The sequence below is a fragment of the Streptomyces sp. NPDC091287 genome (genome assembly GCF_044768525.1).
GTDB lineage: Bacteria > Actinomycetota > Actinomycetes > Streptomycetales > Streptomycetaceae > Streptomyces.
On the sequence record NZ_JBIVUV010000017.1, the window covers coordinates 1 to 227,476 of the forward strand.

General features: G+C 69.3%; 191 protein-coding genes, 4 tRNA genes, 6 pseudogenes and 1 riboswitch. Of the genes and pseudogenes, 92 read left to right on the plus strand and 109 right to left on the minus strand.

From position 1 onward, the window contains the following. Window positions 1-233: 233 nt before the first annotated feature. Window positions 234-1,142 carry a vancomycin high temperature exclusion protein gene (locus ACIQRW_RS26855; RefSeq protein ID WP_403764780.1) on the minus strand — a complete coding sequence of 303 codons (909 nt, stop codon included), beginning with the start codon at window positions 1,140-1,142 and terminating at the stop codon, window positions 234-236. Between the two features lie 239 nt (window positions 1,143-1,381). Here ACIQRW_RS26855 and ACIQRW_RS26860 point away from each other — a divergent pair, with 239 nt between their 5' ends. From ACIQRW_RS26860 to ACIQRW_RS26880, 5 genes are all read left to right on the plus strand, one after another. After that, window positions 1,382-2,320 (plus strand): sirohydrochlorin chelatase, encoded by a 939-nt coding sequence (locus ACIQRW_RS26860; protein ID WP_403764781.1) that lies wholly within the window; start codon window positions 1,382-1,384, stop codon window positions 2,318-2,320. A gap of 53 nt (window positions 2,321-2,373) precedes the next feature. Then, on the plus strand, window positions 2,374-3,723 hold the full coding sequence (locus ACIQRW_RS26865) for a deoxyguanosinetriphosphate triphosphohydrolase (protein WP_403764783.1): 1,350 nt from the start codon (window positions 2,374-2,376) through the stop codon (window positions 3,721-3,723). Window positions 3,724-3,848: 125 nt separating this feature from the next. Then, on the plus strand, window positions 3,849-5,108 hold the full coding sequence (locus tag ACIQRW_RS26870; RefSeq protein ID WP_403764785.1) for an NAD(P)/FAD-dependent oxidoreductase: 1,260 nt from the start codon (window positions 3,849-3,851) through the stop codon (window positions 5,106-5,108). Window positions 5,109-5,201: 93 nt separating this feature from the next. After that, window positions 5,202-7,118, plus strand: a complete 1,917-nt coding sequence (dnaG, locus tag ACIQRW_RS26875; protein ID WP_403764787.1) for a DNA primase — start codon at window positions 5,202-5,204, stop codon at window positions 7,116-7,118. A gap of 205 nt (window positions 7,119-7,323) precedes the next feature. Further along, on the plus strand, window positions 7,324-8,415 hold the full coding sequence (locus tag ACIQRW_RS26880) for an RNA polymerase sigma factor (RefSeq protein ID WP_403764789.1): 1,092 nt from the start codon (window positions 7,324-7,326) through the stop codon (window positions 8,413-8,415). A 15-nt stretch (window positions 8,416-8,430) separates the two neighbouring features. On the opposite strand, the gene ACIQRW_RS26885 is transcribed toward ACIQRW_RS26880, so the two are convergent. From ACIQRW_RS26885 to ACIQRW_RS26900, 4 genes are all read right to left on the minus strand, one after another. Beyond that, on the minus strand, window positions 8,431-10,359 hold the full coding sequence (locus ACIQRW_RS26885) for an ABC transporter ATP-binding protein (protein ID WP_403764791.1): 1,929 nt from the start codon (window positions 10,357-10,359) through the stop codon (window positions 8,431-8,433). After that, window positions 10,359-12,092: an ABC transporter ATP-binding protein gene (locus ACIQRW_RS26890; protein ID WP_403764793.1), complete on the minus strand. Its 1,734-nt coding sequence runs from the start codon at window positions 12,090-12,092 to the stop codon at window positions 10,359-10,361. The genes ACIQRW_RS26885 and ACIQRW_RS26890 overlap by 1 nt, the downstream gene beginning before the upstream one ends. A gap of 206 nt (window positions 12,093-12,298) precedes the next feature. Further along, window positions 12,299-13,750 (minus strand): FGGY family carbohydrate kinase, encoded by a 1,452-nt coding sequence (locus ACIQRW_RS26895; protein WP_403764795.1) that lies wholly within the window; start codon window positions 13,748-13,750, stop codon window positions 12,299-12,301. Window positions 13,751-13,816: 66 nt separating this feature from the next. Beyond that, entirely contained in the window at window positions 13,817-14,122 is a 306-nt protein-coding gene (locus tag ACIQRW_RS26900; RefSeq protein ID WP_032791199.1) for a hypothetical protein, read from the minus strand. A gap of 182 nt (window positions 14,123-14,304) precedes the next feature. Here ACIQRW_RS26900 and ACIQRW_RS26905 point away from each other — a divergent pair. The 4 genes from ACIQRW_RS26905 (at window position 14,305) to ACIQRW_RS26920 (ending at window position 16,102) form a co-directional block, all read left to right on the plus strand. Further along, a tRNA-Asn gene (locus tag ACIQRW_RS26905) sits at window positions 14,305-14,377 on the plus strand. A gap of 5 nt (window positions 14,378-14,382) precedes the next feature. Further along, a tRNA-Asn gene (locus ACIQRW_RS26910) sits at window positions 14,383-14,455 on the plus strand. 233 nt (window positions 14,456-14,688) lie between these two features. Next, a tRNA-Ile gene (locus tag ACIQRW_RS26915) sits at window positions 14,689-14,762 on the plus strand. Window positions 14,763-14,866: 104 nt separating this feature from the next. Beyond that, window positions 14,867-16,102, plus strand: coding sequence for a tyrosine-type recombinase/integrase (locus tag ACIQRW_RS26920; protein WP_403764797.1), 1,236 nt, complete (start codon window positions 14,867-14,869; stop codon window positions 16,100-16,102). A 73-nt stretch (window positions 16,103-16,175) separates the two neighbouring features. On the opposite strand, the gene ACIQRW_RS26925 is transcribed toward ACIQRW_RS26920, so the two are convergent. Genes ACIQRW_RS26925 through ACIQRW_RS26935 form a run of 3 tightly spaced genes read right to left on the minus strand, consistent with a single transcriptional unit; the run spans window position 16,176 to window position 17,972 of the window. After that, window positions 16,176-16,523 carry a DUF6527 family protein gene (locus ACIQRW_RS26925; protein ID WP_403765103.1) on the minus strand — a complete coding sequence of 116 codons (348 nt, stop codon included), beginning with the start codon at window positions 16,521-16,523 and terminating at the stop codon, window positions 16,176-16,178. A gap of 50 nt (window positions 16,524-16,573) precedes the next feature. Next, window positions 16,574-17,737: a ThiF family adenylyltransferase gene (locus tag ACIQRW_RS26930; protein ID WP_403764799.1), complete on the minus strand. Its 1,164-nt coding sequence runs from the start codon at window positions 17,735-17,737 to the stop codon at window positions 16,574-16,576. Then, window positions 17,712-17,972, minus strand: coding sequence for a multiubiquitin domain-containing protein (locus tag ACIQRW_RS26935; protein ID WP_403764801.1), 261 nt, complete (start codon window positions 17,970-17,972; stop codon window positions 17,712-17,714). Before ACIQRW_RS26935 ends, ACIQRW_RS26930 begins: the two co-directional genes overlap by 26 nt. A 148-nt stretch (window positions 17,973-18,120) precedes the next feature. Here ACIQRW_RS26935 and ACIQRW_RS26940 point away from each other — a divergent pair, with 148 nt between their 5' ends. Next, window positions 18,121-18,483 carry a helix-turn-helix domain-containing protein gene (locus ACIQRW_RS26940; protein ID WP_383224947.1) on the plus strand — a complete coding sequence of 121 codons (363 nt, stop codon included), beginning with the start codon at window positions 18,121-18,123 and terminating at the stop codon, window positions 18,481-18,483. Then, window positions 18,464-19,075 carry an ImmA/IrrE family metallo-endopeptidase gene (locus ACIQRW_RS26945; RefSeq protein WP_383224950.1) on the plus strand — a complete coding sequence of 204 codons (612 nt, stop codon included), beginning with the start codon at window positions 18,464-18,466 and terminating at the stop codon, window positions 19,073-19,075. The genes ACIQRW_RS26940 and ACIQRW_RS26945 overlap by 20 nt, the downstream gene beginning before the upstream one ends. 652 nt (window positions 19,076-19,727) lie before the next feature. On the opposite strand, the gene ACIQRW_RS26950 is transcribed toward ACIQRW_RS26945, so the two are convergent. Continuing rightward, entirely contained in the window at window positions 19,728-20,153 is a 426-nt protein-coding gene (locus ACIQRW_RS26950; RefSeq protein WP_403764803.1) for a hypothetical protein, read from the minus strand. A gap of 563 nt (window positions 20,154-20,716) precedes the next feature. Between ACIQRW_RS26950 and ACIQRW_RS26955 the strand changes: the two genes are divergently transcribed. From ACIQRW_RS26955 to ACIQRW_RS26975, 5 genes and pseudogenes are all read left to right on the plus strand, one after another. After that, window positions 20,717-21,457, plus strand: a complete 741-nt coding sequence (locus tag ACIQRW_RS26955) for a DUF2786 domain-containing protein (RefSeq protein ID WP_403764805.1) — start codon at window positions 20,717-20,719, stop codon at window positions 21,455-21,457. A 70-nt stretch (window positions 21,458-21,527) separates the two neighbouring features. Next, window positions 21,528-21,997 (plus strand): annotated as a pseudogene (locus ACIQRW_RS26960) (DUF6197 family protein). A gap of 94 nt (window positions 21,998-22,091) precedes the next feature. After that, window positions 22,092-23,867: a ParB N-terminal domain-containing protein gene (locus tag ACIQRW_RS26965; protein ID WP_403764807.1), complete on the plus strand. Its 1,776-nt coding sequence runs from the start codon at window positions 22,092-22,094 to the stop codon at window positions 23,865-23,867. A 66-nt stretch (window positions 23,868-23,933) separates the two neighbouring features. Beyond that, window positions 23,934-24,353 carry a hypothetical protein gene (locus ACIQRW_RS26970; protein WP_403764809.1) on the plus strand — a complete coding sequence of 140 codons (420 nt, stop codon included), beginning with the start codon at window positions 23,934-23,936 and terminating at the stop codon, window positions 24,351-24,353. 136 nt (window positions 24,354-24,489) lie between these two features. Further along, the gene (locus ACIQRW_RS26975) at window positions 24,490-25,707 is read left to right on the plus strand and encodes a hypothetical protein (protein WP_403764811.1); all 1,218 of its coding nucleotides are present in this window, start codon (window positions 24,490-24,492) and stop codon (window positions 25,705-25,707) included. 452 nt (window positions 25,708-26,159) lie between these two features. Here the strand turns inward: ACIQRW_RS26975 and ACIQRW_RS26980 are convergent, their stop codons facing one another. Continuing rightward, window positions 26,160-26,522, minus strand: a complete 363-nt coding sequence (locus ACIQRW_RS26980; RefSeq protein WP_403764813.1) for a hypothetical protein — start codon at window positions 26,520-26,522, stop codon at window positions 26,160-26,162. 1,222 nt (window positions 26,523-27,744) lie between these two features. Here ACIQRW_RS26980 and ACIQRW_RS26985 point away from each other — a divergent pair. The 13 genes and pseudogenes from ACIQRW_RS26985 (at window position 27,745) to ACIQRW_RS27045 (ending at window position 35,792) form a co-directional block, all read left to right on the plus strand. Next, a complete protein-coding gene (locus tag ACIQRW_RS26985) occupies window positions 27,745-28,371 on the plus strand; it encodes a hypothetical protein (protein WP_248585325.1) in 627 nt (208 codons plus the stop codon). A gap of 67 nt (window positions 28,372-28,438) precedes the next feature. Beyond that, complete coding sequence (locus tag ACIQRW_RS26990) at window positions 28,439-28,798, plus strand: hypothetical protein (protein WP_403764816.1); 360 nt, start codon at window positions 28,439-28,441, stop codon at window positions 28,796-28,798. Window positions 28,799-28,924: 126 nt separating this feature from the next. Then, complete coding sequence (locus ACIQRW_RS26995) at window positions 28,925-29,446, plus strand: hypothetical protein (protein WP_403764818.1); 522 nt, start codon at window positions 28,925-28,927, stop codon at window positions 29,444-29,446. Then, window positions 29,443-29,814, plus strand: a complete 372-nt coding sequence (locus ACIQRW_RS27000; RefSeq protein WP_403764820.1) for a hypothetical protein — start codon at window positions 29,443-29,445, stop codon at window positions 29,812-29,814. Before ACIQRW_RS26995 ends, ACIQRW_RS27000 begins: the two co-directional genes overlap by 4 nt. 119 nt (window positions 29,815-29,933) lie before the next feature. Continuing rightward, window positions 29,934-30,356 carry a DUF6409 family protein gene (locus tag ACIQRW_RS27005; RefSeq protein ID WP_403764821.1) on the plus strand — a complete coding sequence of 141 codons (423 nt, stop codon included), beginning with the start codon at window positions 29,934-29,936 and terminating at the stop codon, window positions 30,354-30,356. Between the two features lie 343 nt (window positions 30,357-30,699). Then, window positions 30,700-32,175: a DUF3560 domain-containing protein gene (locus ACIQRW_RS27010; protein WP_403764823.1), complete on the plus strand. Its 1,476-nt coding sequence runs from the start codon at window positions 30,700-30,702 to the stop codon at window positions 32,173-32,175. Window positions 32,176-32,253: 78 nt separating this feature from the next. After that, entirely contained in the window at window positions 32,254-32,904 is a 651-nt protein-coding gene (locus tag ACIQRW_RS27015) for a hypothetical protein (RefSeq protein WP_403764825.1), read from the plus strand. A gap of 59 nt (window positions 32,905-32,963) precedes the next feature. Next, window positions 32,964-33,392: a DUF6197 family protein gene (locus ACIQRW_RS27020; RefSeq protein ID WP_403764827.1), complete on the plus strand. Its 429-nt coding sequence runs from the start codon at window positions 32,964-32,966 to the stop codon at window positions 33,390-33,392. 43 nt (window positions 33,393-33,435) lie between these two features. Further along, window positions 33,436-33,810 (plus strand): annotated as a pseudogene (locus ACIQRW_RS27025) (DUF6181 family protein); the annotation flags it as partial. Between the two features lie 20 nt (window positions 33,811-33,830). After that, a pseudogene (locus ACIQRW_RS27030) lies at window positions 33,831-34,438 on the plus strand (DUF6349 family protein). A gap of 197 nt (window positions 34,439-34,635) precedes the next feature. Further along, window positions 34,636-34,914, plus strand: coding sequence for a DUF6211 family protein (locus tag ACIQRW_RS27035; protein WP_381179800.1), 279 nt, complete (start codon window positions 34,636-34,638; stop codon window positions 34,912-34,914). Between the two features lie 44 nt (window positions 34,915-34,958). Further along, window positions 34,959-35,612 (plus strand): hypothetical protein, encoded by a 654-nt coding sequence (locus ACIQRW_RS27040; protein WP_403764829.1) that lies wholly within the window; start codon window positions 34,959-34,961, stop codon window positions 35,610-35,612. 3 nt (window positions 35,613-35,615) lie between these two features. Beyond that, window positions 35,616-35,792 carry a hypothetical protein gene (locus tag ACIQRW_RS27045; protein ID WP_403764831.1) on the plus strand — a complete coding sequence of 59 codons (177 nt, stop codon included), beginning with the start codon at window positions 35,616-35,618 and terminating at the stop codon, window positions 35,790-35,792. Window positions 35,793-35,883: 91 nt separating this feature from the next. On the opposite strand, the gene ACIQRW_RS27050 is transcribed toward ACIQRW_RS27045, so the two are convergent. Further along, window positions 35,884-37,026 (minus strand): IS30 family transposase, encoded by a 1,143-nt coding sequence (locus ACIQRW_RS27050; RefSeq protein WP_403765105.1) that lies wholly within the window; start codon window positions 37,024-37,026, stop codon window positions 35,884-35,886. 728 nt (window positions 37,027-37,754) lie between these two features. Here ACIQRW_RS27050 and mobF point away from each other — a divergent pair. The 3 genes from mobF to ACIQRW_RS27065 all read left to right on the plus strand — a co-directional run bounded on the left by mobF (window position 37,755) and on the right by ACIQRW_RS27065 (window position 44,391). After that, window positions 37,755-42,185: a MobF family relaxase gene (mobF, locus tag ACIQRW_RS27055; RefSeq protein WP_403764833.1), complete on the plus strand. Its 4,431-nt coding sequence runs from the start codon at window positions 37,755-37,757 to the stop codon at window positions 42,183-42,185. Between the two features lie 776 nt (window positions 42,186-42,961). Continuing rightward, the gene (locus tag ACIQRW_RS27060; RefSeq protein ID WP_403764835.1) at window positions 42,962-43,624 is read left to right on the plus strand and encodes a DUF6308 family protein; all 663 of its coding nucleotides are present in this window, start codon (window positions 42,962-42,964) and stop codon (window positions 43,622-43,624) included. Window positions 43,625-43,764: 140 nt separating this feature from the next. After that, window positions 43,765-44,391, plus strand: a complete 627-nt coding sequence (locus tag ACIQRW_RS27065) for a hypothetical protein (RefSeq protein ID WP_403764836.1) — start codon at window positions 43,765-43,767, stop codon at window positions 44,389-44,391. Window positions 44,392-44,621: 230 nt separating this feature from the next. On the opposite strand, the pseudogene ACIQRW_RS27070 reads toward ACIQRW_RS27065, so the two are convergent. Continuing rightward, a pseudogene (locus ACIQRW_RS27070) lies at window positions 44,622-45,305 on the minus strand (ATP-binding cassette domain-containing protein); the annotation flags it as partial. A gap of 229 nt (window positions 45,306-45,534) precedes the next feature. Between ACIQRW_RS27070 and ACIQRW_RS27075 the strand changes: the two are divergent. The 7 genes from ACIQRW_RS27075 to ACIQRW_RS27105 all read left to right on the plus strand — a co-directional run bounded on the left by ACIQRW_RS27075 (window position 45,535) and on the right by ACIQRW_RS27105 (window position 56,875). Then, window positions 45,535-46,269, plus strand: a complete 735-nt coding sequence (locus ACIQRW_RS27075) for a TnsA-like heteromeric transposase endonuclease subunit (protein WP_403764838.1) — start codon at window positions 45,535-45,537, stop codon at window positions 46,267-46,269. Further along, window positions 46,266-48,443, plus strand: a complete 2,178-nt coding sequence (locus ACIQRW_RS27080) for an integrase (RefSeq protein WP_403764840.1) — start codon at window positions 46,266-46,268, stop codon at window positions 48,441-48,443. Before ACIQRW_RS27075 ends, ACIQRW_RS27080 begins: the two co-directional genes overlap by 4 nt. Continuing rightward, window positions 48,440-49,552 carry an ATP-binding protein gene (locus tag ACIQRW_RS27085; RefSeq protein ID WP_403764842.1) on the plus strand — a complete coding sequence of 371 codons (1,113 nt, stop codon included), beginning with the start codon at window positions 48,440-48,442 and terminating at the stop codon, window positions 49,550-49,552. Before ACIQRW_RS27080 ends, ACIQRW_RS27085 begins: the two co-directional genes overlap by 4 nt. Further along, window positions 49,549-52,143 (plus strand): TniQ family protein, encoded by a 2,595-nt coding sequence (locus ACIQRW_RS27090; protein ID WP_403764844.1) that lies wholly within the window; start codon window positions 49,549-49,551, stop codon window positions 52,141-52,143. The genes ACIQRW_RS27085 and ACIQRW_RS27090 overlap by 4 nt, the downstream gene beginning before the upstream one ends. A gap of 1,056 nt (window positions 52,144-53,199) precedes the next feature. Beyond that, entirely contained in the window at window positions 53,200-53,565 is a 366-nt protein-coding gene (locus ACIQRW_RS27095; protein ID WP_403764846.1) for a peptidase inhibitor family I36 protein, read from the plus strand. Window positions 53,566-53,651: 86 nt separating this feature from the next. Continuing rightward, window positions 53,652-54,275 (plus strand): ABC transporter ATP-binding protein, encoded by a 624-nt coding sequence (locus ACIQRW_RS27100; protein WP_403764848.1) that lies wholly within the window; start codon window positions 53,652-53,654, stop codon window positions 54,273-54,275. After that, window positions 54,275-56,875: a hypothetical protein gene (locus ACIQRW_RS27105; RefSeq protein ID WP_403764850.1), complete on the plus strand. Its 2,601-nt coding sequence runs from the start codon at window positions 54,275-54,277 to the stop codon at window positions 56,873-56,875. Before ACIQRW_RS27100 ends, ACIQRW_RS27105 begins: the two co-directional genes overlap by 1 nt. Before the next feature lie 718 nt (window positions 56,876-57,593). Here the strand turns inward: ACIQRW_RS27105 and ACIQRW_RS27110 are convergent. The 12 genes and pseudogenes from ACIQRW_RS27110 to ACIQRW_RS27165 all read right to left on the minus strand — a co-directional run. Continuing rightward, window positions 57,594-58,859: pseudogene (locus ACIQRW_RS27110) on the minus strand (ABC transporter ATP-binding protein); the annotation flags it as partial. A gap of 340 nt (window positions 58,860-59,199) precedes the next feature. Beyond that, complete coding sequence (locus ACIQRW_RS27115; protein WP_403764852.1) at window positions 59,200-60,321, minus strand: hypothetical protein; 1,122 nt, start codon at window positions 60,319-60,321, stop codon at window positions 59,200-59,202. Further along, a complete protein-coding gene (locus ACIQRW_RS27120) occupies window positions 60,305-61,135 on the minus strand; it encodes a thiopeptide-type bacteriocin biosynthesis protein (protein ID WP_403764854.1) in 831 nt (276 codons plus the stop codon). The genes ACIQRW_RS27115 and ACIQRW_RS27120 overlap by 17 nt, the downstream gene beginning before the upstream one ends. Window positions 61,136-61,155: 20 nt before the next feature. Next, the gene (locus tag ACIQRW_RS27125) at window positions 61,156-62,400 is read right to left on the minus strand and encodes a lanthionine synthetase C family protein (RefSeq protein ID WP_403764856.1); all 1,245 of its coding nucleotides are present in this window, start codon (window positions 62,398-62,400) and stop codon (window positions 61,156-61,158) included. After that, entirely contained in the window at window positions 62,397-65,297 is a 2,901-nt protein-coding gene (locus ACIQRW_RS27130; RefSeq protein ID WP_403764858.1) for a lantibiotic dehydratase, read from the minus strand. The genes ACIQRW_RS27125 and ACIQRW_RS27130 overlap by 4 nt, the downstream gene beginning before the upstream one ends. A gap of 79 nt (window positions 65,298-65,376) precedes the next feature. Continuing rightward, window positions 65,377-65,568 (minus strand): FxLD family lanthipeptide, encoded by a 192-nt coding sequence (locus ACIQRW_RS27135; RefSeq protein WP_403764860.1) that lies wholly within the window; start codon window positions 65,566-65,568, stop codon window positions 65,377-65,379. Between the two features lie 63 nt (window positions 65,569-65,631). Further along, window positions 65,632-66,837, minus strand: a complete 1,206-nt coding sequence (fxlM, locus tag ACIQRW_RS27140) for a methyltransferase, FxLD system (protein ID WP_403764862.1) — start codon at window positions 66,835-66,837, stop codon at window positions 65,632-65,634. Between the two features lie 418 nt (window positions 66,838-67,255). Beyond that, window positions 67,256-67,717 (minus strand): DUF6415 family natural product biosynthesis protein, encoded by a 462-nt coding sequence (locus tag ACIQRW_RS27145; RefSeq protein ID WP_403764864.1) that lies wholly within the window; start codon window positions 67,715-67,717, stop codon window positions 67,256-67,258. After that, entirely contained in the window at window positions 67,705-68,169 is a 465-nt protein-coding gene (locus ACIQRW_RS27150) for a hypothetical protein (RefSeq protein WP_403764865.1), read from the minus strand. Before ACIQRW_RS27150 ends, ACIQRW_RS27145 begins: the two co-directional genes overlap by 13 nt. A gap of 292 nt (window positions 68,170-68,461) precedes the next feature. Next, window positions 68,462-68,881 (minus strand): hypothetical protein, encoded by a 420-nt coding sequence (locus tag ACIQRW_RS27155; protein ID WP_403764867.1) that lies wholly within the window; start codon window positions 68,879-68,881, stop codon window positions 68,462-68,464. Next, a complete protein-coding gene (locus ACIQRW_RS27160; protein WP_403764869.1) occupies window positions 68,881-69,279 on the minus strand; it encodes an ATP-binding protein in 399 nt (132 codons plus the stop codon). The genes ACIQRW_RS27155 and ACIQRW_RS27160 overlap by 1 nt, the downstream gene beginning before the upstream one ends. Before the next feature lie 41 nt (window positions 69,280-69,320). Further along, window positions 69,321-69,920, minus strand: a complete 600-nt coding sequence (locus ACIQRW_RS27165) for a hypothetical protein (RefSeq protein WP_403764871.1) — start codon at window positions 69,918-69,920, stop codon at window positions 69,321-69,323. Window positions 69,921-70,709: 789 nt separating this feature from the next. Here ACIQRW_RS27165 and ACIQRW_RS27170 point away from each other — a divergent pair. The 5 genes from ACIQRW_RS27170 to ACIQRW_RS27190 all read left to right on the plus strand — a co-directional run bounded on the left by ACIQRW_RS27170 (window position 70,710) and on the right by ACIQRW_RS27190 (window position 75,414). Further along, window positions 70,710-71,702 carry a hypothetical protein gene (locus ACIQRW_RS27170; protein WP_403764873.1) on the plus strand — a complete coding sequence of 331 codons (993 nt, stop codon included), beginning with the start codon at window positions 70,710-70,712 and terminating at the stop codon, window positions 71,700-71,702. Next, window positions 71,699-72,238, plus strand: coding sequence for a GNAT family N-acetyltransferase (locus ACIQRW_RS27175; protein ID WP_403764875.1), 540 nt, complete (start codon window positions 71,699-71,701; stop codon window positions 72,236-72,238). Before ACIQRW_RS27170 ends, ACIQRW_RS27175 begins: the two co-directional genes overlap by 4 nt. A 165-nt stretch (window positions 72,239-72,403) precedes the next feature. Next, a complete protein-coding gene (locus tag ACIQRW_RS27180; protein WP_403764877.1) occupies window positions 72,404-73,795 on the plus strand; it encodes a Tat pathway signal protein in 1,392 nt (463 codons plus the stop codon). 39 nt (window positions 73,796-73,834) lie between these two features. After that, the gene (locus ACIQRW_RS27185) at window positions 73,835-74,308 is read left to right on the plus strand and encodes a TrmO family methyltransferase (RefSeq protein ID WP_403764879.1); all 474 of its coding nucleotides are present in this window, start codon (window positions 73,835-73,837) and stop codon (window positions 74,306-74,308) included. Between the two features lie 272 nt (window positions 74,309-74,580). After that, window positions 74,581-75,414, plus strand: a complete 834-nt coding sequence (locus ACIQRW_RS27190) for an HNH endonuclease (RefSeq protein WP_403764881.1) — start codon at window positions 74,581-74,583, stop codon at window positions 75,412-75,414. Window positions 75,415-75,579: 165 nt separating this feature from the next. Here ACIQRW_RS27190 and ACIQRW_RS27195 read toward each other — a convergent pair whose 3' ends face one another. The 24 genes and pseudogenes from ACIQRW_RS27195 to ACIQRW_RS27310 form a co-directional block, all read right to left on the minus strand. Further along, a complete protein-coding gene (locus ACIQRW_RS27195; protein WP_403764883.1) occupies window positions 75,580-77,313 on the minus strand; it encodes a helicase C-terminal domain-containing protein in 1,734 nt (577 codons plus the stop codon). Window positions 77,314-77,792: 479 nt separating this feature from the next. After that, window positions 77,793-78,179: pseudogene (locus ACIQRW_RS27200) on the minus strand (DEAD/DEAH box helicase family protein); the annotation flags it as partial. A gap of 151 nt (window positions 78,180-78,330) precedes the next feature. After that, window positions 78,331-78,759, minus strand: coding sequence for a hypothetical protein (locus ACIQRW_RS27205; RefSeq protein ID WP_403764885.1), 429 nt, complete (start codon window positions 78,757-78,759; stop codon window positions 78,331-78,333). Window positions 78,760-79,076: 317 nt separating this feature from the next. Next, window positions 79,077-79,586 carry a hypothetical protein gene (locus ACIQRW_RS27210; protein WP_403764887.1) on the minus strand — a complete coding sequence of 170 codons (510 nt, stop codon included), beginning with the start codon at window positions 79,584-79,586 and terminating at the stop codon, window positions 79,077-79,079. Then, window positions 79,583-80,455, minus strand: a complete 873-nt coding sequence (locus ACIQRW_RS27215; RefSeq protein WP_403764889.1) for a type IV secretory system conjugative DNA transfer family protein — start codon at window positions 80,453-80,455, stop codon at window positions 79,583-79,585. The genes ACIQRW_RS27210 and ACIQRW_RS27215 overlap by 4 nt, the downstream gene beginning before the upstream one ends. Continuing rightward, complete coding sequence (locus ACIQRW_RS27220) at window positions 80,359-81,030, minus strand: type IV secretory system conjugative DNA transfer family protein (RefSeq protein WP_403764891.1); 672 nt, start codon at window positions 81,028-81,030, stop codon at window positions 80,359-80,361. The genes ACIQRW_RS27215 and ACIQRW_RS27220 overlap by 97 nt, the downstream gene beginning before the upstream one ends. Window positions 81,031-81,069: 39 nt before the next feature. Then, window positions 81,070-81,333, minus strand: coding sequence for a hypothetical protein (locus ACIQRW_RS27225; RefSeq protein ID WP_381179840.1), 264 nt, complete (start codon window positions 81,331-81,333; stop codon window positions 81,070-81,072). Continuing rightward, window positions 81,333-81,653: a DUF6238 family protein gene (locus ACIQRW_RS27230; RefSeq protein WP_403764893.1), complete on the minus strand. Its 321-nt coding sequence runs from the start codon at window positions 81,651-81,653 to the stop codon at window positions 81,333-81,335. Before ACIQRW_RS27230 ends, ACIQRW_RS27225 begins: the two co-directional genes overlap by 1 nt. A 61-nt stretch (window positions 81,654-81,714) precedes the next feature. Beyond that, complete coding sequence (locus tag ACIQRW_RS27235; protein ID WP_403764895.1) at window positions 81,715-83,151, minus strand: ATP/GTP-binding protein; 1,437 nt, start codon at window positions 83,149-83,151, stop codon at window positions 81,715-81,717. Then, entirely contained in the window at window positions 83,148-84,674 is a 1,527-nt protein-coding gene (locus ACIQRW_RS27240) for an SCO6880 family protein (RefSeq protein ID WP_403764897.1), read from the minus strand. Before ACIQRW_RS27240 ends, ACIQRW_RS27235 begins: the two co-directional genes overlap by 4 nt. A 6-nt stretch (window positions 84,675-84,680) precedes the next feature. Continuing rightward, the gene (locus ACIQRW_RS27245; protein WP_403764899.1) at window positions 84,681-86,312 is read right to left on the minus strand and encodes a hypothetical protein; all 1,632 of its coding nucleotides are present in this window, start codon (window positions 86,310-86,312) and stop codon (window positions 84,681-84,683) included. Next, entirely contained in the window at window positions 86,293-87,603 is a 1,311-nt protein-coding gene (locus ACIQRW_RS27250; protein ID WP_403764901.1) for a hypothetical protein, read from the minus strand. The genes ACIQRW_RS27245 and ACIQRW_RS27250 overlap by 20 nt, the downstream gene beginning before the upstream one ends. A gap of 3 nt (window positions 87,604-87,606) precedes the next feature. Further along, window positions 87,607-87,945 carry a hypothetical protein gene (locus ACIQRW_RS27255; RefSeq protein ID WP_007447287.1) on the minus strand — a complete coding sequence of 113 codons (339 nt, stop codon included), beginning with the start codon at window positions 87,943-87,945 and terminating at the stop codon, window positions 87,607-87,609. 50 nt (window positions 87,946-87,995) lie between these two features. Beyond that, window positions 87,996-88,973 (minus strand): NlpC/P60 family protein, encoded by a 978-nt coding sequence (locus ACIQRW_RS27260; RefSeq protein WP_403764902.1) that lies wholly within the window; start codon window positions 88,971-88,973, stop codon window positions 87,996-87,998. Window positions 88,974-88,983: 10 nt separating this feature from the next. Further along, entirely contained in the window at window positions 88,984-89,547 is a 564-nt protein-coding gene (locus ACIQRW_RS27265) for a hypothetical protein (RefSeq protein ID WP_403764904.1), read from the minus strand. Window positions 89,548-90,031: 484 nt separating this feature from the next. Next, the gene (locus ACIQRW_RS27270) at window positions 90,032-90,583 is read right to left on the minus strand and encodes a hypothetical protein (RefSeq protein WP_403764906.1); all 552 of its coding nucleotides are present in this window, start codon (window positions 90,581-90,583) and stop codon (window positions 90,032-90,034) included. A gap of 83 nt (window positions 90,584-90,666) precedes the next feature. Continuing rightward, entirely contained in the window at window positions 90,667-91,785 is a 1,119-nt protein-coding gene (locus tag ACIQRW_RS27275; RefSeq protein ID WP_403764908.1) for a DUF2637 domain-containing protein, read from the minus strand. Continuing rightward, a complete protein-coding gene (locus tag ACIQRW_RS27280; protein ID WP_310872332.1) occupies window positions 91,785-92,204 on the minus strand; it encodes a DUF6195 family protein in 420 nt (139 codons plus the stop codon). Before ACIQRW_RS27280 ends, ACIQRW_RS27275 begins: the two co-directional genes overlap by 1 nt. After that, window positions 92,204-92,551 (minus strand): DUF4326 domain-containing protein, encoded by a 348-nt coding sequence (locus tag ACIQRW_RS27285; RefSeq protein WP_403764910.1) that lies wholly within the window; start codon window positions 92,549-92,551, stop codon window positions 92,204-92,206. Before ACIQRW_RS27285 ends, ACIQRW_RS27280 begins: the two co-directional genes overlap by 1 nt. Next, on the minus strand, window positions 92,551-93,198 hold the full coding sequence (locus ACIQRW_RS27290) for an ATP-binding protein (protein ID WP_403764912.1): 648 nt from the start codon (window positions 93,196-93,198) through the stop codon (window positions 92,551-92,553). Before ACIQRW_RS27290 ends, ACIQRW_RS27285 begins: the two co-directional genes overlap by 1 nt. Before the next feature lie 83 nt (window positions 93,199-93,281). Beyond that, window positions 93,282-94,142, minus strand: coding sequence for a hypothetical protein (locus ACIQRW_RS27295; RefSeq protein ID WP_403764914.1), 861 nt, complete (start codon window positions 94,140-94,142; stop codon window positions 93,282-93,284). Between the two features lie 421 nt (window positions 94,143-94,563). Continuing rightward, window positions 94,564-95,151: a WhiB family transcriptional regulator gene (locus ACIQRW_RS27300; protein WP_403764916.1), complete on the minus strand. Its 588-nt coding sequence runs from the start codon at window positions 95,149-95,151 to the stop codon at window positions 94,564-94,566. A gap of 57 nt (window positions 95,152-95,208) precedes the next feature. Then, entirely contained in the window at window positions 95,209-95,586 is a 378-nt protein-coding gene (locus ACIQRW_RS27305; RefSeq protein WP_403764917.1) for a hypothetical protein, read from the minus strand. After that, complete coding sequence (locus ACIQRW_RS27310) at window positions 95,583-95,897, minus strand: transcriptional regulator (protein WP_403764919.1); 315 nt, start codon at window positions 95,895-95,897, stop codon at window positions 95,583-95,585. The genes ACIQRW_RS27305 and ACIQRW_RS27310 overlap by 4 nt, the downstream gene beginning before the upstream one ends. Before the next feature lie 375 nt (window positions 95,898-96,272). On the opposite strand from ACIQRW_RS27310, the gene ACIQRW_RS27315 reads away from it, so the two are divergent. Both ACIQRW_RS27315 and ACIQRW_RS27320 read left to right on the plus strand, forming a co-directional pair. Further along, a complete protein-coding gene (locus ACIQRW_RS27315; RefSeq protein WP_403764920.1) occupies window positions 96,273-97,109 on the plus strand; it encodes a helix-turn-helix domain-containing protein in 837 nt (278 codons plus the stop codon). A gap of 1,215 nt (window positions 97,110-98,324) precedes the next feature. After that, window positions 98,325-98,618, plus strand: coding sequence for a hypothetical protein (locus tag ACIQRW_RS27320; protein ID WP_403764922.1), 294 nt, complete (start codon window positions 98,325-98,327; stop codon window positions 98,616-98,618). A 417-nt stretch (window positions 98,619-99,035) separates the two neighbouring features. Here the strand turns inward: ACIQRW_RS27320 and ACIQRW_RS27325 are convergent, their stop codons facing one another. Genes ACIQRW_RS27325 through ACIQRW_RS27335 form a run of 3 tightly spaced genes read right to left on the minus strand, consistent with a single transcriptional unit; the run spans window position 99,036 to window position 101,965 of the window. Further along, complete coding sequence (locus ACIQRW_RS27325; RefSeq protein WP_403764924.1) at window positions 99,036-100,244, minus strand: amidohydrolase family protein; 1,209 nt, start codon at window positions 100,242-100,244, stop codon at window positions 99,036-99,038. A 23-nt stretch (window positions 100,245-100,267) separates the two neighbouring features. Further along, window positions 100,268-101,383, minus strand: a complete 1,116-nt coding sequence (locus ACIQRW_RS27330; RefSeq protein WP_403764926.1) for an MAB_1171c family putative transporter — start codon at window positions 101,381-101,383, stop codon at window positions 100,268-100,270. Window positions 101,384-101,386: 3 nt separating this feature from the next. Beyond that, on the minus strand, window positions 101,387-101,965 hold the full coding sequence (locus tag ACIQRW_RS27335; RefSeq protein ID WP_403764927.1) for a hypothetical protein: 579 nt from the start codon (window positions 101,963-101,965) through the stop codon (window positions 101,387-101,389). A gap of 678 nt (window positions 101,966-102,643) precedes the next feature. Here ACIQRW_RS27335 and ACIQRW_RS27340 point away from each other — a divergent pair. The 5 genes from ACIQRW_RS27340 (at window position 102,644) to ACIQRW_RS27360 (ending at window position 106,604) form a co-directional block, all read left to right on the plus strand. After that, window positions 102,644-103,081: a pyridoxamine 5'-phosphate oxidase family protein gene (locus ACIQRW_RS27340; protein WP_403764929.1), complete on the plus strand. Its 438-nt coding sequence runs from the start codon at window positions 102,644-102,646 to the stop codon at window positions 103,079-103,081. A 214-nt stretch (window positions 103,082-103,295) separates the two neighbouring features. Further along, window positions 103,296-104,063, plus strand: coding sequence for a hypothetical protein (locus tag ACIQRW_RS27345; protein WP_403764931.1), 768 nt, complete (start codon window positions 103,296-103,298; stop codon window positions 104,061-104,063). 108 nt (window positions 104,064-104,171) lie between these two features. Beyond that, window positions 104,172-104,765 carry a hypothetical protein gene (locus tag ACIQRW_RS27350; RefSeq protein WP_403764932.1) on the plus strand — a complete coding sequence of 198 codons (594 nt, stop codon included), beginning with the start codon at window positions 104,172-104,174 and terminating at the stop codon, window positions 104,763-104,765. Between the two features lie 43 nt (window positions 104,766-104,808). Continuing rightward, a protein-coding gene (locus tag ACIQRW_RS27355) for an IS5 family transposase (RefSeq protein WP_403764934.1) occupies window positions 104,809-105,653 on the plus strand; the annotation gives its coding sequence in 2 pieces (ribosomal slippage) (window positions 104,809-105,162 and window positions 105,165-105,653; 843 coding nt in all). Between the two features lie 525 nt (window positions 105,654-106,178). After that, the gene (locus tag ACIQRW_RS27360; RefSeq protein ID WP_403764936.1) at window positions 106,179-106,604 is read left to right on the plus strand and encodes a hypothetical protein; all 426 of its coding nucleotides are present in this window, start codon (window positions 106,179-106,181) and stop codon (window positions 106,602-106,604) included. Here ACIQRW_RS27360 and ACIQRW_RS27365 read toward each other — a convergent pair. Beyond that, window positions 106,599-107,027: an NUDIX domain-containing protein gene (locus ACIQRW_RS27365; RefSeq protein ID WP_403764938.1), complete on the minus strand. Its 429-nt coding sequence runs from the start codon at window positions 107,025-107,027 to the stop codon at window positions 106,599-106,601. The genes ACIQRW_RS27360 and ACIQRW_RS27365 overlap by 6 nt on opposite strands. A 484-nt stretch (window positions 107,028-107,511) precedes the next feature. Between ACIQRW_RS27365 and ACIQRW_RS27370 the strand changes: the two genes are divergently transcribed. The 8 genes from ACIQRW_RS27370 (at window position 107,512) to ACIQRW_RS27405 (ending at window position 129,078) form a co-directional block, all read left to right on the plus strand. Continuing rightward, on the plus strand, window positions 107,512-107,934 hold the full coding sequence (locus ACIQRW_RS27370; RefSeq protein WP_403764940.1) for a hypothetical protein: 423 nt from the start codon (window positions 107,512-107,514) through the stop codon (window positions 107,932-107,934). A 233-nt stretch (window positions 107,935-108,167) separates the two neighbouring features. Beyond that, window positions 108,168-111,824, plus strand: coding sequence for a DEAD/DEAH box helicase family protein (locus tag ACIQRW_RS27375; RefSeq protein ID WP_403764942.1), 3,657 nt, complete (start codon window positions 108,168-108,170; stop codon window positions 111,822-111,824). A 119-nt stretch (window positions 111,825-111,943) separates the two neighbouring features. Next, complete coding sequence (locus ACIQRW_RS27380) at window positions 111,944-113,317, plus strand: restriction endonuclease subunit S (protein WP_403764943.1); 1,374 nt, start codon at window positions 111,944-111,946, stop codon at window positions 113,315-113,317. An 8-nt stretch (window positions 113,318-113,325) separates the two neighbouring features. After that, window positions 113,326-114,888 (plus strand): N-6 DNA methylase, encoded by a 1,563-nt coding sequence (locus ACIQRW_RS27385; protein WP_403764945.1) that lies wholly within the window; start codon window positions 113,326-113,328, stop codon window positions 114,886-114,888. Between the two features lie 84 nt (window positions 114,889-114,972). Further along, a complete protein-coding gene (locus ACIQRW_RS27390; RefSeq protein WP_403764947.1) occupies window positions 114,973-116,481 on the plus strand; it encodes a class I SAM-dependent DNA methyltransferase in 1,509 nt (502 codons plus the stop codon). Window positions 116,482-118,317: 1,836 nt separating this feature from the next. Continuing rightward, window positions 118,318-121,980, plus strand: a complete 3,663-nt coding sequence (locus ACIQRW_RS27395; protein ID WP_403764949.1) for a LamG domain-containing protein — start codon at window positions 118,318-118,320, stop codon at window positions 121,978-121,980. Between the two features lie 206 nt (window positions 121,981-122,186). After that, window positions 122,187-128,627: an RHS repeat-associated core domain-containing protein gene (locus tag ACIQRW_RS27400; protein ID WP_403764951.1), complete on the plus strand. Its 6,441-nt coding sequence runs from the start codon at window positions 122,187-122,189 to the stop codon at window positions 128,625-128,627. Between the two features lie 49 nt (window positions 128,628-128,676). Beyond that, the gene (locus tag ACIQRW_RS27405) at window positions 128,677-129,078 is read left to right on the plus strand and encodes a hypothetical protein (RefSeq protein WP_403764953.1); all 402 of its coding nucleotides are present in this window, start codon (window positions 128,677-128,679) and stop codon (window positions 129,076-129,078) included. Here ACIQRW_RS27405 and ACIQRW_RS27410 read toward each other — a convergent pair. From ACIQRW_RS27410 to ACIQRW_RS27445, 8 genes are all read right to left on the minus strand, one after another. Then, window positions 129,054-129,518, minus strand: coding sequence for a DMT family transporter (locus ACIQRW_RS27410; protein WP_403764955.1), 465 nt, complete (start codon window positions 129,516-129,518; stop codon window positions 129,054-129,056). The two genes, ACIQRW_RS27405 and ACIQRW_RS27410, sit on opposite strands and share 25 nt — an antisense overlap. A 13-nt stretch (window positions 129,519-129,531) precedes the next feature. After that, window positions 129,532-129,596: riboswitch (guanidine-III (ykkC-III) riboswitch) on the minus strand. Window positions 129,597-129,853: 257 nt separating this feature from the next. After that, entirely contained in the window at window positions 129,854-132,724 is a 2,871-nt protein-coding gene (locus tag ACIQRW_RS27415; protein ID WP_403764957.1) for an FAD-binding and (Fe-S)-binding domain-containing protein, read from the minus strand. Window positions 132,725-132,751: 27 nt separating this feature from the next. After that, a complete protein-coding gene (locus tag ACIQRW_RS27420) occupies window positions 132,752-133,162 on the minus strand; it encodes a GntR family transcriptional regulator (RefSeq protein ID WP_403764959.1) in 411 nt (136 codons plus the stop codon). Continuing rightward, on the minus strand, window positions 133,159-134,103 hold the full coding sequence (gene murQ, locus ACIQRW_RS27425) for an N-acetylmuramic acid 6-phosphate etherase (RefSeq protein ID WP_403764961.1): 945 nt from the start codon (window positions 134,101-134,103) through the stop codon (window positions 133,159-133,161). The genes ACIQRW_RS27420 and murQ overlap by 4 nt, the downstream gene beginning before the upstream one ends. Window positions 134,104-134,183: 80 nt before the next feature. Further along, window positions 134,184-135,218 carry a Gfo/Idh/MocA family protein gene (locus tag ACIQRW_RS27430; RefSeq protein ID WP_403764963.1) on the minus strand — a complete coding sequence of 345 codons (1,035 nt, stop codon included), beginning with the start codon at window positions 135,216-135,218 and terminating at the stop codon, window positions 134,184-134,186. Window positions 135,219-135,290: 72 nt separating this feature from the next. Then, window positions 135,291-136,322, minus strand: a complete 1,032-nt coding sequence (locus ACIQRW_RS27435; RefSeq protein ID WP_403764965.1) for an N-acetylglucosamine kinase — start codon at window positions 136,320-136,322, stop codon at window positions 135,291-135,293. After that, the gene (locus ACIQRW_RS27440; protein ID WP_403764967.1) at window positions 136,319-137,230 is read right to left on the minus strand and encodes a MurR/RpiR family transcriptional regulator; all 912 of its coding nucleotides are present in this window, start codon (window positions 137,228-137,230) and stop codon (window positions 136,319-136,321) included. The genes ACIQRW_RS27435 and ACIQRW_RS27440 overlap by 4 nt, the downstream gene beginning before the upstream one ends. Window positions 137,231-137,240: 10 nt before the next feature. Beyond that, a complete protein-coding gene (locus tag ACIQRW_RS27445) occupies window positions 137,241-138,488 on the minus strand; it encodes an MFS transporter (protein ID WP_403764969.1) in 1,248 nt (415 codons plus the stop codon). A 434-nt stretch (window positions 138,489-138,922) separates the two neighbouring features. Here ACIQRW_RS27445 and ACIQRW_RS27450 point away from each other — a divergent pair, with 434 nt between their 5' ends. The 3 genes from ACIQRW_RS27450 (at window position 138,923) to ACIQRW_RS27460 (ending at window position 142,315) form a co-directional block, all read left to right on the plus strand. Continuing rightward, on the plus strand, window positions 138,923-141,562 hold the full coding sequence (locus ACIQRW_RS27450) for a S8 family serine peptidase (RefSeq protein ID WP_403764971.1): 2,640 nt from the start codon (window positions 138,923-138,925) through the stop codon (window positions 141,560-141,562). 158 nt (window positions 141,563-141,720) lie between these two features. Then, window positions 141,721-142,047, plus strand: a complete 327-nt coding sequence (locus tag ACIQRW_RS27455) for a hypothetical protein (protein ID WP_403764972.1) — start codon at window positions 141,721-141,723, stop codon at window positions 142,045-142,047. Window positions 142,048-142,238: 191 nt separating this feature from the next. Continuing rightward, window positions 142,239-142,315 (plus strand) — tRNA-Arg (locus tag ACIQRW_RS27460). Between the two features lie 67 nt (window positions 142,316-142,382). Here the strand turns inward: ACIQRW_RS27460 and ACIQRW_RS27465 are convergent. Further along, a complete protein-coding gene (locus tag ACIQRW_RS27465) occupies window positions 142,383-142,967 on the minus strand; it encodes a TetR/AcrR family transcriptional regulator (protein WP_403764974.1) in 585 nt (194 codons plus the stop codon). Between the two features lie 86 nt (window positions 142,968-143,053). Between ACIQRW_RS27465 and ACIQRW_RS27470 the strand changes: the two genes are divergently transcribed. Both ACIQRW_RS27470 and ACIQRW_RS27475 read left to right on the plus strand, forming a co-directional pair. Further along, window positions 143,054-144,268, plus strand: coding sequence for an FAD-dependent monooxygenase (locus tag ACIQRW_RS27470; protein ID WP_403764976.1), 1,215 nt, complete (start codon window positions 143,054-143,056; stop codon window positions 144,266-144,268). Further along, window positions 144,265-144,750 carry a hypothetical protein gene (locus ACIQRW_RS27475; protein WP_403764978.1) on the plus strand — a complete coding sequence of 162 codons (486 nt, stop codon included), beginning with the start codon at window positions 144,265-144,267 and terminating at the stop codon, window positions 144,748-144,750. Before ACIQRW_RS27470 ends, ACIQRW_RS27475 begins: the two co-directional genes overlap by 4 nt. 210 nt (window positions 144,751-144,960) lie before the next feature. On the opposite strand, the gene ACIQRW_RS27480 is transcribed toward ACIQRW_RS27475, so the two are convergent. Together ACIQRW_RS27480 and ACIQRW_RS27485 are read right to left on the minus strand one after the other, a co-directional pair. After that, entirely contained in the window at window positions 144,961-145,179 is a 219-nt protein-coding gene (locus ACIQRW_RS27480) for a hypothetical protein (RefSeq protein ID WP_403764980.1), read from the minus strand. 341 nt (window positions 145,180-145,520) lie between these two features. Next, window positions 145,521-146,426, minus strand: a complete 906-nt coding sequence (locus ACIQRW_RS27485; RefSeq protein ID WP_403764981.1) for a helix-turn-helix transcriptional regulator — start codon at window positions 146,424-146,426, stop codon at window positions 145,521-145,523. Window positions 146,427-146,563: 137 nt separating this feature from the next. On the opposite strand from ACIQRW_RS27485, the gene ACIQRW_RS27490 reads away from it, so the two are divergent. Both ACIQRW_RS27490 and ACIQRW_RS27495 read left to right on the plus strand, forming a co-directional pair. After that, window positions 146,564-147,091 carry an SRPBCC family protein gene (locus ACIQRW_RS27490; RefSeq protein ID WP_403764983.1) on the plus strand — a complete coding sequence of 176 codons (528 nt, stop codon included), beginning with the start codon at window positions 146,564-146,566 and terminating at the stop codon, window positions 147,089-147,091. Between the two features lie 431 nt (window positions 147,092-147,522). After that, window positions 147,523-147,912 carry a hypothetical protein gene (locus tag ACIQRW_RS27495; protein ID WP_403764985.1) on the plus strand — a complete coding sequence of 130 codons (390 nt, stop codon included), beginning with the start codon at window positions 147,523-147,525 and terminating at the stop codon, window positions 147,910-147,912. 64 nt (window positions 147,913-147,976) lie between these two features. Here the strand turns inward: ACIQRW_RS27495 and ACIQRW_RS27500 are convergent, their stop codons facing one another. The 4 genes from ACIQRW_RS27500 to ACIQRW_RS27515 form a co-directional block, all read right to left on the minus strand. After that, entirely contained in the window at window positions 147,977-148,210 is a 234-nt protein-coding gene (locus tag ACIQRW_RS27500) for a hypothetical protein (RefSeq protein ID WP_403764987.1), read from the minus strand. A gap of 156 nt (window positions 148,211-148,366) precedes the next feature. After that, on the minus strand, window positions 148,367-149,311 hold the full coding sequence (xdhC, locus tag ACIQRW_RS27505; protein ID WP_403764989.1) for a xanthine dehydrogenase accessory protein XdhC: 945 nt from the start codon (window positions 149,309-149,311) through the stop codon (window positions 148,367-148,369). A gap of 1 nt (window position 149,312) precedes the next feature. Beyond that, a complete protein-coding gene (gene xdhB / locus ACIQRW_RS27510; protein WP_403764991.1) occupies window positions 149,313-151,724 on the minus strand; it encodes a xanthine dehydrogenase molybdopterin binding subunit in 2,412 nt (803 codons plus the stop codon). Further along, window positions 151,721-153,184, minus strand: coding sequence for a xanthine dehydrogenase small subunit (locus ACIQRW_RS27515; RefSeq protein WP_403764993.1), 1,464 nt, complete (start codon window positions 153,182-153,184; stop codon window positions 151,721-151,723). The genes xdhB and ACIQRW_RS27515 overlap by 4 nt, the downstream gene beginning before the upstream one ends. A gap of 758 nt (window positions 153,185-153,942) precedes the next feature. On the opposite strand from ACIQRW_RS27515, the gene ACIQRW_RS27520 reads away from it, so the two are divergent. The 3 genes from ACIQRW_RS27520 to ACIQRW_RS27530 are packed head-to-tail and all read left to right on the plus strand — an operon-like array spanning window position 153,943 to window position 157,558. Continuing rightward, window positions 153,943-155,403, plus strand: coding sequence for a uracil-xanthine permease family protein (locus tag ACIQRW_RS27520; protein ID WP_403764995.1), 1,461 nt, complete (start codon window positions 153,943-153,945; stop codon window positions 155,401-155,403). Next, complete coding sequence (locus tag ACIQRW_RS27525; protein ID WP_403764997.1) at window positions 155,400-156,851, plus strand: amidohydrolase family protein; 1,452 nt, start codon at window positions 155,400-155,402, stop codon at window positions 156,849-156,851. The genes ACIQRW_RS27520 and ACIQRW_RS27525 overlap by 4 nt, the downstream gene beginning before the upstream one ends. Next, window positions 156,848-157,558: a sulfite exporter TauE/SafE family protein gene (locus ACIQRW_RS27530; RefSeq protein ID WP_403764999.1), complete on the plus strand. Its 711-nt coding sequence runs from the start codon at window positions 156,848-156,850 to the stop codon at window positions 157,556-157,558. The genes ACIQRW_RS27525 and ACIQRW_RS27530 overlap by 4 nt, the downstream gene beginning before the upstream one ends. Here the strand turns inward: ACIQRW_RS27530 and ACIQRW_RS27535 are convergent. Both ACIQRW_RS27535 and ACIQRW_RS27540 read right to left on the minus strand, forming a co-directional pair. Then, the gene (locus ACIQRW_RS27535) at window positions 157,542-158,585 is read right to left on the minus strand and encodes a substrate-binding domain-containing protein (protein ID WP_403765000.1); all 1,044 of its coding nucleotides are present in this window, start codon (window positions 158,583-158,585) and stop codon (window positions 157,542-157,544) included. The two genes, ACIQRW_RS27530 and ACIQRW_RS27535, sit on opposite strands and share 17 nt — an antisense overlap. A gap of 146 nt (window positions 158,586-158,731) precedes the next feature. Then, a complete protein-coding gene (locus ACIQRW_RS27540) occupies window positions 158,732-159,472 on the minus strand; it encodes an SDR family NAD(P)-dependent oxidoreductase (RefSeq protein WP_403765002.1) in 741 nt (246 codons plus the stop codon). 100 nt (window positions 159,473-159,572) lie between these two features. Here ACIQRW_RS27540 and ACIQRW_RS27545 point away from each other — a divergent pair, with 100 nt between their 5' ends. Further along, a complete protein-coding gene (locus ACIQRW_RS27545) occupies window positions 159,573-160,193 on the plus strand; it encodes a TetR/AcrR family transcriptional regulator (protein ID WP_403765004.1) in 621 nt (206 codons plus the stop codon). 51 nt (window positions 160,194-160,244) lie between these two features. Here the strand turns inward: ACIQRW_RS27545 and ACIQRW_RS27550 are convergent, their stop codons facing one another. The 4 genes from ACIQRW_RS27550 to ACIQRW_RS27565 form a co-directional block, all read right to left on the minus strand. Beyond that, window positions 160,245-160,805, minus strand: a complete 561-nt coding sequence (locus ACIQRW_RS27550) for a hypothetical protein (protein ID WP_403765006.1) — start codon at window positions 160,803-160,805, stop codon at window positions 160,245-160,247. Window positions 160,806-161,146: 341 nt separating this feature from the next. Then, complete coding sequence (locus tag ACIQRW_RS27555) at window positions 161,147-161,707, minus strand: hypothetical protein (RefSeq protein WP_403765008.1); 561 nt, start codon at window positions 161,705-161,707, stop codon at window positions 161,147-161,149. A gap of 63 nt (window positions 161,708-161,770) precedes the next feature. Beyond that, window positions 161,771-164,071: a hypothetical protein gene (locus tag ACIQRW_RS27560; protein WP_403765010.1), complete on the minus strand. Its 2,301-nt coding sequence runs from the start codon at window positions 164,069-164,071 to the stop codon at window positions 161,771-161,773. Window positions 164,072-164,108: 37 nt separating this feature from the next. Beyond that, on the minus strand, window positions 164,109-164,603 hold the full coding sequence (locus ACIQRW_RS27565; protein ID WP_361877091.1) for a hypothetical protein: 495 nt from the start codon (window positions 164,601-164,603) through the stop codon (window positions 164,109-164,111). Between the two features lie 580 nt (window positions 164,604-165,183). Between ACIQRW_RS27565 and ACIQRW_RS27570 the strand changes: the two genes are divergently transcribed. Beyond that, window positions 165,184-166,449 (plus strand): MFS transporter, encoded by a 1,266-nt coding sequence (locus ACIQRW_RS27570; RefSeq protein ID WP_403765012.1) that lies wholly within the window; start codon window positions 165,184-165,186, stop codon window positions 166,447-166,449. A gap of 192 nt (window positions 166,450-166,641) precedes the next feature. Here ACIQRW_RS27570 and ACIQRW_RS27575 read toward each other — a convergent pair whose 3' ends face one another. After that, window positions 166,642-168,057, minus strand: a complete 1,416-nt coding sequence (locus ACIQRW_RS27575) for a carboxyl transferase domain-containing protein (protein ID WP_403765014.1) — start codon at window positions 168,055-168,057, stop codon at window positions 166,642-166,644. Next, on the minus strand, window positions 168,047-169,669 hold the full coding sequence (locus ACIQRW_RS27580) for an acyl-CoA synthetase (protein ID WP_403765016.1): 1,623 nt from the start codon (window positions 169,667-169,669) through the stop codon (window positions 168,047-168,049). The genes ACIQRW_RS27575 and ACIQRW_RS27580 overlap by 11 nt, the downstream gene beginning before the upstream one ends. 365 nt (window positions 169,670-170,034) lie before the next feature. On the opposite strand from ACIQRW_RS27580, the gene ACIQRW_RS27585 reads away from it, so the two are divergent. Next, a complete protein-coding gene (locus ACIQRW_RS27585; protein WP_403765018.1) occupies window positions 170,035-172,524 on the plus strand; it encodes a PQQ-dependent sugar dehydrogenase in 2,490 nt (829 codons plus the stop codon). Then, window positions 172,521-174,686, plus strand: coding sequence for a ThuA domain-containing protein (locus ACIQRW_RS27590; RefSeq protein ID WP_403765020.1), 2,166 nt, complete (start codon window positions 172,521-172,523; stop codon window positions 174,684-174,686). The genes ACIQRW_RS27585 and ACIQRW_RS27590 overlap by 4 nt, the downstream gene beginning before the upstream one ends. A gap of 70 nt (window positions 174,687-174,756) precedes the next feature. Here the strand turns inward: ACIQRW_RS27590 and ACIQRW_RS27595 are convergent, their stop codons facing one another. Then, on the minus strand, window positions 174,757-175,980 hold the full coding sequence (locus ACIQRW_RS27595; protein WP_403765022.1) for a nitrate/nitrite transporter: 1,224 nt from the start codon (window positions 175,978-175,980) through the stop codon (window positions 174,757-174,759). A gap of 127 nt (window positions 175,981-176,107) precedes the next feature. Here ACIQRW_RS27595 and ACIQRW_RS27600 point away from each other — a divergent pair, with 127 nt between their 5' ends. Next, window positions 176,108-176,539, plus strand: coding sequence for an Lrp/AsnC family transcriptional regulator (locus ACIQRW_RS27600; RefSeq protein WP_030078115.1), 432 nt, complete (start codon window positions 176,108-176,110; stop codon window positions 176,537-176,539). Window positions 176,540-176,568: 29 nt separating this feature from the next. On the opposite strand, the gene ACIQRW_RS27605 is transcribed toward ACIQRW_RS27600, so the two are convergent. The 3 genes from ACIQRW_RS27605 to ACIQRW_RS27615 form a co-directional block, all read right to left on the minus strand. Next, on the minus strand, window positions 176,569-178,140 hold the full coding sequence (locus ACIQRW_RS27605; RefSeq protein WP_403765024.1) for a GAF domain-containing protein: 1,572 nt from the start codon (window positions 178,138-178,140) through the stop codon (window positions 176,569-176,571). A gap of 49 nt (window positions 178,141-178,189) precedes the next feature. Further along, a complete protein-coding gene (locus ACIQRW_RS27610; RefSeq protein ID WP_361877061.1) occupies window positions 178,190-179,227 on the minus strand; it encodes a rod shape-determining protein in 1,038 nt (345 codons plus the stop codon). Between the two features lie 131 nt (window positions 179,228-179,358). Beyond that, entirely contained in the window at window positions 179,359-179,928 is a 570-nt protein-coding gene (locus ACIQRW_RS27615) for a hypothetical protein (RefSeq protein ID WP_403765027.1), read from the minus strand. Window positions 179,929-180,052: 124 nt separating this feature from the next. Here ACIQRW_RS27615 and ACIQRW_RS27620 point away from each other — a divergent pair, with 124 nt between their 5' ends. Beyond that, window positions 180,053-180,856, plus strand: coding sequence for a hypothetical protein (locus tag ACIQRW_RS27620; RefSeq protein ID WP_403765029.1), 804 nt, complete (start codon window positions 180,053-180,055; stop codon window positions 180,854-180,856). A 33-nt stretch (window positions 180,857-180,889) separates the two neighbouring features. On the opposite strand, the gene ACIQRW_RS27625 is transcribed toward ACIQRW_RS27620, so the two are convergent. Next, entirely contained in the window at window positions 180,890-181,321 is a 432-nt protein-coding gene (locus ACIQRW_RS27625; protein ID WP_403765031.1) for a MarR family winged helix-turn-helix transcriptional regulator, read from the minus strand. A gap of 132 nt (window positions 181,322-181,453) precedes the next feature. Here ACIQRW_RS27625 and ACIQRW_RS27630 point away from each other — a divergent pair, with 132 nt between their 5' ends. From ACIQRW_RS27630 to ACIQRW_RS27645, 4 genes are all read left to right on the plus strand, one after another. Beyond that, a complete protein-coding gene (locus tag ACIQRW_RS27630) occupies window positions 181,454-182,473 on the plus strand; it encodes an NADP-dependent oxidoreductase (protein WP_403765033.1) in 1,020 nt (339 codons plus the stop codon). Between the two features lie 101 nt (window positions 182,474-182,574). Beyond that, a complete protein-coding gene (locus ACIQRW_RS27635; RefSeq protein ID WP_073867823.1) occupies window positions 182,575-183,003 on the plus strand; it encodes an organic hydroperoxide resistance protein in 429 nt (142 codons plus the stop codon). A gap of 123 nt (window positions 183,004-183,126) precedes the next feature. Beyond that, a complete protein-coding gene (locus ACIQRW_RS27640; RefSeq protein WP_403765035.1) occupies window positions 183,127-183,942 on the plus strand; it encodes an EI24 domain-containing protein in 816 nt (271 codons plus the stop codon). Further along, the gene (locus tag ACIQRW_RS27645) at window positions 183,939-184,547 is read left to right on the plus strand and encodes a LysE family translocator (protein ID WP_402011588.1); all 609 of its coding nucleotides are present in this window, start codon (window positions 183,939-183,941) and stop codon (window positions 184,545-184,547) included. Before ACIQRW_RS27640 ends, ACIQRW_RS27645 begins: the two co-directional genes overlap by 4 nt. A gap of 31 nt (window positions 184,548-184,578) precedes the next feature. On the opposite strand, the gene ACIQRW_RS27650 is transcribed toward ACIQRW_RS27645, so the two are convergent. After that, on the minus strand, window positions 184,579-185,586 hold the full coding sequence (locus ACIQRW_RS27650; protein WP_403765038.1) for an aldose epimerase family protein: 1,008 nt from the start codon (window positions 185,584-185,586) through the stop codon (window positions 184,579-184,581). Window positions 185,587-185,597: 11 nt separating this feature from the next. Further along, the gene (locus tag ACIQRW_RS27655) at window positions 185,598-186,500 is read right to left on the minus strand and encodes an SGNH/GDSL hydrolase family protein (protein ID WP_403765040.1); all 903 of its coding nucleotides are present in this window, start codon (window positions 186,498-186,500) and stop codon (window positions 185,598-185,600) included. 399 nt (window positions 186,501-186,899) lie between these two features. Between ACIQRW_RS27655 and ACIQRW_RS27660 the strand changes: the two genes are divergently transcribed. Further along, entirely contained in the window at window positions 186,900-187,394 is a 495-nt protein-coding gene (locus ACIQRW_RS27660; protein ID WP_030585920.1) for a DUF3145 domain-containing protein, read from the plus strand. Between the two features lie 163 nt (window positions 187,395-187,557). On the opposite strand, the gene fabF is transcribed toward ACIQRW_RS27660, so the two are convergent. The 5 genes from fabF to ACIQRW_RS27685 all read right to left on the minus strand — a co-directional run bounded on the left by fabF (window position 187,558) and on the right by ACIQRW_RS27685 (window position 192,453). Further along, on the minus strand, window positions 187,558-188,820 hold the full coding sequence (gene fabF / locus ACIQRW_RS27665) for a beta-ketoacyl-ACP synthase II (protein ID WP_361877033.1): 1,263 nt from the start codon (window positions 188,818-188,820) through the stop codon (window positions 187,558-187,560). Between the two features lie 76 nt (window positions 188,821-188,896). Beyond that, complete coding sequence (locus tag ACIQRW_RS27670) at window positions 188,897-189,145, minus strand: acyl carrier protein (RefSeq protein ID WP_028439857.1); 249 nt, start codon at window positions 189,143-189,145, stop codon at window positions 188,897-188,899. 63 nt (window positions 189,146-189,208) lie between these two features. Next, window positions 189,209-190,240 carry a ketoacyl-ACP synthase III gene (locus ACIQRW_RS27675; protein ID WP_403765043.1) on the minus strand — a complete coding sequence of 344 codons (1,032 nt, stop codon included), beginning with the start codon at window positions 190,238-190,240 and terminating at the stop codon, window positions 189,209-189,211. 9 nt (window positions 190,241-190,249) lie between these two features. Further along, on the minus strand, window positions 190,250-191,164 hold the full coding sequence (locus tag ACIQRW_RS27680; RefSeq protein ID WP_403765045.1) for an ACP S-malonyltransferase: 915 nt from the start codon (window positions 191,162-191,164) through the stop codon (window positions 190,250-190,252). 89 nt (window positions 191,165-191,253) lie between these two features. Beyond that, window positions 191,254-192,453, minus strand: coding sequence for a PucR family transcriptional regulator (locus ACIQRW_RS27685; RefSeq protein WP_403765047.1), 1,200 nt, complete (start codon window positions 192,451-192,453; stop codon window positions 191,254-191,256). Window positions 192,454-192,661: 208 nt separating this feature from the next. Between ACIQRW_RS27685 and ACIQRW_RS27690 the strand changes: the two genes are divergently transcribed. Next, a complete protein-coding gene (locus ACIQRW_RS27690) occupies window positions 192,662-193,321 on the plus strand; it encodes a pirin family protein (protein ID WP_403765049.1) in 660 nt (219 codons plus the stop codon). A 188-nt stretch (window positions 193,322-193,509) separates the two neighbouring features. Continuing rightward, complete coding sequence (locus ACIQRW_RS27695) at window positions 193,510-194,229, plus strand: SGNH/GDSL hydrolase family protein (protein ID WP_403765051.1); 720 nt, start codon at window positions 193,510-193,512, stop codon at window positions 194,227-194,229. A gap of 28 nt (window positions 194,230-194,257) precedes the next feature. Here ACIQRW_RS27695 and ACIQRW_RS27700 read toward each other — a convergent pair whose 3' ends face one another. From ACIQRW_RS27700 to ACIQRW_RS27725, 6 genes are all read right to left on the minus strand, one after another. Then, window positions 194,258-194,974, minus strand: a complete 717-nt coding sequence (locus tag ACIQRW_RS27700) for a DinB family protein (protein ID WP_403765053.1) — start codon at window positions 194,972-194,974, stop codon at window positions 194,258-194,260. 121 nt (window positions 194,975-195,095) lie between these two features. Continuing rightward, window positions 195,096-195,512: a hypothetical protein gene (locus tag ACIQRW_RS27705; RefSeq protein WP_403765055.1), complete on the minus strand. Its 417-nt coding sequence runs from the start codon at window positions 195,510-195,512 to the stop codon at window positions 195,096-195,098. A 40-nt stretch (window positions 195,513-195,552) separates the two neighbouring features. Beyond that, window positions 195,553-196,056: a GNAT family N-acetyltransferase gene (locus ACIQRW_RS27710; protein ID WP_403765057.1), complete on the minus strand. Its 504-nt coding sequence runs from the start codon at window positions 196,054-196,056 to the stop codon at window positions 195,553-195,555. A 92-nt stretch (window positions 196,057-196,148) separates the two neighbouring features. Then, window positions 196,149-196,787 (minus strand): hypothetical protein, encoded by a 639-nt coding sequence (locus tag ACIQRW_RS27715; protein ID WP_403765059.1) that lies wholly within the window; start codon window positions 196,785-196,787, stop codon window positions 196,149-196,151. Between the two features lie 197 nt (window positions 196,788-196,984). Next, window positions 196,985-197,254, minus strand: coding sequence for a DUF397 domain-containing protein (locus ACIQRW_RS27720; protein WP_403765061.1), 270 nt, complete (start codon window positions 197,252-197,254; stop codon window positions 196,985-196,987). Next, complete coding sequence (locus ACIQRW_RS27725; protein WP_403765063.1) at window positions 197,238-198,062, minus strand: Scr1 family TA system antitoxin-like transcriptional regulator; 825 nt, start codon at window positions 198,060-198,062, stop codon at window positions 197,238-197,240. The genes ACIQRW_RS27720 and ACIQRW_RS27725 overlap by 17 nt, the downstream gene beginning before the upstream one ends. Before the next feature lie 82 nt (window positions 198,063-198,144). Between ACIQRW_RS27725 and ACIQRW_RS27730 the strand changes: the two genes are divergently transcribed. Beyond that, window positions 198,145-198,618: an ATP-binding protein gene (locus ACIQRW_RS27730; RefSeq protein ID WP_403765064.1), complete on the plus strand. Its 474-nt coding sequence runs from the start codon at window positions 198,145-198,147 to the stop codon at window positions 198,616-198,618. On the opposite strand, the gene ACIQRW_RS27735 is transcribed toward ACIQRW_RS27730, so the two are convergent. From ACIQRW_RS27735 to ACIQRW_RS27745, 3 genes are all read right to left on the minus strand, one after another. Beyond that, window positions 198,587-199,399: a serine hydrolase domain-containing protein gene (locus ACIQRW_RS27735; RefSeq protein ID WP_403765066.1), complete on the minus strand. Its 813-nt coding sequence runs from the start codon at window positions 199,397-199,399 to the stop codon at window positions 198,587-198,589. The genes ACIQRW_RS27730 and ACIQRW_RS27735 overlap by 32 nt on opposite strands. Before the next feature lie 129 nt (window positions 199,400-199,528). Then, window positions 199,529-200,266, minus strand: a complete 738-nt coding sequence (locus ACIQRW_RS27740) for a response regulator (protein WP_403765068.1) — start codon at window positions 200,264-200,266, stop codon at window positions 199,529-199,531. After that, window positions 200,263-201,582, minus strand: coding sequence for a sensor histidine kinase (locus tag ACIQRW_RS27745; RefSeq protein ID WP_403765070.1), 1,320 nt, complete (start codon window positions 201,580-201,582; stop codon window positions 200,263-200,265). The genes ACIQRW_RS27740 and ACIQRW_RS27745 overlap by 4 nt, the downstream gene beginning before the upstream one ends. A 213-nt stretch (window positions 201,583-201,795) precedes the next feature. Here ACIQRW_RS27745 and ACIQRW_RS27750 point away from each other — a divergent pair, with 213 nt between their 5' ends. Beyond that, window positions 201,796-202,533 (plus strand): ABC transporter ATP-binding protein, encoded by a 738-nt coding sequence (locus ACIQRW_RS27750; RefSeq protein WP_403765071.1) that lies wholly within the window; start codon window positions 201,796-201,798, stop codon window positions 202,531-202,533. Beyond that, window positions 202,530-204,884: an ABC transporter permease gene (locus ACIQRW_RS27755; protein WP_403765072.1), complete on the plus strand. Its 2,355-nt coding sequence runs from the start codon at window positions 202,530-202,532 to the stop codon at window positions 204,882-204,884. Before ACIQRW_RS27750 ends, ACIQRW_RS27755 begins: the two co-directional genes overlap by 4 nt. Window positions 204,885-204,983: 99 nt before the next feature. Here ACIQRW_RS27755 and ACIQRW_RS27760 read toward each other — a convergent pair whose 3' ends face one another. The 5 genes from ACIQRW_RS27760 to ACIQRW_RS27780 all read right to left on the minus strand — a co-directional run bounded on the left by ACIQRW_RS27760 (window position 204,984) and on the right by ACIQRW_RS27780 (window position 210,227). Continuing rightward, the gene (locus ACIQRW_RS27760) at window positions 204,984-206,198 is read right to left on the minus strand and encodes a glycerate kinase (protein WP_403765074.1); all 1,215 of its coding nucleotides are present in this window, start codon (window positions 206,196-206,198) and stop codon (window positions 204,984-204,986) included. Next, entirely contained in the window at window positions 206,195-207,628 is a 1,434-nt protein-coding gene (locus ACIQRW_RS27765; protein WP_403765076.1) for an SLC13 family permease, read from the minus strand. Before ACIQRW_RS27765 ends, ACIQRW_RS27760 begins: the two co-directional genes overlap by 4 nt. A 235-nt stretch (window positions 207,629-207,863) precedes the next feature. Next, the gene (locus tag ACIQRW_RS27770) at window positions 207,864-208,523 is read right to left on the minus strand and encodes a response regulator transcription factor (RefSeq protein ID WP_003969385.1); all 660 of its coding nucleotides are present in this window, start codon (window positions 208,521-208,523) and stop codon (window positions 207,864-207,866) included. Further along, entirely contained in the window at window positions 208,520-209,944 is a 1,425-nt protein-coding gene (locus ACIQRW_RS27775; RefSeq protein WP_403765078.1) for an ATP-binding protein, read from the minus strand. Before ACIQRW_RS27775 ends, ACIQRW_RS27770 begins: the two co-directional genes overlap by 4 nt. Further along, entirely contained in the window at window positions 209,934-210,227 is a 294-nt protein-coding gene (locus tag ACIQRW_RS27780) for a small hydrophilic protein (protein ID WP_403765080.1), read from the minus strand. Before ACIQRW_RS27780 ends, ACIQRW_RS27775 begins: the two co-directional genes overlap by 11 nt. A 199-nt stretch (window positions 210,228-210,426) precedes the next feature. On the opposite strand from ACIQRW_RS27780, the gene ACIQRW_RS27785 reads away from it, so the two are divergent. After that, window positions 210,427-210,927 carry a MerR family transcriptional regulator gene (locus ACIQRW_RS27785; RefSeq protein WP_403765081.1) on the plus strand — a complete coding sequence of 167 codons (501 nt, stop codon included), beginning with the start codon at window positions 210,427-210,429 and terminating at the stop codon, window positions 210,925-210,927. Beyond that, window positions 210,927-211,952, plus strand: a complete 1,026-nt coding sequence (locus ACIQRW_RS27790; protein ID WP_403765083.1) for an aldo/keto reductase — start codon at window positions 210,927-210,929, stop codon at window positions 211,950-211,952. The genes ACIQRW_RS27785 and ACIQRW_RS27790 overlap by 1 nt, the downstream gene beginning before the upstream one ends. Window positions 211,953-212,033: 81 nt before the next feature. Here the strand turns inward: ACIQRW_RS27790 and ACIQRW_RS27795 are convergent, their stop codons facing one another. The 7 genes from ACIQRW_RS27795 to ACIQRW_RS27825 form a co-directional block, all read right to left on the minus strand. Further along, complete coding sequence (locus ACIQRW_RS27795) at window positions 212,034-213,263, minus strand: acyltransferase (protein WP_403765085.1); 1,230 nt, start codon at window positions 213,261-213,263, stop codon at window positions 212,034-212,036. Then, a complete protein-coding gene (locus tag ACIQRW_RS27800) occupies window positions 213,260-214,390 on the minus strand; it encodes an alpha/beta hydrolase (RefSeq protein ID WP_403765087.1) in 1,131 nt (376 codons plus the stop codon). Before ACIQRW_RS27800 ends, ACIQRW_RS27795 begins: the two co-directional genes overlap by 4 nt. Before the next feature lie 139 nt (window positions 214,391-214,529). Next, complete coding sequence (locus ACIQRW_RS27805) at window positions 214,530-215,219, minus strand: response regulator (RefSeq protein ID WP_403765088.1); 690 nt, start codon at window positions 215,217-215,219, stop codon at window positions 214,530-214,532. Beyond that, window positions 215,216-216,565 (minus strand): sensor histidine kinase, encoded by a 1,350-nt coding sequence (locus ACIQRW_RS27810; protein ID WP_403765090.1) that lies wholly within the window; start codon window positions 216,563-216,565, stop codon window positions 215,216-215,218. The genes ACIQRW_RS27805 and ACIQRW_RS27810 overlap by 4 nt, the downstream gene beginning before the upstream one ends. Window positions 216,566-216,775: 210 nt before the next feature. After that, a complete protein-coding gene (locus tag ACIQRW_RS27815; RefSeq protein WP_403765092.1) occupies window positions 216,776-217,741 on the minus strand; it encodes a DUF4429 domain-containing protein in 966 nt (321 codons plus the stop codon). An 86-nt stretch (window positions 217,742-217,827) separates the two neighbouring features. Next, on the minus strand, window positions 217,828-219,036 hold the full coding sequence (locus ACIQRW_RS27820) for an alpha/beta hydrolase (RefSeq protein ID WP_403765094.1): 1,209 nt from the start codon (window positions 219,034-219,036) through the stop codon (window positions 217,828-217,830). Between the two features lie 174 nt (window positions 219,037-219,210). Next, the gene (locus tag ACIQRW_RS27825) at window positions 219,211-219,864 is read right to left on the minus strand and encodes a TetR family transcriptional regulator (protein ID WP_403765096.1); all 654 of its coding nucleotides are present in this window, start codon (window positions 219,862-219,864) and stop codon (window positions 219,211-219,213) included. A gap of 250 nt (window positions 219,865-220,114) precedes the next feature. On the opposite strand from ACIQRW_RS27825, the gene ACIQRW_RS27830 reads away from it, so the two are divergent. Then, window positions 220,115-221,611 carry an MFS transporter gene (locus ACIQRW_RS27830; RefSeq protein WP_403765107.1) on the plus strand — a complete coding sequence of 499 codons (1,497 nt, stop codon included), beginning with the start codon at window positions 220,115-220,117 and terminating at the stop codon, window positions 221,609-221,611. Between the two features lie 177 nt (window positions 221,612-221,788). Then, a complete protein-coding gene (locus ACIQRW_RS27835) occupies window positions 221,789-222,193 on the plus strand; it encodes a peptidase inhibitor family I36 protein (RefSeq protein ID WP_403765098.1) in 405 nt (134 codons plus the stop codon). A gap of 62 nt (window positions 222,194-222,255) precedes the next feature. Here ACIQRW_RS27835 and aceE read toward each other — a convergent pair whose 3' ends face one another. Next, window positions 222,256-224,988, minus strand: coding sequence for a pyruvate dehydrogenase (acetyl-transferring), homodimeric type (gene aceE, locus ACIQRW_RS27840; RefSeq protein ID WP_403765099.1), 2,733 nt, complete (start codon window positions 224,986-224,988; stop codon window positions 222,256-222,258). Window positions 224,989-225,485: 497 nt separating this feature from the next. On the opposite strand from aceE, the gene ACIQRW_RS27845 reads away from it, so the two are divergent. The 3 genes from ACIQRW_RS27845 (at window position 225,486) to ACIQRW_RS27855 (ending at window position 227,265) form a co-directional block, all read left to right on the plus strand. Beyond that, window positions 225,486-225,923, plus strand: a complete 438-nt coding sequence (locus tag ACIQRW_RS27845) for a DUF3052 domain-containing protein (protein WP_030585952.1) — start codon at window positions 225,486-225,488, stop codon at window positions 225,921-225,923. A gap of 169 nt (window positions 225,924-226,092) precedes the next feature. Next, the gene (locus tag ACIQRW_RS27850; protein WP_003969401.1) at window positions 226,093-226,551 is read left to right on the plus strand and encodes a peroxiredoxin; all 459 of its coding nucleotides are present in this window, start codon (window positions 226,093-226,095) and stop codon (window positions 226,549-226,551) included. A gap of 138 nt (window positions 226,552-226,689) precedes the next feature. Beyond that, window positions 226,690-227,265 carry a TerD family protein gene (locus tag ACIQRW_RS27855; protein WP_403765101.1) on the plus strand — a complete coding sequence of 192 codons (576 nt, stop codon included), beginning with the start codon at window positions 226,690-226,692 and terminating at the stop codon, window positions 227,263-227,265. Window positions 227,266-227,476: the final 211 nt, after the last annotated feature.

Sequence of the window (227,476 nt, forward strand, 5' to 3'; positions counted from 1 at the left end):
CCGATACTGGATGTATCGGGGTGATCCCGACAACGCGGCGAGCGTGCGTGCCAGGCGTCGCCGAGCAGGCGGGACTTTCGAAACACGCCCTAGGACACTCCGGCGCCTTGCGAGAGCACGCACCAGACGCCGCGGGCCCCGCCCAGAGGGCGGACGACGATACTTTGCGGACACTCCCTAGAACCTGTCGCCGAGTTCACCCGCCCCGCTCAAGCCCGTCCGGCGACGCCCGCTCAGCGCGCCCCCGCGGCCAGCGCTTCCGTCACGCCCTGCTCCTCCGGCCCCAGGAAACGCGGGTCGGGCCGGAGCAGGGCGTCCAGCGCGGCCTTGCCCGAGGCCGCCAGCTCCCGGGCGCCGCCGTAGTACCAGGTGGCGTCCCGTGGCTCGTCGACCCCGACGCCGTACGCGTCGATCCCGGCCGACCGGCACAGGGTGACGGCCCGGTGGATGTGGAAGCCCTGGCTCACCAGCACCGCCCGGTCGACCCCGAAGATCTTCTTGGCCCGGACGCAGGAGTCCCAGGAGTCGAACCCGGCGTAGTCGCTCACGATCCGCTCGTCCGGCACCCCGCGCCCGGTGAGATACGTGCGCATCGCGTCCGGCTCGTCGTACTCCACGCGGCTGTTGTCCCCGGTGACCAGGACGACCTTCACCTTCCCGGTGCGGTACAGCTCGGCCGCCGCGTCCAGCCGGTGCGCGAGGTACGGGGTCGGCCGGCCCTTCCACAGGCCGGCGCCGAACACCACGGCGACCTCCCGCGCCGGAGCCTCGGCCGTCGTGCCCACCCGGTCGCCGGCCTCCAGCCGCATCCAGGTCGCGGGCACCAGGGCCAGCACACAAGCGGCCACCAGCCCCTGCACCAGCCGCCGTTGCACCCGCCGGGTGCGGGGCAGCCGCAGGACGAACCCCTTCGGAAGCCGCAGGGCGAGCCGCTTCGGCAGCCGCAGGACGAACCCCTTCGGTAGCCGCAGGGCGAGCCCCTTCGGCAGCCGCAGAGCGAACCCCTTCGGCGGCAGCGGGGCGACGGGCCGCGCCGACTGCCGCCGGGCGGACCGCACCGACAGCCGGAGCCTCTTCGGCCACCGCCCGCGCACCGTCCGTCTCTCCCCCGCCGCCCCGCTCCCGCCGTTCTCTCCGCGCACCAGACCCCCCTGTCGTTCCTCTGTCCGTCGCGTCGTTCGCGCCACCTGCCCCCACCCCACCTGACGACCGGGATGCCGCAAAGGTTCGCCGGCCGCCCCCGTTTGTGGCGTCCGACACCGGTGGGGGAGCGGGCCGCCCCGGCGTACGCACACCGCCCCCACCCCCGCCGTGAGGCGGCGGAAAACGCCTGTGACCCTCGCGCAACGACCCGGCAACCTCCGCCGGGCACCATCGGTCCATGACGGAGCAGCCCCCCGAACAGCCCCACCGGTCGCCCCCGATGACCGATGGCACCGCGCACCTCCCCACCCGCGTCACCGACCGGCTCGGCGCCCAGCTCAGCCTCGTCCCCCGGAACGGAACCCGCAGCCCCATGTACCGCACCCGGCAGCCCGACCGCCCCGCGGAGGAGCGGCCCGGAGCCTCCGCCCCGTCCCTGGTCGCCGTAGCGCATGGCAGCCGCGACCCGGAGGCCCTGCGCACCGTGCTGGCCCTCCTGGACCGGGTGCGCGACCTGCGCCCCGGCCTCGACGTCCGGCTCGGCCACATCGAGCTGAACCGGCCGCTGCTCCCGGACACCCTGGACGGCCTGCGCGGGGCCGACGCCGTCCTCGTACCGCTGCTCCTGGGACGCGGCCACCACGTCAAGCACGACCTGCCCGCCGGGGCGGCCGCCGCCCCGGGCGTACGCACCCGGATCGCCGCGCCGCTCGGCCCCCACCCCCTGCTCGTCGAGGCGCTGTACGGGCGGCTCGTCGAGGCCGGTTGGGACCCCGCCGACCAGGGCGGCCGGCGCGCCGCCGTGGTCCTCGCCGCCGCCGGATCCCGCGACCCCGACTCCGCCCAGGACACCCGGCACACCGCCCGCATGCTCGCGACGCGCCTCGGCGTGCCCGTCGTCCCCGCGTACGCCTCCGCCGCCACGCCCACCGTCCCGGCCGCCCTGCGCGCCCTGGCTGCCCGGGGCCGCCACCGGACCTTCGTCGCCTCGTACTTCACCGCCCCCGGCCGCTTCGCGAGCGCCTGTGCCGACGCCGTACCGCACCGGGCCGCCGCCCCGCTCGGCGCCCACCCGGCGATGGCCCGCCTCGTACTGCACCGCTACGACCAGGCACGGGCCGCCTCGGACGGCGCCCCGGCCCCGGCCGACGCGGTGAGCCTGCTCGCTTCCGCCTGACATCCGGGCCCGCTCCCGCCACGTTGTCCGTCCCGGTCGCTACTGTCGGAACCATGGACGGCACACAGGGCGCACACGGGGCAGACCGGACACACGGCGCACAGGGCGCACCGAGCGGACGGGGGGCGAGCCCCTACGGGTCCGCCGACACCGAGCGCTTCGACACCGAGGAGGACAAGCGCCCCGGCCGCACCGCCTTCCAGCGCGACCGCGCCCGGGTTCTGCACTCCGCCGCCCTGCGCCGGCTCGCCGGGAAGACCCAGGTCGTGACGCCCGGCACCCGCTCCCTCGTCTGGGACGCCAGCCCCCGCACCCGGCTCACCCACTCCCTGGAGTGCGCCCAGGTCGGCCGCGAGCTGGGCGCGGTCCTCGGCTGCGACCCCGACCTGGTGGAGACGGCGTGCCTGGCCCACGACATGGGCCACCCGCCGTTCGGCCACAACGGCGAACAGGCGCTGAACGACTTCGCCTCCGACTGCGGCGGCTTCGAGGGGAACGCCCAGTCGCTGCGCCTGCTGACCCGCCTGGAACCCAAGCGCTTCGTCCGCGACCCGCGCACCGGCGACCTGGTCAGCGTCGGCCTCAACCTCACCCGGGCCGCCCTGGACGCCGCCACCAAGTACCCCTGGCCGCGCGGCGCGCACCCCACCGACCCGCACTCCGCCAAGTTCGGGGTGTACGCCGACGACGTCCCGGTCTTCGCGTGGGCCCGCGAGGGCGCCCCCGAGGACCGCACCTGCTTCGAGGCCCAGGTCATGGACTGGTCCGACGACGTGGCGTACAGCGTCCACGACTTCGAGGACGGGCTGCACGCCGGGCACATCGACCCCAACTGCCTCTACGCCGAGCCGGAGCGCGAGGAGATCTGGGCCGTCGCCATCGGCCGCTACGTCCCCGCCGGCACCGACCCCCAGGAGCTGTCCGAGGCCCTGGACCGGCTGATCGACCAGGACTGGTGGCCGCACGGCTACGACGGCTCCGCCGTGGCCCAGGCCCGCCTGAAGGACGCCACCAGCCAGCTCATTGGCCGCTTCTGCACGGAGGCCGAGACCGCCACCCGCGCGGTGTACGGCCCCGGCCGCCTCGGCCGGTACGGCGCCGAGCTGGTCGTCCCGCGCGCGGTGCGCCACGAGTGCGCGGTGCTCAAGGCGGTCGCCGACCGTTACGTCATGCAGCGCGCCGAACAGGAGGCCATCCGCGCCGACCAGCGCATCGTGATCGCCGAGCTGGCCGCCGCCCTCACCGCCCGCGCCCCCGAAGGCCTGGAACCGCACTTCCGCGCCCTGTTCGACCAGGCGCCCGACGACCACGCCCGCAAGCGGGTCCTCGTCGACCAGATCGCCGCCCTCACCGACGCCTCCGCACGATCCCTGCACGCCGCGCTCACCGCCCGTCGTGGGTGACCGGCAGACTGGAACCTGACCACTGGGGGTGACCTGTCCCGGGCACCCCCTCTTTCGCCATCACGCTGCGTGCGGGACGCTCGCAGCTGGGGGCGCCGCGCAGCACAGCACTGAGGAGGCATCAAGTGGTCGACGCACACCAGACGTTCGTCATCGTCGGAGCAGGACTCGCAGGGGCGAAGGCGGCCGAAACGCTGCGCGCCGAAGGGTTCACCGGCCGGGTGATCCTCATCGGCGACGAGCGCGACCACCCCTACGAACGGCCGCCGCTCTCCAAGGGCTACCTGGACGGCAAGGCCGAACGCGACAGCGTCTTCACCCACGAACGCCCCTGGTACGCGGGCGCCGACATCGAACTGCACCTCGGCCAGCCGGTCACCGTGCTCGACCGGTACGCGAAGACCGTGCAGCTCGGCGACAACACCGTCATCCACTACGACAAGCTGCTGCTGGCCACCGGCTCCGAACCGCGCCGCCTGGACGTCCCCGGCACCGACCTGGCCGGCGTCCACCACCTGCGCCGCCTCGCCCACGCCGACCGGCTGCGCAACGTGCTCGCCGCCCTCGGCCGCGACAACGGCCACCTGGTCATCGCCGGAGCCGGCTGGATCGGCCTGGAGGTCGCCGCCGCCGCCCGCGGCTACGGGGCCGAGGTCACCGTCGTCGAGGCCGAGCCCACCCCGCTGCACCAGGTCATCGGCCCCGAGCTGGGCCAGATCTTCACCGAACTGCACCGCGCGCACGGCGTCCGCTTCCACTTCGGGGCCCGCCTCACCGAGATCACCGGCCAGGACGGCATGGTCTTCGCCGCCCGCACCGACGACGGCGAGGAGCACCCCGCCCACGACGTGCTCGCCGCGATCGGCGCCGCCCCGCGCTCCGCCCTCGCCGAGGCCGCGGGCCTGGAGATGGCCGACCGCGCCCACGGCGGCGGCATCGCCGTGGACGCCTCCCTGCGCACCTCCGACCCGCACATCTACGCCGCCGGGGACGTCGCCGCCGCCGCCCACCCGCTGCTGGGCGCCCGACTGCGCGTCGAGCACTGGGCGAACGCCCTGAACGGCGGACCGGCCGCCGCCCGCGCCATGCTCGGCCAGGACGTGAGTTACGACCGCGTCCCGTACTTCTTCTCCGACCAGTACGACCTGGGCCTCGAATACTCCGGCTGGGCCCCGCCCGGCTCCTACGACGAGGTGATCATCCGGGGCGACGCCGGGAAGCGGGAGTTCATCGCGTTCTGGCTGAAGGACCGCCGCGTCCTGGCCGGGATGAACGTCAACGTGTGGGATGTCACCGAAACGATCCAGGAGCTGATCCGGGAGCGCCGGCAGCACGACCCGGAAGCCCTCGGGGACCCGTCGGTCCCGCTGGACTCCCTGCTCTGACGCCTCCCGACGGGGTGCGGGCGGCGCCGCCCGCACCCCGGCAGGCCACCCGCCCCGCGTCCGGCTGTCCGTGCTCACCCGTAGACTTCACGCGTGGCTGGCAGGATCAATGACGACGACGTGAAGGCGGTACGGGACGCGGTCCCGATCGACTCCGTCGTGTCCGAATACCTCCAGCTGCGCAACGCGGGCGGCGGAAACCTCAAAGGCCTCTGCCCCTTCCACGACGAGAAGTCCCCCTCCTTCCAGGTCAGTCCCGGCAAGGGCCTGTTCCACTGCTTCGGCTGCCAGGAGGGCGGCGACACGATCGCCTTCGTGATGAAGATCGACCACCTCTCCTTCTCGGAGACGGTCGAGCGCCTCGCCGCCAAGGCGGGCATCACCCTGCGCTACGAGGAGGGCGGCTACAACCCCTCCCACCAGCGCGGCGAACGCATCCGGCTGATCGAGGCCCACCAGGCCGCCGCCGAGTTCTACGTCCGCGCACTGGAGAGCCCCGAGGCCGAGATCGGCCGCAAGTTCCTCGCCGAGCGCGGCTTCGACCAGGACGCCGCCGCCCACTTCCGCGTCGGCTACAGCCCGGCCGGCTGGGACCACCTCACCCGCTATCTGCGCGGCAAGGGCTTCAGCGACAAGGAACTGATCACCTCCGGCCTCTCCCAGGACGGCCGCCGCGGCCCCATCGACCGCTTCCGCGGCCGACTGATGTGGCCCATCAGCGACACCGCCGGGGAGATCGTCGGCTTCGGCGCCCGCAAGCTGCGCGACGACGACAACGGCCCGAAGTACCTCAACACCCCCGAGACCCCGATCTACAAGAAGTCCCAGGTGCTGTACGGCATCGACCTGGCGAAGAAGGACATCGCCAAGGCCAGCCGCGCCGTCGTCGTCGAGGGCTACACCGACGTCATGGCCTGCCACCTCGCCGGGGTCACCACCGCCATCGCCACCTGCGGCACCGCCTTCGGCAACGACCACATCAAGATCCTGCGCCGCCTCCTCATGGACAACGGCAGCGCCCGCGTCATCTTCACCTTCGACGGCGACTCGGCAGGACAGAAGGCCGCCCTGCGCGCCTTCGAGGACGACCAGAAGTTCGCCGCCGAGACGTACATCGCCATCGCCCCGGACGGCATGGACCCCTGCGACCTGCGGCTCGCCAAGGGCGACGACTCCGTACGCGACCTGGTCGAGCCGCGCACCCCGCTCTTCGAGTTCGCCCTGCGCCAGATCGTCGGCCGGTACGACCTGGAGACCCCGGCCGGCCGCGCCGCCGCCCTCGACGAGGCCGCCGCCGTCGTCGCCAAGATCAAGACGAGCAGCGTGCAGCGCGAGGTCGCCGTCCAGCTCGCCGGGTTCGTCGGCATCCTCGACCAGGAGTTCGTCGTCCACCGCGTCGCCCAGCTCGCCCGCTGGGCCCGTGACAAGGGCGGCGACCACGGGGAGCGCGGCGGCCGGCGCGGCGGCCCCCAGGGCCCGCGGGGCGGCGCCCCGCAGCAGACCGCCCCCGGCTTCTCCGGACCCGCGCTCAACCTCCGCAGCCCCGCCCACCGCACCGAACGCGAACTGCTCAAGCTCGCCCTCCAGAAGCCCGCCCTGGTCTCCCCGGCCTTCGACGCGTACGGCGTGGACGAGTTCACCGCCCCGCCCTACGCCGCCGTGCGCCAGTGCATCGAGGAGGCGGGCGGCGCCGAACAGGGTCTCGCCGACAACCGCGAGTATCTGGTCGCCGTCATGGACGCCGCCCCCGACAACCCCGTCCGCAGTCTCGTCACGGAGCTCGCCGTCGAGGTCTTCATCGGCAAGACCATCGACGAGACGTACGCCGGCATGCAGCTCGTCCACGTCCGGCTGCGCGCCGTGGACCGCCGCATCAACGACGTCCAGGGCAGCCTGGCCCGCCTCGGCAGCCACGTGGCGCCCCAGGACCTGGCCGCCGCGCAGAACGAGGTCTGGGTCCTCCAGCAGTACGCCCAGTCCCTGCGCGCCCACGGCGCCGCCGCTCTCTGAGCCCGACGGGACCGGACCGGGTAACCGCCCGGTGACGGACCGGAACCAGAAAGTCCCCGCACGCCCCTCGTGACAGTCGTGTGTCGTACCCCACACTGGGGAATGTCTGAGGCATCGGAGCACACCGGCCCGCAGGAGAGCACCTCGGGGCCGGACAGACCTCCACCCCCCGTCATCCGGCAGCGATCACCTGGAGGTCGCCCCCGTGCAGACCCGGACCGTGACGACCACGACCGAGACCATGGCGGCCATCCCGGCGCAGAACAGGTCCCTGCACCACCCGGAGACCGCAGCCGGCCCGCCCGGACACGCACCCGAGGCAGTCATGGTGGAAGCGACGCACCTCCCCGACCCCCCGGAGCCGCGGAACCGGGCGGACTCCGGCGGCCCCACCTCCGACCTGTTCCGGCAGTATCTGCGCGAGATCGGCCGCATCCCGCTGCTCACCGCAGCCGAGGAGGTCGAACTCGCCCGCCGCGTCGAGGCCGGGCTCTTCGCCGAGGAACGCCTCGCGGGCACCCCGGACCTCGACTCCCGCCTCGCCGGGGACCTGGACCGGCTGGTCGTGATGGGCCGCACGGCCAAACGCCGCCTCATCGAGGCCAACCTCCGCCTCGTCGTCTCCGTCGCCAAGCGCTACGTGGGCCGCGGGCTGACCATGCTCGACCTGGTCCAGGAGGGGAACCTCGGACTGATCCGGGCCGTGGAGAAGTTCGACTACGCCCGGGGCTACAAGTTCTCCACGTACGCGACCTGGTGGATCCGCCAGGCCATGTCCCGCGCGCTGGCCGACCAGGCCCGCACCATCCGCGTCCCGGTCCATGTCGTGGAACTGATCAACCGCGTGGTGCGGGTCCAGCGCCGGATGCTCCAGGAACGCGGCGTCGAGCCCAGCGCCGAGGACGTCGCCGGCGAGCTCGACCTGACGCCCGCCCGGGTCACCGAAGTCCTCCGCCTGGCCCAGGAGCCCGTCTCCCTGCACGCCCCCGTCGGCGAGGAGGACGACGTCTCCTTCGGCGACCTCATCGAGGACGGCGACGCCGCCTCACCCGTCGAGTCCGCGGCCTTCCTCCTGCTGCGCGAACACCTGGAGGCGGTGCTCTCCACCCTCGGCGAACGCGAACGCAAGGTCGTCCAGCTGCGGTACGGCCTGGAGGACGGGCGGCCCCGCACCCTGGAGGAGATCGGCCGGATCTTCGGCGTGACGCGCGAACGCATCCGCCAGATCGAGTCCAAGACCCTCAGCAGGCTGCGGGACCACGCCTTCGCCGACCAACTCCGCGGCTACCTCGACTGATCCACGCGAGGGCCGTCAGTCCACCTCGGCCAGCGCCTCCGCGAACTGGGCGGCGTACAGCCGGGCGTAAGCGCCCTTGGCCGCCAACAGCCCCTCGTGCGTGCCCTGTTCGACGATCGACCCGTTCTCCATCACCAGGATCACGTCCGCGTCCCGGATCGTGGAGAGCCGGTGCGCGATCACGAACGACGTACGCCCGTGGGCCAGGCGCGCCATCGCCTTCTGGATCAGCACCTCGGTCCGGGTGTCCACCGAGCTGGTCGCCTCGTCGAGGACCAGGATCACCGGGTCGGACAGGAACGCCCGCGCGATGGTGATCAGCTGCTTCTCGCCCGCGCTGACCCCGGAGCCGTCGTCGTCGATCACCGAGTCGTACCCGTCGGGCAGCGTCCGGATGAACCGGTCCGCGTGCGCCGCCCGGGCCGCCTCCTCGATCTCCTCCCGGGTGACCTCGCGCGAAGCGCCGTACGCGATGTTCTCCGCGATCGTCCCGCCGAACAGCCAGGTGTCCTGGAGCACCATGCCGATGGAGGACCGCAGATCGTCCCGGGACATCTTCGCCACGTCGACCCCGTCGAGCGCGATCCGCCCGCCGGTCACCTCGTAGAACCGCATCAGCAGGTTGACCAGCGTCGTCTTGCCGGCCCCGGTCGGACCGACGATCGCGACGGTCTGCCCCGGCTCCACGCTCAACGACAGATCCTCGATCAGCGGCTTCTCCGGGTCGTAGCGGAAGGCCACCTTCTCCAGCGAGACCCGGCCCTCCAACCGCTCCGGGCGCTCGCCGTGCTCCGGATCCGCGTCCTGCTCCTCGGCGTCCAGCAGCTCGAAGACCCGCTCCGCCGAAGCGATGCCGGACTGCACCAGGTTGGCCATCGAGGCGACCTGCGTCAGCGGCATCGAGAACTGCCGCGAGTACTGGATGAACGCCTGCACGTCACCGATCGACAGCGTGCCCGAGGCGACCCGGAGCCCGCCGACCACCGCGACCAGCACATAGTTGATGTTCGAGATGAAGAACATCAGGGGCTGCATGAGCCCGCTGGCGAACTGGGCCTTGAACCCCGCCTCGTACAGCGCCTCGTTCTGCTCGGCGAAGTCCCGCGCGGACTCCTCCTGCCGGCCGAAGACCTTCACCAGGGTGTGCCCGGTGTACATCTCCTCGATGTGGGCGTTGAGCGTCCCCGTCACCCGCCACTGCTGCACGAACTGCGGCTGCGACCGCTTGCCGACCTGTGTCGCCACGACCACCGACAACGGGACCGTCACCAGCGCGACCAGGGCCAGCAGCGGCGAGATCCAGAACATCACGACCAGCACGCCGACGATCGTCAGCAGGGAGTTGATGAGCTGCCCCATCGTCTGCTGGAGCGTCTGCGAGATGTTGTCGATGTCGTTCGTCGCCCGGCTCAGCACGTCACCGCGCTTGGCCCGGTCGAAGTACGACAGCGGCAGCCGCGCCAGCTTCGTCTGGAGGTCCTCCCGCAGCTGGAACACGATCCGGTTGATCACCCGGATCGACAGCCGTGTGGAGACCAGCATCAGCAGCCCGGCCCCGACATAGATCACCAGGGCCACCAGCAGGACGTTCCCCACCGCCCCGAAGTCGATGCCCTCGCCCGGGGTGAAGTTCACCCCCGAGAGCATGTCGGCCATGGAGCCGCTGCCCTTCTCCCGCAGCCCCTCGATCGCCTGCGCCTTCGTCGTGCCCTCGGGCATTTGGCGCCCGACCACACCGGCGAAGATCAGGTCCGTCGCCTTCCCGAGGATCTTCGGACCGGCCACCGACAACGCGACGCTCACCGTCACGGCGGCCAGCATCAGCCACAGCGAGGACTTCTCCCGGCCGAACCGTCGCAGCAGCCGCTTGCTCGACCCCTTGAAGTCCATCGACCGGTCGGTGGGCGCGCCCCCGGCCATCATCCGTCCGCCCGGACCGGCCATTACGCGGCCTCCGCTTCCGTCAGCTGGGAGAGCACGATCTCCCGGTATGTTTCGTTGCCGGCCATCAGCTCGTGATGGGTGCCGGTCCCCACGACCCGTCCCTCGTCCAGCACCAGGATCCGGTCCGCGTCACGGATGGTGGACACCCGCTGCGCCACGATCACCACGGTCGCCCCGGCCGTCTCCCGCCCCAGCGCCGCCCGCAGCGCGGCGTCGGTCGCGTAGTCCAGCGCGGAGAACGAGTCGTCGAACAGATAGATCTCCGGGCGCTGCACCAGCGTCCGGGCGATGGCGAGCCGCTGCCGCTGACCGCCGGACACATTGGTACCGCCCTGCGCGATCGGCGCGTCGAGACCGTGTTCCAGCGCCTCGACGAACTCCTTGGCCTGCGCCACCTCCAGCGCGTGCCACAGCTCCTCGTCGGTGGCGTCCGGATTCCCGTACCGCAGGTTCGTCGCGACCGTCCCCGAGAAGAGGTACGGCTTCTGCGGCACCAGGGACACCGTCTTCGCCAGCAGCACCGGATCCAGCGTCCGCACGTCCTCGCCGTCGACCAGCACCTCGCCGTCCGTCACATCGAACAGCCGGGGTACGAGCCCGAGCAGCGTGGACTTCCCGCTTCCCGTCGACCCGATGACCGCGGTCGTCTCCCCGGGCCGGGCCACCAGCTCCACGGCTCGCAACACCGGCTCCTCCGCGCCCGGATAGCGGAACTCGGCGCCCCGCACCTCCAGATGCCCGTGCCGCCGCAGCTCGGTCACCGGAGCGACGGGAGGCACCACACTCGACTCGGTCCCGAGGACCTCCTCGACGCGCTCGGCGCACACCTCGGCGCGCGGCACCATCATGAACATGAACGTGGCCATCATCACGGCCATCACGATCTGCATCAGATAGGCGAGGAACGCGGTCAGCGCGCCGATCTGCATCCCGCCGCTGTCGATGCGGTGCGCGCCGAACCACACCACCGCGACCGACGACAGGTTGACCACCGTCATCACGGTCGGGAACATCAGCGCCATCAGCCGCCCGGTCGCCACCGACACATCGGTCAGCTCGGTGTTGGCGCCCCGGAACCGCTTCTCCTCGTACCCGTCCCGGACGAAGGCGCGGATGACCCGGTTGCCGGTGATCTGCTCGCGCAGCACCCGGTTCACCCCGTCCAGCCGCTCCTGCATGGTGCGGAACAGCGGTCCCATCTTCCGGACGATGAGGCCGACCGAGACACCGAGCACCGGCACGACCGCCAGCAGCACGGCGGAGAGCGGCACATCCAGGCCGAGCGCCATGATGATGCCGCCGACGCACATGATCGGGGCCGACACCATCAGGGTGAACGCCAGCAGCACCAGCATCTGGATCTGCTGGACGTCGTTGGTGGTCCGGGTGATCAGCGAGGGCGCCCCGAAGCGCCCGAGCTCACGGGCCGAGAAGGACTGCACCCGGTCGAAGACGGCGGCCCGCACATCGCGCCCGAGGGCGGAGGCGGTGCGCGCCCCGTAGTAGACGGCTCCCACATTGCACAGCACCTGCAGAACACTGACGGCGATCATCAGACCGCCGAACTCCAGGATGTAGCCGGTGTCGCCCGTGACGACACCGTTGTCGATGATGTCGGCGTTCAGACTGGGCAGATACAGCGTGGCGCAGGTCTGGAGCAGCTGGAGGAACACCAGCAGCACGATGGGTTTCTTGTACGGACCCAAATGGGTCCGCAGGAGTTTTATGAGCACGCGGGTCTCTCGGAATCGGCGGAAGGCAGAGGCCGCCCCAGTTTCGCGTACGCCGTACTCGAAGGGCGAACCCTTTTCGCCAAGCCCAGGTCAAACCTGGAGCGCCCGCAGAGACCCCCGCGCTCCGGAACCACGGACTCACGCCGGGTGCGCGCGGGCGCGCACCGAACGGGCCCGCGCCGGGCGCGACGCGCGCGGGTCCGGGCCTACTCCGGGTGCGCTCCGCCGAAGGCCCCGGGGTGGATCTGGTCCCGGGTCGCCGCGTACTGCTGACGCACCGCACCGCCCACCGCCAGCTCGTCACCGGGCTCCAGCACCTGGGCCGCCGCACCCTGCCAGGCCGGGGGAGTACGCGGGTCGAGGGAGCCCTGCGAGACCCCGAGCGCCCACGCTGCCTGCCGGGCCGCGCCGATCGCCGCGTACTGGGCGGGCTGCGGCACCACGACCTGCGTGCCGAACACCGCCGGAGCCAGGGCCTGCACGGCGGGCAGCTCGGCGGCGGCGCCGAGCAGGAAGACGCGCCGCACCTCCACCCCCCGCCCCCGCAGGACGTCGAGGGCGTCGGCCAGCGAGCACAGCATCCCCTCGAACGCGGCCCGCGCCAGATGCTCCGGCTTCATCGACTCGCGCCGCAATCCGCTCAGCGTGCCCGCGGTGTGCGGGAGCTGCGGGGTGCGCTCGCCCTCCAGATACGGCAGCAGCACCAGCCCGGAGGCCCCCGGCGTCGACTTCAGCGCCAGCGCGGACAGCTCCTCCAGCCCCTCCACGTCCAGCATCTCGGCGGTCCCGCGCAGCGCACGCACGGCATTGGAGAGGTGCACCACCGGCAGATGCATCCCGGTGGCGTCGGCGAACGAGGTGATCATCCCGTTCGGGTCGGCGAGCGCCTCGTGGTGCACCGCCATCACGGACCCGGAGGCCCCCAGCGACACCACCGCGTCGCCCACCGCCACCCCGAGCCCGAAGGCCGCGGCCATGGTCTCGCCGGTGCCCGCGGAGATCAGCAGCCCTTCCGGGGTCATCCCGGCGGAGTCGGCGGGGCCGAGCACCTCGGGCAGCCCGGCGGAGTGGCCGAGGGCCAGCTCGACCAGATCGGGCCGGTAGGCGGCGGACCCGGCCGACCAGTAGCCGGTGCCCGAGGCCGCGCCCCGGTCCGTGGTCCGCCGGGCGGGCCGGCCCAGCAGCTGCCACACGAGCCAGTCGTGCGGCTGGAGCACGGCGGCCACCCGCTGGGCGTTCTCCGGCTCGTTCCGCGCCAGCCAGCGCAGCTTCGCCACCGGCTGCGCGGCCCCCGGCACGGCCCCGACGGCTTCCGCCCAGGCCCCTCGCCCGCCCAGCGCGTCGACGAGATCGGCCGCGGCGACCTGCGCCCGCCGGTCGTTGCCGAGCAGGGCGGGACGCACGAGGTTGCCCTGCTGGTCCAGCGGTACGAGCCCGTGCTGCTGCGCGGAGACCCCGATGGCCTGCACGCCTTCGAGCAGCCCGCCGGAGGCCGCCTCGCCGAGCGAGAGCAGCCAGGCCTGCGGATCGACCTCGGTGGCCTTGGCCTCGACCGGATGGGCGGCGTACCCCTCCCGGAGCACGGCACCCGAGTCCGTGTCACAGACGACGATGTGAGTGAAGGCGGAAGAACTGTCCAACCCCGCGACTATGCCCATGGGGAGATTCTGCCGCACCCCGCGACTTACCGGTAACCGCCGCCGTACGCAGCAGGACCCCGGGCCCTAGGTGTTGGTGGTCCCCCAGTCGTCCTCGAAGCCGTTCTGGCTGCTGCGGTCCCGCAGCGACCGGACCCGCTCGGCGACGGAGGCGGGCACCTTGTCCCCGACCTTCTCGCTGACCGAGTGGTACGCCTTGCCCGCGAAGTCCCGTCCGCTGTGCGCGGCGCTCTCGGCGGCGTTGCGCACGGCGGGGTTCTCCGTGAACTGCCGGGCCGACTTCTTCAACTGCTCGTAACGCTCGCGCCCGGCTCGCGTGCCGAGCACGTAACCGAGGGCCACTCCGGCGATGAACGTGAGCCGGTACCGCATGGCTGCCACCCTTCCTACGCTTCGTGCGACGTGTGCAGCCCGCCTACCCGCGACCACCCGAGATCACCCCGGGCGATACCGATTGGCGGAGCACCCCCCTGCTTGCGCTAATGTATGTGTCGCAGCGAACGCGCGCCGCCCGGCAGCCGCCAGGCAGGTAAGTTTTCGCAGCGACGCAGCAATCCCCTGTAGCTCAATTGGCAGAGCAGCCGGCTGTTAACCGGCAGGTTACTGGTTCGAGTCCAGTCGGGGGAGCGCGATCCCCTGTAGCTCAATTGGCAGAGCATTCGGCTGTTAACCGGAGGGTTACTGGTTCGAGTCCAGTCGGGGGAGCGGAACGGAAGAGGGCCCTTCGGGGTCCTCTTTCGCGTGCCCGGCCGATGCCTTGCCGGGGCCACGAGGGGCCCCGGAGTGACTCTTTCGGGTCTCCTTGATCTCGCCTGCAACCGGGCAGCACGCAGCGCCGTCCTCAAGATCAGGTGAAGTCGGCCATCCGAAGCGAGAGATCGTATGACCGGCTATGCTGCGGCAGACGGTGCGCACACTTGTACGCGCCACGCCGAAACGGGGCGGTAGCTCAGCCGGTTAGAGCAGCGGACTCATAATCCGTCGGCCGTGGGTTCGAGTCCCACCCGCCCCACTCCAGCAGAAACGTCGTGACCTGCAGGTTCACCCGATTGATGAGTCGTCGGGCAGGCGCGGTACCGCACGAGTACCGCACGGGGCCCTCGTACGCTTGTCTTCATGGCCTACATCAAGACAAAGAAACTGAGCTCCGGAGGGGCCTCGCACATCGTCTATTGGCGGGCCGGGGGCGGCCGCGCTGGCGCGTGGTGCAACGAGACCTTCGATGATCCCGACCCGGCGGAACGCTTTCGAGACTTGGTGAACGGTCACGGACAGCAATGGCCTCCGGGGTGGATCAAGGGCAAGGGCTTCGTCAAGCCTGACGAACCGGCGGTGCCTGATGCCGAGATGTTCGCCGTGTATGCACACGCCTACGTAGGTCTGCTCACCGATATATCGGACCACACGCGTACGAACTACACCAGATTCATCGATAACCACCTGATTCCGTGGTTCGCGGAGTTGTCGGTCTCCGACCGGGGTCCGCGGTTCACCCGTGCCCACATCAGTCAGTGGATCCTCGACCTGCAAGGTGGCAAGCCTGGTCCGCTGCATCCTGCCGGAACCGAACGCCGACCGTATGCCGCGAAGACGATCGCGAACCTGCATGGCCTGCTGTTCAGCATTCTCCAGTCGGCCGTGACCTCCGATCCGCCGCTGCGCGACTCGAATCCCTGCGCGCACACCCGGCTGCCCAAGGGAAACGACACGGAGGACGACGAGGTCTTCCTTGAACCCGACGAGTACGCCGTCCTTCGGCAGCATGTACGGGCGGACGCTCTGGACATCGTCGATGCTCTGGTGAGCACCGGGCTCCGCTGGGGCGAGATCACGGCGCTCCAGCCCCGCGACTTCACGCTGGTGGGGAAGAGGCCGACGCTCCGCGTGCAGCGGGCCTGGAAGAGGCGCGGCGAGGGCGGAACGTTCCTCGGCGCCCCCAAGACGAAGAAGTCACGTCGCACCCTCGTGCTCACGCCAGAGCAGGTAAAGCTGTTCCAGAGGCGATGTCAGGGGAAGAAGCCGACCGACCTGATATTCACCGCCCCCGAAGGGGGAGCGTGGCACTCCGGCGTGTTCCACGCGCACCGCTGGAAGCCCGCCCTCGACGCGGCCAACACCGCTGGGCTCACCAAGAGGCCGAGGATCCACGACCTCCGTCACACGCATGCTTCGTGGCTCATCGCCGGCAAGGTCCCGCTGCCGGTGATCCAGGCTCGCCTCGGCCACGAGTCAATCACGACGACCGTCGACCGGTATGGACACCTACTGGAGGCGTCGGACGACGAGGTCGTGGCAGCCGTCGAGTGGGCGATGGGAGCCGCGGTCCCGCAGGCCGTGACCGAGGCAGCCTGAAGTCGCTTGAGGAAGGCCACGAAGCCGGACACCCTTCGGGATGTCCGGCTTCCCACTGCTTCCGCTTTCTGGCCTACGCGCGCCAAAATCGCAGAAGGCGGCGGAACCTGGAGGGCTGCGAGGGCCCGGAGGCCCCCGCGTCTTGGGTCAGTAGGCGGCGGTCTCGGTCCCGATTTTCACCGATTTCCGCTGGCGAGTACCGGCGGCTCCAGCGGACGTGGCCGTTACGGATCCAGTAGTGCGATTGGCACGGGAGTGACCAGTTGCCGATCGAGGGGGCAAGGGACACGGTCTCGCCGTCATAGGTAAAAGACCACTGGGCCGGTGACAGGGGTGTGACGACTTCTTGGCCACATCCGCAGCAGCATAGGTGGCCGCATGTGCGGTAAGCGACCGAGACGTAGAGCACGCCTGTGTCCATCGTTGAGGGAAACGTCTCGGTGAAGACCGGCCGCAGGGTGTCCTGCCTCGTCACGACAGATCCTCGTTGGCAATCTCGTTGGTGATCAGTGAGTAGGTGGTGTGGCTCTCGCCGGTGGCGTCGGCGTAGATATCGAGGGAGCGTTTCCAGCGGATGACGGCCAAGGCGGCATTGAGCGCGTTGAGGTCCGCGGTCTGGATGTTGCTTGCATAGGCGTCACGTTCGGGTGCTGGCCGGGGAATGCGAGCGCGGGCGGCTTCTCGGCGCCCGGGGAGGCTTGTGGTGACCCGGAGGAGTCCGCTGAGACGCCCGTCGATTTCTTCGATACCCATGCCGACGTCGATGAAGGGCACGTCGTGGGCATCAAGCCAGTCGATGATGGCCGGTTTGCTGGTGGCGTCGTCGGAGGCGAGGAACGCGAACGTCGCTCCTTCAAGGAGGTCGAGATTGTCCTCGTCGAGGTACTTCGGGCAGGCGGTTACACCCTGGTGCATATGGGCGTAGACCGAAGCGAAGTAGGTTGCCTTGAGCGGGCGTTCGCGCAGAGTGTCGAGGGTAGCGGCACCGGGCGCGCGGAAGGCGTTGTGGTTGTCGAAGGTGTCGCCGTCGATGACGAGGATCGAGTCGACCTCGGTCTTGGCGACTTGGTCGAGAATGTAGCTTCCGCTGCCTCCGAGGCCGATGATCACGACGCGGTGACCTCTGAACCGGCGGTTGACGGCCGAGATGCCGGCGCGGGACGTGGCGGTGTCGCGGTAGGCGAAGGGACTATCGTCGTCGATCTCCTGCCATGCCGCGCCGGGGGTGGGCGTAGCTGAGGTGTCGAGGGCGTGAGCGTGGTCAGCGACGATCCGCACGTATGCGGTGATCTTCGTGTACTGGTCGGGGTAACCAATCGGGGGCTTACTGGAAAGCATGAAGTTCGCCTGCATACCATCGGCGATCACCCTGGGGTCCGGGTTGGCGAGGGGCAGGGGGCGGCTGTGTTCGTCGCAGGGGGTGGAGCCGCCGAACCAGATGCGGTGGTCGGTACCGGAGACGAGACGGTCTCCGGCGACGGTGACGGGGTGGGCGAGGAAGCCGTGCTCGACGGTGCGGCTCTCAGTGACGTACGGGATCCGGACGATGATGTGACCCGCCTGGAGGACGACGTTGTAGCCGTCGTCGAGAAGGCGTGAGAGGTCGGGGTCACGAGCGAGAAGTGCGGTAGACATCGAAGACCATCTCCTTCTTCACTCGCACGTCGTGGCCGGCGGTCAGGCTGCCCGTTCCATGCCCGTGGTGCCCGCGGCTGTAGCGGACGGTGTAGGTGTCCTGGTCGTTCGGCGGCTGGCCCGGGTAGGCGAGCTCGACGACCTGCTCGTAAGTGATCTCCTTGGCCTCCCACGTGTGCGGGCGGGCGTTGATGATGATCGTGACGGGCTTGGGCCCGTGGCTCTCCTGCGGCATTGCAAGTCCTCCTGGCATGCTCCAGATGGTCGGCATTCTGCGAATGTCAACCACTGCTCGAAATGTCGAGCAGTTACACTCTAGCAGAGGTGATCGAAAAGTCGAGCAGTGGATGAAGTCGGGGACATTGATGAGCGAAAGTCCGGGTGTGAACGTGCAGACTCTGCACGCGGCGCTGGATGCGGCCCGCGCGGAGAAGGGTTTGTCCTGGAGGCAACTGGCTAAGGAGCTTGGCGTGAGCGCTTCCACCATCTCGCGCATGGCTAACGGGCTGAAGCCGGATGTGAGCGCGTTCGTGGCCATGACGACGTGGCTCCGGATGCCGGCGGAGACCTTCTATGCCACCCCAGATGACGAGGGTGCGAGGGAGGATCCGGAACTCGTCGCGTCACTGGTGCCCCTGCTCCGAGCGCGCAGTGACCTCAGCGGCGACGATGTGGCCTATCTTGAGGAGGTCATCGGCGCTGCCGCACGGCGGTTCCGCGCGGAACGTGAATCCCGAGGCCACTGAGTTGCGGTGGACGCAGGCGCTGATGCGCGAGGTCGCACAGGAGGAACGGGCTGGGCTCGGCCTGGGGCCAAAAGACCCGCTCGACCCCTATTTCTTGGCGGAGGAACACGGTATCGGCGTGTACACCCTCGAAGACCTGCAGAAGTTCGAGATGACCGCCGAAGCCCTCCAGCACTTCACGGTGAGCAACTCCTCGGCTTGGTCGGCAGCCTTGGTGCCACTTGGAACGGCGCGGGTGATCGTCGAGAACGAGTCTCACATGAACGTCCGTCGCCGCTCCAACATTGCCCATGAACTCGGCCACCACCTGTTGGAGCACTCCTTTGACGGCGTGATCCTAGGTGAGGACCACAAGCGGCAGTTCAATCCGGAGCAGGAGAAGCAGGCCAAGTTCATGGCCGGTGAACTGCTGGTGCCCCTCGTGGCAGCCCAGCGCATGGCGTACGACGGTTGGGACAATGCGCGCGTCGCGGCCGCCTACACGGTGAGTGAGCAGTTCGCGCAAATGCAGATGAAAGGGCCGCGGGTGCAGGCGCAGCGGGCGGCGAAAAAGTATGGATTCAGCTCAACCACGCGGCGCCCACGGCCGTGATGTCCGTGGGCTCGTAGGCGAGGCCGCTCACCATAGACTCAAGGGTCGCCCCGCAGCTACGGCCTCCTGGATCCTGCGGGTGACCTCATCCTCGGACTCTTTGTGGGCCCGGCTCGCGCGGATTGCAGCACCGATCGCACGGGATCGTCCAGCAGGGCCGCGGAGATCAGCGAGAGGGCTGGCCGGGTCACGCCGCCGGGCCACCCACTCGGCCCGATTCTCTGCCGCAGTACCCAGCCGTAGATGCGCCGGCTGCTGGCAGGAATGCTTGTCGCAGGTGTGGCAGACGGTCGGGCTGTCGGTACCCCAGCCGAGCCGAGGGATGACACCGTGCGCGAGCTGGTACCCGTAGAGGTGGCCCGGCACCGTGCCGCGTCGCGTCCTGCCCGGCCGTGACGCCGCCCTGAAGCTGGCGTGCCCAGTGCTGGAGATCCCGCCGAAGAAGAACCAGCAGTCCTCGGTTGACGAGGTTCGGTAGACCTTTGCCCAGTACCGGGCCTGAACGGACTCGTTGGCCAGCCAGGACATCCACTCAACAGCCGGTATGCGAACTGGCGTTGGCTCACCGATGAGGGAAAGTTGCTCGTCAACGTGAACGGGCCCGGACTCGTTCGCCGCCGAGAGCGGGAAAAGTCCGGGCCCAAGGTCGTTCTCAGGAGGCATCAGCCCGGCTACCGTCCGCTGTGACGACCGGGGCCGGGATGCCCGAGGCCGAAGAAGCCGCTTCCGCCGCATCGGCCCGAGGCTTCCGGGCCCGGGTGGGGCGGGGGCGCTCGGCACGGGCCCGCAGCGATTCGATGATCTCCTTCGCACGAGCGGCGGTAACAGGCTTCGCCTCGCGTTCCAGCTCCTCCGCCGGCACGCCCAGCAGTTCCGAGACCAACTCGGCATCGTTGCCGAACAGCCGCAGAACTACAGCAGTAGCTTCCCGAGCCGTGGCGTCGGCCTCCTCCTTCGCCTTGGCTGCGTTCACCGCGGCCTCACGCGCGCTCAGCGCGTTCGTAGCTGCCATCTCCCGCGTCTTCGCCTTCAGCGCTTCAGCAGCGCGAACCCGTCGCCGCAGGTCCGCCGCGCTCACCGGTCCTGCCGAAGTGGTGCTCACCCGTGCCCCCAGTCCTGTTCGAAATCAGTGCTCGTCGCGCGCACCGTAGGCATAGGTCCGCGGACATCTCGAACCACGGGTTGGTTGGGTGCCGGCCAGAGTGAAGGGCTGCCTCCGGCGGGTCCTCCTCGGAGGGGGTGGGGGCTGGTCTGTTGGGTGCGGGAGCGTTGTGGTGCGGGTGGTGAAGGCGGGGTTCCCTCCTCGGCCGGACACCCGGGGGCGTATCAGGAACCCGGGCGCGGCGTCCAGGCCGAGCCGCTGCGCGGTCGCTACGCGAGCCAGGACACCGCGCCCGGAACCCTGATACGGCGGAGCTGTCCGACCGAGGAGGGAACCCCGCCCAGGCCCGTTGTGGCCGGGCCCGGCCGAGCGGGTGCGGGTCGGCGGAACGGGAAAAGGGCAGGTCAGGGCCTATATCTGGGTTGACCCAACCCTTAGAACGTGGTTTAATTAGTGATGTCGGAAGGGGAGGGTAACCCCCGACCGGCACACGGCAGGCCGACCGGCCGCCGACAACCTCTCTCACCAGGAGAACGATCGTGAGCACCACGAAGGCCCCCGCGAAGCTCGAAACCATCCGCGCTCTCCTCGCCAAGGCGGAGGACCCCCGCACGCCGGAGTCGGAGGCGGAGCTTGCCCGGAGGCGGGCGTTCGAGATGATGGCGAAGTACGGCGTCGAACAGGCGATGCTCAACGACGCCAACCCCGCCAGCGACGCCCCGACGGACCGAAAGATCGTTCTGGACAACCCGTGGGCGATGGAGCGGGTTCGCCTCATCAACCGCATCGCGCTTGCCCTCGGGTGCGAGCTGATCCACCTTGGTCGAGACGGCAGCGGCCCGGCCCGCCGGGTGCACATCTTCGGGTATGCGAGCGACCTTCAGCGCGTCGAACTGCTCTACACGTCTCTTCTGCTCCAGATGAACAGCGGACTGGCCGCTCAGTCGGTCCCGCCGGGCCAGGGGGCGCGTGCCTGGCGTCGGTCCTGGCTCCTCGGCTTCATCAACCGGGTGGGCGACCGCATCGAGGAGGCCGAGCGCGGCGCACGCGAAGAAGTCAGGGGCGAGACCAGCGCCACCGGCCGCAGCGCGGCCCTCGTGCTTGCGGACCGCAAGGCCGTCGTCTCGCGCAGCTACCAGCAGGCTTACCCGCGTGCACGGAAGGGCGGCACCACCACCATGACCGGCAACGGGTACGGAGCCGGATGGACGGCGGGAAGCCGCGCCGACATCGGCGGTAAGCGGATCGGCCGCACCACGGCCGGGTCCATAGCCGCGTAACCCCGTCAAGGCCGGGGGGCGGCCATCCGCCGCCCCCCGGCCGCCGAGCCCGCGACCTACCCCAGGAGGCATGACCGTGTCCGCTCGAAAGCCACCGGCCACCCCCGCCCGTATCCTCACTGCCGCCGCCGACCACATTGAACGCGTCGGGCTTTACCAGGGTGACCACCTCTGGCAGCCCGGCCGAATGGGCGACACCGCCCCGTGCACCGTGCTGCACGCGTGGGAGCGCGGCGTACGCTCCGCCCGGCCCCGCTGGTCCGTACGCGGTGAGCCGTGGCACGTCTTCCAACGCGCCCTGTTCGACTCCCTTGTGGTGCTCAGCAACCACATCAACGGCCGCCCCGTCTCCGGCGTCCGGTGGCGAAAGCTGAAGCTCACGGAGGACGCCTACCGGCGCACCCTGCTGTGGTGCTGGGGGACGAGCCCGAGCGAACCACCGCCGAGGCCGCCGTGATGATCCGCGCCGCCGCAGCCCTGCACGCGAGTGACGGCGATCACAGCACCCCTGGTTGCCCCACCCGTAAGAACATGGTTTAATTAATGGTATCGGAAGGGGGAGGGCAACCCTCCGGCCGACACCGTCACCGGGCCGAACGGCCCGAAGAACTCTCACCAGGAAGAAGAAGGACCGATGACGAACACCAAGACCCAGGCCGGCGTCCAGGCTGTCCCTGCCCCGTGGTCGACCCTCACGGTCGCCGAACTTGCCGCGCACCCCGGCAACGTCCGCGACGTCGAGGCCCCGGCTGATCTGCTGGCCGACGTGAAGGACAACGGCGTCGTGGAGCCGCTGTACGTCGTCCGCACCCACGGCGACGTGCCGCAGATCATCGACGGGTTCCAGCGACTGGCCGCCACCGTCGCCGCAGGGCTGGAGACCGTGCCGGTCACCCCCCGTCCCGTCATCCGGATCGACGCGCTCACCCCGCACCCGAAGAACGCCCGCGAAGACCTCGACCTGAACGCGCCGTTCGTGGAATCGCTCCGCGCAGAAGGGTGCCGCATCCCCGTCAAGATCCAGCGGCTCGACGGCGGAGTCCTCCAGGTCAACGACGGAAACCGCCGCTACCACGCAGCGACGGACGCGGGTCTCACCCACCTGCCGTACGAGTGGGAGGACGACGACCGTGACGAGGCCGGGCAGTTCCTCGACATGATCACGACCGCCCAGCACCGTAAGAGCCTCAGCCCGTCCGAGATGAACCAGGCCATGTTCAGCGCCGCCGAGGCGGGCGCGCAGGTCGGCCGCATCGCCAAGGCCGCAGGTGTTCGGCAGAAGGACGTCAAGACGCTGGTCAAGGTCAGGTCTGACGAGAAGTTGAGCGCCGCCGTCAGCGGCGCGGGCAGCTACGAGTGGACTTTCGAGCACCTGGCCGCGCTCTCGGAGTTCGCCGACGACGCCGAAGCACTCGCCGCGATCACCGAGGCCGCTGCCGAGGATGACGCCGACGAGGGAGACGTTGACTGGGCCATCGCCATCGAGCGGACCAAGCGCGACAAGCGGGTCAAGGCGGAGGCGCACCGCGCGGAGCTGGAGACGGCCGGGCAGAAGATCAGGGACGCCGAGGAGCTGTCCGAGCGGGCCACGCCCGTGTGGCGACTGCGCGGCATCAGTACCGAGGAGCACGCCGAGTGCAAGGGGCTTGTGTGGGTGTTCGATGAGCGGCGGGGGGACCGGTACGAGCCTTACTGCTCCGCTCCCGGTCTGTACGGGCACACGGTGCCCGAGGGTGCCAGCGCCAGCGGCGGCACGATGACCACCGCCGACAAGGAGGCCGAGCGCGCCGCCCGCGCCGCCGTCAAGAAGGGGAACATCGACTGGGACGCGGCCGAGGCCCTGCGCCGGAAGTGGATCACGGACCTGATCAAGCGGCGGAACCTCCCGAAGAACACCACCAACACCCTGATCGGTCATGTCAATAACGCTCTTTTGAACGGCAGTTGGGGAATCTCCGACGATCTGAACAAGGAGGGCACCACCGAGATCCTGGCCGGATTCCTGGGCCTGAACACCGAGCAGGCCAAGGATCGGGGCAGTTTCGCCGGGCACGTCGCCAAGGACCCACGCCGGGCCCCTCAGCTCCAGTTCGCCGCCATCGCGGCCGTCCGGGAGAAGTGCGCGAACCGCTCGGCGTGGCGCACGGACAGCCAGCACGCCCCGTGGACGCGGAAGCCCACCGGTCGGTGGTTCCAGGTGCTCGCGTCCCTCGGGTGCCCGCTCACGCCCATTGAGCAGTCGGTCGTGGACGGGGAGCCCTACGACCCGTCGAAGAAGAAGCCCCGCGCCGCGATCACGTCCGGCAGCGAGCCGGAGACCGAGCAGGAGCCCGGCACCGACGAAGAGGCGAGCGAGCCGGAGGCCGAGGAAGCCGACGAACCGGCCAGCGACGACGAAGCCGCCGCCTAAACACCTCAGCAGCCCGACGCCGGGGGCGGGAACCCGCCCGCCCCCGGCCACTCCAGGAGCCCCACAGTGACCCGTACAGCTCTGTTCGAGACCCGCGCCGACGACCACGGTTGCGGATGCGTCCCCGCCCCCGCCGAGCCCGACCCCGGCACCACCGCCGACATCATGCAGGCCCGCGCCATCGCGTCCGGTCTCGCGGAGTTCGGTATCGGGCCCGCCCGCTGGTCTTCCGCCTACGACCACCAGGCCGCCGTCGTCCTGCGCGTGGACACCCCGCGCGGACTGTACGCGCTCGCCATCCCGGCCCCCGGCCAGCCGTTCCCGGTCCACCACCGGGGCGAGCGCATCGGAGCGCTGGACTGCCGCCGTACGTACGGCACCGCCGACAGCTACACCGCCGCCTTGTTCGCTGCGTTCCTGCGTGACCGCGCCGCACTCGACATCCCCGGCCGGGATGCTTGCCCCACACCCCAGAACATGGTTTAATTAATTGTGTTGGAGGGGGAGGGCAACACCCCCTCCAATACCACGGGCCGCCATCCGGCCCAACCCCGGCCGCACGCGGAGGGCAACCCGCCCGGCCGGGCCCGCGATTCCTCTCTCACCAGCAGGAGCACCCCCGATGACCAGCGCAGCCGTGCGGTTTTCCATCCCCGCCACGGCCCAGTCCCGCGTCCGTCAGCTTGTCGAGGCGACCAATGCCCGCGCCGCCGTCCACCACCTCAGCGCGTACGCGCTCGACATCTCCGTGCCGTTCCTTGCCGACTACCACGACATCGACGGCCGTCTGATCGGTAAGCGCTCCACCGTCACCGTGACGATCTCCGGTGCCATCCCCCGTCACCAGGGCTGGACCGTCATCGCCCGCCTGGACCACGACGCGGAGGGCGAGACGATCACCAGCCTGTTCCCCGGTCTGCCCGAGCAGGACGCCGAGGCCGCGCGCCAGTACCGCGCCATCGAGAACTTCTGCCACGGGTGTGCCGTCGCCCGCCACCGCACCGCCACCTATCTCGCCCGGCACGAGAACGGCGAGATGCGGCAGTTGGGCACCACGTGCGTGGAGCCGTACACCGGTCTGCCAATCAAGGGCCTTGAGGCCCTGTGGAGGTTCGGCACGCTGAAGGACTCCGACTGGGACGGCGAGGAGGGCGGCATCCCGGCCGATCTCCGCGTCCTGGTGATCGAGGTCCTGCGGGTGACCGCCGCCATCGTGAAGGCCGAAGGCCGCTTCTACAGCCGGTCCGAGCAGTGGAAGAACACCCAGCCGACCGCCGACGGCGTCGAAGCGTACTTCTTCGACCGCAAGGCCCCGATGGAGTGGCGGGCCGCCATCGACGCCGACCCCGACGCGCCGACCACCGCCGCCGCCGTCCGGGCATGGGCCGCCCAGGGATACGGCAGCCTCTCCGACTACCGCCACAAGGTGGGCCAGTTGGCGAAGGGCGAGACCGTCGACCCGCGCCACCTGCCGACGCTCGTGTCCGCCATCGCGGGTTGGTACCGCGACCAGGAAAAGGAGGCCACCGAGCGGGCCGCCCAGAACAGCAAGCCGCAGGGCACCGTGGGCGAGCGCATCAGCACGAACGCCACCGTCACCACCGTGATCGAGCTGGAGGGCCGGACGTACGGCTACCACACCCAGCGCCGCCGACTGGTGAAGTTCCAGGACCCGAGCGGCAACGTGTTCGTCTGGTTCAGCTCCGCCGCCGACGTCCCCGACCAGGGCGACGAGGTCGAGCTGACCGGCACGGTCAAGGACCACAGCATCTACGGCGAGACCGCACAGACCGTACTCACCCGGTGCCGCGTCGCCGCACGCGAACCGGTCGCCGCGTAGCAGGGACCCGGCCGGGCGGGAGGCACCGCCCGGCCGGACCTCGGCCGCCGGGCCGTGGGGTGGACGGCATCGAGCCGCCCACCCCACGCTCCGCCCACCACCGTCCGGGCCCGCCCGCGTCGGTGGCCGGCCCCGCTCACCGGCCCCGTACGAAGGGCGTCCCTCCGGGACGGCTCAGCCTGGCCCGGCTCGCAGCCGGCCGAGCCGTCCGGGCCGCGGGCGGCCCTCCCGGCCCGTCCGGACGCCGGGCCCAAACGGGCGTGCCCTGCGGGCACGACGGCACTTCCGTCGCGCTCCGCGCGACCACGGGCGGCACCTCCCCGACGGAGGCACTGTCCGCCGCCGACTGCACCACCGAAACCCCCGAGTCGCTGTTACTGAGCGCGACAGTTGGCACTGCTCGCCAAGTGGACGACGCTCTTCGATGCAGCGCCCAGACACCGAGGCGGGTCCTACGCGCGCGGTTTCCTGAGGTCTGACGCGGTGAGTGCTTCTACAGCTTGGTAGACCTCAGCGGCCAGCAGTAGCACGGCGTCATCGTCGGGCAGCGCACCGGTGCGGGTTATGAAATGAGTGCAATTCCCATCGGGTACGCACGCGTAGCCACGAAGCTCGAACTGGGTGGTCCCGTCGTCGGCTTCGGGTGATTCGAAAGCTGAAACTAGCCGCGTGAGGCCATCGGGACCGCCTCTGGATTGCACGGTCCACTCCATGGCTCCGTGCCGGTCGGCGCCGTCGATGACAAGTTCATAGCTCGCAGCTTGTACGTCTTTGGCTCCGTAGAGCAGCACCTCACGAAGCGATCGCGAGTTCACCGGACCCTCACCTCCGTCGGATGTGCAATGGCCGCGACTGGCGCTCCGCCGGGGAGAAGGAACTCTATGCCTCCGCCTGAGGCTACTCGTTTCGGTCCTCGCAGGTCCGGGACCAGCGTGGGGTCGATCAGGACTGCGTACAGCCTTAGGACCCGTGGCTGGAAAAGGGAGAGGAAATCAGATGCTTCCTCTGGGCTGTAGGCCGTGGGCGTTGCCCACAACTTCCCGTGCAGGCCAGTGCGGAGATCGACGTGCTTGTCCGGCCAGAGATAGTGAAGGAGCATGCGCCCGTTGAAGCAGCTCCGGTCGGCCTGCGGAAGATCCTCCAGCGGCTCAGCATCCGAGTAGATGGACCCAAACATGCGGGAGTCCATATCAGTCGCGAGAAAGCCACAGGAACCCATGGTCCTACCCCTTCGTGTCCTCTCAGGATGTGCCCGTGCCCTGCCAAACGCGACTGGGGACGACTGAGCGCTGCGGTTGGCGAGCGGTGCCATGTAGAGCGCTCAGTCAAACTTCCGGACGTGCGTCTCTCGAAGATCGACGTGACTGCAAAATCGAACACATGATGGAATTTAGGTATGCGACGGACGACTCCCCCCGATCAGCGCTGCGCAGAAGGCTGATCCACCTGTCAGCGACCGTGCTGTTCCATCCGCACTGGCAAGGGCAGCGGTCGGCAGGGTGGGCGGAACTGCATGGCGCACGCCACGACCGATCCACCCCCTGAACTGCCCCGACTCTGGACACCTGCGACGGGTTGGTTGGGTGCCGGCCAGGGCGAACAGGCTGCCTCCGGCGGGTCCTCCTCGGAGGGGTGGGGGCTGGTCGGTCGGGTGCGGGAGTGTTGTGGTGCGGGTGAAGGCGGGGTTCCCTCCTCGGCCGGACACCCGGGGGCGTATCAGGAACCCGGGCGCGGCGTCCAGGCCGAGCCGCTGCGCGGTCGCTACGCGAGCCAGGACACCGCGCCCGGAACCCTGATACGGCGGAGCTGTCCGACCGAGGAGGGAACCCCGCCCAGGCCCGTTGTGGCCGGGCCCGGCCGAGCGGGTGCGGGTCGGCGGAACGGTGAAATGGCAGGTCAGGGCCTATATCCGGGTTGACCCAACCCTTAGAACGTGGTTTAATTAGTGATGTCGGAAGGGGAGGGCAACCCCCGACCGGCACACGGCAGGCCGACCGGCCGCCGACAATCTCTCTCACCAGGAGACAAGGGATGAACATGCCGCTGACCGTCGCGGAGCTGGCCCACCCGATCGCGCTCGAACTCGGCGGGAACTGGCGACCGCAGCCCGCACGCCACGGCGTCAAGGAGCTGGACCACGCCGCCACCTTCACCCACCTGGACGGCCGACAGCTCCACCTTTCCGAGCGGTTCGATGACCCTGGCCACCTGCACATCCGAGGCGCGTTCCCCGCCACCGACTACCCGTTCCGCAGGGGCGAGCGCGACACCGTCCGAGTCGCCATGACCGAGGACCCGGCGGACATCGCGGCCCGGATCGCCGCCGACCTCATCCCCGCGCACCGTGACGTTCACGAGCGAGTGAAGGAGCACAACCGCGCACAGGCCGAGATGCGCCGGGACGTCGAGGAAGCCGCACGCGACCTCTCCGAGCGACTTCCCGGAGCGCGAACCCGCATCGACGGTACAACGGCCTTTGTCTACATGAATCTTGAGCCGGGAGAAGTCCGTATCGGGCTCGACGGCGATGCGGTGAGCCTTGTACTCAACGATGTGCCCCGGACTATCGCCGACGCCGTTGTATTCGCGGTGAGTCGCTTTCTCCCCAGCGTCCAGACATCCGAAGACGAGTACGGCGAATACGTCGACGGATACGCCCTCTAATCGCCCCATGAATCCCGGCGGCGCGCTCCCTTAGCGCGCCGCTCCTCCCACAAGAAAAGGCCCCGTGATGAGCGCCGACATATTCACCATCGAGCCGCAATGGATCGTCCAGGCCCCGCACCTGCGGTGCACCCTCAAGCGCGCCCTTGCTCTCCAAACCGCACATAATGTTTGGTCCGGTACCGAACACATCAACAGCGCCGTAGCAATGGCCTACGGCGATCAACTCCCGGACTCCGGCCGGTGGGAACTGACCCGGTCTCAACTCCGCACGCTCAAAATCGCCATCGAGTGGCGCAGGGCGACGCGCGCAGCCAGCGACAAAAAGACCGCCCCCGATATCCTCGAACACTGGACGAAAATAGAAGACGAGGTCATAGCCGCATACCGGGCCGTGAGCAACGAAGCGGGGTTGTACTGGATTTAAGGGGTTGCCGATCACCCAAGAACATGGTTTAATTAGTGGTGCCGGAAGGGGGAGGGCAACCCCCTGCCGACACCCCCGAGGGTCAGCCGGCCCCGGACGCCGATCTCTCACCAGGAGGACCGCGACATGCCCCGTAAGCCGAAAATGACCGACGAAGAGCGCCGGGCCTACTCCGTCAAGATGCGCGGCGAACTCGAAGCCGTCATGGATCGCGCGTACGGCGCGATGGTCGGCAGCGAGGAATTCTGGGCCGCCGTCATGCGCACGGCCGCGAACCTGACCCACCCGGACCGCGATGACCGCAGCCCCACCAACTGCATCGCCATCGCCGCCCAGTGCCCGAACGCGACCCACGTACTCAGCTCCGGAGACTGGCGAAAGGTGGGACGCTTCCCGGTCAAGGGGTCCACCTCCCTCCGTATCTGGACGCCGATCAAGCGCCGGACCGAGGATGCCCAGGAGGCTACGGCCGCAGCCCCTGACGGCGGGCAGCGAGAGGCCGCAGGCGAGGCCGCCGAGAGCCAGGGCGCAAGGTCTCCGGCTTCAAGGCCGGGCCGGTCTTCGACATCAGCCAGACGGACGGCGGCGCCTACGAGCCGCCCGCCGCAGCCCCGTTCGCCGCCGAGGTCATCCGCGATGTCCTGGTGAACCAGTACCGCGACCAGTACCACGAGGACCCGGAGCAGGCCGGAGGGTTCGACTTCACCCAGGATGCCCCCGACAACGCCGTCCGCATCCTGCTGTACGGCCACGCGTGGCGACGCGTCCCCGAGGTGGACGCCCCCCTTCCCGGTCAGCACGCCGCCGAAGTCGCCTCAGCCGCTCACGTCGCCGCGCTCATCCTCGGAATCGCCCCGGGCCCCGCCGTCATGCCGCCGCTTGCGGGCATCATCACTCAGGACAAGAGGCCCCCGGTGCACGAGTCCGCCGTCCGGGCCATCGAGACCGGCCGCGCCATCGCCCGCGCCGTCACGACGGCCGCCGAGCACCGCCGCGAACTTGCCGTGACGGGTTGACCCAAACCCTAGAACATGGTTTAATTAATGGTGCCGGAAGGGGGAGGGCAACCCCCCGACCGGCACCCCCGCCGGGGCCGACCGGCCCCGGCGGAATCTCTCACCAGACAGGACACGACATGCTCACCACCGCACCGAAGCCGACCGTGCAGGACTTCCCCACCGCGACGCTCGTGATCGGCGGGCCCTGGTTCCGGGGTCACCAGCTCGACACCCGCCCCGCCGTCGTCGTCGGTCCATTCGGCGGGCCGGAGTTCGCCGACGAGGCCACGATGGCGGTCGTCTGGTTCTTCACCCGCGGTGCCCCGCAGCCGGGCGACAGCGTCCAGGCGATGTTCCCTCACGAGCTGACCCCGCTTGACGACACGCTGACCACGATGCACCAGGACACTTTCCGCGACATCGTCCGCAACCTGCGCCGGGGACGTTTCGCCTACGACGACGGGGACGCGCTCCGCGCCGCCGTCCGCCAGGCATGGCGCGAGCGGACCGGACTGGCCGACGCCGACCCGGCCGCCCGGCACACGCTCCACCGCAGCTGACCACGGCCCCGCCGGTCCGGGGGAGGGCAACCCTCCGGACCTGCAGGCCCCCAGCACCCCAGCGGACACCCCTTCGGGGCGGCAGGACAGGTCCGGTGCGTTCACCGCCGCCGGCCGACTCCGCCGCCGGCCGACTCCGCCGCAGGCGGCTCCGCCGACCGACGACGGGCACCGGACCGCAGCGGACGCGCCCCGCGGGGGCGCGACAGCCCCTGTCGTCGCGCAGGCGCGACGACCCGCGAGCCGATCGTCCCTCACGGCCCGCGCCGGTGGTGCAGCGCCGCTGCCAACGCACGGTCCGCCCTGCGGACGGACCAAACTCTCACCAGGGAAAGCCAGTTCAGTGACTATCGAGATCACCCACACCCGCCGAGAAGGAACCCTGATCGCGGGCACGAGCCGGGGCGACGGATCGGCCGAGATTCTGCGACTCCGCGAGTACGGCCGGACCCAGCGCCAGCCCTTCCGCTGGAGCCGAAACCTTGACTGCTGGTACCTCCCGCACAGCCGCGACCACGCCACCTACACCCCCTCGCTCGAACTCCTCGCGCAGCGACTCCGAGACGCAGGCTTCGAGGTCACGTTGGCCATCGACAACGCCGACCGCCGCTCGTTCTCCGACGCCGAGAAGGAACGGGAAGAGAAGGCCGAAGGCCGGGCGGAGAGGTTCGGCGGATACGCCGCCAGCGCCGCCCAGAATTCCGAGGCCGCATGGAAGTCGAGCCACGAGATATCCGAGCGGTTCGCCTTCGGTCAGCCCATCCTCATCGGACACCACTCCGAGGGCCGCGCCCGCCGTGATCACGCGCGGATGGACAACGCGATGCGCAAGAGCATCGGCGAAAGCGACCGCGCCGCCCACTGGACCGGCCGGGCACAGGCCGCCGCGAACTACGAGCGGTTCAAGAAGGACCCCGGCCGCACGCTACGCCGTCTCGACAAGCTGCGGGCCGACCTCCGCGCGGTCGAGAAGTGGCAGCGCGGCGAGTCCGCCAAGGGGTTTTCCCGGAGTCCGGCAGACCCCGAGCTAGAGACCGAGCGCCAGGAGCTGACGGAGGAGATCACTCACTGGGAGCAGGTCATCAAGGACGCCGAGGCCGAGGGCTTCAAGATGTGGTCGAAAGCCGACTTCATGCGCGGGGACTTCGTTCTCTATCGAGGCACTTGGTACGAGGTCCTGCGGGTCAACCCGAAGTCGGTGACGATCCCGCACATTCACAACGGCGTCGGTCAGCGCGTCGTTCGCGCGGCGGACAACCGTCACGACGGCTGGACCTGGACCGCTCCCTATGACGACGTGTCCGGGCGCAAGAGCGCCGACGAGATGCAGCAGTCGCCTCGGGCCGAGGCCGCCGAGCACCAGGAGCAGGCCCAACAGGCTCCGCCGATCAAGGAGCCGGTACCGGCGGCTGAGACGTGCCCTACCGGCCACCCCAGCCCATGGCACGCGAAAGCGCGCCGCTGGGCTCTACATCAACATGCGCCTGAAGGGAGGCCGACCCCGGCGACGGCTCCCGCCGAAAGGGCAAACGGGCAGGAGGGCATGGCACTGGTGCTCATCACCTCGAAGAACTCTCGCCGTTCCCGCAAGCGCGCCTTGTGGGCGATGACCCGCCGCGAGGCAAAGGCGGTGTGCGGCGACCCCCGCACCTCCGGCCGCTCCTACATGCTCACCTGGACCGACCGGCCCGGCACCGAAGGCGCCGACTGGGAATGGGTCCCGGACAACGGCAGCCACGCCCCAGTCCTAGACGAGCTGGGCATCACTCCGCGCCGTGAATGGACCGCCGCCCCGCAGGCCCCGGCCGAGGCCGCGTAACCACGCCCCCACCCCGTACCCCTGGCGGCCGAGCACGCCGGGGGACGGGCCCCTCTCTCACCAGAACAGGGCACCACCATGACCACGCAACTCCTCGAACGACCCGCGACCATCACCGTCCCCGGCACCGAAGCGGGCAGGCTCATCGTCCCCGCGACCGAGGGCAGCACCACCGTCCCGACGTACCGCGTCGGCTCCCCCGACATCCAATGCCGATACCCCGTGATCGTCGGCGAAGACCAGGTCATCGGCCGCGCCTACAGGTGGCACCGGGATTGGCTCGTCCTCACCACCGAGGGCGAACGCAACCTCCGCCGTCCGCCCAAGGGGACCCCTGGCACCGACATGGCCGCCGCCCATCTCGCGGAGGAGTACGCCGCCGGTCGGAGCGGCGCCGTTCCCCTGGACCAGGTGCTGGCCGAGGCCCCCACACCGTTGTGCGGGCCGGGTCCTCTCCTACACCCGCGGATGCCGGTCAACGATCGCAACACCGAGGGCGCGCAGATCGCCTTCGCGGGACTTCGGGCCCACCACTGGCGGGCAGTCCTCACCGGGTTTCCCGGCAGCGATAACCACTGGTTCCTCAGCTGCGAACTGTGCCCGTGGGAAGGCCCGAAGTTCTGGTCACACCTGCGCGGGCGCAACGGAGAGCCGCCGAGCGCGCGCCGTCACAAGGGCGGGTGCATCGGAGAGGACAAGGTCCGCCGACTGATCCCCGCCTACCACTAGCAGCCGACCGAGGGGCGGCGGCAGCGCGCCGCCGCCCCCGCTTCCCGAAGGACAGCACCGTGCCGACCCACCACACCCCCGAAAGCATCGTCATCGCCGACACTCCGACCGCGATCCTGGCATGGGCCGCCCGCCACATCGAACACGTCGGCATCCACCAGGGCCCGCGCCTGTTCGACGGTCCCGGCCGTACGGCCACGTTGCCGTGCTGGCCGCGCGGCGCCGTCGAAGTCGCCGCCGGCCACGGGCGCGGAGCCGCCGGCCGGACGTACGACTGGGACCGCATCTATCGCGCCCGCGACCAGGCGTTCGCCATCCTCGCGGAAACCGTCACCGGTCACCCCGTCGACGCCGACGACCCCGCCGCCGCCAAGGCCCTGCACCGCGAGGCCATCGACCGGTGGAGCGCCGAGCCCGGCCGTACCGCCGCCGACGCTGCCTGCGCACTCCGCACCGCCGCCGCCCGTGCCGAACACGCCCTGTTCTGACACCGCCGCCCACCAGCATCCCGAGTCATCGAAGGCCCACACGATGGACGAGACGACAGAAGACCGCAGCACCACCAGGACACCGAGCCGCCGAGGAGCCGCCACCCCCAGCCGGGACGGCGTCCACCGGCTCAGCGTTCCCCTCCACCCCCGGCTCAGCGCGACCGAGCTGATCCGCGTACTCCTCGCGGCCCCGGGGGAATCCGACCTCTCCGCCCTCGACCCCGTACAGGTCAGGTCGCTCATCGCAGACGTGCTCACCCAGCACGGTTATGACGTGCTCGACCGGTCGCCGTACTACCCGGATCTCGACCGCCACCAGGACGCCCGCCGCGCGGTGCGCCGCGCGTACGGGCCGCGGTTCCTCGACGCCCCCGACGAACAGGCCGTGCTCGCTGACCCGCTCCGCGAAGTGCTCGCCGCCGGAAGCAGGAAGTCGTGCCCGTTCCCGCCGCCGAGCCGACTGGAGCACGGGCACGGCAGACGTACTACTGGCGGATGCGCAACGCACGGACGCGTCACCGCCCCGAGAGCGCGGGGCATGCGTGGCACATCCAGCCCGGACACCCCGGCGGCGCGTACTGCGACCTCGGCCACGACCTGGACCCGCCCGCACACCACACCCCAACCCTTCTCTCCCGCAGTCGGCCGACCGGCCGCCGGGGAGACGAGCAGGAATTTCGGGGCGGGTGTCTCGCGTGTGAGTGGGAAGGCCCCATCCATTGCGGAGGCGGGTTCGGGGACGGTGACAACGAGGCCGTGGAGGACGCCCACGACCACGCGTTCCCGGCTGGCGGACACTGCCTCCGATCACCGCGGTCGAGGACAGATGGGCCGTTCCGCGGAGCCGAAGCCGCTGGGCTCAGCTCACTGCCCCGTACCCGGCGGGATGGGTGGGCCAGGGCGCCCCCGTTGTGGCCTGGAGACGGTACCGCCGCGAAGCCCACCTTCCGCCACACGCCGGACGGCCCCGCTACGAACTCCGCATCACCCGGCCACCGCGCGACCGGGTCCGACACCCCGCAGATCAGGACGCCCTCTTCTGATGCCCGCCGTCCTCCGGATCAGGGCCCCACCCGCTCAACCTAAAGGTGGTTTAATTACTTCGCCGTCAGCGGAGCGGGCAACCTCCGACCGGCCGCGCGTTCCACAGGACGCCACGCACCCAGACAACAGACGACGGCCAGCGCACAAGGGCAACAAGGCGCTGGCCGTCAGTGTCTCTCACCAGAAAGACCGCACCATGCTATGTGACCGGCACCCCGACTGTCCCCAGCCCGGCGACATCGCCCAGCTCACGAGGGGTAACAGCATCGGCGCTGATCCCACCGACAGCTTCGTCATCGTCGAGGACTTCCCCCCGACCGGCCGCCACCTCGTGCTCAACCTGCCCGTCGACCACCCCGGCCGCGCCGACTGGGCCGCCGCCGTCCCCCTGGCCGACATAGCCACCCTCACCCGGCTCGAACCGGCAGGCAGCCGTACGTGGACGCCGGCCCCGGACCCGGACGAGATCCAATGACCGCGCCGAGCGGTCACGACCCCGACCAAGAACAGGAGACGACCGTGTCCCCCAAGACCGGCCGCACGCTCTACTCACGCGCAGACCTGCGCAAGGTCCACGGCATCAGCGAACCCACGCTGCAAAACCTCTGGACCGACCGGGAGAACAACGGGCACCCGCCCGTCGCGGAGACCATCGACGGCGTCATGCACTGGGACGGCGACGTATGGGCGACGTGGCACCACGAGCTTCAGCGGCAGCGCGCCGCAGCCAGCACCACCAACCCGCCGAAGCTCGACGGCGACGCCGAAGAGATGGTGGGCCCGGCCGAGGCGGCGAAGATCTGCGGGTTTGCCGACTCCGCCACCGTCTCCCACTACGTCAAGAACCCGCCAGAGGGATGGCCGGCACCGGACGACTGGGACGAGCTTCCGACCCGGCGCCGCCCGAAGTGGAAGCGCTGGAGGCTGTGGCAGTACCTCGCGGACCGCAAGGGCCGCGGGCACGCCGGCGGACGGCCCACCGGCCGCCGCGGACTGGCCTACCCCTACCAGGGAGACGAGCGGCTGACCCTTGCCCGGCAGGCCATCGCGGCGAACCCCGGGGCGAAGAACGCCGACCTGATCCCCGAGCTTCAGGGGCAGACGGAGAAGACCTACTCCCGCCCGACCTGGAACCTGATCCTCAAGTCCGCCCGTGAGCATCCCGAGGAGTGACCCGTGCTCGACACCCGCTGTCCGCGCTGCGGCGGCCCGCTCGGTGAACGACCCGCCCGTTCCCGGCTGACCACCGACAGCGAGGTCTTCATCTGCACCACGTGCGGTACGGAGGAAGCCGTGCGCGAAGCCCAAGGCCAGGCGCCGGTGCCGTTCGGCGAATGGCCCCTGAACACGTAGCCGTCGGCCAAGAGGCCATCCGGCGAACATGACGAAGGTCCCCGCTCCAGATGGCGGTTTCTAGGGGTCGTCGCAACACGTGGTCGGTTGTTCAGGCCGCGAGCAGTTTATGCAGGCGCTCGGCTGGGGTTTCCCAGCCGAGCGTTTTGCGTGGGCGGCCGTTGAGCTGGGCGGCGACGGCGTCGAGGTCTGCGCGGGTGTGGGTGGACAGGTCGGTGCCCTTGGGAAAGTACTGCCGCAGCAGGCCGTTCGTGTTCTCGTTCGAGCCTCGTTGCCAGGGGCTGGCGGGGTCGCAGAAGTAGACCGGGACGTCGGTGGCGACGGTGAAGGAGACATGGGCGGCCATCTCGCTGCCCTGATCCCAGGTCAGCGAACGGACCAGGTGGCCGGGCAGGGTTTTCACGGTGGTGACCAGCGCGTCGCGGACGTCCTCGGCACCGCGTCCGTCGGGCAGGTGCAGGAGCATCACGTAGCGGGTGGCGCGCTCGACGAGGGTGCCGATGGCCGAGGCGCCGTCCCTGCCGATGATCAGGTCGCCTTCCCAGTGGCCGGGCACCGCCCGGTCTTCTGCGTCGGCGGGCCGGTCGCTGATCATGACCATGGGGTCCTTGAAGCGGGGCTGGCGGCAGTTGGCCTGCCGCTGGGGCTTGCGGCGAGTGCGTCCCGAACGCAGGGCGCGGGCGACCTCGCGGCGCAGTTCACCCCGGCCCTGGACGTAGAGCGCCTGGTAGACGGTCTCGTGGACCACGTGCATCTCCGGCCGGTCGGGGAAGCTCATCCGCAAAGCCTGGCAGATCTGTTCCGGGCTCCACCGCTCCTCCAGGCCGGCCTGGACGAAGTCCCGCAGCTCGGGGTTCTGTCTGATCTTCCCCGGCTTGGGGCGTGGCCGTCGGGCGTCGGCGCGGGCCTGGGCGGCGTAGGGCCGGTAGTGCCACAGTCCGCGGGTCCCGTTCGTGCGGTTGCGCCGGATTTCCCGGCTGACGGTGGACGGGCTGCGGCCCAGCTCTGCGGCGATCGCACGCACCGACGCCTTCTCCCGCAACCGGTCGGCGATGTAGATCCGGTCCGCCTCGCCCAGATACCTGGACGGACCAGAAGGCGGCACCACCGGCCGAACCGGGGGTGCCGCCTTCTGCTTGCGCTCGGCGCTGCGACCGTTGCGCCATCGGCGCCCGGTCTTCGTGTTGATGCCGACTATCTGGCATGCGTGCCCGTTGCTGAAGCCCTGCTGCATGAGCCGGAAGTATTCCTCCCGCTCACGCAGCAGCTTCTTCGGCCCCTGGGCAGTCCGGATCTCCCGGATCTTGAAGTCCATCGCATCCCCTGAGCTGGGGTGTTGCGACGACTACTAGAACCCAAGGATCGGAGCGGGGGCCTTCGTCATGTCACCTGGCGCTGGCTGGTCGGGCAGGGCCCAACCAGACCGCTCGCCCCCGCAGCAGGAGCGACGGATCAGTGGCTACGAGCCCTCCGCCGGCCGGGGCGTGCTCCGCCCTGCGGCCGATCGCTTGGTGCAGGGGGTGAAGTCTGATGTCCAGGCCCGAACTGGCCCTCTGTGCCGGGCCCGGACGCCGGGAAGTCCGAGGCCATCCAGTACGGGCCCGACAACTCGGCGAACCGGCGGGATGCCGCTGGATGCGGGGTCTGCTCCATACACGGACCAACGACTCAGCGCCGCGTAGGCACCTCACCGACATCGGATCGTCATGCCGCCTCAGCACGTACGGCACCCCAGCCCGCGCACCTCTCACAGAGGTAACAGTCCAACAGGACATCAGGCTCCAGGAGCCTGGTCCGCAGGAGGAACGAGGCTGATCCGAGTGACCGAGGCCCCCCTCGTTGATCATGATCTTGGATTTAGAGGACCAAGGTATCGTCACTTCGTGACGATACAATCAGCCAAGACGACCGAATCTGACCGGATGAGAGCGGGGGGTGAGCGGGCCGGTGGGATGGGTGACCATGATCGGCCCGTCCGACGAGCAGGTTGAGTACCGCCTTACCGGCGGCCACGGATGCGGGAAGTCCGTAGCGGTCGACGCTGCTCCTCTCGTCGCCGCCATCGAGGCCAAGGCCGAAGCCGCTGGTGCCCCCGTCGCCTCCCTGCTCGCCAACCGCGCGGCCAAGCGCGCCTTCTTCCGCGCCCGCGGACTCCTCCGCAGCAAGGGCACGGCGCGGTTCACCGGGGACGATGCCGTCGAAGTCGCCGCCGCAGCCGGGCTCGACGCCCGCGATCTCTACGGCGAACAGGCCCTTCCTCCACGGCCCGCCGACGGACAGGTGGACTACCACCTGGACGCCAGCGAACGCCCCCTGGTCTGGATCGGAAACGGTCTCACCGAGTTCGACATCACGCCCGGCAGCGTCCTCGCCCCCGAGCAGTTCCCGGCCGCCCGGCGCCTCATGCTCGGGGAAGACCCCCGGACCGGGCAGACCCTCGTGGAACCCAAGCTGGCCATCGCGCCGGCCGCCAAGCTCCCCGCCGCCCCACTGGCCCGCGCCATCCGCCGCGCCGCCGCCGAACGCAGCGTGAACCCGACCTCCCTGCTCGACTCCAAGCGCAAGCAGGACGCCTTCCGCCGGATGGAGAGCCAGCTCAAGCGGTTCGGAGAGACGCACCGCGTCCCCGTTTCGACGGTGCTGAAGCTCGCCGACGCCGTCGGCATCAACGCTGTCGACCTCTACGGCGAGGACACGGTGGAGAAGGCCGTCGCCGCCGAGGCGGGCGGCCACCTGGACGCCCGTGCACTCCTGCGCGCGGTCGAGGCCCACGCCACCGAGACCGGACAGCAGCCCGCCGACCTGTTCGACGCCGCTTCCATGAAGCGCCGGTACGCCCAGACCGCAGGCGAAGGTGCACGTCGTCTCCGGGACCTGCCGATGGACGTCCGCGAAGCCGTCGCGATGGCCAAGGCGGCAGGGCTCACGCCCGAGGACGTGTGGGACGCCGAGGAGATCAAGGCCGCCCTCCTCGAAGGCCGTGTGCAAGTCGGCAACCGCGGTGCTGACGTCACCTTGGACTTGGCGAAGTCGAAGTCTGCGTTCCTCGCGTACGCGCCCGAGGAGATCGCCGCCCAGGTCGAGGGCATCTACACGGCCGCCGGCCGGGAGTCCATCGGCGCCCTGGAGCGGTGGACCGCGTACGCCATGCGCGGCCACCACGGCGACGGCGACGAAGCGGAGACCGTGAAGACGAGCGGATTCTCCGGCTGGATGATGGTCCACCGCGCCGCCCGCCCCGTCGACGGTGCCCCGTACGGAGACCCCCACTTCCACCTGCACTTCACCCTGGCCAACATGGTCAAGGGCACCGACGGCAAGTGGTCCACGATGGCCAGCGGGGGTCGCGACCTCCACCGGCACACCCGCGCGACCCAGTCCCTCATGAATGCCCGCATCCGCCGCGAGCTGACCAACGAGTTCGGCATCAGCTTCCGCCGAGAGGAACGGACCGGAGCCTGGGAAATCGCAGCGATTCCCGAAGCCACGATCCGGCTCTTCAGCAAGCGCGACAGCCAGGTCCGGGACCTGCTGACGAAGCTCGGCATCGACTACGACAGCGCCACGACCCGCGAGCGCACCGCCGCCTCCACCGCGTCCAAGGCCGCGAAGAACGGCGAGGCCGCCGGGGTCGGGGACGATGTTCTCCGCGCCTACTGGCAGGCCGAAGGCCGTGCGGCCGGAGACGACCCCGACGCGATCGCAGCCAGCGCGATGGAACAGGACCGAGCAGACCAGAACCCCACCCTGGACGAGCTGTGCGCCCAGGTCTTCGACCCCAAGACTGGCTTGACCAGCCACTCCAAGGAGTTCACCCACGCCGCCGCCATCGCCGCCGTGCTGGACGCCCTCCCGTACGGCGTCGCGGACGCCGCCGAGGCCGAACAGCTCACCAACTCCGTACTTCAGCACGCCGGATACGCGGTCCAGCTCAACCCGAAGGGCGCCCAGCACTTCGCGCACGCCGACCGGTACACCACGGCGGATGTCGTGGCGGCCGAAGCGCTGATCGTCTCTGAGGCCACGAACCGGCTCGGCACTCAGGCCGCCGCCGTCAGCAGCGACACGGTCGACATGACGCTGTCCACCGTCGAGGCTCAGCACGGCGGCAGCTTCACGTTTTCCGACGAACAGCGTGCCATCCTCGAACGGCTGCTCACGGCCGGGCACGGAATCGACGCCGTCGTGGGCATCGCCGGGTCGGGCAAGACCACGATCATGGATACCGCGCGCCAGGCATGGGAGGCGCACGGTCTCGTCATCGCCGGCGCGAGTACGGCCGCCGTAGCCGCCGCGAACCTGAAGGCCGAGGCGGGCATCGAGTCCCGGACCCTCGCTTCCTGGTTGACCGGCATCCGCAACGGAGGCTCCGGCCTCACCGGCGTGGACGTGTTGGTCGTGGACGAAGCCGCGATGTGCGATGACCGCGACGTCGCCGAACTCCTCACCCACGCCGCGGAAACCGGCACGAAGGTTGTCGGTATCGGTGACCCCAAGCAGCTCCACTCGCCCGGCATCGGCGGCAGCTTCGCCGCCGTGCACCACCTCGTGGGCGGGCTCACCCTCAGCCAGAATTTCCGCCAGAAGGAGATGGTCGAGCGCCGGGCCCTGGAGCTGTGGCGCGACGACAACCGCGTGGAATCGCTCCGGACCTTCGCCGGGACCGGCCGCGTGCACGCTCTCGCGGACAAGGACGCCACCCTCGCCGCGATGCTCACCGTCTGGGCCGACAAGCGGGCCGCACACACCGACGACCACACCGCCGTGCAGCAGCTCCTCATGCTCGCCACCACCAACGAGATCGTGGAAGAGCTGAATATCGGCGCCCGCGCACTGCGGAAGGAGAACGGCGACCTCACCGGTCCCGAGCACGCATACGCGCTACCCGGTGGCGGCGAGCTGACCCTGTCCGTCGGTGACCAGGTTCTCCTACGGGTCAACGACTACCGGGGTAAGAAGAGCCGAGGGCAGAACGACGACGTCCTGAACGGCTACCGCGGAATCGTGCGCGCCGTGGACGAGGAACGCCGGGTGCTGGTCGAGTGGCGGGAAAAGACCGAGGACGGCCACCGTGACGTTGCCGAATGGGTGGACGCCGACTACATCGCACAGGGCGGGCTCAGCCTCGGATACGCGATCACCGGCCACAAGTCGCAGGGCCTCACCGTCCAAGAGGCTCTGGTCTACGGACCCGGCGCTCAGGCGAACGCCCTCTACACGATGATGAGCCGCGACAAGAAGGAGTTCCACCTCTTCCTGCCGCTCTCCGTCTACGAGACCGACGCCGACCGCGCCCGCCACGGCGACGCACTCACCGACCAGGAACAGCTTGACCGCGCCGTCGCGGGCCTCATCCGCGAGATCGAGAGCGGCACCGAGGAACGCATGATCCTCACCGAACTCCCGAAGAACGCGGTCCCCGCGTACGTCCGCCAGGTCGTGGCGGATCTGCCGACCCCGTGTGCTCCCGGAGCCGGAGAACCGCATGACGCGGACACCCGTGACGAGGATGGGGGACCGGAGAACCGTGCCACCTCGGCCACCGCCGATCGAAGTGATGTGTCGGCCGCATCCGTGGAACTCACGCCGACGAGTGACCGCCCCTACGCTCACCTCAGCAACTCGGCACTGCGCGACGCAGCGCGCAAGGCCGCCGCTGCGGCACGCGCCATCAGGACGGCGGCAGAGAAGGCGGAGGTCGCCGCCAACCGCGCCGAACAGCAGGCCGCCGCGGGGACAGGCCCGAACGCGCTCGCGCTCAAGCGCCGACACCAGGACCTTGCCGAACGTGCGGAGGCGATCCGCGAAGTCCGAGCGCTGGACCGCACGATCGCGGAACGTACTGCCGGACTGTGCGGCACACAGGAACGAATCGAAGGATTCGAAGAGCAGCTGACCGCCACCGGCCGGTTTGGGCGTCCGGTGCTGCGGGGGGACGAGCGGGCTGCGGTTGAGGCAGACCGTGGGGATCTGGTCCGTGCGTGCGAGGAGATTAGGCGGGAACGGGAGCAACTGCGTAGGCAGAGCCTGGAACAGGCCGAGGCGGCAGGACCGGCCGGTGAATTCGTATCCGTACTCGCCGAAGCGAATATGACTGAGGAAGAGAGGGCCGCACTCCTGCGGCGTGCCCAGGAGAAGGACGAACGCGGTGCTACTCAGCTACGGGCCACGGCGGTAACCCAACGCAGCACGGCCCAGGGCTCCGCCCATCGGGAGGATCGTCTGCGTGATGAGTTGGCCTCAAGGGCTCAGTCCAGCAACCAGTTCGGCGCCGACGAGCTGACGATTGCACCCGTCCCTGAGCGCCTGACTGTGGTTCCTTATGCCTCCCAGACTCACCATGACGATGTCTCGCAGACGTTCGGTGATGAGCCAGATGGGCCAACACTGTGATCTCCACGAGGCGCGCCTTCCAGACCTGCTGAAGGGATGTGGGGAGCGCCACTCAGTGAGCACTGGGCCTGCGCAGACATCAGAATCCGCGCGTAGTGAGCAGTGGCGTCGTCGGTGGAGATTGAGCGATCCGCGGTTCTCCCTGCTCGCATACATAACAGCGGGTGAGGCACCACTGGCGTGTACACCGGTCTCGGAAACCGGGGCCGGCCTTGACGCTGGTGTCCCCGTCGCTCTCGAACCCTGCCGGTCGGTGAGGCCGCTAGACTCCAAACTCTGCTGCTGGATGGGAGTTTGGCCATGAGTGACCTGGCGATGGTGGCCGTCGTTAGCGCGTATAACCTGCGCTTCATCCGGTACTGGGACGCTGAGAGCCGGGTTGTCGGGGACGCGGGGCCGAAGGTGACTCGATCTCTGCCCGGTGTTCCTGGCCTGCGCATGTTCTATGACCAGTCGGACGCAGGTGCCCCACACCAAGATGTCAACGAGGTGGGTCGTCTGGTCGTTGAAGCTTTCGGTCGTCCCTCCCAGGGTGAGATGAGCGGGCAACTCTGTATCTATCTCGCTGACGCTGAGGGTGTCCCCGTGGACATGCCGCCCTGGTTGCGTGTCCGCATCCAGGAGGAGGTCCGCCGCGCACGGTAACGCGCGAATCCGCGCTCGATGTGCACCCGCTGCGTCGGTTGAGTATGCGCAACTTGGGTCAGCGACGCGTAGTACGCCACAGCCGGTACGGATGGGAAGAGAAGGACTGAATGGTTACTCAGGAGGTCTGGGTGGGCGGTCGCAGCATCAACGTTGAAACGGCCGCACGATGGGTTTCTTCCTACTTTGATGAGGCCGCTAACAGAGCTGCTGCAGTCGCCAAGTATGGGAGGCCGTTTGCGTACCCGGCGTACGATCGAATGGCCACGGGCAGCGGTCGTGACGACCTCAATGATGGGGACCTCATTTCCCCTCTGCTACTGAACGCTGGGCCCACCATCACTGCGTTCTACTCCCTGCAGTCCGTCCTGCCCTCTCTGCTATCTGGCCTTGCGGCAGTGCCGCCACATCTCACGTTGCAATCGGCAGTGTGCGATGGCCGCCACCGGAAACTGATCGAGGGGCTGATCGGAGCCCTGGATGCTCCTGAAAGGATTCCTGGCGTTGGCCTGACTACTCTGACCAAGATCCTTCACCGGAAGCGACCGCTGTTCATCCCGCTGTTCGACCGGCGGGTGAAAGCGTGTTACCTGGGCCTCGGTGATCGATATCCGATGCACCCCGTGTCCGGACGCACCGACACGACGTTCTTCTCGACGCTCGCTGAATGCATGGTTGACGACATCGTTCGCCAGCCCAACCATTGGGCGGCCCTCAAGGCGGAGGCTCCAGAGGGCACATCGCTGCTGCGTGTTGTTGACGTCGTAGCCTGGAATCTCGGCACCGATATCTGACCGCCCTGCTCTATGCCGACCTACTATCGCCGCGTCCAGTTGACTGCGAGCTCAGAACGCCCGGTGGAACACTTGGCCCCGCTGTAACTGAGGCAGAGTCCTGGAACTACGGATGGATCCCGAGGCAGGGAGTAGATGGGATGACCATGGAGAGAGTGCAGGAACGTGTCGCTCGTTGGTTGCCTGTCGCGGTGGATGCCGAGGTGGAGCGCGAATGCTGTCCGGCGTGGCTGATCAGGCCGGGCAGGGCCGAGTGCGGGCGCATATGGGACGCGGTGTCCGAGATCTATGGCGAGTTGACTGGACTGGTCCTACCGGAGCACGCTCCGCCGCGGGAAAGACGCCGGCTGGATTTCGTGCTGACGTATCCGGACGGTGAGCGGCAGATACTGGAAGTGGACGAGCGACAGCACTTCACTGCAGCCCGAGCAATGACCTTGGAGCGCTACCCGCCCGATGCTGTGGTTGGCTTCCCTATTGCGGAATGGCTTGCCCGCTCCCGGCAGCGGACCGGGCGCGAGCCCGGCGGCGGCTTCGCCGCACCGCGGCCACCGCTGTTCCCGGGCGCCGGAGGCCGCCACCGTCAGCGTGCCTTCCGCGACACACTCGCCGATCTGCTGCCATCCGAGCACGGCTGGCTTCCCACGATCCGCATGAGTGACACAGAGGTCGTCACCATTACCGATGTGGGCACCATGGGATCGCTTAAAGCGCTTTTGTCCGAGCGAGAGGTGTCGACCTCACGTCTAATCGCCAGCGGACTATGACGCCGCCCGGCACCACTCATGGACCCCATGGGCCACCCGTGCAGCGTCGCCATACTCTGGACTGAACGGAGCCCTCTGCGTGCCCTGTCCTCAAAGATCACCCAAGATCGGCAGCCGGTAATTACGGTACGGAGTCATTGCGTACCGAAGGCAGGATTTGCGCATTCGCTGTGCACTGTGCCTCGGCGTAGCGCAGCGAGTCGCGGATTGTGCAAGGGAAGCATTCGCAGTCACCGGTCCTTGGCCAGGGCGACGAGTTCGGCGAACAAGCCACCGCCACTGACGAGGTCGTCGTAGGCCCCATGCTCGATTACGCGGCCCTTGTCCATGACAAGCACCCTGTCGGCAAGGCGAGTGTTTTCAAGTTGATGGGTGACGACGATCGTCATGCGGCCGGCAGCGATCCTCTTGATCTCCAGGAACAGGGCGTGCTCCCCGCGCGCGTCCATCTGAGACGTCGGCTCATCCAAGATCAGGAGGGGTGTCTGGCGGTACAGGGCTCGCCCGCACACCAAGCGCTGCCACTGGCCGCCGGACAGCTCGGCTCCACCGAACATCTCCCTGGTGAGGAGCGTGTCCATCTGCTGGGGCAACTTCTCCACCGTGTCGCGCATACCGACGGCGTCGACGACGTCCCACACTGCGTCGTCGTCGTAGGTGCGGGGTTGGCCGAGGGTGATGTTCTCGCGGACGCGCAGGGGCCAGCAGGCGAAGTTCTGTGGGACGAGTGCGGTCCGGTTCCACACAGCGTCGGGGTTGGCTTGGGCCAGGTCGATGTCGTCCCAGAGGACGCGGCCCTTGTCGGGGAGGAGGATGCCGGTGATCAGCTTGGTCAGCGTCGACTTGCCGGAGCCGTTCTCGCCCACGATGGCCAGGATCTCTCCACGGCGTAGAGAGATATAGGTTCCAGATAAGAGTGAACAATCAAGGTGATTCTTGAACATTGATTGAACACTTCCTGGGCGTGAGTCGGTACCCGGCTCACCGTGCTGCCCGCCGTAGATCGCGGCTATGCCGACTGATGCAAATCTCTACCCGACTGAGTGAAGTAGAGCTCTCCGCTGCCGTGTTCGCATGTCGAGTGCTTGATCGTATGCATCAGTCGCTCGCGATCACCGCGAGCCGATCGCCTATGGAGATGCGGTGGCTGGCGAAGACGGTGAAGTCGGGCCTGTGGCCTGGATCCGGTACGGCAAGGACAACACGCGGCAGGTCGAGGTGGGCCGCCTCGGCTTGCGGCATTTTAAGGACTCGGTGCCCTGGCGGGCGGTGCGTTCACGGCACGGGCAGCAACACCTGTCGGGCAGCTACTGGTCATCGACGATGGGCGGTTACGTGATCTACGAGAGCCGTCTGGAACTGGCCCGGTTACTGCTGGCCGACTTCGACCCGGACGTGATGGAGATACGTGCCCAGCCGTGCTGGCTCAAGTCGCGTGTCGACGGGCGGATGCGGCGGCATGTACCGGACTTCCTCCTGTCGACCCGTCGCGGTGCCGTCCGGGTCGTGAATGTGAAACCGGCGGAGCGGCTTGAGGATCCGAAGATCGCGCAGGCGCTGGCCTGGCCGGGCAAGCTGTTCGAGTCGCAGGGGTGGGGTTACGAGATCTGGTCCGGTTGCGAGCGGACGGTGCTGGAGAACATCCGGTTCCTGGCGGGATATCGCCGGCCCGTCGTCGTTGACCAAGAAGTCGTGGCCAGGGCGTCGCAGGTAGTCCAGGACGGTGACGAACTCGTCCTGGCTGAGAGGAGGCTGGCTCACGATGCGCCCCCGGGTGATGTCCGTCCCGCGCTCTTGTCGCTGCTGTGGTCGGGCTACCTAGTCACCGACCTCGAGCGCCCACTCGGCGGGCGCTCCGTCCTGAGGAAGTGCGCATGACTGACAAGCTGGCGGTGCTGCGCACCGGGATGCTGATCAACCACGACGGAGAGTCCTTCAAGGTTCTGGAGATCGCGGGGACGAGGCTGTTGCTGGAGTCCAGGGAGGGCGCCGCGCGGCAGGTGGACCTCGGCTGGCTGCTGGCTCATCCGACGACGAGCGTTCCTGAGGTGGCCGGTGAGCCGGGGCCGGGCCTGGGTGCGGTGTTCGCGGGGCTGGGGGAGGCGGGCAACGCCGACCTACGCGAGAAGGTCGAGCACTTGCAGGAAGTCGTCACCGGATATCGCCATGGTGCGGCTGAGCTGGCACTGGAGGGGGAGCCCCGTCCGCCGTATGCGCCGGGGGTAGCGATGATGGCCCGCTACGAGGCGAAGGCGGCCGAGCTGGGCGTCAGCGTGATGACGGTGCGGCGGTGGCTGATGAAGGCGAAGGGCCCGGACGGGCTGGTGGGTTTGCTCCCTTCGACGGAGGCCGACCGTAATCCGTTGGGGCGTACGGATCCTCGGTGGCTCGACATGTGCCGCAAGGTGGTGGAGGAGCACGTCGAGGAGAGTCGCCCGCCGCGCCACATCATCATCGCGACGGTGGAGGAGCGGTTGGCCAAGGAGCACGGGAGGGGCAGCGTCAGGTTGCCGAAGAAGTCGACCGCGTACGGGCTCCTCAAGGAGCTGACCCGGGGAAGCAACACCTTCGAGGGCAGCGCCAAAGGCAAACGGTCCATCGCCAATCGCCCGCCTGGTGTGTACGGAAGACTGCGCGCCACAAGACCGGGTGAGTACGTACTGGTCGACACCACCCGCCTCGACGTCTTCGCCATGGAACCGGTCACGTGCCGGTGGGTACAGGCCGAGCTGACGGTGGCGATGGACCTGTACACGCGGTGCGTCACGGGGCTACGGCTGACTCCGGTGTCCACCAAGGCCGCAGACGTTGCCGCGGTGCTGTACGAGACGGTGCGGCCCCGCACCGGCGGCGGACCGTCCGGAGCAGACGGGGGCGTTCTGCCTCATCACGGGGTGCCGAATACGGTGGTGATCGACTCCCGACGCTTCGTGAATGCCAAGGGCGACTTCCTTCTTCCGTCAGTTACCGCTGAGACGCTGGTCTTCGACCACGGCACGATCTACGTCTCGAACCACATCGAAGCGGTCTGCGCTCGCCTGGGCATCTCGCTGCAGCCGGCCCGTCCGTACACGCCGACAGACAAGTCTCCGGTCGAGCGCTGGTTCCGAACCTTGCGTGAGGGTCTACTCGCCGCGCTGCCCGGGTACAAGGGCGCGGATGTCCACAGCCGGGGCAAGGATGCGGAAGCGAAGGCGTTCTTCTTCCTCGACGAGCTCGAAGCGATCATCCGTGAGTGGATCGCCCTGTGCTATCACCGGCGGGCGCACAAGGGGCTGTGCGTGCCGGAGATACCCGGGCTTGAGATGAGCCCGCTGGAAATGTACGAGCACGGCGTCCAGCGTGCCGGGCATCTGCGGATCCTCGGCCGTCCGGACCTTGCGTACGACTTTCTTGAGGTCAAGTGGACCACCATCCAGCACTACGGCGTGGAAGTGGAAACCTTGCGCTACAACGGGCCCGCCTTGAAGGGGCGCGCCAACTCCACCAGCCCGTACGGAGGTGTCCGGGCCGGTGCCTGGCCGATCGCTCTGGACCCTGGCGACATCACCCGCGCGTACTTTCAGGACCCGAAGAGCAGAAAGTGGCACGAACTTCGGTGGGAACATGCTGATGCGCTGGATGGTCCGCTGAGCCGTGAGGCACTCCAGTACGCCCGCAGGCTGGCCGTGAAGTCCCAGCGCTTTCCGAACGTCAAGCGGGCCCTGATTGAGTTGCTGAGCCGTTGGGGTGCCGGGCTGACGAGGGATCGAAGAGAGCGGCGCATGGCCGTGCGGCTGTCTGAGGAGCGCCTGCGGATCATGGGGCCCGAGACCGACCACAAGGACGAAAAGGACGTATCAGTCGCCGAGTTGCCATTTGTACGCCGCCTCGCAGTCCTGACCTCCGCCGACGAACAGGCCGCCGCCGTGGAGACGCCCGCCGGTGAAGCCGCAGCGACGTCAACGTATGGGGATGACGACGAGGACGCCGAGTGCGACGCGGCCTTTCCCGCCGAGGCCCCGGGCCTCACGGACGACGAGTACTACGCGAATGCCTGGGAGATCCGGTGAGCGGAACGTTCGAGGGGCATGAGCGTAACTACAGTCCGCTGCAGCTCGGTGGCTGGCTGGCGATGTGTGAAGAGCCGCCGCGGCCTCGGCCGCCGCTCCTGAGCATGGACCGAATCGCGGCGATGGCACGGCGCGAGCTCTTGATCTACAACGATCAGCGCGACGTGTGGCACGCCAATATCGGGCCGATCCCGACGCCGCAGTTTAAGCAGCTGCACGAAGGGCTCGGCGAAGTGGTCGGAGCCAACCGGCAGGACGGCGAGAAGGTCAAACCGTCCGTGGTGGTCGATGCCTTCCCCGGGCTGGGCAAGACCACAGCGGTCCTCGATTATGCCAAGCAATACTACCGAGATCAGATCCTGCTGCACGGCCCGACCACCCCGTCCGGGCACCGACGCGTACCGGTCGTCAACATCACTTTGACCGGCAACATCACCATCCGCGGTCTGAACGAGGCGATCTGCCGCTTCTTCGAGCTGCCCGAGAAGGGGAACGCCGATCAGCTTGCCGCTCGCGCGTCCAAGGCCACGCGGACTATGGGTTCCAGCGTCATTGTGGTCGACGACATCCACTTCCTGGACCTCAAGCGAACCAACCACCGGGTGGTGGCCAATCACTTCAAGTTTCTGTCGACCGTGTTCCCGGTGACGTTCATTTATGTGGGGGTCGGCGTGCAGGCGCGCGGTGTCCTGACGGACGGATTGTCCATTGAGGACATGGATCTGGCGCAGGCCGGCCGGCGCATGACGACCCTTCCGCTGCCGCCTTTCGAAGTGGGCAGCGAGGAAGGCCGTCTGGTCTGGAGGCAGTTGTTGCTGACCATCGAGAAGCAACTCGTCCTCGCGAACAAGTCCCGAGGCATGCTCGCCGATGATCTGTCGGACTACCTGTACGCCCGGTCCACCGGACACTTCGCCTCGCTGATGACGTTGATCGCCAGAGGCTGCCGTCGTGCTGTACGCACCAAGGAAGAGCGTTTGACCAGCGAACTGATGGACAAGGTCAAAAACGATGTGGCCGCGGAGAGCGCCCGCCGCGAACTCATGGCGGCTCTGGAAGATGGCCTGCTGACGACACGGCCTGGCCGGGATACACGGGGGCGCGCGTGAAGAGGCCGAGCCCGTTCCCGCGAGAGCGGCTGTCGCTGGCCGTGGCGCCCTTGCCGGGCGAGGCGCTGGACAGTTGGATCGAGGAGTATTCTCGCCAACTTATCGTTACCTCCCACGATTTTCTGGCGTTCGTCGGTCTACCGCGCACCCACCCTGAGCGCCTGATGACCAAGCTCCTTCCCGAGGAATTGGACGTCCTTGCGCGGCGTACCGGCGTGGAGCCGGACGCGCTGCGCGCGATGACCCTCGAACCGTTCGACAAGATCACAGTGAACCTCCGCCACCAGACACGCGGCCTCGCCTCCCCACCCCACTGGCGCCGGCACAAGGGCAGCCGGTACTGCTCCACGTGCCTTACAGAGAGCGGCGGCCGTTGGCTGTTGTCCTGGCGCAGCCCTTGGAGTTTCGCCTGCATCCGCCACTCGCAGTTGCTGATCGAGACGTGTCCGGGGTGCGGGCATCGCCCCCACCCCTCGGGACGCCATCCCGCCGGCGTGACGAGCCCGTCCCGCTGCACCATGGCGCGTGGTCTCGCACAACCAAGTGGACTGGCCCGCCACCCGTGCAACACCGACCTCGCCAGCCCCGCCACACGGCCGATCCCCTCCGACGGCCGGATCATCAAGGCCCAGCACTTCATCGACGAACTCGTCCGCACGCAGGCGGAGGGCGGCCGTGAAGAGCACAACCGGCAAACGAGCCTTGGTGAACTGTTCTTCCTGGCCTGGCGCTGCCTGGCGACACTTCACGACGACTCGGTTGCCCAACCTCCACCGGTGTCGAAGGTCCTGGCCGAGGTGGGCGGCCACAGCCCCACCCTCCTTACCGGGCTCAGCAACGAGAGCTCCATCGACGTGGCGGTCGGCACCGCGCTCGCCATGACCGCGCTCGACAACGAACACCCCCACAGCGACGCGGTGGTGCACTGGATCGCCGACTCGCACCTGCGCAAGGACGGCGCCATGGAACTGCAGCTCAAACTCAACTCCTGGCGCTCAGCCTGTTCACTCGCCGTCGTCGCACGCGCCCTACCCGTCATCGACACACGACTTCTCCCCATCGACCGACTCCGCTTCGGAACGGCCTCGCCCACCCCACGCATCCCCTCCGCCGGCCCCGAGCAGATCGAGCGCCGCGCAGCCGCGGTCCCCACCACCCTGTGGCCGTCCTGGAGTATGCGGCTGATGCCCCATGCGATCGGCGGCCCCAAAGGAAGGAAGACCGCCGAGTTCAGGACCGGACTCAGCGCCCTCCTGCTCTCCGCCCGCTCCAGAAGCCGCACCTACGGCGACGGACTCACCCTGCTCGGCAACCCCGTCCCGTCATCCTTCGTCAAAAGCATGATCGGCCGCCTCGACACCCAGTACCTGACTCCACTGCTTTACGGCCTCAGCCAACTGGCGGACGCACTCGACGCCCACGGCTCACCCATCGACTACGCCCGGCGCCGCGAACTGGCGGCCCGCCCGGATCTGACCATCGACCGACACGCATTCGGCCAACTCGCAGCCCAGCACGGCTGGCGGCAGTACGCAGCTCTGACCTTCGACACCATCGACGGCTACCTGAAGGCCATCATGACCGCGGACCACGTCACCTGCTGGAGCCTTCGTTTCAGCAGAGAAGTGCAGCAGCGCAGGACCATCCTGCGCTTCCGGGCAGACCCACTCCTGCGCGCCTTCCTGCTCGACCAGGCCGCAGGCCACCTCAACCGACTCGGCATCGACGAACCGGTCCTCTGGGAGCCACCGGCCAACTGGGCAACCGGCGTCGACTGGCCCGGAACCGATCCGGACGCCGTCGACAAGGACAAGTTTCGAAACTGCGCGGTGAACTACCGCAAACTGTCCGATATCGCCGAAGTCATGGGGCTGGGAATCGAGCACATCCGGCTCTACGCCGAAGTCACCGGCACCATCACCACCACGCAGCGAAAGGGCCCCAGAAAACCCCGGCCGGCACGCAGCCCACCCAGCCCCACCATTCTCCGAGACCTCTACAGCGACAGAGGAATGTCCCTCCGGCAGATGAGAACCGCCACCGGCTGCAGTATCGACGTCCTCAAGCGCGGGCTGCGGGAAGCCGGAGTCGAGATACGGAAACGGGGGTATCACCCGGACTACCCGCCTGTCGTCGACCGGGAGTGGCTCCACGAGCAACATGTCGTGAGGTGTCGAGGCGTCGCCGATATAGCGGATGAAGTCGGCGTGACGGGAACCACGATCCGTGCCACCGCCAGGAAAGGCCGGATTCCCCTCCGACATGGAACCGGAGTCCCCAGAAACTTCGCCGAGACCACACACGGGCTGAACCTCTCACCCCTCGTGTACAAGGCATTTATCGGCCAGGGTTCTGTGACACGCATGCGGCAGGTCTGTGCGCTGCTCAACCACCCCTCCCTCGCAGAATCGGCAGGAGAGGCGGGGACCGATGGGAAGTACCTCAGAAAAAAGCTGTCTCTTGTCGAAAGGGCCACGGGAGTCCGCATCGTGCAGACCATCTCCCCTCTGAAACTTACATGTGCCGGGCGAACACTCTTGCAGCAGTCCCTTCCGGTAATCGACCGGTACGACCGCGCAAGCGCTGACTGAAAGGGTTGTCCAGCAATTCCCGGCGGGCGCACGACGACAGCTACGGAACCTCGCCGCGTTGTCGGAAAATCCACATACACCGAAGTGCGCTGGTGGGGCGTAACCGATGTGGTGATTCGGCTGTTCGTGATGCTGTGGATGCTCGACCGTGGATCGGGGACAGAGAGCTGTGGGCGCTGATCGAGCCGTTGTTGCCTCCGTGGCCGGAGGCGGTCGCCAGGGCCGCAGCTGGTGTCGGACCCGCTCTGACTCCAGGGCATCTATTCGCCCTCTACCTCTACAACGACATGGCCTGGCAAATTTACCCTGCAGAGCTGGGGTTTGGCTTGGGACATACACGATGGCGCCGCCCGGGCCGGTGACAGGAGGCAGGGGTCTTCGACCGGATGCACCGGATCCTGCTTGCCGACCTGAACGCGTCCGGCGGTAATGCTCCACTGCGCACCGAATGGCAGCGGGCACGGTGTTCATCCGACGTGCCCGCCTCCTTTTTTGCACGCTTCACGCGCTTTGCACCCTCGTAAGGGGAATGTGGTGATGGAAGAACGGACCAAGTCGAGATCGTGGGATCGCATGGTGCAAGGCGCTTTGCGACAGGGAATTGCCCCGATTTCTCGTGGCGCCTCAAGCCTCCTTGCCTCAGCCTGCGGATGCTTCCTGCGCTTCACGCCGTGGTAAGAAGTTGCTTTTCGGTCAGCAAGCTCATTGTGGCCTGAAATCGCTGGTGTTGCGTAAGCGTAAACCGGGGCATGTCGCACTCCGCGTTCACTGGCAGGTCGTCCGGTGTTCTGCTCCGGGAGCTAGGCGAAGAGCGGCCACGGGGTGAAGCCTTGCAGGGGCGGGTAGTTGCTATGGTTCTTTTGCGTCGCGCTGTCTAAAACTGAGCGTTGTCGAAATGCTCCACAACGTGATTACATCCGATCTTGCAAGCACCTGGGGGGGAAGTTTCTGCCGGTACGGACGAGGCGTTCGTACTGTGCAACGCGGCTTGCCTGACGGCGTGATCCCGAGGTGCCTGTGTACGTGCAATGTCGGGAATTACGCAAAGGAGAGCACGTGAGGATCAAGAAGGCTATCGCTTCCGTCATGCTCGTCGGCTCCGCCCTGATGGTCACGCCCGTGGCCAACGCGGCGATAAGCGACTGCAACAACGACAACATGTGCATGTGGGGCAACAACGACTACCAGTGGATGATCGGCGAGCGGGCCCACGGCAGCGCCACGCTCGTCAATCTGAGCGGCGACAGGGACAACGCGATGGACTCGTGGTCCAACGAGTCGGGCACCCACTCTGGCTGCATGTACGGCGCCTTTAACGGCACTGGCGACAGGCAGGGCATGGCTCCGGAAGCCAATGACAACAACGTCTCGCCGCTGAACAGCGACGAGGTCAGCTCGTGGCGAACCAGGCACGGCTGCTAAACCGCTCAGAGAGCAGAAGGGCTGACGACATGGCCGGAGCACCGCTGATCCAAACGCGCGACCTGTGTAAAGCCTACCGATCGGCAGTGGAAACGGTGTGGGCCGCACGGGAGGTGAACTTCGCCGCCGGCGCGGGCGAGTTCGTCTGCGTATATGGGGCGAGCGGCTCCGGGAAGTCGACCCTGCTGAACCTGCTGGCCGGCCTGGATGTCGCCGATACCGGTGACATCCAGGTCGCCGGTGTCGACGTCAGTGCGGCGGATGAGGCCCAGCGCGCGCGGCTGCGGTTGGACGCCGTCGGAGTCGTCTTCCAGCACCACCAGTTGGTGGAGGAGTTCACCGCCGCCGAGAACGTTGCGTTGCCGCTGGAGGCGCGCGGGGATACGTCCTTTGCTGCCCGTGCAGAGGCTGTCGCCCAGTTGGCCCGCGTGGGCCTGGCCGGGCTGGAGGACCGACTTCCCGGTCAGCTGTCCGGCGGCCAGCGGCAGCGGGTGGGTATTGCCCGTGCGCTGGCCGGTGACCGCGCCGTGCTCCTGGCGGACGAGCCGACAGGAGCGCTGGATTCGGCCGCTACGAGGGAGATGTTCACACTGCTGCGGAAGCTGTGCGACGAGGGGGTGCTGGCGGTGGTCTGCTCCCATGACCCCCGCTGCCGGGAGTTCGCCGACTCGGTCTATGAGGTCGTCGACGGCCGCCTGGAACAGCGCTGATGGCGCGGCAGCCGAAGCAGGCCGACAAGGGCACATCGGTCCTGCCGCAGCCACGGCTCGCGGCACGGCTGGCATGGCGGCTGGGCCGGCGCCAGGGCCAATGGATTGGTGCCTCTTCAACGGTGTTCGTGGCGGGTCTGTTCACGATGGCCATGTTCATCGCGTTGTCGACGTTGTCCCTCTCAGGTGCTCAGGAGGCCGATCGCGACTTGGGCCGTTTCGACGCTCTCGCGAGCGCTGAGATGACGCTTGCCCCCGGCAGTAAGACGCCGGCCCCGGCCATGGCGGAGGCCGCTCAGCAGGCCGGTGCGAACGAGTCCGCCGCCTTCCTCACCGCGCTCGACGTGCAGCTCGCCGTTACTCCAGCACGGAACGTGACCCTGCTGGAGGGTCAGTGGAAGCCCAACCCGTACCCGGATGTGTATGAGTTGACGGCCGGTCGCTGGCCGCAACAGCCGGGCGAGGTCGTTGTGACCGACCCAGGGGACGTCAAGGCCGCGGCCGGTCAGACGCTCACCGTGCTCGGTGATGTTCGGCTGCGCGTGGTGGGCGTCGCGGACAACCACTACGCGAAAACCTCGGCCCTGCTCGCCGCGCCAGGCACGTGGAGCAGTCTGGACCCGAAAGTAGCTGAGGGCTACCCCTCCCTGGCCGCGCAGCCGTACCTGCTGTGGACCGGGGGTCCAGAACAAGCGGTCATGGATGCGGTGACAAAGACGCTCGCGCCGTACAGCGATGACTCCAGCTCGCAGGAGGCCGAGGGCGGACCGGAACCTCTGCCCGGCCCGCCGACCCTTCGGGCACAGATGGAGACCAAAGCAGCCGATTACTGGATCGAGAAGTCTCCCGCCGGATACGCCATCCCCGCCGTTCTGGTCCCCATCGGCGCCGTGCTGCTGATGTTCGGGCTCGTCGACCGACGACTGCGGCGCACCACGGAGACCATGGTCTCCTTGGGGCTGCGACCCGCCACCACGGTAGCGGCAGTGAGCTTCGCCTGCGTGGCATGGTGCCTGGCGGCGGCTACCGCCGGTGCCGCTGCCGGAGTTGCCACCGGCTGGGCACTGCGACCTCTCCTGGCGTACCTGCAAGACCGGCCGGTGGGAGATGTCGAAGGAGTGACAGGCGCTGCTACGCAGCTCCTCGCTCTGGTCGCGGCAACCGGAGTGCTGACCGGCGCGGGGCTGCTCCTGGCCCGCCGGACCCGCAGTGAGCAGCCTCACCCCACCACCACGTCACCGGCAGACCAACCGCGGGCGAAGAGTCTCCGCGAGAAGAGTGCTGCCACGGTTGTCCGTGATGTCCGCCAGCTGACCGCGCTGGGCGTCTGGTGCGTCTGCGTGGTCTACACGGCGACACGCCTCGACACCCCGTCCGAGGGCATGTTCCTCACCGCCCTGATCACGGCCGCGGTGGTGCTGACGTTGCCGGAGCTCTTCGGACTCGCGACCCGTCTGCTCACGGAGCGTGACGCCCGCCGCAGGCTGGCCCGCCGTCAACTGCAGGCCGACCGACGACGGGCACAGGCCGCCCTCGCCGTCCTTACCGTGATCATCGGCGCCAGCCTGGGCATGCTCGCCCTTCTCGACACCCTGATCCGCAGCAGCGAGAACACTGTGCAACCGGACGTCCTGCCCGGCCAGGTACTACTGGCGCACCGGGCCAGCAGCGCCTTCGCACCACCCGAGCGGATGCTCACCGTGCTCAAGGAGAGCCAAGTTCTCGAAGACCTTCCCCAGGTGGAACTCCACCGCCTCTCGAAGGAGACCGTGGACGAAACCGGCCCCGTCCCCAGCACAACTCGCCAAGGCAACAACGGCGGCATCCTAGCCGTCGACTCACCCGACGACGTCCCCGTCCTGACCGGCCGCCCCCTCACCGCCGACCAGCGTGCGCTGCTCAACCGCGGCGGCCTCCTGGTCTGGGCGGACCGCGACAACGCCCCGCCCCCCGAAGGACAGCCGACCCGACTCGTGGTGGCCGAGGACGACCGCATCCTCACCGAAACCCCTCCCCTGCCCGCCAAGCCACTGGAACTGGCACGCACGGGCTGGCGCGCCGGCACGGACGGAATCCTTCTCGTCGACACCGCCCGCCGCCATGACCTCCCCATCGCCGTGCGGGGCCCGATCATGGTCGCCGACGCCGACGACGGCCAGGACGCGCGCGTGCAACAGATTCTCCAGGACCACGCGATCGACGCACGCGCCGCCTACATCTACGTCGAGCCCGAACCACCGGTCCCGGATACCGCGCTCTACGTCTCCGCCGCGGCCTTGGCCCTGCTTGCGCTCACCACCGTCCTCACCGCACTCCGCGGCCAGACCCGAGCACTGAAGACCTACATCGACAGCCTCATCGCGCTCGGCATCCCGCCATCCTGGGGCCGCCACATCATCCTCTGGCAGTACGCCCTGCTTCTGGGAACCGCCACTCTCCTCGGGCTCTTCATCGCCATCGTCCCGACCGTGGCTCTGGCAACCCAGATCCCCGACTTCCAGCTCAGCATTCCCTGGGGACAGATGAGCCTGCTCCTCGCCACTCTCGCCCTGGCCTCCGTACTCGCCGCAACCCGATCGACGCTCGCTCTACGCCGGTAGGGGCAGCGCCGTCCATCATGGACTGTTCTCAGCGAGAGCGAAACGACCACCGGCCCGGCGGACCCATGCGGTCACAGCAGAAGCGGGTGCCGCGCCGACGTGGGCCCGGGGCAGCTCGTCCCCCGTGGAACCGTCGTCCTGGTGCGATAGCGCACCAGGACGATCCGCGCGAGCAGTCACTGCATAGCCACGCGATCGTGGGGGACAGGTCAGCCGTGATATGGGCCATTTGCGATCGGCGCCAGTCGACGCCTCCGTGTCCTCCACGCTCTGTGTACTGTACGGAGGCGCCGACGACACCGCAGAGCCTGCTCGACTTCTCGACGCAGATATTCCCCTTCTCGCTCCTGGGGCAGGATTGGTCACAATCCCCACGGTGAGTGTCCGTTGCTACACCAAAGATGCAAGGGCGGGTGGATGTTCGCCCGGCGGCACAGTGCCTGCTCGAATGCCAAGTTGGCCTGGGCCTGGATAACCATGGCGTTGTCGCAGGAGGCCAGGTACGGGGTAACGAGTTCGATGCTCCCGCTCGCTCCGGCGATGAACATCACCTGGGCCCTGTTGGTGGGCCAGGCCAGGTACTCGCCGCCCTGGAACGTGCCCTCGGTGAGCAGCCAGGGCTACAGAGTTCCTCATGAAGCGGGGCGAGTTGATTAGGGATTGTTCACTGAACTCCGGTGAGGGCGTTGTTCAGGTGCACAGACTGATGGAGGTTAACGCTGGTGCTCGCCTCGACGGAGTTCAGTACGGCGCGGTCCCTACAAGAGAGTGACACCCCTGCGACGGCGGGTTCGTCCTTCCCGGGGTACTGATACACGGCTTCGTCGATCCTGATCTCTTCGACGACTTCTGGGATCGTCAGTTCGCCGCGCTTGGGTGCCAGCTCTTCGGCCATGTCGAGGAACGCGCGCATGTCGGCCAGATAGAGCGAGGTGTGGAACAGTGCTGCCCCGTAGATCACGAAATTGCTGAGGGCGGCGAGTGTGGTCTGCACGGCGACGACGGCGGTAGCGGCAATGGGCAGTCCCACGCGACCGGTGGCGGCGAGCCAGGCGAGAGTTGCCCATGTGCCGCACAGAAACACTCCGCCGAGGGCGCTGGTGGCGAGAGTGATGCGCAGCAGGCGGGGGGCTGCGGTAAGGGTCCGCTGGTCGATGCGGTCGGAGAGGGCTCGGTACCAGTAGATGAGGTAGCCGGTCATGCCGTTGGCCCTGACCTCGTCCCCATGGCGGGAGAAGGTGGCCCACGACCGCATAAGCGCACGGACGTTACGGTCTCCGACGTTGAGGTAGTGGGTCTCGTAGTCGACGCGCGCGGAGAGGACTGCCCCGGCGCCGGCCGGAATGACGGCCAGGAGCAACAGCGGCAGCATCAGGGGGTGAAGAGCTGTGATGACCGAACTGGCAGCGATCATGCGAACCAGAGCGGACATGAATCGCTGAGCGTCCTGCACCATCATCGAGGTACGCGTCACACCGACCTCTGCGGCCTCCTGCCTGTCCTTGAAGCCGTCTTGGCCGTAGGCCGAGGATTCGACCCGGCACACGGCGGCTACCAAGGCGACGTCTGCCTCGGTCATCAGCCGCGGAGTGATCCGACCGTTGGCGTAGGAGGATAGGGCGCCGCTGATACGGCCGACGCCGGCAGCGGCCGTGACGACGATCAGGGCGGGCAAAGCGTCGTGTAGGCGTTCGGATACCTCGTCGTTGCCGAGGATGTGGGTCATGGCCTGTGCGGTGAATGCGAGGACGACGCCGGCTGTGATGCCGGTAAGGAGCTGGCAGGCGAGGAGTAGCAGAGCGGCTGCTCTGTCGACGGCCCACGCCATTCGCGCGGTGCGCCCCAGCACCGAGGGGAGGCGGCGGCACATGGCGCTGAAACTGGCGTCTGCCAGCGGATTCTTGCCGTGCTTGCCGTTGAAGGTGATTGTGGCGGGTGGTGGAGGGGGCGGTGTCTCGGGGGATTCGGTCGAGGCGGCAGTCACAGTCACCTGTTCCCTCCTGTTGGGATTGATGTCGCGCCTGGATGGCCCGGCAGTGCACGGCATAACGATGCCGATGAGGAATCGAACGCGCTCGATTTCGGACGCGTAGGCGCCCTTACGTAGCAACGGAGCAGGCGTGTGTGCACCGCTACGGAGCCGCACTCGGGACGCGCGAGTTGGCCGGATCGCCGACACTCGTAACCTCTGGGGCGGATGAGGTTCCGAGGGCCGTCCGGCGGGAGGGGCGGGGGCATGACGTACGGCAGATGAGAGAGCGGATGGTGCACCCGGTCATGGTGCTCGCGGCAGTCAGGGCACAAGCCGGGTGCGCGCTTGGTCATCAGAGGGTTTCCGATGCCGTCGCCGACCTGAGCCGCGCGTGGATGGTTCGATTGCCTTGGTGCACGGCTCGGGCGAGCTGGGCCCGCTCCTGGGCGGGTAGTTCTCCGGCTCGGAGCGCGCAGGAGCTGAGGAGCCGAAGACATTCCTTCGCTTCGCCGTCCGTGGCCAGCTCGCGGGTCAACGGGTGTGAGAGCGCATCGCGTGCGGCGTAGCCGTCTTCGGTCCTCGTGGCGCGGCGACAAAGATCGGTCACGACCCGCCTGGCAGCCGAATCCTCTGGTGAGCTCACCAGATCCAGCACGACCAGCCCAAGCCGAGATCGGAAGGCTGTTAGCCCCTCACGGTCAGGCAGTGCGAGATAGGTGTCGACGAGGTTGTGCAGAGGGCGCCGCCATTCCAGGTCACTGCTGCGGAGGCAGAGGAGCGTCAGGCAGTCCGTGACAGCGGCTTCCCAGACGTCGCCCGGTTCCGTGTGGGTCAGCAGGTGGTTGGCGTGTGCTGTGTCCGCGCTCAACAGCGCTGCGAGCAACGCTACTTGACGTCCGTCGAGCATTCGGCGACCAAGACCGCGATGGCGTCGAATGTGCGACAGCGCTTCGCCCCAGCGGCCGGCACTGGTCAGGGCGCGGGTCCCGTCGGCCAGTAGGACGGCCCACAGCCAGGTGGTGACTTCGCGGCGGTCCTGTGCCGTGCACACGATGCTTGCGGGAACGGTCACTCCATCGATGTGCGCGGACTGGTCAGCAGCGACGGCGTTGAAGAGGCATTCGAGCTGTTGGTACCCCGCATCTGCGTTGCCAGTCCGGAGTTGAAGTCGGACGAGGTTGACGACGGGCTCCAGGGCTCGGATCGCGTCTGCGGCTTCGAGAGGGGCGGCGTCCAGATAGACAGCGGCGTGCTGTCGGCACCAGGAGCGGGCCGCGTCCGTGTCGCCGATGTCGGAGGCGATCAAGGCGGCTTGGTTGTAGACGGTGGACGCCTTGTTGAGATCGCCCTGAGCCGCCGCAGAGTCTGCGAGGAGGGAAAGGGCCTGGATGCGCTGGGGCAGTGGAAGACACGAAGGACGCGGGCGGGCGACGAGCGGGAAGCGCCTTGCGAGGGTGTCAGGAAGTTTCCACATAGTCTGCGGAGCTCCTCTCGGCGGCTGTGTCCGGCCCGAAGATCACGGTTTTCGCGGCGGCCGTGAGGGTCGCCTGCACGGTGTACGGAAGGCCGAGCCGGTTCCAGGCGAAGAACACGTGATGAGCCAGCACATCCCGTAGCCCCCGGTGGAGGCGTCCGGTCTCGTTGAGCACGGCCAGGTCGCTGCCAGCTTCGACGTAGGCGCGGGCCCACTCAGCTGCATGGGCCAGCGGTCCGCCCGGCTGCATCGCGTACTGCGGGTCGACCCGCAGCAGCCGGTGTACGGCATCGTGGAGCTGTCCACCGTGGGGTGAGGCGGACTGGGGAGACTGCGGGCGGTGTGCGGCCACGCGGGCCCAGACGTCGCCTTGCTCGTACCAGTCCAGTTGGGCGGAGCGCATCATGAGCCCGCACAACATGAGGGATGTCTCTCGGCGATGTCGGCCGGCGTTGCTTTCCAGGAACCCGATGAGGCCGAGGGTGTCGCGGTGGAAGAAGCGGTGGGCAGAGGCCATGGCGCCATCACCGCCGAAGGCATGGCGCTCCGGCTCGTAGATGATTTCTGTCCAGCTCTTGATGTGCCCCTCGGCGGTCAGGCCGTCGAGAACCGTGCCGATGCGCTCTTGCCCGGCGGCGGTGCTCTGATAGCGGACGCGCCAGCAGGGGTGCTTTCGGATGATGAACCAGGCGCTGAGTGCGCCGTCACTCTCCGCCGCGCGTAAGAGGGGGGTGATGCGGGATATGGCCGTGGTCTCGGCCTCTTCCCAGTTGGCGAAGGCAACGTTGGCCTGGCACCAGTGACGTGTGCTCATGAAGGGGTCCTCCGGGGTGATCACGCCAGGGCGAGGAAGGTGTCCCAGTACGGGGCCGGAGCACGGCCCGTGCCGAGGGTGTGCAGGGCCAGCGCTGCGCCGGCAGTTCCGTCGAGGAGTTCCGGAATGTGCGGCTTGCCGTCGAGTGTTCGGATCAACCGGTCGGCCAGGCGGGGCAGCTCGGCGGTGATTTCGGGGTTGTCCGTGTTGGCCCCGATTCGCCAGGCGGCCTGAAGGAGTCCAGCCATCCCGTGGCACAGCCCGATCTCAGGCAGTTGGCCCTGTTGTACGGGGTCGCGCAGAGCGGAGAGGATCGCGCGCTCGGCGGCCTGTACCCGGGCCGTGTCTCCCAGGGCGAGTCCGGCCAGTTGCTGGGCGCGGGCGGTGCCGCTGACGCCGTAGCACCAAGAGGGCCGCGGGCGTAGATCGGAGTGGACGCGGCCGTCGGCTGCTTGCTGCTCGGTGATCTGGCCGGGCCACCAGGGTTGGGCGTCGTCGCCTTGTCGCCAGCGGTCGGTCCAGGCGCAGATCCGCTCGACAGCGTCGTTCATGCCAGGCACGGCCACCCCGTAGAGCAGGGCCTGCGAGAGCACGGCCAGGGTGGCGCCGATGCCGTGGGCGAGCCCGAAGTTGCCGTGGCCGCCGGGATAGTCGGGATGGGGTGCGCCGGTGGGGGCGACGTTCATCCACCAGGGCGGCAGCCCGGCCGGTTCGAGCAGGGGCTCGGTGAGCCGCACCAGGTAGGTGAGGGTGTCGCGAGTGATTTCGTGGTGAGGGTGGCGGCTGAGGTGGTAAGCGCCGAGTCCGGAGAGGCCCTGGATCAGGTCGAACTCTTCCATCGGGGGGCGTTCACCGTGGTCGATCCGCTGGTGGGCGGCGGTGAGACGGGTGTGAGTGACGGCGAGGGTGGCTGTGTCCAGGCGTTCCAGAAGCCGCAGGTAGCGGCTTGACGCGCTCGCCGCGCGGTGCGTGATGAACGCCAGGGCGGGGGCGCCGAAGTACAGGTTCGCGTTGGCTGCTGCACTGATCGCTCCATCCACTGCCACAGCCAGCCAGGTGTGCGCGGTGTCCCAGTCGCCGTGTCCGGTGCGGGCCCGTTCGATGTGCAGCAGGGCGATGCCCGAAGCGCCTCCTGCGAGCGACTGGGGCCAGGCTCGGCCGCCGCTGGGGCGACCGCTCGGCCACACGGTGGTCGGGTCGGCCAACGCGTTAGCCAGCTTGTCGGCGGTCGACAGCGCGGCGGGGGCGTGGGCTGTCGTGGTCACGGTGTTCTCCTTGCTCGTGCCGTCCAGCTCAGGGCGGCGGCCCTGGCCAGGTGCAGGTGCGTGATCTCTTCCGGCAGGCCGGGCCCGCACATCCGTACGTGGTGCAGGTGCAGCAGGTCAGGCAGTAGAGCGCCGGGATCTTCGTTCGTCTCCGCGAGTACGTGGGAGTAGTCGGCCAGTGCTGCCCGCCGCGCGGACCAGGTCGCGGCGGTCTGTTCGTCCAAGCCCGCGGGGTGCGTGTGCACGAGGTCGACGGCTTGGCGGTAGACGGGGCGGGGCGGCGGGGCCGGCGCGGTGCGGGTGTGCTCGATGAGCCAGTGCATCGCCGTGGCTTGGCCGCCGAGCAGGCCGGTGGCGATGTCCACCATGCTCGCGGCGGTCATCGCGCGGGCGTCCGGTGCACCCTTCGTTCCTGCGGCCGTGAGCTGGGCGAGCGCGGCGGCGGAATCGGCGGCGAAGTACGCCTCGGCCGTGTCGAGGGCCGCGGGACCGCCGAACCGCGCGGTCTCCGGGTGGTACGTCTCCACGCTGGTGTGGGTGATCAGATCGCGGCGGCGAAGCTGTTCGGTCCACGCGCCGATGTGCTCGAAGGCCGTGCCAAGGGTGCCGGGCGCGCAGGTAAGGCGAAGGCGGAGGTGTTCGGCAGGGTCGGGGTAGCGGACGAACCAGCAGCGTGGGTCGCCCAGCTTGCTGAGCAGCGTTGGCAGGTGCCGGGTCAGGATGGGATCTTGCCGGTCGCGGCGTCCGTGAAGTTGAAGGTAGAGGTGGCTCCCGCTGCCGGGGAGGTGCCCGTGCTCGCGGGTGACGACGTGGGCCGTCGTTCGCACAGGGGACCGGTTCTGGTCGGCGGCCAGCGGGATCACAGCTTCGTGGGCCCGGCCGTCGGTCCAGCCCAGGTCCTGGGGGCGGGGAGCGGGGTGCAGGATCGCCGTGCCGTCGCGGTCTAACTGAGCGCGCAGGAGCGCCCGGTGGGAGGTCTCGGCCAGCTCCAGGGCGAGACTCTGGTCTGCTTCGCTCAGGCACACCCGCTCGGGAAGGTGGACGTCGCGGCACCACCGAGTCAGGGCCTCGTCCCACTGCGCCCACGGCGCTGACCCGGCGGGTAGCTGGTCGCGGGTGAGGCGCCAACGGGCCGGGGACAGGATCGTGCGGCCGTATCGCAACGCGGGCAGGAACGGCAGGTTCGAGGCGGCGGTGCCCCACAGGAACCCGGTGCAGGGGACGGCCAGCGCCACGGGCGCCTCGGCCAGGAACCGGGTGAGCGGATGAGAGTGCAGGCCCAGGTCTACGGCGTTGAGTAGCAGGGTGTGCACCGGACGGCGTCTGGACAGTGAGACGAGATGGAGCTGCTTGGTGTCGGCGGTGACGGCCAGGTCCGTGACGGGAATGAGGGTGGTGCCCGGGTTCTGGTACTCGCCCAGCGAGATCACCAAGTCGGTCACCCGTGGTGCTCGCGCGACGTTCTGGGCACGCGCGGACAGCGGGGTGGCGCTGATCTGTGCGACGAGCGCGCCGCGGTGCACTGCGGGCAGCCCTGCGTACGCCTCGGACATGCGACGGCGGTCCTCGTCGGGGAGCAGGTTCAGGAAGCGGCCGGTGGTCGATCCGGCCGACCGCGCCACTCCCACGACGTGCAAGGTGAACTCGCCCCGCTGAAGCGCCGATACGTCCGTGGCGTGGATACGTACGGTCAACTCGGTGCTGGGCTGGACGGGGCGGCCGGGATCGCTGGTGGCCAGGCCCTCCAGCGCGGCGTCATCGAGCGCGACCTCGACGCGGCCCTGCGCGGCGGCAGCCTGGGCGAGCTTGATGAGGCGGCCGTCCCGATCGGGCAGCGGAGAGGACGCCGGCCTGATCGTGGCCCCGAGGTAGCCGGGCGGGTATCCGAGGGCGTCGACGGCGTCCAGGACGGGGACGACCGCACGCGGCCCGTACCGGCCGAGGAAACGGGCGTGCCATTCGGTCCAGCCAGTCAGTGCAGCTCGGGGGGCGAGTCGAGTGAGGGCACTCGCTGCCGCTGCCGCTTCGTGGGCCACGGCTTCGGGAAGGGTTAGGTCCCAGTCCAGCCGGAGGTCGAGCGCAGGCCGGGGCGCCTCACGAATTTCGGCCCTCTCGTGATGGGGCAGGTGGTGAGCGTGGTCGTTAAGACCGGTGAGGGGGTTGCTGATCGTCATCGCCGGGCGCAGGTTGGTGAGTAGAACTTGCTGTCGGACCAAGCCCGCGAGAAGCGTGTTGATGGTCACGGCAGGGGCGCCGGGAAAGTCGGTCGCGAGCTTCGCCATGAGGTCGCCCCAGCGGATCGGGGTGCGTGCACCATCCAGTGCTCCGCGCACCGGCCCGGTCAGTCGTATCCGTACGTGCTCGGGGCCGAGGTCGCGCTTTCCGCTGGGCCGGTGCTCGATCACCGCATGGTCGTCACGTTCGACGACGAGGGTGGAGGTGAGCAACATCAGATGCGGTTGCAGTACGGGGTGCCGCTCGAAGCGGTCGACGAGGGCCGTGCTGTGCTCGGCGTCTGCCCTGGCTGCGGAGTGGTGTGCGGAACCGGTGCGCAGCGTGGCCACGGCACCTATCCGTGCGGCCGTGACTCCGGCGAACAGACCGAACGGCGTCGCGCGCGTACGGGCACGCAGCAGGTAACGAAGGACAGCGAGCACCGTCCGGCGCACGGTGGAATCCGGCAGTGGGTGGCCGGCGCTGAGCTGTTCGACCTGGCGCGCGAGGTCGGGGCTGGCGGTGGTGACGGCGGTGGCGAACTCGGGCTTCTGCCAAGTCTGGTGCGCCCACGCTCGCCACGATGCGGGGCCTGCGGCCGTGCCGACCAGGGTCGGCCAGCCGACTGGCTCAGGGTGTCCCGCAGCGGCCCGAATCAGCGCTGCATCGACGTGCCGGTACATGTGCCTCCTGTGGCCGCGCGGTGCCCGGCCGCGCCCGTACAGGCGTGGCCGGACACCGCTATAAGGGGGTCGGTGCTGGTTACGGGCAGCTCGTGCACGCCGTGGCGCACGTCGAGTTGCAGCCGTCGCTCGTCAGGCGGATGAGCTGATCCGCGGCGGGGCCGCCCTCGACGATGGTGATGTCGAGCTCCCAGTCCGCCGTCTCACTGGACGACTTCGGTGTGACGGCCGGCTGCGCGGGCGTCAGCGGACGCTCCATCTGTACGGTCATGCGTTGCCTCCTTGGGCAGTTGAGGGATGCTGCACGGTCCCGAGGCCCGAGAGCCCCGGAGTTCTAGGCCCAGGCCACCGTGACGACGCCATGGCGTCGCAGTACGGCGTCCTTGGACAGGGGGGTGGGAGCAGGGCCCGGCCGGTAGCGGAACGTCGCGGCTCCCCGCCGGCGGTAGTTCTGCGCCCAGCGGCGGAGCAGGTCCGCGTACACCTCGGCGAGCGCTTCGGCCTGCGGGCCGTGGGCGATCACGCCGCTCTCGAAGCCGTCGGTGTCGGCGTTCTCGCGGCGAGTGCGGTAGGCGATGGTGTCCCGGCTCACCAGGGCGGGCACGCCCATGAGGGCGGACGCTTCCACGAGCCCGCTCGCGACGATGTTCTCGGAGGCGTGGAGCCGGGCCTGGCTCGGCAGGTTCAGCGTGAGGAACAGCTCCAGCTCGTCAGGCAGGTCGTACGCAGCGCCGGACCAACGCTCCAGCCGGGGCATGTTCAGGGCCTCGTTGAGAGCTTGGGGCTCCAGGGGTACGCGGACGTCGTCCGTCTGCAACGCGACGCCTTCCCGCAGCATCACCTTGCGCTCTTCGGCGGCACCTTCGCCCTGCATGGGCACGAAGTGAGCCAGGCCGTAAGAACGGCTGACCAGGTCGCTTCCCTCGCGGTCGAAGGCGATTGAGCGAGTGGTACCCCGGACCTTGAGGGGGACAACGATCCGCCCCTGCTCGGCCAGGCCATCAACCCAGGACGGCGGAATGTCCCAGGCTTCGGCGGTCACAATGATCCGGTCATACGGGGCGCCCTCGGGAGCCCCGCCCTCACCATCAGCCAGCACCGTCTTGACCTGGGTGTAGCCGGTGTCGTCCAGGCACTTGCGGGCCCGCTCGATGACGTCGCTGTCGATGTCGACGGTCGTGACGTTGCCCGTACTTCCGACAAGCTCTTGCAGGTAGGCGGCATTGACGCCGCCGGACCCGACTTCCAATACGTTCATGCCGGGCCGGACCTCGGCCTGTTCCAGCATGACGGCTTGGAGGTGTGCTGCGGACATGACGCTGAGACTCAGGCCGTTCTCGTCCGTCTTGACCGGGACGGTCTTGTGTAGGTCGTAGGCAAGCTCCGGAGGTGCGTCGGGGGCGAACAGGTGCCGTGGCACCGCTGAGAAGGCAGCGGCGACGGGCTCGGACTTGATCCCGTCCTGCTCATGCAGGGCGCGCAGCATGTCCGCGCGCAGTGCGTCGGGATCGCGGACGGCGGAAGCGTCAGTTGTAGTCATGCGATGACCTGGTTCGTTTGAAGGGCGGTGGCATGGTGCCTGGACGGCGCTGCGGCAAGGACGCTAGTCAGGGCTCAGGTTTCCGAGGCCGACTACGCGCCGCGAGCGCGGATGGCGTGTGAAGTGGCTCGCTATGGGGTTCAGATGACGTGGCATTGCCGTTCTTGATCAGTTCGGTGTGGGGAGGGGCCGCCGGGAGACGACTCCTCCCCACGCTTTTCCTCCGGCACCGAGCCGTCCTTTCAGGCCGGGAGCCGGGTTGTGCCCCCCCACCTGCCGGTGACGACTGGCGAGCGGTTGAGCGTGTCGGCCGCTTGCTCCTCCACGGAGTGCGGCCAGGGCGCGGTTTCCCGGTGTGGCCTCCTCGTGCACGGCACCGAAGGTCCACATGACCGAGAGGAGGCCCCAGTCTTGAAGGTCACTCCCGCTGCGGTGCCTGTACGGGGCGAGAGCGGACTTGCTCGCGAACAACCTCACCGATCGTGCGATTCAGGGCTTGGACGAGGCGAGCAAGGTTCTGTGCGCGTTTGCCGGCCGACTGGGGTGAAGCGCTCTGGACCGGAGGTCTCAGGTGAAGCCGTCTGCTGACTTCGCCGAGAGTTGCCTGTGACCTGATGTAGAGGTCCGAGTCCGCGGGCAAGCTGAGGATCTGCGTCTCCAGGTCGTCGGCGACAATCCGGCCGTAGTCGGTGAACTGGCGGGCCATGTCGAGGGCGTCCTTGACCGCCGGGCGGGCGGTGCTGTCTACGTCCCAGGACAACGCAGCCCCGACGAGGGCCAAGATCTCGACCTTGTCGGGGACCGCGGGGGTCAGTGAGGTCATGTGCTCGTGTGCTTCGGGCGACACCACGGAATTCCCCGGGGCGATCAGGGAAGCCATGAGATCACCCGCTCTGCTGTCAAGATCTGGTACTGCCAGGCCCGCGTGACGACGTGAGCGGGGTTCTTCGCCCTCAGATTCGACATAAGGTCGCGGCCGTCCCGGCGAATGATGTTGACCGGCCGCTTCAGCTCGGTGGCCATTTGCGCGGAGCGCAGACCTCTCGCGACTAACGGCACGAGTTGCCGCTGCTCAAGGGACAGGCACAACTCATCCGGGTCGAGCGACTTCGGGCGTGCGATGGCTTCGGTGGCGTAGCCGACTGCAATGGCGGCGGCGTTGTCGCTCACTCCGTACAGTTTCCGCTTCGCCAGCTTGAGGTAGCCCGCGGCCGTGCCCTCCCGAATCGTGAGGTCCTGGGCGACGGCAGCGAGCGTGCTGCCATCGCACAGACCCTCGATGATCTGCCGCTCCCTGGGGGCGAGGACGATCCTCGCGGTGGCCGTGGTCACTGCTGCGCTCCTTTCTGGCGGGTATGAGCGATCTGGAGGTACAGCTCGGCGAACCGCGATTCAGCGGCTACCAAGCCGTGTATGACGGGGGGCGGCCGGCGGCGCGGAGAGCGACGCAGCCCAGCGGGGGTGAGCGCGCAAAGTGCCGCGAGGATGATCCGGCGGGTGTCCCGCCCGGTGCTGGGGCGCTGCGACTCCCCACGGGGGACGTGCGGAGCCGTGTTTTCCCAGCGCCGGGCGGAGAGTCGGGCCAGCAGGGGAAGCAGCCCGACGTCTGGGGTGGAGGAATGCGTCATGAGGAGGCGTCCTCCCTCAGCTCAGCAAGGTCCCCCATCAGGTCGAGGACGGTGAGGATCGAGCTGGCGAAGCGCACCAGGTGCCCGTGGGCGTCCTCCGGGCCGGGGAACTCGCTGCTTCGGGCCATGACGTCGTCCATCTCCGATGGGTAGGGCCTCAACAGGCGCGCGACCACGTATCTGAGCGTCGGAGTCACGGCCCTCAACCGGCACACGATGGCCATGCTGTCCTCCGCGGAGAGGCGCGCAGCGTCCTCACCGAGAACGGTCTCCAGGTCGTCGTACAGGTCGACGGTGACCGCGTCAGAGGCGAGGAAGCGGCGCAGGCCGAGATCGACTCGGCTCGCTGTCTCCGCGTCGTTGGCGAACGCTGCGACGGGTAAGGGTGCAGCGCTTTCGCACATCAGGGCGGTCATCAGTTCCTCCCCGAGGAAAGACGGAAGGCGCACCACGTGGTGTGGCCGTCGTCGCTGACTCCCCAGTTGTGGGCGAGGACGGCAACGAGGAAGAGGCCGCGGCCGGACAGGTCGTCGTCGTCCGCCTCGGCGAGCTTGGCCGGGTCAGGGTTGCCGTCTGTCACCTCGACTCGCAGTAGACCGTCGGCGCAGATGGCTTTCAGCCCTACGGCGCCGTGCCCGTGCTGAATGCCGTTGGTCACGAGTTCCGACACCGCGAGTACCACGTTCTCAACGGTCGGTTCAGCTACCCGCCAGCGTCGTAGTCGGTTCGCAGTGATCTTGCGCATCTGCGCGACTCGGTGCTTGTCCGGGGTGAACGGAGCGACTGTGAATCCGGGGCCGATGCCCTGCTGCATTTCGCACGCGGTGACGACTACGTCAGACGTTGCGGGGCTCATCATGCTCCTCCCGGTCGAGCGCAGTGGGAGAGGATGCTTCGTGTAGCGCCATTGCGTCGAGCACTGCTCACCTCGCCCGAGGGCACTCCGTACGTGAGCTCGGGTGCCTCCGCCGGCGGGGTCACTCGACGCTTCGCCCCTGCGCTCTCCGGCGTCACGAGCGCCACGAACCCGCCGTAGTGAGCCATCAGGTCGAGCTGGAGTTCGTACTCGTCCAGGTGCGGGCTGATGTCCGTGTGAGCCAGAGCCACGACGCCATCAATGTGCCCGGCGTGCACCAGATGCAGCACCCAGCGCCAGCCGGGGCGGTGCATCGGGTCCGTCTTACGAAGCCGGTCCGCAATGCAGTGATCGGCGCCGATCCGCCACCCCTCGTTGGCGGCGTAGGCGCGGGGCGCAGCGAACGAGGGTGCCGGACGCTCCCGCAGCGGATTCAAGGAGTACAGGCAGACGCGGGGGGTCCGGCCGTGAGCTTCGAGGTGCGCGAGATGGTGGTCAAGGACTTCGCGACGCGCGACCCCGAGCCTCACGATCGGGTCGGGCGTGCTGCGTACCTCGTTCGTGCGCCACCGCTCAGAGGCCCGACGCTCGGCTTTCATCCATGCCGGCGCCTTGCGCGGTCGGGCGGGCTCCGGGCTCCAGGGCTCCGGCGGGGGGTACAGCGGCCACTGGTAGACATACGCGGCTCTGTCCCGGTACTCCGTCAGCCTGTCGGCAAGCGCGAGCGGCATTACGGCCTCCCCAGCGGGACGCGGTTCCACGGCAGGTCGACGCTGGCCAGGCGGTCGGCGCTCACGGCGTCGGTTGTGCCAGTGGAGGCGTTCATGTGAAGTGCTCCCGCTCGTCTGGTAGCTGGCCTACAAGAGCGAACCGCCAATCCGCGGTGTCCGGAATGGGGTCAAGGACCTGGGGGTGGTCAAGGTGGTCAAAGATCATTTGTGGACACCCGCCTGGCTGCTCCTGTGCGGTGCCGCCTGAAACAGGTAACTCCCGTCCGGGAAGGCTTGGTTAGGGGATCTCGCCGGCAACCGCGATGGGCCCCCTAGGGGGTTTTGGTCTTCTCTTTGCCTAACGATGCGTACTCAAAGGTCTACTCTGCGGTCATGGAAGCCGCTCGGAACGGGGCCCTTGAGGCGTGGATGGCTGATCAGCAGTACAGCGCCAACGACCTTGCCCAGGCCGTAAATACGGCCGTCGAGTGCCTTACAGGCAGACCTGGTACCTACGACGGCCGACAGGTCCGGGAGTGGCGCGCCGGTCGGGTCCGATGGCCCAATGCGATTACGCGCACAGTCCTTGAGCACATCTCCGGGCGGTCCGCAGTCGACTTAGGGTTCGTGCCACGGGGCAGACCTCCAACCACGGCAGCCCCATTGCAGGAGGACCCCATGCATCGCCGCACCCTCGTCGCCGGATCGATTTCGGCGGCAGTGGCTGCCGCCACCCCAGGCGCCACGTCAACCCGCAGAATCGGGATGGCCGATGTAGGGCGTCTGCAAGAGAAGTTCGCCGCAGTGGTCGCCAGCGACCACAAGCGTGGAGGGCAGCCCGACATCGAGAGCCGTGCTGCTGTGCTCGCGGACAGAGCCCTGAACCTGCAGAACTCCGGCAGCGCCACTCAACGGGTACGCAGCAGCCTCTACGCCACCGCAGCCAGCTTTCGGTCCTCAGCGATGTGGGCGGCAATCGATGGCCGCCGATTTCAGGACGCCGTCGGTCACATGCGTGAAGCACAGACCCTTGCAGAACTGTCGGGCGATCAAGCCATCAAGTTCCGCATCTGGTCACACGCAGGGAGCCTCTATCGACACCTCGGGCGCCCTGCCGATGCTCGCGCTGCGAACGACGTCGCGCGCAATCTGCACATCACCCGCCGCGACCCGATGTTTGCCTCGCTGGGCATGGCCCGGCAGATGGCCATCCAGGGCATCGCGCACGAGCGCACCGGCTTGCCCCGCACTCTTGATCAGGCGTGGGAAGCCCTTCTCCGAGCTGACCCGGCTGCTTTCCGCCCGGTGTGGCTGATGGCCTTTTACGACGAAGCGGAACTGCATTCGCTTGCCCTCACGGCCCATCTCTCCGCTGGCGAATGGTCTACCGCCGAGTACCACGCGCACCAGTGCCTCGCTGCGCTCAAGCCGCACATGCGACGTTCACGCGCGATCGCAACCAGCCGTCTCGCGCAAGCCCAGCTCGCCCAGGGAGATGTCGACACCGCCACGCACACCGCAATGGGGGTTCCGGCGGAGGCAGCTACCCAACATGCCCGGGTTTCGGCCATGCTTCAGGAGTTCGGCGCCGCATTGCGTGCCACCGCACCGGGCGGCGTCAGCGTACGTTCCTGGACCGAGCACACCGCCGCCTGGAGGGCTACAGCATGACCTCGGCACCCGCCACCGAACTTCGATCGTTCACCGACCTGGGCGCCGCGCGCGGCGATTTGCTCGATGTCTACGCCGAAGTGCGTGCCCCGCTGTTGCACCTCGCCAATTACGCGATCTCTTCGTTCGGGGAGCGACTGGACCGGCACGGCTCTGAAGCCGGATTTCAGGCCGTACTCGCCTACGAAGGCGACCGCCCCGTGGGCTACGCCTACGGGAACAAGATCGAGGACGGAGACCGGTACTGGCAGCGCACCAACCCTGCGCCCAGCGAGAAGTACACGGCGCAGCCAGCGCTGGCGTTGAAGGAGATCGGTGTGAGTCCCCGCTGGCGGGGGACGGGAGTAGCGCGAGGCATCCATGACGCGCTACTCGCTGCCCGCGACGAGCCATACGTGACGCTCATGGTCAACGAAGCCGCCGGCGACGGGAAAGTCCATGCCCTGTACCAAACATGGAGGTACACGGACATTGGCCACAGCCAGCCTTCCCCTGCTTCGCCCCGCCTCACGGTGATGATCCGCCCGACGAGCTGACCTCAGTTGGTTGGAGGGCCGCTGTGGGCAGGGTGACTTTGCGACACCTTCCCTGCGCCGTAAGGCGGTTGAGTACTACGTTGAGTGTGTGCCCGTCCCCGCGTTAGCGGGCGGGGCGGGTCGGTCAACGTGGTCAAAGATCGTTTTCTGGTGCGGGGGCGCAGAATGGCGCGCGAGAGAAATGAGCGACTTGCCTCGCTCCTCTTGGAAGCTGGCTGGTCACGGGCTCAGGCCGCCGCCGCTTACAACCGTGTCGCCGTCGAGACGCTGAACGGCGAAGTGCTGGAGAACTCCAAGATCGGGCGGTCCCACGTGAGCATGTGGGTGGGCGGCGTCCAGGCATCAGGGATCGCTCCCGCTATCTTGTGCCAGGCGCTGTCCCGTCGATTGAAGCGTGAGATCACGCCACAAGAGATCGGGTTCGCAGCCGCCACCTCGCCAGCGCAGGAGGCGCTGGACTGGCGCGTCGATCCTCTGATCGCGCTGAGCGACTTGGGGAATGGCGTGAACACGGACCGGCGTCGACTGCTGGCAGGCGGCGTGTACTCTGCGGCGTCCCTGAGCTTGCCGGACGCGGCATGGTGGCAGGCCATGGCCGAGCCACCGGCCGAGGAGACCGCGGCTCGGAAGCGGGTCGGCCACGGGGACGTCGAGACCGTACGGGAACTGACCCTCGCGTTCTCGCGCATGGACCAACGGCGCGGAGGCGGACACGGCCGGCGGGCCGTCGACGGGTACCTGAGGAACGACGCTCACAGCTTCCTCCGAGGACGCTTCGCCGACGACGAGACCCGGCGCGCCATGTTCTCCGCCTCGGCAGAACTGGCCTACGTTTCGGGCTGGATGGCCTTCGACAACAGCGAGCACGCCATTGCGCTCCAGCGATTCAACATCGCGGTGAAGCTGGCAGCCCGGTCCGGCGACGCGCCCTTGAGCGGGCACATCCTGCGAGCCATGGCCCACCAGGCCCTCGACATGGGATTCCGCCACGAAGCGCTCCAGCTCGCGCAGGCTTCGGTCCACGGGCAGCGGTACACAGCTGCTACCCCTCGGGAGCGCGCGCTCCTGGGTGTGGTGCACGCGCGGGCTCTCGCAGCGAACCGCCACAACGGCCGGGCGGCGAAAGCCTTGTTGCGAGCGGAGGATGATCTGTCCAAAGCACACGACGGGATCAAGGAGCCTGACCGGACGTTCTTCTTCGGGGAGGCGTCTCTTGCTCATGAAACAGCCTGCACATTGCGGGACTTGGGCGATCACCAGCAGGCAGTGAAAGAGTTTCGCCGCTCCGTGCGTACACGCGGTGCTGCGTTCCGGCGCACGCACGCGGTCACCCTCGGGTACATGGGCGCAACGCAGATCGCCCAGGGTGGTGTGGAAGAGGCGTGCACAACGTGGACCAGCGTCCTGGACGAGATGGAGGACGGGATCTACTCCGGCCGCGCCCGGCAGAGAGTCGTCGAGATGCGACACCTGTTGTCGCCCTACCGCAAGCGTGGCATCCCCGCAGTGGGCGCCCTCGACGCCCGCGCGGCCTCGTATCTCGCCCAAGTAGATTGATCGCGAGCGTCCATACATTCGAGTCGAGGGGACGGGCCCATGGCCTTGGAGATCAAGCCGATCGGGGAAGTCATCGCTGGCCGCACCGAGGTGGCCGATGACTACTGGGGCGGCATTGAATCCGTGATCCAGCTCGACCAGGCTGAGTTCCCCATCGACTCCGTGCAGGGCCTGGAGGAGTTCTCCCACCTAGTGGTGGTGTGGCACTTCGACCAGGCATCACCTGATGACGTCGAATATCACGCCCGGAGCCCGCGGGGAAACGCCCAGTGGCCTGCCACCGGGACGTTCGCGCACCGCAACCATCGGCGTCCCAACCAACTGGCACAGAGCTTTCCGCGCCTGCTGGAAGTTGACGGCCTTCGGCTCCGGGTGACTGACCTGGACGCGGTGGTCGGCACGAAGATCTACGACGTGTCACCGTTCTTCACCGAGATGGGGCCGCGCGGCGCAGTTCACGAGCCCGCCTGGCCCGGCGAGATGCTGGTTGACTACTGGACCGACAACGGCTGAACGGGGCACCGTCGATTCCTGGCGGGGTCACAGCGCATCCTTCGCTTCTGGTCCTGCTGCCCCCGAGGCGTAGGTGTGGGGATGCTGTCCACCAGGCCGTCCGCAGGTTCGCTCACTCTGCTGCGGGTTCTCCGCCGCAGCGTGCAGTCCCAGCACGGCTCCTCTGTACGCAAGCTGGCCAGCGCCTGGAAGCAGGCCGCCGAGGGAGCGCGATCCCGTTCAAAGACGACTGCATTGGGGAGATCGGCCCCCGGTCGGCACGCCGCCTCCTCATGGGCGAGCTGCTGCCGCTGGAAGGGTGGATGAACGTGGAGCTGCGCGGCCACCTCGACGGTGTCGGCCCCTCGGACCGCCACCTGGACCTCGCCCAGGTCCTGGTGCCGGTGCCCCGCCCGAGGAGACCGTCGGCGTCGACCCGCGGGTGGAAGCCCTCGCCAACTACTTCAGCTGAGCCATGGAGCTGGGCGCGACGGCATTCGCTCCGGCGATCAGCCCGTGAAAGAGTTCTCCTCAGGGGGCAGCTCACTGCCGCGTCAGTGAGAGGAAAGGCGATGGGGCGAAGACGGCGACGGTTCATGATCTGGGAATGGCTGGCCGTCCTGTCCGCCGGCGACGGAACATGCCTCTACTGCGCCAGCCGATCCCAGACGATGGACCACGTCATCCCGTTTTCGGACGGAGGTGCCGACGACCTGAAGAACCTCCTGCCGATATGCCGCCCTTGCAACCGGACGAAGGGCAAGAAGAACCCAGTCGTCTGGCACGTTGCTATGGACTTGTGCCTGCGCTGGAGCGGCGAAGGCTCCTTGCTCGACGGAGCTTCCTTGCACAACAAGAGCCTGCGTGAGCTGTACCTGCTCACCCACACCGAGGTCCTGGAGGTCCTGGACGAGCTTGAAAGGGTGCAGGCCGAAGTCATCGACGCGCGGCGTACGGCCTGGTTCCAGCGGAAGTTCGAACCCTACGGGTATCCCTCTGCCAGGTTCGGCGTCCCCCGGGCCAGAACCCAGTTCGACAAACTCATCAGCGAGGGCAGGGCCGAGGGGTACCCGACAGTCGACGCTGAGTGGGCGGAGGTCCTGAAGCGACTCGAAATCGGACGCTGACGGTGGCAGTTGGGCAGTCACCCCGGAGCCTCGGGGCATGTTCAGTCAGCGCTGGCCGCAGCCGCCTGCCCAATTTTGTAAGGCAAGCGGCCGCGAGCGCTCAACTTCAGGTCAGCCGCACGCTCTTGCTCCACACACCTGTTTCCTGCAGTTCGCTGTTTAGCGTCACGTCGACGGGAAGATGGCGCCTACATCATCTGCGGTTATGAGTCGCCCTCGCGAGGGAGCGAGCAGCTTGCCCAGCCAGCGGTCTTCCTGTGGCAGGAGCGATTCGATCTTCGTGCGAGCCGCACCGCGCGCTTCAGCGTTGTTGCCACCGCAGAGTGCGTCGTACTGGCGGAGCCGGTCGGCCAGCACGTCGTAGAGCCTCACCGCCGCGCCGTGGTTGACTAGCACGATCTTGTCGTGAGCCGCTTCGGCTGCGTCGTCTTGTGTGGTAGTCGCCGGGGTGAGCAGACAGCCGTAGATGCGGGTCTTCGCGGAGCGTCTGGTCTCGACCTCGATTTGTCCAAGCAGCTGGTTCACGTCGCTGCGGTTGAGCGGGTGAGGCTCACCCTCTGGGACGGTCTTGACCTCCCAGACGCGGCGCTCGGCCCGCTTGACCGTGGACCAAGTCCAACGGCAGTCCGTAGCACTCTGTTCCTTCTTCGGAGGGCGTTCGCCGATGGCGCCCGCGAGGCGGGCAAGTGTGGTCAATCCTTCGCATTGCTGATCGTGGCTGCCGTTGAGCAGAGCGCGCCCTTCGGTCAGGACACGGTCGAGCCGGCCACCGGCTTCACGCCGCCACTCGTCCCACACAAGGAAGAACCGATCGGTGTCGTCAGCGGTGTGTTCGTAACCTTCCAGGTCGGCGACGGTACGTGCCAGGTGGCGGAACCAGGTGGTCCGGGGTCCGCCAGCGATGGCGTCCTCCAGAGCCTTGCGCGCGGCGACCCGGTCTTGAGGGCGCCCTCGGTCAAAGTGGGCGTGGGCCTCCACGTAGCGCCAGAACGCTGCATGTTCGGTTTCTCCGGCCGTGGCGAGTTGAGCGGCCGCTTCGCCCGCCTTCTGGGCCGCTCCCGCGTGGTCGCCGAGCCAGAGGTCGGTCGCTGCGGACACCTCGGCGTCGGCGCTGGAGACGTCACTGCTCCCGCTGGTGCTACGGCCGGGCCGAACCTTGCGGCGAGGGCCCGCTGGGGCCGCGGCTTCGGCAGGTGCGGAGGGCTGCTCGGCTGGTTGCCAGAAGGTGGCGCAGGCACGCAAGGAGCCTTCCCAGCCTTGATCGTAGATCTCCAGTGCAGCGCGGATGGTGGGTTCGGTACCTGCGGGGATCGACTTACGGACTGCGGGGTCGGCAAGCATCTGGGCGAAGCTCGGGTCCAGTCCGAGGTAGAGGGAGCGGTCAGTCCGTTCGCGGTTGGCGCGGCCCAGCGCCTGGGTGACTCGTTGGCCCACGCGGTGGCGCATGAAGCTGGCGTCGCCAAGGTAGGCAACGACGAATCGTTCGAACTCGCTGCTGGCCTGGGGGACAGTGGTGATGATGACCAACTTGCAAAGATCGCCCGCGAGGTCGAGCCCGTCGTACCGGCCGGCGGTGATCAGGTGGCCGCTGGCGACTCCGCTCCACGTCTCGACTATCGAGTCGTCGCCGGGACGAAGACGGTATACCTGCTGCCCATAGCCGGTGAGGGTCTCCTGAAGGGTGTCGGCCTCCGCGTGGCTGGCGCACAGCCAGGCGGCTCGGCCGCCGGCCGCATGGGTTTGGGTGAGAGCCCACCCGAGGACCTTCGGGTCGAAGGGGTGCTCGGCGCTGGGGTTGAGTACCAGCAGTCGCTCGCCCGTCGCGCCAGACGGCAGCGGCGTGGCGGTAGACAGGCGGGTGACCGGCTCGCCACCGACTCGCCGCTGGAGGTCGTCCATCGAGCCGAGGGTGGCCGACAGATAGATCCGCTGTTTGGCCCGGCTGTACTGGGAATTGAGGGCAGTCGGCGGGTGGTAGGGGCGAATCTCGATGCCAGAGGGACCAATGAGGACGCCGCATTGAGTAGGTGGTCGCGGACAGCGGGCCAGACGTACATCGCCTCGTCCTTGAGCGCGCGGTCTGTGACGAGCGGAGATGCTGCGATGGCGTCACGGGTCGGAACCGCGATCGCGTCCCAGTCTCGGAAGGACAGCAGTTCGGGTGGGGTACCGGGTTGGGCTGTGCCGTCGAGCATCGCGCGCAGACCGGGATATGCGTCGGTGTGCGCCACCACCAGCTCGCAGATCGTCCGGTATAGCTGGCGAGCGGGACCAGGCTTGTCAGGGATGCGCAGGGTCTGCAGCCCGCTTAGGGGCTGCTCGGCGAGATGGGCGTCATCGAAGATGACCAGATCGACGGGCTTCGGGATGGGGCTGCTGTTGAAGTAGACCCAGTAGTTCATCACACCGACGGCCCGGGCCTGGTGGTAGTCGTCGAGCTTGGCGCCGCCGTAGTCCTTCGAGGCGAACCGGACGACCTCCAGCCCCAATGCTTCGCTTTCCTCTTCGACCCGCTCGGCGAGTTGCCGGGTGCCGGTCAGGTAAGCCACTGACCACCCGCGTGAGAGCGCATGATCGGCGATCAGCAACGCCAGCAGGGTCTTCCCCTCGCCGGTGGGCATTTCGATGGCCAGGTCTGTAGTGTCGAGGTGCTGCTCCGCGTACGCCGCTAGGACTTGGAGCTGACCAGGACGAAGCTGAGTGAACCTCGCCGATCCGAAATCCGCGAGGTTCTGTTCGAAGTCCGGCTTCGCTGCGTATACCACCGTTCGCTCCTCGCTCGTGAGATCAGGACACTACGGTGCTGGGCGGTGACTCGGTGCTCCATTTTCGGTTCAAGAGTGGGCGTTCGAATCATCGGACAAACGAGCGCCTTCCTGGGCCGTCTCCGTTGCCGAGCAGGAGACACGGCGTGTCTCACTTCATGCCTCGGCGGATTTCTTCGACCAGGATGCCGTCCTGTTCGCTCAGCCCGAGGTCGGCCCACGAGGCGCCCACAGCGGCGAGCACCTCGGCCATGGTGGCCCTCCCGGGGAACTGGGCTTCGAGAGCGTCCAGGTCGCCCGAGCGCTCTGAGATGCGTTGCATGGACGCCGAGCGGGCGGCTTCCGCCGCAGCCGCCTCATCGACCCGCGTACCGGCCTCCTCCATGGCGATCCGAGCATCAATCGCGTCCCCTTGAAAGACGTCCAAGGCCATGCTCACGACCTCCTGCACATCCAGATCGGGCCGCTCGGCGTGGATTTGGCGAAGTTTGCCCTCCAAGAGGAGCACGGAACTCTCCGGCAGGATCTCGCGTGCAGAGTGCAGGGTGCCGCTGAACTGGGCGTCGAACGGGTTGGTCATACCTGACAATTTAGCGGCATGGCGCGATCACGGCGGTGTGATCAGCACACCCGCCGTGCGCTCAGTGGCCACCTAATCGCTCAGTCGTCCGAGGTATCCAGTACGCGACACCAGGAAGCGGGGCTCCTCTCTTCCACTGCCTGAGCACCGGCCCCGACCGCAGACACGTCGTCCGACTGAACGAATGCATGTAGTTCCTTCTTCCAGACAATCCGAGATCGCGGAGTACTGTTCGAGCCCCCTCCTGCTCCCAGCCGCTTAGCGCTGTGAGGCCGCTGTGGGGCCAGCCGAGAAGACGGCATCTGTATTTTCGATCATCAGGCAAGCTCTTTGACGCGCTGTGTGCCCGACTTCTCTTCTCGGCCTCCGTCGGTGCGGGTAGGCCACGCTGCGAGCTGGAAGCGCGCCGGCCTGTCTTCGTGTTGCCCGACGCGGCATTCGTCGCCTGCCTTGCCCAACGTCTTGTTCATTCGGGTGAGGAAGCGGTCGTACTGCTCGTGCCAGATCACGGACGAGCCCGCCTCCGCATACGCGTCTCCCCTGGCGAAGGCCAGGGCCGCGATCTCGTATGCCAGGCCCTCGTGCTTCGCCCAGCAGGGCGGGATGACGTCCTGCGGCTGCCAGGCGTACGTCCTGTTCAGCCAGCGGCACACGGAATCGAGCCACGCGGGCATCGGCTCGATCAGCTCCGCTGACAGGGCGCCGATGTCCCACGGAGCGGGACCGTCGGCGGTCACGGACTCCTCCGTGCTCCGCTCCGCGATGTACTCCAGGATCAGTGCGGGCGGCTCGGGAAAGGGCTCGAAGCGGGTCAGGGTCTCGGTCATGCGGCAGCCGCTTTTTCACGGCCGGCCCACGCCACCGCGTGGGCCTTGGCCCGGTTCTTCTTCTCCGTAGCCCGCCGGGTCCGCTCGGCTTCATTGGCGGCTCTAAGGTCACGGACGTGACCCTCGATCTCGGCCCAGGAATCCCAGGTCCACATGCCGTCGAGCCGGGTGACGATCGGCGGGAGGTTGTCCGCGAGGACCAGGGCGTGCCCCTCGGGAAGGCCCCTGATCTCGTCTCCTCGAAGGACGGGTTCGAGCGCCATGTGCGTGGCCGTCGAGTGGCCGCCGCGGTCTCCGCCGGACGTGGTCTTCGTCGTGCGCTCTCGCTCGACCTGACCACACAGGTCGGACATGTCCTTCAGGAAGTCGGGGTCCTTGTCCCCGGGCAGGACGATGACGTTGTTGGTGAAGGCCGCCAGCTCCTTGGCGGTGTCGTCGCCGAAACGGGCACGAGCCGACGCCCACGCCTGGAGGCCGTAGACCACTGTGATGCCTCGGCCCCGGCCGTCGGCGACGCGTTGGCGGAGGGAGGGGATAGGCGCGATGTTCGGCGCCTCGTCCAAGGCCGCGAGGAGTGCGGGGTCGAGCCGCCCGGCCGGGGACGCGAGGGCGTGTGCCTCCGCGAAATCCAGAAGGTCTTCGGCTATCGCGGTGGTCAGGGGCGCGACGCTGTTCACCTCGCTGTCCTTACCGAGGAGGTAGAGGGTGCCCCCAGCGTCGAGGAACGCGCCGAAGTCCGTGTGGTCCTCTCCGTCTCCCTGAAGGGCGTCGATCACCGACTGGTGCATGAAGGGTTCGAGGGCCGCGTCGAGGGTCGAGGCGGTGTTGCCGACGGTGCGGCTGTCGCCGGTGGTGGCCGTGCGGAGCATGTCCGCCCAACCGGGGCCGGCGCCCGGGTGAGCGTTGAGGATGCCGGGGGTGCCGGGTCGGTCAGCTTGCGGGCCCACCGCAGAACCCAGTCGAGTGAGGCGCCGTCGAGGGCGGCGGCGTGGAAGAAGGCAGCGAGGATCTTGGACGCCTGCCCCTTGTAGAAGGCGCTGCCCTCGCTGGACTGTGCCGCACCGTTGGGGGTGCGCGAGCCCGCGACGAACGCCTTCCCGCGCATCATCGCCACCTCCGTGTCGGCGGCGCCGTTGATCGGGGTCCACCGGAAGCGCGGGAGGCTCGGTGCGATGTTCTGCGGGTCGAAGACCGCGACGGGCCGGCCCTCCCGCTGCCGCGCGTCGAGGGTGAGTTCGACCAGATCGGGCTTGGTCGAGGTGGCCAGGACCGGCCCGGCCCAGTTGCGGACGAGCGGGGCGAAGAACCTCATCGTCTTTCCGCTGCCCATCGGACCGATGACCCGGCATGCCTTGTCGGCGCGGGACCAGAGGTCGACGCCCTTCGGGCGCTGCGAGGTACCCAATGAGTAGCCGAAATCGTGAGGATCGAGGGGGTGGTGCATGACGTACTCCGGAGCGAGGTGGGCGACAAGGAGGGAGGGTCAGCGAGCGGCGGCGCGGTCCTTCGCGAAGCTCACCCCAGCTGCGCGGCGGGGGTGGCTGTCGTCGCTGGTGAGGGAGGGCCGGATCTCAGTGGCCTTCAAGACTGCTTTGGCCGACATCTGGCGCTTGAGCTGTCCCTTGCTCGCGAATCCGGCGTTGCGCCGTCCGCGGTTCAGCAGGAACCAGAGCGTTACCAAGGCCACCGCGCACACGGCCGTCACGGCGTACAGGGCCAGGGAGATTCCGCCGGGCAGGATGTCCACTAATCGGCGCTCCGGGCGACGCCGGCCGCCAGGTAGCGCATCCGCCGGCCGCACAGCCGCGACATCGACGCATCGGGCCCGGCACAGCGCGGGGGCGCGGTGTGGAAAGCGCTGTGCAGGTCCTCGGCGGCTCGCCAGATGTGGGCGACGGCCGTACGTACGCGGCCCCCGGCGGCGGAGTAGTCGCCGTGGTCCAGCACGAGGGCCAGCTCTTTCGTGCGCCGGGCGAGGTCGAGTGCTTCGGCGTGCAGCTGGTCGATGTCCTGTCGCACCGCGCGTTCGTCAGCGGGAAGCGTGGTGTGGTCGGTGGTGACGGTCATGGCGAGGGCTCGTTCCGATCTGCGTGGACGGGGTCGGCGGCGGAGAGGTGGTGGTATCCGCTCATTCGGTGTCCGGGGAGGTGCTGGCCAGGTCGGTCATCGAGCCGGAGGAGAAGCACAAGTGCTGCTCGGCCTCCACCAACAAATGCTGGACGCCCGGGTAGATCACCTCGCCGACCTTCCAAAGGGCGATCCCGCGGCGCAGACGCATGATGTGCTCGGCCGTCCAGGACGGCAGACCCAGCCGGGCCACCGTCGCTTCCGCCTCCGCCTTCTTCTGGCTGTAGATCACGATGGTGTCGGCCATCTTCAGCGCCGCTTGGGTCTCCGAGCTGTCGTCGATGTCCGACAAGTGATGAACGATGAAGATGCAGGACAGGCCGTACCCACGCGCGAACTTGAGGAACTTCTCCAGTAGCGAAGCGAGTTGGGGCGTCCCGAGGATGTGCCACGCTTCCTCACAGACGAGGATGCGCTTGCGCTGCGTGTAGCGGCGGCAGCCGGAGCCGGGGTTCGGCCCCAGCTCCCAGGCCCCGGAGTTCGCGTCGACCACGACGCGGTCGTGCTGCCCCGGCTCCGTCCCACATTCGCACAGCGGGCGCAGCCAGACCTCTTCGAGGAAGACCGAGATCACGGCGACGAGGATGGTCATGGCGACGCCACCGGACGGGACCTTGGTCAGGTCGAAAACGATCATGTCGGCGTCAAGGTCCACGCCCAGGCTGGTCGGGCCGTCGAGCATGCCCGTCAGGTCGCCGGTGTCGTCCTGTTCACTGCCGCAGAGCCGGTCCAGGACGTAGGACGCCTCCAGGCCGTCACCGAGAAGTTCGTCCCGCGTACGCTTCTTGGCCGTCGCGTCGGACTCCTCCGGGGACCGCAGCGCGGCGGAGACGTCGGCCAGGACCGGGGTCCGGCCGAGTGTTCCCGCCCGCTGGTGGGCCCTGCGGATCGCGATCCTCAGGGCAGAGCCGGCGAACTCGTCCAGGGCCTTGCCGAGACCGAGTTCAACGATCGTGCGCACCAGCTCGACTTGCCGCTTGCCCGCGATGGCCGGATCCATCGGGTTGATGCACGAGGCACCACGGCCGCCGCCGGGCGCGAACTTCACCGGGGCCTTGCCGGTCAGCGAGCGGCCGAGCGCGGCCCACTCGCCTTCTTCGCGCTCCTTCTGCTCCTTGGTGTCGAGGACGACGACCTGACGCCCGAGGCGGATCTGCCGGGCCGCGTACGTCTTGGTCAGAGCCGACTTACCCCGGCCCGTGTCCCCCATGACGATCATGTTGCCGCCGGGTAGGCCGTCACCGAACGCCGAGAACGGGCAGTAGATGAACGCCTTGCCCGAGTAAAGCTCCCGGCCGATGATCGCGCCCGCCGTGCCGAGGGTCGGCGGGGCGATCGGCAGGTAAAGGGCCTGGCTGGTGGTCGTCTCGGTGTAGAGGGGGCGGCGCACCGTCTCGTGCATCGGCGACAGCGGGGCGAGGTCGAGGAGGTCGGTCACTTGATGCCTCCGGCGAGGGGCAGGGTCGTGGCGAAGGCGCGGGCGTGTTCGAGGTCGAGCCATTCGATCCGCAGGTGCGCGTTGCGGGCGCGGGAGGCGGTGGTGCGCTTGGTGCGCTCCAGCTCTTCGGCGCTGCGCGAGGAGATGGTGGTGTAGCCGACGACGGCGGAGCCAGCCGCGCCGGAGGAGGCCAGGGTCATGCCGCGTGATCCGGTAGCGCTGGCGGCGATCTGGTCGCGCGGGTCGATGTTCTTGCCGCGCTTACGGTCGCGGTCGATCTCGGCCTGGTTGTTCGTGTCCTCCGCGAGCATTCGCTCCACGGCCTTGTCGTTGGGTTCGAGCTGCTGCGTGATCGAGATGGTGCGGATGACGTCGGGCATCCCGATCAGCAGCGGCGAGAGGAAGTCGGGGCCGACAGGGGTCGTGGGCCATCCGACGACGGCGGCCGTGGCGTGGTACCAGCTGTCCGTGGAACCTGCCGCGCGAGTGGCGACGTGGGCGCCGTCGCGGACGTCGACGTTGCGGGGGAAGGCGTGCGCCTGTCGGAGATCGGTGTCCCAGATGGCGTGATCCGGGTCGTACGAGTTGCGGATGAACGCGGTCATCCGCCCTTCGTCCAGGGGCGCGATCACAGAGAGGTCGGCGTCCTCCGCACGGGACCACAGCTCATCCAGGTACGCGGCCATGGCGGCGGCGACTCCTTCGTCACCAGTACCGCGAGCGGCACCCTCGGCCGCCAGGTCGCGGGTGAACCGGGCGTGGATGGTGATGTAGTAGCGGTGTTCCTCGGCGCTGGTCGAGACGGCGTTGGCCAGTACGTCGTACGAGTCCTTCAGCCACTGCGGGGCGTCTGTCGTCGCGGCCGACTCGTCGCGCTGCGCGATGTAACGCTGGTGGGCGTAGGGGTCCGACTTCATCTGCCGGGCCAGGACTTGGATGCGCTTCACCGGGTGTTCTTCGAGGTTCCCGAAGGCGTCGAGGAGTTCGCCCCAGCGCTCCAGGGCCACGATCTGCTCACCGACTTCCTTGCCGCCGAGGCCGGGCGAGGCGATCTCCAGAGTGGCTGTGACGCACCCGGCCTCCGGCTGGAGGACCACCACGGCCTGCTGACCGCGGACCGTAACCGGCACCCACGTCATGCCCGTGACGCCTTCCGGCTCCACAAGAGCGGCGTCCGGGGGTGTGCCGTTGGCATGCACGCCGGCCTCGACAGCCGGGGACACCCACACGCCGCCGGTACGGCGGAGCGCCTTGCGGTGGTAGCGGTTGATCCGCCACCAGCGGTAGAGGGTGCGCCGCTGGGACGTGCCCTTGGGCCGGTACGGTGCGTACACGATGACCAGGGCGAGCAGGATCGGCAGGACCAGGCACGTTGCGGCGATAGCCGTCACGCCGTTGAAGAGGTAGCCGAAGAGGATGCCGGTGACGGCGCCGCCGCCGAGGACGACCTGTTCGCCGAGGTCTCGGCGGCCGACCAGCCCTGTGGGGCGGTGCTTTCCGAACTGATACGTACGAGTCGACATGGAGGGTCACTGATCCTTGCTGGGGTTCGGTCGTCCGGGTGCCTGGCCGCCCGAGGGCCGCGACGGCGGCGCGGGCGTGACGGAGGGCCCGGAGCCCGAGGTGGTTCCTGATGCGGAGGAGGGGGAAGCGGGCGGTGTCGGGCCCGAGGTTCCCGTGCCGGTTGACGGCGGGGAGGGCGGCTGTGCTGTGCCCGATGCCCCATTGGCTCCCGGTGCGCGTCCGGCCGAGGCGTGGCCACCGGCCGAGGACCAGTCCGGAGAAGAGCCGACGACCGGGTCGGAGGTCGCTCCCTGGGGACTAGCGGCGGCCGGTGCACCGGACGTACCGGCAGTGTCCTCGCCGCCCTGCTGGCTTTCGGGTTGTTCGGCCTTGCCGCCGCCTGCGGCGTCGGTGCCCTGTGCGCCCGGGGAGCTGGTGGCCTTGTTCTTCGCCACGTCGACGCCGGCCTTGGCAATGGCGGCACCGACCGCGACCGGTCCGGCCACAGCAGTTCCGCCGCCCATCTTCGCGCCAGCGGTCTCGGCGCCAGCGGACTTGGAGCCGCCGACCAAGGAGTCCTGGACACGAGCACCCATCGCCCTGTTGGCGTGCTGGGCGGGGCCGTCGACCGCGGCGGCCGGGCCGGAGGACTGTGCACTCTTCCGGTCGTGGTGGAGACTGGCCATCTCGTCGCCGAAGGCGGGCACCCACTTGTAGAGCGTGGCGGACGCGAAGACGGCAAGCAGGAGGATCAACGCGCCGACCAGGGTCTTGGAGACCGCGTCGGACATGCTCCCCGAGGTGTCGCTGAGGATCGCGCCGCCCAGGCCCAGCAGGGCGAACAAGATCGGTTTACTCAGGCCGATGGCGAAGATGGCGCCGAACCACTTCTTTGACTTGCCCCACAGATCGCGATCGACCAGCCCGGCGTTGACGATCGGCCCGAGCGCGACGGCCACGTAGATGGCCGCGCTGCGGATCAGCAGCTCGATCCACATCAGCAGGGCGCCGCACATCATGATGAGGTTGACGACCAGCAGCTGTCCCACGCCCTCCGTGGGGTTGGCAGCCATAACCTTGAGGATGTTCTCCAGGAACGGTTTGAAGTTGCTCGTCGCGTACGGCTCGAAGACCGCCGTGACTTCGTCAATGGCCTTCATCAGCAGCGCGATTGCGCCCGGCGTCATGGCGTTGACCACAAACTGGAGGAGCAGGAAGCCGATCGCCTCGGACACGGCGGTGGTCAGGGCGACTCCGCGGATCGCTCGCTTGGCCACGGCGATCAACCAGAGAGCCACGGTGAGCAGGCTGGAGGCCGCGAAGATGATCGCGTACTGCTTCAGGAAGCCGGGGCTCGTCAGGTCGATCTTCGTGGTGTTCTGGATCAGCTCCAGCATCTTGCGCAGGAACCAGATGTTCGCCTCGGTGAGCTTCTGGAGCAGGAATCCCAGCGGGTCCTTGACGAAGTCGATAGCCGCCTTCGCCTCACACACCATCGGGATGTAGCAGAAGGGATTGGCCACCGCCGAGGGCACAAACACGAACCCGACGATCACGTTGACCATCGCCACCGCCTGGAGGCGGCGGCGCCAGCGGCCCGGGGCTCCCCGCTCGATGGTCAGCAGGCCGGGGGCGTCGTCACGCAGTCGCAGGCGCATTGCTGGCACCCCCCACGTCCGCGAAGCTGTCGGCCGGGGCCGCCTCCTGCATGGCCGGCGGAGACGGCACGAGCGGTTCGGACGGCGTGACGGCCGTCGTCTTCCAGGTGCCGTCCTCCCAGACCAGATCCACGGTCATCCGCAGGAAGGCGACCTGCGGGCGCTGCGTCTCGTCCTTCCCGGCGACGCCCCCCACCGACGCCGTCCACAGCTCCACGCTCGCGGCCTGGTCGGAGTAGGAGATCGAGCGGGTGGCGAGCGCCGCCGTCCGCGTGATCAGCTCGCTGCCGTCGGCGGTCGTCCCGTCCGCGCCGACACCGCGGTTCTCCATGACCAGACGAGCCGTCGAGTCGGTGTCCGAGGTGACCGAGTGCAGCACGCTCGACGCGGCCGTGGCCGACAGCATCCGGTGCCGCCAGTCCTCATCGGTGAAGAACCGAGGGTCGCCGTAGAGCATGGTGGCGCTGACGGCAGCGGCACGAGCGCCACGCTCGTTGTGTCCGTACGGTGCCGGGAATCCACTTCGGTCTTCGGCGCCGCTCAGCACGGGGTCTTCTGCAGCGGCCGGGACGTAGTCCGAGAAGTCGCCCGGTACGTTGGATGCCTGCCGCACGTCAATCGGAGCGACCAGTCCCGTCGAGGCCGAACTGTCCTTCAGCTTCCAGTCGTCGGACTCCCAGGTGAGGGTGACCGTCACCGAGTGGAAGCCCGTCTTCGGTGTCGCGTGCCCGGCCGTGTTGCCGCGAACTGTCGTCGTCCACAGCCGCACCATCGCCCCGTGGGCGTCGAAGCCCAGGACATGCGCCGAGAGGACACCGGTACGCGCGACGGTCTTCTTGACGGAGACCTTGGAGGTGTCGCCCCGCAGGGAGCCGACCGCGTCTTCGGCAGCGTGGTCGGCCTTCTTCACCGCCGCATCAGCCGAGCCCTTGGCCGCCATAACTGCCACCGCACGGTGTCGCGCGTCCTTGTCCGTGAGGAACTGCGAGCTCCCGTTGATCGTCGTGTAGTTGGCCGCTGCCGCCTTGGCACCGGATCGAGTGTGCGGGTAGCTGACAGGGACGCCGTGGAGCTCCCGCATGCCTTCCCCGCTCGCCTGCGGAGCCGAGTGGGCGGGTGCCGACGCGGAGGGTGCCGTGGCCGGAGGGGTGCCCGTCGTCATGCTGACGACCACCCCGGCCGCAGTGACCACGGCCGCACCGCCGGCCACGATGCCCCAGAGCTTGGCCGACGAGCGGCGCGCTCCGCTGGCTTTCGAGGAGGAAACGTTCCTCCGGGATCGGATAGGCATGGGTCACACACCCATGCCGTACGTGATGGCGAAGATGGTGCCGAAGCTGGCCACGAGGAAGACGCAGGTCAGGCCGCCGACCATCATGCCCTTGCCGCGCGAGCTGTCCATCGTGGAGTGGCCCTCACCGAACCACCCCTTCGACTTGCCGACACCGGCGAGGAAGGCACCGGCGCCGACGACCAGGACGACGGCGGCGATGACACCCAGGATGACCTTCGCCGTGCCGCCAAGCTTCCCGAAGGGGCCCCAGTCCGGCTTCACGCCGGACACAACATCGGCTCCGGCGGCGAGGGTCGTGTGCAGGGAGGGATCGGCAGCGGCAGAAAGGAGGTTGTGCATGGTTCAGCCCCTTGGTGCTGTGAGGAGTGGTTTGGGATGTTTTGGCGTGATTAGCCGACGTGCCGCATCGCGATGATCTGCGGTTTCCAGTCGCTGAGCGGCTTGATCCGCACCTGAGCCCCGGTGTGCGGTGCGTCGATGACCTGGCCGCCGCCGATGTACATGCCGACGTGCTCAGGGCCGGCGCTGCCCGGGACGCTGAACAGCAGGTCGCCCGGGACGAGTTGGGAGACGGCCTTGACGGCAGTCCCTGCGTGGACCTGGTCGTACGTGGTGCGCGGCAGGTTCACTCCCGCCGCTGACCAGGCCATCTTGGTGAGCGAGGAGCAGTCGCAGCCGCCCAAACCCTCGTACGGCATGACGCAACTGCCGCCCCACCGGTACCAAGTGCCCAGGGCCGTCTTCGCGGCCGAGATCGCGCGGGCGGCGTCCTTGCCGGCCGGTGCGTCCGGGCTGACGGCGTCGGCCCATTTCGAGGCCAGAGCGCGAATGCTGCGCACGTAGTTGCGGGTCTCGGGGTACGGGGGGATGCCGCCGTACTTGATCACCGCGCCGCCGCCCGCGTTGTACGCGGCCAGCATGTTGTCCGTCGAGTCGCCCGGCACCTTCTTGACCTCGTCGGCCAAGGTGCAGTCGTACGCGGCTTGCGCGGCGATGGCGTCGGCGGGGTTGCGGACGTCCTTGACTCCGTCGCCGTCGCCGTCCTTGCCGTGCTGGGCCCAGGTCCCCGGCATGAACTGGGCGATCCCGAGAGCGCCGACGGGTGACGTCGCGCCGGAGTTGAAGTGGCTTTCCGTGTAGAGCTGAGCCGCCAGGAGCGAGGCTGTGACCTGCGGGCACTCGCCCGCGTGCTTGTTGATCAGCTCACGGACCCAGCCCGGCACGGGAGCGTCCGTCGTGATGCCGCCACCCGGTCCGGCTTCCTGCGCGGAGGCGCTGTCGGCCCCTCCGAACGTGGTCAGCATGGCGACACCGGTGATGAGCCCGGCCGTGACGAGTCCCAGGCCAGCTTGCGTGCCCTTGTTCATCGCGGCCCCGTCACGCCCAGGGCAAGGCGGTGACGCGCCAGCCCATGGAGGTGTGCTCCAGGCGGAGCGCGAGCTGTTCGCTACTGCTGCGCGTGTGACCGGACTTCGGGGCGGTCGTGAGGGTGTAGCTCACGCGGACGAGAGCGGAGGAGGCCGTTGCCGCAGGTGCGCCGTCGGGGACGACTGCTGACGTGATCTTGGCCGTCTGATGTGCCTTCTCGGCCCGCAGGGCGGCCCAGGCGGCGTCTTGACTCGGCCGCTTCTGGGCGAGCACGCCAGCGAGTTCCCCCGAGGCGAGCCGGGCTGCCCGAGCGCCGGCATCCGCGTACGAGCTGTCGGCACCGTCGCGGGCATCGTGCTCCGTGTAGGCCGTAGTGAAGGCCCGCGCCGTCCGCTCAACGTGCTTGGGGAGTCCGGTAGCTGACGAGGAGGAGGTAGCGCTGCTGTGCGGCGTGGCCGTGTCGGGGATGCCCGCCGAGACGGAGTGCGGCTGCGCGGACACGGTCGAGGCCGCGGAGGCGTCGTTGGTCGAGGTGGAGCAGCCGGTCGACAGAAGGGTCAGGGAACCAGCCACACCTATTGCAGCTGATATGGGTATGAAACGGGTGGATCGAGGCATGCGGGAACCACAACCTTGGTGCAAGAGATTTCGGAAGTGCGAGCGGCGCGGTCCCGCGGGGACTGGGGGCCGCGCCGCTCCTTCGCAGGAAGGAGGGGGATTCCTCCTGCGGGCTTTACCGGCGAATGCCGGGGAAATCGCAAAGCAGGCCGGAGCGTATAGCTCTATCTGCCTGTCTCATCTGCGGAAGAGTTCGATCTTGTTTCGCATCTGCGAGACGGTTGAGCTGACGGGCGCGTTACTCATATCAAGGCCATCAGCCCCTTCCGTGATTCGGGCGAGATCGTGAGCAGATCTCTACGGCCGGAAAACGCCTTGTGGCGTTGGCCGTGCCTGAATCCTTGCAGGGGTTCGCGGACAACTCGAATCACGAAAAAAGCCGGAACTTAATTCCAGGAATTAAGTTCCGGCTTTCGCTCGGGGGAAGGCTTTGCGGGCCCTATGCGGCCCCGTGGCGAAGGTGCTCAATCGCCACGCCGAGCCACGGCGCGGCCGGGCCGGAAAGAAGCAGGGGTGCGCACGTGCTGTACGAGAGGACGACGGCGGACGGCTCAGCAGCGACTCCGGTCAGAAGGGCGTGGTCGAACGGCATCCACTCGCGAGCCCTCAGCGGCAGGAGCCGTACCCCGGTTGAGGTGAGCACCACTCGGGCGGCGGTGTGATCGCGCCACTGCGGAAGGGCGGCATCCTCCGCTTCCTGGCGCCGACGGGCGTCGAGTCGACCGTTGCTCACCCACCGCCGGCCGAAGGTCGGGTGATCCTCGAAATACCCGCTGGCCGAGGTCGGGTAGTCGACCTCTGTCCCGTAGAAGCGGGCGGCGGAGCACGCCACGTCCGCGAAGGCGACTTCACCGGCCGCAAGTGCAAGGCCGTCCGCTTGGACCGGCACAAGATTGCCGCCGCCCTGGAGGTGAACCGTGAGGGCGGACGCTGCCTGTACGGCATCGGCGCGGACGGCGTCCTCCGCCCGGTCGCGTCGGCGAGACCACATCGTCGTTCCTTCCTGATCAAGCTGACCGGCCGGGGCATGCACGGCGCGAGCCCCGCAGGCCCCGGGCCCGTCATGAGATGAGATCACCAGAGGGCGGTGGAGGCAGCGGCGGGTGTCCTCGTTGCCTCGTCGTCCTCTTCCTTCAGCCGGGCCAGCAGCACACCAAGACGGTCGTTGCTGATCGCCTGGTGCTTGCGGACGGCGTCCCCTACAACCTCACGACTGGTCCGTCCGGCCCGCTCGGTAGCCGCCCGCGCGATCGGCAGCAACTCTGCCAACCAGTCGTCGTCCGCCTCCCGGTCCTGGGGGCATTCCGAGTCGTCCGGGACGGACGGCTTTTCGCCGTCCGTCGGGGTCGGGACCGCCGTGGGGCCGGGGGACTTCATGCTCTCCGGCACTGCTGTGGTCGGCGCGTGGTCCGCAGGTCCGCCGCCCGGTCCGTCCGCGCTCTTACCCTCCGTCTCCTCTCCGTCCGCTCCCGCGGACGGGTGAGCCGCAGCGTCCTCCGTACGTGGTTCCACGTCGGGCAGGGGCTCGGATTTCCGCAGGTCAACGGTTACTGCGGCGGCATCCTGCGGCGCGGACGGACCGCTCGTCAACCGCCGCGGAGGCATCGATGCTGGTGCTTCCAGCGGACGAGGACCCTGCTGGACCGTGACGCGTTCGAGCGTCGGAGACTCCTCGCGGACCGGTCCGGGACCAGTGTCAGCCCGGTCCGGGACCGCCCGCTCAGCCGTCCGCGCCATCAGAATGTAGAGGTGGACCGATCCGGCCAGTGCGAGCGGCGCGAGCATCGACAGCACACCGACGACGCTGTCCGTAAGGTGCAGCGCGGACCGTCCGGCCTGCGGAGAATCGTTCAACGTGATGGCGTGCAGAGCGTTCGCGCCGAGGCTCGCCCCGGTCGCCGCGAGGAACAAGAACCAGGCGTAGAGCCGTGCGGCGAACCGCTGGTGCCGAAGGAGCACGATCGCCCGCACGCCGTAGGCAATGAACCCGTCGATGAACACCGGGAAGAGGTAGGACAAGGTCTCCCTGGCGTGGATCGCGAGGGCGATCTGACGCAGTGCGTCGTACGAGAAGGCGAAGCCGGCCGCGCCGAGCAGGATGATCGCACTGCGGTCCCAGGCCGTCATTCCGCGCAGGCTGTAGCTCTCCTGCTGTTCGGTTCCCGCCGCCGTGTCTATGTGCGCGTGTGACATCAGAGGTTGCCCCCGTCGCGCGGGCTGATGTCCTGCCAGGCAGGGGTCTGCGAGAGGAGCCGTCCGAGCTGTTCCAAAGACGTGACCTCGTGCACGTGCTGACTCGGGCAGCTCACGCACGACACCCGCAGCGAGATTCGTTCCGTGCCGCCCTGATCGGTGTAGTACAGCTCCAGGTGCTGGCCCCCGGTCGTGTCGAGCGACGCGAAGGCTTGCAGGTGTTCCTCGAAGCTGAGAAGCCCCAGTACCTCCCAGTCGAGCGTGACTGCGGCGTCCCCCAGGAGGGTGCGTGCGTACTTGGACGCTGCGGTGATCGACCTCGGACCCCAGGTGCGGAACGCGGCCTCCCGAGCGTTCTTGCGCCGTTCCTCTGCGGTGGTGAGGTGCTTGGCCGCAGCAAGCATGATCGGGTGACTCATCAGGGGCCTTCCAGAAGATCGGTAGTGCCGGGTGCGGTGCTGCCGCCGGGCTCATTGGCGAGGCGGAGGAGAACGTCCGCGTGGCACGGAGCATCAAGGGGGCATGTGCACATCAGGTCGAGCCCGCGCAGGACTCGGGCGAAGCGAGCGGCGTAGTGACGTCCGACCGGGCCCCGGAGCGTGGCGGCGAAGAGGTCCACCGACTCCGCAGCGTCCATCGGGGGACCGAGCGGGGACCGCACCCCGGCTGTGAACGGGTTCGCGTACCGGCTGCGAGGACCGACGTATGCACAGGCTGTGGACAACGCTGCGGCATCGCGGGACGCTCCGCGGAGGCGGACGGGCATTACGCCGCCCTCCCACCACGGCGCCGATCGGCGCCGATCATCGGCACGAGGGTCGTGACCATCTCGGCCAGACGGCTCGCCACGCGGGCCCCGACGAAGTCGCTCAGGTCCGGGCCGTTCTCATCGCGGGCCGGAAGGTTGGACGTGATGATCGTCGGCAAGCAGTGGTTGTACCGGTAGTTGATCAACCGGTACGTGACCTCTTCGGTCCATTCCGAAGTCTTCGCCGTGCCGAGGTCATCGAGGAGCAGGTACTGAACCCGGCTGAGCCGTTGCAGCTCGTGTTCTGCTGCCCCCATGACCTGTGACGGCCGCAGGTTGCCGTACATGTCCGCTGAGTTCACGGCGATCAGCTCGAACCGGTCCGGTCCGCCGGCCGCGATCCTCCGCATGGCCCCGTACGCCTGGTGCGTCTTGCCCGTCCCCGTGAGGCCGGTGAGGAGCAGCGCACCAGCGGCAGCGTTGTCCGTGAGTGCCCGGTCGGCCCAGTCGATGACCTTCGGCAGCGTGGCCTCAGCGTCACGGAACCGGGGAGGGGTTGCCCTCTGCCAGCGGCTCACGGCGTAGTCGGCCCGAGCCCGGCAGTGCCACTCGCGGTCTCCGGGGTTCTCTTCCGGTGCCTCGTCGGCGGGGTCGGTGTCCGGCACGACCTGAAGTCCTTTCGCAGCGAGTATTCGTTCCATTGCGCGCATCGACCTGGCGCTGCCCGCGCGTTCCGGATCTGCCATGATCAAAATCCGTTCTGGTAAGCGCTGGGGGCAGCAGTGTTCTGAAAGGGAATCCAGCCTCCGGACTGCCGACGCAACGGCACGACATTCCCCGGGGAGGCTGCTGCGGGAGCGTGTGAGGGCAGATCAGCCCAGATACGCAGCAGATAGCGGGCGGACTGCGGCGGGCGGTCGGCGTTCCATCGCCGCGCCACCATCTCGACTAGCCGTTCATTTCCCCAACGTGCTGCGAGAGCTGTTACCCGATCCCATTCCGATTCGGTCAGTCGCCAGCCGACGAGCATTCCAGCGCTTGTTATGGCTGTTACCAGCTCCTTGGCTCCGTCGGGAACCCTCACCGAGTCCTGCTTGGCGGTGGTGTTCTCTCGACGTGACCCCAGCAAGCTAGCTTGCTCTTTGGTGGTGGTAGTACTCCCGTAGGGAGTACTACCACCACGTACGCGCGAGGAAGAAACTTCCAAGTCTGTGTGCTGAAACTTCCCACTTCCGGCTTCCGGAGCGGAGTTCTGGGAGGGAAGTTCCTGGAACCTGGTTCCCTCTTCTGAATCTTCAGGGTTGGGAGTAGGAAGTTCTTTCTCTGAACCGACACGGCCAACGCCATTGCTGCACAGCAGTATCGAGTAGGTGTTCGGGTTGGACGCTCCCCCTCCCCGCTCGTGGCTGAGTTCCCCGAGCTTTGCCAGCTCTCCGAGGCACTTCGTTATCGAGCGAGGCGTAAGACGGGTGAGCGTGGATATTTCGTCCAGGGTCAGCGTGGCTTTGCCGTCGTCGTCCGCCTCACGGGCCAGGGCCAGCATGACGAGGCGTGAACCCCTGCACGACTTTGATTGCGACCAGATCAGTTCGGTTGCTATGTCGCTCATCAGTGCTCACCGCCAACTATTGCTATGCGACGGCGCAAGGAAAGGCCGAAAGAGTGGTCGTCCTCCGGGATGTAGCCATGCTGGTGCGGCTCTGGGGTGAGGTACAGCGTTTCGGTAGGAAGGTAGAAATCGTGGGCAAGACGCCAGTCTGCGACCTTGCTGAATCCGCGCCTGACCATGCGCGCCACTTCTTCTTCGGTCCTGCGGTCGATAAGCATGCGGTAGAAGTCCGATTCGAAGAGGTGGGTAACAGACCGGCGCTCGGGATAGACCCGCACGAGTGCGGCTGTAGGTGCGATCTCACGGATCGCGGCACTGATATTTGCGCGCCGAAATCCGGAGGGGCTGTTCTGAAGCATGGGGAGAACTCCCGTGAACGCAGGGTCCGCCGTGCGGAAGAATCGTTTCCTCGGGGGGAGCGTCAGGCCGCGTCTGGGACGACGTGGACCGAGGGCGTGCCCCGCCCGGCCTGCGACTTTCGGTAGCGACGGGCGAGCTTCAGCAGGTAATCGTGCGTTACCCCGAGGCCGCGAGCGACGGCGGCAGCGTCCAGTGAGGGATCAGTGGCGAAGCGCGCAATTACGGCGTCCCGGGCGGGTTTGGTCAAGGCAGCGGTGCACCCTCGAAGCGCGCCTTCTACGGATTTTTCGATGTCCCGGTCTTGCCATGCAAGCCGCAGCTCTGAACGCTCCGAAGCCAGAAGGCCGCCCCGGATTCCGTACTCGTCGTCATCCTTGAGGGATTCCACCAGACACCTGGCAGCGACGGCCAACGGGCATGACGCGCAGAGATTACGAGGACGGTTTAGGGAGATTCCCAACTTGGTTTTCACCAATTCGGGATCTTCTCTCGGTCCGTCTGCGAGAGGGACGAAAATATTGATGTCCTGATTCCCGCATCGGGCAGATTCGGCCCAGTGCTTACCCGGAGCCTTCTTAGACTCCTCCATGAGGGGCAACCAGTTTCCCTGGCGCGCAGCCTCGATGAGGCTGAATATGTCAGTGCTCATTTGTGTCTCGCGATGTTCGCAGCGCCGCGAATTGTTGCAACCGGGCGCGAGAGGAGATCAGGAATGCTTACGAGAGCGCCTAGAAGGCTGAAGCGCCATCAGTGCCGACTCGTCATCCCGTTGGGCCTTTGCGCCAGGGCTGACGAAATGCATATCGGAAATCGCGTGGAGGTCGTCCTCCGTGAACTGAACGAACTTCCCGAACTTCCGGTGCGGGAGCGTCGATATGCGCTCACGGAGCCACTTTTCCGGAATGTTCAGCCGTTCAGCGGCTTCGCTGTAACCGATGTGCAGTCGCTTGTCGCGGGAGTCCGTAGCCTGACTACCCAACAGGGCGTCCAGACCGCCGGCCTGAGCCAAGAGGCCGACCACGGTCGCGAGTCCCTGCAAGTCCGGGGCCGGGCCCGCATTCGCCGGTGCCACCGCCGCCATCATGCTTCCAGCCCTCGCAGTTCAGCGGTCCGCAGGTCGAAGGCGTGCCCACCGGATTCCGCCCATCCGGCATGAGGGAACGAGCGGATGATCCACCGGGCGATGGTGAGCGCCTTCGCCCGAGGAACGCGAAGGGTGCGTCCGCCGTCGTTCACGGCGGTGAGTCCAAGGTGGGGCCACAGGGTCCGGGGGCCCTGGAGACGCACCTGTACGACAGCGGCTTCCGGCAGCATGGACGCCAGTTGCGCCGCCAGCCGTTCGGCCGGGCCCGAAGGGATCTCCACCTTCGGGTTGCAGTCCGTAGTAGGGGACATGCGACACTCCTTTATGTGGTACGCCGCTCCGTCGTGCCGTGCGAAAGGACACGGAGTGGCCGTGCGAGTGACCAGCGCCCCTGTCGGGGGCCGCGGATCACGAGCTGTCTGGCGTCCGAGAGGTGCGAACTCTCGGGCGTCGATGGCGTTTTGAGGGGAGGGGCCGCGCCCGAGTGATGCGCGGTAGCCCGTCTCCATCAAGTCGGTCCACGATGGGAACCGCAGGTGGGCGAAGCCTGAGAGGGGTGCGAACCCCCTCGTTTTTCGCTAAGATGAAGCTATCTTGGTTCGCATCAAAAGTCAACAGTCCGAGGTTTCCTCGGGTCACCCAAAAAACGAGGTCCGATGCCAGCTCGCCGTTTCGACAGAGAACGTGTGCGCGCGGTACGTCGAGCCGCCGACGTCTCGCAGGCCGACGTGGCGGCTGCCCTCGGTGCTGCGGACTCGACCGTGGCGGGGTGGGAGTCGGGAGCGACCACACCCGATCAAGAGAAGCTGCCTGCTCTCGCCAGGGTGCTGAACCGGGATCTGGACGACCTGTTCCCGCGCGACGGCTTGCCCGATCTGACCGACCTACGCTGCGACGCCGGCCTCTACCGGTACGAGACGCGGGCGGTCATCGGGACCAAGAGCGATGGGCCGGTGGCTGGAGCTGAGCAGGGCGTGCGACGGCTCAAGGACCGGTACGTCCCTCTCCTAGCGGCTGCATATGGGGTGACCGCGGACGAGCTGAAGCGCGCCCAGGACCGGTCTTTCGGAGAGGCTGACGAGGACGCCGCCGAGGGCGAGAAGGTGCCGGGGACACTGGCTGAGAAGATCACTCTCTTGCTGGAGCGCTCCTACCCGGGCAGAACCGCTCCGGGGGATCAGGAGATCGCGGACTCGGTGAATGCCTACGCGGGTTCCCAGGTCACATCGGCCGAGGGCATCGAGGCTCTGCGGACGGGTGGAGACGACGCACCGATGCCCGTGGTCCTCGAAGGTCTGGCCAACTTCTTCGACGTCTCCAAGTTGTACTTCGAGCCGAACGAGTCCGTCGCCCGGCAGGTCTACGAAGGGCTCCGCCTCATGTCGGCGGCCAAGCAGGGCAAGGTGGGCCGAGTCCGGGCCCGTGGAATGAGTCCCGAGGGCCTGCCGGCCGATGTCCTCTCGATCCTGAACGACCTCGCCAGCGAGCTGGACAAGAAGGCCGGTCCAAGCACCAACAACTAGTGCTGCATCAGGCGGCGTTCGCCCTGGACTTTGGTGATCGTCAGGGCGTATGGGCGAGCGGGGTCAACTGCACGCCAAACTGATGTTCTGGCTCGGCGTGCGGGACACCGTCCGTGCCAAGGAACAGGTAGAAGTACTGCGTCGTCAACGGCCTCGACGGTGAGGTCTCGCCCGCGGTGGAGCCGCTTAGGGCCCCAGCAGAGTAGAAGTGCGGCAGACACTTGGGACCCCGATCGCTTGAACCCAGGCCCGCACCTCTCCCGGGTCAACTTCCTGGCGAGTGCCGAACTGCTTGTGCCGCGCGACGACCGACAGTGTCAGCACAGCCCCTTCCCGGCCAGGACGGTCCAGGAGTATGGCTTAGTCGATGATGTCCCCGACTGTGGTGAGGACAGCATGCCGGTCGGTCACCGAGCGCACCGGTCCGAAGCGGTGTGCTGACTCTCACTTCCGTGCTCGAGAACCTTCTTGCTCCGGTGTCCCCAGATACGGGCTCTACGCGACCCTTCCTCGGCACATAGTGAGACGACTGACGGACGTCTCGTGAATAACCCCAGCGCAGCGAAGCGAGAGTCAGCGCCTACGAGCGCTCTGCGGGTTTCATCACCGGGCCAAGTCCTCTCGCGAGGGAGCCCTCGCGCTCGCCGCACGGCGACGCCGGATCGACAAGCGCTTCAAGCGAACGGAGGCCCATCCGGGCCTGATGTAGGGGGTGCCCGTATTCACTGGCGCATGGCTCGTGTGGATCGCCTCCTTCTGACTGATCGAAGGCATCGCTCTACATCGGAAGCAGTCGGGTGACACCCTGTCGGAGCACGTCTGGCGGTGTTCCACACCGCGAAGGGCACCGCTCCCAGAAGACAACACGGCTACGCCGCTTCGCCCTGGTCGCCTTCCTCTCCTGGATATTTGCCCACTTCTTGACGGCGGCATGTTCTGAAGAACCGCTAGCAGTGTGGATAGCCGGGGCAATGGCTAAGCGGCTTATCCGCTTCGTTGATAGCGACGCTGACGATCACAGCGAGGAAAAGCACACAGAGGGCAATGATCACACGTACATGACGAGGCAATTTTCAGTCCCTTGACCTGTTGACTGAAGGGAGCGAGTCAATCCCCGGCCCCGTACCAAACCGCGAGGCAGTCCTTGCCCGTTCCCGAGAGCGCAGGGGAGGCGATGTCCCTTCCGTGACGCGCGGCGTCGCCCGGCCTGCAAAGGTGCAGAACGCCGACCGCAACTGGCACCCGATCGCGCGCCGTCTGTGGGACACACTGAAGTCCTCCTGGCAGGCCGACTTCTACCTAGCCTCCGACTGGGCCCTGGCCTACTCGCTCTGTGAGGGCTTCTCCTACTACAAGGCGTTGGGAAAGCGGTCAGGCCAGATGCTCCAGACGATCTACTCCGCCTTCGAGCGACTTCTTGTCGCCGAGGGCGGATCGAGCTGCACGAGCCCGAGCCCGAGGAGCAGTCGGCGGCCGCCCTCGCCATCGCTGACTACAAGCATGATCTAGGGCTCGCCCAGTAAGCGAACCCTGCTGGCGCGCACCCCAGGTCAGAGGCCGTAGATGCTCTTGTCGAAACGAGACTTGCACTTCGTGCACTGCATCTTGTTGGCGCTCGTCCGCTGCACCGTGTGCGTACCGCACACCGGACACTTCTGCCCCTTAGCCATGACGCTCCCCCCACCTGCACACCATCGCGCAACCCGTCGTCACGCATTACCTCAGAGCGTAGCGCCTGACCTGCGGACACGAGGCCGGTTCGAGCTAATGATTAATCAGCACCGGTGACACTGCATGAACTTGAGGGGAGGTGAGTCCCATCCCAGCCTTACAGCAGCAGAGATCGACGCTTTCGAACCGTCCTGCCTCGGACCGACTTGGACGAAGAAGCCTGACGGTTCCTGGGAGCTCCCCGAGCTGCTGATCTCACCACCGTGCTCGAGAACCTTCTTGCTCCGGTGTCCCCAGTTCGTGGCGCAGACCGGAGGCGAACACGGTTTGGACTCCGCTCAGTGCGGAGACATCCGTGAGCGGGTCACCGTCCACCAGGAGGAGATCCGCTCGGTAGCCGGGAGCGACCTTCCCCGTGATCTCGCCCAGGCCCAGGGCAACAGCCGCTTGCGACGTAGCCATGTCGATGATGGCGGCGTTCGACAGACCCAGGTGCGCATAGAACGACAGGGCCTGAGCAAGCCCGTTGAAGCCAGCACGCTGCACGCCTGCATCTGTCCCCGCGATCAGGCGGACTCCGGCGTCGGCCATCTGCCGCACCAGGTCGAACATCGCGTTGGCGCGCTCCTCACCGAAGAAGCGCGGGAGCATCTGCCAGTGCGGGCTTACGGCCGGGCAGACGGTGATGTCCTTCGCGATGATCTGCTGAACGACGTCGGGCCGGAAGTCCAGGCCATCGCTCGACATCCAAGTGCAGTGCTCGATGGTGTCGACGCCAGCCTCTACGGCTGAGGCGATGCCGTCGGCACCGTGGGCGTGGGCTGCGACAGGCACGCCCGCCTTGTGGGCTTCCTCCACCAGGGCGGCCAGTTCCTCCGCGGTGAACTGCGACTGGTGGCTCTTGGGGCCGTCCTTCGTCAGGCCGCCGCCGGTGACCATTGCCTTGATGACCCCTGCCCCGGCCGCGAGGTTGCGCCGTACGAGCTCGCGGATCTCGGTTTCTCCGGAGACTTCGCCGCCGAGGAAGTGGCAGTGTCCGCCCACGGTGGTCGCCGGGGTGCCCGCGGAGACGATCCTCGGTCCTCGTGTACGCCGATCGCTGATCTCCGCAGCCAGACGAAGCGCCAGTCCGCCGCGGTCGCCGAGATCGCGGACGGTGGTGACGCCACTGCGCAGGAGCAGTTCGCTGCGGCGCCGCATGTCCTCGAACAGGGCTTCATCCGTCGAGCCCTGGAGGGTGGACACCGGATCAGGTCCGCCATCGAAAGCCAGGTGAACGTGAGCGTCGATGAGCCCCGGCAGCACAGTTCCGCTGAACTCGAATCGAGGCACGTCGGCCCCGGCCCGCTCCTCGATCTCCTTGCGCGGCCCGACGGCAGAGATCGACTCGCCCTCGATGAGAACGGCACCGTCTTCCAGGTAGGTCCCCGAGTCGACGAGCACTCGTCCACCGGTAATCAGCATCGTGACTCCTTGATCTTGCGAGGTCATGCGGCTGCGCGCAGTTCGTCGGATACCGCAATCAGTTGTTTCACGTCCGACTCGCGGTCGCTCCCCAGCGCCATCGCGAGCGGGACCGCGCGGCGGGGCGCGGGGACCCCCTTCTCGATCCGAGCGGAGGCCCGGCGGAGCCGGGCGGCGAGCTCGGCGGAGTCGATGTTGAGGACTGTGCTGTCGTCACCCTCGTCCAGCAGGTACGGGCTGATGTCCACCAGGCCGTCGCGGCACTCCACGATGCGGCGGTGGTAGCGCCGGTGCACGCCACGGGCCCGCCATCGGTCCAGTGGAGCAGAGGATGCCGGCCTCAGCACGTTGTCCGGATACGCCTCCGCCAACAACTCCCACAGAGGCGAGAGGCGACGGTGAGCACGCCGGTGTTGAAGCCAGAGTCGTAGGGAGGAGATTCGCGCTCGGGCTCCGGAGTAGGTGACACCCGCGGCGAACAGCAGGATTGATGCGACCAAGAGGAAGGCCACGGCCACCATAAGAGGATGTGGCACGTCCACATCTGCTGAGCGAACGGCGACGATGACGGCTCGAATCGCGCACGCTACGGCCATCGCTCCCAGACCGACGGCGGTCATCCAGAGCCCGGTGGAGTGCGGGCGTCGGGACATGCGGGCGTATCGGCGAGTCCACCGAAACGCCATGCCGAGGGCATACATGAGGTAGAGGCCAGCGCCGCCGTAGAAGAACGCGATCTGGGGAATCGTCATGTCGGCTGTGCTGAAGCTGCCGGAGAAGACCTCGTGCGGCACCGACACCGCAGCCACAGTGATCGCGACTGCGACGACCCCGACAAGCACGGCTTCCCTGCGTGCCCGCCGACGCCCCGCTTCTTCGTCAGCAGCGGAGTAGAGGTAGAAGCACATGAGGAAGTAGACCGTCAGGAGCAACAGCACGTTCTGGATCAGCTTCGCCGTCTCGTGGCCGGCGACGGTGTCCACTCCGGACGCACCGCCCGGCATCGCTACGGGGTATGAGAGCACGGCGCAGAGCAGGCAGAGGGTGACCGAGCGAAGAGGTGCGTCATGCGGGCTTCGCTTCCACTGATAGAGCTTCCAGACCAGTGCGGCCAGGAGCCCCAGGAGCAGGAGTTCCACGAGTTACAGCCATCCTCGCCGGTCGCCAAGAGCCGCCTCGACCCGGCGCAGGGCGGGATCATCAGCCGGAGGAGTGGAGTTTGCGAGCAGGGCCGACCACTCCAGGATGATCGTCGCCACGAGTTCGACGGAGCACTCCTCGCCGTCGTCGTACGAGCAACGCTGGGCGACACGCTTGACCGCCTCAGTCCCGAAGACCGGCAGTAGGGTGGCCCACCCCTCCACGTCAACGGCCGCCGCGTCTTCATCAGGGGCGGTATCCGGCGTATCCGTCTCCACCTCGCGGGCGAAATCCTCGGCTGCCCTCTCGTTCTCCGCCACGAGGATGTGTCCGACCTCGTGCAGGATGATCCCATCCTGGTGCAGCTCGGTCGTTTCCTGCTGGTACAGGATCACGTCGTAGGTGTCGTACTCCGCCCACATCCCCGAGGGGCCGGGCTTGGGCAGCGGAGCTGCACGCAGAAACAGAGGACGCCCGCGCCGCTGGCTCAGCTTCTCGCAAAGATCGTGAACGTCGAGCGGGGGAGTGACCTCGAGGTCTTGCAGCTCCCGCCGAATCAGTTGGTGCAGATCCTTCTCCACCGTCCGGGCCGCGGCTGTACGCCAGCGCCCAAGGCGACGGCGGTTGACTCCGTCCTGAGCGGGAATCTTGGGCTTCGACGCGTCTCGACCGCTCTTATCCGACCACACTGAGTAATCCCTCCAACCGGCTGTGATGGCTCCCCCGAGCCCGGCGACACCGCGCCCATGTCGATGACGTCCGGCTCCCGGCGCCGGAAACGACCGCAGTCGGCTGCTCCTGCGCCCCACCAAACCCCCTCGCAGGGGGAGGGATGCCAGGGCATCCAGGGCTTCCCGTCTGCTCGGATGTCACGCACGCGAACACGCACTGACGCCCCGAGCGGGGCTGCCCTGTGGAGCTCTCGGGAACCTCTTTGGACAGTACGTGACGCTTCAGACAAGACATGGCCTGAAGAACATGATCGATTCGTGTAGATGGCAGGTAGCTTCGACCGGTCAAAGTGACGTAAAACAACCTTGTTCAATCCCGTACGAGGCCCTGAACTGCGTTTTTATGGTCTGGCGTGAACGGATCAACTTTTGCGAGTCGATAGGTGACTCCGTTATCAAGCTGAGACTTTAGGTGAGGCGAGAGGCCGCGCAAACGGCAGCGAAGTGGACAAAATGGCTGACAGGCAGGGGTGTGGCTGCGGTCACTCTGGGGCAGTTCGGGCAACTGAGGCGTTTACGCTTTCAGTCATGTCGAACGCGATATCCACCCAGCCGGACAGTTACCTGGAGTTTTGGAATGAGTACCATCTGTGCACATTGACCACGCTGCGGCCCAATGGGCGACCGCATGTCGTGCCCGTCGGCGTGACGGTGGATGTCGACGCTGGAGTGGCCCGAGTTATCACCCGCAAATCGAGTCGTAAAGTGGCCAACATTCTCGCGGGTGGGGTCGAAGCCCACGTGGCCCTGTGTCAGGTCGACGGAGGCCGGTGGGCCACCCTCGAAGGGGTGGCGGAGGTGTGTACCGACGAGGCTGTGGTCGAGGACGCGGTTGCCCGTTACGGAAAGCGATATGGCCGTACGCCGGCCCCGGACCCGGAGCGGGTCGTCATCCTGGTCTCGGTCGAACGGGCATTGGGCCAGACCTTGGGCGCCCGACCTCAGCCAGCCCAGGCCGCTGCGTAGCGTCAAGCGGTCCACGGCATAGGCATATGCAGACCCTGAGCGTTACTCAGCCCTGAGTTTTCCTCAGGGGTGGGTGACCGAAGTGGCTCTACGTTTGCGGGTTATGACAACAAGTCACGAATAGACGGACCCCGGCGCGGCACCCTTACCGCCCGCGAAGCCGCACCCGGCGTTGAGCGCGGCTCTGCCGGACGGCACTATCCGTAGCATCGTCGTGCGCCTGGCCGCCCACCTCAACGAGCAGGACGGAAGGCCAGCGCTCGCCCTCGGCATCTTCGAGAGGGTCGGATCGAATTGGCTGTCCGGCTCGTTGCGCGGGGCAATGCCGCAGCACAACGAGCCTTTCCGCCAGCAGCTCGGCCGCGAACACCCGCTGTCGCCTGGTAACCGCGTGCCGCCGAGTCTTCAGGGAACCGGGCTCAGCGGCTTCAGCTGGCACCATCTCCTGTGCGCGCTCAGTGACCTGCACGGGCAACCCCGGCACTTGGTCAAGGAGACGAATCTCTTCTTCGCTACGGACACAGTGCTGGGCATGTTGCCTGAATCGCCGGCCGTCGTCCTTACCCCGGCACTCATCGGGATCGCTTCCTTGTTCGCCCGAGGTCGGCTCTGGGACCGATGGCGCTACGGCGACCGCTACGCGCAGGTTGCCGCGACGGCCCGCGCACCCAGGTGGCGCATGGCCTTCGCCCCGCTCCTTCCGCAGGACGACCCCGACCCGGCCACCGCGTTGGGGCGGCTGATCGTCGTGAACTCGCTGCTGCTCGCCCGCGCCCTCTCCGACGGAGACGAGCCGTCCCGCCGTCCCCGCCTGGTCATCCCGTACGAACAGCACGTCAGCGATCCCGGACGTACAGAAGTGGGCCTCACCCAGTTCCTCGGTATCGGAATGCCGGAACCGGCCGACGAGTCGCCCAATGCTGCTGGCGCCACGACTCCGGCGGACGCCACCTTCGCCACCACCGGACGCAAGGACACCTAGGGCGTGTCGTTTGGATCTTGCCGGGTCGGGCGGTGAGAAATGGAAAATCTCTTCGCTTGAGGTCGTGGCAGAGTCTTCCTATGTCGAACGGCATTTGCTTACCCCGTCTTGCGGACACCCGACCTTGATCTGGCCCTGCGTGTAGCTCGCCAGATGGTGGTCTTCGGTGCCCAGCGTTACTCCGAGGTGTCGGTGGAAGCCGAGGTGCCTACCGTGGCCGAGGTGGGGCGGCTGCGTGACGCTCTTCCGGACGCGTGGTTCACGTGCGAGAACGTGGACGCGCCTGTCGTTCCGCCGCCCGGCATCCCGGACCTGACCTGCTCGGTTCCCGCCTGTGAGCTTCCCGACAACCTGGCCGACACACGAGCGTATCTTCCCTTGACCGCCTCGATGCTTGACCAGCCTCCTGGGAGCATCGAGGATCATTTCGCTGCAGTGATCGGCCCTCACCCGGCTGAGATCCGCTGGTCCTCACTGTCGTGGCCCGAGGCACCCGAACGCGACTTGTATGGCGAGAGCACGCACGCCGAGGTCACGCTGCTACTGAACTGCGATTCTCGTGAACTCGACGCCCGAGCCGACACGCACCTGTTGCTCGTCCACGTTCGGCGCCACGACGGGGATGGCTACGAGGAGCGCTTCGCGGAGTGGCTTGCCGAACAGATCGGACAGAAGGTCATCGGAGCCCCGCAGCACTCATGAGGCCGGCCAGTCTCCTTCTCGCCGTCTGATCGTTGCTCTATACATGTCGTTGACTGCCGCTCAGTGGGCTCGAATTGAGCCGTTGCTCCCGGACCGGACACCGAAACGAGGTGGCCGGTGGAGGGACCACCGTGAAGTGATCGACGCGATCGCCTGGAAGTTCCAGACCGGGGTGCAGTGGGCTCGTTTGCCGGAGAAGTACGGGAACTGGCGGGGCGTCTACAACCGGTTGCGGATGTGGACCATCGACGGCACGTGGGAGCGGGTATTCACTGCGCTGATCGCGCAGGCCGACGCCGAAGGCGACCTCAACTGGGTTGTCTCGGTCGACTCCACCATCGTGCGCGCTCACCAGCACGCGGCAGGGGCACGTAAAAAGGGGCCCAAGTCGGCGAACCTGCAGACCACGCCATCGGCAGGTCCCGCGGCGGACTGACTACGAAGATTCATATCGCGTCCGATGCCCACTGTCGGCCACTGACCTTCCATCTCACCGCCGGGCAGGCCGGTGACGCACCTGCTTTCGCTCACGTCATGGCCAGTCTGCGCGTTCCGCGACGGCGAGGACGGCCCCGCACCAGGCCGGACATGGTCCTGGCCGACAAGGCGTACTCCTCCCGCGCGATCCGCGAGCACCTGCGCAAGCGCGGCATCCGCGCGGTGATCCCCGTTCCCGCAGACCAGCGCGGCCATCGGCTACGTCGCGGGAGCCGGGGCGGCAAGCCGCCCGCGTTCGACCGCGAGGCGTACAAGCAGCGCAACACCGTCGAGCGGTGCATCAACCGCCTCAAGCAGTGGCGCGGCATCGCCACCCGCTACGAGAAAACAGCCGGGATCTACCTGGCAGGACTCCACGTTGCGGGCATCTTCCTCTGGTCCGCCCGATGATCCGAACGAAACGGCCTAGGTCGCCGAATTGGCTTCCGGCGTGGTGGACCTCGTCAGCGCTGCGGTATAGAAGACTGTCGCCCAGGCCCGCCAACAGCTCGACCCCGAAGTGACCGAGACCGTCACCTAGTGGCTAGCTGGTGACGATCAGTACGAGCTGCACGAACCCGTGCTCCGGCCCAGCGACCGCGTCCGCTCCCAACCTGCTCCCCAGCGGACGGCCAAGCCAGCTTACAGGTCGGTAGGGCGATCCCAGTGGCGCAATTTGCTGGTCACCAACGCGGAAATGGCCGAGCTGCTGACCATGCTGCACGCGGGCGGTGCGGTGAACTCCCGGCTCGGCACCAATCTCCTGGTCTGCCCGATGCCCCACGAACGTGGTGGACGACTCCCCTACGACCCGGTCGATCGGCGCTGGCGGGTCAGCCGCGGATACGAGTCCCATCCCGCGTACTGGGTCACCTGGATCGGGCGGCCGTCGCGGCAGCATGGTTCGGAGGGCGGTTGCCCAGCCGGGCCGAAGCCTTGGACGCCACGAAGGGCGCGCGGGCGTACAACAGCGGCTATGCCGTGGGCGACAGCTGTCCTGTGATGGAACCCGGCCTTGGCGACCGGGAGATTCACCACCTGATCGGCACCGTTCAGTTCTGGTGTGGCAATGGCCCTGCGCTGCCTGAAGCCCAGCCCTTGCAGCGGTACTTGTTCGGCGCGGCCTGGAACACTCCGAGCACCGAAGATGCGGTGTCAGCCGTCCGTTCGCGCTACCTGCTGGGTTTCTCACGAGGCGTTGGGGTCCGCTTGGTGCGCGACCCCCAAACCACCGATGCCGCCCGGCTCGGAGCCTGGGAGCTCGCGCCCCTGCTCAATCAGTGGGTCGACGCCGTCAACGAGTCCGCCCGGACCACGCCAAGCGGACTCGACCGGCTGCTGATCAGTTCGCTGGGCTTATAGGCCGATCGCGGACTTCGGCCCCATGTACGAACCCGCGCCCGGGAACCCGTCCCGGCAGAGCTTCACGAACACGTCACTGAAGCCTCGGTCGGGCAGATCGTCCAGCGCCACGAACTCGACGCCTCGGATCGGGCGCGTGTCCGCACCCTCCTTGACCGCTCCGATCTCTCCGCCCACGATGCGGGCCTCGAAGGTGATGTGAACGACGTGAGCACTCGTGTTGTCGCACAAGTACAGCAACCGGCCCACTTCAACCTCGGCGCCGGTCTCCTCCTTCATTTCTCTGATCAGCGCCTCTTCCAGAGCCTCGCCGTCCTCGACCTTGCCGCCGGGCAGGGACCAGGTCCTGGGGCCGTCGGTGTCCTGGTTGAGCACCAGGATCTTGTCGTCCTTGATGACGATGCCCGTCACCCGTGTATGCATCCGCCGACGCTATCGCTCGGGGGACCGGCCCGAAGGGGACACCGATGAAACGGCCGTCAACCTCCGCCGTGCCACCGGTGGTGATCGCCGCCGGGGGATTGGGCACCCGCGTTGGCAGTTGGTCACCGTACCTGCCCAAGGAGCTGCGGCCTGTCGGTGGCCGGCCGGGCCTGGCGCACATGGTGGATGAGGTCGCTGCCATTGGGAGTGATCGCGCCGTGGTAGTCCACCACCCGTACTACACGCCGCTGATCGACTGGACCCGCCAGGTCCTCGCTCCAGGGGCTTTGGCCCGCTACCGGAGCCTCACGAACCAGCTTCCGGCTCAGCCCCGAGCCGCCGACCACCTGCAAGTCGACTTCATCGCCCAACGCGGCCGATACGCCGATGTCACGTCGGTGTTGAACGGTTCCGAACACCTGTGCACCGGGGAGTTCTACGTGGTCTTTGCTGACAACGTGGACCCACCCATACAGCGCTGTTCGTGCTCGTCACAGCGACCCCGTCAGCCATCCCCGCGGTACTGGCCGCACCCTTTGACGCCGGCGCGGCAAGCAGCCACGGAGTGATCCTCTGCACCGGCGAGGGACCAGTGCAGAGGATGATGGGGCTGGTCGAGAAGCCTGACCGAAACGAGACGATCCGGCTGGAGGCGGAGTACGGCAACGCCAATCTCCGGCTTCTTCAAGGCCGGATGAGAGTGACGCCGCGACTGCTGCACTATCTCGTCGCAGCGGCGCGGAGGGCGGCCGACGAGCCCAAGTTTTCCCTGGCGCTGGCCTCCTACGCACGACCCCATCGCCTCGACGTGGTGACCAGTACCCAGCCCTTGACGGACCTTGGCCTTCCGAGTGCCGGGGGAGGGGAACGTAAAACGTCGTGTTTTGCAGACCCGATGCTGCACTAGCTATCGGCAGCCGGTCGTGCTGCCCCGCTGGTGGGGTGACTTCAAGGACACAGGTAGCCGCGATTTTCGCACAGTGTCGTAGGAAACCTTAGCGACACGAAGGTCTGCCCCGTAAGGTCCATTGAGGATCACGCAGACGTACTGATGAGAGACGTGGACGGCATCGAGGCTTGAGTGCCGGGTGCAGTCCACATGGAAGGCGGATGGGTCACATGAGTGCAGGTGGTTCTGCGGTGGACCCCAGACTGGTACGCCTCGCTCAGCAGTCCAGGAACTTCGGTTTCCTCCTGGCTGACCTGCCGCTCCTCGTGGCCTACGGGGCCGCTGCTGAGAGCCACGTCTTCGACGACCCCAATACCTCCTTGATCAAGTCGCGGCAGTTCGGCGAAGCCCTCGCGGAGGAGCTGGTGAGCCGGGGCCGGGTTCGTGTCGAGGGAAGTACTCAGTTCGACCGTCTCAAAGCCTTGGACCGGGAGGGCTACCTCCACGGCGACGTCGGTAACGCCTTCCACGAGGTCCGCACACTCGGCAACGACGCCAATCACAAAGGTCACGACAGCGCCGAAGACGCTTTCCGTGCCTTGCAGACCTGCTTCCGCCTCGGTGTCTGGTACCACCGTCTGCTCACCGGATCCCGGGAGCAGTTCACCTTCGTACCGCCGAGCCCTGACCGAACGCCGGCCGCCAGGAACGCCCGGCTAGCGGACGATATCGCCGCTGCCCGCAAGGCACTCGAAGAGGCCCGGCTGAGCTACCGGGATCAGGCGTCACAGGCGCAGGTCGAGCAGGCTGCGCGAGCCGCTGCCGAGCGCGAGCTCGCCCAGGCCCAGGCCGAGCGCGAGGAGTTGGCCCGCCAGGTCGCCGCTATGCAGGCTCAGCTGGCGGCCATCGAGACGGCGGCCGACCAGGAGCGCGCTCACCGGCACCGCGCCGATGCCACCAGCACAGCCGCAGCCTCGGCTGCGGTGGCAGAGCGCGCTCGCTTGCTTGACAACGCGGAGCAGGCATCCCGAGAGCCCCTGACCGAGGCACAGGTCCGTTTCAAGCTCGACGAGATGCTGGCGCAGGCCGGCTGGTACGTCCAGGACGCCGCATCCGGCCTCAATCTCCACGTACAGGGTGACTGGCGCGGCAGCGGTGTGGCCGTACGTGAGGTGACCACGGCACGGGGCCGAGCCGACTATGCCCTATATGTAGAGGCGAAGCTCGTCGGCGTCATTGAGGCCAAGCGAGAAGGCGCTGACCTCACAGCAGCGGAAACTCAGGTCAATGGGTACGCCGACCATCTCACCGACGCACAGCAGCGCTTGGTCGCCTGGCGCACCCCACTGCCGTTCCGGTACGTGAGTGATGGCGGCGAGACTCGCTTCCGCTCCACTCTCGATCCGGATTCCCGTACGCGCCGGATCTTCTCCTTTCACCAGCCACGTACCCTGGCACGCTGGATGCGCCAAGCCGACGAGGACCCGCAGGCTCCCAGCTACCGCGCTCGGCTGCGGCTTCGGATGCCCGAACTTGATGAGCGCCCCTTGCGCCCCGCTCAGATCACCGCCGTTCAGGGGGTGGAGGACTCTGTTGCTCTCGGCAGGGGCCAGCACGGCATGGGGCAGTCCCGTTCTCTCGTTCAGATGGCCACCGGCGCGGGCAAGACGTTCACAGCGGTCACGTTCTCCTACCGCATGCTCAAGCACGCACGCGCTGAACGGGTGCTCTTCCTCGTCGACCGCAACAACCTGGGCGCACAGGCCTTCGCGGAGTTCGAGAACTTCACTACCCCGGATACCCAACGCAAGTTCGCCGACCTCTTCAACGTGCAGCGGCTGGGTGCGGAAGGGATGCTCGCCTCCTCGAAGGTTGTCATCTCCACCGTGCAGCGCCTCTATATGGAACTCACCGGCCGTAATCTTCCCGACGCGGCCCCTGAGGGTGAGGGCGAAGAAGCGGACCTGCCGTACGACGTGCTTGGCGACATCGAGGTCGGCTATAACGCCACCATCCCCCCCGAAGCCTTCGACCTGATCGTCGTCGACGAGTGCCATCGTTCCATCTACGGCAAGTGGCGCTCGGTCCTGGAGTACTTCGACGCCCCGATCGTCGGTCTCACCGCCACCCCGGTCGCCCAGACCTTCGGCTACTTCAACGGCAACCTGGTCAGCGAGTACACCTACCGGGAGGCGGTCGCTGACGGAGTCAACGTCGACTTTTCCGTGTATGAGATCGAGACGCGGATAACCGGCCAGGGCGGGGTCATCGCGCAGGGCACGGTCCCGGTCCGCGATCGTCGGACCCGTCGTCAGCGGTACGAGGACATCGCCGAGGACATCGAGTACGGCGCGAAGGAGGTCGGCGTCGGCATCATCAGCAAGGACCAGCTGCGTACGGTGATCCAGACCTTCAGGGACCGGCTGTTCACGGAGATCTTCCCGGAACGGGCCAAACGCGATCCGGAATCCGGCGCGCTGCTGTGGGACGAGATGTACGTTCCCAAGACCTTGGTCTTCGCGAAGAACGACAATCACGCCGAAGAGATCGTCGAGGTCATCCGTGACGTCTTCGGCAAGGGCAACGACTTCTGTACCAAGATCACGCATGCGGCAAGGAAGCCGGCTGAACGGCTCGCCGACTTCCGTAACCTCCCCCAGCTCCGTATCGCGGTCACCGTCGACATGATCGCCACCGGCACCGACGTCAAGCCCCTCGAATGCCTGATCTTCCTGCGGGACGTCAAGAGCTGGGCTTACTTCGAGCAGATGAAGGGCCGAGGCGCACGGACGCTCTCCCTCACCGACTTCGAACGGGTGACACCCGGGGTGGGCCCCAAGACCCGCTTCGTCATGGTGGACGCAGTCGGCGTTACACGAAAGCCGAAGGTCGACGCGGCCCCGCTGGAGCGTCACAGCGACAAGCAGATTAGCTTGGAGAAACTGCTCCGCAAGACCGCCGCCCACACGATCGAGGAGGAAGAGGTCTCCACGCTCGCCTCCCGCCTCGCCAAGCTCGACCTTCAGATGACGAGCGAGGAACGCGCCGAGATTGAGCGGATCAGCGGTGGTGTCCCGCTGAAGAAGATCGTCCACGGCATGGTCAAGGCGGTCTCGACCGATGAGCAGATGGAAGCCCGGGAGGCGGCTGAGCGCGTCGGGCGGGACCCCGAACGAGCGGTCCGCGACCTCATCGAGCATGCGCTGAAGCCACTCGCCGCCGCACCGGCACTGCGTACGAGGCTCCTGGAGATGCGCCGCGCCAAGGACATCCTGTACGACGAGAACAGCCGTGACGCGCTGGTCCGGGCGGGCGCGGCCGTTGACGACGAGGAGAGTGCACAGGCCACCGTCCGCGACTGGAAGCAGTACATCGACGACAACCGCGACGAGATCGCGGCCCTGGCTATCGCCTTCGGCGCCGACTCCGACGTCCCGCCCGCCGCCGCCCTGCGCCGCCTCCAGGACGTGGCGCGGAGCGTTGCCCGTCCGCCGCGCTCCTGGACCCCGGACACTCTCTGGAAGGCGTATGAGAACGTCGGCGAGACGCTGGTACACAAGCGCGCCAAGCGCACCGCCGCCGACCTCCTCGCCCTCCTGCGCTACGAACTCGCCGGCGGCGCTGAACGCGGAGCTCCGGCTCCTCGCCCCCACGAAGAGGTTGTACGGGAGCGGTACGCGGCTTGGCTCGCCCGCCAGGAACAGTCCGGTGTCAGCTTCAGTAAGCGCGAGCGATGGTGGCTTGACCACATCGTCGGCGCGACCATCGAGCGTGTACGCTTCGACACCGCCGACCTTGACTACGCCCCGTTCACGACACGCAATGGTACGGACGGATTCCTCGCCGAATTCGGCGCGAATCGGGCGGAAGAAATCATTGACGAACTGGACAAGGAGCTGGGCGCGTGACGGACTCGGGCGCGGGGGAAACGGTGGCGAGCGCGCCGGGTAGCAGGTTGCCGGAAGGATGGGGGCGGGCGGCACTCCGGGAGCTGTGTGAACCAGTTGTCAAGGTTCATCCTGGGGAATTGGGCAAGGAAGCGTTCCGATATGTGGATATCGGATCTATCGCTTCTGGTGAGTTGGTTGTGTCTGCTGCAAAAGAGATCCCGGTCCAGGACGCTCCCAGTCGTGCTCGGCAGCTTATCCAGGTAGGGGACACAGTATTCTCGACGGTTCGCCCATATCTGAAAAAGATCGCCTGGATTCCGGAATTCCTTGATGGTGAAATTGCGTCCACGGGTTTCTGTGTGTTGAGGCCAGGGGAAGCGCTTGAGCCTCGTTTTTTGTTTCACCTAGTAACGTCGAACGGATTTGTTGCGCGCATCGTAGAGAAGCAGCGCGGGGCTAGCTATCCTGCGGTCAGAGAGGTGGATATTTTCGAGGAAGAAGTCGTCGTTCCGCCGCTCTCTGAGCAGCGCCGAATCGTCGCGAAGCTGGACGAACAGCTCGCCCATATTGAGGCTGGAGAGGCAGCTGTTTCCTCGGCCATTGCGTTGAGGCAGTCATTGCGAGATGCCCTCCTCAACTTGTATGTCCTGGGTCGCAATCAGGAGTCGAGCTCTAAGAGCATCCAAGCAATTCGCGCACAATCAAGCAAGAAGATCCCCTATGGCGATCTCCTTCCTTTGCCTCATGGTTGGAAGTGGCGAGTAGCGCAAGAGGTCTGCCCGCTCATTACCTCGGGGTCGACTCCAGAGGCTTCCCTTATGCATAGCGGGTTCGGTGAAATTCCATTTTTGAAGGTTTACAATATCGACAAGCGTAATGGGGTTGATTTTTCGATCCGTCCCACTTTCGTTGATCGAGTAGTTCATGAAGGTAAGCTCAAGAAGTCCAGGGTTGCCCCAGGGGACGTTCTCACCAATATTGTTGGCCCCCCTCTTGGGAAGACTGCCGTAGTTCCGAAAGATCACATCGAGTGGAACATTAATCAGGCGATTGTCGCCTTTCGCGCAGGTCCAGAATTGCTCCCCGAGTGGCTGCGGCTCGTCCTTCTTTCTCCTTATGTGATCGGCTTGCTACTCAAGACGGCTCGCGCGACAGCAGGGCAGTTTAATATTGCGCTGTCCACATGCCGAGAGCTCCCCATCCCTGTCCCCCCTCTTGCTGTGCAACGACAGTTGTGTGAATTTCTAAGTGTCAAATTGGCAGAATTTGATTCCTTGGACCAGGGTGTGGATGAAGTTGCGGAGCAGCCCACCGAGTTGCGCGGCGCTCTCCTTCACGCCGCCTTCACCGGCACGCTCGTCCCTCAGGACCCCGCCGACGAGCCCGCCTCCGCCCTCCTCGACCACATTCGCGTCCAGCGTCAGGCCGCTGTCAAGCCTGCTCGCAAGCGCACTCCGCGTAAGACCACGAGTAAGCCGGCCTCCTCGGGCCAGGAAGAACTCCCCCTGTGAGTACCGCCGTGAGTAACGAAAAGCACACCGCACCGGTATCGGTTGCTTCAGTCTCGGTCCCGACCTCCACCCTCGTCAACCGCCTCTGGTCGTACTGTGAGTTGCTGCGCCACTCCGGCGTCTCGACGCTCGACTATGTTGAGCAGCTCACATACCTCCTCTTCCTGAAAATGGCCGACGAGCGCGCCAAGCGCCCCGCCAAATTCCGCCGCAACGTTCCCGAGGCCCCCCTCGTCCCCGAGGGCCGCGACTGGACGAGCCTGACTACCCGGTCCGCCGAAGCGCTGCTCGATCACTACGAGTTCATCCTCAAGGACCTCGGCCAGCGTGGTGGCACGATGCTCGGCGAGGTCTTCACGAAGGCAAGCAACAAGATCCACGAGCCGGCCATCCTGGAACGCCTGATCAAGGATCTGATCGACCCGTACACCTGGACCACCGAAAACCAGGACCTCAAGGGCGACGCCTACGAAGGTCTCCTTCAGCGTGGTGCGGAGGACCGCAAGACGGGCGCGGGGCAGTACTTCACGCCCCGCCCCCTCATCGACGCTATGGTCGACTGCGTCCAGCCGAAGATCGGCGAGACGATCACCGACCCGGCTTGCGGTACCGGCGGCTTCCTTATCGCAGCGCACGCGCACATCGCTACCCGCTACGAGGACGAGCTGTACGGCGACGAGGGCCGCAAGCTCCAGACCGGGTCGATCACCGGTTACGAACTGGTCCGCGAAACCGCCCGTCTCGCCCTGATGAATATGTTGCTGCACGGCATCGGCACCTCCGAGGCCAAGCCGCTAATCACTATCCAGGACTCGCTGGCCAAGCCGATCCACAAGCACTACGACATCGTGCTCGCCAATCCGCCCTTCGGCGTCGGCTCGGTGACCGGCGAGGCGTACACCGCCCGTACCGATTTCTGGGCGCCCACGACCAACAAGCAGCTCAACTTCGTCCAGCACATCTACAACCTGCTGAAGACCAACGGGCGTGGTGCCCTCGTTCTGCCCGACAACGTCCTCTTCGAGGGTGGCGTGGGTACCACGATCCGCCGCAACCTCCTCGACCTGTGTGACGTGCACACCCTGCTCAGGCTTCCGACCGGCATCTTCTATGCCAACGGCGTCAAGGCCAATGTCCTGTTCTTCGACAAGACCGGCCAGCGCTCCGGAGGCCGCCCCGGAACCCGTCAGCTCTGGGTCTACGACTTCCGCACGGACCAGCGCTTCACCCTCAAGCAGCGACAGCTACGCCGTGAGCACCTTGACGACTTCGTCGCGGCCTATCACTCCGGCGGTTCCGACTTTTCGGCGCGAAAGCCCAGTGAACGGTTCCGTGCGTTCGATTACGATGAGTTGATCGCCCGCGACAAGGTCAATCTGGACTTGACGGTGCTTCAGTCCGCGTCCGCCTCCGGCACGGTCTTCGCGTCCCCCGACGTGATCGCCCAGGAGATCGTGGATGAACTGGAGACGGCTCTGGCCCAGTTCACCGCAGTAGCCCGTGCGCTCAAGCCGAGTGCACAGGCCGTGGACGACAGCATCACCCAAGGCGAAGAAGCACCAGAGCGGTAGGCCGCCGTCACCCGAGCGGTGCGATGGGGCCCATGAGGCTCAAGCCCGCTCGGGGCACGACGGAAGGCAGGGCGAAGCATGACGGTGGGGCGGGGCATCAGCCGGGGAGCGGCGAGGGAGCCGCAGGAAGTCAACTGGACGAGCCGGCGGATAACCGATCGCCTGTGGAAGTTCTACCGGGAGAAGACCAGCACCAAGGCCCTGACTCGTCTCGAGTTCGTCGAGCACATCGCCTACCTGCTCTTCCTCAAGATCGACCATGAGCACACCCTGCGTCCCGGGCGGTTCGCCAAACTGCCTATCGCTCCGGCTGGCACTTGGCCCAAACTCACCGACCTCAACGGCGAGGACCTGCACACCTTCCTCACTCGCCTATTGCGTGAGCTCGGCGCGCCCAACCCGGTCGACCTGCGCAGGGCCACCGCGAGCGTCCTCTTCTGTGACGCCCAGCCCTGGAACATCGACCGGATGTCAGAGCTCAGACGCCTCATCGTCGAGGAGTTCGCCCCGTACCAGTGGACCGCTGTCCCCCAGGGCGCCCTCGGGGAGGCGTTCTCCTCCATGCTCGCCGAGTGTCGCGAGGACTTCCTTACCAAGCGGCAGACCGGGCAGATCCTCACCCCGCCGCCGCTTCTCGCCGTGGTCGCGAAAGCGCTGGCCGTCACGGGCGAGGACAGAGTGATCGACGCGGCCGGCGGCCTCGGTAGCACGCTCATCGCGGCTCACCGGGAGATGGCCGCCTCCGGCACGTACGTCGACTCGACGGCCATCGCGGCCGCCGACATCGACGCCCAGATGTGCCGGTTCGCCACTATGAACATCCTGCTCAACACCGGACGCGTCCTCTCGGACATGCCGCCGGTCTTGCGTGCCGACTCCCTCAAGGCCAAGGGCGTCGCAACCCGCCGGTATCACCGGGACGTGGCTGCGACCGTGGCCATCTGCAACCCCCCGTTCAAGAGCGGCGACATCGTTCCCGACACCGACCAGCGCGACGACTTCTGGGCGCAGAAAGCGGACCTGCCGACCAACTTCCTCCAGCACTTAGCCATCACCCTGCCTCAGGGCGCACGGGCTGCGGTCTTTGTCCCCGACGGTGTCCTCTTCGGCAGTGGTGCCGCCGCCACCGTTCGCGAAGCCCTGCTCAAGAATTGCGACGTCCACACCCTGCTGCGGCTCCCCACTGGCATCTTCCACGGCACCAACTCCAAGTCGAACATTCTCTTCTTCACCAAGTCCGTTCCTCGACCAACCGGCGAGCCTGCCACGCGCGAGCTATGGGTGTATGACGCCAGGACCGACAACCACCACACGGACACCGGCAGACCCCTCACGGAGGACAACTTCGCGGACTTCCTCGCCGCCTACCGGCCCGGCGAGAGCGACCATCGAGGGCGCATCCCGTCCCCGCGCTTCCGCCAGTACCCGGTGGATGAACTTCTGGAGAGGCCGAATGTCAGCCTGGACCTGAAAGCCAATCTCGCCGCGACCCTTGAGGATTTCGGTTCCCCTGGGGAGATCGCCTTGTCCATCGCTGACCACCTCGACGAGGCGGGCAAGCGCTTCCGCGCGGTGGCGGAGAGCCTCGCGTAAGGATGGTCGAGGTTCCGGCCGGGGAACCAGCCGTGCCACTGGGCAGTTCTCTTGCGTAGGGTTGCAGCCGCGCTCTGTGGCGTGGTCGGGGAGAAAGCGTGCCCAAGCCTGATCCGGAAGAGTGCCACCAGGACCGTCGTGCGGGATGCGAGGGGCCGCGGCGGACAGCGACGACGCACAAGGCCCGGGACGACCATCCAGGAGAGCGCGGAACTATGCGAGGCTCTGGTATCCTGCTCCCGAGCGCGACACCTCGGCCGACTCCGCTCGTAGCAGAGCGTGACTGTGCCGAACAGGGGGAGAGGCGGTATCGGAGCGGGCAGCATGCACCACGGGTGAGTCGTGGGGTTGGCTGTCTTGCAGCGGGTGTGCCGGGTGGGCCGTCTCCTGCTGTAGGCACCGGGAGTGCCCCGTAGCCGTGCGGTACGTACCGCACGGCATCGTGGTCGCCGGGGATCGAGGAGGACGGAGCGGGACGCAGCAGGATGTTAATGTCCGCCTCTGTCGCGTTTCCGCAGGTGAGACGCGTCTCCCTTTTGGGTTCGAGTCCCACCCGCCCCACCGAGCGTCCCCAGGCAGAATCGTTCTGACCTGGGGAAACGCGTTTTTTGGGGGAGTTTCGCGTGCAGCGTTCGCTGCACGGAGGTGCAGCGAACGTGGCTCCGGGGCAGGCGGGACAAACCTTACGTGGCTGTGACCTGGGTCTTTTCCGGCGCCGTGTCCGTGGGGCGGTTGTGAACGCTCCCACGGCCTCTCAGTGCGGTGTGCTGGGAGCGAGGTACGGGGCTGCGGCCTCGGCGAGGTCGGTCTGTCCTGCCGGCGGCGGCTCTGGTGGCCGGCCGGTCTCTACCCGGCGGAGGTAGTGGAGGCGGGTTCGAAGATTGCGACATCCCGGGGGCGGCAGGGGTCCCAGGCGGAACGGCCGCGGTTGGCTCGAGCCCTTGTCCGCATCGGACTCCGGGCCTCAGGCTGTCGATGTCCTGCGGATCCGTGGATCCGCAGGACGTGCACGATGGCAGGTCTGGTCCGCTTGCCCCGGCCCGGGGGCTGTCGTGGGCGTGTATGGGATGCGCGCCCGGTGTCGGGCGCGGCGGCGTCCTCGACTTCGCCAGCCCGACACTCGACGCCAGGGCGACATCGCTGCGGCAAGGACGGCACCTGCTGGCAATGCCGTTGCGCTTACCTATTGTTGCTGCCGCCGGTGGACCAACTGTTGGGGATGGCCTGTCCGTCGACCTCGTCGGAGCCCACCCCGGCGCGTTGACGCCGTCGATCGAGGCAATGGCCGGCATACCCGGAGCCGGCGGCGGTTGGGGTAGTCCTTGGCGAAATACCGGACTGCCCGGCGGAGGGCCTTCCGTTCCGGCGGCCATTCCTTCTCGGCCTTGCTACCGGGCTGTCTCGGCCTCCTGGGATCTGCTCTGCCCCGCACCTCCCGCCGCGTCCTGGCCACCGCCTCCACCACCACTGCCAGGACTTCGTCATCAACGGTGCCCGGCTGCCGGCTGAAGAACGGCCTCATCATCAATGCGCCATCGCTGACGTCAGCTGACACAACCTCACACTCGCGACCGTGGGCTCTGCGTACCCCTCCACTGCAGCCCGTACCCGACTTCCGCGACCAGATCTCCCGCGCGCCCGGGAGGCCTCGGTGGCTTGATCATGCCGTTGACGGAGTTCGGTCAATCTTGGTTGGATCATGCATTCTTTGTGAAGTTTTCGTGAGGGGGGCTCACTGTGCGCAGGGGAGGGTGGTCGCTTCATATGTCGGCCACACATAGGGGAAGACGAAGATTCGGGCGCTCGACCGCGGTGGCGGTTCTGACGACGGCGCTCATGACGATCGCCTCGGGCGCGCTGCCGGCGTCGGCCGCCCAGGCCGGTTCGCTCCAGAACCGAGCGGCCGACGACGAGCGGAAGGCCGAGGCGCCCGCCTCGACGGAGGAGGAGCGCCTGCTGCGGGAGGCCAAGGACTCGGGGCAGCGCGTCGAGGTGACCGGGGAACGCACCGCCTATTCGACGGTGTTCGCGAATCCGGACGGAATGACCTTCACGCTGGAGCAGTCCACCGTGCCCGTGCGCGCGGCGAAGTCCGGCGGCTGGGTGGAGCCGGACGCCACCTTGGTGCGCGGGGAGGACGGAACCGTCGGTCCGAAGGCGTCCGCCGCCGCCATGTTCTTCTCGGGGGGCGGGAAGGCGAAACCGCTGGCCGCCATCGTCGACCAGGGGCGTTCCCTCGCCGTCGACTGGCCCGACCCCTTGCCGGAACCGGTGCTCGACGGCCCCACCGCGCTCTACCGCGATGTCCTTCCTGACGTCGATCTACAGGTCAACGCGACCGTGGAGAGCTTCCAGCACGTCCTGGTGGTGAAGACCCCGGAGGCGGCGAAGAACCCGCGACTGGAGGAGCTGACGTTCGGTCTGCGGACGGAAGGGCTGGCCATCCGCAAGGGTGCGACCGGGAACCTGACGGCCGTCGACGGAACGGGCCGGACCGTGTTCCGCGCGCCGCCGGCCCAGATGTGGGATTCAGCGGGTTCGGCCGACGCCGGGCAGGCGAAGTCGCTCTCCCCGAAGGCGACCGCCGAAGCAGGCACCCGTTCCGCCCCGAAGGTGACGGCCGAAGCGGGCACCGCTGCTGCTCCGGAGGCCTCCGACTCGGGCAAGGGCGTCGAGCCCGGCCAGGGCGACAAGGTGGTGCGCATGGACGTACGCGTCGCGAAGGACTCGCTGACCGTGGTGCCGGACGCCGCCATGCTGAGCCGGACCAAGCCGTCCGCCTTTCCGCTGTTCATCGACCCGCTCGTGACCTGGGGGGAGGGCGAGCGGACCCTGCTGCGTTCCGACGGATACGAGTCCTACGACTGGTCGAACGGTGACGACGGCCTGGGCAAAGGCGTCGGCGAGTGCGGCACGTGGAACGGCTATTACTGCGGCCCTGGATACACCCAGCGTCTCTATTTCGAGTTCTCGCCCGCTTCGCTGAAGGGCAAGCACGTCCTCGACGCGACCTTCGCGGTCACCGAGCCCTGGGCCTTCCAGTGCGACCCGAGGTGGGTGGACCTGGTCCGTACCGACAACATCTCCGCGTCCACCACCTGGTCCTCCCGCCCGAAGGAGCGGGACCTGATGGTCGACCGGCACGTGTCCGCGGGCCGGGGATCGCTCTGCGACCCCGACTCTCCCGACGCCGCGATCGAGTTCAACGATAATGCGGACGAGTCCAACGAGAACCTCACCCCCACGGTGCGTGACTTCGCGGCCGGCAAGTTGGCCCGGCTGACCCTCCAGCTCCGTGCCCACGACGAGGGCGACACGGCTGCCTGGAAGCGGTTCAAGAACGACGCCGTGCTGTCGGTCAAGTACGTGGCCAAGCCTGCCGTTCCCGTGAACGTCGGAATCACCTCGGGGACCGGCACGGTCTGCTCACCGAACTCCGCCGACCCCGACGTCATCAGCGATCCGACCCCACAGCTGGTCGGCAAGCCGAAGACCATGGCCGGTGGTGAGTCCCAGGCCAATCTGCGGATCCGCTGGCGCACCGAGCGCTGGGACGGAAGCGCCTGGGTAGTGGCACAGACCGATATCGACAGCCCGACATCCGGCTACGTGGGCAATCTCTCCGTACAGTCCAGGAGCTTGCCGACGGCGCTGACCGAGGGCGTTGGCTATCGCCTCAAAGCCCTGACGCTCTCGTACTACGAAGGAGGCACGAACCGGCTCAACACCGGTTACAGCGCACCTTGTTACTTCAAGATCGACACCACTTCGCCCAAGGCTCCGACCGTGAAACTGCAGACTCCCTACTCCCAGTGTCTGCCGAACGCGTGCGCGGCAGGAGGAGGGCCGGGAGTCGTAGCGAAGGCCCGGTTCACTCCGGCGGCCGTGGACACCAACGTCGTCGACTTCCAGTACCGGCTCACCGAGAGCGAGGCGTGGAAGACGGTGTGCAAACCCAATTCCCCGTGCATCTTCGAAGCCGCCATCACCCCGGTGAAGTCCGGTACCCAGCGCCTCTACGTCAAGGCGAAGGACGCACTCGGACGTTGGGGCGAGCAACAGGTTCTTGACTTCCTGGTGGCCTCGGGTGAGGGGCCCGTCGCCCGCTGGCGCTTCGACGAGGCCACGGGGGTAGCGAAGAACAGCGTGGCAGGCGGTTCCGCGCACGACGCATCGCTCGTCGGCGCGGCGGTCCGTGACGACCGGGGTCGCCGGGGACTGATAACTCACGACGCGAACGGAGTGCCGCTCGCCAGCCCGGTCACGGACCGGGGCCTCTCCCTGGACGGTAGCGGGGCGGCCGCCGCGACCGCCCGGTCGGTCGTGGAAACCCGGTCGGCCTACACGGTCTCCGCATGGGCGCGGCTGAACACCCGCGACAAGGACGCCATCGTGCTGTCCCAGGACGGAGCGAAGTACAGCTCCTTCCTCATGTGGTACGAGAACAGCTACAACTCCTGGGTCTTCGGAGTGAAGGAGAAGGACGAGGACAACGGCCAGGCCTACTTCGGCATCGTGGGCAGGGCGCCGGCTGTGACGGGCGCGTGGACTCACCTCGCCGGCACCTACGACCCGGCCACGAAGGAACTGAAGCTCTACGTCAACGGCGTACTCCAGGGCACCCGGGTGACGCCCGGCGGCTGGTCCTCGTCCGGCCCCTTCAACGTGGGCCGCTACCTCTGGAACGGTCAGCGGAACTGGAACTTCAACGGGTCGATCGACGAGGTCGCCGTCTGGCAGCGCCGACTGGAGGACTCCGAGATCGCGGACGAGGCCAGGCTGCTTACGTCGGAGGGTTTTGCAGGCGCCGAACTGGTCGCCGACTGGTCGCCGGCGGACGGCAGTGGGACGGCGGTCACGGACAGCACGTCCGGCTACGGCCGAACGCTGGATCTGACCGGCGGTGCGGCTGTCCAGGACGGAGAGATCGTCTTCGACGGTGTGGACGACGTCGCCACGTCCAGCGGGGCGCCGCTGGACGACACCGGCTCCTTCACCGCCACGACGACCGTCGCCCTGGACAAGGAGCGGGTGCTGTCGAAAAGCGTCGGCTACACCGGCCAGGTCTTCGGGCAGCGCACGGCGAGCGGGTCGTCCTGGGGCTTCTGGTACCAGATGACAGGAAAGGACACCGTCCTCGACCTCGAGACCGGTCTGGAAGTGACCGAACCGGTCGGCAAATGGCACTTCGGGCGTCTCAACGCCGACGGGACCCTGACGTCGGTGGTGTCCGACGAGATCGTGTCGCTGGACAGCGTGGTCCGGCTGACCGGGACGTTCGACGCCCAGGCCGGGACGGTAAGCCTGTACATGGGTCACAACCAGAACGGTGACGACAAGGCCTACACGGCACAGGCGGGTGCCGGGGACCTCGCCGTTGGCGCTGCCCAGACCGGCGGCGTCTGGAAGAACCACCTCCCGGCCCGGGTCTCGGAGATCCGCCTGTGGGCGGGCGCCATGGCCGGATCGGCCCAGATCGACGCCCACGTGGGCGACTGAACCGCCCCATCGTCGAGGGCGGTGCCGCGTCTGGCGCGACACCGCCCTCGCTCTCACGGCCCGACGGCCGTACGACCGGCGCCCAGGTGGGAAGCCGGCCTCTCGAACTGGAGTGCATGGACATGTTCGGCACTGGCACAAGACGACGGGGGAGTGGGGGCTGGAGGCTCCGTCCCAGAGCTCTGGCCCTCGCGCTGACCCTGGGCATGGTGGCACCGCTGGCGCTGGTTTCCGGCGCCGAAGCGGCCCAACGCGGCCTCGGCCGGCCCGACGTACAGGAACAACGAGTCAGCAAGGTGAGGGCCGTCGACACGGCGGCGGGCAGGAAGGCCCGCAAGCAGGTCGCGGCAGATCTGGAGGCCAACACCCGGCAGGCGGGGCGGGCGGCCACCGAGCGCCGTGACGCCGTCTGGCCGAAGCCGGGAACGGCCGAGCTCCCGGCGGCGGAGGGCAGGACGGCGGAGGCCGTCATCGGCGGGCTGCCGCTGGCCCTCTCCCGACGGGACGCACGGAACGCCGGGGCGGCCGACGACGTGCGGTCGACCGTCACCGTCCTCGACCAGAAGGCGGCCGACCGGCTCGGCATCACCGGAGTGGTGCTCACCGCCGATGTGCCGGCCGGCGGATCGGCCGATGTGGCCGTGGAGTACGGGGGGTTCGCCTCCGCGGTGGGTGGAGGCTGGGCCGGCCGGCTGGAGCTCGTACAGCTTCCGGCCTGCGCGCTGACCACACCGCGGAAGCCGGCCTGCCGAGAGAGGACGCCCCTCGGATCCGACAACGACGCGCACCGGCAGCAGGTCTCCGCGACGCTGCCGTCGAAGCCCGCGTCCGCTTCGCGAGGCTCCGGCCGGACGCCGTCCGCCGCCGGTACGACCGTCCTGGCGCTCACCGCGGCCGGAGCAGGCGCCGGTGAGTCCCCGAAGGGCAGCGGGGACTACTCCGCCACCGAGCTTGCCGAGTCCTCGTCGTGGTCGGCGGGCAGCAGTTCCGGGGCTTTCACCTGGAACTACGACCTCAAGCTGCCTTCCGCCGCCGCGGGACCGACGCCCACCATGTCCCTGTCCTACGACTCCGGCAGCGTGGACGGCCGCACCGCCACCACGAACAACCAGGGCAGCCCCGTCGGCGAGGGCTTCGGCATTACCGAGTCCTACGTCGAGCGCAGTTACGGCAGTTGCGACGAGGACGGCCACGAGGACGTCTTCGACCTCTGCTGGAAGTACGACAACGCCAGGCTGGTGCTGAACGGCAAGTCCAGCACCCTCGTCAAGGACAAGACCACCGGGCAGTGGCGGCTGCAGGGTGACGACGCCTCGTCGGTCACCCGGTCCACGGGCGCGGATAACGGCGACGACAACGGTGAGCACTGGACCGTCGTCACGGGCGACGGGACGAAGTACGTCTTCGGTCTGGACATGCTCGACGGGGCCGGAAGCCAGCGGACCAACTCCGTGTGGACGGCTCCCGTCTTCGGCGACGACAGCGATGAGCCGGGGTACACGGGCGGGGACTCCTTCGCGAAGCGCTCCCTGACCCAGGCGTGGCGGTGGAACCTGGACTACGTCGAGGACACCCGGGAGAACGCGGCCACCTACTGGTACACGGCGGAGGCCAACTACTACCGCAAGAACAAGGCCGACAAGGCGGACACCTCCTACATCCGCGGCGGATACCTCAACGAGATCCGCTACGGGCTGCGCAAGGGCGCCCTCTTCACCGACGCCGCCGACGCCAAGGTCACCTTCGCCCACGGCGAGCGGTGCACCGCGGCGGACTGCACGACCCTGAAGAAGGAGACGGCGCACAACTGGCCGGACGTACCGTTCGAGTCGCTGTGCTCCAAGGACGACGCGGACTGCGAAGCCCTGGCGCCGGCCTTCTTCACCCGCAAGCGCCTGACGTCCGTCAACACTTTCTCCTGGTCCGCGGCGACATCGGAGCACACCCCCGTGGACTCCTGGGCGCTGACCCAGAAGTACCTGGACGGCGGCGACATCGGCGACACCTCCGACCAGGTCCTGACGCTCACCTCCCTCAAGCGCACAGCGAAGACGGGAACGGCCGTCGAGTTCGAACCGGTCGGATTCACCTACCACATGCGCCCCAACCGCGTGGACGGCACGGACGACATCCTTCCGCTGACCCGGCCCCGCGTCTCGACCGTCACCTCGGAGACGGGGGCGGTCACCACCGTCACGATGTCGGCGCCCGAGTGCGTCCGCAGCGAGGTCCTCGGCAAACCTGAGGACACCAACACCCGCAACTGCTTCCCGCAGTTCTGGAACATCAACGGTTCCTCGGTAGCGTCCGTGGACTGGTTCCACAAGTACCGCGTGGTGGCCGTGGTGACGTCCGACCCGGCAGGGCAGAACGACACGGTCGAACAGGAGTACACCTACAGCGGAGCCGCCTGGCATTACAGCGACTCGCCCTTCACCCCCAAGGACGAGCGGACCTGGTCGGACTGGCGCGGATACCGGCAGGTCACCGTTCTCAAGGGCGCCAAGGCCACCACTCGCTCGAAGACCGTCTCCCTCTACCTCCAGGGCATGGACGGGGACCCCAACAAGGACGGCACCACCAAGTCCGTCAGCACGCCCGCGCTTGCGGTCACCGGCCTGAACCTCGCGACGATGACCGACTCCGGGGCCTTCGGTGGGCAGCTGCGACAGCGGATAACCTACGCGGGGAACTCCCCGATCGGCGTGGTGGTCAACCAGCCGTGGCAGAAGGAGACCGCGCGTCAGGACGTGCCCGGCGCGGGCGACCACGTGGCCCGCTACGTCCGCACGCAGAAGACCACCACGTACACCTATCTGACCGCCCCCAAGTCCTGGCGCGCCCGGACCGTCTCCACCGACCACGACGACTACGGCATGCCGTACCAGGTGCAGGACAACGGTGACGACGCGAAGAGCGGCGACGAGATCTGCACCCGCACCTGGTTCGCACGCAGTGACGACTCCGGCATCACGAGCCTTCCCTCGCGTACCCGGACGGTGGGGCGGACCTGCGCGACGACCGACGCGTCCCTGGACCTGCCCGCCGACTCCACCCGCCGCGGTGACGTCCTGACCGACTTGGCCATCGCGTACGACGGCGCCGCCTGGTCCACCACGCAGAAGCCCTCCAAGGGTCTGCCGACCTGGACGGGACGCGCCACCTCCTACACCGCGGCCGACGCCCCCGTCTGGCAGAAGACCGGCACCACGTCCTACGACACGCTCGGACGCGCCCTGATCGTCACCGACGCCGACGACAAGTCGACGGTGACCGGCTACACCCCGACCACCGCGGGCCCGCTGACCGGGACCGTGGTCACCAACGCCAAGGGCTTCAAGACGTCGACGTTCTTCGACGCACGGCGCGGGGTGCCGCTGCGCACGTACGACGCCAACTCCCGCAAGACGGAGTTGACCTACGACGCCGTCGGCAGGCTGACGGACGTATGGCTCCCCAACCGCAACCGGGCGGCGGGTGAGAGCCCGAGCCAGAAGTTCCGCTATTCACTCAGCAACAGCAAGCCGTCGGCGGTCTCGACGGCGGTGCTGAAGAAGGACGGGGTCAGCTACAACACCACATACACGATCTACGACGCGCTGCTGCGGCCGCTCCAAACCCAGTCGCCGACCCCGCAGGGAGGCCGGCTGCTCACGGATACCCGCTACGACTCCCGAGGCCTGGCATACGAGACGCACGCGGACATCTTCGACAGCGCGGCGGCGCCCAACGGCACCTACACACGCGCGGAGTACGGCGAATCGCCCACCCAGACCGAGATCGTCTTCGACGGCGCCGAGCGGGAGACGTCGAGGTCGGTGCTCTTCTTCGGCGTCAAGCGCTGGACGACGGCCACCGAACACACCGGTGACTCCACCGGCACGAGCGCCCTCGCCGGGGGCACCGCGAACCGGGTGATCGTCGATGCCCGCGGCCAGAAGACCGAGACCCGCACGTACGCCGGCCAGCAGCCGACCGACCCCGCGTACGGGGGCGGCCTGGGCGTGCCCTACACCTCGGCGTCCACGGAATACTCCCTGGACGGCAAGACGACCGTTTTCACCGGTCCGGACAAGGCGCGCTGGAGCTACGAGTACGACCTGTTCGGCCGGCAGACCGCCGCCGTGGACCCCGACAAGGGCCGGGCGACGACCGGGTACAACAAGCTCGACCAGGCGATCCGGGTCACGGACGCCCGACAGCGCTCGGTGCTGACGAAGTACGACGAGATCGGCCGGATCACCGGCACCTGGGACGGTGCCGAGACCGACGCGAAGCGCCTGACCGAGCACCTCTACGACGGGGTGATCAAGGGCAAGCCGTCCTCGTCGATCCGGTACGTCGGCGGCAAGGCCGGTCAGGCGTACACCCGTGAGGTCCTCGCGTACGACACGCTCGACCGCCCGCTGAGCAGCCGGATCAAGCTGCCGGCCGACGACCCGCTGGTCAAGGCGGGCGCCCCGGCGACCATCGATTCCACGAGCGCCTACAACAACGACGGGACGCGCCAGAACACCAAGGAACCGGCGCTCGGCGGGCTGCCGTCAGAGGTGGTCGAGTACGGCTACACCGCCCTCGGACAGGTCGAGTCCGTCGTCGGCAGCACCGGTTACCTGCTCGACACCGACTACTCGGCCCTCGGCCAGCCGCAGCAGCTCATCCTGGGCGTGGCCAACACCGAGGCGCACAAGAAGGCCTACGTCACCCACACCTACGAGGAGGGCACCGGCCGCGTCACCCGCAGCCACGTCACGGACCAGACCCACCCGTACATGCTGCAGGACCTCAACTACAGCTACGACCAGGCGGGGAACGTCACCGCGATCGCGGACCCGACCACCCTCGGCGGCACCGGAAAGGCGGACGCCCAGTGCTTCGCCTACGACGGCTTCCGCCGCCTGACCGAGGCGTGGACCCCCTCCTCGCAGAAGTGCTCGGACCCCCGCGACGCGTCGAAGCTGTCGGGACCCGCGCCGTACTGGACCGGGTACACCTACGACACGGCCGGACAGCGCAAGACGGAGACCCAGCACAAGCCGGGCGGGGACACCACCGACACCTACTGCTACCGGGGCGGCGACAAGCAGCCGCACACCCTCGCCGGCGTCAGCGGCACGGGCAACTGCGCCCAGCCCGAGCGCTCGTACACCTACGACGACGCGGGAAACACGGACTCACGGCCGGGAGCGGCCGGGAAGCAGGTGCTGGAATGGGGCGCCGAGGGCAAGCTCGCCAAACTCTCGGAGGGAACCCGCACCACTGACTACCTCTACGACGCGGACGGCAACCTCCTCATCCGCGGCGAGAAGAACGGTGAGCGGGTGCTGTACGCCGGCGCCACCGAGCTGCACCTCAAGAGCGACGGCACCTTCTGGGCCCAACGCTTCTACGGATCGACCGAGCTGTCCGTCGCCGTGCGCACCAACGAGAGCGGAGCCAACAAGCTCTTCTACCTGGCCGGTGACCAGCACGGCACCTCCAGCCTGGCGATCGCCTCCGACACACAGGCGGTGACCAAGCGCTATCTGACCGCCTTCGGCGTGGAGCGGGCGGGCGCCGTCGGGTCCTGGGTGGACGACCGGTCCTTCCTGGGCAAGACACGCGACCGGTCCACCGGTCTGACCCACCTCGACGCACGCGAGTACGACGCGGAGCTGGGCCGGTTCATCAGCGTCGACTCGCTGCTGGAGACCGAGAAGCACCAGTCGCTCGCCGGATACGGCTACGCCGAGAACAATCCCGTCACATTGTCCGATCCCACGGGCCTCGGAAGCTTCTCCTGCACCATGGGCGTGGACTGCCCGACCGGAGCGGAGAAGGTGGAGGAGACCGTCTCCCCGCCGCTGTGGGGCGCCAGTAGCACCGGCACGTCGGGCACTTCCTGGAGCGGACCGCTCGGCTACACCGGTATCCCGACCCTGCCGCTGGTGCAGCAGCCGCCGCTGCTCATGGGCCCCGACCCCATGCCGTTGCTGTTCACCGGTCCGGTCAGCCCCGAGATGCAGAAGTTGCAGAAGATGTTCATGGAGGCACAGGCGATGTGCTCTCTGCCGTCGGGCAGTCTCGTGAACAACGAGCACGGCGGCGACGGCAAGGTCAACAGCGACGGCCCCTGGTCGCTCGCCTTCCGCTGGGCCTGGGGTGCTGACTTCCACTGGAAGTCTTCGAAGCAGGCGGTCACGCTCTCGGACGCGAAGTACGACGGCGACGACGAGATCACCCAGAACCTGATCGACAGCACCAGCATGAAGGACGCCCGGGTGTACGTGGCCAATACCTTCCGCGACGCAGGAGTGCGCAGTGGCAAGACGAAGTACAGCACCACCAAGAACGCCGAGGGGCAGAACAGGAACCTCGCCCAGCTTGTCGGTGTCTACGCTTCCGACGTCGGTGGGTTGCTCATAGGGAAAGATGACAGAAAGGCCCAGGGAGTACTCGGGTCCTACGACCTCAAGTACACGATCACCGAGAGCAAGGGCAGCACGCTCACGGTGAAGTACACCGCCACGACGGACATCAACAACGAGTCGTTCATACCGATGCACGCCAAGTGGCAGGAGGCCGCCAACAATGGTCCCAAACACACGGGAGGATTCTTCGCCGGCTACCGGGTCGAGATCCGCTGGCAAGAGACCATCTACAAGTAGAGGGATGGGGATTATGTCGGTGGGAAGAGGGCGTTGCGCCACCATATCCGTGGCCCTGGGGCTCGCGGTGATCCTGGGCGGCTGTTCCACCGCGGGTACCTCGGACGTGGACACCGACGGACTGCCGGGCGTCTGGACCGGGAGCGGCGGCGGCCGGGTCGAGTTCCACGCGGACGGCCGGTTCAGCATGAAGGGGATTCCCGCCGCTTCCATCGCATTCACCTGGAGCGAGCCGCTGAACGGTGCGACCAGAGTGTCGGGTGCGGGAACCTGGAGGCAGGACGACGTCGCCGAGGACAGCCTGCAACTGATGATCGAGGCCGGCGGCTCGTTCCCGACGGACGAGGAGGTGGCCACCCTCATGGTCGCCGAGGACGGTCCGCCGCAGGTGCTCTTCTTCAGCACGAACGTCGACAAGCCGTACGGCTACGAGATCGAGAAGAACCCGTAGCCACTTCGGACGCCTCGACAGGTTCCCGGGCCGTATGCCCGGGGCCTGGCAGCCCGGGCCGGACACGATCCGGCCCGGGCCTGGCGTTTGACGCCCTGATGTGTCGGTGCTCGGGGACGTGGGGCCAGGTTCGTATGAGGGTGGGAAATGACGCTTCCGACGATCAAAGCCAGGAACAGTACCTTCAGCGCGCTCACCGATTCGTCCCCGGTGAGCATCGCGTACAGGACGGTGAGCACCGCGCCGATTCCCACCCACACCGCGTATGAAGTACCGACGGGCAGGTCCCGCATCGCATAGGCCAGCCCTGCCATGCTCCCGGTCAGAGCCAGAGCGAAGACCAGGGACGGCGTGAGCCGGCTGAACCCCTCGGACTTGCCCAGAGCGGTGGCCCACACGGCTTCCAGCACGCCCGAGAGAGCAAGAACCAACCACGACATGCCAGCCTCCTGTTGTGGGCCGTCTAGTCGCACACCGGGTACGGCGCCCTCGTCCGGAAGCCCCGTTTCGGGCTCCATCCAAAGTTTCACACCTGGCACCGGTGGGCAATCCGGCACACCTGCCACCTCCTCTGAGCTGCCCCGACATGGCAAACGGGCGTACAACTCGACTCTGTCGGGACCTCGACGGATCAGGTGACGAGGGCACGCCAGGACTTCGGCCGAGGTAGCCCCTGCTGGTCCGGAGAGGTTGGGAAGACGGCTGGTGGTTTCGGTGAAGGGGCTTCCTCAGCCCTCGCATGACGGCACCTCGGCCGGTTGTCGGGACGCCGGCTTTACCTGTCAGGCCGCGTCACCTCTTCCAGCAACTCCAGTACGTGCCGGTAGGGGCGGCCCGTCGCACGTGTCATGCCCATCTCGCAGGTGCGGTTGCAGGAGGCGTGAGCCGCGTAGTCACCGTCCGCGATCTCGGCCGCCTGAGCAGCGGTCGCGGCGGCGGTCAGCTCCGGGTGGAGCAGTCCCCGGTCGCCGCCGAACGCGCAGCAGCCCCAGCTCTCCGGCACGTCCGCGCGCTCCGCGACAGCCTCGGCCAGCGAACGCAGGGCTTCCCCGGTGCCGAGGTGGACCGTGGAACAGGTGGGGTGCAGGGCCAGCGACGTCAGTTTGCGCGGGGCGGGAAGCCTCGGTAGCAGCGTGTCCAGGGCGAACTGGGTACTGTCGACGAAGCGCAGCGGCGCGTAACGCCCGCCTTCCTCGGACGGCAGCGCGTCGAGCAGCTGCATCAGGCCGTGGGTGCACGAGGACGCGTCACAGACGACGGGCAGACGACCGCCGTCGGTCGCTTCCCAGAGAGCTGCCAGCGTGCGGCCGGCCATGGCGCGGTGGCCCTCCACGTACCCCTTGGACTGCCAGGGCGTGCCGCAGCACAGGCCGTCGAGCCCGTCCGGTACAGCGATGGGCACCATCGCCCTCTCGCACAGAGTCAGAAACGCGCGCGCGGTGCCGTCCTGCTGCCCGGCGGCGCCCTGTTCCGCTGCGAACAGCGAACCGATGCACGCGGCGAAGAAGACCGCCTCCGCGCCTTCGGGCGCCCGGCCGGCCGGCCGCGGGACGCCGGATCTCGGCATGTCGGGGGTCCACGCAGGCACCAGGTCGGACGCTCCCAGCCGGCGTGTCGCCGCGGCGACAGCCCGTACCAGCGGTTGTGGCAACGCATGGGCGGCGGACAGGCCCGCGCGCACACCGGCCGTCGTCCCGCTCCAGTGACGAGCCGCTGTGATCGCCGCCCGTTCGGCGAGCGGTCCGTGCCGCTCGGCACGCAGCCGCTTCATCACCGCGCCGGTGTCTATCGACACCGGGCAGGCGGTGGCGCACAGACTGTCGGCGGCGCAACTGTCGACCGCCGCGTAGTCGAAGTCCGCGGCGAGCTCCTCGCGCCGCGCCTCGTCGCCCGCGGTCTCGGCCAGCGCGATCTCCCGTAGCAGGGCGATGCGTTGGCGGGGGCTCGTCGTGGCGTCCGCGCTGGGACAGACGGGCTCGCAGTAACCGCAGTCCACGCACCGGTCCACCTCCGCGTCGACTTCGGGCACGATCTTGAGATGCCGCAGATGGGCGGTGGGGTCGTCGTCCAGGACGACACCGGGACTCAGCACTCCCGCGGGGTCGCAGAGGCGCTTGATCTCCCGCATGACGGCGAAGAGTTCGTCGCCGTACTGGCGGCGCACATAGGGGGCCATGACACGGCCCGTGCCGTGCTCGGCCTTGAGCGAGCCGCCCGCGTCCAGCACCAGGTCGACCATGTCGTCGGTGAATCGCGCATAGCGGTCGACATCCGCGGTCGTGTCGAAACCCTGGGTCAGCATGAAGTGCAGGTTGCCGTCGCGGGCGTGACCGAAGATCACCGAGTCCCCGTAACCGTGCTGCCCGAACAGCCCGATGAGGCCCTCGCAGGTGGCTGTCAACGCGGGCATCGGCACCACGACGTCTTCCAGAAGCGCTGTGGTGCCCGCCGGCCGAGCGCCTGCCACGGCGGTGTACAGCCCCTTGCGCAGATGCCACAGACCGGCCCTTGCCTGCGCGTCGCGCGTCAGGCCGGTACCGAGAGCCGACGGCAGCGCGTCAAGAACCGGAGCCGCTGCCGCGAGGGCCGCCTCCAGTTCCGGTTCGGTGTCCTCGGCGAACTCGACCAGCAGCGCGGCATGGCGTTCGACGCGCAGACCGTGCAACGCCGGCTCAGGTCGGACCCCCCGCTGGGAGACGCGCAGGGCGGCCGCGTCGAGGAGCTCGGCGGTGCGTGCCCCGCAGGCGTTGAGAGCGGGCAGCGCGTCAGTGGCGTCCGCGATGGAGGGCAGGACGAGAAGCCCCGTGGCGGCGTGGGGGCGTACGGGCACGGTCCGGAACACTGCTTCCGCGATGAAACCGAGCGTGCCCTCACTGCCGACCATGAGGTGGGCGAGGATGTCGACGGGGTCGGTGTGATCGAGGAACGCGTTCAGTGCGTATCCCATGGTGTTCTTCATGGCGAACAGCCGTTCCACCGTGCGGCGGGAGGCGGCGTCGTCCCGGACCCGGTCCCGTAGCCGAGCCAGACCCCTGTACAGCTCGGGCTCACGGGTGCGGAGCAGTTCGTCGGCGTCGGGTGCTCCCGAGTCGACCACGGTGCCCGACGGCAGGACGAACCGGAGCGATTCCACGGTGTGGTACGAGTTGTCCTGGGTTCCGCAGTTCATGCCGCTCGAGTTGTTGGCCACGACGCCGCCGATCGTGCAGGCGCCCTCGCTCGCGGGGTCCGGGCCGAGGCGCCGGCCGTACCGGGCGAGCCGGGCGTTCGCCTGCCGCAGTGTCATGCCGGGCTGTACCCGGATGCGCCGGCCGTCGTCCAGGACCTCGGCGCCCCTCCAGTGCGTCCGTACGTCCACCAGGACTCCCTGCCCGGACGCCTGCCCGGACAGGCTCGTGCCGCCGGAGCGCAGTGTCAGGGGCACACCGGCGGCGCGGCAGGCGGCGATGAGCGAGGCCACCTCCTCCGCCGAAGCGGCACTGACGACGGCCTCGGGCGTGAGCGCGTAGTGGGAGGCGTCGTGGGCCGCCGCGCGCCGGGTCATGCCGGTGTGCAGGCGTGCCGGGTCGGTCACGGAGGCCCGGAGCGAGGAGAGCGCCGCGGGGGGGAGGCCGGTTGAGGGGCGGTCGTGATGTGCGGTACGCACAGGGCTCCTTGACGGAATGGGCGAGGTCTACCGGACGGGTGTGAGGGGCTGGGGTGTGCGGGCCGCGGCCCGGAGCAGTCCCGCCAGCCGGGACGCCGCGCCGGGGGCCGCGTCCCGCGGATCGCGTGCTTCCAGCACCTCGATCGTGGCGTTCAGGAGGGCGAGCGGTACGCGAACGGCGTGCTCGTCCGGGTCGGGGGCCGGGCGTTTGGCGTGCGTCGCGCTGACGACGTAGCCGACGCCCTGGACCGGCACCGCCAGATTCTCCCCGACCAGCAGCTGAAGGCCGTGCCTCACTGTGGCGCGCGCCGCGGAGTGGTTTCGGCACAGTTCACGTTCGGAGGGCAGCAGCGCGCCCGGACGGCGGTAGCCGTCGAGGATGTCCCGGCGAAGGCTCTCCGCGATGCGGCGATAGAGGGGAACGGGCCGTACGGTCATGGGGCCGCGGGTGCGTGTGCGCCCAGCGCGCCCCGCATCGAACCACCGTGGTCGTTCAGGGCGGATCGTGCCTGTTCGGCCGTGGTGCCCGCGAGAAGGACGTGGATGGCGGTCTTGACCTCGTCGTCACAGGCGTCGAGTGCTGCGACGACGTCACGCATCTCCGCGCCCGTCGCGAGGGCGACGATGCGCTGCGAGCGCTTGCGGAGTTTGTCGTTGGACGCGCGAAGATCGACCATCAGGTTTCCGTACGTCTTCCCCAGCCGGATCATCGTCGCCGTCGACAGCGCGTTGACCACGAGCTTCTGGGCGGTGCCGGCCTTGAGCCGGGTGGAGCCGGTGATGAACTCGGGGCCCACCGCCACCTCGATGGCGATGTCCGCGTTGCGGCCGAGGGGGGAGTCGGGACTGCACGAGACACCGATGGTGGCGGCGCCGGCCCGGCGGGCGTGGCGCACCCCGGCGACGGCGTAGGGAGTGCGGCCGCTCGCCGCGATACCGCACACCACGTCCTGCGCCGTCAGACGGATGGCGCGCAGGTGCTCGACGGCCATGCCCTCGTCGTCCTCGGCGCCTTCCACGGGCAGGGTGATGGCCTCGGGGCCGCCCGCGATCAGCCCGACGACCTGGCCGGGCGCCGTGTTGAATGTCGGGACGCACTCACTGGCGTCGAGTACGCCGATACGTCCCGCGGTTCCGGCGCCCATGTACACGAGCCGGCCGCCCGCGGCGAGCCGTGCGGCGGCGACATCCACGGCGCGGGCGATGTCCTCGGACGCGGCGTGCACCGCCTCGGGCACCTGGGCGTCGTCGCGTGTCATCAGACGGACCAGTTCGGCGGTGGGCAGCAGGTCGATGTCGGCGCGGTCGGGACGGTGCTGTTCGGTGGCCAGGCGGCCGAGGTCTTCGGCGGTCAGAGGGGGTACGTCGGTGCGGAGCATCTCAGTTCTCTGTGAGTTGGAGGGGAGGGCAGAGGGGCGGGGCAGAGCGGAAACCGGCCGCCCCGCCCCCTGTGATCAGCTCAGCGCCGGACGCGCGGCGCGAGGTCGACCGGCATACCGGTGCGGACCGAGTCCTCGATGGCACACAGGATGCGGGTGACCTCGATGCCGTCCTCACCGGTCGCGAGGACCGGCTTGTCGAAGACGACGGCGTCGACGAAGTACGCGATGGCGTCGAGCACGAAACCGGTCAGGTGCTCGCCGGTCGGCGGGGCGTACAGGTCGGGGAAGGAGCTTCGCTCAGCGGTGTAGAGCTCCAGCGTGCGGTTGTGGGAGCCGTCGATGTTGATGGCCCCCTTGTCGCCGAGGATCTCCAGCTTGAGGTCCTTCACGGTCGAGTGGGTGTCGGGAAGGATCCACGCGGACTCGAAGACGGCGACGGTCCCGCCGGCGAACTCCACGGTCGCGGCGTGGAAGTCGGCGGTCGGAACACCGCGCTCGCGCAGGATCTTGTCGCGGCTCACCGCGTAGACGCGTACGACCTCGTCGTCGATCATCCAGCGGACGGCGTCGATGGTGTGGCTGGCGAGGAACCACAGCGCGGACGAGTGGCTCGCCCAGGAGAGCATGCCGGTCGCCACAGCCATGGTGTTGCTGAGCCGGGAGTAGACGTACGCGGGCGAGCCGATGTCGCCGCGGTCGATGGCCTGCTTGGCCGAGAGCATCATCGGGTTGACCCGGTTGTGGAAGTCGACCATCAGCTTGACGCCGTTCGCCTGCGCCGCGTCCTCGATCGCGACGGCGTCCTCGACGGTGGTCGCGAGGGGCTTCTCGACCAGGATGTGCTTGCCCGCTTCGGCGGCGGCCACGGCGAGTTCCCGGTGCAGGTGGTCGGGGGTGGCTATGGAGACGGCGTCGATCGTCGGGTCGGCGAGTACCTCCCGGAAGTCGGTGGTCGCCCTGCCCGCGCCGTACGTGGTCGCGATCTCCTCGGCGCGCTCGGCCCGCATGTCGCAGACGGCGGCGAAGTCGACGTAGGGGGAGCGGCTGTACGCCTGGGCGTGACGCTCGCCGAAGAGGCCGGCGCCGATGAGGGCGAAACGCTTGCTGTCCATGGTGGTTCAGTCCTTGCGGTCGGTGTGTACGGAGGTTGGTCCGGGGAGTGGTCGGCCGGGCTGCTGGGTGAGTCAGGCCACGGGGAGCAGGGAGCGGATGTAGGGCGCCGCGTGGGGCAGCGCCGCAGGTGCCTGCACGGCCAGCCGTGCCAACCGGGCGGCCCCGTCCAGGGAGGAGCCGGCGGGCGGGACGACGCGCGCCTCGGGTACGGCGGCGCGCAGCGCGTCGAGGAAGGGGCCGATGAGCAGGTCGCCTGCCGAGAAGAGCTCTCCGCACCAGGAGAGGACGGGAGGCTGATCGGCGGGCAGCGCCGACACCACGGTGTGCGCGAGGTGTTCCGCGGCCCGGCGCCAGATGCCACGTGCGACCAGGTCGCCCTCGTGTGCCGCCGTCGCCACGTCGGGTGCGAAGGCAGCCATCCGGCCGGCGACGTCGCCGTACGGGTAGAGCCGTGCGGGGATTCCCGCCGGGGGGCCGAACCGTTGCTCCGCGAGCTCCAGGAGCGGGCGGGAACCGTCGGGCCGGCCGTCGTGGGCCCGCATGGCCGCTCGCAGGCCGGCGGCGCCGATCCACGCCCCGCCGCCCTCGTCGCCGAGGAGGTGCCCCCAGCCGTCGCGGCGAAGCCACTGCCCGGCGAAGTCCGTGCCCAGGGCCACGACCCCCGTGCCTGCGGCTACGACCGCTCCCGGCCGCATGCCGAGCGCGCCGATGTGGGAGGTGACCATGTCCGAGGCGAGCACGACACGTGGTGTGCCGAACAGGTCGGCAAGCCCGTGGAGCAGACCGTCAGGTTGCGGGGTGAGGCCGAGCAGTCCGCTCATACCCACCCCCACGGCATCGACACGGGCGTGCGGGTGGGCGGTGCGCAGGGTGTTCAGTGAGTTTGCGAGGTCCCGCAGGAGAGCATCGGCGTCGATGCCCGTCGCGGACACGGTCCGTCCTTGCGCCAGGGCGACGGAAGCCGCCGTACCGGCGCTGCTCAGCCGCAGTCGCGCGCCGGTGCCGCCGATGTCGACAGCGGCCACACAGTCTGCCGGGCGGGCTGCGGACGTATCGGTGGTGGGCGTGGCATCAGAGGGTGCGTCGTTGTTCGCATCACTCATGGGCGGTGCTTCCTCGCTGGGTCGCGTTGGCTCTGCAGCGCGTGATGGGTGAGAGACAGGGCACGCATGGTCCGGTCGTACGTCCGTTGGGCGATGCCGACGAACAGGCAGTCGATGGTGAGGAGTTGGCTGATCCTGCTGGCAAGGGCGCCGGGTCGGAACTCCGTCTCCGCCCCGGCGGGGACCAGGACGTGATCCGCGAGCGTCGCCAGCGGGGAGCGCGGATGGTTGGTGACGGCCACGGTGGTGGCCCCCGCTCGGGCGGCCAGTCGCAGCGACCCCACGACGTCCTGGGTCTCTCCCGAGTAGGAGATGCCCACCGCGACGTCCTCGCGGCCGAGGAGCGCGGCACTGGTGAGTCCGCCGTGCACATCGCAGTACACATGGCTGGGATAGCCGATGCGCTCCAGTTTGTTGTGCAGGTCCATCGCCACGAGTCCAGAGGCCCCGGACCCGTGGATGTTGACCCGTCGGGCCTTGATCAACAGGTCGATGACCCGGCCCATGACCTCGGTGTCCAGCTGGGCCGCGGTGTCCGAGATGGCCTGCATCTCCTCGCCGGCCAGTTTGGTGACCATGTCGGACAGGGAGTCCTCGGGCGTGATGTCGCCGGTGACATGCCGTTCCGTGGTCCCACGGGCCGCTTCCGCGGCCAGTGCCAGACGCAGCTCGGAGTAGCCGCTGAAGCCGAGTGCCCGCGTGGTGCGCACGACCGAGGACTCGCTGGTCCCCGCCATCGCCGCGAGCTCCGACATGGTGCGGCGGGAGGCTCCGGCCTGGTCGTCGAGGAGGATCCTGGCGATGCGGACGCTTGAGGGGTTGAGGCTCGGCAGGAGGGCGCGGATGCGGTTCTCCAGGCGCTCGCCCCCGTTCGCGGTGGTGGAGTTTTCTGACGTGTTATCACTCATGTGGCGGAGATTACTTTCGGAGTTGGTCGGTTTCAACGACCGCTGGTCCGCTCGCCCCTGCCACGGCAGGCGCGTCACTCAGCTCGGGAAGTTCGAGGGCCGCCCGCGCCGCCTGCTTGCGCAGCAGTCGGCCGGGTACGTCGAGTGCCACCAGCAGGACCAGTGCGACGACGCCGATCGCGGTGAGGGTGGCCATGGCCGTACCCAGGCCCCAGGCATCGCCCAGAATCGCGCCGAACCATGGTGCGACACCGCCGCCCACGGCCCCGATGTTGTAGACGGTGCCCAGCCCGGAGGCACGGGTGCGGGCGTCGAAGAAGTCGTACAGGTACTTCGGGAGCAGCCCGGAGATGCCGAAGTTGGTCCCCATGAAGCAGAAGAGGAGGGCAACGAGCATCACGGTGCTGTCGGCGCCGACGGCGAACACGGGGAAGAGGAAGGCCAGGGAGACGAACAGGACACCCGCGTACGTACGTGCCGTACCGAATCGGTCGCCGAGGAAACCGGAGGCCGCCGTACCGATGACGGTGCCGAGACCGGAGTAGAACATGATGTCGCCGATGGTCCCGCGGTCGTAGCCGATCGACTGGAGGTAGGCCGGCATCAGCCCGGAGACGGGCCAGTTGGTGCAGAAGGCCAGGAAGACGACGAGGATCAGGATCAAGGTCACGGGCAGCCGTCGGCGGCCGAAGAGCGCGAAGGCGGAGAACTTGTGCTCCGAGCCCGCGTCCTTCGTCGCCTCCTCCCACTCGGGGCTCTCCGGTGCGGCCCTGCGGATGTAGACCGCCACGAACACCGGCAGGATGCCGAGGAAGAACAGGGCGCGCCAGCCGAAGTTCTCGACCACGGGCGCGTAGACCTGGGCGGCCACCAGGCCACCGACGGCGAAGCCGGTGATCAGGAAGGCGCTGGCCTTGTTCTTGAGCTGCTTGGGCCAGCTCTCCACCGCGTAGGTACTGCTCGCGCTGTACTCGCCCGCCATGCCGATGCCGACGATCAGGCGGAAGAAGAAGATGGCCGCGAAGCTCCAGGCCAGACCGCACAGGAACGTGCCTGCCGAGTAGAGCACGATCGACCAGACCATCGCGGTCTTGCGGCCGTACCGGTCTCCGATCGAGCCGAAGATGGCACCCCCCAGCCAGCGGGATCCGAAGGTCGCGACCAGCAGGGTGCTCGCCGTCGCGAGGGAGACGTCGAACTCGGTCGCGATGTCGGTGAGGACGTAGGTGAGCAGGACGAAGTCGAACCCGTCCAGCATGTATCCGATCCATGCGGCGGACAGCGCGCGGAACTGTGAGCGGTTCAGCTGCCGGAACCATGGCTTCCGGCTTGGGCTCGCAGACGACAACAGATACCTCCGAAGAGTCGGCTCGCCGATGGGCGGGCCGGGCGGGTCATGGGTTGCGGCGTCAGGTCTCCGGGACCCCGTGCCGTGCGTCGGGTACGAACGCGAGTCCTGAGAAGGGAACCGGAGTGGACGCGGAGGGGACGGAGGATTCCGCCGTCTCTGTTTTGGTGGGTGGAGATTAACTTCACGAGTGGGGTGGAGACAACCCCCTGTTCATCTTTCGGTCAAGAGCCGCCGAGGGTCGGAACCTGCCGACGGCCAGGGCTTGGCGCAAACGTGACTTGGCGCTTCTTCGACAGGCGCCGGGCTTGATCCATATCGGCCCGCAGGCTCTGATGTGCGCCATGCACGCTTCTCACGCGGCCCTGGCGGCCGCGCTTCTCCTCGCCTCCCTCGCGACTCCGGCCACAGCCGCGCCTCAGGGGCCGTCAGCCCCCGCCCCTACGGTGACGCGCATCGTCACGCTCGACAGCGCTCCCCCGACACGTGATCGGACGACGGCCAACCGCCGTGCCGCTCTCGCCGAAGTCGATTCCGCGCAGCGGGAGTTGCTGTCCGCCGCGGATCGAGCAGGCGTCGACGCGACCGTCGTGCGCCGCTACCGTCACGTGGTCAACGGCCTCGCGGTCACGCTCCCCGCCTCCCAGGCCGCACGTCTGGCCACTCTGCCCGGCGTCTCGTCGGTGTCCGAACCCGTCGTCTACGAGGCACCCGAGTCACCCACCCCGGTCTCCGCGGACCTGGTCAGCAAGGCGGTGGCGGACGCCGGTGCTGCTGCGGCAGGCCGTACCCGTGCCGACGAGGAGCCATCGGGGCGCGAGATCGTCACGGTCACCGATCTGACCGGAGTGCCGGAGGTCCACCGTGACGGCGTGACAGGCCGCGGCGTCACCGTCGGCATCGTGGACAGCGGCATCGCCTACGACCACCCCGCACTCGGCGGCGGCGGCTTCCCCAACGCGAAGGTCGTCGGCGGGCACGACTTCGCCGACAACGACGCCGACCCCTACGACGACGCGGCGGGATCGGCGGCCGGACACGGGACGCACGTGGCCGGCATCGTGGCCGGCAGCGACGGGCACATCCAGGGCGTCGCCCCGGCGGCGCAGCTGCGCGCCTACCGGGTGTTCGGGTCGGGCGGCGGCGCGGGCGAGGACGTCGTCCTGGCCGCCCTCGACCGTGCCGCGGCCGACGGCGTGGACGCCGTCAACATGAGCCTTGGTTCCTCCGGCGGCGCCCGTGCGAACAGCGTGCTCTCGGCCGCCGTGGACCGGCTCGTCGGCTCCGGCACCCCGGTCGCCGTCGCCGTCGGCAACGGATACGCCGGTCCCTTCCGTGCCTCCTCACCCGCGGTCGCCGACGAGGCGATCGCGGTGGGCAGCACATACAGCGACCGCAGCCCCTACCTGGCCTTCAGGCTCGGTGACGAGACGCGGCCCGTCGCCTACACACTGTCCGGGCGCGGCGCCAACACCCCCTCGACGGGCTCGGCTCCCTACGCCGTGATGCCGTCGAGCTGCGCACCGCTGCCCGAGGGCAGTCTGCGCGGGAAGATAGCGCTCTTCACCCCGGCGAAGTGGGACGGCACCGGCACGATCTGCCGCCCGATGGACCTCGCCCGCACCGCTGAGGCGGCCGGTGCGGTGGCCGCCGTCAACCACGACCCCCAGATGCCCGCGGACGCCATCCCCGGCTCACCCTGCTGCGGTACGTCGGCCATCCCCGTGCTGGGCATCAGCGAGGCGGACGCCCGCCGCGTCCTCGCCAAGCCGGCGGGCACCGAGCTCTCCTGGGGCGCGTACGCCGGTATTCCACTGAAGGAGGACGCCGCAGGGCTCATGGACCACGGCTCCGCCTGGGGCCCCGGCAACGAGCTCGAGTTCAAGCCCGACATCGCCGCTCCCGGCGGCTACATCCTGTCCGCCATGCCGAAGTCCCTCGACTGGTACGGGGTCGCCTCGGGCACATCCATGGCGTCCCCGCACGTCACCGGGGTCATCGCCTTGCTCCTGGAGAAGAACCCCGGCCTCTCGCCCCGCGAACTTCGCACCACTCTCCAGAACACGGCGACACCCCTCGGCATGACCGGCGATCCGTCACGCGGCGCGCAGCCCGTCGCCCAGCAGGGCGCGGGCCGCGTCGACGCGGCGGCGGCAGTCGCCTCCGTCACGCGGGCCGAGGTCGCCGCCTCACCTTCGGAGCTGGCGCTCAAGGACCTCGAAGGCCGGAGCGTGACCCGGCAGATCACCGTCCGCAACGACTCCGAAGAGACACTCACGTACGAGGTGGGTCACCGGTCGGCCGTCTCCGCAGCGCCGCCGTACACCAGTGAGTGGCAGGCCGATGACGCGGGCGCCGCGGTCCGCGTCGGAGGACCGGAGCGGATCACGCTCCGGCCGCACAGCAGCCGTACCGTCCCGGTCCACGTGCGCCAGCCGGAAGGTGTGCCCGAGGGCACGCTATTCGGCGGCTGGGTCGAGTTCGTTCCTACCTCCGGTCAGGAGCCCGTACTCCGTGTGCCCTACCAGGGGATGGCCGGTGACTACGACGCCGTGTCCGCCATCAACCCCACGTTCTCCGCGCTCAACACCACGCTGGACAACCCGGCCCTGCGGCCCGCTGAGTGGAACTTCGGCAAGAACCTGCCGCTCACCGTCGACCTCACCGACACGAGCACGGCCAACGACCAGGCCGTGGCCATGCTGTCGCACGGCTACCCGCTGCTCAAGCGCATGCGGCTGAACGTGCTGAACGCCTCCGGTGCGGTGGTGGCCACGCCGTACGACGAGTCCTGGATCACCCGTATCTCGGGTGCCGGCACCGGCGTCGACTTCTACCCGTGGGACGCCACCCTGAGCGACGGCAGCCCGGCCCCGGCCGGCATGTACCGGCTGCGCTTCGTCTTCGACAAGGCGCTGGGCGATCGGGACCACGCACCCGGGACGGAGACCTGGACGTCGCCCGATGTGACACTGGTGCGCTGACACCCGAACCCCTCGCGAACCCCCGTGCCCTCCGCAGGTTTCCACACGGAGGGCACGGGGGCTTCGCGTGTCCGGCCGCCGAAGTCCTATTGTGCGTACTGACACAGCCGTCCGACCTGTGAGAATCCGGTCCGACGCGGAGCGGAGGCGAGGAAACTGTGCTGCAGGATCTCGGGCTCACAAGCCAGGATGAGCGCGTCTACCGGGCATTGATCGAGCGGCCGGAAGCCGGAGCGGACGAGCTGCTCGCCGGATGCGACGGGCTCGGCGGTCTCCGGGAGGTCAGGGAGGTCCTCGGTGCGCTGATCGCCCGTGGGCTGATCACCCGGCAGCCGGACGGCGAGCGATTCACGGCCCACGCCGTCGAGCAACTCCAGTACCGCAGGGCCTCCCTCGCCGTCGTACGCGACACGGAGGGCCGACTGACCGGCCTGATCAGCCTCGACGACCTCATCATCCGGCTGATGGGAGCACAAAGGGTGTGACATTCGGCGGCCGACTTCCACGCCCGCGCCCGCCCCGAGGCGGAAGAGGTGTCCTCGCGGTGGTGGCCGAGGTGGGTCGTGGACCGTATGGCAGCAGCCAATCGGTCTCGCGGCACAGCGGATGCGGTGCAGCGAACGCTGCACCGCATCCGCTGGAGCCGGATCGAGCGAGACGCAGCCGGACGGAAACAGGCCGGTATGCCCGGCTCTCCGAGAAAACCGCAGGTGAGACGCGTCGCCGGTGTGGGTTCGAGTCCCACCCGCCCCACTGAGCATCCTTGGTATAATCGCTCTGACCTGGGGAAACGCGTTTTTCGGCGCGTAGGGGGCGTCGGTCAGGTGGAGAGCACGGCGGCAAGCATCCGCCGGACGACCGGGGTCAGCTCGGTCACGTCGGGCACCGGGCGGGTCGCGGCCGTCGCGCCGGCGAGCCGGTCGTACAACAGGCCGTCGGTCCAGGCGACGAGCAGGTCCGCCGCCCACGCTGGATCGGGAGCGCCGAGCGCGGCCAGCACGTCGGCGGCCTTGGACCGTGCGGCGCGGCCTGCGGTCTGCAGGTCGGCACGCAGCTCCGGGCGGCGGGTCGCCTCCAGGCTGAGTTCGAATCGGGCGAGCTGGCGGTCTCGTTCCACCGTTAGCCAGTGGTGCAGCAGTGCGGCCAGCGCCTCTGCGGCGGAGTCCGGGTCCGGGGGCCCATGCTCCGCTTCCCACCGGCCCACGTCGGCGACCGACAGTTCGGCCAGGCGGAGGTAGCAGGCACTGATCAGAGCGCTACGCGTGCGGAAGTAGTACGACGTGCTGCCGGTCGGCAGCCCCGCGGCGGCGTCGACCGCGCGATGGGTCAAGCCGCGCAGCCCGGCGGTGGCCACCGTGGTGATGGCGGCGTCGGCGATCAGGTCTCGGCGATCAGGGAGGGGCACACCCCGCACTCTACAGGTGTAGAGTGCGCAGCATGCGTCTCTACGGCTGTAGAGGCGGCGTGTGGATGGGTGGGGGGGCAGTCGACATGGGTGTTCGTCACGCCGTCGTGGCCGGAGGCGGCATCGGGGGTCTGACCGCGGCGGTGGCCCTGAGCCGCTGCGGATGGCGCGTGACCGTGTGTGAACGGGCTCCCGCCCTCACGGGTATCGGCGCCGGCATCGTGCTCGCTCCCAACGCACTGCGCGCCCTGGACTCGATCGGCCTGGGCCCCGAGGTGTGGGCGGGTGACGCACTGCCCGGCCCGGTCGGGCTGCGTACCCCCGACGGCACGTGGCTGAGCCGATCCGACAGCGGTGCCATGTCCACCCGCTACGGGCTCTCCACGCGCGCCGTGCACCGCGGCTTCCTGATCGACGCCCTCGCCGCCGCACTGCCGCCCAACGTCGTACGCCCCGGCGTATCGGTGATCGGTGTGGACGACGCCGGGGGCGCCGTGGTCGTACGCACGTCGGCGGGCGACCTGCGTGCCGACGTCGTAGTGGCGGCCGATGGCATGCGCAGTGTCCTCCGCGGACACCTCTTCCCCCGGCATCCCGGGCTGTGTCACGCCGGTGAGGCCGGATGGCGAGCGGTGTTGCCCGGTGGCGGCCTGCCTCCCCAGCAGGCGGCCGAAACCTGGGGTCGAGGCGAGCGGTTCGGCGTCGTTCCCCTCGTCGACGGCAGGATCTACGTCTACGCCACCACCGTCACCGGCCCCGGCGCGCAGCCGACCGACCACCACGCGGAACTGCCCCGACGCTTCGGCGCGTGGCACGATCCGATACCCGCGCTGCTGGACCGGCTGAACCGGCGGAACCCTGACCCGGTCGGCATACTCCACCACGACTTCTACGAACTTGGCTCGCCCCTGCCCCGGTTCCACGCCGGCCGGGTGGCCCTGCTCGGTGACGCCGCCCACGCGATGACGCCCAATATGGGCCAGGGGGGCTGCCAGGCCATCGAGGACGCGGTCGTCGTGGCGCACCTCCTCGCACGCGACACCGACGTACCAGCCGCGCTCGCCGCCTACACCAAGGCCAGACACCGGCGAACCACCCTCATCAGCCGCCGCTCCCGACGCATGGGCGAACTCGCACGGCTCTCCCACCCCCTTGCCACGTCCATCCGAAACCTCGCGCTACGCGCCACGCCGCAGGTGGTCGCGTTGAGGGCCCTGGACACGGTCCTCGGCTGGCAACCCCCTTCCGGCCTCGCCCCCACCTCCGGCAACCTCAATGCCCATGCCAAGGAGCAACCATGAACAGCGCGGTCACATCCCGCACCCTCGCTCGGACGGACGCCGTCCGGCCCTTCAAGGCCGGCGCCTACGGCTTCGTCTTCCTGGGCATCGGCCATCTCGCCCTCTCCGTCGCCGCGGCGCTGGCCACCCAGACACCGGAGCGGCGTGAAGTCGACACGGTCATGCGGGAGTCCACGTTCGCCCTGCTGGGTCTGGAACGCACCGTCCTTGACGTCTTCAACGGCATGAGCATCGCCATGGCGTTCTTCAGCATCACCTGCGGTCTGCTGATTCTCGCCGCCGTCCGTCACGCCCCCGCCCTCGTCCAGCGCCGTACCGCCTTCGGATGGTTCGCCCTCGCGGTCTCCCTGGCCGTCCTGGTGGTATCCGTACTCCTGCTGCCCCCTCCGCCGATCGTCGTGCTCACCGTCACCAGCTGCGCTTTCGGCCTGTCGTTGCGCAGGGCGACCACTGTCTCCGCTCACGCGGCAGAGGTCGCATGACGCAGGTCACCACGCCCGTCCGAACGCTTGGGTGCCCGCCAGAGCGAAAGACAGCCTCCGGCGGGTCCTGTCGGACTCGACGGCGCCCGCGGATGGCTGTTGCCTGCGCCGGAGAGCAGCTCGGTCCGTGACGCGGAGTCCCGGCCGGCGAACAGTCCGGGCATCTTCCCCGGACTGTTCGGTGCTCGCGGCTGTTCGGCGATCGAGTGATCAAGAACTCTCGGCGAAGGTGACGGACCAGGCGTAACCGCTGAGGCCGTCGTGCGGGACCCGGCGGACTTCTCTGACCTGGCAACCGTCGTGGGCGTACTTGAGCGCGAACCGATCGAGACGCTGCGCGTCGGTGAGCTCCTCCATCGAGAGCGGCGCCCCGACAACAAGGTCCTCGTGGAGGACCGAGTCGGATGCGGCACCGTCTGAACAGGCCAAGCAATGATGCGTTCTGGGTAGGGCCATACGTTCAGTGTGCTCCTCTCCCGGCCGCCCCGGAGCCGCCGAGCCGACCGCTCAGCCTTCGCGGCCCCGTACCGGCCGCCCCGGGCAGCACCCGCCGCAGGTCATCACGGTGCAGGCGGCGCGCCCGAAGAGGGCCGTGCGCGTACGACGCCTTGGTCGCCCCGCGGTCCGAAGAGGCGCAGGATCTCCACCGCGCCGCCGTGCGCCGGTCCGAACCAGTGCGGGTTCCCCGTATCGGGCCCGTTCGTGCAGGCTGAAGCCGCGATGCGGCGATGCCGCGGAGATGGTGGTCGAGAGGGGGGATCGAGGGAGGTTCAGGTGCCGGGGGTCACCGCGTCAGCGCCCTTGCGCGGGGAGACCGCTTCCTGAGGCGCGGCGCCGTGGGCGAGCAGCTTCAGGGACGTCGCGGAGGGGGACCCGGGGGCGGCGGTGGCGATCACCACGGCCGGTCGGCTTCCTTGCGGACTCTGGAGTGTCTGCTGGGTGACGGTCAGGGTTCCGACCGTGGGGTTGTGCATCTCGTAGTCGGCGACATCGCAGGCCAGGATCCGATGATCGGCCCACATGGTGGCGAACTCCGGGCTGCGCATGATCAGTTCGCCGACGAGCCCGGCCAGCAGAGGATCCTGCGGGTACCGGCCGGCCGTGATGCGCAGGTTGCCGACCACGGCCTTGGCCTTGGCAGGCCAGTCGGTGTAGAGGTCGCGGGTGTGAGCATCGAGGAACACCAGCTTGGCCATGTTCGGCCGTCGACCGGGTTCGTCGGGGCTGTCCCGGTCGAGATGACCGGCGAACAACGCGTGACCCTGCGTGTTCCAGGCCAGAACGTCGTTACGGCGGCCCATGGCGATGGCGGGGGTGCCTTCGAGAGCTGCCAGTAACGCGCTGGTGGCCGGGGTGATGCGCTCGGGGCGGGGGCGTGGTGCGGCTTTGCCCCGCTTCGGTTCACGGGCAAGCTCGTGCAGATGGGCCCGCTCGGACTCATCCAGACGCAGAGCGGTCGCGATGGCATCGAGCACCCCCCGCGAGGCGTTGCGCGACTGGCCCTGCTCGAGCCGGGTGTAGTACGGCGCACTGATGCCCGCCAGCATCGACAACTCCTCCCTTCGCAGCCCCGGTACGCGGCGCCGCTCGCCGTAGGTCTGCAACCCGACATCCTCGGGACGCAGAAGGCCTCGGCGAGCCTGGAGGAAGTCGGCGAGCTGCCCGTGCTTGTTCATGAGAAGGAGTATGTGCGGCGCCGCCGAACCGCGCCTCACCCTGCTGGGGTACGGATCCACAGGGTCTGGCTGCTCCGCGCTCCGGCCTCCAGGATGAGCCGCACCCCCTCTGCTGCCTTCACCTCTGGGAGACCCCGGTGAGCACCTCCACGTCCGAGAACACCTACCCCGCCCCACGCAATCCGCTGGCCGGCCTTGATCTGGCACCCTTCACCTTCAACAGGCGGCACTGGGTCGACCTGACGCCGGACTCCGTATATCACCTGATCAGCGACGTGTCTCTGATCGGGACGTGGAGCCCGAGCGCCAGCGCCGTGAGCTACGACCCGGGAGAGGGCCCATGGGCCGGCGCACGGTTCAGCGGACGCAATCGCCGAGACGGAAGCGAATGGGTCACCCACTCCGAAGTGGTCCGGGCAGATCCGGGTTCCGCGTTCGCCTTCGTCGTCGGCGGAGCCGAGCAAGGCATCGTCCGCTGGGACTGGAACCTCTACGAGCAGGGCGCCGGCACCATCGTGGAGCAGACCTGGCGACTGCGGCGGACCGACCCGGTGCTGGGCGACACACCCGAAGACCTCCTTGCCCTGCGGGACCACATGGCGATCAGCGCGGAGGCCACCCTGCTCTCCCTGGCAGAGTGGATCGCGGGCCGCCCCACTCAGTAACGGCCGGACCCGGCTCAGGCGAAGCACGCCGAAGACGCTCGCCATGCGGGCCCCGGCCCGACCGGCGAGCGCGAGACCGGCCGCGGCCGGCGTCGACCGCAGGCGCTCGGTCTGCCGGCCGTACCGACGGGTCAGCCCCGGCATCTGCTCGGCGAAGGTCCGGCGCCCGCACGAGACGACCGGACAGAGGAACCGGCGGACTCGTAAACAGACGACGACCCGTCTGCCCCCACTGGGCACATCCACGGGAAACCGCAGGGCCGACTTCAGACACGCGGTCCGGACCAGCTCACCACCTGGCCCCATGCCCGGTGTGCCAGCGCCTCCACCTGCACAGTGGTCGTAGCCGGCCCGGCTCCCGCCTCGGATACCGTGTTCCTCTACGGGGTGCCATAACGGATGTGACGCCCCCCACCGGAGGTAGTCAGCGTATGAGTTCAAAGCGCAGCAAGAATCCAGCCCTGCCCGTACTTGACGACGCATTCCGACTCGCGTCGGTCAAGGACGCCGAAGAGTCCACCCGTGACTTGGCCGCGCGGCTGGCCACCACCGAGCTGCGCCGCGTTTCCCACCCGGGCCGGATCACCTGGGAGCCAACCGATCAGGCCGAGCCCGTACCGGTCCCGCCGACTGTGGTCGACTGTGACGGGGACCTGTGGCTGCGGGACCGGGGCACTGGCACCTGGACCATGCCCGAGTTCAACCCGAAGGAGTTCCCGGCCCGCTGCGGCGAGGTTCTGACGTGGAACCAGCTTGCCTGCGAGTTCGGCCCGCTTACCGCACTGGCCGACGACCGCCGCATCGGCGGCGGCCGGCGCTGACCCCGCAGCCTTCTGGGACGACCGCGCCCTGAAGCGTCCGCTACGGGTAGCTGGGAGCCCCAGCTCACCGCCGCACCAGCTCGTCGACGGCGGCCGCCGGGCCGATGCCGAAGACCCGCGCTTCGGCGGCGGCCTCGGCGAGGACGTCTTCGTCCAGGTCATCGAGGGCCTCACGCCACGGAGCGGCCGCAGCGTCGAAGGCGGCCGAGGCGGCAGCGCCTGGAGCCTTCGGCGTGGGCAGCGATCCGCTTGCACCTCGCCGGTGGTCGATGACTTCTTCACCGATGGTGACTGACACGGGCAGGGGAGAGGGGCGAATGGTCGAGGGGGCGGCGTGCACTCCGGGAAGGCCGTGACTGGGTGCTCAGCAGGCGATGCGTTTGACAGACAACGTCAGAAGCCTTTCGGGGTGCGGATGAGGACGGCGCTGCGGGCGCCGTCCTCGGACTCGCGATCAGACGACCGTCTTCACCTGAGGCGACACGGACGCGATGTTCGTACCTGCGGCCCGGAACCCGCCCTGGGCGGCCGCGTGTGCGTTCTCGTCGATGTCGGCGTCCATCGGCTCGTCACGGTGGTGTTCCGCCGCCTCGTTCCCCTCGGCCTCGAAGGTGCGCAGCAGATCGGCCGCGACGCTCACGGCGATGGTCGCGGGGTCCTTGCCGGTGATGTCGGCCAGCCCGATCGGGGTCTTGATCCGGTCGGTGGCCGCCTCGTCGTGACCCCCCTCCGTGAGGAGGCGTTTGCGGAACCGCCCCCACTTGGCCGCCGACCCGATCAGCCCGATCGAGCCGAGGTGGGATGTCCGCAGGGCGGCGTCGCAGAGAGCGGCGTCCTCGGCATGATCGTGGGTCATGATCAGGACGTGGGTGCCCCTCGGCAACTCTTCGAGGACCTCCTCGGGGAGCAGCGGAGTGTGGTGTACCCGCACCCCCGCCACCGCGTCCGCGAGGACGGCGAGCCGCTCCTCGGCGAGGATGTCCGAGCGGCTGTCGATCAGATGGAGGTCGAGGTCCTGCCGTGCCAGGACGCGCGCCAGCTCCATCCCGACGTGTCCGACGCCGAAGATCGCCACCGCCCGTACCACCGGGAGCGGTTCGAGCAGCACCGAGACCGTGCCGCCGCAGCACTGGACGCCGTGCCGGTTGGTCACCTTGTCGTTCAGGGCGAAATCCAGCAGCTCCGGTTCGGCCGCGGAAGCGGCGATCAGCTCCCGGGCCCGGTCGATCGTGACCGCCTCGACGTTGCCGCCACCGATCGAGCCCCAGGTCTCGCTCCGCCCCACGACGAGTTTCGCCCCGGCGTTCCGAGGGGCGTGCCCGCGCACGGTCGCGACGGTCACCAGCACGCCGGCCTCCCGACGTGCTCGCAGCCGGGCGACCGCGGCGAACCAGGTCATGTCAGGCACCGCTCAGCGCTTCCGCCTCGGTTCGCGTCCCGGCCCCGGTGGTGGACCCGTCGCCGTGGTGACCGTCAGGGGAGGAGGCGGCCCGGCGGCTCGCCTCGATCGCCCAGTACACCGCCTCCGGTGTGGCGGGCGAGGCGAGTTCCACGCTCACTCCGGCGGGCCCGAACGCCGCTGCGGCCTGCCGCAGCGCCTCCCGTACCGAGAACGCCAGCATCAGCGGAGGCTCACCCACGGCCTTGGACCCGTAGACCGCGCCCTCCTCGGTGGCGTTCTCCAGCAGCCGTACGTGGAACTCCTCCGGCATCTCCGAGAAGCTGGGCAGCTTGTACGTACTCGCCGCCTGGGTCAGCAGCCGGCCGCGGCCCGGCCCGTCACCGGTGTCCCAGCGCATGTCCTCCAGCGTCAGCCAGCCCGCGCCCTGCACGAAACCGCCCTCGACCTGACCGATGTCGATCATCGGGGAGAGGCTGTCGCCGACGTCGTGCACGATGTCCACCCGTCGTACGCGGTACGCGCCGGTGAAGCCGTCCACCTCCACCTCGGCCGCGGCGGCACCGTAGGAGAAGTACTTGAACGGTGAGCCCTGGAACGCCTTCGCGTCCCAGTGCAGCCCCTCGGTCCGGTAGAAGCCCGACGCCGACAACTGCACGCGCTGGAGGTACGCGGTGCGCACCAGGTCGTCCCAGGCCAGCTCCGTCTCGCTGCCGAGGGCACGTACGACGCCCTCGACGATGCGTACGTCGGAGGCGTTCGTCCCCAGCCGGCCACCGGCCACCTGGAGCAGCCGGTCGCGGATCTGCTCGCAGGCGTTCTTCACCGCCGCGCCGTTGAGGTCGGCCCCCGCGCTGGCCGCGGTGGCGGAGGTGTTGGGCACCTTGTCGGTCCGCGTCGGGGCGAGGCGCACCTTGTGCAGCGGGATGCCCAGCGTCGTCGCGGCCACCTGCAGCATCTTGGTGTGCAGGCCCTGACCCATCTCGGTGCCACCGTGGTTGATCAGGACCGAGCCGTCCTTGTAGACCAGGACCAGCGCGCCGCCCTGGTTGAAGGCGGTGAGGTTGAACGAGATGCCGAACTTGATCCCGGTGACCGCGAGTCCCCGCTTGGTGTTCGGGTGTGCGGCGTTGAACGCCGCGATCGCCCGCCGCCGGTCGGCGACGCCGCCGTCGGCGCACACCTGCTGCCAGACGGTGGAGATCCGTTCGGGGTGCGTGACCAGCTGCCCGTACGGCGTCGTCTGCCCCGGCCGGTAGAAGTTGCGTTCCCGCAACTCCATCGGGTCCAGGCCGAGCAGCGGCGCGCACCTGCCCATGATGTCCTCGATCACCAGCATGCCCTGCGGCCCGCCGAAGCCGCGGAAGGCGGTGTTGGAGACCTTGTTGGTCCTGGCGATCCGGCCCGCGACCCGTGCGTTGGGGATCCAGTAGGTGTTGTCGATGTGGCACAGCGCACGGGCGACCACCGGCTCGGACAGGTCCAGGCTCCAGCCGCCGTCCGCGGTCAGGGTGGCGTCCAGGGCCTGGATACGGCCTTCGGCGTCGAAGCCGATCCTCCACTCCGCGTGGAACCCGTGGCGCTTGCCGGACATCGTCAGGTCCTGGGTGCGGTTGAGCCGGACCCGGACCGGCCGGCCGGTCAGCCGGGCGCCGAGCGCGGCGACGGCCGCGAAGCCGTGCGGCTGCATCTCCTTGCCACCGAAGCCGCCGCCCATCCGCAGGCACTGCACGGTCACCTCGTGACTGTGCAGGCCGAGCACGTGCGCGACGATCTCCTGTGTCTCGGAGGGGTGTTGGGTACTGCTCTGGACGAACAGCTGCCCGCTCTCGTCGACCAGGGCCAGCGCCGCGTGCGTCTCCAGATAGAAGTGTTCCTGGTCGGAGAAGTGGAACTCGCCCGAGAACACGTGCGCGGAGTCGGCGAAGCCGGCGTCGACGTCGCCGGTGAGCATCATGGGCCGGGCGCCGTGGAAGCTTCCGGCCGCGATCGCGTCCCCCAGCGCGATCAGGGAGGGCTGTTCGTCGAGGTCGACCTCGACGGCCGCCGCCCCGAGCCGGGCCGCCTCCAGCGTCTCGCCGAGCACCCAGGCGACCGCGTGACCGTGGAACATCACCGTGTCGGGGAACAGCGGTTCGTCGTGCTTCATGCCGGCGTCGTTGACTCCGGGCACGTCGGCGCCGGTCAGCACGCGGACCACACCGGGCACGGCGAGCGCGGGCCCGGTGTCCAGCCGGCTGATCCTGCCGTGGGCCTTCATGACCTGGACCGGGTAGGCGTGCAGCACGTCCTTGGTGCGATGGACCAGGTCGTCGGTGTAGAGCGCGGCGCCGGTGACGTGCTGGACGGCACTCTCGTGCGGCATCGACACGCCGACGACCGGCTTCGCGGGGCGCTGGGACAACTGGCTCATGGGGAAACCGCCTCGGTGGTCTGCGCGTACAGCTTCAGCAGGCTCTGGCCCAGCATCGCGGAGCGGTAGGCGGCGCTGGCGCGCTGGTCGTTCATCGGCGTGCCCTCCGCCCGCAGCACCCGCGCCGCGGCTTCTACGGTCTCCGCCGCCCACGGCCTGCCCTCCAGGGCCTCCTCGGTGGTCAGGGCGCGGATCGGGGTGGCGGCGACTCCGCCCAGACCGATGCGGGCCTTCCGGACGATCCCGTCCTCGACGTCGAGCGCGAAGGCGACCGCCACGCTGGAGATGTCGTCGAAGCGCCGCTTGGCGATCTTGTGGAAGGCCACGACCGGCGACAGCGGCAGCGGGACGCGTACCGCGCGGATCAGCTCGCCGGGACGGCGCACGCTCTGCCGGTAGCCGGTGAAGTACTCCGCGAGGGGAACCTGTCGTTCTCCGTCGGCGTCGGCGAGCACCACCGACGCCTCCAGGGCGAGCAGCACCGGCGGGCTGTCTCCGATGGGGGAGCCGGTCCCCAGATTGCCGCCCAGCGTCGCGCCGTTGCGGATGAGCCGCGACGCGAACTGCGGGAACAGCTCCGCCAGCAGCGGGACCCGGCCGTCGAGGCGGCGTTCGATCTCGGTGAGCGTCAGCGCCGCCCCGATCTCGACGGCGTCGGACCCGACGCGCAGCTCCCGCAGTTCGGGCAGCCGGTCGACGGCGATCACGCAATCCGCCCTGCGGGCGCGGATGTTCACCTCCACGCCCCAGTCGGTGGAGCCGGCGACCACCACCGCGTCGGGCCGCTCGCGCAGCAATCGCAGGGTCTCGCCCAGGGTGCTCCTCCGCAGGAACGTGCTGCCGTCCCGGACGTACTCGGTGGCGACGGGTGCGGGCGGGGACTGCGCACGACGCTGTGCGAGCTGGTCCCCTTCGGCGGGCGCGCCGACGGCGAACGCGGCATCGCGAATCGGACGGTATCCGGTGCAGCGGCACAGGTTTCCGCTCAGCGCGTGCAGATCGAAGCCGTTCGGTCCGTGCTCGGGGTCGGTGCCCTCGGCCGGCTCCGCGTGGGCGCAGCGGTCGGGCCGGTAGTACTCGGCGGCCATGCTGCAGACGAACCCTGGTGTGCAGTAACCGCATTGGGAGCCGCCGCGGACCGCCATCTCCTCCTGCACCGGGTGCAGCGTGCCCGGCGGGCCGGACGCGCCGACGGTGGCGAGCCCCTCGGAGGTGACCACCTCCTGTCCGTCGAGCGCCGCGGCCGGGAGCAGGCAGGCGTTGACCGCCACCCAGTCGGTGGGCTCGTGCGTTCCGGGACGGGCGACCAGGATCGCGCAGGCGCCGCACTCACCCTCGGCGCAGCCCTCCTTGGTGCCGGTGAGGCCGCGCTCGCGCAGAAAGTCCAGCACCGTGGTGTGGGGCGCGGCCGGTGAGATCAGTGCTTCGGTCCCGTTGACCGTGATGCGTGGCGCCGTCACGACAGGCCTTCGTTCCGTTGCGCGGTGGGTCGGTTCATCATCTTCGTCAATGTCGGACAGCTCTCTTGATTCGGACGCGCCACGGGAGAGGAGTGGGCGCGAAACGGCGCACGCACGACAGCGATGCGCCGCGAAAGAGTGACGGAAAAGGGGGAAGCGGCGAGGCGGGACAGCCGAAAGGTGCCACGGAAGGGCACAGGAGAAGGGGGGCGCGCTCAGCAGCCGTGCGCGATACGCCCCGGAACCCAGGCGGTGCACTCGGCGAGGCGACCGAGGTCGGAGTAGGTGAACATCAGCTGGTCGCCTCCTTTCGAGGGCCGGGGGTCGGCGTTCACGGCAAAGTAGTTGCTGCCGTCAGGGAGGTCAAGAGGCCGTCCGGCGTGGAGGCTTGCGCGAGCGGTTTCCGTGACCGCCGTGTGGCTCCATCGCCTGCCTGTGGCCTGTGGCCTGTGGCCTGTTGCCTGCCCGCTGCCTGCTGTCTGCTGCCTACCGTGCGCCGTACGCGCGTCTGCCTTACGCACATCTGCCGTACGCGCGCATATCGCAGGCCTTACTCCCGCCCGCCGCCCCCCCGAGCGCCCCGCACCCCGGGGCCGTGTCCCAGCGGCTGTATCCCGGGGCACGGCTCTTGACGACGGTCGCGAGGCCTCCCCATACTGACGGCCAAATCGATTTGGCCAAATCGATTTGGCCCTCCGTTCGGGGCCGGATCGCGGCTGATGTCCGAGCGTTCCTCACGCCCGAATTGGAGCACCGACGTGTCCAGTCATCGCCAGCCCGCACCCGGAGCTGAACAACCCCCGACGCCGGAGCCGGTCACCCACGAAGCCGCGCACCCAGCTGTGCCCGGCACCGCGCTCGACGCCCCCCACCCAGCTGGGCCCCCACCTGTGCACCCCGTCGACGAGTCGCGCCCCCTGGGGCGGATCGTCCTCTTCGGGATTCAGCACGTCCTCGTCATGGCCGCCACCCCCATCTCGGCGATCTTCCTGATGAGCGCCACCCTCCGGCTCGACGCCGGCCTGACCATCAACCTGCTCTCCGCGGCGTTCGTGCTCTCCGGCGTCGGGTCGCTGATCCAGTCGCTCGGGCCGTGGAAGTTCGGTCCCCGGCTGCCGTTCGTGATGCTGCCCGGCGGCGCGCCGCTCATCCTGTTCATCGCCATCGCCGAGCAGCACGGTCTGCGCACCGCCACCGGCGCGGTCATTCTCACCGCGGCCTTCTACTTCGTCGTCCTGCCGGTCTTCTCGCGGCTGCTCAGGTTCTTCCCGGCCCTGGTCATCGGCACCATGATCGTCATCGTCGGCGTCAACCTGGTGAAGGTCGGGGCGGTCCTCGTCACCGGCCGGCCCGGCGAGCCGGGGTTCGCGGACCCGACGAACCTCGGGCTCGGCATGGCGACGATCGGATTCACCGTCGTCTTCTATCTGCTGTTCACCGGCATCCTGCGGCAACTCGCCGTCATGCTCGGACTGGTCGCCGGTACGGTGCTGGCCGGGCTCCTCGGCAGCATCGACCTCGGTAGCGCCGCCGAAGGCGGTCTGGTCAGCGTGCCGGAGCTGATGCCGTTCGGCTCGCCCCAGTTCAGCCTGATCGCCGCGCTGCCGCTGATGCTCTACAGCCTCGCCTCCATGGCGGAGGCCACCGGCCAGACCGTCATCAACGCCGAGGCCGTCGGCAAGGAGATCGACACCCGCACCGACGTCCCCAAGACCGTCCGGGGTGACGCGCTGACCTCCCTCTTCGGCGGGTTCTTCGGGCTGCCGCTGATGGTGACCAGCGGCGAGAACATCGGGATCGTCCGGGTCACCGGCGTCCGCAGCCGCTACGTGACCGCCGCCGCCGGTGTGGTCCTCATCGTCATCGGGTTCCTCGCGCCGGTGACCCGCGCGATCAGTGTCGTCCCGTCGGCCGTGGTCGGTGGCACGGCGATGGTCGTCTTCGCGGTGATCACCGTGCTCGGCGTGCAGATGCTCGGCCGTTCCGACCTCGACCAGCACACCTCCACCTTCATCTGCGCCGTCGCCCTCGCGCTGGGCCTGTTGCCGATCCTCATCCCCGGCGTGTACGCCGGCTTCCCGCCGAACGTCCGCATCCTCCTCGAAAGCGGCGTCGCCGTCGGCGCGTTCGTCGCCGCCGTACTCAACATCCTGTTCCACCACGTCAGGCCGCGCGTCGCCGCCCGGCTGACCACCTCACGCACGGAAAGCGACCGATGACCCAGCTCACCCGCGACCACCTCGACTCCTCCGGCCCGCTCCTCCTCGTACCCGATGCCGTGCTGCTGCCGGAAGGGACCGTCGGCGGCTACGCGGTCGTCGTCGCCGACGGCTCCTTCCGCGCCGTCGGACCCGCCGGGGAACTGGCGCGTACGCACCCGCACCTCGACGCCGTCACGCTGCCCGGCCATCTCCTGATGCCCGGCTTCGTCGACACCCACCACCATCTGACCCAGAGCTTCGGCTCCGCGCTCGCCTTCGGTGAGCCGTCGGAGATCTTCCGCAGGGTCTGGGTTCCGCTGGAAGGGGCGCTGGACGAGGAATCGGCCTATGCCGCGGCCAAACTGGCGGCGTTGGAGGCCCTGCGCGGCGGCTTCACCACCGTCACCGACGCCGGTACGCGTGCCGATGTGGACGTCGACATCGTCGCGTCGGCCGCTCGTGACGCCGGAATCCGCTGCGTACTCGGCCTCGTGTGCAACGACGTCGCCGGCGACGCCGCGACCGCCGCCGAGGACGCCGCGACCACCACCACCGCCGTCCTCGAAAGCGCCGAGAAGCACCTCGCCCGGTACGACGGCGATCCGCTGATCCACGCCTCCCTCGCCGTCTCGATCCCCGAAGCGGCCACCTCGTCGACCCTTCACCGCACCGCACGTCTCGCCGCGGACGCCGGCGCGATCGTGCAGATCCACGTCAACGAGCACCTGGCCGGTGTCGAACGCTCCCTCGTACGGCACGGACTGCGCCCGCTCGAACACCTCCACAGGATCGGCGCGCTCGGCCCTCAACTGCTCGCCGCCCACGCCACCTTGCTCACCCCCCGCGAACTGACCCTGCTCGCCGACACCGGGACCGCCATCAGCTACAACCCGGTGGCCAGCGCCTGGAAGGGCAACGCCGTCGCCCCGGCCACCGCCATGGCCGAACGCGGCATCCGCTTCGGGCTCGGCACGGACGGCACCCGCGGCGACGGGTTCCGGCTCGCGGACGCGGCCGAGTTCGCCCAGCGGATCGCCTACGGGCTGGCCACCGGGGACTCGTCGTGCGGCGCCGGCTGGACCTGGCTCGAACACGCCACCGCGGGCGGCGCCGACGCGGTCGGCCTCGGTGCCCGCACCGGCACGGTCGCCGAGGGGCTGGCCGCCGACTTCCTCCTCGTCGACATCACCACCCCGGAGCTGGCGCTCTCCCGGGACGTGCCGTGGGAGCTGGTACGCCGGGGCAACCGCGACCAGATCACCGCCGTGTTCGTCGCCGGAGACCTACGGCTGTGGCGCGGTCTGCCCACCGGCTGGGACGGCCCCGCCTTCGTGCGGCAGGCGGCCGAACTGGCCCGTACCGCGGTCGAGAAGGCGCCCATCACGCGGGTTCACCCCACGTCCACGGCGGCACGACAGGGGAGCACCGCAGCCACGGTGGCACGGCAGGGGGGCACCGCACGGTGAGTACGGAAGCACTCGCGGTCCTCGCCGTCACGGTGGCCGTCGCCGCGTTCGTCCAGGGCAGCAGCGGTCTTGGTTTCGCCCTGATCGTCGCGCCCGTGGCCGGGATGCTCGACCCGGGTCTGCTCCCGGTGTTCGTCCTGGCGGCCATGATCCCGCTCAACCTGTACGTCGCCTGGCGCGAACGTGCCTCGATCGACCTGCGCGGCGCGGGCTGGATCACCGCGGCCCGGCTGGCCGCCACGCCCGCCGGGCTCGCGCTGCTCTGGCTCATCCCGGACCGCAGCATCGGCCTGTTCGTCGGCATCGCCACCGTGCTGGCCGCGGTGGTGAGCCTGGTCGCCCCCGCCTTCACCCCCGGCCGGGCGGCCTACCTCGGGGCGGGCGTGGTGACCGGACTCACGGAGACCGCGACCGGCGTCGGCGGCCCTCCGCTCGCGCTCGTCTACCAGCACCGGCCGCCCGCGGAACTGCGCTCGACCGTCGCCGCCTGCTTCCTCGTCGGGGAAGTGGCCTCGCTGGGCCTGCTGTTCGCGACCGGGGAGGGCGAGCCCGGACACCTGGGTCTCGCGGCGGCGCTGCTGCCGGTGATCGCCGTGGGCGCGTGGCTGAGTCGGCTGGTGCACCACCGGCTGGACGCGCGCCGCATGCGGCTGTGCGTCCTCGTCTTCGCCCTGGTCTCCGGTCTTGTGCTCATGCTCGGGCTGTGACCCGCAGCGACGAGGCACGCGGAACGACCCGTGGCTCGGGCGCCGTCGCCACCGTGGCGGCGGCGCCCTCACCGCGCAGCCGGCCGAGCAGCAGCTCCACCGCGGCGGCCGCCGCACGGTCCAGATGAAGGTCCACGGCGGTCAGCGGCGGCTCGCAGGTGCGCGCACGCAGCCCGTCGTAGCGGGTGACGACCATGACGTCGCCCGGCACGGTCCGCCCGCTGTCCCGGATCGCCCGCACCGCGCCCACCGCGAACGCGTCCACCAGGGCGCAGACCGCGTCGGTGGTGGGGTGCTCGGCCAGCAGGGCGGCACAGCTCTCGTACCCGGCCTGCTCGCCGCCCGCCTCCGGGGCGCTCGCCACGACGGGCTGCCAGCCGTACCGCTCGGCGACCCGCTCGTACGCGGCGAGCGCGTCGACCGACGAGTGGCGTGATCCGGAGCCGACGATCAGCGCGGGCCGCCGGGCACCCTGCTCGCGCAGATGCGCGAACAGCAACTCGGCGACCGGCCCGCCGCGCAGATCGACGTACGGCGACGTGTCATCCGGCGACACCGGCCGGCCGAGCGACACGTAAGGCAGCCCTCGCTCCCTCAACTGCGCCGCGGCGGCGTCGTTCACGTCCGGCTCGACGACGATCGCGCCGTCGATGTCAACGGAGTACAGCGCGGACCCCGACTGCACGGGCGGGACGAGCACCAGCGCGTAGCCGTGCAGCAACGCGCTCTCCGCGGCGGCGGCGGCGATCTCCATGTAGAACCCGAGCCGCGACGGCCCACCGGCCACCGCGAACGGCATCGAGGAGGCGAGCGCGATGGCCTTCGCCTCCCCCCGGCGCAGCCGCTGGGCCCGCAGATTGGGCCGGTAGCCGAGCTCGGCGGCGACCCGCTTGATGCGTTCCCTGGTCCGCGGATCGACCTTGCCGATCCCGTTGAGGGCGTGGGAGACCGTCGTACGCGACACCTCGGCGAGCCGCGCGACATCGGCGATCGTCGGTGGCCGCGAGCCGGGACCGGAGGTTGGCATCGACGGGCACTCCTTGCGGGCTGAGGACGGGGCACCCCATCTTCGCCCACCGGCCTCATCGAGCGGCGTCCGGCAGCGGAACGGCCGGCGGGCCGACCCGGACGGTTCCGCCACCGTTACGCCGCTGTCCGCCGGTCCCGTCGCGCTCAGGCGGTGTAGCCACCGTCGACCGCCAGTGAGGTGCCGGTGATCCACTGGGCGTCCGGACCGGCGAGGAAGGCCACGGCCTTCGCGGTGTCGGCCGCCGCGCCCAGCACCTTCGCCGCGGTCCTCAGCCGCTCCTCCTCGGCCTCGTCCGTGCCGTCCGGGTTCATGTCGGTGACGGTGGGTCCGGGGTCCACGATGTTCGCGGTGATCCCCTTGGACGCCACGTCGTGGGCCAGGCCCTTGGTGAAGCCGATCAGCGCCGACTTGCTCATGGCGTACAGCGTCACGTCCGGGACCGGCACGCGGTTGGCCCAGCAACTGCCGATGCTGATGACGCGGCCGCCGTGTCCCATGTGGGGGAGGGCCGCCTGGGTGGCCAGGAAGACGGCGCGCACGTGGACGGCCAGCGTGCGGTCGATCTCCTCCAGCGTCACGCCCTCGATCGGGCCGTAGGGGAAGACGCCGGCGTTGTTCACCAGAATGTCGAGCCGGCCGAGCTCGGCCGCGGTCTGCTCGACGGACCGGACGACGGCCGCCGGGTCAGCGCTGTCGGCCCGGATGGCCAGGCCCTTGCGTCCGAGCGCCTCGATCGCCTTGACGACCTCCCGGGCCTTGTCGGCCGCGCTCACGTACGTCAGGGCGACGTCCGCGCCCTCCTCCGCCAGTCGGAGGGCGGTCGCGGCACCGATGCCTCGGCTTCCCCCGGTCACCAGTGCCACCTTGCCCGCAAGCTGAGGCATCCCGCTCCATTCACGCTAAGATTGATTTCTAGGTCGAACGATCCAGAAATACTAAACAGGCAGGATGGCCAGGGGTCAACCCATCCCCGAGGAGGCAGACATGGCCGAAAGAGGCCGACCGCGCGCGTTCGACCGGGCCGCGGCGCTGCGGCGCGCGATGGTGACGTTCTGGGAGCTCGGTTACGAGGGCACGAAGCTCACGGACCTGACCGCCGCCATGGGTATCAACTCCGCCAGCCTGTACAACACCTTCGGCTCGAAAGAGCAGTTGTTCCGCGAGGCCGTCGCGCTCTACGACCGCACCGCAGGCTCGGCGACCACCCGCGCGCTGCGCGAGGCGCCGACGGCGCGGGCCGCGGTGGAGGCCATGCTGCGCGGCAACATCGACACCTTCACCGATTCGGAGACCCCGAGCGGCTGCATGATCGTGCTGTCGGCCACGAACTGCTCGCACCAGAACAAGCAAGTCGCCGAGCACCTGGCCCAGTGGCGGCGGACTGCGGTCGCGGAGCTGGAGAAGCGGCTGGAGCGGGCCGTGGTGGAGGGCGAGTTGGGGCCGGGGGCAGATGTCCGCGCGATCGCCGCCTTCTACGCGACCATCCTGCACGGGCTGTCGATAGAGGCCCGGGACGGCGTGCCCTTGGAGCGGCTCCGCTCCACCGTGGACTATGCCGTGGCCCTGTGGGACTCCCTGGTGCGGCAGTCGGCCGGACAGCACTGAGGGGCGCCCGGCCGCATCAGGGCCGGACGCCCCCTTGTGCGCGGGGAGGGGTCACCCGCAGGCGGCTGACCCTTCGACCGCCTTGGTGTAGGCGACGAGCAGTTTCTCGATGGCGTCCGGGTCGTCGACGCCCGAGTCGCGGGTCTCAACTGCGATGTAGAGGTCCTGCTCCGGCTGTTCCGACACCTTGCAGGAAGAGACGGTCTTGCCGACGCCGGCTTTCCCGGTGTAGACGAAGCGTTCGTCTTCCGACAGGGTCCCGTCGTCCGTGTTGGAGTATCCCTGCGAGACCGTTGCCGTGGTCTGCCCGTGAGTCCACCAGGCCTGGGCGAGGCTGAGGACCAGCTTGCCGTCCACGGACAGGTTGCAGCGGACCGTTCCGCCGTTCGGCTTCTGGATGGCCGAGGTGAGGGAGTCGCCGCCGGGCAGTACGGCCTTCACCAGTGCGGGGTCCACGGTGATCCCGCACAGCGAGGTGGGCACGGTGTACGCCTTCTTGGGCGGGTCGTCGCCGGAGCACGCGGACAAAGTGGAGGCGAGGGCGACGACGGCCGACAGGGAGACGACCCTGCCGATGAACCGGTGACGTCGGAGAGATCCATGGGCAGACAACGGGAGAAGCCTTTCGATGTGGGGCGGGGAGGACGAGGCGGGCGTCGCCTCCGGGCATGTGGTCAGATGTCCGTCTTCACATGGGGGTTCATCTGCTTGGTGTTCGGAGGGCGACCTGCTCAAGGGAGAACTGGATCTCCTTCGAGTGGCGCTCGCCGGCCGGCCGATCCGGGTTCAGGTGGTAGCCCATGAGGTTCGCCATGTGCTGCTTATTGGCCACCTCCACGGCCGCGTACCCCTCGCCGTGGGCCTGTGGGACTCCCTGGTGCGGCAGCCGGCCGGACATTGCTGAGGGGGCGTCCGGCGGAATCAGGCCGGGCGCCCCCGTGCGCCGGGCGCGGTCACCCGCAAGCGGCTGTACCCTCGACCGCCTTGGTGTAGGCGACGAGCAGTTTCTCGATGGCGTCCGGGTCGTCGACGCCCGAGTCGCGGGTCTCAACTGTGATGTAGAGGTCCTGCTCCGGATGCTCCGAAGCCTTGCAGGAAGGGACGGTCTTGCCGACGCCGGCTTTCCCGGTGTGAATGAAGCGTTCGTCTTCGGACATCGTCCCATCGTCCGTGCCGGGGTACGCCTGCGAGACCGCCGCCGTGGTGTGCCCCTCACTCCACCAGGCCTGCGCGAGGCTGAGGACCAGCTTGCCGTCCACGGACAGGTTGCAGCGGATTGTTCCGCCGTTCGGTTTCTGGGTGGCCGTGGTGAGGGAGTCACCGCCGGGCAGTACGGCCTTCACCAGTGCGGGGTCCACGGTGATCCCGCACAGGGAGGTGGGCACGGTGTACGCCTTCTTGGGCGGTTCGTCGCCGGAGCACGCCGACAAGGTGGCGGCGAGAGCGACGGCGGCTGACACGGAGACGACTCTGCCGATGAGTCGGCGACGCCGAGGAGTTCCGCTGACAGACAACGCGAGAAGCCTTTCGATGTTGGGGCGGGGAAGACGCGACAGGCGCTGTCCCCGGGCATGTGGTCAGATGTCCGTCTTCAAATGGGGGTTCATCTGCTCGGTGCTTGTACCGGCGGCCAGGAACCCGTCCTGTGCAGACCTGCGAGCCTTCTCGTCGATGCTGTTGTCCATCAGGTCGTCGCGGCCGTGCGCCTTCGCCGCTTCCTCTACGGCTTGCTCGGTGTATTCCGAGTTCTTCTCGACGCCGTTCTCCCACAGTTCGCCCATGACAGGGCCGGCGTTGTCCTTGGCCTTCCCCTCAGCGTCCTTGAAGAAGGAGTCGAGGACCATGCTGCTCGCCGTCTCCGCCACACCGCCCGCCACCGCGCCGCCGACCGGGCTGGCGACGAACGACGTGCCGACGCCGATTCCCGTTCCGATGCCCCCGGAGATGGCGTTCTTCCACTGCGCCACGGACTGCTCGTATTTCTTGTCCTTTTCCTCGGCTTCGCCGGCGACCTCCTCCTGGCGGCCCATGGCCAGCGTGCCGGACACCTCGCCCGAACCGTGGGCGATCTCACGGACGGCGAACTCCGTGTCCTTCGAGTAGACCTTGTCGGCCGGCAGATCCGGGTTCATGTGGTAGTCCATGAGGTTCGCCATGTACAGCTTGTTGGCCACCTCCACGGCCGCGTACCCCTCGGCGTTCTGGCCCACGGTCAGCAACAGGGCGTTGACATCACGGTGGTTGAGCGTGGCCGAGCTGCCGGCGACGGGGAACAGCTTGTCCGTTTCGCCGTCCGAGTCGTTCGTCATGGCCCGGTTGATGTCCGGCAGGTACTCCGAGGTGATCTGCCCGATGCTGTCGGTCATGTAGTTGTGCTTGGTGAGCCGTTCGTTGTCGTCCGAGACGGAGGCCACGAGCGACTCGAAGAGCTTGGTCTGGCCCTCGTTGTGGGCCGGAGTGTCCACTGTCGGCAACTCGCCCGCCGGGTGCCCGGTCGTGGCGGCCTCCAGGGCGAGGGCGAGGGTGTTGCGGCCGGTGTTGTCGTCGTCGCCCTTGAGGTTGGTCTCCTGCGGCCACTCCCGCTCCTCGAAGAGGTACTCGAAGTTGGAGAGCGGGATCTTTCCGTTCTTGCCGTTGCCGTCCGTATCGCGCTCGAAGGGGGAGTCCTCCTTCGAGACGTACTCCTGGTTGAAGAAGTCGGTCGCCGCGTCCGGGCTGTTGGACAGCCCCTTGAGGTAGCCGGTCAGCGGGTCGTCGCCGCTGTCCCCGCCGATCCGGTTGAGCCACGGGTCCGGGCCCCGGTGCTGCCACACCATGTTCTCGTGTTCGCCGTTGCCCGTGAGCTTGCGTTCCGTCTCCATGAGCTTGTTGCCGTAGCTCTTGAGGAACTGGTCGTCGTAGTCGCCGGTCCGCATCAGGTTGCTCATGACCTGGAAGCCCATGGGACCGCCGCCGTCCCGGCCGATGGGCTGTTCGCCCAGCTTGATCATGTTGCCCTTCCAGCTCGTCATGTCGGCGGAGTCGCTCTGGGTGGCGGCGGCGAGCGTGAGGCCGAGATTGCGCTGGAGGTCGTCGAGCTTGTCGAGGCGTTCGCTGCCCACGTGCGGGTTCACGGCCGGGTCGTTGATGCCCTGCCAGAATTCGAGCGTCTTCTTGGGCCCGAGCTGCGTGGCGAACCGCTCGGCGAACAGCGGATCGTTCTTGTACTTGTCCAGACCGCCGTTGATCTTGTCGAAGTCGGCGGGTGTGAGGTCCTCAGGGTTCTTCGCCGCGATCTTGGCGAGGTCCTCGGCCGCCTGGACGGCCTCGACCGCGGAGTCACGGTCCTTGTAGGAGGCGTCCGAGAAGCCCATCGTGGACTGATTGGCAATCGCGGTCAGTACCTTGCTCGCCGAGGTGTCGCTCTCCGTGGCCTTCTTGAGAATCCCCTGCACTTCGTCGCGCAGCGCGGTGACATCGCTCTGGTCGTGCTCCGGGACGGAGGTGCCCTTCGCCGCTCGGTCCGAGTGGATGTTCATCGTGACGGTGAAACCACCGCCGCCGTTGTCGACGACGGTCAGATTCTTCTTGGCTCCGCGGCTGATGGCCTCCTCGACGTCCTTCTTGTGCTGCCGCAACTCGTCGCGGGTGTCGGTGAGGATCTTGCTGATGGTGTTGGCCTGGGTGTGGGCGTCGGCGAACTCACCGGCGGTCTTGCCGACGAACTCCTTGGTGACCTGGGCGTTCAGGCCGGCCCAGTCGGCCGAGTTGGCGGCCTTGCGCAACCCGTCCTCGGCCTGCTTCTTCAGTTGGGCGAGGTTGCGTACGAGCAGGCCCCAGTCGGAGACGGCTTCGTCGAGCGTCGCGAAATTGCCGAAGCGCAGCGCGTCGAGATCCATGAGTGGTCGATTCTCCCTCTACGTCTTGGTCGCGCTGCTACTTCTTCGGCTCGTACGCCGGGTTCTTCTTCCCCGGCTCGCCGACCCGCTCGTCGAACCCGGCGTCCAGGGCGTCGATGCTGCTCATCTGCCGCTGGATGTAGTGGTCGTCGCCGGCGTGCACCTTCTTGGTGACCTGCATGTGGTTGGCGATATGGGCGCAGGCGTCCATGAGCGACTTCAGCTGCTCGTCCCACCGCTTCGATACGTGCTTGAGCCCGCCGCCCAAAGCGAAGCCCTGGCCGCTCAGGTCGCCGGCCGCTTTGTCGCTGCTGGGAACGGCTACCCGGGCCTTGCCCCACAGCTCGTCGTAGAGGCCGTGTGCCTGGCTGCCGATCTTCACCAGATCGCCGTTGGTCACCTTGAGGTCACCGGTCTGCCCGGGCAGGGCCGCCGAGCCGCCGCCCCCGGGGTCGAGCTGGTTCAACTGCATCCCGGTGGACTGCCGATGGACGGCGTCCGCCTTCAGCTGTTCCCACTCGTCCCATGCCATGGAAAACCCTTCCCCCGTGCGTCCGCTGCTTTTCGTCGCGGTTGATGAGCGCCTTTGCTTCAGGCCAAGCTAGCAACTCGGGCAGGTGTCCCAGCGGGGCGGAACCCGATCACTCGAACAGTGGTTGTGACCATCTCGTGGAGACTTCGGGACCGGCGCTGTCCGATGTCCCGGGATCAAGTGATTGGTCTGCTTTCGAGCCCTGCGGGACCCGCCGGAACGCCCCCCCCCGCAGGCCCCGCGAACGGCTCGAGGGACTTCAGGCGGCCGGGTGCCGGGCCGTCGGCCGTCCGCCGTGAGGTGCCGCGACGCCCGGCGACCCGGGCGCGGAGGCGGGCAGGACCCCGGACCGGGGGCACACGTGGAGGGCCGCCTCCTTGCGCGGCGGCCGCACCGCTCCCGCGAGCCGGTCGACGAGCGCCAGGTGCAATCCGAGGTCGTGCCGGCTCCAGGGCTGGGACGGAACGATGGTGGAGTGCAGCGGGTGTTCCCCGCGGCTCTCCGGCCGTACCGCGAGGTGATGGCGGGGAGCCCCCGGGGCAGGCGGGCGGCCCCGCGCCTGGCGCGGCTAACATCCCCTGTGACCGAAACGACCGAACCGCCAGGCCGCCGCGCCCCCATATTCGCCGACCTCACCCCGCTGCGGCTCTCGCCCGACTACCGGCGGCTCTGGTTCGGGAACACCGTCTCCTGGATCGGCCAGGGCATGACGTCGCTGGCGGTCTCGCTCCAGGTCTACGACATCACCGGGTCCGCGTTCTCCGTGGGGCTCATCGGGTTCTGCTCGCTCGTGCCGCTGGTCGTTTTCGGGCTCTACGGCGGGGCCGTCGCGGACACCGTCGACCGGCGCAAGCTCGGCCTGTTCAGCGCCGCCGGGTCGTTTCTCCTGTCCGTCGTCCTGGTGGCGGCGACGGTCGCGGGCATCGAACGGGTCGGGCTGCTGTACGCGGTCGTCGCCCTCCAGGCCGTCTGCTTCGCCCTCAACGCACCGGCCCGCTCCTCGATGATCGCCCGGCTGCTCCCGGCCGACCAACTGCCCGCCGCCAACGCGCTGAACTCCATCACCAGCACGACGGGCATGCTCGTGGGGCCGATGCTGGGAGGCCTGATCGTCGGCTGGTGGGGCTACCGCTCCGCGTACACCGTGGACGCCGTCTGCTTCACCGCCTCCCTGTACGCGATGTGGCGGCTGCCCTCGATGCTGCCCGAGCGGCAGGACGGCGGCACGGGTAAGCGGGCCTCCGTCGTGGACGGCCTGCGTTTCCTCGGGACCCGGCCGAACCTGCGGATGACCTTCTTTACCGACCTGTGCGCGATGGTCCTCGCCCACCCCCGCGCCCTCTTCCCGGTCGTCGCCGTCCTCTGGTACGGGGGTGACGCCCGGACCACCGGCATGCTCGTCGCCGCCCCGGCCCTCGGCGCGCTGCTCGGCGGCGTGTTCTCCGGCTGGCTCGGCCGGATCCGGCGGCAGGGGCTCGCGATCCTGCTGGCCGTCGGCTCCTGGGGCGTCGCCATCGCCGTCTTCGGGCTCACCCGCAACCTCTGGCTGGGGCTGCTGTTCCTGGCGCTCGCCGGATGCGCGGACACCATCTCCATGGTCTTCCGCAACACGATGCTCCAGGCGGCCGTGCCCGACGAGATGCGCGGCCGGCTCCAGGGCGTCTTCATCGTCGTCGTGGCGGGCGGCCCCCGCCTCGGGGATTTCCTGGCGGGCTCGGTGGCCGACCTCGCCACCCCCGCCGTCGCCGTCACCGGCGGCGGCGTCCTGTGCGTGACCGGCGTGGCCCTGCTCGCGCTGAAGTGGCGCGCCTTCGCCCGCTACGACGCCCACGACCCGCAGCCGTAGCCCGGGCCCGACCCGCAGCCGTAGCCACGGCCCGCAGCCCCGGCCCCGACCCGCAGCCCCGACCCGCAGCCCCGGCCCCGGCCCGTAGCCCCGGCCCGTAGCCCCGACCCGTAGCCCCGACCCGCAGCCGTAGCCCCGGCCCGTAGCCCCGGCCCGTAGCCCCGGCCCCGAGGTCCGGGCGGCGCCGCCCGCTCAGCTCACGATCGAACGGGCGAACCCGAGCTCCAGGAGGTCCTGCGGGCGCAGCCGCAGTTGGTCGGCGGTGGCGCCGGTCTCCGACGGCGGCCGCTTGAGGATCGCGGCGGCCAGTTCCGGGGCGATGACGGAGAAGTAACTGTCCGCCGTGACATGGGTGTTGTCCGGCGCCGCGAGCGCCAGCGCCCCGCCCGAGCCGCCCTCGCCGATCACCAGTGTCGTCACCGGCACCCGGGCCGCCGCGACGGCCGCGAAGGCGTCCGCGATGGCCGCGCCCGCGCCCGCCCGTTCCGCCTCGGCGTCGTTGGCCGCGCCCGGCGTGTCGATGAGGGTGAGGACGGGGATGCCGAGCCGGTCCGCCAGCCGGATGGTCCGGGCCGCCGCGCGGTACCCGGCCGGGCGGGTCGGTGTCCCGCACTGGGCGACGTACGCGACGGGCAGCCCGTCCGCGCGCAGCCCGAAGCCGCACAGCAGCCCCGGGTCCGTGGAGCCGCACCGGTCCCCGTGGAGCGGAAGCCGTACGGCGAAGTAGTCGGCCAGATAGGCCTCGGCGCGCGGCCGCAGCGGATCGCGGGCCGCCGCCACCGCCTCCCGCCCGGTCTCCGGAAGCCGGACCGCCGACAGTGCGCGGGGCAACGGGGCGGCGGGGAGCGCGTCGGGTGCGGCGGCCCGGGGCGCGCCGGTCACCGCGTGCGGGTCGGGCCGGGGCATGTCGGCCACCGTGTGCGGGCCGAGCGCGCGCAGCCAGTGCGTCACGGTGAGGGCCAGCTCGCCGGGCGGGACGACCGCGTCCACCTGGCCCGCCGCGAACTGCCCCTCGGCGCTGTACGCGTGAGGATCCGCGTCCGCCGGCCGCACCCGGGACCCGGCGAAGCCGACCTGCGCCCCCGGCAGTGCCAGCACCACATCGGCGCCCGCCCCCACCGTGGCCCAGCCGCCGCCGGTCGTCGGGTCGCGGACCACCGCGATCTGCGGGAGCCCGGCCGCACGCAGCCGGGTGGAGGCGGCGGCCACCCGCTGGAGCTGGGTCAGCGCGACCATGCCCTCCTGCATCCGGCTGCCGCCGGTGGCGACGAGCGCGAGCAGGGGCAGCCGCCGGGTCAGGGCCAGCTCGTACGCGGCCGCCAGCCGGTCACCCGTCAGCCGGCCCAACGAGCCGCCCAGGAAACCGAATTCGAAGGCGAGCAGCACGCACGCGCGGTCGCCGACGACCCCCGTGCCGTACACCACGGACTCCTCCTCGCCGGTCCGTGACGCGGCCCGCTCCCGCGCCGCGTCGTACCCCGCCCAGCCGAGCGGACCGTCCGGCGGCAGGGGGTGCGACGGCGGGCGGTGCTCGGTGAAGCCCGCCGCGCCGGTGAGCAGCGCGATCGTCTCCCGGGCCGTCGCCCGGGCGGGGGAGTCAGCCGGCACGGAGCGACCTCTTCATGATCTTGCCCAGGTCGTTGCGGGGCAGGGCGTCCAGGTAGTGCACGGTGCGCGGGCGCTTGTGCGGGGCCAGCTGGGCCGCCACATGGTCCGCCAGCTCAGCGGCGGCGGGCGGGGAGCCGGGGTCGGCCGCGACCACCCAGGCCACGACCCGCTCGCCCAGGTCCGGGTCCTCCTCGCCGGTCACGGCCGCTTCCCGGACCCCGGGGTGCGCGAGCAGCACGTTCTCGATCTCGCCCGCGCCGATCTTGTAGCCACCGCTCTTGATCAGGTCGGTGGCCTTGCGCCCGACGATCGTGACGTAGCCGTCCTCGTCGACCGTGCCGACGTCCCCCGTGCGGAACCAGCCGTCCGCCGTGTGCGCGGCAGCGGTGGCGTCGGGCCGGTTGAGGTAGCCGGTGAACAGGTTCGGGCCCCGGACCTGGATCTCGCCGATCGCCCCCGGCTCGCCGAGCACCGTGCCGTCCTCCTCCGCCAGGCGCAGCTCCACCCCGGCGAGCGGCGGGCCCACCGTGCCGGGGCGCGGGGCGCCGTCCGCCCGGATCCCCGTGTTCATCAGGGTCTCCGTCATCCCGTACCGCTCGATCACCCGCCGCCCGGTCGCCGCCGCGATGCGTTCGTGGTCGTGCACGGGCAGCGCCGCAGAGCCGGAGACCAGCAGCCGGGCCCCGGCCAGCGCCCCGGCCAACGCGTCCCGTCCGCCGCCGTCCGCCGGGGAGCCGTGCCCGTCCGCCGGGGAGCCGGGTCCGCTCCCGTCCGCCGGGCCGTCCAGGACCTCCGCCAGCCGGTGGTACATCGTCGGCACCCCGAACAGCATGGTGCCGCCGGAGGCCAGCTCACGGGTCACACCCTCGGGGGAGAACCTCCCCAGGTGGCGGACGGAGCCGCCGCGCCGCAACGGGCCGAGGACGCCCAGGATCAGCCCGTGCACATGGAACAGCGGCAGCGCGTGGACCAGGACGTCGTCGCCGGTCCACCCCCAGGCGTCCTCCAGCGCGTCCAGGGACGCGGCGACGGCCCGCCGGGGCAGCACGGCACCCTTGGGCGGGCCGGTGGTGCCGGAGGTGTAGACGATCAGGGCGGGGGACTCGGGGTCCTCCTCGGCCGGAAGGACCCCGCCCGCCGTGGCCTCGGGGTCCTCCTCGGCCGGAAGAGCCCCGCCCGCCGTGGCCTCGGGGTCCTCCTCGGCCGGAAGAGCCCCGCCCGCCGTGGCCTTTGCCAGAGCGCCCGCCGCCCGCGCGTCCACGGTCACGCGCCGCAGCTTCTCCAGTGCGGGCGGCAGTGTGTCGTCCGGTCCCGCGAGTACGGCCGTGGGATCGCTGTCGGCCAGGATGTGCGCCAACTCCCGTTCGCCGGTACGGGGGTTGAGTGGCACGGCCGGGATTCCGGCCCGCAGTGCCGCCACCACCGCGATCACCGTCTCCGGCGTCGGGGTGGCCCAGACGGCGACCCGGCCCGCGTCCGCGATGCGGGCGGCGAGCGCGTCGGCGGCTTCGGCGAGCCGGCCGTAGGTCAGGGACAGGTCACCGAAGCGGACGGCCTCCCGGGAGGCCGCCGGGCCGGTGGAGGACTGGAGCGCGGGAAGGAGGAGGGTCACGCCGGGAAGCCTAGAGCTTCCGGGCGCACCTCGCCCGGACCCGGATGCCGATGAGGGCAGCGTCACCCCGGGTCGGTTTCCGGACAGCCCGTCCTGCCCGCCGCATCGCTGCACGGAGCACCCAATCGCAATTTTGACACGACCTTGACAAATTAATTTTGCGTTGCCAGCATGCAAAAAGCCTCCCTGCTAGGGGAGTTGGAGCGCTCTCTCCAAGAAAAAAGCTGCCTGCGCCCGTGCACCGGCGCAGTCGTCGCACGCCCGCACACCGCATGCCGTACGCCCCGCGCGCCGGGAGCCGTACGCCGCAAAGCGCGACAGCGCCTTGCCTGAGGGACCCCACGTACCGTCAGGAAGGAACGACCATGTCACCCGCACCCCCACGGTGGTCCAGATGCGCCACCGCGCTCGCCGCACTGCTCGTGGCCACGCTCGCCGTCCCCGCCGCGGGGCTGGCCCTCGCCGCCGACCCCGAGGCCCGCGCCCCGCGCGTGGCGGCCGACATCCCCGCCGCCGACTACCAGCAGGTGCAACTCGCCCTGGGCGGGGCCGAGCTGGGCGAGGCCATGTCGCTCGCCGTGCTGCCGGACCGGTCCGTGCTGCACACGGCCCGCGACGGCACGGTCCGGCTGACCGATGCCGCCGGGGCGACGAAGACCGCCGGGAAGCTCGCCGTCTACACCCACGACGAGGAGGGCCTCCAGGGCATCGCCGTCGACCCGGGCTTCTCGACGAACCGCTTCGTCTACCTCTACTACTCGCCGGTCCTGAACACCCCGCCGGGCGACGCCCCCACCACGGGCTCCGCCGCCGACTTCGAGGCGTGGAAAGGGCATCTGAACCTCTCCCGCTTCGTCCTCAAGGCCGACGGCACCCTCGACACCGCCAGCGAGAAGGTCGTCCTGGAAGTCGCGAGCGACCGGGGCCAGTGCTGCCACGTCGGCGGCGACATCGACTTCGACGCCTCCGGGAACCTTTACCTCACCACCGGCGACGACACCAACCCCTTCGAGTCGGCCGGCTACGCCCCCATCGACGAACGCACCGACCGCAAACCGCAGTTCGACGCCCAGCGGTCCTCGGGCAACACCAACGACCTGCGCGGCAAGCTGCTGAGGATCAAGCCCACGGCGGACGGCGGCTACACCGTCCCGGCGGGCAACCTCTTCGCCCCCGGCACCCCGAACACCCGCCCCGAGATCTACGCGATGGGCTTCCGCAACCCGTTCCGGATGTCCGTCGACAAGAAGTCCGGAGCCGTCTACATCGGCGACTACGGCCCCGACGCGGGCGGCACCGACCCGGCCAGGGGCCCCAGCGGCCAGGTCGAGTTCAACCGGGTCACCCAGCCCGGCAACTTCGGCTGGCCGTACTGCACCGGCACCAACACGCCCACGGAGACGTACGGCGAGTACACCTTCCCCAGCGGCCCGTCCGGCGGGAAGTACAACTGCGCCTCCGGCCCGGCCAACAACTCCTTCCGCAACACCGGCCGGGCCACGCTGCCCCCGGCCCAGCCGGCCTGGATCCGGTACGCCGGTGACGCGGGCTCCCCGCCGGAGTTCGGCGGCGGCTCCGAGTCCCCGATGGCCGGACCCGTATACAACTTCGACGCCGGTCTCGACTCGGCCGTGAAGTTCCCCGCCTCCCTCGACGGCCGCTTCTTCGCCACCGAGTACGGCCGCAAGTGGATTAAGCCGGTCGAGGTCGAGGCCGACGGATCGCCCGGGACCATCGACACCTTCCCGTGGACCGGCACCCAGGTGATGGACTCCGCGTTCGGACCCGACGGCGCGCTGTACGTCCTCGACTACGGCACCGGCGCGAACAACCAGGCCTTGTACCGCGTCGAACACCTCGCGGGCAGCAACCGCTCCCCGGTCGCCAAGGCCGCCGCGAGCAGGACCTCCGGGCCCACCCCGCTCGCGGTCTCCTTCTCCTCGGCCGGCAGCGCCGACCCCGAGGGCGGAAACCTCACCTACGCCTGGGACTTCGGCGACGGGACCACCTCCACCGACGCCAACCCCAGCCACACCTACACCACCGCCGGGACCTTCAACCCGACCCTGACCGTCACCGACCCCGCAGGGCTCACCGGCTCCGCGAGCCTGGTCGTGACGGCGGGCAACAGCGCGCCCACCGTCACGCTCAACACCCCGGCGGACGGCTCGCTGTTCTCCTTCGGCGACTCCGTCCCCTTCACCGTGACCGTCAGCGACCCCGAGGACGGCACGATCGACTGCTCCAAGGTCAAGGTCACCTACCTCCTCGGCCATGACAGCCACCGCCACCAGATCACCTCGAAGAACGGCTGCTCCGGCACCATCGACGTCCCCGTCGACGGGGAGCACGACACCGCCGCCAACATCTACGGGGTCTTCGACGCCGAGTACACCGACGCGGGCGGGCTCACCACGCACAGCGACTCCGTCCTCCAGCCCCGCCACCGCCAGGGCGAGCACTTCGCCGCCCACAACGGCATCCAGGTCGCCCCGCACGGCCCCGCCGAGGGCGGCGCGACCGTCGGCTACACGGACAACGGCGACTGGGTCTCCTTCAAGCCGTACGTCCTGTCCAACGCCACCTCCATCACCGCACGGGTCGCCTCCGGCGGCGCGGGCGGCACCCTGGAGGTGCGGGCCGGCTCCGCCACCGGCACGCTCCTGTCCACGATCACCGTCGCCCCGACCGGCGGCTGGGAGAACTTCGTGAACGTCACGGCGGACGTGAACAACGCCCCCGCCACAACCACCGAGCTGTTCTTCGTCTTCAAGGGCCCGACGGGCCAGGGCAGCCTCTTCGACCTGGACGCCTTCACGTTCGACACACAGGGAGCGCAGGTGGACCACCGATGAGACGATCCCGCGTCCGCCGCCTCGCCTGCGCCGTGGCCCTCACCCTCGGGGCGGCCTTCCTGAGCCCCGGAGTGCAGAGCGCGGCGGCAGCCGACCCGTACCAGGTCCTGGTCTTCTCCAAGACCGCTGGATTCCGGCACGACTCCATCCCTGCGGGCATCACCGCCCTCCAACAGCTTGGCGCGGCCAACGAGTTCACCGTGACCGCCACCGAGGACGCGACCGCCTTCACCCCGGCGAACCTCGCCGAGTACGAGGCCGTCGTCTTCCTCTCCACCACCGGCGACGTCCTGAACGACACCCAGCAGAGCGCCCTCAAGGGGTACGTGGACGGCGGCGGCGGATTCGTCGGCGTGCACGCGGCCGCCGACACCGAATACGACTGGCCGGAGTACGAGGACCTCGTCGGCGCCAGGTTCCAGAGCCACCCGGCGATCCAGGAGGCCCGCCTCACCACCGAGGACCACGTCCACCCGGCGACCGCGCACCTGGACGACACCTGGACACGGACCGACGAGTGGTACAACTACCGCTCCAACCCCCGCTCGGATGTCCACGTACTCCAGTCCCTGGACGAATCCAGCTACAGCGGCGGCGAGATGGGCGGCGACCACCCCATCACCTGGTGCCACCCGCAGCAGGAGGGCCGCTCCTTCTACACCGGACTCGGCCACACCATCGAGTCCTTCGCCGACCCGGACTTCCGCCAACTCCTCCTCGGGGGCGTCCAGTACGCGGCCGGAGCCGTCGAGGCCGACTGCGGTGCGGGCGGCCCGGGCCCGGACCCGGGAGGCGACAGCGCGGAGGCGGAGGCGTACACCTCCTCCTCCGGCGTCCAGAGCGCCGCCCACGGCTCGGCGAGCGGGGGAGCCACCCTCGGCTACATCGACCACGGGGACTGGGCGGGCTACTCCGCCCTCGACACCGCCGGGGCCACCGCCTTCACCGCCCGGGTCTCCTCGGCCGGCGCGGGCGGCACCATCGAGGTCCGTTCCGGCTCCGCCACCGGGCCGCTCCTCGGCTCCGTGGCCGTCGCCCCGACCGGAGGCTGGGAGACCTTCACCGAGGTCACCACCACCCTGACCGTCGGGACGGGCCCGCTGTTCCTGCGGTTCACCGGGGGAGCCGGCGCCCTCTTCGACGTCGACCGCCTCACCCTGACCCGCGCCCCGGCCACCGAGGACGAGGGCTCGTCCAACGTGCACCTCTTCTACTACCCCTGGTACGGCACCCCCGACGGATCGGGGAGCTGGCGGCACTGGCAGCAGGGCGGCCACACCCCGCCCGACGCCATCGGCGCCGACCTGTACCCGAAGCTCGGCCCGTACGACTCCGGGGACATCGCCGGAGCCGTCGACCAGCACATGAGGTGGGTCCAGCGGTCCGGCGCGGGCGTCATCGTCTACAGCTGGTGGGGGCAAGGGGGTTACGAGGACTCCCTGGCCGGTGACGTCATGGACGCCGCCGCCCGCCATGGCATCGAGGTCGCCTGGCACATCGAGCCCTACGGAGGCCGCACCGCCGAGTCCGTCGTCGACGACATCGCCTATCTGGAAGGGAAGTTCGGCGACCACCCCGCCTTCTACCGGGACGCCGCCCACGGCGACCGCAACGCCTACTACGTCTTCGAGAGCCTGAGGATCCAGGACTGGTCGGCGCTGGACGCCGTCAAGGACACCGCCATCGTCCTCGCCCAGACCACCGACACCAGCAAGGTCGACCACTTCGGCGGGATCTACACCTACGACGGCATCGCCGGGGCCACCGCACCCGGCTGGAAGAACGCGGGCGACTACGCCAAGGCCAACGGTCTGGTCTGGGCCCCCTCGGTCGCCCCCGGCTACCTCGACGACCGGGCCGTCCCCGGCAACACCACCCCCACCCTGGGCCGCGAGGACGGCGCCTCCTACGACCTGGAGTGGAACAACGCCCTCGACCCGGCCATCGGTGGCGACCCCACCTGGGTCTCCGTCACCTCGTTCAACGAGTGGCACGAGGGCAGCTCCATCGAACCGGCCTCCTCCAGCCCGCCCCCGGGCCACGGCTACGAGACCTACGAGGGGGCGTACGGCAAGACCGGGGAGGCCGCCGAGACGGCCTACCTCGACCGGACCGCGTACTGGGCGGACCGGTTCGAACAGCAGCTCCGGAAGCGCGGGTAGCCGCACCGGGGCCCGCACACGGACGGCCGCGTTCCGGCGGGAACGCGGCCGTTCCTCCGGACCGGAGGCCTCACTCCTCGCGCTGGATGGTCCGCATCCGCCCGTACGCGTACACACACCCCGCCAGTGCCAGATCGGACAGCAGCATGAAGCCGATCGCGTAACTGTCCTTGGCGCTGTAGATCGCGCCCATCAACAGCGGCGGCACGAAACCGCCCAGCCCGCCCATCGCCCCGACGATGCCCGTCACACTGCCCACCTTCGGCTGCGGCGTCACCTGCGATACCAGGGCGAACACACTGCCGCTCGCGGTGCCGAGCCCGGCCGCCATGGCCAGCAGCGCGATCGTGCCGACCGGGTTCAGCGGCGGCTCGAAGGCCTGCACGATCGCCATCAGCGCGGCCAGCAGCAGGGCCACCGAGGTCACCAGCGCCGGGTGCGCCCGGTCCGAGAGCCAGCCGCCGATCGGCCGGAAGACCACCGTGACCAGGGCGAACCCGGCCGCCTTGGTGCCCGCCTCGGTCGGCGACATCTCGTACCAGGTCTTCAGATACGTCGGCAGATACACCCCGAACGCCACGATGCCGCCGAAGCCGATCGCGTACAGCGCCGACAGCTCCCAGGTCACCCGCAGCTTCCCGGCCTCGCCGAGCCGGTGCGCCAGCGTGTCCGCGGGGATCTTCCGGCCGGGGTGGTCGCTGACCAGGACGGCCGCCACCAGCGCGTACACCACCAGCGCCCCCGCGACCACGAGGAACGGCAGGTCGTCGCCGTGCTTCGCGATGCGCGGGGTGAAGTAGCCCGACAGCGCCACCCCGCCCATGCCCATCCCGAACACCCCCAGGGCGAAGCCCCGTTTGGCGGGCGGGAACCACGAGTTGACCAGCGGAACGCCGATCGCGAACGTCGTCCCGCCGAGCCCCAGCAGGAAGCCGACCGCGAGCATCGCCCCGTAGGAGTTCTTCGCCGGGATCAGCAGCAGCACCGGCACGATCGTCAGCGCCGACACGAGCGGGAACATCAGCTTCGCGCCGTACTTGTCCGTCAGCGCCCCCACCGGGATCCGGCCCAGCGACCCCACGAGCACCGGCACCGCCACCAGGAAGGACTGCTGGAACGAGCTGAGCCCCAGCCGGTCCTTGTAGTCCCCGGACATCGGCGCGATCAGGTTCCACGCCCAGAAGGTCAGCGCGAAGCCGACCGTCGCCAGCACGAGATTGCGGTACGCGGCCGCGGGCGGTGCGGCTGCCGCCGGGGCGGGCGGCTCGGGAGACTGCTTGACGGAGGTGTCCACACCAGCCAGTCAAGGGCGCGGGGCACCGCACGGCCCGCCGGACTGCGCCGACCGGGGGACGGCGGACGCCCTCGGCCTTCGGTGGCCTCCCTCAGCCGATACCGCCACGAGCTGGGACAATCACGGTATGGATCGGCTGGACAGGGAAATCCTCGGCATTCTCCAGGAGGACGCCCGGATCTCGTACCGGGATCTGGGCGTACGCGTGGGGCTCAGCGCCAACGCGGCGGGCGACCGCGTCCGCCGGATGCGCCGCGACGGGGTCATCCGGGGCTTCACCGTCATCGTCGACCCGGCCGCCGACACCCGTTCGGGCCTGGTCGTCTTCATCGATGTGACGTTGCGCCTCGACACGACGAACGAGGAGTTCGAACGCTCGGTGCTGATGCTGCCCGGCATCACGGAGGTGGTCCACGTGACGGGCGGCCACGACTACCTCGTACGGGCCACCGCCGCCGACCCCGGGGCGCTGGACACCCTGCTGCGCCGGCTGAAACGGGAGGCGGGCATCGCCCACTCCAACACCCGGATCGCCCTGCGGGCGGCCCCGAAGCACTGAGCCGCCGCACCCCCCGGGGTCCTTCCGGCTCAGACCGGGGCCTGCCAGGTCACCGTCGTCGGACGGCCGTCCTCGCCGCGCCCGTCGTCCGCGACCACCAGCCGCACCCCGGTCCGCCCGTCCGGCAGCCGGACCGTGGCGTCCACCTCCACCTCGATGGCCGACACGCCGGGCCTGCGGTGCGCGGCGGCCAGCGCCCCGCGCAGGGCGGCCAGCAGCTCCCGCCCCGTCTCCTCGCCCACCAGCGCGTCCACCGCCCCGGCGAACCGCACCGACGGCGGGAAACCCAGCAGCGCCGCCGCGCCCCCGGTCTCCCGCAGCACCCGGCCCCGGAAGGTGCTCGGGGCCCCGGTCGGCGGCTGCTGGAGCGCGAAGATCGCGGTGCGGACCTCCTGGATGGTGGAGTCCAGCTCGTCCACGGCCCGCCCCAGCAGCTCACCGGCCTCCGCCTCCGCGCCGTCACCGGCCTCCGCCTCCGCGCCGCCGGTCTCCTCCGACGCGGCCCGGCGGCGGGTCGACTCCAGCATCATCTCGGTGGCGAAGAGCCGCTGGACCACCAGATCGTGCAGGTCACGGGCGATCCGGTCACGGTCCTCGTACACCGCGAGCTGCTCCCGGTCGGCCTGCGCGTCCGCCAGCACCAGGGCGAGTGCCGCCTGCGAGGCGAACTGGGTCGCCAGCAGCTTGTCCATCTCCGTGTAGGGCCGTTCGCCGCGCCGCCGGGGCAGGGCGAGGGTGCCGATGAGCCGCCCGCCGCTCTGGAGTGGCAGCATCATGCTCGGCCCGAAGCGGGAGCGTACGCCGGTGGTCATCCGGGGATCGGTGGCCGAGTCCTCGACGAAGACCGGTTCGCCGCCGAGCAGCTGCACCAGCACCGCGGAGCCGGGCTCGATCACCGTGCCGACGATGCCCGCCGGATCGTCCAGCGTGGACGCGGTGACGATCTCCATCCCGCCCTGCTCCGTCGGCTGGAGGATCACCCCGGCCGACGCACCCGCCAGCACCCGGGCCCGCTCGGCCACCGTCATCAGCGCGTCGGCCGCGTCGGTACCGGTCAGCAGGGCCGTGGTGACGGCCGCCGCTCCCGCGATCCAGCGCTCGCGCTGCCGGGCCGTCCCGTACAACCGGGCGTTGCCGATCGCGATGCCCGCCTGGGCGGCGAGGACCCGCAGCAGGGCCCGGTCCGTGTCGCTGAACGGCCCCGACGGCTTCTCGGCGAGGAAGAGATGCCCGAAGACCTCCGTCTGGACCAGGATCGGCGCACGCAGGAAGCCGCACGCCGGGGGACGGCCGGGGGGACGGTCCTGCCGGTCCTCCTCGACCAGGGCGGCCGGACCCGCGGAGGAGTCGTCCGGGAAGAGGTCGAGGTGCTGCCGCTCCGCCTCCGTCATCCCGGCGGTGTACAGCTCCTCGACCCGGTCGCGGTCCGGGTCCAGCACGCCGAGCGCACCGTGGCGGGCCCCGGTGAGGGCGGTGGAGGTGTCCACGATCTGCTGGAGGGTGGAGCCCAGCTCCAGGTCGCTGCCGACGTTGAGGACCGCCTCCAGGAGCATCGGCAGCCGCCCGGCGGCGGCCGGGCCGGGCTCCACGGGCCCCTTCATCCGCGCCCTCCGCGCCGGCCGTTCCACCGCCCGGTCCGTGCCGACGCGCTCACCCCGCAAGCGGGTTGAGGACCATCGGCTGGATCTTGCCGTCGAGCATCGCGCCCAGACCGAGCACCGAGCAGACGTCGGGACGCTCGGCGATGTGCACCGGCATCCCGGTCGCGTCGCGCAGCATCTGGTCGAGGCCCGGCAGCAGCGCGCTGCCGCCCACCATCATGATGCCCCGGTCCGCGAGGTCGGCCACCAGGTCCGGCGGGCAGTCGCGGAGCACCTTGCCCACCCCGTCGAGCACCGCGGTGAGCGGGGTGTGGATGGCCTGCCGTACGGCGGCGGTGTCGACCTGCACAGAGCGGGCCAGCCCGGTCGCCACGTCGCGGCCGTGGATCTCGGTGAGGGCGGGGCCGGTCAGCTGGAGGCCGTTGCCGTGCAGCGCCAGCTGGAGCGGGCGCACGGACTGGCTGGGGAGCACCAGCTCGTGGCGCTGGCGCAGATGCTGGATGACCGCCTCGTCGATCGCGTTGCCGCCCACCGGGATCCGGACGGCGGTCACGATCGAACCGAGCGAGAGCACCGCGATCTGGGTCGTGGCGGCCCCGCACACCATGATCATGGTGGCGGTCGGTTGCTCGACCGGCAGCCCGCAGCCCACGGCCGCCGCGATCAGGGTGTCCACCAGCTCGACCCGGCGGGCGCCGAGCCCGACCAGGGTCTCCACCGTGGCACGCTGGGCCAGCGGGTCGGCCTCGTGCGGGGTGCAGGCGGCGGCGCGCAGCCGGGGCTTGCGGCGCAGCTGGCGGCGGAGTTTGTCGCCCAGCAGATGGCGCAGCATCCGCTGGGCCATCTCGATGTCGACGACGGTGCCGCCGGAGACCGGGCGGGCCACCCGGATGTACTCGGGGGTGCGGCCGGTCATCTGCTCGGCGAGCGCACCGACGGCGATGAGGGAGCCGGTACGGGTGTTGACGGCGGCGACGCTCGGTTCGTCGACGACGAGGCCGAGCCCTTTGACGTACACCCGGGTCCTCGCGGCCCCGAGATCGACGGCGACGTGGCAACGCTGCAACTGCTCAAGGCTGACGGTCACGGCGGGTTCTCCCGAGAGCGCGGACGGTGGGCACCGGCGGCAGCCGGTCCCTCCTTGCATGGTCGCGCCCTCCCGCACGTCGCGCGCGCTGAGCTGCGCCGTAAGGGGGCCGGAGCTGACGGCTCCTCAGGTCAGCGGGTCGGAAGCAGCCGCTGGAACAGGCCCCAGGTGAACTCCGCGACCCGCTCGCGGCCGGTGGCCGGGTCGGTGACGGCCAGCGACCACCGGGTCGGGGCGCTGCCCTCCATCGGCCGGGCCGGGGGAAAGGCGCGGGCCGCCTCGTCCACGGTGCACGACCACGGGGTCAGCGCGTCCGGAGAGGCCAGCTCCGGTCCGGCCGCGCCCGGGGCACGCACCAGCCACTCGTTCCACACGGCCCCGCCGGGCCCGGCCATCACCTCGAACCGCAGGTCCGGCCAGAGCGGCACCGGCCACAGCAGCGCCTCGCACTCCAGGTCCCCGACCCTGCGCGGCAGGATCGCCTCCGGTTCGCCGAGCACCGAGCGGTAGCGCCGCAGCGACCCCCGCCCCCGGGGCGCCCGGACCATGGCCTGCCAGCGGCGGTTGGCCTCCCGCATATCGGCGAGGGAGGCGCTCAGTTCGTGCCGGGCCTCCTCGACCAGATCGGGCTGGTGGTCGGCCATCCGGCGCAGCAGGACGAGCTGGAACTGGAGGGGGCCGAAGGGGGCGGGAGCGGTCATGCCGCCCATCCTCCCGCGTGTCAGGCGTATCGGACCGGCCGTCACCGGAATCAGGGCTTCCTCACAAGATCCTCACCTGTGCGGCTTCCCTGGTTCTTCCGCGCACGCCTAACCTGCGGGCGCCATGGATTACTGCCACCCGTGCCGACGGCATCTCAACGGAGCCCTGGCCTGCGCCGGGTGCGGTACGCCCGCCGAGGCACTGGGTCCCTTCGCCGTGCCCACCCCGGACGTGCGTGACGCGCCCGGTGGGACCGCATCATCGGACGGGACGGCCGCGCCTGCCGGCGAGGGAGGCACCCGACGCGACGCCCGACGGGGCACCCGACGCGATGCCCGGCTCGACGCCCGACGGGATGCCCGACGCGGTGCCGGAGGCCGGCCCGACGCCCGCCCCGCTTCGCGGCGGCGGGCCCGCGGTGGTCATCGTCGGCGCGGCCGGACCGTCCTGCTCGGCGCCCTCGGGCTGCTCCTCGCGGCGGGCGCCCTGAGCCTGGCGGAACTGGCCAGTGAGCCCGGGCGGGACGACACCGCCGCCGACTACGTACGCGAGTCGCCGTCCGGCCCGTCCGGCGCCGCGCCCGAGGAGCCGTCCGCCGACGAGCCCCGCGACCCCGGCCCCGTCGGCTCCCGGGCCGGGGCGACCACGGGCCCCGCGACGGACGCCTCACCGGCCGGCACGCGCCGTGGGAACCCCTCACGGGCGCCGAGCCCCGAAGCCTCGCCCACCGACGGGCCCACCGCCTCCCCGGACCCCGACGACGCGGACCCGTCCGACGCCCCGGACAGCCCGCCCGCCGATCCGCCGGAACCGGACGATCCGCAGGAGTCGACGACCGCGCCCGCACCCCCGCCGCCCCCGGCGGAGCCGACGCCCACCCCGACGCCGTCCCCGACCTGCACCCGCTTCCTGTGGTGGTGCACGTGACCAGGGGCTGTGCGGTGTGCACGTGATCAAGGACTAGACGGGCGCCTCGCCCAGCATCCGGCGCAGCAGGTCCCGCAGGACCGTGCGCTCGGCGTCGGAGAGGCCGGCCAGCGGCTCCCGGGCGAAGTCCAGCGCGTCCCGCAGCTCACGGGCCGTGCGCCTGCCCTTCTCCGTCGCGGCGGCCAGCTTGATCCTCCGGTCGGCCGGATCGGGCCTGCGCTCCACCAGCTCCCGGGTCTCCAGCCGGTCGATGATCCCGGTGACGTTGGACGGCTCGCACTTCAGCCTGAGGGCGATCTTCCGCATCGGTAGGGGCGCCAGCGAGAGCAGCCCGAGCACCCGCGCCTGCGCCCCGGTGAGGGAGTGCTCGGCGGCGGCCCGGTCGTACTCCTCGTGGTAGCGCGCCACGACGGCGCCGATGAGCTCGACGACCTCAAGGGTCACGGGGTCTGTGCGAGTGGCCATGGGCCACAGCGTACCGATTTACTTGACATCATGAAATATTCAGGAGCATGGTTGTTTCATGTCATGAAGCTTTTCGCGCCATCGGGCGCGGAAGCACACCCCCTCGTATGACATTGAGGAGAACCCGAGCCCATGTCTGCAGCACTTCCCACGTCCAGCCGTGAATGGCACCTGGTCGCCCGCCCGCACGGCTGGCCCAAGGCCGAGGACTTCGCGCTGCGCGAGGCCGAGGTCGCCGCTCCGGCCGAGGGCCGCGTCCTCGTCCGCAACAAGTACTTCTCGGTCGACCCGTACATGCGCGGCCGGATGAACGACGTGAAGTCCTACACCCCGCCCTTCCAGCTCGACCACCCCATGGACGGCGGCGCGGTCGGCGAGGTCATCGCCTCGAACGCCGAGGGCTTCGCCGTCGGCGACCACGTCCTGCACGGCCTCGGCTGGCGCGAGATCGCCGACGTGCCCGCGAAGCACGCGGTCAAGGTCGACCCCGACCTCGCCCCGCTCTCCGCCTACCTCGGCGTGCTCGGCATGACCGGACTGACCGCCTACGCGGGCCTGTTCGACGTCGCCTCCTTCAAGGAGGGCGACGCGGTCTTCGTCTCCGGCGCGGCCGGCGCCGTCGGCAGCCAGGTCGGCCAGATGGCGAAGCTCAAGGGCGCCTCCCGGGTCATCGGCTCCGCCGGCTCCGACGAGAAGGTCAAGCTCCTCACCGAGGAGTACGGCTTCGACGCCGCGTTCAACTACAAGAACGGGCCGGTCCGCGACCAGCTCAGGGAAGCCGCCCCCGACGGCATCGACGTCTACTTCGACAACGTCGGCGGCGAGCACCTGGAAGCCGCGATCTCCTCGTTCAACGTGCACGGCCGCGCCACCATCTGCGGCATGATCGCCCAGTACAACGCGACCGAGCCGACCCCCGGCCCGAACAACATGGCGCTGATCATCGGCAAGCGGCTGCGCCTGACCGGCATGCTCGTCAGCGACCACTCCGACCTCCAGCCGCAGTTCGTCCAGGAGGTCGCCGGCTGGCTGGCCTCGGGCGAGCTGAAGTACCGGGAGACGACGGTCGAGGGCATCGAGCAGGGCTACGACGCCTTCGTCGGGCTGCTGCGCGGTGAGAACACCGGGAAGATGATCGTCTCCCTGGTCTGACCCGCTCCCTGCCGGTCGCGGTCACGCGTTAGGCTCGTCCGCAGGCCGACGCGATCCGTGGGCGCGAGTCGCGGCGCACCAACAGGAGGAATCCTCACACCATGACCATCCAGAAGATCGACGTCGCCTACACCGCCGTCGCCACCGCCGAGAACGGCCGCGACGGACGGGTCTCCTCCGACGACGGTCAGCTCGACGTCGTCGTCAACCCGCCGAAGGCCATGGGCGGCAGCGGCGCGGGCACCAACCCCGAGCAGCTCTTCGCGGCCGGCTACAGCGCCTGCTTCCAGGGCGCGCTGGGCGTCGTCGCCCGCCAGGAGAAGGCCGACATCTCCGGTTCGACCGTGACCGCCTCGGTCTCGATCGGCAAGACGGAGGCCGGCGGCTTCGGCCTGGAGGTCGCGATCAGCGCCTCCATCCCGAACGTCGACGCCGCCACCGCGCAGGCGCTCATCGAGAAGGCCCACCAGGTCTGCCCGTACTCGAACGCCACCCGCGGCAACATCAACGTCGAGCTCTCGGTCGCCTGACCACAGAGTCGCTGACCACAGAGTCGCTGACCACAGCGCCGCTGACCACAGCGCCGTACGAGGACCGCACCCCGCCCCGGGGTGCGGTCCTCACCGCTTTCCCCCGCCAGTACGCTGACGCCCATGAGTGATCTCGGGGCGGGTTTCGGCTACTTGATGAAGGGGCAACGCTGGGTTGCCCAACACGGACGATGGTTCGGATTCGGGCTGCTGCCCGGACTCGTCACCCTCGTCATCTACGCCGGAGCCCTGATCGGACTCGGCTACGGAGCCGACGACTTCGTCGGCTGGGCGACCCCGTTCGCCGACGACTGGTCCTCGCCCTGGCAGGGTCTCCTGCGCACCGGGCTGACCGCTCTCGTCTTCGTCTTCGGCCTGTTCCTCGCGGTCATCACCTTCACCGCCGTCACCCTCCTGGTCGGCCAGCCCTTCTACGAGTCGCTCTCCGAGGAGGTCGACCGCAGCGAGGGCGGCGACGTCCCCGAGTCCGGACTGCCGCTCTGGCGGGAACTGTGGATCTCCGCCCGCGACTCCGTGCGCATCCTGCTGCGCGTCGCCCTGTACGGGATCGCCCTCTTCGCCTGCGGTTTCATCCCCGTCATCGGGCAGACCGTGGTCCCCGCGATCGGCTTCTGCGTCTCCGGCTACTTCCTGGCCGAGGAGCTGACCGCCGTCGCCCTCCAGCGCCGGGGCATGGTCCTCAAGGACCGCCTCGTCCTGCTGCGCGGCCGCCGGATGCTGGTGCTCGGCTTCGGCGTCCCGCTGACCCTGGCCTTCCTCGTCCCGGTCGTCGCGGTGTTCCTGATGCCGGGAGCCGTCGCCGGGGCCACCCTCCTCGCCCGCGACCTGGTGGGCCCGGACGCGGCGTCGGACCCGGGCCCCGGGCCCGGCACCGCCGACAGCGGTGACGCACCGGCCCCCCGGACGTGGTCCGCGTGACCGAACTGCTGGCGGTCGCCGCCATCACCGTCCTCGCGGTCGTCTCGCCGGGCGCCGACTTCGCCATGGTCGTACGCAACAGCTATCTGTACGGGCGCACCACCGGCGTCCTCGCGGCCACCGGCGTCGCGGCGGGCGTCCTGGTCCACGTCACGTACACGATGCTCGGCGTCGGGCTGCTCATCGCCTCCTCGACCGCCCTGTTCACCGCGGTCAAGCTGGCGGGCGCCGCCTACCTCATCTACATCGGGGTGCGCACCTTCCTGGCCCGCGCCGACCTCGACGTCGACCTGAGCGACCGGCCTGGCCTCTCCCCGTTCGGGGCGCTGCGCAGCGGCTTCCTGACCAACGCCCTCAACCCGAAGACGACCCTGTTCGTCGTCGCGACCTTCACCCAGGTCGTCGGGCCCGACACCGCCCTGTGGCAGCAGGCGGGTTACGGCCTGTTCATGTCGGCCGCCCACCTCGGCTGGTTCGCCCTCGTCGCGCTGTTCTTCTCGCACTCCCGGCTGCGCGGTGCGATGCTGCGCCGCCAGAAGGCCCTCAACCGCTCGATCGGCTCGGTCCTGGTCGGCCTCGGGGTCACCCTGGGCCTGGCCCGCTGAGCGGAGCGCCGAAGAAGGAGGGGACGAGGTCTCAGCGCACCGAGAACGCGTACTCGGTGCGCGAGACGAACTCCTCGCCCGGCCGGAGCACCGTGGAAGGGAACTCCGGCCGGTTCGGCGAGTCCGGGAAGTGCTGGGTCTCCAGCGCGATCCCGGCACACGGCCCGAACGGCCGCCCGTCGAAGTGGTCGGCCGTGTACAGCTGGAGCCCCGGCTCGGTCGTCCGCACCGTCAACACCCGCCCGGACGCCGCGTCGTACAACTCGGCGGCGACCCCGTCCCCCTCCTCGCCGGCCTCCTCCAGCACGAAGTTCTGGTCGTAGCCCGCGCCCACCGCCCGCATCCCCCGGAAGTCGAACCGGGTCCCGGCCACCTGCAGCAGCTCACCCGTCGGCACCGACGCCGCGTCCACCCGGGTCACGTGTTCCGCCGCGATCCGCAACTGCTGCCCGAGCGCGCTCCCGCTGTCCGCGCCCGCCAGGTTCCAGTACAGATGGCTCGTCGGGTTCAGCACGGTCGGGGCATCGGTCACCGCCCGGTAGCCGAGCCGCAGTGCCCCGCCCGGCCCCAGGGTGTACGTCACCGAGAAGTCGAGCCGCCCCGGATACCCCTCGTCCCCGTCCGCCGAGACCAGCGACAGCCGCACCCCGTCCGGGACCGCCACCGCGTCCCACACCCGCTTGTCGAAGCCCCTGGCCCCGCCGTGCAGATGGGTCCCGCCCTCGTTGGGCGTCAGGCGGTGCGTGCGCCCGTCCAGGACGAACGAAGCGCCCCCGATCCGGTTCGCGTACCGCCCGACCACCGCGCCGAAGTAGGGGGCCGGGAACTCCTCGTAGCCCGCCACAGCCGGCAGCCCGAGCGCCACCGGGGTCCGGGAGCCGTCCCGGCCCGGCGCATGGACCGACTGCACGATCGCGCCGTAGGTCAGGACCCGTACCCGGACCCCGTCCCGCTCCAGCGTCCACCGGCGGACCGGCGACCCGTCCGCGAGAGCGCCGAAGTCTTCCGTGTACGTCGCCGTGCCCGTGCTGGTGGTCATGGTCACCGACCCTACGCGGGCGGCTCCGGGGCCGTGATGTTGCGGTAGGCGATCTCCGCCAGTCGGGCCTGGCCGTCGCGGCTCGGATGGAACCAGTCCCACTGGCTCAGCTGCGTCCCGGTGAAGCGGAAGTCGAACACCGCCCCGCCGTCGTACCGGCAGTACCGGTCCTTCGCGCACACATCCCGCAGCACCCCGTTGTACGCGACCACCCGCTCCCGCACCGCGTCCCGCCGGGCCACGGCCGCCGGGCCCAGATCGTCCGCGTCGGCCAGCATCGACTGACAGATCCCGAGCTGCCAGATCTTCTTGCCCAGCTCGTTCACCCGCCCCGTCGACCAGAGCCGCTTCAGGTCCGGCACGCTGGAGACGTACACCTGCGCCTTCGGGGCCCCGGCCCGCAACTGCCGCATCGACGCCTCGAACGACGCCCGGAAGTCCGCGACCGGCGTCATCAGCCGCACCGAGTCCCGGCACGCGTCGTTCGCGCCCGTCATCACCGTCACCAGCTCCGGCCGCTCCTTCGCCGCCAGCGCCATCTGCTCGGGCAACTGCACCATCCGGGACCCCGACACGGCGTGGTTCCAGCTGCGGTCCGCCGCCCCGGACGGGCCGAGCAGCCGGACCGCGAGACTGCGCACCGCGTCGTCCGAACCGGTCGCCCACGACACCTCGGGACAGTCGGCCAGCACCGAACACGCGTCGAAGCCCCGGGTGATCGAGTCCCCGACCGCCGCGACCGACCCGGGGCGGGGGTTCCAGTCAGGGGTGGGGGAGGGGGACGGCGAGGCGCCGCGCGTGGCCGCCGGCGCGTTCCGCGACACGCCGCCCTCCGCCCCGTCGGAGCCGCACCCGGCCAACGCGGCGACGCCGACGCACGAGAGTGCCGTCAGCGCGGCGGCAGTGGTACGCATTCGTGGGCGTGTCGCACGCTCCGGCATCACTCGGATCCCCTCCGGTCAACCCTGGCCTATGCCTCTGGACATGCCCCCGGCAAGCACACGATCCCCAGGTCGGGGCTCTGCGCGCCCTGCCGGGTGAAAGCCGGCGAATCAGGGGCCCGAGACCGACGGTACGTCACACGGACGGCCCCGGCGCACGGTAGCTTTTCCCCGTCGAACCAGTGGCGTCCCGCCCGCCCGCGCACACACGGGCGGCTCCGGTACATTACGTCACGTCACATACTGTCCCTTTTCAGGAGATTAACTCCCGATGCTGTTTACTGATGACAACCTCGGGAGCCGGCCGGAAAGTGGCGGTACGGGCGCGAGGCCGCTGGGGAAGGCGTACCTCGTCCCACACGGGAGGTTCCGGTGACGACACGTGGAGTCCTGTACGTTCACTCCGCGCCGCGCGCGCTCTGCCCACATGTCGAGTGGGCAGTGGCGGGCGTCCTCGGTGTGCGGGTCCAGCTGGACTGGATCAGACAGCCGGCCGCCCCCGGCACCTGGCGGTCCGAATTCTCCTGGAAGGGCCGCGCCGGCACCGCCTCGCAGCTCGCCTCCGCCCTGCGCGGCTGGGACCTGCTGCGCTTCGAGGTGACCGCCGAGCCGTGTCCCACCGCCGAGGGCGAGCGCTACAGCTCCACCCCCGGCCTCGGCATCTTCCACGCCGTCACCGGCATGCACGGCGACATCCTGATCCCCGAGGACCGGCTGCGGGCCGCGCTGGCCCGATCGGTGCGCGGCGAGAGCGACCTGGAGACCGAGATCGCCTCCCTGCTCGGCAAGCCGTGGGACGACGAGCTGGAGTCCTTCCGGCACGCGGGCGAGGGAGCCCCGGTCCGCTGGCTCCACCAGGTCGTCTAGCCGCCGGGGCGCGAGATCAAGCCCCTCCGGTGTTTGGCCTTGCGGTGACCGGAGCGAATTCAAGCCCCTCCGGCGATTGAGGAGCGGGGTCCGGGGCGGAGCCCCGAAGAACGACGAAGCCCGCCTCCCGGACCCCGGGAAGCGGGCTTCACCGCGTAAAGCGTCACACGGACCGGAACGCCAGCACCACGTTGTGCCCACCGAACCCGAACGAGTTGTTGATCGCCGCGATCGGCCCCTCGGGCAGCACCCGCGGCTCACCGCGCACGATGTCCGCGTCGATCGCCTCGTCGAGCTCGTCGATGTTGATGGTCGGCGGAGCGATGCGGTGGTGCAGCGCCAGGACCGTCGCCACGGTCTCGATGCCGCCCGCGCCACCCAGCAGGTGACCCGTCATCGACTTCGTCGCGGAGATCGCGACATGGTCGAGGTCGTCGCCCAGCACCTTGCGCAGCGCCTTGATCTCCGCGAGGTCGCCCTGCGGCGTCGACGTGGCGTGCGCGTTGAGGTGGACCACCTCGGACGGCTTGAGGTCGCTGGAGTCCAGCAGGTTCTGCATCGCGGCGGCGATGCCACGCCCGGTGGGCTCGGGCTGCGCGATGTGGTGGGCGTCGGCCGACAGGCCCTGGCCCAGCACCTCGCAGTAGACCCGCGCACCCCGCTTGGCGGCGTGCTCGGCGGACTCCAGGACGACTACGCCCGCACCCTCGCCGAGGACGAAGCCGTCCCGGCCGGTGTCGTACGGGCGCGAGGCCGTCTCGGGCTCGTCGTTGTTCTTGGACATCGCCATCATGTTGGCGAACGCGGCGATCGGCAGCGGGTGGATCGCCGCCTCGGTGCCACCGGCGACGACCACGTCGGCACGGCCGGTGCGGATCATCTCCACCGCGTACCCGATCGCCTCCGCGCCCGAGGCGCAGGCGGAGACGGGCGTGTGGACACCGGCCTGGGCGTTGACCTCCAGGCCGACGTTGGCCGCCGGGCCGTTGGGCATGAGCATGGGAACGGTGTGCGGGGAGACGCGGCGTACGCCCTTCTCCTTCAGCACGTCGTACTGGTCGAGCAGGGTGGTCACGCCGCCGATGCCGGAGGCGATGACCGAGCCCAGGCGCTCGGGGGCGATGCTCTCGTCCTCGCCCGCCTTGGCGGTGAAGCCCGCGTCCGCCCAGGCCTCGCGGGCCGCGATCAGCGCGAACTGCGCCGAGCGGTCGAGCTTGCGGGCCAGCGGGCGGGGGAGTACGTCGCCCGGGTCGACGGCCGCGAGGGCGGCGATCCGGACGGGCAGTTCGGCGAAGCGCTCGCCTTCGAGAGGCTTGACGCCGGACCGGCCGGCCATCAGACCTTCCCAGGTCGATGCGGAGTCGCCACCCAGCGGAGTGGTTGCGCCGATACCGGTGACGACCACGGTGCGATTGGTCGAGTTCACTGGAAAATCTTCTCCACGTGTAGAGGGTCGTGAATCAGCGGCGCCACCGCCGGGTGGCGACACAGCCGGGCTGGGATCAGCCCTGGTGCTTCAGGATGTACTCGGCGGCGTCGCCGACCGTCTTGAGGTTCTTGACGTCCTCGTCGGGGATCTTGACGTCGAAGCGCTCCTCGGCGGCGACGACGACCTCGACCATGGACAGCGAGTCGACGTCCAGGTCGTCGGTGAAGGACTTGTCCAGCTGGACGTCCTCGACCGGGATACCGGCGATCTCGTTGACGATCTCGGCGAGACCGGTGACGATCTCTTCCTGCGTGGCGGCCATCTTGGCGCTCCTTCGGTGGGTTTCTTCAGGGTTCGTGCGTACGGACCAAAAGGTCCGGTGTGCCTAGGGGAGGGTAACGACCGTCGCGGCGTAGACGAGACCCGCCCCGAAGCCGATGACGAGCGCGGTGTCGCCGCTCTTCGCCTGACCGGTCGCCAGGAGCCGCTCCATCGCGAGCGGAATCGAGGCGGCGGACGTGTTGCCGGTGGACTCGACGTCACGGGCGACCGTGACGTGCTCCGGCAGCTTCAGGGTCTTCACCATCGAGTCGATGATCCGCATGTTGGCCTGGTGCGGAATGAAGACGTCCAGGTCCTCCGGGGCGATTCCGGCCGCGTCCAGCGCCTGCTGGGCGACCTTCGCCATCTCGAAGACGGCCCAGCGGAAGACCGCCTGGCCCTCCTGGGTGATGGCCGGGAACTTGATCTCGCCCTTCGAGTCGAGCGGCAGCTTGGAGACGTCACCGATGTGCAGGTCGTTCCAGGCCACCGTCTGCTTGATGGTCTCGGACTTGTCGCCCTCGGAGCCCCACACGGTCGGGCCCATGGCCGGTTCCTGGGAGGGGCCGACGACGACCGCGCCCGCGCCGTCACCGAACAGGAAGGCCGTCGCGCGGTCCTCCAGGTCGGTCAGGTCGCTGAGCCGCTCCACGCCGATCACGAGGACGTACTCCGCGGAGCCCTCGACGATCATGCCCTTGGCCAGGGTGAGGCCGTAACCGAAGCCCGCGCAGCCGGCCGAGATGTCGAAGGCGGCGGGCTTGCCCGCGCCGATCTTGTGGGCGATCTCGGTGGCGACGGCAGGGGTCTGCTTGAAGTGCGAGACGGTCGAGACGACGACCGCGCCGATCTGCTCGGGATCGATGCCCGCGTCGGCGATGGCCTTGCCGGACGCCTCGATCGACATCGCGGCCACGGTCTCCTCGTCGGAGGCCCAGTGGCGGGTGACGATGCCGGAGCGGGAGCGGATCCACTCGTCGGACGAGTCGATCGTCTCGAGGATCACCTCGTTCGGCACGACCCTGGTCGGACGGTAGCCGCCGACCCCGAGGATCCGTGCGTACGGGGCGCCCTTGCTGGGCTTGATCTTCGACATGCTCGCTCCTTAGGCGCCTGCGTGCTCGGAAATGAGCGCGCGGGCCGTGTCGAGGTCGTCGGGGGTCTTGAGCGCGAGCGTCTTCACACCGGGCAGCGCGCGCTTGGCGAGCCCGGTCAGCGTGCCGCCGGGGCTCAGCTCGACGAGTGCGGTGACGCCCAGCGACTGGAAGGTCTCCATGCACAGGTCCCAGCGGACCGGGTTGGCGACCTGCCCGACCAGCCGGGCGATGACCTCGGTGCCGGTGGCCACGGTGTGGCCGTCGGCGTTGGAAACGTAGCGCACGGTCGGGTCGGAGACCGTGAGGTCGCCGACCGCCGCGCGCAGCTTCTCCACGGCCGGGGCCATGTGGTACGTGTGGAACGCGCCGGCCACCTTCAGCGCGACGACCCGGCGCACGCCCTCGGGCTTGTCGGCCTCCAGGGCCGCGATCTGGGCGGCGGTGCCCGCGGCGACGATCTGGCCGCCGCCGTTGACGTTGGCCGCGGTCAGACCGAGCTTCTCCAGGTGCGGGACCGTCACGTCGGGGTCGCCGCCGAGGAGGGCTGCCATGCCGGTCTCGGTGGCCGCGGCGGCCTCGGCCATGCCGAGCCCCCGGGTGCGGACGAAGCGCAGCGCGGCCTCGTCGTCGATGACGCCCGCGAGCGTGGCGGCGGTGATCTCACCGACGCTGTGGCCCGCGACGACGGACGGCGAGGCGTCCAGGGCGGCTGCCGAGAGCAGTCCGGCGGCGACCAGGAGCGGCTGGGCCACGGCGGTGTCGCGGATCTCGTCCGCGTCGGCGCGCGTGCCGTAGTGGGCAAGGTCGAGCCCGATGGCATCGGACCAGGCAGCGATGCGGTCGGCGGCACCGGGGAGGTCGAGCCAGGGGGTCAGGAAGCCGGGCGTCTGAGCGCCTTGGCCGGGAGCGACGAGTACGAGCACCCTCACACTCTCTCTTGTGAACGGCCCCGCACGCCCGTGGGGACAGGGACGAAGAACCGTCGGGGGAATTGTTGAAGTCCAACAAAAGTCTAGGACTGAGGATCCGCTGCGGCCAAGCGCCCCAGGATCAGGGCGATCCTCAGCGTGAACGCGGAGCGCACATCGGAAGGGGACCATCCGGTGACGTCGGTCACACGTCGTAGCCGGTAGCGCACGGTGTTGGGGTGCACGAAAAGCATCCGGGCGGCGCCTTCAAGACTGCTCGCCTGTTCCAGATAGACGCTGAGCGTTTCCAGCAGCGCCGAACCGGCCTCTTCCAGCGGTCTGTAGATCTCCTCCACCAACTGGTCCCGCGCGGCCGGGTCTCCGGCCATCGCCCGCTCCGGGAGGAGATCGTCCGCCAGGACCGGCCGGGGTGCGTCCTGCCACGCCAGACAGGCCTTCAGCCCGGCCGCCGCCGCCTGCGCGGACCGGGTCGCCGCCAGCAGGTCCGGCACTACGGGACCCGCGACGACCGGCCCGGCGGCGTACGGCCCGATCAGGCCCTTCGCGACCTGGAGGGGGTTGTCGCTGCCGCCGGCGATGACGACGAGACGGTTGCCCAGGACACCGGTGAGGACCTGGAGCTTGGCGTGCCGGGCGGCGCGCCGGATCGCCTCCACGGTCAGCTCGCTGTCCCCGTCGGGCGCGGTGCCGAGGATCACGCACACGTGCTCGGGCGAGTTCCAGCCGAGCGCGGCGGCCCGGGACACGGCCCCCTCGTCGGCCTCGCCGGAGAGCACCGCGTTCACCACGAGGGATTCCAGCCGGGCGTCCCAGGCGCCCCGGGCCTCGGCGGCCTGGGCGTAGACCTGGGCGGTGGCGAAGGCGATCTCGCGCGCGTAGACGAGGAGCGCCTCCCGCAGCAGCGACTCGTCGCCCGGGGCGGCCACCTCCTCGATCGCGGACTCCATGACCTCGATCGTGGTGCGCACCATCTCCACGGTCTGCCGCAGGGTGATGGCCCGGGTCAGTTCGCGCGGCGCGGTGCCGAACACATCGGTCGAGATGGCCTGCGGGGTCTCGGGATGCCGGAACCACTCGGTGAACGCGGCGATGCCGGCCTGGGCGACCAGGCCGATCCAGGACCGGTTCTCCGGAGGCATCGCCCGGTACCACGGCAGCGATTCGTCCATGCGGGCAATCGCGTTCGCGGCCAGCCGGCCGGAGGACTGCTCCAGCCGTTTCAGGGTCGCGGCGTGCAGGTGGGCGTCGTGGGCGGGGGGCAGCTCAGGATCGGGTCGGGGCACGAGGACAAGACTGCCTTATCGGGCCGGTGGATCGGTGGGCCGGGGCGACGGTGCCCCGTACCGACGGGTAGACGAACACCTGACGCAACCGTTCCGCTCCCGCGGCCGAACGACGGGCGCCCCCGTTCCGCTCCCGCGGCGGTACGCCGCGCGCCCCCGTTCCGCTCCCGCGACCGCATGCCGGGCGCCCCCGGGCTACCGTGGCCGGGTGATTTCCGTGCACCGGTCCGACGACCGCTACCGGGGCGGGGACGAGACCGCCGGGATCGTCACCCGGCACGCCCTCTCCTTCGGTCCCCACTACGACCCGGACAACCTCCGCTTCGGCCCGATCCTGGCCTGCAACGAGGAGCGCCTCGAACGCGGTTCGGGCTTCGAGGAGCACTCGCACAGCCATACGGAGATCGTCACCTGGGTCGTCGAGGGCGAGCTGACCCACCGGGACTCGGCCGGCCACTCCACCGTGGTCCGCGCCGGGGACGTGGCCCACCTGAGCGCCGCCTCCGGGGTCCGGCACGTCGAACGCAACGACGGCACGGACCCGTTGACCTTCCTCCAGATGTGGCTGGCCCCCCGGGAGCCGGGGGGCGAACCCTCGTACACGGTCGTCCCCGGCATCGCCGACTCCACCCCGTACGCCCTGCCCGGCGCGGGCGCGATGCTCCATGTCCGCCGTCTGACGGGGGGCGAGCGTACGGCGGTCCCGGACGCGGTGCGCGCCTACGTCCACGTGGTGCGCGGGCGGGTCGCCCTGGACGACGAGGAGCTGGGCCCCGGCGACGCCGCCCGGATCACCGGAGCGGAGGGGCTGGAGGCGGTCGCGGTGGCGGGGCCGGCGGAGCTGCTGGTGTGGGAGCTGGCGGGCTGAGGTCTCACGGAGCGGGTTACGAAGGAGAGCGACGGCCCGGTCAACGATCCGGGGACGGGCGGCCGCCGACCGGCTGCGCGCCGCGCCGGCTTCTCCCTTTCCTTCCCTTTCCTTCAAGACCACCCGACCGCCGTCCTGTGACGATCGCCGGCATGAGACTCGTCAACCCGGCCCCCGGAGGAAGCGCCGTGAGCACACGCATCGCGTGCCTCGGCGACAGCCTCACCCGCGCGCAGTTCAGCGTCGACTACCTGAATCTCCTCGGACACCGCCACCCTCCCGGTGACGTGCGGCTTGCCCGTTTCGGCGCCAACGGCGACTTCGCCCACAACCTCTTGCAGCGTCTCGATGCTGTCGTCACGAACCCACCCGATGTGATCACCGTGTTGATCGGGACCAATGACGCCCGGGCGAGCCTTCCCGGCTACCCCGTCGAGCAGGCCATGAAGCGCAAACAGCTGCCCGAACGCCCGTCGGCAGGCTGGTTCCAGCAGTGCCTGGGAGCCGTCGTGGCACGGCTGCGAGCGGAGACCGACGCGAGGATCGGTCTGCTGTCGCTACCGGTACTCGGCCAACATCTCGACGGAGCGGCGGCACAGGCATCGCAGGCGTACAGCCGGATGATCGCCGAGGTCGCCGCCGCCGACGAGGTGGCCTACCTTCCGCTCCACGAACGCCAGATCGAGGAACTGCGCCGAGCGGACCCGCCGCCGATTTCCTACCGGGAGGCGACGCCCGCTGCGGTCGTCGGCGTCCTCGTCCAGCACACCGTGCTGCGTCGCAGCCTCGACGCGATCTCGCGGCGGCGAGGTCTGGTGCTCACGACCGACCACATCCACCAGAACAGCCGCGGCGCTTCCCTCATCGCCGAGGCTATCGACGCCGGTCTGCTGACCCGGAGCGCGTAGCCGGAACCGGTGCCCGGCCAGTCGGATGTCACAGGGAGCGGCGGACCCGCCAGAGGTCGCGGAGCAGGGCGATCTCGGCCATGTGGTGGATGAGTTCCAGATTGCCGTTGGCCAGCACGCCGATGTACGGGTCGTCGGGGTCGGAGCCGTACGGATACCGCGAGAGGCCGACTGTGTCGAGCTGCTCGTCGGTGAGCGTGGCGATGCTCGCGCGGTGGCGGTCGAGCGTCTCCCAGAAGCGGTCGAGCGCCAGGGAGGCGGACGGCGTGAAGTCGACCAGGAGATGCGGATCCTGCCGCCTCTCGCCGAAGGTCCACTCCCACCGGCCCGCGAAGTCGGAGTGCAGGTGACCCAGCCGCCATGCGATGGTGGTGATCGGCACGACGTCGGGCTCCGGCTCACCGGTGAACGCGAGGACCTCCTCGACCCGTTCGACGCTCACGCTCCAGTCCTCGGCGATCTTCGCCACGGACATGCCGCCCGCCGCCTGCCGCGCGATCTCCGCGTACTCGTTCGCCGGGATCTCCGGCGCCCCCTTGTCGATGACCCACGCCCCGGGCCCGTACGCCCGGGGCGTCACCGCCTCCTCCCGGCGCCGGATCGACCAGCTGCCGGGGGCCGGCTCCCACAGGTACTCCTCGTCCCCGAGGCCCTTCAGCCGGACCTGGGCCATCTCCCGCGCCTGGTCGAACTGCTCGATCAGCATGGTCAGCCGGTCGGTCCGCGGATGATCCTGGCCGCTCATACGTGGCTCCCTCGTCGTCGCGCCGGGCGATCCACGGCGCACGGAGGGAAGCTAACGGCTCATCTCGCGGGGCGCGACCGAATTCCCGGGCTGTCGGGCGGGCGGCCGGTCCGGAACACGGTCAGGCCTCGGCGCGCTTCTCCCGCTTCTCCCGCTCGTCCGCGATCCGGTCCAGCTCACGCATCGCCTGGGCGTGTCCGCTCATCCGCCGGCTCACCTGGCCGGTCGTGAACAGCGCGGTCCCCACGAGCGACACGGGGAGAGACAGCCCCAGGATGAGCAGCGCCTCGGGCCAGTCGCGTTCGTCCTGGCAGTAGTCGCCCTTCCACAGACCCTCGTTGGCCGTGCCGCGCTCCGTGAACAGACGCGCCTCGCACTCGCCGGTGTGGCCGCTGCGTGTCTCGACCGTGTAATCCGTCAGCAGCAGAACCGCGCACCAGCCCCACAACAGTGCGGACAGCAGCAGCAGACCGGCACCCCAGTTGCGTATACGGGTGGACTGCTGCCGGAATTCGATGTCGTAGTCTCGTGAGCGCATGGCGGACGAATCTAGCAGTGCGCGCCGGGGCCGTTCCGCCTCACGGCAACGTGCGGGTGAGCCACACCACTTCGCCGTTCTCCTCCATGGAGAGGTGGTCCCGCTCGAACGCGAGCTTCTCCAGGACGCGCAACGACGCGGTGTTCCACGTGGCCACGGTCGACCAGAGCCTCTTCCGCCCGGTCGCGGCGGCGGCTTCGAGCACCGCAGTGGCCGCCTCGGTGGCATAGCCGTGCCCGTGGGCGCGCTGGAACAGCTCGTACGCGATCTCGGGCTCCTCCAGGGTGGTGCGGCCGATGATCAGCCCGCAGTAGCCGACGAAGTCGCCCTCCTCGCGGCGCTGGATGGGCAGCAGGGCGATCCCCGTGGTCTCCGTCGCTGCGAGCAGCTCCCCTATGGACGTCCGGATGCGCTCGACCGGGGGCGTCCCCTTGCCACGTTCGCCGAGCAGCTCGCTGAACTCGGCGGCGTCCGACTCGGCCCACGGCCGCAGGATCAGCCGCTCGGTCTCCAGGTGAAAGGGCATGGTCGCGTAGGTAGCCATGGGCCCACTCTGCCCCATGGGCCCACTCTGCCCCATGGGCCCACTCTGCCGTTGGGCTGCGGCGGCCTACGGCCGACGCGGCCGGGCCGGGTTCACTTGTCGAGTCTGATCTTCGACGACAGGAAGAACACCCCTGCCGTCGCCACGATGAGACCTCCGGCCAGTTCCTCGTAGCCCTGGAAATAGGCGATGGGGATGGCGATGAAGCAGGCCGCTCCGACCAGGTCGATGACGCGTCCGGCCCACCGCCGGAACCCGCCCAGCGGCGGAGAGGGGTGAGGGCTCGGCGGGTTCTTCCAGTACGGGAAGGGCCCCGGTCTGGGCTTCCAGCCCTCGTCCTGGAGCCGGAGGAACTCCGGGTGGTGGCGGGCATGGCCCAGGCGGCGGGGCGCCAGCCGCCGCCACGGCAGTCGGCCTCGTCGCATGACGATCCAGACGAGCCCCGGCAGGCAGGCGACGGCCGCCCAGATCGCCGCGACCACCCGGTCCCCGGTCGACGCCGGCAGGATGCCGAGGAGTTGGTCCAGCCGGCCACTCGCCGCGTAGGCGATCAGCGCGGCCACGGAGAGCCCCGCCGTCGTCTGCTCGATCTGATGCCCGGTGTGGCAGCGCGGGCAGCGCGGCACCTGGACGGCTTCCTGGTGCCACGTGGTACGCAGGACGACGATCCATGGGGTCATGGTGGTGTCGGCGCCCCGGTGCAGCCCCAGGACGCGGTCGTGCCACGCCACCGGTGTGGCGTCCCCGCAGAACCAGCACTCTCGTACCACGAGTTACCTCGCCCCCTACGGGCCTCACGTTCGCCGCCGGCCCGGCAGTTCCTCAGCGTTCCCCCGGTGAACGTTCCCGTCAAGGATCCCCGCCAGAGGGAAAGCGGCGGCCCGAGCCCGCAGGCCCCGGCCGCCGCCGCCTCGTTGGAGGTGCCGGGTCAGCGCAGCCCGTCCACGAACGCCTGCCAGGCGTGGGCTCCGAGGACGATGGCGGGACCGGTCGGGTTCTTGCTGTCGCGGACGGGGACGGACCCGCAGGGGGAGCCGACGGCGGTCTCGACGCAGCAGCCGCCGGTGCTGCCGCTGTACGAGGAGGTCCGCCAGGCCGCGCCGCCGGTCACGGCGCACTCGACGCACTCGCCGCCGGTGCTGCCGCTGTAGCTGGACTTACGCCACTCCGCGCTCTTCAGGTCAGGGCCGGTCTCCATAACGCTCCTCCATCACGCGGCTGATCCGCGCCACCGATTCCTCGACGGAGAGTGCGGTGGCCTGGAGGTGAGCGTATCGGAGCGAGGCCTCCCTGACTGTCTCCGGGTTGGCCGTCATATGGCCCGAGATGAGGTCCTCGGTGTAGATGACGTCCGGGTCGTCGTCGAAGCGCATGCCGGTGAACGAGCCGTCCAGGCTCGCGTGTTCACCTGCCTCGAACGGCAGCACCTGGATCCGCATCCAGCGGTGCGCCGCGTAGTCCAACAGCCTCTGGAGTTGGGCCCGCATCACCTCGTGGCCGCCGATCGGCCGGTACAGCACTGCCTCGTCCAGGATCGCCCAGGCCAGCGGAGGCTTCTCCCGCTCCAGGATCCGCTGGCGCTCCATGCGGGCGGCGAGCAGACCCTCCAGGTCGTCCGGCATGCCGGTGGCCAGGACCGCTCGCGCGTACTCCTCCGTCTGCAACAGCCCGTAGACCACCTGCGCCTGGTACGTGGAGATGTACGCGGCCTTCGCCTCCATGTCCGCGTACGGCTGGAACCACGTGGGTAGTTGGCTCCGCAGCACCAGCCCCACCAGCCGCGAGAACGTCCCGTCCGTCCCCAACGCGGCGTCCACGCGCTCCGAGAAGTCGCGGGTGGGGATCTTCTTCGTCGTCTCGATCTGGCCGATCAGCGAGCCCGTACAGAAGATGATGTTGCCCAACTGCGGCTGCGTCAGGCCCTGGGCCTCGCGCTGGCGGCGCAACTCCCCGCCGTAGTAGGCGAGCGGAGAGGCGTCGGGATCGAGCGTCTGGATGTTGGCCACGGATGGACCTCCGGGTGCAACGCCTCGCGGCGTTCGTTTCGGTACGTAGCCGAGCGTAGCCATCGCGTCGCAGCCTGGTGACATGAATCACGTACTTGTCCCCCGGAGGGATCCCGGGGAGCCCGTCTACCGCGCCGACTTCGCCCTGGGTGCGCACTCCGCCCGGCATCTGCGCCGCGTCCTGCGGCTCTACCTCAAGGCCTGGGAGCTGCTGTTCCTCGCCGACGCCGCCGAACTGGCGCTCACCGAGCTGATCGCCAACGTCGTGCGCCACGTGCCCGACCGGCGCGGCAAGACCTTCATCTTCCGGCTGCCGCGCGGCGAGGGCGTACGCGTCGAAGTGTCGGACAGCAGCCCGGCCGTGCCCCTCGCCATCACGGGCGATCCGCTGGACGACGGGGGCCGGGGGCTCGTCCTGGTCGACGCCGTCACCGACAACTGGGGGATCGAGAAGCGGTGGGACGGCAGCGGGAAGACCGTCTGGTTCGAGTGCCTGACGCCGCCGGAGAAGGGCGGCAGCCGGTTCAAGACAGCTCGGCCAGAACCGCGTCCGTGAACGGCGTCCACGCCTCCGCCGCCCACGGCCCGAAGGCCCGGTCCGTCAGCGCGACGCAGGCCGCGCCGGCCACCGGGTCGATCCACAGGAACGTGCCCGACTGACCGAAGTGCCCGAAGGTCGCCGGGGAGGAGGAGTTCCCCGTCCAGTGCGGGGACTTGGAGTCGCGGATCTCGAAGCCGAGGCCCCAGTCGTTCGGGCTCTGGTGGCCGTAGCCCGGCAGGACGCCCTTGAGGCCCGGGTGGACGACGCTCTGGGCCTCAAGGACCGTACGCGGGTCGAGGAGGCGGGGGGCCTGCACCTCGGCGGCGAAGCGGACCAGGTCGGCCAGGGTGGAGACGCCGTCGCGGGCGGGGGAGCCGTCCAGCGTGGTCGAGGTCATCTCCAGGGGCTCCAGAACCGCCTGGCGCAGATACTCCGCGAACGGGATGCCGGACGCCTTGGCGATGTGGTCGCCCAGCACCTCGAAGCCCGCGTTGGAGTACAGGCGGCGGTTGCCGGGCGGGGCCGTCACCCGGTGCTCGTCGAAGGCGAGGCCGCTGGTGTGGGCGAGGAGGTGGCGCACCGTGGAGCCCTCGGGCCCGGCCGGCTCGTCCAGCTCGATCGCCCCCTCCTCGTACGCCACCAGCGCCGCGTAGGCCGCGAGCGGCTTGGTGACCGAGGCGAGGGGGAAGCGGTGGTCGGCCGGTCCGTGCGTGCCGAGGACCGTGCCGTCCGACCGTACGACGGCGGCCGCCGCCGTCGTGACCGGCCAGGTGTCGATGATGCGCAGGCTCTCCATGCGTCCGAGCCTAACGGCCGCGCCCGGCGTCCTGTCCTTGGCCCCGATCTGACCGAGGTCTGGATGACGACGAGGAGAGCGCCGGTGGCGGGGCACGGTTCTCCGCGCCGAGGACCGACCGGGCGCGGTCTACGTCCGTTCGCCGGGCTGGTCGGCGGCCCCGTGTTCGCCGGCGCTGACCAGCCCGGTCTCGTAGGCGGCGATAACGGCCTGGACCCGATCACGGAGGCCGAGCTTGCCGAGGATGCGGGCGACGTGCGTCTTGACGGTCGCCTCGGCCAGGTGGAGGCGGGCGGCGAGTTCGGCGTTGCTCAGCCCTCGGGCCAGCAGGCCGAGGACCTCCAGCTCGCGCGGGGTGAGCGAGGCGAGGTCCCGGTGGAGTGCGGCGGTGTCGCCGCCGCGCTGGGCGAACCGCTGGACGAGACGGCGGGTGACAGCGGGCGCCAGGAGGGCGTCGCCGGTACGAACCGTGCGGACGGCCGCCGTCAGTTGCTCGGGGGTGACGTCCTTGAGGAGGAAGCCGCTGGCCCCGGCGGACAGAGCGGAGTACACGTACCGGTCGAGGTCGAAGGTGGTCAGAATGATGACGCGGGGTTCCTCAGGGATTCCGGTACCCCCTGTTCGAACGGAGTGGGGAGCCCGAGGAGCGGCGAGAATGCGGCGGGTCGCCTCCAGGCCGTCCATCTCGGGCATCCGGACGTCCATCAGAACCACGTCGGGGCGTGTGCGACGGACCCCTTCGACCGCTTCGGCTCCGTTGGCCGCCTCGGCGACGACGTCGATACCGTCCGCGCCGAGGATCAACCGGAATCCGGTACGGACCAGGGTCTGGTCGTCGGCGAGGAGCACACGCAGTGGCTCGGTCATGGTGTCTCCAAGGGGATCAGGGCCTCCACGCGGAAGCCGCCGGTCAGGCGGCGGCCGGTGGTGAGGACTCCGTCGTGGACGGCGAGGCGTTCGCGCAGGCCGATCAGGCCCCGGCCGTTACCGGTGGGCGCGCTCGCACCCGGGCGACCACCGGTGTCGGTGACTTCCACCCGGAGCCGTTGCGGGCCGTACTCGACGGTCACGTCGGCGGTGGCGCCGGAGGCGTGCTTCACAGTGTTGGTCAGGACTTCCTGGACCACGCGGTAGGCGGCGAGTTCGAGGCCGGGCGGGAGAGGACTGGGCAGACCGATCACGGTCAGGCCGACTGGCAGTCCGGTGTCCCGGACCCGGCCGATCAGCGCTTCCAACTGGTCCAGGCCCGGCTGCGGGGCCAGCTCCGCCGCCGTACCGGTCAGGTCCGCACCTCCTCCGTCTCCGTCCGTCCCCGCGCTCTCGTCGGCCATGGTGAGCAGTCCCATGACGTGGCGCAGCTCGGTCATGGCCGCTCGCCCGCCCGCCTCGACGGCGAGCAGCGCCTCGGCGGCCTGTTCGGGGGACGACTCCATGATCTTGCGGGCGGCGCCCGCCTGGATGATCATCACGCTGACGTTGTGCGTGACGACGTCGTGCAGTTCACGGGCGATCCTGGCCCGTTCATGCTCGACCGCCCGGCGCAGCGCCTCGGCCTGTTCGCGTTCCAGGGCGGAGAGCCGGGTGCGGCCCTCGTCGGTACGGAGCTTCCAATTGCGCAGGCCGATGGCGGCCACGGCCATCGGGACCAGGATCAGCAAGCCGGTGTACTGGTTGGGGACGATCGGTGTCACCGAGTTCCCCGAGGTACTGACCAGGACGACCGAAACCGGCAGTGCCGCCAGGGCCGCCACCCGGTACGGGCTGTACACGGCGGCGCTGTAGACGGCGATGACGAACGCGTAGAAGGTCAGCCGCAGGACGCTCTGCGGTGTCGCCAGTGTCGCGGCCGTCACCACGCACAGCACGGCGAGCGGGTAGCGGCGGCGCAGCGCCAGGGCACCTGAGGCGATGACCGCGAGGGTCACCATGAAAGCCATGCCGTCGGCTCCGGACGGCCGCCGTAGGGAATGCACCACGCCCGGTGCGATCTCACGCACCACGACGTTGTCGGCGTTGTCGATGCCGTAGTAGACGGTGGTGATTCCGAGTGCCAGCGCCACCAGTGCGTCGAACTGTCGGGCGCGCCGCGTGGGCCGCAGCGGCGGACCGCTCGGAAGCCCGGCATCGCGGACCGTCCGGCGGGCGGCTTCCCGCAGCCGCGCCAGCGTCGTACGTACGTCCATCACCGGTTCATCATCGCCGCCGGGCCGACTCGCGGCGTCCGTCCTGGCGATCATTCCCACCGCACCGGATACATCGCCCGCCTACATCGCAGGGATGACGTTGTCGGGCTCATCCCAGCGCGGTATCGCAAAGGGTCCGGGCGGGCGACGCGTGCGGGCCGGGCCCGCTCCTAGCGTTCACGCAGTCAACTGGCCGTACCCGAGGAGCCCTTCATGATCATGCCGGTGATTGAACTGCGGGAGGTGAGCCGTCGTTACGACGACGGCCCGCCGGCTCTGCGCGAGGCGTCGCTGACCGTACGGCCCGGCGAGGCGGTCGCGATCCTCGGTCCTTCCGGCAGCGGTAAGTCCACGCTGCTCAATCTCATCGCCGGGCTGGACCGGCCCGACGCGGGGACCGTCACCGTGGACGGCGTGCGGGTGGACCTGCTGGGCGAAGCCGGGGCGGCTCTCTACCGGCGGTCGAAGGTCGGCATGATCTTCCAGTTCTTCCATCTGCTCGATGATCTGACGGTCACCGACAACGTGGCCCTGCCGGCGAGGCTCGCGGGCACGGCAGGTGGCAAGGCCGACCGCCGGGCGGCGGAGCTCCTGGAACTCTTGGGCATCGACCGGCACGCCCGCACCTACCCGAACCGTCTGTCCGGCGGTGAGCGGCAGCGCGTCGCGGTGGCCCGGGCGTTGGTGAACCGACCGCCGCTGCTCCTGGCCGACGAGCCGACCGGCGCCCTGGACACGGCTGCCGGGCAGGACGTCAGCGACATGCTCACCGATCTCAACGCCGAGGGCCAGACCATCGTCGTGGTCACCCACGACCTGGCGCTTGCCCGCTCCTGCACCGAACGTACCGTCAGGATCGCCGACGGCCGGATCACCGGGGACGTCCGGTCGCAGGCCGTCGCCTCGCAGGCCGTCGCCCCGCAGGCCGTCGCCTCGCAGGACGTCCGATGAGCGCGCTCGGCAAGGTGGTGCGCTCGGGGGTGGGGCGACGCCGGGTGCAGACGCTGGTGATCGGTCTCGCCACGATGATGGCGGTGGCCGCATCCGTCCTCGGCGGATCGCTGCTCGTGGTGTCCGGCGGGCCCTTCGACGACGCCTTCGCCAAGCAGCACGGCGCACATCTGTCCATGTGGTTCGAGGCGGGCACGGTAAGCGTCGGGCAGTTGTCGGAGTCCAAGGACACCGAAGGGGTGAGCAGTGCGGCCGGGCCGTTCCGCACGGCGACGGTCACTCCGCGGGCGGACGGCAGCCCAGGATGGCCGATGACCGTGGTCGGCCGGGGCGATTCCGGCCGGGACGTGGACGAGGTGGTGCTGCTCGACGGGCGGTGGCCCACACGCTCCGGCGAGATCGCGCTGTCCGTCGACTCCTCGCTCATCCCGACCATGGGCATGAAGATCACCTTCCCCGATCTGTCCGGCGGTCCGGCACTGACGGTGGTCGGGGTGGCCCGCTCGGTCACGCAGACCGCTGACGCCTGGGTGCTTCCGTCCCAGATGCCCGCGCTCACCGAGCCCGCCACGGGCGGCCACCAGATGCTCTACCGCTTCACCGACGCCGGTACCGCCGCGCAGATCGCCGCTGGCGGCGAGGCCGTGACGGAACGCCTGCCGCCGGATACGACGGTCGGCGAACAGTCATGGCTCACCGTCAGGAAGAGCGCCGCACGTGAGACCGCCCTCTACGTCCCGTTCCTCATGGCGTTCGGCGCCCTGGGCCTGGTCATGTCGGTGCTCGTCGTCGGCAACGTCGTCGCGTCCGCGGTCGGCACGGGAACGCGCCGCATCGGCATCCTCAAGGCCCTCGGTTTCACTCCGGCCCAGGTCGTACGGGCCTACGTGGGTCAGGCGCTGATCCCAGCCGCCGTCGGAACGGCCCTCGGGGTACTCGTCGGTCACGCGCTCGCCGTCCCCGTACTGGCCGAGACCGCAGAGGTGTACGGCACCTCGTCCCTGGGCATCGCCCCCTGGGTCGACCTGGCGGTGATCGCCGCAGGCCTCGGCCTGGTGGCGGCGACCGCGTGGGCGAGTGCCTGGCGGGCCGGGCGGCTGCGTACGGTCGACGCGCTCGCCGTCGGGCGTACCGCTCCGACCGCGCGCGGCCGGTGGGCGGCCCGCCTGGCACGGCGGTCGCCGTTGCCGCAACCGGTCGCCCTGGGCCTGGCCCGGCCCTTCGCCCGACCCGCCCGCGCGCTGGCCATGGGCACGGCGATCCTGTTCGGCACCGTCGCTGTGACGTTCACCGTGGGAATGGGCGCGTCGCTCGGCCAGGTGATGAAGGCCAGGGCCCACGACGCCGCCGATGTCGTCGTACCCGCGCCCCTGCCGGACTCCGGCCCCCCAGGCTCTGCCCCGGAGAAGCAGCCCCGGGCCGATCCCGCTGACCCCGCCGAAATCGCCTCGGCCATCAACGCCGCCGCCGGAACGGGAAAGTACTACAGCGCCGCGACGCTGCGGGCGAACGTGTCCGGCCCGACCGGCATCGTCGACGTCATCGCCTTCACCGGCGACGCCTCCTGGGGCGGCTACACGATGGTCTCGGGCCGCTGGATCGACAGGCCCGGCGAGGCCGTGGTCCCGACTCCCTTCCTGGCCGCCACCGGCACCCGCATCGGCGACACCGTCACCCTGAACGGCCTGGCCGAGCCGGTCACGGTCCGGATCGTCGGCGAGGTCCTCGACCCCCGGAACGACGGCATGCAGGTCTTCACCGACGTCTCGACCCTCACGGGCGCGCGTCCCGACCTGACGGAGACGAGCCATCACATCGCGGTCACGTCGGGCACCGACGTGACCGACTACGCCGACTCGCTGAACAGCGACCTGGCACCGCTGGGGGCCACCGCCCGGCCCGGCGGGCTCGACTCGGGCAGCGAGATGGTCCTTACCCTCAACGCGCTGTCCGCGATCCTCACGCTGATGCTCGTCTGCGTCGCCGCGCTCGGTGTACTGAACGGCGTGCTGCTCGACACCCGTGAGCGCGTCCGGGAGATCGGTATCCACAAGGCCCTCGGCATGACCCCCCGACAGACCATCGCGATGGTCCTCACCTCGGTCGTCGTGACCGGCCTTGTCGCGGGTGTGCTGGGCGTGCCGCTCGGCGTGGCCCTGCACGGCTGGGTCTTCCCCGCGATGGGCGACAGCGTGGGGCTCCGCCTTCCCGGCTCCGTCCTCGCCGTCTACCACGGGGCGGAACTGTTCCCGCTCGCACTCGGCGGCCTGCTCATCGCCGTCCTCGGCGCGCTCCTGCCCTCCGGCTGGGCGGCCAGGGCCCGAACCGCCACGGCCCTGCGCACCGAATAGGGAGTCAGTTCCGGAGCCCGTGCCTCCGCTCGGACCCGCCTGGCCCGGGCCACGATCACCGAGAGCCGCTCACCCCGAGTTGGTCTCGCAGGTCGGGTCTCATGCCGCCAGCGGGGCGAGCCGGGTGCCGAGCGCCATGATCCGCATCGCGCGCTCCGTGGCGTCGGCCAGGAACTCGCCGCTCCTGCCGATCGCCTCCACCAGCGTCATCGGCGCGGGCAGGATCGAGCTGTACGCGTCCACGCCCACCGCCCGCACGTCCTGCGCGCCCGGCCCGATCGTCCCGGCCAGCACCAGGACCGGCACCCCGCACGCGTGCGCCCGCCGGGCGACCTCCGCCGGGATCTTCCCCCGTACGGTCTGGTGGTCGAGCGCCCCCTCCGCCGTGATCACGAAGTCGGCGCGGGCGAGGCGGGTGTCGAGGTCGAGGCCGTCGAGCAGGACGTCGTAACGGGGGAGGAGACGGGCCCCCACCGCTGCCAGTCCGGCCCCGAGGCCGCCGGACGCGCCTGTGCCGGGGGCGGTGCGCAGGTCGATGGCCGGGGCCCCGGACATCGGGGTGAAGGCCGGGGCGAGGTCCCGGGTGAGGACGTCGGCCAGCCGCTCCAGGCCGGCGGAGAGCAGCTCCACCTCCGCCGGGGTCGCCCCCTTCTGCGGCCCGAACACCCGGGCCACCCCGCGCTTCCCGCACAGCACGTTGTACGGGTTGCAGGCCACGAGCAGTTCCGTGCGGGCCAGCCTCGGGTCGAGGCCGGACGGGTCGACGCGCTCCAGTTCGTGCAACGCCCCGCCGCCCCGGCGCAGTTCACGGCTGTGCCGGTCCGTCAGCCGGGCCCCGAGCGCCTGGAGGGCGCCCGCGCCGCCGTCCGACGTACCGGAGTCGCCGCAGCCGACGAGGATGCGCCGGGCCCCCGCGTCCAGGGCCGCCCGGATCAGCTCGCCGACACCGTACGTGGTGGTCGCGCCCGGGTGGCGCAGGCCCGGAGGCACCAGGGCGAGGCCCGCGACGGCGGCCATCTCCACGACGGCGGTCAGCGGCCCCGGCCCGCCCAGCAGCGCGAAGTGCGAGGCGACCGGCTCGCCCACCGGGCCCGTCGCGGTGCACGCGACCAGCCGGCCACCGCTCGCCAGGGCCAGCGCCTCGGCCGTGCCCTCGCCGCCGTCCACCAGCGGGATGAGGTCGAGGTCGGCGTCGGGGATCACGCGCCGTACGCCGACGGCGATGGCCTCGGCCACCCGGGCGGCCGAGAGGGACTCCTTGAAACCGCTGGGGGCGATGGCGATGCGGTGGGTGGGGCGGGTGCGGAGGGTCATGGCTGGGTCTCCAGGAGAACGGGCACGCCGAGCAGAGGCCAGACGGCGAGGGCGAAGGTGAGGACGAGGGCCGCGGTGAGCGGGGCGAGGAACGCGGACAGCCGCAGCAGGTCACGCGGGGTGTAGGTCGGAGTGCCTGGCACGTCCGCGAAGAGCGCGACCGGCTTGGCCGAGGAGGGCAGCGTGTGGCAGAAGCCGGCGGCGGCCGTGGAGGCCAGCGCAGCCGTGACCGGGTTGACCCCGGCCCCGATCGCCGCCGCGACCACCAGCGGGACCAGCACGGAGGACCGGGCGGAACGCGACTGGAGAGCCAGGTGGGCGGCCGTGCTGACGACGACCACTCCGGTCAGGAACACCCACGGGGGCGTGGACGCCCCCAGGGGTATCCAGCCCACCAGCCAGTCGGCCGCGCCCGAGTCGGAGAGGGCGAGGCCCATCGCCATGGTGGCGGCCATGAACAGCAGCAGCGGCCAGGGAACCGTCCGCAGACCGTCCTTGAAGCGCACGGTCCCCAGCGCCGGAGAGGTCGCCACCAGCGCGCCGATGAGCGCGACCACGGCGGGCGACACCCCGTGCAGGGGCTCGCTGCACCACAGCAGGACGACCGTCGCCAGCAGGAGCAGGCACCGGGACTCCGCCGGGCTGAACGGTCCCTCGACCGCCGTCTCGGAGTGCTCCTGGATCTGCGCCGCCGTGATCGTGACCGGCCCCTTGCGGTCGGACCGCCGGGTCGTCGTCAACAGCACCAGTTCGGCGGCGAGATGGGAGGAGACGACGGCCAGCGGCAGCCCGAGGACGAGCCACTGCACGAAGCTCAGCTGCTCCCCGGTCTGCTCCCAGAGCACCCCGACGGTGATCAGGTGCGCCCCCGCGCCGATCAGGGTCGCGACGGCCGACAGCAGGATGACCGTGGGGAAGAGCAGCGCCAGCATCACCACCAGACGGGCGCGCTCGCGCAGGGCGGCGGCCAGTGCCAGGAACACGGGGAGCGCCAGGGCGGCACGCCCCGACGTGGCCGGCACGGCGAACGCGGTGACGACCAGTCCGGCCGTGGTCAGGTGCACCAACTGGCGCACGGTCCTGGCCCCGCCGACCAGGAAGACGGCGGCCCGGCCGGCCAGACCGGTCCGGGTCACGGCCGCAGCCAGGACGAAGGCGCAGATCAGCAGCCACACCGTCTCGTCGCCCAGGGTGGCGAAGAGGGTCTCACTGCTGATCACCCCCGTGACCGTCAGCGCCAGGCCCGCGCCGAGCGCGATGTAGGCGTCGTCCACCGGAGTGGCGATCCAGGCTGCGGTGGCCAGGGCGAAGACGGCGAGGGAGAGCCGCCCGTCGACGCTGAGGCCGGGGGCGGCGCCGGGGACGGCGAGGAGAGCGCAGAGTCCGAGGACGGCACAGAGGCCGACGGTCTGCCGGAGTGGTAGAGGCACGCTGTACAGCCTCTGAAGGCGCGGTGAGCGCCTGATGAGCGTCCGGTGAAGGCCTTTTCATCAAGTTCGTCGCGCGGCTTTCCCCCCCGGCCCGGGCGGATCCGCGCGGCTCACCCCCGGCCCGGGCGGATCCGCGCGGCTCACCCCCGGCCCGGGGCGGCCCGGGACAGCGAACGGCCCCGCCCCGGGCACGCGGGGACGGGGCTCCGGCCGGGGCCGGGGTCAAGGCCGGGGCTCAGGGCAGGCGGTAGCCCATGCCCCGGATCGTCTCCAGCCGCTCCGCGCCCAGCTTCCGGCGCAGCGCGCGCACATAGACGTCCACGATGTTGGAGCCGGGGTCGAAGTCGTACCCCCACACATGGGAGAGGATCTGCTCGCGCGACAGCACCTGGCCGGGGTGGCGCAGGAACATCTCCAGGAGCACGAACTCGCGCGCCGTCAGATCCACCGTCCGGTCGTCCGCGCGGGCCCGGCGCGTCCGCAGGTCCAGGGCGAGGCTGCCGCTGCGCAACATGGTGACCTCGGGCGCGCGGGCGGCGGTGCGCTGCCGCAGCCGTACCCGGGCGAGGAGCTCCTCGAACCGGAACGGCTTCGTCATCCAGTCGTCGGCCCCGCCTTCGAGCCCGGCCACCGTGTCCCGCACGGAGTCGCGGGCGGTGAGCACGATGACCGGCAGCGTGACGCGGGCCTCGCGCAGCTCCCGCAGCACGGTGAAGCCGTCCCGGCCCGGCAGTCCGATGTCGAGCACCATCAGGTCGAACCCACCGGTCAGGGCGTGGCCCAACGCCAGGTCCCCGTCCTCGGCGACGACCGTGGTGAAGCCGTTGGCGCGCAGCCCCTTCTGGACGAACGAGGCGATGCGCTCCTCGTCCTCGGCGATCAGGATGCGGTTCATGAGGCGGTCTCCAGCGTGAGTACGAAGGTGGCTCCGCCGCCTTCGGTCCGGCGTAGTTCGACGCGGCCGTGGTGGCCCTCCGCGATGGCCTTGACGATGGCGAGGCCGAGCCCCGCGCCGCTCGTGCGGGTCCCGCGCCGCGACGTCCCCCGGCGGAACCGCTCGAAGATCACCTCGGCGTCCTCCGGCGGAATCCCGGGCCCGTGGTCGGCGACGTACAGCTCGACGCGGTCCTCCTCGACCCGCGAGCCGATCCGGATGCGCTGGCCGGGCACGGTGTGCTGGACGGCGTTCTGCGCGAGCTGCACCATCGCCTGGGTCATCCGCTGCTCGTCCAAGCGCACTTCGAGGTCCGCGACGCCGTCGAGCTGCCACTCCCGGTCGCCGAGGGTCCGCACCTTCACGTACACGTCGGCGGTCAGCTCCGCGAGCTGGACGGGTTCGGGGGTGACGAAGTCGGGCCGCTCGGCCCCCGCGAGCAGCAGCAGGTCCTCGACGATACGGCTCATCCGGTCCAGCTCGTCCGTGACCAGCCGCACCGTCTCCTCCCGGTCCGCCGGGTCGTCGCCCATCAGCTCCAGGTGGCCCCGGACGATGGTGATGGGGGTGCGCAGCTCGTGCCCGGCGTCGTCGACGAAGACCCGCTGCGCGGCGAACGCCCGCTCCAGCCGGTCGAGCATCGCGTTGAACGTCTCGGCGAGGGCCGCGATGTCGTCCCGGCCCTCCACGGGGATGCGCCGGGTGAGGTCCTGCTCGGTCAGTTCCGCCGCCGTCATCCGGACGATCCGGACGGGCGCGAGGATGCGTCCGGCGACGGCCCAGCCGATCCCGGTCGTCATCAGCAGAGCCACACCGGACAGGGCGAGCAGCGTCCAGAACGTCTTGTCGGCGACGGCCCGTTCGCGCTCCGGGTGGAAGGCGACGACGAACGCGCCGGGCTGCCGGCCCGCGGACGGCCCGATCTCGACCTTGGCCCAGCGCACCTCGGCCCCCGGGCGGTCCAGGGTCCCGAAGGAGTCCTTGGAGGCGTGGATCTCGGCGATCGCGGCGCGGTCCCGCCACAGGGCGGTGTCCGGGGGCAGTTCGCGGCGCTGCCGGATGACGCCGGGGCGTTCGCCGGGCGGACCGGTCAGGCCCAGCAACTCCTCGTCGGGGTCCGCGTACTGCCGTTGCAGATAGACGCGGAGAAGCTTGTCCGCGGTGTCGAACCGGCCGCCGGTGTCCGGGTCCACCCCCTGCGGCACGAAGTTCGCGAACTCGCCGGTCTCCTGGGTGAGCAGCTGACTGATGCGGTGGTCCACGTCCCGCTGGAGGATCGAACGCACGGTGACGGCGACCGCGCCCAGCGCGACCGCCATCACGACCAGCAACCACAGCAGGATCCGTACCCGGGCGGAAATCCTCGGAAAGCTAACCGTCATCACCGAAGTCGTCGTCATCGTCGTCGTCGGCCGCGGAGGGGCCCGGAACGACGGAGCTGTCCGGTGTACGGGACGGAGTGGAGGAGCCGCTCGGCGTCGGGGCGTCGGTCGGCGACGTGACACCGCTGGGCGGCGGTGTGCCGCGCGGACTCTCCTCCAGTTGGACGGTGGGAGGCACCTTCGGCGCTTCCGAGGTGTCGGTCATGGCATAGCTGGTGGCCGCTATGCCGAGGGGCACGGCGACGACGGCTGCCAGGGCCGCCAGACGAGGTGAGAAAGCCATGTATTCACCCTGACTGTCCCGGACGGTACGAACATGAAGCGAAGATGAACAATCCTTCATCTTCGATGCGCTCCCCGTCCATCCGTGGGAGCGCCCGGCTCGGGAGACCCGCCGTTCCCGCTCGCTTCGAGACGTTCCCCCTCGCTTCGAGACGTTCCCCCTTGCTTCGAGTGCACTCCAAGGAATTAGCGTGGAGGGCATGACGGTGATCGACGGAACCTCCCGGAGCACTCCCGCGACAATCGCACATCCGCCGCCCTCGCCGACGGTGGACGTCTGCGCGGCCGCCCCGAAGCCGCACCCGCGCCCCGCGGGCAAGGACAGCTACACGATCAGCGAGGTCGTCGCCTTCACCGGACTCACCGCGCACACGCTGCGCTGGTACGAGCGCATCGGGCTCATGCCCCACGTCGACCGCTCGCACACCGGCCAGCGCCGCTTCAGCAACCGCGACCTCGACTGGCTGGCCTTCGTCGGCAAGCTGCGGCTGACCGGGATGCCCGTCGCCGACATGGTGCGGTACGCGGAACTGCTGCGCGAGGGCGCGTCCACCTTCGAGGCACGGCAGGAACTGCTGGAGGCGACCCGTCGTGATGTGATCACGCGGATCGCGGAACTCCACGACACCCTCGCCGTCCTCGACCACAAGATCGAGTTCTACGCTGGCGCCCGCAGGGCGCCGGAAAGGCACAGCGCCTGATGAGCGACAACGACAGGAACACGATCGCCACCGTCGAGCTGGGCGGCGACGGCGGACCGCGGGTCGGCGTCCAGGGCCTCGGCTGCATGGGCATGAGCGAGTTCTACGGCGACACCGATGAGCTCTCCGCCCGGGACACCCTGGACGCGGCCCTGGAAGCCGGCGTCACGCTCTTCGACACCGCCGACGTCTACGGGCGCGGGGCCAACGAGGAGTTCCTCGCGTCGTTCGTCGGGGCCCACCGGGACGAGATCACCCTCGCCACCAAGTTCGCGCTGGTGCGCTCCGACAGCCCCGGATACCGGGGCGTGAGCAACGACCCCGCGTACATCCGCACCGCCGTCGAAGCGAGCCTGCGCCGGCTGAAAACGGACGTCATCGACCTCTACTACATGCACCGCCACGACCCGGCGGTCCCGTTCGCCGAATCGGTCGGCGCGATGGCGGAGCTGATCCAGCAGGGCAAGATCAAGCAGATCGGGCTGAGCGAGGTGACGGGTCCCGAGCTGCGTGAAGCGCACGCGGTGCACCCGATCGCCGCCCTCCAGTCGGAATGGTCCCTCTTCAGCCGGGACGTGGAGAAGAGCGCGCTCGGTGCGGCGGTGGAGCTGGGCGTCACCCTCGTGCCGTACTCGCCGCTCGGCCGGGGCTTCCTCACCGGGGCCTTCACCGACGCGGGCAAGGACCTGGGCGAGGGCGATTTCCGTAAGCAGCAGCCGCGCTTCACCGGCGACAACGCCCGCACCAACGCGGCCCTGCTGGAGCCCGTCCACAAAATCGCCGCCGCGCACGGGGCGACCGCCGCCCAGGTGGCCCTCGCCTGGGTACAGCAGCGGGCCCGGGTGCACGGACTGACCGTGGTCCCGATCCCCGGCACCCGTAAGCGGAGCCGCCTGCTCGAGAACGTGGCGGCGACCGGGCTGACGCTGACGGCCGAGGAGCTGGCCCTGCTGGAGCCGATCGCGGGCCGGGTGGCGGGGGACCGGTACCCGGACATGAGCTTGACGTCGGAAGCCCGGGAGTAGCCGGGAGGCGTACGCGGTCATCGCTCGGTCCATGACGTTCATGAACGCCATGGCGACCGGGCCGCGCCCCCGGAAGACCCCTCACGCCAGCCGCAGCGCGAACACCGCGAACCCCGCCGCGAGCAGCCCCGCCAGCGCGCGGCGGGCGTTCGCGGCGCGGGTGCCCGCCTGCCACGGCGCATCGAAGCGGCGCGCGTACCGGGCGATCAGCACCAGCAGCCCCGCGAACACCGGCAGCCAGGCGATCCGGGCGAGGATCCAGCCCACCGTGTCCGGCGCGGTCGTCAGCCCCGCCACGGCCGTCCCCGCCCCGGCGAGCGAGGCCGGTACGGCGGCGGCCAGCATCGCGGTCTGGTGCCAGCACAGGATCGTCATCGCGGACAGGTTGATCACCACGACCGGCGCCCAGAGCAGCGGCTTGCGCAACAGCCGCCCGAGCCGGTCGCGCAGCAGGATCGCCGCCCCGCTCTGCGTCGCCGCCAGTGCCACCACCAGCAGCGACGGCGGATGCGAGTTCGTCCGTGCCTCGCCCGGCACTCCGACCATCGACGCCGGGTAGTGGAAGACGAGGAGCAGCGCGGCGAACAGCACCCCGCCGCCGATCAGCAGCAGCCGGGCCCCGCGCCTCCCGATCCGCCCCTCGCCCCAGGACACGCCCAGCTGATAGGCGAAGAGCCAGCCGGGCAGGATGTTGAGCATGCTCAGCCAGGACGGCACGGCCTCCGCGAAGGGCCCGTAGCGCAGGAAGTCCACCACCGCGACCGACGCCAGCAGCGGCAGCGCCGCCCACCCGCCGAGCTTCCGCGCCAGCGTGACACAGACCGGGGTGAGGGCCGTGACCACGGTGTACACCCCGACGAACCAGAGCGGCTGGATCACCAGCGTCGACCCCGTACGCAGGGTGTCGCCGGGCACGCCCAGCGCGGACAGCACCGAGAGCAGCACCGCCCACACGGCGGTCACCCCCAGCACCGGCCGGCCGAGGCGGGCCAGCCGACCGCCCAGCCAGGCGGCCGTCGTCGAGGTCCGGCGGCGGAAGGAGAGCACCGAGGCGTACCCCCCGACGAGGAAGAAGATGCCCAGCATCTGGAGCACCCAGCTCGCGGGTGCGAGACCGGCGAACGTCGAGAGCGGGCTCGCGTTGTGCAGGCCGTCGGCGTCCAGCCGGAACCCGCCGAGCATCCAGTGACCGAGCGGCACGGCGAGCAGTGCCAGCGCCCGCAGGCCGTCGATCGCCCGGTCGCGGTCGGCGGGGGTGGACGCGTCGATACGGGCCCCGAGCCGCCGGCCGTTCTCCAGCAGGGCGTTCATCGGGCCACTCCTTCCAGGGCCGGGGCGGCTTCCAGCGCGAGGGCGGCTTCTGCCGGGTCCGGTTCTGTCGCGTCCGGGGCCGCTTCCGCCGTGTCGCCGCGCGCGATGGCGGCGAAGGTCCGCAGCGAATCCGTCCCGGGCTCGAAGTAACCGGCATGCCCCCGGGCCTCGTCCGCCGGCACACGGCGGGCGCCGAACGCCGGATCGGCCGGGTCCGCCCCGTGACCGAGGCCCGCGAAGCGCACGTTCGGCACGTCGTCTATCCAGTCGGTCGGGTCCTTCGCCGCCCAGACCCGGGCGCTCGTCCGCAGCCCGCCCACGTCGTCGGCGCGCATACCGGGGGAGCCGAGGACCACCAGGTCGGTGGCGGGGAGGCGGTGCGCGGCCAGGCCGCAGACCACCGAGCCGTAGCTGTGGCAGAACACGGCCGGCGCGGGCAGCCCGTCCGCCGTCAGGCCCTCCGCGAACCGGGTCAGCCGCCCGGCCCCCGCCTCCGCGAGGCCGCCGGTGGCCGCGTCGATGCCGACCCCCACCGGGGTGGTGTACCCGACCCAGGCGATGACCGCGGTCCCCGGACCGGCCGCGGTGTGCAGGGTCCTGGCCATGCCGGCCGGGGCCCCGTGGCTCGCGACCTTCCGGTCGAAGGTCCCGGCGTCGTTGTCGGACCCCGGCACCACCACCGAGACCCGGCGCGCCGTCCGCAGGTCCCCGAAGACCTCGGCGACCTGGCCGCATCCGCGCGGGTCGAACGCGAGGACCTGGCGGCCGGAGGCGGCGAGCGAGTGGTAGCGGGGGTCGTCCTCGGCGGACAGCGCGAGGGAGTTGGCGCGGTAGCGCAGTTCGAGGGGCGCCCCGTCGAGATTCCCCACGACGGACGGATGGCGTATGAGCAGGAGTTGCCGCTCGTCGGCGCTCAACCCCGCGAAGAACGCGGCGACTTCGCCGGGCGTGGCACGCTCCGGATCCGGCAGCACCGCCCCCAGCGCCCGGTCCGCCCGCCACTGCGCACTGCCAGGCGGCGGCCCGGTCAGCGCCTGCTGCGCATCTCCCGAAACCCAGCCCGCGGTCCCCGCCACCACACTGGTGGCCAGTGCGAACGCGACCAGGGTCCTCGCGTATCGACGCATCGTGCCCTCCCTCTCCGGATCCGCACCGACCGGTGCGACCGGGAGGAAGGTAGGAAGAGGACGGGTGACGAGGCGTCACACCGGAGGGCCAACTACGAGGTGATACCGGGGTAGGGGGTGGGCCAGGTCCTGCGGGTGCCTACGCCCCCGCGTCCCCCGGAGTCACCAGCCCCGACTCGTACGCGAAGATCACCGCCTGCGCCCGGTCCCGCAGGTCCAGCTTGGCCAGCACCCGCCCGATGTGCGTCTTGACGGTCTGCTCGGCCAGCACCAGACGCGCCGCGATCTCCTGGTTCGACAGCCCCCGGGCGATCAGCTCCAGCACCTCGCTCTCGCGCGGGGTCAGCCCGTTCAGCCGGAGCGCCTGGCCACCGCGCGTCGCCCCGGAGGGCCGCTGCGCCGCGAAGTCCGCGATCAGCCGCCGGGTCACCGAGGGCGCGAGCAGCGCGTCCCCGGCCGCCACCACCCGTACCGCCGCGATCAGATCGGCGGGCGGGGCGTCCTTCAGCAGGAACCCGGACGCACCGGCCCGCAGCGCCTCGTACACGTAGTCGTCGACGTCGAACGTGGTGAGCATCAGGACCTTCGGCCGGTGCACCACCCCCACCGGCGGGTTCAGCAGCTCGCGCGCGGCGGCCAGTCCGTCCATCTCCGGCATCCGGACGTCCATCAGGACGACGTCGGGGTGCTGGTTGCGGCTGACGTCGACACCCTGGCGGCCGTCCGCCGCCTCGCCGACCACGTCGATGTCGCTCTGCGCCGCCAGCAGCGCCGCGAAGCCGGCCCGCACCATGGCCTGGTCGTCGACGATGATCACGCGGATGGTCACAGGTCCTCCGAAGGGGGTGGAACGGACGGCGACACGACCGGCGACGCGGCCGGAGGCAGCGGCATCCGGGCGGCCACCCGGAACCCGCCGTCGGGCAGCGGCCCGGTGTCCAGCGTGCCGCCGGTCAACCGTACGCGCTCCCGCATCCCCACCAGCCCGTGTCCGGTCCCGCTCGTCTCCAGCGGCGAAGCGCGCGTGGCGGCGGGCCCGTTGACGACCAGCACAAGGAGGTGGCCGTTGTCCGGCGCGACGAGGACCCGGGTGCGGGCCCCCGGCGCGTGCCGCACCACATTGGCCAGCGCCTCCTGCACGATCCGGTACGCCGACAGATCCACCGCCGACGGCACCTCGCCCAGCTCCGCGGCCAGAGCCAGCTCCGCCGGCAGCCCGGCCCGAACCGTCGCCTCCACCAGCTGCTGAAGCCGGCTGAGGCCCGGCTGCGGCGACCGGTCGCCCTCGGTGCCGTCGCTGCGCAGCACCGACAGCAGCCGTCGCATCTCACCGAGGGACTCCCGCGCGGCCGCCGCGATCGAGGCGAACTCCTCCTGCGCCGGCTCCGAGAGCCCGGAGATCCGGTACGGCGCGGAGTCGGCCTGCACGGTGATCACCGACATGTGGTGCGCGACCACGTCGTGCAGCTCACGGGCGATCCTTGTCCGCTCCTCCAGCAGCGTGCGCTGCGCCCGCTCCGCCTCGCTGATCGTCTCCTGTTCGGCCAGCCGCCGCGTCGCCTCGCTCCGCTCCCGTACGGCACCACCGATCACGAGGACCACCGCGCCGAGGATCGGCAGCAGCAGGGCGCTGCCGGTGTTGCGGTCCGCCGGCGCGATCAGATGCAGCACAAGCCCGACCGCGCCCGTCGCCAGCCAGACGCCGACCACGGTCCGCCGTGTCTCGCGCAGACCGAGGGCCAGCAGCAGGAAGAGGTACGCGACCAGCACCGGGGGGATCCACGGCCAGACGTCATGCCGCTCGTCGGGGTGCGCCAGCAGCACCAGCGCGCCCACGATGTCGGCGGGGAAGATGATCCACCAGGCCTGGAGAGGCCGGTGGGCCAGCATCAGCAGGGGGGCGGACTGGGCCACCCCGAGCGCCCCGGCCAGTGCGCCCGGCACGCCGTACTGCGAGGTCAGGACGTTGATGGTGACCGGGATGAAGGTCGCGGTCAGGGCGAGCACCACGACGTACGGCAGCAGCCGCTGCCACCGCTTCGGGGCTTCCGCCAGCAGCGGGGTGGACGGATGGGACGCGTGGGACAGCCCCTGGGCGAGCTCGCGCAGATTGCGGCGGGCGGCGCTCAGCAGGCCGTCGGCGGGCGGCGGGGGCCCGGCGGGGGAAGTGGACATGGCCCGGTCAGCCTAGGCAGGCCGTGGGCCCGGGGACGTCATACCGGGGTCGCGACCCTCGGCGGGTTCGCCTCATACTCCGGTACGGGGTCCCCTCCCGGCGCGGGCCGGGGGTCGGGTCCTCTGCCCGGCGCGGGCCCGGGGGACGGGTCCCCTCCCGGCGGGGGCCCGGGGTACGGGTTCCCTCCCGGCGGGGCCCGGGGCCCGGGGTCACAGCTCCGCGAGCAGTTGGGCCTTCTTCGCGCTGTACTCGGCGTCCGTCACCAGTCCGGCCTGATGCAGCTCGCCGAGGTGATGTATCCGCTCGGCGATGTCCGCCGGATCGCGCCGCCCGGCGTTCACCAGGACCGGGGCGGAGGCGGCGGGCGCGGGCTGGGTCCGGCGTACGGATTCCAGGACGGCGGCGGCGAAGGGCAGCGACTCGTGCACCGGCCCGTAGCCCAGGCCGAACAGCACGGCCGCCGGATCCTGGTCCGCGGTGGCGGCCGGCGGCTCGGCGGGCACGCCCGCGGGCGTCCCGCCGTCCGCGTCCCCGCAGCCGCCGGGACCGTGCAGATCGCCCAGGCTGCCGCCGGTGCGGTGGTCGACCGGGGCCGCCGCGCGGGGCACCAGACGCAGATAGCCGTCCAGCGCCTCGGGCGAGCGCCATACGATTCCGGCCAGTTCGCTCACCCGGAAGCTCTGGTCGCCGGCCTTCCACTTGGCGCTGGAGGCCCCGGTCCAGGACCACCGGAAGGAGATCCGCTCGCCGTCGAAGCTGGCCCGGCCGTCGTACGCCTTGAAGTTCATCGGGGCCTCGGGGGCCGCCACCAGGAAGCGGTCGGCGCTCTCGCCGGACGCCGGGTCCAGCAGGGCCCGCAGCTCGTCCGCGTAGTACTCGGCGAGCACCTCCCGCTCCGCCGGAAGCACCAGGCGATAGGGGTCGCACCCCTCCTTGAGCTGCCCGGAGGCAGCCTCCACCAGAGGATCGGCACCCGCTCTCGGCACGGCACGCAGAACCACCGTGCCCCGCTTGCCGGGGGTCAGCGTCACCGACGACAGGGCCGCATACGGGATGCGGCGTTCCCGCAGGCTCTGGAAGAGCTTCGGTGTGCGGATGCCCCGTTCGAAGCGGATGAGCACGGAGTCGGTGTCGAACTCCCAGGTGGCATGAATTCCGGCCAGCACATCACCCATGTGCCTCATCGTATGCGGCACAGTCGCCCGCGTCCCCCCTCGGTGCAAGTCCCAATTAATCCGCCCGACACCGACCTCTACGCGCGTCAGCCGTCCCGCTCGCCGGAAATACCGCTGTGGCAGGCGCTGCCGGCACTCGCGCAGCTGACCGATCCGTACGCACCGACGCCGATCGCGGCGAAGTTGTCCAGGCTCTCGGTGCCCGGTTCGAAGTAGCCGCTGTGCCCGGCGGCGCCGGCCGCCGAGACGATCCGCGCGCCGAAGGCCGGGTCGACCGGATCGGCCCCGTGACCGATCCCGCCGAACTCCAGATGGGGTACGTCCCCGATCCAGTCGTCCCCGTCCCGCGTCGCCCAGATCCGGGCACCGGTCTCCAGCTGCCCGGCGCTGGCGGCCCGCATACCGGGGCTGCCCGCGACCGCGATGTCGGCCACCCGGTCGTGGGCCCGGTGCGCGGCCACCCCGCACACCACGGAGCCGTAGCTGTGGCAGAAGAGCGAGACCTGCGAGGTGCCGGGCAGCGCGCCGACCATCGCGTTCAGCCGGATCGCGCCGTTCGCCGCGAGCCCGCCCAGCGCCGCGTCCATGCCGAGGCCGGCCGGGGCGGTGTAGTCGGCCCACGCGATGACGGCCGTACGGGTGCCCGGGGAGGCCGAGCGCTCCGCCTTGTACAGGGACTTGGCCATGCCGACGGGGGCCCGGTACGCGCGAGTGCCGCGCTCCAGGGTCAGCAGATGGGTGTCGACACCCGGGACGACGACGGAGACCCGGGCGGCCCGGTCGAGATTCCCGAACACCTCGGCCGCACGGCCCTTCCCGGAGGGATCGAAGGCCAGGATCTGGCGTTGGCCCGTGAGCATCGACCGGAACCGGTCGAGACGGGCCTCCGCCTCACCGCGCCCGTCCGGCGAGAGCTTCTCGTCGTGCGCCCGCGTCTCCTCCACGGCCACGGCCTGTCTGAGGGCCACCCGGTTGGCGTGGTAGCGCAGGGTGACCGGAGCGCCGTTCAGATTCCCCACCACCGACGGGTACTTGCCCGCGAGGGCGATCTGCTGTCCCGAGGTGAGGGTGGCGAAGAAGTGGGCCAGCCGGTAGGCGGGAGCGTCGGCGTCCGGCAGCGAGCGGCCGACTATCCGGTCCCTCGCCCAGGAGGCGAGCGCGAGCTCGCGTGGCCCGTCGGAGTGCTGATCGCGGACGGCGCTCCAGCCCGTCGTCGCCAGCATCACGAACACCACCGCCACGGCGAGCAGAGCGCGCCATGCGGTCAACGTGGGTGAGGTGTCGAAGGAAGTCACTGCGCCACACCCTAGGAGACGCGTGCCGACCACCGTGATTCGGGTGAGGTACATCACCCGTCCGCGAAGGATTCATCACGGATTTCTCACACAGGGTCACCACCGCCCTGTGGCCGCGCTACTCCCGAGGCCCGTTCCGGAACCGCGCCACTCCCGACGGCCGAACCGGAGTCGCTACTCCCGGCGCCAGTCCCGGGCGAGGGCCGGGGCGAGCTGGTCGAGATACTCCTCGGTCAGGTCGCGCAGCGCCTCCACGCTCGGGTCGAGCCCCCGCCCCCACAGCTGACCGGTCACCCGCATCACCCCGGAGAACGCGGCGACGGCCACCCGCGGGCGGGGGTCCCGCTCCACGTCGAGCCCTTCGCGCTCCGCGATCAGCAGGGCGATCTGGTTCTCCAGGGCGACCCCGCGCCGCATGTGGGCGGCGAGCAGGGACGGGGTCGACTCGATCATCTGGTAGGTCCGCATATGGAGATCGACGGTGACGACCTCCTCGATCGCCTCGCCGATGCTGTTCCACGCGCACAGCACCGCACGGCGCATGGCCTCGAAGGGGGCTTCGCCCGCGGGGCGGCGGCGTAGTTCCTCGATGAACCGGGACTCGACCATCTCCTGCACGGCGAAGGTGGCGTCCTCCTTGCTCGCGAAGTAGCGGAAGAAGGTGCGCTGGGAGACCTCCACGGCGTCGACGATCTCGTCGACGGTGGTGCGTTCGTACCCCTGGGTGGTGAACAGTTCGAGGGAGGCGCGTACCAGGGCGTCCCGGGTGCGCTGTTTCTTGCGTTCACGCAGTCCGGCTCGGGGCTCGACTGTCTGCCCGTCGGTCACGTACCGGTCCCTCTTTTCCCGTGTTTGTCCAGCTCAGCATACCTGTGCGCTACGTGTGAGCTACGTGACAGTTACTGACTTGTGAATTGGTTTGTCAACTGTCAGTGGCTGTCATTAGTCTCCCCGTATGACTAGTCAGACCACCGTCGAGAAGGCGCCGCGGGAGCCCGAAGACAACGCAGAACCCGCCCCGGTCAAGGGGCTTCGCGGCCACCCCTGGCTGACCCTCTTCGCCGTCGCCCTCGGCGTGATGATGGTCGCCCTCGACGGCACCATCGTCGCCATCGCGAACCCCGCGATCAAGAAAGACCTCAACGCGTCGCTCGCCGACGTCCAGTGGATCACCAACGGCTATCTCCTGGCGCTCGCCGTCGCCCTGATCACCGCGGGCAAGCTGGGCGACCGCTTCGGCCACCGTCAGACCTTCCTGATCGGTATCGCGGGATTCGCGGTCTCCTCCGCCGCGATCGGTTTCTCCCAAGAGATCGTCCTGGTCGTTCTCTTCCGTGTGCTCCAGGGCCTCTTCGGCGCCCTGCTGATGCCGGCCGCCCTGGGCCTGCTGCGCGCCACCTTCCCCGCCGAGAAGCTGAACATGGCGATCGGCATCTGGGGCATGGTCATCGGAGCGTCCACCGCGGGCGGTCCGATCGTCGGCGGTCTGCTCGTCGAGCACGTCAGCTGGCAGTCGGTCTTCTTCATCAACGTGCCGGTCGGCGTCGTCGCGCTCATCTTCGGCCTGGTGATCCTCAAGGACCACCGCGCCGCCAACGCGCCACGCTCCTTCGACGTCCTCGGCATCGTGCTGCTCTCGGGCGCGATGTTCTCCCTCATCTGGGGCATCATCAAGGCCGGTGAGTCCTGGGGCTGGGGCGACGGCCGCACCTGGGCGTGGCTCGGCCTCGCGATCCTGCTCTTCGTCGCCTTCGGCCTCTGGGAGACCAAGGTCAAGGAACCGCTCGTTCCGCTGGGGATGTTCCGTTCCGTCCCGTTGACGGCCGGTGTCGTCCTCATGATGCTGATGGCCTTCGCCTTCATGGGCGGTCTCTTCTTCGTGACGTTCTTCCTCCAGGGCGTCCACGGCCTCAGCCCGGTCGACAGCGGTCTGCACCTGCTGCCGCTGACCGCCATGATGATCGTCTCCTCGCCGGTCGCCGGCCTGCTGATCACCAAGTTCGGCCCCCGCGTCCCGCTGGTCGGCGGCATGGTCTGCACGGCCACCGCGATGTTCGGTATGACCACGCTCAGCGACTCCACCGGCACCTTCGCGATGTCCCTCTGGTTCGCCCTGCTCGGCTGCGGGCTCGCCCCGGTCATGGTCGGCGCGACCGAGGTCATCGTCGGCAACGCGCCCATGGAGCTGTCCGGCGTGGCCGGCGGTCTCCAGCAGGCCGCCATGCAGGTCGGCGGCGCGCTCGGCACCGCCGTCCTCGGAGCGGTCATGTCCTCCAAGGTCAGCTCCGAGTTCGCGGACAACTGGGCGGGCGCGGGCCTGCCCGGCGCACCCGACCCGAAGCTGGAGGAGGCCGCCGAGTTCGGCATAGTCCCGGTTGACGAGCTCGCCAAGGCTCCCGGTATGACGCCGGACGTCATCGACGGCATCGGCAAGGTCATCCACGACACGTTCATGTCCGGCATGGGCCTGGCCTTCACGGTCGCGGGCAGCGTCGCCGTGGTCGCCGCCTTCGTCGCCACCCTCACCAAGCGCGGCGAGAACGCCGAGGCGGGGGCCGGAGTCGGCCACATCTGACGCCCGAAGCGGCGCAGGTCGTCAACACAGCGCAGGCCGGAGCCCCGCCGAATCCTTTCGGCGGGGCTCTCGCCTATCAGGGTGGCGCCCCCCAGCCGCCCCTTCCGCACACCACGCCCGGTGACACAGAGTGAGCGGCGGAAGCGAACACCGACCAACCACGGGGGTTGATCCATCATGCGTACGACCGTTACCCGTACGACCGTTCTCGCGGCCGCCCTGGCCATCACCGCGCTCGTTCCCCAGGCCCTGGCCCACGACCGGGCGGCGGCGGCCCCCGAGCGGTCCCCGGGAGTCACCCTCGGGACCTGCGAGGCGGGCCGGCTCTGCCTCTGGAAGAAGCCCGACTTCACCGGGGCCCGCCACACGTTCGAGCTCTCCGGCGTGGACATCGAGAGCTGCGTCCCGCTGCCGAAGGGCGGCGACGCCCAGTCCCTCGCCAACCGCACCGGGCGGCCCGTCACCACCTACCAGTCCGCCGAGTGCGCGGAGACGGGGGAGTTCGAGACGTACCCCGGCGGCGGCACCTGGACGCCCCGCTCCCCGTACCAGGTACGGGCCTTCAAGATCTGGGAGAACTGAGCCCGGACACGCGGGAGGGGCGGCGACGCTCCAGCGCCACCGCCCCTCCCGACCGTCCTTGATTACGCGTCGCCGCCCGCCGCGCCCGGATCGGCCGCGGCCACGTCCAGGAGCTCGTAGCGGTCCACCGCCGTCTTCAGGGCCGACCGGTCGATCTTGCCCTCCTTGGCCAGCTCGGTGAGGACCGCCAGCACGATCGACTGCGCGTCGATGTGGAAGAACCGGCGGGCCGCACCCCGGGTGTCCGCGAAGCCGAAGCCGTCCGCGCCCAGCGACTGGTAGGCGCCCGGCACCCAGCGCGCGATCTGGTCCGGGACCGAACGCATCCAGTCCGAGACCGCCACGAACGGGCCCGGCGCCGCTTCGAGCTTCCTGGTCACGTACGGGACGCGCTGCTCCTCCTCCGGGTGCAGGAGGTTGTAGCGCTCGACGTCCACCGCCTCGCGGCGCAGCTCGTTCCAGGAGGTCGCCGACCAGACGTCCGCCTTGACGTTCCACTCGTCCGCGAGGATCTTCTGCGCCTCCAGGGCCCAGGGGACCGCCACACCGGACGCCATGATCTGGGCTGGGATCTCGCCCTTCTCACCGGTGCTGAAGCGGTGGATGCCCTTGAGGATGCCCTCGACGTCCACGTTCTCCGGCTCGGCCGGGTGCTGGATCGGCTCGTTGTAGACGGTGAGGTAGTAGAAGACGTCCTCGTTCGCCTCGCCGTACATCCGGCGCAGCCCGTCCTTCATGATGTGCGCGATCTCGAACCCGTAGGCCGGGTCGTACGCGACACAGCCCGGGTTCGTCGAGGCGAGCAGCTGCGAGTGGCCGTCCGCGTGCTGGAGGCCCTCACCGGTGAGCGTCGTACGGCCGGCGGTCGCGCCGAGCACGAAGCCGCGCGCGAGCTGGTCGGCCATCTGCCAGAACTGGTCGCCGGTGCGCTGGAACCCGAACATCGAGTAGAAGACGTACACCGGGATCAGCGGCTCGCCGTGCGTGGCGTACGCCGAGCCGGCCGCGATCAGCGAGGCCGTGCAGCCCGCCTCGGAGATGCCGTCGTGCAGCATCTGACCCGTCGGGGACTCCTTGTACGCGAGCAGCAGATCGCGGTCGACCGCCTCGTACTGCTGGCCGAGCGGATTGTAGATCTTCGCACTCGGGAAGAACGCGTCCATGCCGAAGGTGCGGTACTCATCGGGGGCGATCAGTACGAAACGCTTGCCGATCTCCTTGTCCCGCATGAGGTCCTTCAGGACGCGGACGAACGCCATGGTGGTGGCGATCGACTGCGTACCCGAACCCTTCTTCGCAGCCGCGTACGTCTTGTCCTCGGGCTGCGGAAGCGGCTTCGCACGCACCACACGGGTCGGGACGTAACCGCCCAGACCCTGGCGGCGGTCGTGCATGTACTGGATCTCCTCCGAGTCACGACCCGGGTGGTAGTAGGGCGGGTAGCCCTCGTCCAGCTGCTTGTCCGTGATCGGGATGTGCAGCCGGTCCCGGAAGCGCTTGAGGTCCTCGACCGTGAGCTTCTTCATCTGGTGGGTCGCGTTGCGGCCCTCGAAGTTCGGCCCCAGCGTCCAGCCCTTGACCGTCTGCGCCAGGATCACCGTCGGCTGGCCCTTGTGCGCCTTGGCCGCCGCGTAGGCCGCGTAGACCTTGCGGTGGTCGTGACCGCCGCGGCCCAGGTGCAGGATCTGCTGGTCGGTCATGTCCTTGACCATGTCCCGCAGCCGCGGGTCGTCGCCGAAGAAGTGCTCGCGGATGTACTCACCGGTCTCGGTGGCGTACGTCTGGAACTGGCCGTCCGGCGTGGTGTTCAGCCTGTTGACCAGGATGCCCGTGCGGTCCTGCGCCAGCAGCGGGTCCCAGGAACGGTCCCAGACCAGCTTGATGACGTTCCAGCCGGCGCCCCGGAACTGCGACTCCAGCTCCTGGATGATCTTCCCGTTGCCGCGCACCGGGCCGTCGAGCCGCTGGAGGTTGCAGTTGACCACGAAGGTCAGGTTGTCCAGGCCCTCACGGGCCGCGATGGACAGCTGGCCCAGGGACTCCGGCTCGTCCATCTCGCCGTCGCCCAGATAGGCCCACACGTGCGACTTGGAGGTGTCGGCGATGCCGCGCGCCTCCATGTAGCGGTTCATCCGCGCCTGGTAGATCGCGCCGAGCGGACCGAGGCCCATCGAGACGGTCGGGAACTCCCAGAAGTCCGGCATCAGCCGAGGGTGCGGATAGCTGGACAGCCCGTTCGGAGCCTTCGACTTCTCCTGGCGGAACGCGTCGAGCTGCGCCTCGCTCAGCCGGTCCAGCAGGAACGCGCGGGCGTAGATCCCCGGGGACGCGTGCCCCTGGAAGAAGATCTGGTCGCCGCCGTCGCCCTGGTCCTTGCCCCGGAAGAAGTGGTTGAAGCCCACGTCGTACAGCGAGGCGGAGGAAGCGAACGTGGCGATGTGGCCGCCGACGCCGATCCCGGGACGCTGGGCCCGCGAGACCATCACCGCGGCGTTCCAGCGCGTCGCGTTGAGGACCTTGCGTTCGATCTCCTCGTCGCCGGGGAAGAACGGCTCGTCCTTCGTGGCGATCGTGTTCACGTAGTCCGTGCTGCGCATCTCCGGCACCGCGACGCGCTTCTCCCGCGCGCGCTCGATGAGCCGGAGCATCAGATAGCGGGCCCGCTCTCGGCCGCGCTCGTCGACGGCGGCGTCGAGGGAGTCGAGCCATTCCCGGGTCTCCTCAGGATCGAAATCCGGGACCTGGCTCGGAAGGCCGCCAATGATGATCGGGTTGCGATCGGATCCGGAAGCCACACTGTTCCTTCGCTGTTCGGTGGTGCTCTACGGGGCCTGCTACGGGGAACACGCCCCCGGGGACAACTCTGGGTGCGCCGCCTCCATCGTGCTACCGCGAGGGCCCGAACGTCATCTCTACCGTGGGGTAACCCCAAGGTGCCGATAACGCGTCCACGGGGCACGCGTGTGGGCAGTACGTGACTGGGTACGGGCAAACCGCAACCTTACGCCCAAGGCGTCCAAGCGTTCCCAAAGGCTGTTCGAATCCGATTGGTGGATCGAAACCGCATAAGCTGAGGAAGGACGTAAACGGATGGAGCGACCCGGGGAGACCCCGGGAAGCCGCCGGAGAGACATGCCGGAACTTGCGGCGACGTGGCAGGGAACGTCACCGTATAGGCGGTCTCGCACGCTGGGTACTTGCGCGATTCGCCGAGCCCGTGTGGACTACGGCCAACGCCCCGCGCACGCGCGTGGCTGCAGCATTTTCCGAAGACATGATCAGGAGGCAACCCGTGAGCGCGACCGCGGACCACGCGGAGGAGCGAACCAACCCGGCAGCACGCCTGGGGTTCGAGCCCGGACAAGTGGTCCAGGAGATCGGCTACGACGAAGACGTCGAGCTGGAGCTCCGTGAGGGCATTGAGGCCACTACCGGCCAGGAACTCGTCGACGAGGAGTACGACGACGTCGCAGACGTCGTCCTGCTCTGGTTCCGCGACGAGGACGGCGACCTTACGGACGCGCTGGTGGATGCCATTGGTCTGATCGAGGACGGCGGTACGGTCTGGCTGATGACGCCGAAGACCGGCCGTGACGGATACGTCGAACCGAGCGACATCAATGAGGCTGCCCAGACAGCCGGTCTCGCCCAGACCAAGAGCATCAGCGCGGGCAAGGACTGGACGGGCAGCCGTCTGGTCACCCCCAAGGGGGCCAAGGCCAAGCGCTGAACCACATTTCGCACCATCCGGGGCCCTCACGGGCGCACACCGCGCCCGTGAGGGCTTTCGTGCGTCCACGGCCCCTCCGGGACCGGCCCGGGGCCCCTGCGTAGGGTGGGTGTCACCCGGACGGACCCGGCCCGGGATGCGGAGAAGCGGCGAAGGGACACGTGTTTCCATGACGATCGAGGTCGGCAGTCAGGCCCCGGACTTCCAGCTCAAGGACAACCACGGCCGGACCGTGCGGCTCTCGGAGTTCCGCGGTGAGAAGAACGTGGTGCTGGTGTTCTACCCGTTCGCCTTCACCGGCGTCTGCACCGGCGAGCTGTGCGCGCTCCGCGACGAGCTGCCCCGCTTCGAGAACGAGGGCACCCAGCTCCTCGCCGTCTCCAACGACTCCATCCACACCCTGCGCGTCTTCGCCGAGCAGGAGGGCCTGGAGTACCCGCTGCTGTCCGACTTCTGGCCGCACGGGGAGACCTCGCGGGCGTACGGCGTCTTCGACGAGGACAAGGGTTGCGCGGTGCGCGGCACCTTCGTCATCGACAAGGCGGGCGTCGTCCGCTGGAGCGTCGTGAACGGCCTCCCGGACGCCCGTGACCTGAACGACTACGTCAAGGCGCTCGAAGCGCTCTGAGACGATCTCCTGGCGACGCCCGGTCAAAAGCCTGTTTTGGCCGGGAACCGGTCACTAGGATCCACTCGTTGATCCGATGCCAATGAACGACGGGGACGCCGGCGTCTGCCGACCCCTGAGAAAACTACTGGAGGACTCGTGGGAGTCAGCCTCAGCAAGGGCGGCAACGTCTCGCTGACCAAGGCCGCGCCCAACCTGACCGCGGTCATCGTCGGTCTGGGCTGGGACGCCCGCACCACCACCGGTGGTGACTTCGACCTCGACGCCAGCGCGCTGCTGGCGAACGCCGAGGGCAAGGTCGCCACCGACGGCAATTTCGTCTTCTTCAACAACCTGAAGAGCCCCGACGGCTCCGTCGAGCACACCGGTGACAACCTCACCGGTGAGGGCGAGGGCGACGACGAGGTCGTCAAGGTGAACCTGGCCGGAGTGCCGGCCGACGTCGACAAGATCGTCTTCCCGGTCTCGATCTACGAGGCCGAGAGCCGCCAGCAGAGCTTCGGCCAGGTCCGCAACGCGTACATCCGCGTGGTCAACCAGGCCGACAACACCGAGCTCGCCCGCTACGACCTGAGCGAGGACGCCTCGACGGAGACCGCGATGGTCTTCGGCGAGCTCTACCGCAACGGCGCGGAGTGGAAGTTCCGCGCCATCGGCCAGGGGTACGCCTCCGGCCTGCGCGGCATCGCCCAGGACTTCGGCGTCAACGTCTGACGTCACTGGGCCCAGGTCCTGTCGTCGAACTCCCGTCGTCGCCCGGAGGGGGGCAGGCGGGAGTCCGACGACAGGACCTAGGGCGTGTTTCGAAAGTCCCGCCTGCTCGGCGGCGTCTGGCACGCACGCTCGCCGCGTTGTCGGGATCACCCCGATACATCCAGTATCGGGGCGACCCTCCGCCTTGCGATCGCACGCACCAGACGCCGCC

Coding starts and splice junctions, on each gene's coding strand:
- ACIQRW_RS27310 (WP_403764919.1), bottom strand. CDS start 95,897: ATGTCCCCTACTACGGACTGCAACCCGAAGGTGGAGATCCCTTCGGGC.
- ACIQRW_RS27445 (WP_403764969.1), bottom strand. CDS start 138,488: ATGCTGGACGGGTTCGACTTCGTCCTGCTCACCTACGTCCTCACCGAC.
- ACIQRW_RS27800 (WP_403765087.1), bottom strand. CDS start 214,390: ATGCGTCGATACGCGAGGACCCTGGTCGCGTTCGCACTGGCCACCAGT.
- ACIQRW_RS27655 (WP_403765040.1), bottom strand. CDS start 186,500: ATGCGTACCACTGCCGCCGCGCTGACGGCACTCTCGTGCGTCGGCGTC.
- ACIQRW_RS27700 (WP_403765053.1), bottom strand. CDS start 194,974: ATGAGCGGCCAGGATCATCCGCGGACCGACCGGCTGACCATGCTGATC.
- ACIQRW_RS27495 (WP_403764985.1), top strand. CDS start 147,523: ATGAGTTCAAAGCGCAGCAAGAATCCAGCCCTGCCCGTACTTGACGAC.
- ACIQRW_RS27620 (WP_403765029.1), top strand. CDS start 180,053: ATGGATTACTGCCACCCGTGCCGACGGCATCTCAACGGAGCCCTGGCC.
- ACIQRW_RS27195 (WP_403764883.1), bottom strand. CDS start 77,313: ATGGACGACCTCCAGCGGCGAGTCGGTGGCGAGCCGGTCACCCGCCTG.
- ACIQRW_RS27205 (WP_403764885.1), bottom strand. CDS start 78,759: ATGACCAACCCGTTCGACGCCCAGTTCAGCGGCACCCTGCACTCTGCA.
- ACIQRW_RS27170 (WP_403764873.1), top strand. CDS start 70,710: ATGCATCGCCGCACCCTCGTCGCCGGATCGATTTCGGCGGCAGTGGCT.
- ACIQRW_RS27675 (WP_403765043.1), bottom strand. CDS start 190,240: ATGTCGAAGATCAAGCCCAGCAAGGGCGCCCCGTACGCACGGATCCTC.
- ACIQRW_RS27535 (WP_403765000.1), bottom strand. CDS start 158,585: ATGCCAACCTCCGGTCCCGGCTCGCGGCCACCGACGATCGCCGATGTC.
- ACIQRW_RS27250 (WP_403764901.1), bottom strand. CDS start 87,603: ATGCCTATCCGATCCCGGAGGAACGTTTCCTCCTCGAAAGCCAGCGGA.
- ACIQRW_RS27605 (WP_403765024.1), bottom strand. CDS start 178,140: ATGAAGGGGCCCGTGGAGCCCGGCCCGGCCGCCGCCGGGCGGCTGCCG.
- ACIQRW_RS27435 (WP_403764965.1), bottom strand. CDS start 136,322: ATGAGTGATGCGAACAACGACGCACCCTCTGATGCCACGCCCACCACC.
- ACIQRW_RS27270 (WP_403764906.1), bottom strand. CDS start 90,583: ATGTGGTCTCGCCGACGCGACCGGGCGGAGGACGCCGTCCGCGCCGAT.
- ACIQRW_RS27155 (WP_403764867.1), bottom strand. CDS start 68,881: ATGACCGCCCTGATGTGCGAAAGCGCTGCACCCTTACCCGTCGCAGCG.
- ACIQRW_RS27180 (WP_403764877.1), top strand. CDS start 72,404: ATGGCGCGCGAGAGAAATGAGCGACTTGCCTCGCTCCTCTTGGAAGCT.
- ACIQRW_RS27215 (WP_403764889.1), bottom strand. CDS start 80,455: ATGCTCCGCACGGCCACCACCGGCGACAGCCGCACCGTCGGCAACACC.
- ACIQRW_RS27185 (WP_403764879.1), top strand. CDS start 73,835: ATGGCCTTGGAGATCAAGCCGATCGGGGAAGTCATCGCTGGCCGCACC.
- ACIQRW_RS26895 (WP_403764795.1), bottom strand. CDS start 13,750: ATGGGCATAGTCGCGGGGTTGGACAGTTCTTCCGCCTTCACTCACATC.
- ACIQRW_RS27410 (WP_403764955.1), bottom strand. CDS start 129,518: ATGTCGTGGTTGGTTCTTGCTCTCTCGGGCGTGCTGGAAGCCGTGTGG.
- ACIQRW_RS27050 (WP_403765105.1), bottom strand. CDS start 37,026: ATGCAGCAGGGCTTCAGCAACGGGCACGCATGCCAGATAGTCGGCATC.
- ACIQRW_RS26885 (WP_403764791.1), bottom strand. CDS start 10,359: ATGGCCGGTCCGGGCGGACGGATGATGGCCGGGGGCGCGCCCACCGAC.
- ACIQRW_RS27775 (WP_403765078.1), bottom strand. CDS start 209,944: ATGACGGTTAGCTTTCCGAGGATTTCCGCCCGGGTACGGATCCTGCTG.
- ACIQRW_RS27790 (WP_403765083.1), top strand. CDS start 210,927: ATGAGCGACAACGACAGGAACACGATCGCCACCGTCGAGCTGGGCGGC.
- ACIQRW_RS27565 (WP_361877091.1), bottom strand. CDS start 164,603: ATGGCATGGGACGAGTGGGAACAGCTGAAGGCGGACGCCGTCCATCGG.
- fxlM (WP_403764862.1), bottom strand. CDS start 66,837: ATGACTACAACTGACGCTTCCGCCGTCCGCGATCCCGACGCACTGCGC.
- mobF (WP_403764833.1), top strand. CDS start 37,755: ATGATCGGCCCGTCCGACGAGCAGGTTGAGTACCGCCTTACCGGCGGC.
- ACIQRW_RS27325 (WP_403764924.1), bottom strand. CDS start 100,244: ATGCTGATTACCGGTGGACGAGTGCTCGTCGACTCGGGGACCTACCTG.
- ACIQRW_RS26965 (WP_403764807.1), top strand. CDS start 22,092: ATGACGAACACCAAGACCCAGGCCGGCGTCCAGGCTGTCCCTGCCCCG.
- ACIQRW_RS27285 (WP_403764910.1), bottom strand. CDS start 92,551: ATGCCCGTCCGCCTCCGCGGAGCGTCCCGCGATGCCGCAGCGTTGTCC.
- ACIQRW_RS27340 (WP_403764929.1), top strand. CDS start 102,644: ATGTCGAACGCGATATCCACCCAGCCGGACAGTTACCTGGAGTTTTGG.
- ACIQRW_RS27740 (WP_403765068.1), bottom strand. CDS start 200,266: ATGACCGAGCCACTGCGTGTGCTCCTCGCCGACGACCAGACCCTGGTC.
- ACIQRW_RS27175 (WP_403764875.1), top strand. CDS start 71,699: ATGACCTCGGCACCCGCCACCGAACTTCGATCGTTCACCGACCTGGGC.
- ACIQRW_RS27210 (WP_403764887.1), bottom strand. CDS start 79,586: ATGACCGAGACCCTGACCCGCTTCGAGCCCTTTCCCGAGCCGCCCGCA.
- ACIQRW_RS27115 (WP_403764852.1), bottom strand. CDS start 60,321: ATGTGGAAACTTCCTGACACCCTCGCAAGGCGCTTCCCGCTCGTCGCC.
- ACIQRW_RS26935 (WP_403764801.1), bottom strand. CDS start 17,972: ATGCCGCAGGAGAGCCACGGGCCCAAGCCCGTCACGATCATCATCAAC.
- ACIQRW_RS27365 (WP_403764938.1), bottom strand. CDS start 107,027: ATGCATACACGGGTGACGGGCATCGTCATCAAGGACGACAAGATCCTG.
- ACIQRW_RS27735 (WP_403765066.1), bottom strand. CDS start 199,399: ATGGAGAGCCTGCGCATCATCGACACCTGGCCGGTCACGACGGCGGCG.
- ACIQRW_RS27005 (WP_403764821.1), top strand. CDS start 29,934: ATGCTCACCACCGCACCGAAGCCGACCGTGCAGGACTTCCCCACCGCG.
- ACIQRW_RS27485 (WP_403764981.1), bottom strand. CDS start 146,426: ATGAACAAGCACGGGCAGCTCGCCGACTTCCTCCAGGCTCGCCGAGGC.
- ACIQRW_RS27080 (WP_403764840.1), top strand. CDS start 46,266: ATGACTGACAAGCTGGCGGTGCTGCGCACCGGGATGCTGATCAACCAC.
- ACIQRW_RS27705 (WP_403765055.1), bottom strand. CDS start 195,512: ATGCGCTCACGAGACTACGACATCGAATTCCGGCAGCAGTCCACCCGT.
- ACIQRW_RS27190 (WP_403764881.1), top strand. CDS start 74,581: ATGGGCGAGCTGCTGCCGCTGGAAGGGTGGATGAACGTGGAGCTGCGC.
- ACIQRW_RS27440 (WP_403764967.1), bottom strand. CDS start 137,230: ATGAGTGATAACACGTCAGAAAACTCCACCACCGCGAACGGGGGCGAG.
- ACIQRW_RS27625 (WP_403765031.1), bottom strand. CDS start 181,321: ATGGCCACTCGCACAGACCCCGTGACCCTTGAGGTCGTCGAGCTCATC.
- ACIQRW_RS27745 (WP_403765070.1), bottom strand. CDS start 201,582: ATGGACGTACGTACGACGCTGGCGCGGCTGCGGGAAGCCGCCCGCCGG.
- ACIQRW_RS27395 (WP_403764949.1), top strand. CDS start 118,318: ATGACGATCGCCTCGGGCGCGCTGCCGGCGTCGGCCGCCCAGGCCGGT.
- ACIQRW_RS27785 (WP_403765081.1), top strand. CDS start 210,427: ATGACGGTGATCGACGGAACCTCCCGGAGCACTCCCGCGACAATCGCA.
- ACIQRW_RS27255 (WP_007447287.1), bottom strand. CDS start 87,945: ATGCACAACCTCCTTTCTGCCGCTGCCGATCCCTCCCTGCACACGACC.
- ACIQRW_RS26990 (WP_403764816.1), top strand. CDS start 28,439: ATGAGCGCCGACATATTCACCATCGAGCCGCAATGGATCGTCCAGGCC.
- ACIQRW_RS27120 (WP_403764854.1), bottom strand. CDS start 61,135: ATGAGCACACGTCACTGGTGCCAGGCCAACGTTGCCTTCGCCAACTGG.
- ACIQRW_RS27600 (WP_030078115.1), top strand. CDS start 176,108: ATGGATCGGCTGGACAGGGAAATCCTCGGCATTCTCCAGGAGGACGCC.
- ACIQRW_RS26860 (WP_403764781.1), top strand. CDS start 1,382: ATGACGGAGCAGCCCCCCGAACAGCCCCACCGGTCGCCCCCGATGACC.
- ACIQRW_RS27815 (WP_403765092.1), bottom strand. CDS start 217,741: ATGGGTGATGTGCTGGCCGGAATTCATGCCACCTGGGAGTTCGACACC.
- ACIQRW_RS27650 (WP_403765038.1), bottom strand. CDS start 185,586: ATGACCACCAGCACGGGCACGGCGACGTACACGGAAGACTTCGGCGCT.
- ACIQRW_RS26995 (WP_403764818.1), top strand. CDS start 28,925: ATGCCCCGTAAGCCGAAAATGACCGACGAAGAGCGCCGGGCCTACTCC.
- ACIQRW_RS27305 (WP_403764917.1), bottom strand. CDS start 95,586: ATGATGGCGGCGGTGGCACCGGCGAATGCGGGCCCGGCCCCGGACTTG.
- xdhC (WP_403764989.1), bottom strand. CDS start 149,311: ATGACCTGGTTCGCCGCGGTCGCCCGGCTGCGAGCACGTCGGGAGGCC.
- ACIQRW_RS27770 (WP_003969385.1), bottom strand. CDS start 208,523: ATGAACCGCATCCTGATCGCCGAGGACGAGGAGCGCATCGCCTCGTTC.
- ACIQRW_RS27220 (WP_403764891.1), bottom strand. CDS start 81,030: ATGCACCACCCCCTCGATCCTCACGATTTCGGCTACTCATTGGGTACC.
- ACIQRW_RS27720 (WP_403765061.1), bottom strand. CDS start 197,254: ATGGAGACCGGCCCTGACCTGAAGAGCGCGGAGTGGCGTAAGTCCAGC.
- ACIQRW_RS27130 (WP_403764858.1), bottom strand. CDS start 65,297: ATGTACCGGCACGTCGATGCAGCGCTGATTCGGGCCGCTGCGGGACAC.
- ACIQRW_RS27295 (WP_403764914.1), bottom strand. CDS start 94,142: ATGAGCGACATAGCAACCGAACTGATCTGGTCGCAATCAAAGTCGTGC.
- ACIQRW_RS27630 (WP_403765033.1), top strand. CDS start 181,454: ATGTCTGCAGCACTTCCCACGTCCAGCCGTGAATGGCACCTGGTCGCC.
- ACIQRW_RS27835 (WP_403765098.1), top strand. CDS start 221,789: ATGCGTACGACCGTTACCCGTACGACCGTTCTCGCGGCCGCCCTGGCC.
- ACIQRW_RS27710 (WP_403765057.1), bottom strand. CDS start 196,056: ATGGCTACCTACGCGACCATGCCCTTTCACCTGGAGACCGAGCGGCTG.
- ACIQRW_RS27245 (WP_403764899.1), bottom strand. CDS start 86,312: ATGCGCCTGCGACTGCGTGACGACGCCCCCGGCCTGCTGACCATCGAG.
- ACIQRW_RS27590 (WP_403765020.1), top strand. CDS start 172,521: ATGAGACGATCCCGCGTCCGCCGCCTCGCCTGCGCCGTGGCCCTCACC.
- ACIQRW_RS27135 (WP_403764860.1), bottom strand. CDS start 65,568: ATGACCGTACAGATGGAGCGTCCGCTGACGCCCGCGCAGCCGGCCGTC.
- ACIQRW_RS26865 (WP_403764783.1), top strand. CDS start 2,374: ATGGACGGCACACAGGGCGCACACGGGGCAGACCGGACACACGGCGCA.
- ACIQRW_RS27560 (WP_403765010.1), bottom strand. CDS start 164,071: ATGGATCTCGACGCGCTGCGCTTCGGCAATTTCGCGACGCTCGACGAA.
- ACIQRW_RS27830 (WP_403765107.1), top strand. CDS start 220,115: ATGATGGTCGCCCTCGACGGCACCATCGTCGCCATCGCGAACCCCGCG.
- ACIQRW_RS27750 (WP_403765071.1), top strand. CDS start 201,796: ATGATCATGCCGGTGATTGAACTGCGGGAGGTGAGCCGTCGTTACGAC.
- ACIQRW_RS27640 (WP_403765035.1), top strand. CDS start 183,127: ATGAGTGATCTCGGGGCGGGTTTCGGCTACTTGATGAAGGGGCAACGC.
- xdhB (WP_403764991.1), bottom strand. CDS start 151,724: ATGAGCCAGTTGTCCCAGCGCCCCGCGAAGCCGGTCGTCGGCGTGTCG.
- ACIQRW_RS27260 (WP_403764902.1), bottom strand. CDS start 88,973: ATGAACAAGGGCACGCAAGCTGGCCTGGGACTCGTCACGGCCGGGCTC.
- murQ (WP_403764961.1), bottom strand. CDS start 134,103: ATGCTCCGCACCGACGTACCCCCTCTGACCGCCGAAGACCTCGGCCGC.
- ACIQRW_RS27230 (WP_403764893.1), bottom strand. CDS start 81,653: ATGACCGTCACCACCGACCACACCACGCTTCCCGCTGACGAACGCGCG.
- ACIQRW_RS27450 (WP_403764971.1), top strand. CDS start 138,923: ATGCACGCTTCTCACGCGGCCCTGGCGGCCGCGCTTCTCCTCGCCTCC.
- ACIQRW_RS27760 (WP_403765074.1), bottom strand. CDS start 206,198: ATGACCCTCCGCACCCGCCCCACCCACCGCATCGCCATCGCCCCCAGC.
- ACIQRW_RS27780 (WP_403765080.1), bottom strand. CDS start 210,227: ATGGCTTTCTCACCTCGTCTGGCGGCCCTGGCAGCCGTCGTCGCCGTG.
- ACIQRW_RS27145 (WP_403764864.1), bottom strand. CDS start 67,717: ATGGCTTCCCTGATCGCCCCGGGGAATTCCGTGGTGTCGCCCGAAGCA.
- ACIQRW_RS27065 (WP_403764836.1), top strand. CDS start 43,765: ATGACCATGGAGAGAGTGCAGGAACGTGTCGCTCGTTGGTTGCCTGTC.
- ACIQRW_RS27585 (WP_403765018.1), top strand. CDS start 170,035: ATGTCACCCGCACCCCCACGGTGGTCCAGATGCGCCACCGCGCTCGCC.
- ACIQRW_RS26920 (WP_403764797.1), top strand. CDS start 14,867: ATGGCCTACATCAAGACAAAGAAACTGAGCTCCGGAGGGGCCTCGCAC.
- ACIQRW_RS27795 (WP_403765085.1), bottom strand. CDS start 213,263: ATGAACGCCCTGCTGGAGAACGGCCGGCGGCTCGGGGCCCGTATCGAC.
- ACIQRW_RS26930 (WP_403764799.1), bottom strand. CDS start 17,737: ATGTCTACCGCACTTCTCGCTCGTGACCCCGACCTCTCACGCCTTCTC.
- ACIQRW_RS27275 (WP_403764908.1), bottom strand. CDS start 91,785: ATGTCACACGCGCACATAGACACGGCGGCGGGAACCGAACAGCAGGAG.
- ACIQRW_RS27850 (WP_003969401.1), top strand. CDS start 226,093: ATGACGATCGAGGTCGGCAGTCAGGCCCCGGACTTCCAGCTCAAGGAC.
- ACIQRW_RS27160 (WP_403764869.1), bottom strand. CDS start 69,279: ATGCAGCAGGGCATCGGCCCCGGATTCACAGTCGCTCCGTTCACCCCG.
- ACIQRW_RS27730 (WP_403765064.1), top strand. CDS start 198,145: ATGAATCACGTACTTGTCCCCCGGAGGGATCCCGGGGAGCCCGTCTAC.
- ACIQRW_RS27470 (WP_403764976.1), top strand. CDS start 143,054: ATGGGTGTTCGTCACGCCGTCGTGGCCGGAGGCGGCATCGGGGGTCTG.
- ACIQRW_RS27280 (WP_310872332.1), bottom strand. CDS start 92,204: ATGAGTCACCCGATCATGCTTGCTGCGGCCAAGCACCTCACCACCGCA.
- ACIQRW_RS27755 (WP_403765072.1), top strand. CDS start 202,530: ATGAGCGCGCTCGGCAAGGTGGTGCGCTCGGGGGTGGGGCGACGCCGG.
- ACIQRW_RS26975 (WP_403764811.1), top strand. CDS start 24,490: ATGACCAGCGCAGCCGTGCGGTTTTCCATCCCCGCCACGGCCCAGTCC.
- ACIQRW_RS27240 (WP_403764897.1), bottom strand. CDS start 84,674: ATGTCGACTCGTACGTATCAGTTCGGAAAGCACCGCCCCACAGGGCTG.
- ACIQRW_RS27540 (WP_403765002.1), bottom strand. CDS start 159,472: ATGCCTCAGCTTGCGGGCAAGGTGGCACTGGTGACCGGGGGAAGCCGA.
- ACIQRW_RS26900 (WP_032791199.1), bottom strand. CDS start 14,122: ATGCGGTACCGGCTCACGTTCATCGCCGGAGTGGCCCTCGGTTACGTG.
- ACIQRW_RS27165 (WP_403764871.1), bottom strand. CDS start 69,920: ATGAAAGCCGAGCGTCGGGCCTCTGAGCGGTGGCGCACGAACGAGGTA.
- ACIQRW_RS27420 (WP_403764959.1), bottom strand. CDS start 133,162: ATGACCGTACGGCCCGTTCCCCTCTATCGCCGCATCGCGGAGAGCCTT.
- ACIQRW_RS27525 (WP_403764997.1), top strand. CDS start 155,400: ATGACCCAGCTCACCCGCGACCACCTCGACTCCTCCGGCCCGCTCCTC.
- ACIQRW_RS27635 (WP_073867823.1), top strand. CDS start 182,575: ATGACCATCCAGAAGATCGACGTCGCCTACACCGCCGTCGCCACCGCC.
- ACIQRW_RS27300 (WP_403764916.1), bottom strand. CDS start 95,151: ATGAGCACTGACATATTCAGCCTCATCGAGGCTGCGCGCCAGGGAAAC.
- ACIQRW_RS27615 (WP_403765027.1), bottom strand. CDS start 179,928: ATGACCGCTCCCGCCCCCTTCGGCCCCCTCCAGTTCCAGCTCGTCCTG.
- ACIQRW_RS27400 (WP_403764951.1), top strand. CDS start 122,187: ATGGTGGCACCGCTGGCGCTGGTTTCCGGCGCCGAAGCGGCCCAACGC.
- ACIQRW_RS27035 (WP_381179800.1), top strand. CDS start 34,636: ATGCTATGTGACCGGCACCCCGACTGTCCCCAGCCCGGCGACATCGCC.
- ACIQRW_RS26985 (WP_248585325.1), top strand. CDS start 27,745: ATGCCGCTGACCGTCGCGGAGCTGGCCCACCCGATCGCGCTCGAACTC.
- ACIQRW_RS27475 (WP_403764978.1), top strand. CDS start 144,265: ATGAACAGCGCGGTCACATCCCGCACCCTCGCTCGGACGGACGCCGTC.
- ACIQRW_RS27105 (WP_403764850.1), top strand. CDS start 54,275: ATGGCGCGGCAGCCGAAGCAGGCCGACAAGGGCACATCGGTCCTGCCG.
- ACIQRW_RS26925 (WP_403765103.1), bottom strand. CDS start 16,523: ATGGACACAGGCGTGCTCTACGTCTCGGTCGCTTACCGCACATGCGGC.
- ACIQRW_RS27810 (WP_403765090.1), bottom strand. CDS start 216,565: ATGTCCACTTCCCCCGCCGGGCCCCCGCCGCCCGCCGACGGCCTGCTG.
- ACIQRW_RS27430 (WP_403764963.1), bottom strand. CDS start 135,218: ATGGACAGCAAGCGTTTCGCCCTCATCGGCGCCGGCCTCTTCGGCGAG.
- ACIQRW_RS27670 (WP_028439857.1), bottom strand. CDS start 189,145: ATGGCCGCCACGCAGGAAGAGATCGTCACCGGTCTCGCCGAGATCGTC.
- ACIQRW_RS27015 (WP_403764825.1), top strand. CDS start 32,254: ATGACCACGCAACTCCTCGAACGACCCGCGACCATCACCGTCCCCGGC.
- ACIQRW_RS27545 (WP_403765004.1), top strand. CDS start 159,573: ATGGCCGAAAGAGGCCGACCGCGCGCGTTCGACCGGGCCGCGGCGCTG.